Raw genomic sequence first — 227,949 nt, 5'->3', positions numbered from 1 at the left:
CTTCGGAGTTTTCATCCTCCGAGCACCAGTCATGTAGCGCCTGCAGAAGCTGTTCGCTTAGTTCCTGCCCGGTCTTCTGCCCCTGAAATTCCGGCTCCAGCCCGATCAACGGCAGCACATGAACGGTCTCCGAAGGCACGCAGGCCAGCACTGCATTGTAGTAAGCCAGGTAGCGTTGCGTGCAGCTCAGGCCCGTCCCCACCACCATGCGCAGACGCCATGCCCAGCTTTCTGTAATCCCCAGACGACGCTGCGGCGGTGCAATAAGCGCGACGCCTACCAGACGATCATCGATGAACAGCCCCATGCCAGGCTGGTTCTGCAGGAAATGCTGCTTGACCAGTTGACGGATGGTTTCGCGAATACGATTTTCGAAGCCAGAGCGCTGCGAGTTGAATACATAGGCGAAGGTTGGATCGTTGCGGTACGCACGGAACAGCAAGGCACGGGTTTCACGGGCATAACCACTGTCGAGCTGGCGAATTTCGCCCCGGATGGCAGCAGGTTGGGACATGGACGGACCTCATAATAACGGGACTGCTTTTGCGCAGCACTTTGGCAAGCATCGTTTCGAGTGATGGCACCTTGAGACAGTTCAAACAAATTGCCGGACAGGCCCGATATACCTCCAAAGGCCGCTCTGCTGGCCCTGAGCCGACAGGTCAGCTAGCATCGCGGTTTGTTTTTCTTCAGGACTGCCGTTTTATGAAAATCGTCTCGTTCAACATCAATGGGCTCCGCGCTCGACCGCATCAGCTGGCAGCGCTGATCGAGAAACACCAGCCTGACGTGATCGGTCTTCAGGAAACCAAAGTCTCGGATGAGCAGTTTCCTCAGGCAGAGATCGAAGCCTTGGGTTACCACGTTCATTTTCACGGACAGAAAGGTCATTACGGCGTCGCGCTGTTATCGCGCCAGGCACCGCTGGCGCTGAACAAGGGCTTTGACGGCGACGACGACGAGTCGCAGAAGCGTTTCATCTGGGGCACTTATGCCGATGCTGACGGCCAGGCCATCACCATTATGAACGGGTATTTTCCACAGGGCGAAAGCCGTGACCACCCGACCAAGTTCCCCGCCAAACAGCGTTTCTACAACGACCTGCAAACGCTGCTCGAAACCCGTTTCAGCAATGAGCAGCCGCTGATAGTGATGGGCGACGTGAACATTTCGCCACAGGACTGCGACATCGGCATCGGTCCGGACAATGCCAAGCGCTGGCTAAAAACCGGTAAATGCAGTTTCCTGCCCGAGGAGCGTGAGTGGATGGAGCGGCTGAAAAACTGGGGGCTGGTGGACAGTTTTCGGCACCTGCACCCGGAAGTCGTCGATCGGTTCAGTTGGTTCGACTACCGCAGCCGCGGCTTTGAAGACGAGCCCAAGCGCGGCCTCAGGATTGACCTGATCATGACCTCCAGCGGCCTGCAGCCGCGTATCAAGGCTGCGGGCGTGGATTACGATCTGCGCGGCATGGAAAAGCCATCGGACCACGCGCCGATCTGGCTTGAACTGCACTGAAAGAAGAGCGCAAGTGCCTGCCCGATATTGCGGGCAGGTAGCGCTTCATCCGACATGAAAACTGTCATGTTGCCGTAACGTCCCTGTCTTATTCTCTCGGCACTTCCGTTCATTCAAGGTGCCGCCGATGTTGCGCGCTCTGCTTGCGGCGCTGCTCCTTGCAAGCGCCTCCCTCCCCTGCGTCGCGGCTCCCCCGCTGCCGATGCCGGATGACGATTCGCCCGCATTGCGTATTCAAGGCTCCAACACCATCAACGCCAGGCTCGGGCCTATGCTGGTCGAAGGACTCATGCGTGAGCAGGGGCTGCAAGCCGTACAGACCCTGCCAGGTGACGCCGTCAATGAACAGCGTGTCGTAGGCGCGGTATCAGGTACAAATAAGCCCGTTCGGGTAGAAATCGCCGCCCACGGTTCAGGCACCGGATTCGAGGCTCTGAATGCAGGGACCGCCGACATGGCCTCCTCCTCACGCCCGATCAAGCCCCAGGAGGCTGCGGACCTCGCACGATTGGGCGACCTTCAAAGCGCGGCAGGCGAACAAGTCATCGCCATCGACGGGGTAGCGGTCATCCTGCATCCCGGCAACCCGCTGCGCGAGCTGGACACACGGCAACTGGCGCGGATCTTTTCCGGCGAGGTCAGGGACTGGAGCGAGGTGGGTGGCACAACCGGCCCCATCAGGCTTTACACACGTGACGAGAAGTCCGGGACGTGGGAAACCTTCAAGGAACTGGTACTGGTCAAACAGGGCAAGAGCCTGTCCAAAGCCGCGATGCGATTCGAGTCCAGCGAGCAACTGTCCGATGAGGTCAGCAAGGACCGTAACGGTATCGGGTTCATCGGCCTGCCTTACGTCCGTCGCGCCAGAGCCATCGCGATTGCCGATGGCGATTCAAAGCCCATGCTGCCGACGGTCAACCTGATTGCCACCGAGGACTATCCGCTGTCACGGCGCTTGTTCTTATACGTGCCGCCATTGAAACAACAACCCTGGGCTGAGGCGCTGGTGCAGTTCGCGCAGAGCCCCGAGGGCCAGGCCATCGTGGCACAAAACGGATTCGTCGCGCAGACGGTGCAGGCGGTCAAGGTCGCGACAACCAACCAGATGCCGGTCGATTACCAGTCTCTCACCCGCAAGGCCGAGCGTCTTTCGGTCAACTTTCGCTTCGCCCAGGGCAGCGCGCGGCTGGACAACAAGGCTCAACTGGATCTCAAGCGTGTGGTGGAATACCTGAAAGCCAACCGCAAACTTGACCAGCGCGTCACGCTCGTCGGCTTCGGCGACGCCAAGAGCGATCCGGAGCGTGCGGTGCTGCTTTCAAGGCTCCGGGCCATGGCCGTGCGCCGTGAACTGCAGAAAAGTGGGGTGACTTTCCGAGAAATTCTGGGACTTGGCGACGAAATGCCCGTCGCCGCCAACGACCTGGACGATGGCCGAATCAAGAATCGGCGGGTTGAGGTGTGGGTGGAGTAGGCGCGTGTGCGCTATCTGACTGACAGCGCCCTGTCAGAACGCTCAAGACCGACTGCGCAAACCCTCCGCAGACACATACTTGCCCAGCTCAAACTTGCCGATTGCAGCCCGGTGGACCTCGTCCGGACCGTCTGCCAGACGCAGGGTGCGTTGCATGGCATACATGTAAGCCAGCGGAAAATCATTGGAAACGCCCGCCCCGCCATGCATCTGAATGGCCCGGTCAATCACCTTCAGCGCAACGTTGGGTGCCACGACCTTGATCTGCGCGATTTCGCTTTTCGCCACCTTGTTGCCCACCGTGTCCATCATGTAAGCCGCCTTGAGTGTCAGCAGGCGGGCCATGTCGATCTCCATGCGTGAATCGGCAATCTTGTCGATATTGCCGCCGAGCCTCGCCAAAGGCTTGCCGAACGCAACACGATCAATGGAGCGCCTGCACATCAGCTCAAGTGCCCGCTCGGCCATGCCGATCGAACGCATACAGTGGTGGATGCGGCCCGGCCCGAGACGCCCCTGGGCAATCTCGAAGCCGCGCCCTTCGCCCAGCAGCACATTCTCGTAAGGCACCCGAACGTTTTCGAACAGCACTTCCGCATGACCATGGGGTGCATCGTCGTAACCGAATACCGGCAGCGGCCGCACGATTTTCACGCCGGGTGTGTCGACGGGCACCAGAATCATGGAGTGCTGCTGATGACGCGGACCCTCCGGATTGCTCAGGCCCATGAAAATCAGAATCTTGCAGCGCGGATCACAGGCGCCGGACGTCCACCATTTACGGCCGTTGATCACCCACTCATCGCCCTGACGCTCGGCTCGCGCGGCCATGTTGGTGGCATCCGATGAAGCGACGTCCGGCTCGGTCATGGCAAAGGCCGAACGAATCTCGCCGCGCAACAGGGGCTCCAGCCAGCGAGTCTTCTGTTCTTCGCTGGCATAGCGAACCAACACTTCCATATTGCCGGTATCCGGCGCCGAGCAGTTGAACGGCTCCGGCCCCAGCAGTGAACGGCCCATGATTTCGGCAAGCGGCGCGTATTCCAGATTGGTCAGCCCGGCACCCAGCTCGGACTCGGGCAGAAACAGGTTCCACAATCCTTCTGCCCTCGCCTGCGCCTTGAGCTGCTCCATGATCGCCGTCGGCTGCCAGCGGTCGCCCTCCGCAACCTGCCGTTCGAACACCGGCTCGGCCGGATAAACGTAGGCATCCATGAACGCGGTCACACGCTCACGCAGTGCCTGCACCTTGGGGGAATACGCGAAATCCATGAGCAGCTACCTTTCTTCAGGGCGTCTTTGTGATGAGAGAGATGCTAGAGAACGCCTGTGCATTTATCTAATCTATTCTCAGCGTGTATAAACATTCATAACCGATATATGATCAAGCCACGTTGCGGCACAAGCGACGATCCACAAAAACAGGACGAGGCGCTCCACCAATGAACCTGAGCAAGGTTGATCTCAATCTATTCATTGTCTTCGACGCCATTTACACCGAAGCCAATCTGACCCGGGCCGGACAGATCGTCGGCATCACCCAGCCTGCCGTCTCCAACGCGCTGGCACGCTTGCGCGAGACCTTCAACGATGCGTTATTCGTGCGCACCGCCCAGGGCATGGTGCCCACGCCGATGGCGCAGAACATCATCGGGCCGGTACGCAATGCCCTGTCTTTGCTGCGTGTATCCGTCCAGGAAAGCCGGATCTTCAATCCGCAGCAGGCCAGCAAGAACTATCGCATCAGCATGACCGACCTGACCGAAGCGGTGATTCTGCCGCTGCTGTTTCAACGCCTGCGTCGTCTGGCGCCAGCGGTGACCATCGAAAGTTTTCTGTCCAAGCGTCGCGAGACCACCAAGGAACTGGCGGCCGGGCGGCTGGACTTTGCCGTCGACGCACCGCTCAACACCGATCCACAGGTGCGGCACGTCAAGCTGATGGAAGACAAATACGTCTGCGCCATGCGCAAGGGGCACCCCCTTGCGGGCAAGCCGGCGTTCGCTCTGGACGACTATCTGGCGCAAGCGCACATTCATATTTCGAGCCGTCGCAGTGGACTGGGGCATGTGGACCTGGCGCTGGGCAAGATGGGTATCCAGCGCAAGATCGCCCTGCGCTCCCAGCACTACCTGATGGCCACACAGGTTTTGCAGCAAACGGACATGGTCATGACCGTGCCGGAACGCTTTGCCCGTCGCAACGACCTGCACTTCGTATACCTGCCGGTGAATGACGTGCCCTCGGTCGAAACGCACCTCTACTGGCACGAAAGCACTGATCAGGATCCAGCCAATCGCTGGATGCGCGAGCAGATCATCGAGCTGTGCCAGCGGGTTACCGCGCAGGAACAAAACCTGGAAAAAGCCTCAGCTTGATACGTTAATACATTGTTTTTATTAACGAATAGTTTTCAAGTTGACGTCATTTCCAGATCAAGAACAACCGTCTTTCCTGCACGCCTTCTCAGCAAGCCTGCTTGACGTATACGTCAAGCAGGCCGTAGGTTAAACCCTACGCCTTTCGTTGAGCCTCACCATGAGCAGCCAGACCTACAGCATTTCAGAACTCGCTCGCGAGCTGGACATCACTACCCGCGCCATTCGTTTCTATGAAGAACAGGGCATGCTCTGCCCAGAGCGGCGAGGTATGGAACGTATCTATTCGGCGCGAGACAAAGTGACCCTGAAGCTGATCCTGCGCGGCAAGCGCATCGGTTTTTCACTGGCCGAGTGCAAGGAACTGATCTCGCTCTACGACCCCAGCGGCGATAACCAGAAACAGCTGCACACCATGCTGGGCAAGATTGCCGAGCGTCGTGACCAACTCGAACAACAGTTACTGGACATCCAGCAGATGCAGCTTGAACTCGATACGGCGGAAGAACGCTGCCGTGCGGCACTGGATCGAACCGCCACTCCAACCTTATGACTTCAGGTAGCCTCGCCATGCCTTTGCCCACGTCCCTGCCCCGACATGTCAGCCTCGTAGAAGTGGGTCCGCGCGATGGCCTGCAGAACGAGTCACGCCCTATCAGCATCGCAGACAAAGTCCGTCTGGTGGATGACCTCACAGCAGCGGGACTGGGCCACATCGAGGTCGGCAGCTTTGTCTCTCCCAAGTGGGTACCTCAAATGGCCGGGTCCGCGCAGGTTTTCGAACAGATCCAGCGCCGTGAAGGCGTTATCTATTCGGCGCTGGCCCCTAACTTCAGAGGTTTCGAGGACGCCCTGGCGGCAGGCGTTCGGGAAGTTGCGGTATTCGCTGCGGCGTCGGAGGCGTTCTCGCAGCGCAACCTCAATTGCTCGATCAGCGAAAGCCTGGAGCGTTTCGCGCCGATCATGGAAGCGGCCCGTCTGCACGGGTTGCGCGTCAGAGGCTACGTATCCTGCGTGCTGGGCTGCCCTTATGAGGGCCGTGTCACGCCCGAGCAAGTGGCTGCAGTCGCCAACGAACTGCACGCCATGGGTTGCTACGAGATTTCGCTGGGCGACACCATCGGCACTGGCACACCGGGCGCAACCCGTGCGCTGTTCAGTACGGTGGCCAATCAGATTCCACGCGGCAAGCTCGCAGGACACTTTCATGACACCTATGGTCAGGCGCTGGTGAACATCTATGCCAGCCTTGAAGAAGGCATTCACGTTTTCGACAGCTCGGTGGCAGGCCTCGGTGGCTGCCCTTATGCCAAGGGTGCCAGCGGCAACGTGGCTACCGAGGACGTGCTGTATATGCTCGAAGGCATGGGGATCGAAACCGGAGTCGATCTGGATCAGGTGATTCAGGCGGGCCAGCGGATCTGCGACGTGCTTGAGCGCAGCAATGGTTCGCGAGTGGCCAAGGCGCGCCTGTCTGCATGAGCGTGTCACCGGTCGGTAACCAAGTGCGACAACTTGTCACACAGTGTTACCCTCCGTCGCGTCCTGTCGAGGCAAACGGGTAACACGGAAACAATCGACAGCCCTTTGAAAGGTCCCGTGATACAGCGATGCACCCGAAACCCCGTATTTAAAGGGTTTTGAAAAACTGGCACGGGTCCTGCTATATCTCTGATACAACAAAAATAAAAACACGCAGCAACCCAATAAAAACAATACGTACCGGCTCTGACATAACAAGAACAACACGGACAGAGGCGTAGCTAACAGATTTTTTTGGAGTGGATAGCTTTTCTGAATCGCTTGCCTGCAAGCCGTTCGCAACCAGACAGAGAACAATAAAACTGCCTCAAGGCGGCTGCCGGACTGGTTGGATCAACACGATGAAAGTGTCATCAGCGCTCAAAAAAATACGTTTGCTTTTGGTCCTGCTTAGGGATCGCTCAAAAAAGATGTGAAGGGCAAGGCTGCCAAAAATAACAACAGGCCTCCCGAAAACAAAAAAAGAGCATAAAGAAGAAACCTTGAAGGGGAGCCCAGGCTCCCCTTCGTGCTTTCCGGCATTCGATCTCCCCTTAATCCCTTCGCTGGCTACGTCGTGCTGTTGTCAACGCCGACATTGACAGTGCCGCAACGCAGGTTTACGTTAACGTAAAGGTAATAGCCTATCCGCCAAGAATAAAACAGGAACGCTACCCATGAGCTACCCAAGCCTGAACTTCGCCCTGGGCGAAACCATCGACATGCTGCGCGACCAGTTGCGGTCCTTCGTCAGCGCAGAACTCTCCCCGCGCGCAGCACAGATCGACAAGGACAACCTGTTCCCGGCGGATATGTGGCGCAAGTTCGGCGACATGGGTCTGTTGGGTATCACGGTCAGCGAAGAATATGGCGGCGCCGGTCTTGGCTATCTGGCTCACGTTGTGGCCATGGAAGAGATCAGCCGCGGCTCGGCCTCGGTCGCGCTGTCCTATGGTGCGCATTCGAACCTGTGTGTGAATCAGATCAATCGCAACGGCAACCCCGAGCAGAAAGCACGCTATCTGCCGAAGCTGATCAGCGGCGAACACGTCGGTGCGCTCGCCATGAGTGAACCCAATGCCGGCTCTGACGTGGTTTCGATGAAGCTGCGTGCCGACAAGCGCGGCGATCGCTATGTGCTCAATGGCAGCAAGACCTGGATCACCAACGGGCCGGACGCCAACACGTACGTGATCTACGCCAAGACGGATCTGGAAAAGGCTGCTCACGGCATCAGCGCGTTCATCGTCGAGCGCGACTGGAAAGGTTTCTCCCGCAGCAACAAATTCGACAAGCTCGGCATGCGCGGCTCCAACACCTGCGAGCTGTTCTTCGATGACGTGGAAGTGCCCGAAGAAAACCTGCTCGGCAAACTCGACGGCGGTGTCCGGGTGCTGATGAGTGGTCTGGATTACGAGCGCGTCGTGCTGTCTGGCGGACCGACGGGGATCATGCAGGCCTGCATGGACGTGGTAGTGCCCTACATCCACGACCGCAAGCAGTTTGGCCAGAGCATCGGTGAGTTCCAGTTGATTCAGGGCAAGGTCGCCGATATGTACACCCAGCTCAACGCCAGCCGCGCCTACCTGTACGCCGTGGCGCAGGCCTGTGATCGCGGTGAAACCACCCGCAAGGACGCCGCAGGCGTGATTCTTTACAGCGCCGAACGCGCAACCCAGATGGCGCTGGACACCATTCAGATCCTTGGCGGCAATGGGTACATCAATGAGTTCCCCGCAGGCCGTCTGCTACGTGACGCCAAGCTCTATGAGATCGGTGCGGGCACCAGCGAAATCCGCCGCATGCTGATCGGCCGCGAACTGTTCAACGAAACCCGTTGATTCCGGAGTTTTTTATGGCCATTCTGCATACCCGCATCAACCTCCGGGACCCGCAGTTCGCGCTCAATCGCGCAGCGCTGCTGGAACAGGTTCACGCTTTGCGCGCCTTGCTGAGCAAGGTTCAACAAGGCGGCGGCCCCAAGGCTCAGGAGCGGCACACCTCGCGCGGCAAGCTGCTGCCCCGTGAGCGCATCAATCAGTTGCTGGACCTTGGATCGCCGTTTCTGGAAATCGGTCAACTGGCCGCCTACGACGTGTACGACGAAGACGTTCCGGCGGCTGGCGTGATAGCCGGTATCGGCCGGGTCGAAGGCGTCGAGTGCATGATCATCGCCAACGATGCCACCGTCAAAGGCGGCTCGTATTATCCACTGACGGTAAAAAAGCACCTGCGCGCTCAGGCCATCGCCCAGCAGAATCGCCTGCCCTGCATTTATCTGGTGGATTCCGGCGGGGCCAATCTGCCGCGTCAGGACGAGGTTTTCCCTGACCGTGAACACTTTGGCCGGATCTTCTTCAATCAGGCCAACATGAGCGCTCAGGGCATTGCGCAGATTGCTGTAGTGATGGGGTCCTGCACCGCAGGCGGTGCGTATGTGCCCGCGATGGCCGACGAAGCGATCATGGTCCGCGAGCAGGCAACGATTTTCCTTGCAGGCCCGCCGCTGGTGAAAGCCGCCACCGGCGAAGTGGTCAGCGCCGAGGATCTGGGGGGTGCCGACGTGCATTGTCGGACCTCGGGCGTGGCAGACCATTACGCTGACAGCGACGAGCATGCATTGGCACTGGCCCGGCGCTGCATCGCAAACCTGAACTGGCGCAAGCAGGGCCAACTTAATGTGCAAAAGCCCATTGACCCACTGTACGCCAGCGACGAGCTGTACGGCATTGTCCCGTCCGACACCAAGCAGCCGTTCGATGTGCGTGAAATCATCGCCCGGTTGGTGGACGGGTCGGTGTTCGATGAGTTCAAGGCACTGTTCGGCACCACGCTGGTCTGCGGTTTCGCTCATGTGAAGGGCTATCCGGTCGCGATCCTGGCCAACAACGGCATTCTGTTCGCCGAGGCCGCGCAAAAAGGCGCGCATTTCATCGAACTGGCCTGCCAGCGTGGCATTCCCCTGCTCTTTCTGCAGAACATCACCGGTTTCATGGTCGGCCAGAAATACGAAGCAGGCGGCATCGCCAAGCATGGCGCCAAGCTGGTGACGGCTGTGGCTTGCGCGCGGGTGCCGAAATTCACCGTGATCATCGGCGGCAGTTTCGGCGCGGGCAATTACGGCATGTGTGGCCGCGCTTACGATCCGCGTTTCCTGTGGATGTGGCCCAACGCACGAATCGGCGTGATGGGCGGCGAGCAGGCCGCCGGCGTGCTGGTGCAGGTCAAGTGTGAACAGGCCGAACGCAGCGGTCAGGCGTTCAGCGCACAGCAGCAGGCCGAGCTGAAGCAGCCGATCCTGGATCAATATGAGCATCAGGGGCATCCGTACTACTCCAGCGCCCGCCTGTGGGATGACGGCGTTATCGACCCGGCACAGACCCGGGACATTCTCGCGCTCGCCCTCTCCGCTTCGCTCAACGCCCCTATCGAACCCACCACGTTCGGCCTGTTCCGAATGTAAGCCGGGAAATGACCATGACTGCCTTTGCGACAATTGAACTGATCGACGACCCACGCGGTTTTGCCACGCTGTGGCTGAATCGACCGGATAAGAACAACGCCTTCAATGCGCAGATGATCCGCGAGTTGATCCTGGCGCTGGACGAGGTGCAGAGCAAACCGGCCCTGCGCTTTCTGCTGGTGCGCGGTCGCGGCAAGCATTTCAGCGCCGGCGCGGATCTGGCCTGGATGCAACATGCCGCAGAACTCGACTACAACACCAACCTGGACGACGCCCGGGAACTGGCCGAGCTGATGTACAACCTCGCCAGACTGAAAATCCCCACTCTGGCCGTGGTGCAAGGTGCAGCCTTCGGCGGCGCTTTGGGGCTGATCAGTTGCTGCGACATGGCCATCGCCTCAGACGATGCGCAGTTCTGTCTGTCCGAAGTGCGCATCGGCCTGGCACCTGCGGTGATCAGTCCGTTCGTGGTTCAGGCCATCGGCGAACGTGCTGCACGGCGTTATGCGCTGACCGCGGAGCGCTTCAGTGCCGAGCGCGCGCAGCAGATCGGCTTGATCGCCGAATACTGCCCGCTGGCAGCGCTGGACGAGCAGACAGCCCGCTGGGTCGACAATCTGCTGCTGAACAGCCCTCAAGCCATGCGCGTCAGCAAGGATTTGCTGCGCGAAGTCGGCAGCGGCGAGCTGACCCCTGCCCTGCGTCGCTATTGTGAAAACGCCATCGCACGTATCCGTACCAGCACAGAGGGACAGGAAGGTCTGCGCGCGTTCCTCGGCAAACGCTCGCCCGGCTGGCAGGCGCAGGCCGATGACAGCGCCACTTGCAAAAAGGACTCGCAGTCATGAGCCATGTTGAACTGAACACGCTGCTGGTCGCCAACCGTGGCGAAATTGCCTGCCGCATCATGCGCACAGCCCGGAAGATGGGCCTGACTACCGTTGCAGTACACAGCGCAACTGACCGGGACGCACGCCATAGCCGCGAAGCCGACATTTGCGTCGATCTGGGCGGGAGCAAGGCCTCCGAAAGCTACTTGATGATCGATAAGCTCATCGCTGCCGCCAAAGCCAGCGGAGCTCAGGCGATTCACCCCGGCTACGGTTTCCTTTCAGAGAACGCCGATTTTGCCCGCGCCATCGAAAACGCCGGACTGATCTTTTTCGGCCCACCCGCTTCGGCCATCGACGCCATGGGCAGTAAATCGGCGGCGAAATCCCTGATGGAAGACGCCGGTGTGCCACTGGTGCCGGGTTACCATGGTGCAGCTCAGGACCTCGAAACCTTTCGCGTCGCGGCTGAACGCATCGGTTATCCGGTATTGCTCAAGGCGACAGCAGGTGGTGGCGGCAAAGGCATGAAAGTGGTCGAGCAGCACAGCGAACTGGCTGAAGCCCTGGCGTCTGCCCAGCGTGAAGCGCTGTCTTCCTTTGGCGACTCACGCATGCTGGTCGAAAAATATGTGCTTCAGCCAAGGCATGTGGAAATTCAGGTCTTTGCCGATCAGCATGGCCATTGCCTGTACCTGAACGAGCGCGATTGCTCGATCCAGCGTCGTCACCAGAAGGTCGTCGAAGAAGCCCCCGCTCCCGCCCTTTCGCCCGAACTGCGGCGCGCCATGGGCGAGGCTGCCGTCAAGGCGGCGCAAGCCATCGGTTACGTCGGCGCAGGCACGGTGGAGTTTCTGCTGGACGCCCGTGGCGAGTTCTTCTTCATGGAAATGAACACCCGCCTGCAGGTCGAACACCCCGTTACCGAATACATTACCGGGCTCGATCTGGTGGAATGGCAGATTCGCGTGGCGCGTGGTGAAGCGCTGCCCATCAGCCAGGCGCAGGTTCCGTTGGCCGGCCACGCCATCGAGGTACGACTCTACGCGGAAGACCCGGCCAACGACTTCATGCCCGCCACCGGAAAACTCGAGCTGTATCGCGAATCGACCCCTGGCCTTGGACGCCGCGTGGACAGCGGTGTTTCTGAAGGCGACAGCATTTCGCCGTTCTACGATCCAATGCTGGGCAAGCTGATTGCCTGGGGCGAAAACCGTGAAGAAGCGCGCCTGCGCCTGCTCGGTATGCTCGACGAGTTTGCCGTCGGCGGCGTCAGAACCAACCTGACGTTCCTGCGCAGGATCATTGCGCACCCGGCCTTCGCTGCTGCAGAACTGGACACGGGATTCATCCCCCGCTACCAGGATCAGTTGCTGCCCGAACAACGCCCATTGTCCGAAGACTTCTGGCAAGCCGCCGCAGAAGCGTTCAGGCAGAGCGAACCCGGACGTATCCGCGAAGATGACCCCACCTCGCCCTGGAGCAACAACTCCGGTTTTCGCGCAGGCTTGCCTGCTGAAATCGACCTGCATCTGGACTGCAATGGCGAACGCAAAAGGATTCGGCTGCGTCATGACAGCGCATCGAGCTATCGGTTGAGTTCAGAGACGCTGAGTGTCGAAACGGACGGCGTCAGACTGCAGCATTCAGCCATTCGTCGAGGTGCCAGCCTGTACGTGAAATGGCACGGTGAGCCCTTCACGGTAACTCAGCCAGACCCGATCGCCCAGGCCGGGCTGAGTCATAACCTGCACGGCGGTCTTACGGCCCCCATGAACGGCAGCATTGTTCGAGTACTTGTCGAGTCAGGGCAACATGTCGAAGCAGGTGCGCTGCTGGTGGTGCTGGAAGCCATGAAGATGGAACACAGCATCCGCGCAGCAACATCGGGCATGGTCACGGCGCTGCACTGTCAGGAAGGCGACATGGTCAGTGAAGGGGCCGTGCTGGTCGCGATAGAAGCCGATTGAAGCCGGAAACAAAAACGCCCTGAACAGGCCAGGGCGTTTTTCAGAAAGGAACGACTCAGTAGTAGGCGTTTTCTTTCTGGGTGTGGTCGGTCACATCGCGAACACCGGATAGCTCTGGAATACGCTCCAGCAAGGTCCGCTCGATACCTTCTTTCAAGGTGACATCAGCCTGACCACAGCCCTGGCAACCACCGCCAAACTGCAGAACGGCGATGTTCTGGGTATCTTCCTCGACCACGTCGATCAATGTGACCTGACCGCCGTGGCTGGCGAGCCCCGGGTTGATCTCGGTTTGCAGGTAGTAGTTGATGCGCTCGTTGATCGGGCTATCGGCATTGACCATCGGCACTTTGGCGTTAGGCGCCTTGATGGTCAACTGGCCGCCCATGCGGTCGGTGGCGTAATCGACGACGGCATCATCCAGAAACGCTTCGCTGAAACCGTCGATCCAGGCCGTGAAGCTTTTCAGGCCAATGGCCTTGTCTTCCGGCTTCTCTTCGCCCGGCTTGCAATAGGCGATACAGGTTTCGGCGTACTGAGTGCCAGGTTGGGTAATAAACACGCGGATGCCGATTCCCGGGGTGTTCTGCTTTTCCAGCAGATCGGCCAGATAATCGTGGGCGGCATCGGTAATAGTGATAGCGGTCATGAAAATTCCTCGCAGACGTGCCAGCAGTTTACGCCAATCGAGTGCGCCACACAAAGTCCCAGTATTTTTGTCGGAAAAGGCGGCGTCGGAAAAGGCACCGCCCGAAACGTCCTGTCAGGAGAGCGCGCTGGCGGGCTGCACGGCGCGGCGCGCGTCCAGCCAATCCTTGAGACGACGATACACGCCCTTCTCGATCCACTCGTAACTGAGCCATGCGCCGATGGCGATGACCGGCACGCAGAATGCGAACACCAGATAAGGGTTCAGGCCATAGCGCTGTGCCATCAGCAGACCTCCGTAAAGTACCAGCACATGCAGCAGGTACACCGAATACGAGCAATCGCCTAGCACCTTGAGCAGTCGACTGCCACGGAAGTATGGCTCCAGCGAGATACAGGAGAGGACGATCAGCGCGCTGGGCAGTCCCCAATTCAGCAGGCGCTGATCGTTGGTCAGGTGATTGATCGCGTAAAGGCCGACCGCGATGCCTGCCAGCGGCACCCAGAAAGCCTCCCTGATCCAGCCACGGCGATACAGAATGCCGATACCGATGCCCAGCAGAAATTCGTAGATGATGTCATTGCCGTAGAAGCGGCTGATCAATCCGGCACGCGCCAGCACTTCACTCACACCGAACAGCGCCGCTGCGATGATCAGTGGACGATGACGCTGTTTGAACAGGAACACCATGCTGAACAGCAGGTAGAAAAACATCTCGTAGTTGAGCGTCCATCCCACATTCAACGTGGGGTACAGGCCATAGCCGCCGGGGTTTTCAGAGGGAATGAAAATCAACGACAGCATGAAGTTCTGCCAGCCGATGACCTGGTGCGGCAACATGGGCGCCGCAGCCAGCAGCAACAGCCCCATGGCGGCGGTGTACAGCCAGTAAGCGGGGACGATACGAATCAGGCGATGCAGGATGAAACGTCCGGCGGGCATGTCGCTTTTCTGGGTAGAGAGGAAGATCACCAGTCCACTAATCACGAAAAAGATATCGACGCCGACGGCGCCTTTGGACACAAAGAATTCGCCAATGGGGCCACTGGCCTTGAAGTCGTAAAAAATCTGCATGAAGTGATGACACACCACCACCCACGCCGCGAACGCCCGCAGGGCCTGTACCGAAATCAACATCCAAAAAACCTCTACTGCCTGACTTTCAACTCAACCCGTAACCTGCGATCGCCTCAGCGACAGGTTCCATGGCGCGCCCCTCTCGGACCGCATTTTTGAAAAAAAGATCGTAGAAAATGCGATTCGTTCAGGTTTGCAGAGGTGGCCGCGGGCCACCTATATGAGCCGAAATAGGCAGTCTAGAGGTTCTCGTAACGATTCATGTCGAGCACCGCGGCTTCCCGAGGACTGGTTTCCTGAAGATAGCGGTTCAGGTCGTTAAAATACGTCCAGAACAACGGATGCGTCCGCCGGATGCCCCAGCGCTGCACGATCTGTTCAAAGCTCGCCTGATCCTTGCTCCGCTGCATCGCATCGACGAACGCAGGCACCTCGGCGGCCGGAATGTTGAACATGAAATTCGGGTAGCTGCTGAGCACTCCCGGGTAAATGCTCAGGGTATCCAGACCCGGAATATAGCGATATGACTCGCCCAACAGAAACGCAACATTGGTGTGCGCACGGTTGCGCAACATGCTGTACATCACCCGCTTGCCGGTGCCGTCCTCGATGCGCAGCATCGTGGCTTCGGGCAACTGGTCGATGACCTTCAGGCCCGCAGCAGGTCGCGACGTCAACCGGCTGAGCGCCTGCTCCGCCTGGGCAAAGGCGCTGCTCAGACCGGGACGCGAACAATAGGCGCCGTCACAGCGATTGATCGGATCCGGCGAGGCGTTAAGCGGCCCGACGCGCTGAATCAAGCGAGTGGCGAAATCACGTACCGGACTTTTCTTGTCAAGACCGATGCCTGTGGGCGTGTCGTCGTCGATGTCCTGATAATCCAGCCACATTTTGACCTTGCCGCTGTCCTGATACAGATCACCGAGCAGACCTTCGCGCAGGTCGGCAGGCATCAGGCGCAGAAAGTTGATTTCCGCGCCGTTACGAATCAGGTCGAAATACAAACGCGTCTGGGCCTGGTGGGAGACATTGCCATAGACGTCGAAGTTGACCGCCAACTGATAATAGGTGCGTTCCAGCAATGGATAGTCGAACAGCCACATCGAATGCGGCACATCGCCGATCAGCCCTTTGTTGACCGAAGCGCTGTCAAAATGACGGAAGACCGTCAAAAGCGCATTGTCATTGCCGGTCCACAGATCGCTCCAGCCCGGTGGTGGCTTCTTCGCGTAGGTGTCGCGCCGCAGATTTTCGTAGGCGTTGCGACGATCACGATAAGACAGCCAGAGGCTCAGGACACTGCCGACGTTATCGTTCTGCCCGGGCATGGCCAGCAGCGGCGTCGCCTCTCCCCGGTAAACCGCATCAGTCACGTAACGGTCGTGACCGGGCTCCTGAAACATCACCCAGAACTGATCGCGGATCACGTCGGTGGCGATCTGACCACGACAGACCGGGCCACGAATGAAGGTGCGCACGAAATACTCGGCATTATCGAGCATGAACTCATAACGCGCCGCCGCTGGAATCGCCTCGAACGTCTGGAACGGATTGGCCCGATGCCCCGGACCGTAACCGGGCAATGCGTTGACCTTCCAGTCATTGGCATAGAACAATTGTTTGACCCGCGCCATTTTCTGCGGGCTCAAGGCATAAGTGATATGGGTCTTGTGGACAATCACGCCCTGGACCGGCACCAGTCGGTAATAGAAATCGCTGCCCGGATCATCGTCGGGTCGTCGGGTCGCGATCAGGTCCACCGGTCTGCCAGTCGGCGTTCGTGAACGCACCCACTGATAGAAATGCCCCGCAGCGCCGTCTTCGAAATAGATGTGGGCCAGAAAGAGGTGCTCGAACAACCAGCGGCCGACCAGTGCCTGGTTGGCACCCGGCTGATTGAGCAGGTTTTCCCAGGCAAGGAGCTGGCTCGCCTCGGTGACCGTCGGTGTAATGGTCTGTTGCTCCACCGGAGCGCCTGCCGCGAGCCAGCGTTGCAGTGTCTGGTATTCGGCGTCGGTCAGCCCTGCGACCGCCAGCGGCATGCCTTGCTGAGCGTGTGCGGCCGCGTAGGCATTGAATTCGCCGGGTAGCGGGCAGACATTTTCACGATTGATGCCCAGTGCAATGTTGTCCGGAATCTTGCTGTTGGCGGGCAGTGGCGCACTGCGCCCCAGTTCCAGCATGCGCGTCATCAGCGCCGCCTGGCTGCCCTGCGCATCAAGCACCGAGTAGAAGCCCTTGCCACGCCATTCATCGGTGTCGCGCGCGTCATAGAACAGACGGGTCGGCGCAACGGCCTGGGTGCGCTCACCCTGATAGACCGGGATCTTGCTGGCTCCGCGACCGACACCCTCGCCACTGCCCAGATTCAGCTGGCAAGGCGCATCGTTGCAGGCGTGACAGGCGACGCACTTTTCGGTGAGGATCGGTTGAATGTCCCGCACGTAGGAAATGGCGGGCGACGAGACCGGAAGCGGCGTCTGCGCCTGAAGCGCGCAACAGGAAAAGAGCAGGACAATGCCTGCCAGCAAGCGGTGCGGCATGTAACCGGGCTCTGAGCGTAAAAGGCTGATGATTCTACAAGGCTGCACACATCCTCAACATGAACGATTTTCATGCAAAAGCTCTGGCAACACCAAATCCTTTCCGGTTTGCTATTATCGCGTTCTTTAAGTATCGACCTTCCCAAGGTAGCCCTCATGTCCGACCGTAGCGCCCGCCATCAAGCCTTCGTCAATGCTCTGAAACAGAGGATCCTGATCCTCGATGGCGGCATGGGCACGATGATCCAGAGCTACAGGCTTGAGGAGCAGGACTATCGTGGCAAGCGTTTCGCCGACTGGCCGAGCGACGTCAAGGGCAATAACGATCTGTTGATCCTGACCCGCCCGGATGTCATCGGCGCCATCGAGAAGGAATACCTGGACGCCGGGGCCGACATTCTCGAGACCAACACGTTCAACGCGACCCAGGTATCCCAGGCCGACTATGGCATGGAGTCCATTGTCTATGAACTGAACGTCGAGGGCGCTCGTCTGGCGCGCAAGGTAGCGGATGCCAAGACTCTGGAAACCCCCGACAAGCCACGCTTTGTCGCTGGAGTGCTCGGCCCTACCAGCCGGACCTGCTCGCTGTCGCCGGACGTCAACAACCCCGGCTACCGCAACGTTACCTTCGACGAGCTGGTCGAAAACTACACCGAAGCCACGCGCGGCCTGATCGAGGGCGGCGCGGACCTGATCCTCATCGAAACCATTTTCGACACCCTCAACGCCAAGGCCGCGATCTTCGCCGTGCAGGGTGTATTCGAAGAACTGGGCTTCGAACTGCCGATCATGATTTCCGGCACCATCACCGACGCGTCCGGTCGCACGCTGTCCGGCCAGACCACCGAAGCGTTCTGGAACTCCATCAGCCATGCCAAGCCGATTTCGGTGGGCCTGAACTGCGCGCTGGGCGCCAGCGAACTGCGTCCTTACCTGCAGGAACTGGCCAACAAGGCCAACACCCATGTGTCCGCGCACCCGAACGCCGGCCTTCCCAATGCCTTCGGCGAATACGACGAGCTGCCGAGCCAGACCGCAAAGATCATCGAGGAATTCGCCGAAAGCGGTTTCCTGAACATCGTCGGCGGCTGCTGCGGCACTACGCCTGCGCACATAAAAGCCATCGCGCAGGCGGTTTCCGGTTACGCGCCGCGTCAGATCCCGGACATCCCCAAGGCCTGTCGCCTGTCGGGTCTCGAGCCGTTCACCATCGATCGCCAATCGTTGTTCGTCAACGTCGGCGAGCGCACCAACATCACAGGTTCCGCCCGCTTCGCCCGCCTGATCCGTGAAGACAACTACACCGAAGCGCTGGAAGTCGCCCTGCAGCAGGTCGAGGCCGGCGCGCAGGTGATCGACATCAACATGGACGAAGGGATGCTGGACTCGAAGAAGGCCATGGTGACCTTCCTCAACCTGATCGCAGGCGAACCGGACATTTCCCGTGTGCCGATCATGATCGACTCCTCGAAATGGGAAGTGATCGAAGCGGGCCTGAAATGCATTCAGGGCAAGGGCATTGTCAACTCCATCAGCATGAAGGAAGGCGTCGAGCAATTCATTCATCACGCCAGACTGTGCAAGCGGTATGGCGCGGCGGTTGTGGTCATGGCTTTCGATGAACAGGGCCAGGCGGACACCGAAGCGCGCAAGAAGGAAATCTGCAAACGCTCCTATGACATCCTGGTCAATGAAGTCGGCTTTCCGCCCGAAGACATCATTTTCGACCCGAACATCTTTGCCATCGCCACCGGCATCGAAGAGCACAACAACTATGCCGTGGACTTCATCAACGCCTGCGCCTACATCCGCGACGAACTGCCGTACGCGCTGACCTCCGGTGGCGTGTCCAACGTGTCGTTCTCGTTCCGGGGCAACAACCCGGTGCGTGAGGCAATCCACTCGGTGTTCCTGTTGCACGCGATCCGCAACGGCCTGAGCATGGGTATCGTCAACGCCGGACAGCTGGAAATCTACGACCAGATCCCGGCCGAGCTGCGCGACTGCGTGGAAGACGTGGTGCTCAACCGAAACCCCGAGGGCACCGATGCATTGTTGGCCATTGCCGACAAGTTCAAAGGCGACGGCAGCGTCAAGGAAGCCGAGACCGAGGAATGGCGCAGCTGGCCCGTCAACCAGCGTCTGGAACATGCGCTGGTCAAGGGCATCACGACCCACATCGTCGAAGACACTGAAGAGTCGCGCCTGTCGTTCAACCGCCCTATCGAAGTGATTGAAGGCCCGCTGATGTCGGGCATGAACGTGGTCGGCGACCTGTTCGGCTCGGGCAAGATGTTCCTGCCCCAGGTGGTCAAATCCGCCCGTGTGATGAAACAGGCCGTGGCGCACCTGATTCCCTTCATCGAGCTGGAAAAAGGCGATAAGCCGGAGGCCAAGGGCAAGATACTGATGGCCACGGTCAAGGGCGACGTGCATGACATCGGCAAGAACATCGTCGGCGTGGTGCTGGGCTGTAACGGCTATGACATCGTCGATCTGGGCGTGATGGTGCCTGCGGAGAAAATCCTGCAAGTGGCCCGCGAGGAAAAGTGCGACATCATCGGCCTGTCCGGTCTGATCACGCCGTCGCTGGACGAGATGGTGCACGTCGCCCGGGAAATGCAGCGTCAGGACTTCCACCTGCCCCTGATGATCGGCGGCGCGACCACGTCAAAGGCCCACACGGCGGTCAAGATCGAACCCAAGTACAGCAACGATGCGGTGATCTATGTGACCGACGCGTCGCGTGCAGTAGGCGTTGCCACTCAGTTGCTGTCCAGGGAGCTCAAGCCTGCTTTCATCGAGAAGACGCGCCTGGAATACATCGAAGTGCGAGAACGCACCTCGGCCCGCAGTTCGCGCACCGAGCGTCTCAGCTACGGCGCTGCGGTGGCAAAAAAACCGCAGTTCGACTGGGAACACTACACCCCTGCCCGGCCGACCTTCACCGGCACCCGGGTACTGAACGACATCGACCTGAACGTGCTGGCCGACTACATCGACTGGACGCCGTTCTTCATCTCCTGGGATCTGGCTGGCAAATACCCGCGCATCCTGACCGACGAAGTGGTTGGCGAGGCTGCCACCGCGCTGTTTGCCGACGCTCAGCAGATGCTGCGCAAGCTGATCGACGAAAAACTGATCAGCGCCCGCGCCGTGTTCGGCTTCTGGCCGGCCAATCAGGTTGATCACGATGATCTGGAAGTCTATGGCGAAGACGGCAAGCCGCTGGCAAAACTGCATCACCTGCGCCAGCAGACCATCAAACCCGACGGCAAGCCCAACTACTCGCTCGCTGACTTCGTCGCGCCCAAAAGCAGCGGACTGACCGACTACATCGGCGGTTTCATCACCACCGCAGGCATCGGTGCCGAGGAAGTGGCCAAGGCGTATCAGGACAACGGCGACGACTATAACTCGATCATGGTCAAGGCCCTGGCCGACCGTCTGGCCGAGGCCTGTGCAGAATGGCTGCACCAGCAAGTGCGCAAGGACTACTGGGGCTACGCAAAAGACGAGGCGCTGGACAACGAAGCCCTTATCAAAGAGCAGTATATGGGCATCCGCCCGGCGCCAGGCTATCCGGCGTGCCCGGACCATACCGAGAAAGGCACCCTGTTCGCCCTGCTCGACCCGCTGCCGGAAGGTACGCCCGAGCACACCCCTGGCCGCAGCGGCGTATTCCTGACCGAGCACTACGCCATGTTCCCGGCGGCGGCGGTCAGCGGCTGGTACTTCGCTCACCCGCAGGCGCAGTACTTCGCCGTCGGCAAAATCGACAAGGATCAGATCGAAAGCTACACCGCCCGTAAAGGCCAGGACCTGAGCGTGACCGAACGCTGGCTGGCCCCGAACCTCGGCTACGACGAGTAACGCGCAGCCACTTCCAGACCGTCGCCGGGCAATCCGGCGACGAACTGCGCGCTGCTGCAACGCCGCCTTGGCTAAGCTGAACAGGCATTGTGCAGGTGAGTGCGATGGACGAACCATCCGACGACGCTTCCAAAAACAAGGCCCCGACCTTCAAGCAGATGCTGCACAGCGTTCTGGCGGCGGCGTTTGGCGTGCAGAGCGGCAAGAATCGCGAACGTGATTTCAGCTATGGCAAGCCTGCGCACTTTCTGCTGCTGGGGCTCTTGGTCACCGTGATATTCGTCGCAATCCTGTTTGGCGTCGTGCAACTGGTGCTTTACCTGGCGCTCGAGTGAGCGTCCGGCAGCATGTTTTTCAGTGAAAACGGCGAGTCCTCACCCGTCGCGCTTACGTTGAATGCCTGCAGGTCAAGCCGGTAGCCTTCGTTTCGGGTGGCCTCCAGAAAACGCTGCGCATCCTGCCGTTCAACCAGATGCAGCACCTGGACGGTCCTCGCTCCGGCCTGTAAGTGAGTCTGTCGATGAGCAGAGTCATAGCGGTGCAGCAGGATCATCGCCCAGCCGCCAAGGGTAAAATGCCCGGTTGCGACGACACTGAGACGCCCCTCCATCTGCGCCTGAAGTGACATGGACGTGCCATTTATAGCGCTGAACAGAACGTCCTTTCCCGGCTGGCCGCCCCGCTCCCGCAGCGCGTCCATGGCACCGAAGGCCATTTGTTCGTTGGCAGACCAGATCAGGCGAACATCCGGATAACGGTTAAGCAATACCCGCGCCTGCTCAAGCGCCCGATGCCTGAGCCAGCCACTCAACACGATTTGACGCAGGTGGACTTCAGGGTGCTCCGCAAGCGCGCGGCGCAAGCCCTGCTCACGGAACAACGAAACAGGCGTGGTATTGGTGCCGGCAAATGCCAGCATCTCGACCGTATGGCCTTCTGAAGGCCGCGGATAAAGGCTGATAAGGCGCTTGGCAGTCAGGTATCCACCCTCCTCGTCGTTGCCGACCAGGCTGCCGATGAAATCGGGATAACGCGTCGGAAGGTCGCCGATAATGCGCATCTGGTCCGCAGTGAGGGTGTTGTTGACCGCAAACAATTTGACGCCGCTGCCCTGCGAAAGACGCAGAATCTCCGGGGCAACATTGAGTTCGTTGGAGAACAGCAAATAATCGGGACGCACTGTTCCTTGCAGCGTCTCGCGCGCCATGGCGAGCAGTTTGCGGGTGTCACGGTCGGAATGCAGGACCGTCAGCGTCATGCCGGTGGTGTGGGCTGCCGATTGCATGAGCCGGACATAGCTGCGCCAATACCCGTCGCTCTCAGTACCGGGACTGATAAACACAACCGATGCCGCCCACGCCGAACTCGCCCACAGCCACCCCACCAGGACCGCCAGACGAACCACGAACACCTTCATATCCCCAGACCCTGAACCACAGAATTGATCACGCCATGGCGGGTCTATCGGCTGCAACTGACGGATTCTGGAGCGTGCGCAGCAAATTCTCCGGGCCCTATTGCCCGCTGATCCAGAACACGGCGGCGCCAACCGCCAGCAGGATAATGAAAAGAATGGCCCAGGCATCCACGGAGCTGTCGGGCTTGGTCGTTTTGGGGTGCTTGCTCATTGCATCGCCTCTTGTCGGTCTTATGGGTGATAGCACATGAAAAGACTGAAGCAGGTTCTTCAGACGGAGATAAACGTCAGTTAAGCCGACACTTGCCCACACGGCAAGCAGGGGTATGTCCAGGCGCTGAAATGCTTATCGCTTTTAGTGATTTGCATATATATAAACATCACTTTTATCGATATCCCCAAACTGATATCTTCGCCTCCGCTCCGCAGGGAGTGCGCGACCGTGCGCGCAGAATTGATCAGATGACGCAGTGGCCGCCTGCAATCGACCCGCAGCCGCCCTGCTTCATTACGAAGCCTGAGAACAGGACCTATATGTACGTATACGACGATTACGATCAGAAGATCATCGAGGACCGCGTCAAGCAGTTCCGGGATCAGACCCGACGCTACCTGGCCGGGGAACTGAGCGAGGAAGAGTTTCGACCGTTGCGCCTGCAAAACGGTCTCTATGTCCAGCGTTTCGCCCCGATGCTGCGCGTGGCCGTTCCTTATGGCCAACTGACGTCGCGCCAGACGCGCATGATGGCGAAGATCGCCCGCGACTTCGACAAGGGCTACGCCCACATCAGCACCCGCCAGAACGTGCAATTCAACTGGCCGGCACTGGAAGATGTGCCGGACATTCTGGCTGAACTGGCCACTGTGCAGATGCACGCCATTCAGACCAGCGGCAACTGTCTGCGTAACGTCACCACCGATCAGTTTGCCGGCGTCGCTGCGGATGAACTGGTGGATCCGCGCCCGTGGTGCGAGATCGTTCGCCAGTGGACGACCTTCCACCCGGAATTCGCCTACCTGCCGCGCAAGTTCAAGATCGCGATCAATGGTTCGAGCAGCGACCGCGCGGCCATCGAAGTGCATGACATCGGCCTTGAGCCGCTGCGCAACGAAGCCGGCGAGCTGGGTTTCCGTGTGCTGGTCGGTGGCGGTCTGGGCCGTACGCCCGTCGTTGGTGCGTTCATCAATGAATTCCTGCCGTGGCAGGATCTGTTGAGCTACCTCGATGCCATTCTGCGTGTGTACAACCGCTATGGCCGTCGTGACAACAAGTACAAGGCGCGCATCAAGATTCTGGTCAAGGCGCTGACGCCTGAAGTGTTCGCCGAGAAAGTCGAAGCGGAAATGGCTCACCTGCGAGGCGGCCAGACCACACTGACCGAGGCCGAGGTAGAGCGCGTTTCGAAGCACTTCATCGACCCGCAATACAAGGCTCTGGCCGACCAGCACGCCGAACTGGCCGCGCTGGATACCCAGCACCCTGGCTTTGCGCGCTGGCGCCAACGTAATGTGTTCGCGCACAAGAAGCCTGGCTATGTCGCCGTGACCCTGTCGCTCAAGCCGACCGGTGTTGCACCGGGTGACGTGACCGACAAGCAACTGGACGCCGTTGCAGACCTGGCCGACCGCTACAGCTTCGGTGAACTGCGCACGTCCCACGAACAGAACATCATCCTGGCAGACGTCGAGCAGACTGAACTGTTCGCGCTGTGGAACGAGCTGCGCGAAAACGGCTTTGCCACGCCGAACATCGGCCTGCTGACCGACATCATCTGCTGCCCTGGCGGCGACTTCTGCTCGCTGGCCAATGCAAAGTCAATCCCGATCGCAGAATCGATCCAGCGCCGTTTCGACGATCTGGACTACCTCTTTGACATCGGCGAGCTGGACCTGAACATCTCCGGCTGCATGAATGCCTGCGGCCACCACCATGTGGGCCATATCGGCATTCTGGGTGTGGACAAGAAAGGTGAAGAGTTCTATCAGGTTTCGCTGGGTGGCAGCGCGAGCCGCGATGCCAGCCTGGGCAAGATCCTCGGGCCGTCCTTCGCTCAGGACGCCATGCCGGATGTGATCGAGAAGCTGATCGACGTTTATGTTGAAAAACGCAACGAAGACGAGCGTTTCATCGACACTTATCAGCGTATTGGCATTGACCCTTTCAAGGAGCGCGTCTATGCAGCGAATCATTAAGAACAACGAAGTTATCGATGAAACCTGGCACCTGCTGCCCAAGGACACGACCTTCGACAGCCTTTCGAACTGCGACGACCTGATCGTTCCGCTGGCGCTGTGGCGCGAACACGGCCACGCCCTCAAGGCGCGTGATGGCGGCCTGGGCGTGTGGCTGGACAGCGATGAAGAAGCCGAGGAGATCGGTGCCGACGTCGATCAGTTCCAGGTCATCGCTCTTAACTTCCCGGCCTTTACTGACGGGCGCAACTTCTCCAATGCGCGCTTGCTGCGTGACCGCTACGGTTATAAGGGTGAGCTGCGTGCCATCGGCGACGTGCTGCGCGACCAGTTGTTCTACATGCGCCGCTGCGGCTTCGACGCCTTTGCGGTGCGTGCCGACAAGGACCCGTACGAAGCGCTGGAAGGCCTCAAGGACTTCTCGGTGACCTATCAGGCCGCTACTGACGAGCCGCTGCCGCTGTTCCGTCGCCGCTGATTGCGCTGATCCGCTGAAACCAAAAGCCCGGGCCTTTGTTGAAGGTCCGGGCTTTTATTTGTGTCTTGCAAAAGGGCTCGTACCCCGGTTCCGCACTGCACCTTGTATGGCACAGATGGCCGATCCGGTGAGCCAGACGCATGGCTCACATCAGGTCGTTCATGGCCCAGCGCACTCGATCGGCATGAGGGACTGAAAGAGCAACAATCACCAGAACCGCTGCTGCGTCAATCGCCCCCACCATTTGGCGATCAAGCCGTCTGCCGATGCAGCAGCTGCCATGCCCATACGCTCCTGCAGACTCTTGCGCTGTACGTAGTGCAGATGGAAAACGTCGGCATCCCTGGCACGTTCGGCCAGATATTCGTCGCTGGTTTTGAGTTCATCCACCAACTGCTTGTCCAGCGCCGCCATACCCAGCCAGACTTCGCCGGTCGCGACTTCATCAATGGACAACTGCGGGCGGTAGCTGGCGACGAAGTTCTTGAACAGGTCGTGGGTGATATCCAGATCCTGCTGGAATTTCTCGCGGCCCTTCTCGGTGTTTTCGCCAAACACCGTCAGGGTGCGTTTGTACTCGCCGGCGGTCAACACTTCAAAGTCGATGTCGTGCTTCTTGAGCAAACGGTTGACGTTGGGCAACTGCGCCACCACGCCGATCGACCCCAGAATCGCAAACGGTGCACTGATGATCCTGTTGCCGATGCACGCCATCATGTAACCGCCGCTGGCGGCCACCTTGTCGATACAGATGGTCAGCGGGATGCCCGCCTGACGAATGCGCGCCAGTTGCGAAGACGCCAGTCCATAGCTGTGAACCATGCCACCGCCGCTTTCCAGACGCAGTACCACTTCGTCCTTCTCGGTGGCGAGGGTCAGCAGTGCGGTGATTTCGTGGCGCATGTTTTCAGTGGCAGAGGCCTTGATGTCGCCATCGAAGTCCAGCACGTAAACACGGGCTTTGTCCTCGGCCTGCTGCTTGTCCTTCTTCTCTTTCTTCAGTGCCTTGGCCTGCTCCTTGCGCAGCGCCTTGAGGCGTTCCTTGCCCAGCAGCGACTGTTCCAGGCGCTCACGCAAGCCTTTGTAGAAGTCATTGAGGCGCGTGACCTGCAATTGTCCGGCCGTTTTACGACGTCCCTTGCCACGCATGGACGCAATGGCGACCAGCACCACGACAATGGCGACCACCAGCGTGACTGTCTTGGCCAGAAAGCTGGCGTAATCGACAACGAAATCCACGGATATTCCTCACTTGCATTGCGCCCTTACCAATCAAGGGCCGCGATGTCGCCAGCATACCGACGCCCCCTCGGGATCACCAGCGGCAAGGGTTACCAGCCATTAAAACGGTGATTTCAAACGAGCGTATGTTTTTTTATTGACAGCTCCCCGGCATCCCTCATAACCTCGCCAGACCTTCAACGTACCGAGACGAACCGGACGTGGGCAGCATCTATCTGATACGACATGGCCAGGCCTCATTTGGTGCAGACGATTACGACGTCCTGTCGCCTGTGGGTATTCGTCAGGCGCAGATTGTCGGCGCACACCTCGTGGACCTGGGTATCGGCTTCGACCGCTGCATCTCCGGCGAGCTGCGTCGTCAGAAAGACACCGCATTCAATGCACTGGCCCAGTTCAGCGAAGCCGGTCTGCATGTGCCTGAACTGGAAATAGACAGTGCATTCGATGAGTTCGATGCCGAGGGCGTCCTGCGTGCCCTGATCCCCGCGATGCTCTCGGAAGAACCCAAGGCGCTGGAGATCCTGCGGGATGCGGCCAACAACCGTGCCGAGTTTCAGCGCCTGTTTTCACTGGTCATCGGCCGCTGGATCGGTGGTCAGCACGACATCCTCGGCCTGCAGAGCTGGTTGGGTTTCGTCGCAAGAGTAAAGGCCGGACTGGACCGGATCATTCAAAACGCAGCGCCCAGTCAGCGTATCGCCGTGTTCACATCCGGTGGCACCATTACCGCGCTGCTGCATCTGATTACAGGCATGCCCGCGCAGCAGGCATTCGAACTCAACTGGCACATCGTCAATACTTCGTTGCACCGGCTTGGCTTCAGAGGCAACGAAGTGACACTGGCTTCCTTCAACAGTTATACGCACCTGCAATTGCTGAAGGCGCCGGAGCTCATCACCTATCGCTGAGCCCGGCCAAAGGCGCGCTCGTCGGGCGCCAGAACTCACCAAAATCAGAACCCATAAAAGGATCAAGACATGACCTCAACCGCTGACGCCGTGAAAACCATGCAAGCCAAGTTCAACGCGAGCGCCGCTGCCGGCCTGGACCTGGTCTTCGGTTTTCACATCACCGACGAAGAGAAGGATTACGCCCTGATCGTCAAGGACAGCACCTGCGACCTGCAGGAAGGCAAGAACCCTGACGCAAACGTGACGCTGGTCATGGACAGCGAAACGCTCAAAGGCATTGTCAGCGGCGAAACCGACGGCATGCAGGCCTTCATGGGTGGCAAGCTGCGCGCCGAAGGCGACATGATGCTGGCTATGAAGCTGAGCGAGCTGTTCCCGGTCTGAGTCCAGGACCCGATTGATGCACCTGAAGAAACCGGAGCCGGCAGGCTTCGGTTTTTTTTCGTCTCGCGGATCGCGATCAGTGATCAAGGCCGCTGATTGACCGGCAACACGCTAGCCTATAAGGCGATCCGGAAGTTGTTAGCGGGTCACTCGATCATTAGATTAGTCAATGTTTCTGGCTGACCATAATAAGCAGAAGGGATAAGCATGGCGCTGACTGACCAGTCCACGGATATTCGTAGTGGCGAAGAACTTGACGTCGCCCTTATCGACCCGTATCTCAAAAACCATATTGCGGAGTTGCACGGCACGCCGTTGATCAGCCAGTTCCCGGGCGGCGCCTCGAATCTCACCTATCTGATCCAGTACCCCGAACAGGAACTGGTGCTGCGTCGGCCGCCCTTCGGGCACAAGGCGCGCTCGGCCCATGACATGGGCCGCGAGTATCGCATCCTCAACCAGCTCAAGGACGCGTTCCCCTACTGCCCCCAGGCTTATCTGCACTGCACCGACGAATCGGTCATCGGGTCCGAGTTCTATGTGATGGAACGCGTTCAGGGCATTATCCTGCGCTCGGATTTGCCACCGGCACTGGGCCTGGACGCGAGTCAGACCGAAGACCTGTGCAAAAGCTTCATCGAAAAACTGGTGGACCTGCACCGGGTCGATTATCAGGCCTGCGGCCTGGGTGATCTGGGCAAACCCCAGGGCTACGTGCAACGACAGATCCTGGGCTGGACCGAGCGCTATGAGAAAGCCATGACCCCCGACGCGCCTGCGTGGGATGAGGTCAAGGCCTGGCTGGCTGCAAAGATGCCAGCCGATTCGCCGGTCGCCAGCATCGTTCACAACGATTATCGCTTCGACAACGTGATTCTCGACCCAGAAAACCCCATGCGCATTATCGGTGTGCTGGATTGGGAACTGACCACTCTGGGCGATCCGCTGATGGACCTGGGCAACACCCTCGCCTACTGGATTCAGGCCGATGACCCGGCACCCGTACAACTGATGCGTCGTCAGCCCAGCCACGCGCCCGGCATGCTGACCCGCCAGCAATTCGTGGATTACTACGCGGAACGTGCAGGCGTGCGGATCGACAACTTCGACTTCTATTACGCCTACGGCCTGTTTCGTCTGGCCGGCATCGTGCAGCAGATTTACTACCGGTTCTATCACGGCCAGACGCAGGACAAACGCTTCGCACAGTTCATTCATATGAACAGGCTGCTGGAGCAGATGAGCCTGAACGTAATCGCCAACTCCAGCCTTTGATGACATCAGAACAAGGAAAAGACATGTCCAGAACTCAACTCTTCGACCTCGACGGCAAGATCGCTTTCGTTTCCGGTGCCAGCCGCGGAATTGGTGAAGCCATTGCCCGTCTGCTGGCGCAGCAAGGCGCCCATGTCATTGTGTCGAGTCGCAGGATCGACGGGTGTCAGGCGATTGCCGATGCCATTACCGCCGACGGCGGCAAGGCCACCGCGATCGCCTGCCACATCGGTGAAATGGAACAGATCGGCAGCGTCTTCGCGCAGATTCGTGAGCAGTTCGGGCGTCTGGACATTCTGGTCAACAATGCCGCCACCAACCCGCAGTTCTGCAACGTACTGGACACCGATCTGAGCGCCTTCCAGAAAACAGTGGACGTGAACATTCGCGGCTATTTCTTCATGTCTGTGGAGGCCGGCAAGCTGATGCGCGAGACCGGCGGCGGCAGCATCATCAATGTGGCGTCGATCAACGCGGTTTCACCGGGTGCGTTCCAGGGTGTGTACTCGATGACCAAAGCCGCAGTGATCAACATGACCAAGGTATTCGCCAAGGAATGTGCAGGCTTCGGCATCCGCTGCAACGCCCTGTTGCCCGGCCTGACCGACACCAAATTTGCCTCGGCGCTGGTCAAGAACGACGCGATTCTGAACATGGCATTGGCCCAGATACCGCTCAAACGTGTCGCAGCGCCCAGCGAAATGGCCGGAGCCGTGTTGTACCTCGCCAGCGAGGCATCCAGCTACACCACGGGTGTGGCGCTGAACGTGGATGGTGGTTTCCTGTCCTGATTCATCAGGACCCAGACCATCGCAGCGCCATAAATATGAATTATATTTTCCATTAATTATTTAATTGGAATATATTTTCCGCATAACAACAATCCTTTCTGGAGACTGTCATGCGGGAAATCACTTCTTCCACCCTTCCGGAATACGGTATCGGTCTGATCGGTACCGGCTTCATGGGCCGTGCTCACGCGTTGGCATTCGGCAATGCCAACGCGGCCCTTGATCTTCCCGCGCGTATTCGTCTTGCCGCGCTGGCCGACGCCGACAGCGCACGTGCCGAGCAGTGCGCGCAGGCCTGGGGCTTTGATCGCAGCCATGCCGACTGGCAACAATTGATCGATGATCCGAGCGTACAGATCGTGGCGATCACCACGCCAAACCATTTGCATTTCCCGATGGCCATGGCCGCCATTGCCGCAGGCAAGGCAGTGTACTGCGAAAAGCCATTGGCCGTGAGTCTGGCCCAGGCCGATCAGATGCGCCGCAGCGCCAGGGCCGCAGGCGTCGTGACCCAGGTGGGCTACAACTATCAGCATAACCCGATGATTGGCCTGGCCCGGGAAATGATCAAGGCGGGTGAGCTGGGCGACATCGTCAGTTTTCAGGGCGAATTCAGTGAAGACTTCATGGGCAACGCACAGTCGCCCTGGTCGTGGCGCTGCGAAGCCGCTCACGCAGGCGGAGCGTTGGCCGATCTGGGCAGCCACCTGCTGGCCATGGCGCGTTACCTGCTGGGCGACGTCGAAGCGGTATGTGCCGACGTCAGTACCGTTCACCGTCAACGCCCTGCCAGCGCGGGCAGCACCGAGCTGCGCGACATTGCGGTCGACGATCAGACCCATGCCCTGTTGCGCTTCGCCAACGGCGCACGCGGCACCTTCAGCAGCAGCTGGCTCAAGCACGGCTACAAGAATCATCTCAGCTTCGAGATCAGCGGGACCAAAGGCACACTGGCCTTCGATCAGGAACGACTCAACGAGTTGCGCCTGTACCGTGCCGGAGCGCCCGGCCGGGACGGCTTCCAGCGACTGCTGGCCGGCCCGTCGCTGCCTGGCTATGCCGCGTTTTGTCCCGCGCCGGGCCATCAGTTGGGGTACAACGAGCTCAAGGCTCTGGAGGTTCAGGCGCTGATCCTGTCGATATGCGGCCAAGGCAGCCGAGGTCCTGATTTCGAGGAAGCCTGGCAGATCGAGCGACTGGCCGCGGCGATCCGGCTGGCCGCCGAGCAGCAACGCTGGATAGCGCTCGCGGACATCTGACAGGCTTCCTGCAACATTCGGCAAAGGGTTAGAATGCGCCGCCATTCTGCCCTTCTGCCATAAGCCGCCCTCCATGCCTTTCGAACTCAGCGTCGACCTGACCACGCTCGCCATTCTGGCGGTGGTTGCCTTCATTGCCGGATTCATCGACGCCATCGCTGGCGGCGGCGGACTGCTGACCACACCAGCCCTGATGACCGCAGGCCTGCCGCCTCATCTCGTGCTGGGCACCAACAAGCTCAGCTCGACCTTTGGTTCAGCGACCGCCAGCTTCACGTTCTACCGGCGCAAGCTGTTCGATCCGAAACAGTGGATTCACGCCATTGTCGGCACCGCTGTCGGCGCGGCAATAGGCGCGGTGATTGCCCATTACCTGCCTGCGGAGTGGCTGAATCAGATGCTGCCGGTGATTGTGTTCGGCTGCGGCCTGTACCTGCTGTTCGGCGGCACACCCAAGGCGCCGCTGGACAGCGATGCGCCTATCAGGAAGAAATGGCAGTTGCCGCAGGGTCTGGGTCTGGGCTTCTACGATGGTGTCGCCGGTCCTGGAACCGGCGCTTTCTGGACGGTCAGCACGCTGCTGATTTACCCGGTTGATCTGGTGAAAGCCAGCGGCGTTGCGCGCAGCATGAATTTTGTCAGCAATGCGGTGGCGCTGTCGGTGTTCATGTTCTCGGGTCAGGTGGATTACGTGATCGGCCTGTGCATGGGCCTGGCGGTGATGCTCGGCGCTTACTTCGGTGCAGGGACGGCGATCAAGGGCGGCGCAAAGTTCATCCGCCCTGTGTTCATCACCGTGGTGCTGGGCCTGACGGTACGTCTAGCCTGGCAACACTGGTTCGGGGGCGCCTGATCGCTCGGCCAGGTAGGCCTCGATCAGGTAACGCGCAATGGAACGGCTGGCGGGCAACGGTGGCAGGTCATTGATATTGAACCAGCGTGCGTCTTCGATTTCATCGGCCTGGGGCACGATCTCACCGCTGTCGTATTCAGCGTGAAAGCCCAGCATCATCGAATGCGGAAACGGCCAGCACTGACTGCCCATGTATTTGAGGTTTTTGATGCGAACCTGCACCTCTTCCATCACCTCACGGCGCACACAATCCTCGGCAGCTTCGCCGGGCTCGACGAACCCCGCCAGCGTGCTGTAAACGCCCGTTACAAAGCGCGGCGACCGCGCCAGCAGGATCTCGTCGCCGCGGGTGATCAGGACGATCATGGAAGGTGAAATGCGCGGATAGAGCCGCAGATTGTCATGCTCGCAGTACATGGCGCGCTCGCCGGGCACCTGCACCGTCGGACGGCCACAGGCCCCGCAGAAGCGGTGTTCCCTGGCCCAGGTGCTGATCTGCGCGGCATAACCCAGCATTTGAAAGATGGCAAAGTCACCCTCCAGCATGAACTGCCGCAAGCCCTGCCACGAACAGCCCTCAACCGCTACCGACCTTTCAAGCACCAGCAGATAGACCGCTTCGCCGTCGAAATGACCGATGCCGTGCTCACTCTGTACCGGCAGGTCCAGCCCCTTCAGCCAGGCTCTGGGGAACATCACCCCGTTGCTGTCCAACAGAAACCCGTGGTCGCCATGGACCACGGCCCAACCGCCACTGGCCTCGATATCCAGTACTGCGGTCGTCCAACGCACCGGGCGCGTCATGGAAAAACTCCTCTGTTCGAACGCAAGCGTGCTACCGCTTCAATTGTCGAAGACTGGCTTCTGCTTGCTCATCTGGGCAACCATTGCCAGCTTCAGGTCCGCTGATTGCAACATGGCAGCGTTCCAGATAGCAACGTGCTCAAGCCCATCGTCCACGCGGTGGTCACGCATGTAGCCAATCATCTGCTTGGTGCCTTCGATGGCAATCGGCGATTTCCCGGCAATCTGTCCGGCGATGGCCATGACACCTTCTAGTAACGCGGCTTTATCGGTAAAGCTGCGATTGATCAGCCCGATGCGCTCTGCTTCCTCGGCCTCGACCGTACGGCCGGTATACGCCAGCTCGCGCATGATGCCATCGGGAATGATTTTCGGCAGGCGTTGCAGTGTGCCGACATCGGCCGCCATGCCCATATCGATTTCACGAATCGCGAACTGCACGTCGGCTGCGGCATAGCGCATGTCGCAAGCCGACACCAGATCGATGGCCCCTCCCAGGCAATAGCCCTGAATCGCAGCCAGAACTGGCTTGCGACACTTGTCCACGGCAGTGAACGACGCCTGCATGTCAAGGATGGTGCGCCTGAGCACCCGGGCGTTGCGCCCAGCGTCCTTGCCGAGCTGGCCGGCGACCGCAGCGAGCATCTTCAGGTCAATGCCGGACGAAAAGTGCGTGCCAGCGCCGCTGAGCACCACGACCCGAACCTCGTCCTCCTGCTCGATCCACTGGAATATCTCGATGATTTCGGTCCAGAAGGCCTCGCTCATGGCGTTGACCTTGTCCGGGCGATTGATCTGCACATGGGCAATGTTGTCGTTCAGCTCAACCAGAAAAGTTTGGTAATCACGCACGGCATGATCCTCAGGCAGATGAATGTCCATCGTTGGACTATAACAATCCAGTCATGACTACTGTCAGGAGACTGTTGTGACATTTGCCGGACCCATATGCCCTTGCGGCAAGGGCGCAGGCAGTGCGAGCCACCAAATAGTCTGAACCGTCGTAGTGCCATGATGTCCAGTATTGGGTGACACTACTACTGCTCCGTCAGTTATCAGAGGGCAATACTTGAATACGTCAAAAGCGGCAACCGGCATTGAAGGTCTGGACGACATCCTTTCGGGAGGTCTTTCACGCTGTCACGTTTTCCTTCTCGAAGGAGAACCCGGAACCGGCAAGACAACCGTAGCGCTGCAGTTTCTGCTGGCAGGTGCCCGAGCGGGCGAAACTTCGCTGTATATCACGCTTTCCGAGACCGAACGGGAGCTGCGCGATGGCGCGCGTTCCCATGGCTGGGATCTGGATGAACACATCAAGATCTTTGAGCTGACGCCGCCGGAAAGCCTTTTGGACGCGGACCATCATCAGAGCCTGCTGTACTCCTCCGATCTGGAGCTGGGCGAGGCGACACGGCAGATTTTCGAAGTGGTCGAACGCGTCAAGCCGACCCGTGTGGTCATCGACAGCCTTTCGGAAATACGCCTGCTTGCGCAGAGCTCGCTACGCTATCGCCGTCAGATTCTGGCGATCAAACACTATTTCGCCCGCTACGATGCGACCGTCGTACTGCTGGACGACCTGACCACCGAAGCGCTGGACAAGACCGTGCACAGCGTGGCCCACGGCGTTATCCGACTCGAGTCACTGACGCCTGCCTATGGCGCAGAACGCAGGCGCTTGAAGATCGTCAAGTACCGTGGCCAGAAGTACCGTGGCGGCTTTCATGACTTCACGATTGCCGAAGATGGCATCCACGTCTTTCCACGACTGGTGGCTGCCGAGCACCGATCCAATTACTCGCGCGCCCAGTTCAGCAGCGGCATTCAGGAGCTGGACGATCTGCTCGGCGGCGGCATCGAGGGCGGCTCCAGCACCTTGATTCTGGGCCCTGCGGGCACGGGCAAGTCACTTATCTCGATGGTTTTCGCTGCTCAGGCAGTTGCACGAGGCGAGCGAGTCGGGCTTTTCATCTTTGATGAAGAGATGGGGCTGCTGTTCGAACGCATGTTGAAGATCGGTATTGACCTGCGTGCGCTGCAGGAAACCGGCAACATGCTGATTGAGCAGATTGACGCCGCAGAACTGTCGCCCGGCGAATTTTCTCATCGCGTCAGACGTGCAGTCGATCAGAAGCAGATCAAGACCGTCGTGATCGACAGCATCAATGGCTATCAGGCGTCCATGCCTGAAGAGAATGCACTGGTTCTGCACATGCATGAGCTGCTGCTTTATCTGAATCGCCGCGGTGCCTCGACCTTCATGACCGTTGCTCAACACGGGCTGGTCGGTGATATGCGCTCGCCGGTCGACATCACCTACCTGGCCGACAGCGTCATTCTTCTGCGCTATTTCGAGGCGCTGGGCCAGGTACGCCGGGCCATCTCGATCATCAAGAAACGAACCGGTACGCACGAATCGACCATCCGCGAATACCGGATCAGCACCAAGGGTCTGAAGATCGGTGCGCCACTGGAAGCCTTCCAAGGCGTGCTGCGTGGCGTTCCTACCTATCTGGGCGAAAGCAAACCGCTGTTGACGGACGATGACTTGTGAGTATTGCGGGGCAACTTTCAGAACGGGCGATCATTCTGGCGCCACGTGGACGGGACAGCCAGATTGCCCTGATGATTCTCAAAGAGGCCGGTTATCCGGCAACCGTTGCACGCGATCTGAATGAGCTGGTCGCAGAATTAGAGACCGGCGCGGGTCTTGCGATCGTTGCCGATGAAGCCTTGCGCACCGTTGATATCACTCCACTGCTCGACCTGCTGGGTCAGCAGCCCGCCTGGTCGGACCTGCCCATTGTACTGCTGACTCACCATGGCGGCCCCGAGCAGAATCCTTCGGCACGCATGGGCAGCCTGTTGGGTAACGTGACCTTCCTCGAACGCCCCTTCCACCCGGTCACGCTGGTCAGTCTGGTGGCAACCGCGGTACGCGGACGACGACGTCAGTACGAAGCCCGTGGGCGCCTGGAAGACCTTCTGGAAAGCGAAAAACGCCTGCAAAATGCGCTCAAGGCCGGACGCCTTGGGTCATGGGAGTTGGAGTCCGAGCATCTGCAACTCACGTGTTCAGCGATTACCCGAGGCCATTACGGCCGTGAAGAGCTTGAAGCTTTCACCTACGAAGACTGGCTGGATGTGGTTTATCCCGAAGACCAGCCGCGCATGCAATCTGCGCTGCAGCGAAGTCTGGATATCGGCGTGGATTTCATCATTGAATACCGTAATGTCTGGCCGGACGGTTCGCTTAACTGGGTCGACGTGCGGGCCCGCGCCATACGGGACAATAACGGCCTCGTCGTTTCGCTGGTTGGTGTGACGTCCGACATCACCGAGCGCAAACAGGCTGAATCCCAACTGCGGCGCCTCAACGAAACGCTGGAACAGCAAGTCGAAGAGCGCACCTCACAGTTGCGGCACAAGGAAGAAGTGCTTCGTCAGTCACAAAAAATGGAAGCGGTCGGCCAATTGACCGGCGGTATTGCCCACGATTTCAACAACATGCTGACCGGCATTATCGGCAGTCTGGAACTGATCAGACGACGTCTGGCCCGCGGACGCACCGAGGGACTGGATAACCTCATCGACCTTGGCGTGACGTCAGCCAACCGCGCAGCCGCCCTCACCCATCGCCTGCTGGCGTTCTCGCGTCGTCAGTCGCTGGACTCCAAGCCGGTTGAAATGAATCACCTGATCAATGCCATGGGCGAACTGATTCAGCGGAGTGTCAACGAGAGCATCAAGCTGGACATGCATCTGGCCAGTGATCTGTGGACTGCCGAAGCTGACCCCAATCAACTGGAAAATGCCCTGCTCAACCTGGTACTCAACGCCCGCGATGCCATGCCTGATGGCGGATTGCTGACGGTGGAGACCTACAATCGTCAACTGGACAAGTCCTTTACCAACGCCCACGAAAACCTGCTGCCCGGTGACTACGTTGTCCTGAGCATCACCGACAACGGCTGCGGCATGCCGGAAGCGGTCATCAGCCGCGCATTCGACCCGTTTTTCACCACCAAGCCTATCGGTCAGGGCACAGGCCTGGGGCTGTCCATGATCTACGGCTTCAGCAAACAGTCTCACGGGCATGTGGCGATCAAGAGCGAAGTCGGCCGGGGCACCACCGTGGAATTGTTCCTGCCCCGCTTCAAGGGCAATCAGGACGAAGACGAACAAACCTTCCAGAGCAATGCGGTGTATGCCAAAGAAGGCGAAACCGTGCTGATCGTCGAAGACGATCCGGCCGTAAGGGCGCTGGTCAGCGAGGTACTCAGCGAGCTTGGATATGCCTTCCTCGAGGCAGGAGACTCTCTGGCTGCGGTGCCCATACTGGAGTCAGGTCAGCGCATTGACCTGTTGATCAGTGATGTCGGACTCCCAGGCATGAACGGTCGCCAACTTGCAGAGGTTGCCCGGCAACTGCGTCCGGAACTCAAGGTTCTGTTCATCACTGGCTATGCCGAACATGCAGCGGCACGTGCAGGATTTCTGGACACCGGCATGCAGTTGATCACCAAACCGTTTGCGTTCGATCACCTGACGTCCAAAGTGCGGGAAATGATCGAGGCCTGAGACAGCTCAAGTTCGATAGCCCTCTGCTGCACGCCATCCGGACTCAAGGGGGTCCATTGCCCCGTCATGGCGAAGTGAACACCAGGCTGTGGGAGGCGGCTTGCCAGCGATGTGCCAAGCCCCGGCAGGTGGTGTATCAGATGTAGCCAGAGACCGCCACGCAGCCAATCGCTGCTGTCGTGACCTCCGAGAGCCCCACGCCGTCCGGGCAGAAACGGCTTTCAGCGAACAATCAAGCCAGCAAGTCCTGGATCTGCGACTGCAGCGTTTCCATGGTGAACGGCTTGGCCAGAATGGGGGCCTTGGCCGCAATAGGACTGCCCGAATCAATGATTTCTGCCGGGTAGCCACTGATGAAAATGACCTTCAGTTCCGGGCGCAACTTGACTGCCGGCTCTGCAATCTGCACACCTGAAATACCGCCAGGCAGGCGATAGTCCGTGATCATCAGGTCCAGATGCGGTTTGGTGGCCAGAATCTCGAATGCCTGCTCGCCGTTCTCGGCCTGCAGGACGCGATAGCCCACGCCCGAGAGATAATCGGCCAGCAGCATCAGGATCAGGGGTTCATCTTCGACGATAAGTACGACGTTTTCTGCATCAGCGCTCATTGAACTGCCTTTGATCTTATAGATAGCTGCCAATACGACCACGGCGCGCTGAGGAGGTTGCGACGGAAATACGATAATTCCGTAATGCCATCTGTATTTGAGGCCTGCCCGATTTACTGAGGCAGGCAGACGCGGAAAACCGACCCCTTGCCCTCTTCGCTTTCCACCTCTATACGGCCGCCGTGAGCCATGACGATCTGTTCGGAGATGAACAGCCCGAGGCCGAGTCCGGCGACCGCATGGTTGGCCGAGACCCGTTCGAACTGCTGGAAGATACGCTTCTGGTTTTCGGGGGTAATACCGATGCCCTGATCGCGAACCTCGACACTGGCCTGACCGCCCTCGCAGTACACGCGAACCTCGATGGGCTTGCGAGCGCCATAGCGCAGTGCATTGGTCAGCAGGTTGGCAATCACTTGCTCGATCCTGAACTCATCCCACACGCCGATGACCGGCTCATCGGCAACCAGCGTGACGCTCGAGTTCGCCGCGGCGATCTGAGCCGAGAAATTTTCCAGCAGTTGGGTCACCAGTTCGCACAGGTCGAACGGACTGGGCCGGATAGACAGCTTGCCCGTCCGGATGCGCGACACGTCCAGCATGTCTTCGATCAGCCGTATCAGGCTCTGAATCTGACGCTCGTCGCGGTCGACCATGGCGCGCAGCTTGTCGAGCGTAAACGCCGACATGTTGCCCTTGGCCAGGTGCAACTGGCGCAACTGGGTTTCCAGAATGAGGCCGTTGAGCGGCGTACGCACCTCATGGGAGACAATCGACATGAAGTCATCACGCATGCGTATCGCGTGCTCGAGTTCACCCTGAGTGGATTGCAGGCGCTTGAGCAGTGTCTCCTGCTCCTGGCGGCTGCGTTCAAGTTCTTCGACCTGCATCTTCATGGCTTTGCGCTGCCGGAACAGATCGACGAACACGTTGACCTTGCTCTTGACCGCATGGATGTCCAGCGGCTTGTGCAGGAAGTCCACCGCACCGCTTTCATAGCCCTTGAACGCGTAATTGAGCTCACGACCCGCAGCGCTGACGAATACAATGGGGATGCTCTTGGTCTTCTCGGTGCTGCGCATCAGTTCGGCCAGCTCAAAGCCATTCATGCCGGGCATCTGCACATCGAGGATGGCGAGGGCGAATTCATGCTGCAACAGGAGCGACAATGCCTCGTCAGCCGACAGCGCCTTGAACACCAGTCGGTCCTCGCGCTTGATCAGCGCTTCGAGGGCCAGCAGGTTCTCCGGCAGATCGTCGACGATCAGCAGTTTTGCCTGGACTTCATTTAGCATGCGATTCGTTCCAGCTCGGCCAGCAAAGGTCCGATTTCGTTCAAAGACAGAAGATAATCCGGCGAATGCAGCGCCAGAGCGGCCTCGGGCATGGTACGCGCCTGGGCCTGCCGTGGGTCCTGAATCACTGTGAAACCTTTATAATGCTTGATTTGCAGCAATCCCTGCGCTCCGTCGTTGTTGGCACCGGTCAGCAGCACGCCCGCCAGGCGCTCACCGTAGGCGTCCGAGGCCGAGTCGAACAGGATGTCGATGCTCGGCCTTGAATAGAAAACCCGGTCTTCCTGACTCAATGACAACGTACGGTCAGTCTCGACAGAGAGGTGATAACCCGACGGCGCAAAATATAACGTGCCGGGCACAATACTTTCCTTGTCGTCGGCTTCCTTTACCGGAAACGGCAGACGACTCTGGAACACATGCGCCAACTGGCTGCGACGATCATCCGGCAGATGCAGCACCACCAGGATAGGCAGGCCGAAACCCGGTCGCAGACAACTGAAAATTTTCAGCAGCGCCTCGACACCACCTGCAGAAGCGCCGACCACAATCGCATCCACTACCGGCAAAGCGTTGTCGGTCGAAGCCCCGGCAAAGGTCGTCTTCATGATTTGCGGTAGATCCGCTCAGGCTTGACCAGCGCCTCGAACGCATTGCCATAGGCTGAAAACTCGAGCGTCTCCTTACTGCCCAACGCCAGAAACCCCCGATGACAAAGCGAGTCATGAAACAACCCAAAAGCTCGATCCTGAAGTTTTTTATTGAAGTAAATCAATACGTTACGACAGGAAATAAATTGCGTCTCGGAGAATACACTATCTGTCGCCAGACTGTGATCGGCAAAGGTCACGTTTTCACGCAACGTCTTGTCGAAGATCGCGTAATCATAGGCCGATGTGTAGTAGTCCGTGAAATCACGCAACCCACCAGACTGGCGATAGTTCTCGGTATAGGCACGCAGGTTTTCCATCGAGAAAATGCCCTGCTTGGCTTTCTCCAGTGAGCTGGGATTGATATCGGTGGCGTAGATGATCGTGCGCTCCAGCAGCCCTTCCTCACGCAGCAGAATGGCCATTGAATACACCTCCTCTCCGGTACTGCAGCCGGCGATCCATACCTTGATGGAAGGATAGGTGCGTAACAGCGGCACGACTTCCTGGCGAATCGCCAGGAAGTGCGACGGATCCCGAAACATCTCACTCACGGGAATGGTGAGGATCTGCAGCAACTGCATGAACGCGGCCGGGTCGTGCAACACACGCTCCTGGAGCGCGGAGATCGTGCTGCAATCGAACTGGCGCAACGCGTGCGCCACACGGCGCTTGACCGAAGCGCCGGAATAATCCCGAAAGTCGTAGCTGTACTTGAGGTAGATCGCCTCAATAAGCAACCTCAACTCGATGTCGGCGTTGCGATCAAGGTGCATGGACGAACCCGAAAATGTGGTCGAAGACCGGTTTGGCCGTGCGCATTCAAATACGTTCCATTTTTGGCAGCCACACGCGAATCAACGAGAACAGTCGGTCAAGGTCGATCGGCTTGGCCAGGTAGTCGTTCGAACCTGCCTGCAGGCAACGCTCCTGGTCATCCTTCATGGCCTTGGCCGTTACCGCAATGATCGGCAGCTTGCGCCAGCGCGGATCCTTGCGAATCTCGATGGTCGCTTCATAGCCGTCCATCTCCGGCATCATCACGTCCATCAGCACCAGATCGATATCTTCGACTTCATTGAGTTTCGCAATCGCTTCGAACCCGTTACGCGCAATCTCGACTACTGCGCCCTTGTGCTCCAGCGCACTGGTCAGCGCGAAGATGTTACGCACGTCGTCATCGACCACCAGAATCTTGCGAGCCTCGAACACCTTGTCGCGGCTGCGAGCCGTCTTGAGCATCTTCTGACGCTCATTCGAGAGCTGGGACTCCACCTTATGCAGGAACAGCGTCACCTCATCGAGCAGACGCTCCGGCGAGCGAGCGCCCTTGATAATGATCGAGCGTGAATACTTCATCAGCTCGGCTTCTTCATCACGGGTCATGTTACGCCCGGTGTACACGATCACGGGCGGGAACGAGCAGATTTCCTCGGTGGACATGCGCCGCAACAACTCGTCGCCGAGCATGTCCGGCAGCTTGAGGTCGATGATCATGCAGTCATAGACGTTGTCGCGCAGCAGATCCAGCGCTTCCTGAGCGAAACCTACTGCGGTGATCTCGATGTCGTCGTCACCAATCAGGCGCGCAATGCTGTCACGCTGCAAGGCATCGTCCTCGACCAGAAGAATGCGTTTGACCTTCTGGGTCAGTTTCGCTTCCAGCTTGGCGAATACGTCCTTGAGTTCTTCGCGGGTCGTGGGCTTGACCGCGTAACCGATGGCCCCCATGTGCAAGGCCGCTTCCTGCCGGTCCTCGACCGAAATCACATGCACGGGGATGTGTCGGGTAGGCGCCAGTTCCTTGAGGCGTTGCAGCACTGTGAGGCCCGAGTGGTCCGGCAGGCGCATGTCCAGCAGGATTGCGTCCGGCGTGAAGCGCGCGGCCAGATTGAAGCCGTCGTCGGCCGCATGAGCCACCAGGCAGTAGTAGCCCAGTTCATGAGCGAGATCGAACAGTATCTGGGCGAACCGCACTTCATCTTCGATGACCAGAATGCAGCGCTTGTCGAACGGCGCCTTGTCGCGGTCATCGTCGAACACCGGAATCGCCTCGTCACGCGCCGCTACCGGCTCCACTACAGGCCTGGCGATGACCGGCGCGGGCTTGATCGGTACCGACACCACGGCAGCAACGTTGGAACCCTGGCTCTCTGCGGAGTGCTCGATGTACTGCTCCGGCAATACCAGCGTGAAGATGCTGCCCTGCCCCGGCGCACTGGTCACGCTGATCGAACCACCCAGCAGCGCGGCCAGGTCGCGGGAAATCGACAGCCCAAGCCCGGTGCCGCCGTAACGACGGTTGGTCGTGCCATCTGCCTGACGGAATGCTTCGAAGATGCTCTGCTGATGTTCTTCAGCAATGCCGATGCCAGAGTCGCGCACCGTGAATGCAATACCTGAACCCGGCTGACGCGACACGATCATGCTCACGGTGCCGGTTTCGGTGAATTTGATGGCGTTGGACAGCAGGTTCTTCAGAATCTGCTCCAGTCGCTGCCGGTCGGTGTACAGCATGGTCGGCGCACCGGGCTGAATTTCGACCGTGAACTGCAGACGCTTCTCGGTTGCCAGAGGCTGGAACAGGCCGCGCAACCCCTCCACCAGACGCGACACGCTGCTGTTTTCAGGCCGCACTTCAAGCTTGCCGGCCTCGACCTTGGAAATGTCCAGAATGTCGTTGATCAGGTTCAGCAAGTCATTGCCCGCCGAATAGATCGACTCGGCGAATTTGACCTGTTCGGCAGTGAGGTTCTCGGTCGGGTTTTCGGCCAGCAGTTTGGCCAGAATCAGCGAACTGTTGAGCGGCGTGCGCAGCTCATGGGACATGTTGGCCAGAAATTCGGACTTGTACTTGCTGGAGCGCTGCAACTCGTCGGCGCGGGCCTGCAATTCGACCTGGGCCTGATTCAATTCTTCATTGTTGCGATCCAGCGCATCGCGCTGATCAGCCAGCGCCTGACCCTGCTCGGCGAGTTGTTCGTTGGTCTGCTCAAGCTCGGCCTGCTGGGTCTCCAGATGCACCTGGGATTCCTTGAGAATCCGCGACTGCTCCTCGAGCTCTTCGTTGGCGGTACGCAGTTCTTCCTGCTGCACTTGCAGCTCTTCATTGAGCTGCTGTGTCTCGGACAGCACTTCCTGAAGACGCTGGCGGTAACGAGCCGCCTCGATGGAGGTGCCAACGCTGTCGGAGATCAATTCGAGGAACTCAATGTCCTGTTCGGTCAGCGCGTGCAAAAAGCCCAGCTCGATCACGCCGTTGACCTGATCGTCATTGCTGGTCGGCACAACGATCACGCTGCGTGGCGAGCCGTCGCCCAGACCGGAACTGACCTTGAAGTAATCGACGGGCACATCGTTCAGAGTAATGACACGATCCTGTCGCGCCGCCTGGCCGACGATACCTTCATCGCTATGAATGGTCTGATCGCGCGCTTCCTGTTCACGCGAAAAACCGTAAGAGGCCACGCGCACCAGACCACCGTGCTCCTGACGCACATAGATCGCAGCCACTGAAGCCCCCAGGTACCGGGCCAGAAAAAGCAGTATATTGCGGCCCAGCATGTTCAGGGTCAGTTGCCCCAGAACCTGTTCGGCCAGCTCGCTCTGCCCGTTGCGCAGCCAGGCAACTTTCTGCAGGCGTTCGGCGTTGATTTCCTGCTGCCTGAGGTTCTCGCTGTAGGTGTCGGACAGCGACATCAGGTCACGACGGCCGACCCAGGCCAGTATGCCGCTGACGATAACCACGAAAACCAGGTACAGCGCGACAGACATCACCGTACTGCGGGTCACTTCGGCGTTGCGGTTCAGGCGCAGTTGCTGCTCCATCTCCACCGCCTGATCGTATTCGGTACGGATCTGGTCAGTGATACGCTTGCCCCGCCCGGCCAGGACCGGCGTCTGGTAGTCGCCGTTTTCGCGGCGCAGCTTGATCATCTCAAGCGCAAAGGCATTCCACTCGTCCTGCAGGGTGAGCAGGCGCCGGAAACGGTCGAGCTGAGTCGGGTTGTCTTCCACCAGCGTCTGGAGCCCTTGAAGTTCCGCCGCCAGCAGAGGCTTGGCAACTTCATAAGGGTCGAGAAAATGCTGATCACCGGTCAGCAGAAAACCGCGCATGCCGGTTTCCATGTCGATGGACAGCTTCATCGAGCGATTGGTGTTGTTGATGACTCTATCGGTATGTTCGACCCATTGAATGGCCGACAGCAGATAGCTGATCAAAAGGATGAAGAAAACCGCGCTTAACACGCCGACAGCTAGAGGCAGACCAACGTTACGTCCCAGTAGTTTGCGGAAGCGTTGTTCATCGACGACAGACGTCCGATTCATGAAAAATCCCTGACGGTTGGATCAAAACCGTAGAGTTTGCCGTAAACCCGTGAAAAAGACTCTCATTTCTCACTTAGAGGATTGAAATTTCACACATAAATCGGCGATAAGCTCCTGCGCATCGGCAAGCGTGGCTCTTACGTCATGGATTGCTATGCTGGTTTGCGGGGAACCGCGACAGATTGAACTTCTGTGTGCATTTTATTTACTGATACAGGGACTGTATGAATAGCGGACACGTCAGGGTCATTGACCTTGCACTGCCCGGCAAGGCGCATGACGTTCTGCGTTCTTTGCACCACCTTTATTTTCAGGCTTTAAGGAGTCAACCATGCCGGACGCAACCAGCACCATTCTTGTGGTCGAGGATGACACTATTGTGCGCATGCTGATCGTCGACGTTCTCGAGGAGCTGGAATACACGGTGCTCGAAGCCGAAGATGCAATGACCGCGCTTGAAATCATCAAGGACCAAACCAGAAGCATCGACCTGATGATGACCGATCAGGGCCTGCCTGATCTGAAAGGCACTGAACTGGCCAAAAAAGCCAGAGCGTTGCGCCCTGAACTGCCCGTATTGTTCGCCAGCGGGTATTCGGAAAACATCGAGGTGCCTGAGGGCATGCACTCGATCGGCAAGCCCTTCTCCATCGATGATTTGCGCGACAAGGTAAAAAGCGTTCTTGACCAGCATTGATATCGAAACATCCAGCCGCCTCTCCCCGCCTGCCGAGAACGCCACCCAGCGCCTGTTGATGATCGGGTATGTCTGGCCCGAGCCGCGCTCGTCTGCGGCCAGCGGGCACGTGATGCAATTGATTCGCTGCTTCCTCGAACATGGCTGGCAAATCACCTTCGCCAGCCCTGCCACAGAAGGCGAGCATCGCGCGGATCTGGTCAGCCTGGGCATCACCGAGGTGCACATTGAGCTCAACAACAGCAGTTTCGATGCGTTCGTCAGCGACCTTCAACCCGACGTGGTGCTGTTCGATCAGTTCATGATCGAGGAACAGTTCGGCTGGCGGGTCGAGCAGCAGTGCCCCGGCGCGCTACGGATTCTCGAGACCTCCGACCTGCAGAGCCTGCGCCATGCACGCCATCAAAGGCTGAAGGATCTGCTGAACGAAGAGTCCGGCAATGACGTTTCAGACCTGTTCGGCGCTGGCGATGCTGAATTGTTCAGCCTGATGGCGGCCAGTGATCTGGCCCAGCGTGAAATCGCATCGCTGTACCGATGCGACCTGAACCTGATGACCTCGGACGTGGAGATCGATCTGCTGACAGGATCGTTCGGCATGCCTGCATCATTGCTGCACTGGTGCCCGCTGATGCTCGATGAACCATCGCGGGCCGCCAGGCCGTTTGACCAGCGTGCGCACTTCCTCAGCATTGGCAACTTCCGCCATGCGCCGAACTGGGATGCGGTGCTCTGGATGAAAAACGCCATCTGGCCGCTGATCCGCCAGCAGCTGCCTCAGGCGCAACTGCACATCTACGGCGCCTACACGCCGCCCAAGGCGACGGCGCTGCACAATGGCGCTCAAGGTTTCCACATCATGAATTGGGCCGAGGATGCGCTGCAGGTCATGTCCGACGCACGCGTATGCCTGGCACCCTTGCGCTTCGGGGCCGGCATCAAAGGCAAGCTCATTGATGCCATGCTGTGCGGCACACCCTCGGTCACGACACCGATCGGTGCCGAAGCCATGAGTGGCGGGTTGCCATGGCCCGGAAAGGTCGAGACCGATCCGGCGCACATCGCAGACGCCGCGGTGCGTCTTTATCAGAATCGAGCCCTGTGGTCTGAAGCGCAAACGGCTGGCTGGACCCTCTTGAACGCGCGTTTTCGACACGAGCAGCATTGCGCCAGCCTGATGGAGCGCATCGACGCCCTGCGCCGCGACCTGCCGAGCCACCGGCTGGCCAATTTCACCGGCTCGATGCTGCGGCACCATCACCACAAGAGCACCAAGTACATGGCGCAGTGGATCGAGGCGAAAAATCGCAAGGTTTGAGTGTTTTCTGTCAATACACGGATGCACATTCGCCCGATATCGGCATGCATCCTTTTACGCTTAAAGCCTGTAAAGCGGCCCGAAAGTCGTCTGCTAGTAGCGACAATTCCCTTCCCTTCGTATGAAGTTTCCGAGAAAATCCTGACCGCTTGCGCGTGTCGATTTGCGGCTTTAAGGTGCGCCGTCGCTGCAGAACAGTGACCGGATTTGACGATCCGAACCTTCATTCGCAATCGCGATGCATGTTGCCTTTGCACTTCCTGTGCTCAAGGTGACCTCATGGCGGCTGTGCGTCGGAGACCTTCGGGTCTGCCGGTGTGCTTGAGTGAAGGCCGGTTCGTCAACCTTCGCACAGCTGCCACCCACTGCGTTTGACGACGCCGGGCAGCTCTTTTACTCAAAGGAGCTTTCACTCATGGACCTGCCACACCCCGCCTCCCCTTGCACCGACTATCTCGAACCCACCGTCTTCATCCGCCATCACCGCATGCTGCGAGCCGTCATGATCGGTGCTCAGGCCTGGTTTCCCCTGTCAGACCTTGCCCGCCTCATGGGCAAGCGCCTGGACGAACGCTCTACGCTGAAACTCGATGCCGATCAATCCCGCACAGCGTGGCTGCAGACGCACGAAGCGTGGGAACGCTGCCTGATGCTCAGCGAATCCGCAGTGTTCGCCATGCTCGTCCATCATTACGTTCCCGAGAACCGAGCCCTGCGTCAATGGCTGGTTCAGGACGTACTCCCGACCTTGCACGCCCGGCATCGCGAAGACTTCGACCACCCTGAATCCTGTCAGATGCGCTGGCAAGGGCGTCCGCTGAGCACACTGCAATGGCATGACGATCTCTGGATCAGATTGCGCGACGTGCCTGAACTGGTTCAGGTGCAGACAACTTCAGACTCAGCGCCCGTGAAAGGGCCGTGGTGGAAACGGTTGATGACGCAATCCGGGCGATTCAGGGCCTGAAGCCCGGTGCTCCCTGGACGGTCAATCTGTCGTCTGCGTCGGGGAACAAGGCCTGCGTAACAGATACGTATCCATTACCCACCCCTTGCGCTGTCGCGCCTCGGCGCGCAGGCGTTTGATCTGTTCACACACGTCATCGAGCCTGCCTGACACCAGTATCTCGTCTTGGGTACCCAGGTAGGCGCCCCAATAGATATCCAGCCCCTTGCCGACGAAACGATCAAAGGTGCAATGGGCGTCGAGCATGACCACCGCGTTGTCTGGCTCATCTTCCGGGCTCGCTGCAAGGCGACGGCCTGTGGTGATCAGAAGCGGTTCGCCGATACGGTTCAGCGGTATGCGATGACTGGCGACCAGCGCCTGCACGCTGGTGATGCCAGGAATGACCTGATACTCAAGGACTTCCCTGCCCCGCGCCAGCACCCGGTCGAGGATGCGCATGGTGCTGTCGTAGAGCGCGGGATCGCCCCAGACCAGAAACGCGCCCACCGCGTTCTCGCCAAGCTCATCGCCGATCAGGCGCTCAAACAGGATGGCGCGCTGTTCGTGCCAATGCTCGACACCGCGCTCGTAGCCGTCTGGATCGTCTTCGCGGCGCGGGTCCTGGACCTGCACCAGCCGATAATCGGTGTGCGTGATGTAGCGCTCGCAAATCGCTTTGCGCACTTGCAGCAGATCGTCGTCGGCATAACCCTTGTCGAGCAGGAAGACGGCGTTCGCCCGGTTCAGCGCGTTGATGGCCTGAACCGTGATCTGCTCGGGATCGCCGGCCCCCATGCCGATGAGAAGAATCTGTTTCATCGCGTCCCGCTCCTGCAATCACTGCTGTGAAGAGTGACTGATCCTAAGCGTTTTTTCGGTGACGGTCGGGCAATGATCTGAAAAATGAGGCACATTAACGCTCTGGCAACCACTGCAAACGGCCACGCCATGAGCAAAACAACAAGAATTGCGGACCCTTCCTATGAATTGATGGACGACCATAACGGTCTTTCGATCATTTATCGCGAGCACGGTTTTCCCTGTCCGCTGGTGCGCTGGCACTTTCACAAGGAATACGAGTTGCACCTGATCGTAGCCAGCTCCGGAAAGGTATTCGTAGGTGATTACATCGGCAACTTCCACCCGGCCAGCCTGTTCCTGACCGGTCCCAACCTGCCGCACAACTGGATCAGCCAGATCGACGAAGACGAAGTCGTGCCCAAGCGCGACATGCTGGTCAACTTCACCGACGAGCTGCTGGAAAGCGGTAATCAGGTCTTCGCCGAACTCAGAACCCTGGCGCCGCTGCTGGAGCGTGCCCGCTACGGTATCGAGTTTCGCTGCAAGCGCACCATTCGCCAGGCCATGAAGCTGATGCAACGCATCGCCGACTCCAGCGGCATCACCCGTCTGGGCCACTTCTTCATACTGCTGGAACTGCTGGCGGCCAGCGATGATTATCAGTTGTTGTCCGGCACGGCCGTCACCCATGCGGCGGACGAGCACAGCGTCGACCGGACCAACCGGGCGGTGGATTACATCTTTGCCAACTACAGCCGGGAATTGCCGCTGGAGGAAGTTGCCGAGTACCTGGGCATGAAGCCCACGTATTTTTCCAGAGTCTTCAAGCAGGCCACCGGACGCTGCTTTGTCGAGTTCGTGAATCGCCTGCGCATCAGCAAATCCTGCGAGCTCCTGGCAGATGGCGACAAGCCAGTGACCGACGTGTGCTTCGAGTCCGGCTTCAACAACATTTCCAACTTCAACCGGCGCTTTCAGCAACTCAAGGGCATGACGCCATCGCATTACCGGCGCCTGGCCGTCCAGCGACTGACCGAACAAAACCTGTACTGATTCGCCCCGCCTCCTCGCCCATCGTCTACGCTCAAACTTCGCCAACGCCTGTCACCGGGCGTTCGCGGTGCAGGCACGCTTGCAGACTCACTGCAAAAAAGTATCAGTGGCAGTGCGGTGCAGGATTTGTCTTTCATCACGAACGCCGTTGTAATCAGTCCACATCTTCCTTCCTCCGGAAGAGACAAAAACAATAACCTGCCTTCTGCAGCTCTCTGGGCGTGGAAGAGGAGTGATCAATGAAGACCTCAGCAAAAGTTCTGCTTGCCAGTACCGTCCTCAGCACCTGTTTCATGGCCAGTGGCACCGCCACTGCCGGAACCGTGACCATCGCCACGGTCAACAACAGCGACATGATCCGCATGCAGCGCCTCTCCAAGACCTTTGAAGAAAAGCACCCTGACATCAAGCTCAACTGGGTGGTGCTCGAAGAAAACGTCCTGCGTCAGCGCCTGACCACTGACATCGCCACCAAGGGCGGCCAGTTCGATGTGCTGACCATCGGCATGTACGAGGCGTCACTGTGGGGCGCCAAGGGCTGGCTGCAGGAAATGAAGGACCTGCCTGCCAGTTACGAACTCGATGACGTGTTCCCTTCGGTGCGTGACGGCCTGTCGGTCGACGGCAAACTGTTCGCCCTGCCGTTCTACGCAGAAAGCTCGATCACCTACTACCGCAAGGACCTGTTCGAAAAGGCAGGCCTGACCATGCCCGAGCGTCCGACCTGGACCCAGATCGCCGAGTTCGCTGGCAAGCTCACCGACAAATCCAAGGAACAGTACGGCATCTGCCTGCGCGGCAAGGCCGGCTGGGGCGAGAACATGGCGCTGATCACCACCCTGGCCAACGCTTACGGCGCACGCTGGTTCGATGAGCAGTGGAAACCACAGTTCGATCAGCCGGAATGGAAGAACGCGCTGAATTTCTACGTCAACACCATGAAGCAGTCCGGCCCGCCGGGCGCATCGAGCAACGGTTTCAACGAGAACCTCGCACTGTTCAACAGCGGCAAGTGCGCCATCTGGGTAGACGCCAGCGTGGCCGGCTCCTTCGTGACCGACAAGACACAAAGCAAAGTGGCTGACAGCGTCGGCTTCACCTACGCGCCGCATGAAGTGACCGACAAGGGCTCATCCTGGATTTACTCGTGGTCCCTGGCGATTCCTGCCAGCGCCAAGAATGCCAAGGACGCCGCCGAGTTCACCCAGTGGGCGACCTCCAAAGAGTACGCCGCGCTCGTGGCCGAGAAGGATGGCGTTTCCAACGTGCCGCCAGGTACCCGCGCTTCGACCTACAGCGATGAGTACAAGAAAGCCGCACCGTTCGCCAACATCACGCTGGAGTCGCTCAAGGCTGTGACGCCCAAGACACCGACCCTCAAGCCGGTGCCTTATGTCGGTATTCAACTGGTGACGATCCCCGAGTTCCAGGCCATCGGCACCAGTGTTGGCCAGCAGTTCTCGGCCGCGCTCATCGGTCAGACCTCGGTCGATGCCGCCTTGAAAAATGCTCAGACCTCCACAGAGCGCGACATGAAGCGCGCGGGTTACCCGAAGAAGTAACCGCACGCTGCAGGGCGGGAGATCCACTTCTCCCGCCCTTGCATCAAGACTTTGTGATATCCGATGGGAGCCCCCATGAAAACCTCAGCCATTTCTGATCGTACGGACGCGTCCGGCGAACTGCCCCCGATCAAAAGCCGTCGTTTCAAACCGGGCTGGTTTCTGGTCAGCCCTTCCGTCGCGCTGCTGCTGGTATGGATGATCGTCCCGCTGGGCATGACCATTTATTTCTCGCTGATTCGCTACAACCTGCTGTCCCCCGGCGACAATGAATTCGTCGGCCTGGAGAACTTCCAATACTTCGTGACCGACAGCGGCTTTCTGCCTGGCGCAGGCAATACTCTGCTGCTGGTAGGCAGCGTGCTGGCGATCAGTGTCATTCTCGGCGTGCTTATCTCGGCGCTGCTGGAAGCCAGTGAGTTCTTCGGTCGCGGCATCGTACGGGTGCTGTTGATCTCCCCGTTCTTCATCATGCCGACGGTCAGCGCGCTGATCTGGAAAAACCTGATTTTCCACCCGGTTTCCGGCGTGCTGGCGGCGGTGTGGAAGTTCTTCGGTGCCGAGCCCATCGACTGGTTCGCACACTACCCGATGCTGTCGATCATCATCATTGTGTCCTGGCAATGGCTGCCGTTCGCCATTCTGATTCTGATGACCGCCATGCAGTCGCTGGATCAGGAACAGAAGGAAGCGGCGCGTCTCGACGGCGCAGGCCCTGTCGCGATTTTCTGGCACCTGACCCTGCCGCACCTGGCTCGTCCGATTGCAGTCGTGGTGATGATTGAAACCATCTTTCTGCTGTCGGTATTCGCTGAAATCTTCACCACGACCAACGGAGGTCCGGGTTTTGCCTCGACCAACCTGGCTTACCTGATCTACATCCAGGCGCTGCTGCAGTTCGACGTCGGCATGGCGTCTGCGGGCGGACTGATCGCCGTGGTCATCGCCAACATCGCAGCGATCGTCCTGATCCGGATGATCGGCAAAAACCTCACCGACAAGTCATGAGGGCCCTGCCATGATGACGCTCAAACAATCACGCCGCTTGCAAAGCCTGTTGCTCGGGACCCTGTCCTGGCTCATCGCCGCGCTGATCTTCTTTCCGATCTTCTGGATGGTACTGACCAGCTTCAAGACCGAAATCGACGCCTTCGCCACGCCGCCGCAGCTGTTTTTCACGCCGACACTGGAAAACTACCTGCACATTCAGGAGCGCAGTGACTACTTCCACTTCGCCTGGAACTCGGTGCTGATCTCGTTCAGTGCGACCATCCTGAGCATGCTGGTTGCCATTCCGGCGGCCTACTCAATGGCGTTCTTCGAAACCAAGCGCACGCGCGGCACCCTGCTGTGGATGCTTTCCACCAAGATGCTGCCGCCGGTGGGCGTGCTGATGCCGATCTACCTGCTGGCCAAGACCTTTGGCCTGCTTGATTCGCGGCTGGCGCTGATCATCATTTACACGCTGATCAACCTGCCGATTGTGGTCTGGATGATCTACACCTACTTCAAGGACATCCCGGGCGAAATTCTCGAAGCTTCGCGTCTGGACGGCGCCAGTACCCGTCAGGAAATCTTTCGCGTGCTGATGCCGATCTGCAAGGGAGGCCTGGCGTCCACTGCCCTGCTTTCGCTGATCCTGTGCTGGAACGAAGCGTTCTGGTCCCTGAACCTCACCTCGTCCGCCGCTGCGCCGCTCACTGCGCTGATCGCATCCTATTCAAGCCCCGAAGGTCTGTTCTGGGCCAAGCTGTCCGCCGTCTCGACGCTTGCCTGCGCACCGATCCTGATCTTCGGCTGGATCAGCCAGAAGCAACTGGTTCGCGGTCTTTCGTTCGGCGCCGTCAAATAGCCCCGGCCTACAGAATAAAAAGGAGTCCATCATGGCTAACCTCAGCATCAGAAATCTGCAAAAAGGCTTCGACGGTCATCAAATCATCAAAGGCATCGACCTTGACGTGAAAGACCGTGAGTTCGTGGTTTTCGTCGGTCCATCGGGCTGCGGCAAATCCACGCTGCTGCGCCTGATCGCAGGGCTGGAGGAAGTGACCTCCGGCACCATCGAACTCGATGGCCGCGACATCACGCAGGTGACCCCGGCCAAGCGTGACCTGGCGATGGTGTTTCAGACCTACGCGCTGTACCCGCACATGACTGTAGGCAAGAACCTGTCGTTCGCCCTTGACCTGGCTGGCGGCAACAAGGACGAGATCAAGAAGAAAGTCGATGAAGCGGCCCGCATCCTGGAGCTGGGGCCGCTGCTGGAGCGCAAGCCCAAGCAGCTTTCCGGTGGTCAGCGTCAGCGGGTCGCGATTGGCCGGGCCATCGTGCGTAATCCGAAAATCTTCCTGTTCGACGAGCCGCTCTCCAACCTCGACGCCGCGCTTCGCGTGCAGACCCGTCTGGAACTGTCGCGCCTGCATAAAGAACTACAGGCAACCATGATTTACGTGACCCACGACCAGGTCGAAGCCATGACCCTCGCAGACAAGGTGGTGGTGCTCAACGGCGGCAAGGTCGAACAGGTCGGCTCTCCGCTGGACCTGTATCACCATCCGGCGAACCTGTTCGTGGCGGGCTTTCTCGGCACGCCAAAAATGGGTTTTCTCAAAGGCAAAATCAGTCGCATCGACAGCGGCAGTTGTCAGGTGGATCTGGACGCGGGCACCACGATCAGCATGCCGGTCAGCCGCGCAGGTCTGGCAGTCGGCGCTCCGGTCACGCTGGGCATCCGCCCCGAGCATCTGGACATCGCCCAGAGCGGTGATTGCCAGCTGCAGGTCATTGCCGACGTCAGCGAACGCCTGGGCAGCGATACCTTCTGCCACGTGCGTACCCGTTCGGGCGAGGCACTGACCATGCGTATTCGTGGCGATCTGGCCAGCCAGTATGGCGAGACGCTGCATCTGCACCTGGACAATGCCCACTGCCACCTGTTCGACGCTGACGGTCTGGTGATCCCCAAAGCCCTGCAGACCGCTGCCGCCTGAGTACTGGAGAGTCCTGTCATGAAATTGAACAAACAGAATCTGTCGCGCCTGGGTACCGATATTGACGTGCCTGCGTATTCGGCGACCGACACCCGCCAGGGCATCGCTCACATCGGGGTCGGCGGTTTCCACCGCGCCCATCAGGCGTTTTATACCGATGCGCTGATGAACACCGGCGAAGGTATGGACTGGAGCATCTGCGGCGTCGGTCTGCGCCCCGAGGACCAGGCTGTGCGCGATGCCCTCGCCCAACAGGATTACCTGTACACGCTCTACGAGCTGGGCGACACACCGGACACCCGGACACGCGTCATCGCGTCGATCAGCGGCATGCTGCTGGCCGGGGACAGTCCGCAGGCGCTGATCGACAAGCTGGCCAGCCCGGACATCCGTATCGTGTCGTTGACCATCACCGAAGGCGGCTACTGCATCGACGACAGCAACGGTCAGTTCATGACGCATCTGCCGCAGATTCAGCATGACCTTGCCAACCCGAACAGCCCGAAAACCGTGTTCGGCTTCCTGTGCGCGGCACTCGCCCGACGCCGCGCCGAAGGTACGCCCGCTTTCACGCTGATGTCCTGCGATAACCTGCCACACAATGGCGCTGTCACGCGCAAGGCGCTGCTGGCCTTCGCCGCCCAGCGCGACGCCGACCTGCACGACTGGATTGCAGACAACGTGAGCTTTCCCAATGCGATGGTCGACCGCATCACGCCAATGACCAGCGCCGCTCACCGACTGAAGCTGGCTGACGAGAAACACATCGACGATGCCTGGCCAGTGGTCTGCGAACCGTTCGTGCAGTGGGTGCTGGAAGACAAGTTCGTCAACGGCAGGCCCGCCTGGGAAAAGGTCGGCGTGCAGTTCACCGACGACGTGACGCCTTACGAGGAAATGAAGATCAAGCTGCTCAACGGCAGCCATCTGGCACTGACCTATCTGGGCTTTCTCAAGGGCTATCGGTTCGTACACGAGACCATGAACGATCCGCTGTTCGTGCGTTACATCCGCGCCTACATGGACCTTGACGTCACGCCGCAACTGGCGTCGGTGCCCGGTATCGATCTGGAGAGCTATAAGGACACGTTGATCGAGCGATTCTCCAATCAGGCGATTGCCGACCAGTTGGAGCGGGTCTGTTCGGACGGTTCTTCGAAATTCCCGAAATTCACGATTCCGACCATCAACCGGCTGATTGTCGATCAGGGCAATCTGGAGCGGGCCTCACTCGTGGTCGCCGCCTGGGCCCTGTACCTGAAGGGTATGGACGAGAACGGCGCGGTCTACAGCATTCCCGACCCACGCGCCGAGTTCTGCAAAGGCCTGGTCGCCGACGATGCGTTGATCACCGAACGTCTGTTGCAGGTCGAAGAAATCTTCGGTCTGGCCATCCCGCAGTCGGCACCTTTCGTGGCAGCGTTCGAACAGAACCTGAAGGATCTGCGCACACTGGGCGTCAGCGGCACTCTGGAAAAATTACTGGCCAAGGGCCGCTGAGGGACAACCATGTTTCTTGGAATCGATTGCGGCACCCAAGGCACCAAAGCCTTGCTGCTCGATACACAGACAGGCCGTGTACTGGGCGAAGGCTCAGCGCCCCACAGCCTGATCAGTGACCATCACGGACGTCGCGAACAGGACGTTCAGCAATGGCTCGCAGCCCTGAAGCACGCGGTCGGCGAAGCGCTCGCCCAGTCCGGCGTTTCAGGACAGCAGGTGAAAGGTATCGGCATTTCCGGACAGCAGCATGGGCTGGTACTGCTCGACGCGCAGGGCCAGGTGCTGCGGCCGGCCAAGCTCTGGTGCGACACCGAAAGCGCTCCGCAAAACCAGCGTCTGCTGGACCATCTGGGTGGTGAAACAGGTTCACTGGAACGCCTGGGACTGGTCATCGCGCCGGGCTATACGGTGTCAAAGCTGTTGTGGACCCAGGAGCAACACCCGGAACTGTTCGGGCAGATCGACAGGATCCTGCTGCCGCACGACTACCTGAACTACTGGCTGACCGGCCGCTGCTGCACCGATTACGGCGACGCCTCGGGCACCGGTTATTTCAATGTGCGCACGCGCGAATGGGATTTGCCGCTGCTGGCACACATCGACCCGAGCGGACGCCTTGAAAAGGCACTTCCGCAGTTGCTGGACGCTGAGCAGGCCGTTGGCACAGTGCGGCCCGAGATTGCCCAACTGCTGGGTCTGAATCCTCAGGCGCTGGTGTCCAGCGGCGGCGGCGACAATATGATGGGCGCCATCGGCACCGGCAATATCCAGCCGGGGTTGATCACCATGAGCCTGGGTTCTTCCGGCACGGTGTATGCGTTCGCCGATCAACCTGCGGTCAGCGAGCACGGTTCGGTTGCGACCTTCTGCTCGTCGTCCGGCGGCTGGCTGCCGCTGATCTGCACCATGAACCTGACCAACGCCACGACGGCCATCCGCGAGCTGTTCGCGCTGGACATTGCGGCTTTCAATACGGCCGTAGCCAGCGCGCCGATTGGCGCCGAGGGCGTGCTCATGCTGCCGTTCCTGAACGGCGAGCGCGTACCCGCCCTGCCCGACGCCACCGGCAGCATTCACGGTCTGGACAGCACCAATCTGAGCCAGGCCAATCTGTGTCGGGCGGTGGTGGAAGGCACGACGTTCGGCCTGCGCTACGGGCTCGATCTGCTGCGCGCCAGCGGCATCAAAAGCGAGAGCATCCGCCTGATCGGCGGCGGTTCGAAAAGCGCAGTCTGGCGGCAGATCGTGGCCGATATCATGGACACGCCGGTGGTCTGCACAAGCTTCGCAGAAGCCGCGGCATTGGGCGCGGCAATCCAGGCGGCGTGGTGCTGGTCATCGGCCACAGGTCAATCCGGCAGCATGCAGGACCTGTGTGAGCGATGCGTAAGCCTGGACCCAGCCAGCGAGACCCGACCGATTGCGCAGAACGTGGCCGCCTATCAACAGGTCTACCGGCATTATCAAGACCAATTACGAGCAGTTTGAACCTGCCTTTTTGACGGAGCACCTATGTTTCTGGTTTGCGGCGAAGCCCTGTTTGACATTTTCACCCGCGCCGACACTGGCAGCGCGCTCAATAAACTGGGGTTTGACGCCATCGCCGGCGGCTCGCCCTTCAACGTTGCCATCGGCCTGCGCAGGCTGGGTGTCGAATCCGCGTTGTTTGCCGGTCTGTCGACGGATTACCTGGGCAGTCGTCTGCGCGCTGTGCTTGAGGACGAGCAGGTCGGTACAGCGCATCTGATTGAATTCAATGCGCCTACCACACTGGCCATGGTCGCGGTCGGGGCCGACGGTTCGCCCACCTACAGCTTCAGAGGCGAAGGCTGTGCCGATCGCCAGTTGCGCCTGGAACACTTGCCCAGACTCGATGACAAGGTACGAGGCATTCATGTCGGCTCGTTCTCGCTGGTGGTGCAGCCGATTGCCGATACGCTGCTGGCGCTGGTCGCCCGTGAGAGCGGCAAACGCCTGATTTCGCTCGACCCGAACGTACGCCTCAACCCGGCGCCGGACATCGGACGCTGGCGCTCCCAGATCGCGGCATTTGCCGAGCATGCGCACATGATCAAGGTCAGCGATGAAGACCTGCACCTGCTGTATCCCGACCGCGACCCCGAGACCATTGCAAAAGGCTGGCTGAACCGGCATACGCACCTGGTCATCGTGACGCGCGGTACACAAGGCGCCAGCATCTTCACCCGCGAGCACGGCACCTGGTCGATCCCGGCGAAGAGCGTCGTGACGGTGGACACAGTTGGCGCAGGCGACACGTTCCAGGCAGCGCTGCTGACCTTCCTGACCGAGCGGCAGGCGGATACGCCAAAGGCGCTGTCGGAAATCACGAAGGAAATGCTGGATCAGATGCTGGAGTTTGCAGCGAGTGCAGCGGCGCTGACCTGCACACGGGTCGGGCCGGATCTGCCCTACCGGGACCAGTTACGCTGAGTGACCGCAGAGCGTCCGGGTGTGCACGCTGAACCGCCTCAACGAAACCCGGGCAAAAAAAATCGCGAATCAGCGCGCTCTCACGAATACGTGTGAGCAAGCTGGCTCGCGAAATCATAGGTGCAACCTGCTGAAATGTCAGGCCAGCAAACCGGCCTTGATGCCCCGGATGCGCGTATTGATGTCATCCGCAACATCGTTCTGCTTGTCCTTGAGGGCGTCCTGGACTTTCTGATCGATAGTCAGTTGATCCTCAGGCTTCATCGCGGTGTATTGCTGCTGGGTGATGCCAGTCAGTTTTTCCCGCACTTTCTCTTCGGCTGTCTGCTTCAGCGTGTCCATGAATTTCTGGACACCGGTCGCAGCGCCATCCGAAACACCAGCGCTGGCCGTCGATCCTGTCACACCGTTATCACGATCCGCCGTCTTCTCGGAAAGCGACGTGTCCGCCGCGCTCTTGAGATTGACCATCATCCGTGCGAACGACTCGTTGTAACCACCGTTGCCCTGCGCGTCATCCGTGGACGCAGCGTTGGCGTTTTGCGAGGTGACCGGGAACGCACCGTTGCCGAGACCTGCCGCGGCCACCGCGCCGAACGTATCCTGCGACACCTCGCCCAGCGTCTTGCGCCCTATGGCTCCAACAGCATGGGAAACCAGCTGTTCAAGCCCACTGTTGCCAATAATCATCTTTCACCTCCTGATGACGTGATGCGCCTGTACACCAGCAAGACCGATGCCAATTGCCAAAATCATCGTAAGCCCATGATTCATAGGACAATGGCCGCTACAGGCAGCGGCAGAAAGATGACGTTTACGTGATCAACCTGCTCAACCACGTCAAACGCGGCAAAGCGTTGCCGTCACAGAGCGGTCTGGCCCTGAACGATCTGCAACTGTTCCAGCGGCAACGGGCCCGCAAAGTAATAGCCCTGAGCCTGACCGGCGCCCATCTCGCGCAACAGTTCCAGCGTCTGCAGGTCTTCCACCCCTTCGGCTACCACGGTCAGGTCCAGCGATTCGGCCATCCTTACAATCGCCCGCACGATCGCGCGGCTTCGATCACTGGTGGTCAATTCGAAGATGAACGACTTGTCGATCTTCAAACCGCTGAAATGGTACTGGTGCACATAGCTGAGAGAGGAAAACCCGGCCCCGAAGTCATCCAGCACCACCGACATGCCCTGATCCGCCAGTTGCTTCATGGACAGACGGGCCTGTTCGGGGTCCGCAACCAGCGCGCCTTCAGTGAGTTCAAGGCACAGTCTGGCCGGGGATACGCCGTACTCGACCAGCATGCAAAGCACTTCGCCTGCAAACGCCGGTCGGGTAATGCTGTAGCTGGAGCAGTTCACGTGGACCGGAGGCAGATGCGCATTGGCCGGGTCAGCCAGAATCGCAATGACCTGCCTGAGCATGTACAAGTCCAGACGGCCAATCAGCCGCAGGCCCTCCAGGGCCGGCAGGAAACACTCGGGCGTGACCACCTGCCCGTCAGGCTGTCGCCAGCGAATCAACGCCTCCAGCGCCAGCAGCCTTCCGGTTTCCAGGCAGGTGATGGGTTGAAAATAGGGAATAAGCTGATCGGTGCGTTTCAGCGCCGTACGCAATGCGCCTTCCTGATCCATCTGATCCGAAACCTGACGGCGCAATGCCTGGTTGAAGACTGCACAGCCATCACGTCCGCCGTTCTTCACCGTGTACATCGCCGTGTCGGCATCACGCAACAGGTCTGCGGGCTCCTTGTGGAACTGACCATCGGCCCCGACCACGCCGATACTGCAGGACGTAAACACCGTGTGTTCATCGATCATAAAGGGCAATTCGAATGCCGTGAGGATGCGCTGGGCTATCCCGACACCGGCGCTCAATCGCGCGCCGAAGCCCAGCACGGCGAACTCGTCGCCGCCCAAACGGGCCAGCAGGTCACCGTCACGCATGCAATTGCGCAAACGCTGCGCCGCCTGAACCAGCAACAGGTCGCCACAGTGATGGCCAAGGCTGTCGTTGACGATCTTGAAGCGATCCAGATCGATGAACATCACCACCAGTGCCCGCCCCCGGCCGCAGAAATCCTCCCAGGCCACCTGCAATCGTTGCTGCAGGTAACTGCGATTGGGCAGCCCCGTCAGCGAATCATGAGCGTTTTCATACTGGAGCCTTGCGTTCAACTGATCCAGTTCACGAGTCCGGTCCAGTACCCGCGCCTCCAGACGCAGGTTGGCGGTATGAATCGCCTCGGCAGCGCTTCGGCGAGAGAGCGCCGTATCGATATGGCGAGACACGAAGGTCAGCAACTCCTGATCGCGCAAGGTGTAGCTGACGTGACGCGAATAGCTCTGAACAGCCAGAACACCCCGCACTTCCTCGGCGTCGAACAGCGGAATGCCCAGCCAGGACGTCGAGCGGTTGGACTGATTCTGCACTTCGATCTCGCCCGCAGCTTCCAGCCTGAGTGCGTCCTCGCTGTCGATCAGGCACGGACGACGCTGGCGAATGACGTATTCGGTGAACCCGCGCTGACCCCGCCGGGGCGCAGGTGACTGCGTCAAACGCTCGTCAATGTAGTAGGGAAAGGTGACCTCGCCCGTACCTTCGTCGTAAAGCGCGATATAGAAGTTGAGTGCGACCAGCAGTTCACCCACGATCGTGTGCAGGCTTTGGAACAGCTCGTTCATGTCTCCGGGACGGCTGGACAGCTCGGCAATCTGAAACAACGCACTTTGCAGATGCTCGGCACGCTCGCGCTCGGCCACTTCCAGACGCAACGCGACGTTGGCGGCAGACAGTTGCTGGGTGCGCAACAGCACGGTCTGCTCAAGGTGGGCACGGTGCAACAGCCTGTCCATTGCCATGGCCACATGCCTGGACACCACCGAAAACAACGCCCGATCCTGAGCGCTGTAGACACGGGACACGTCATAGACCTGCATCGCAACCATGCCGAACACCTCATCCGAGGCGTTTTTCAGCGGGGCCCCCATCCAGAATTCCGGACGACGCCCTCTGCACCTGAAACGGCCAGCCGCTTCTGCTTCTTCGATGCCCGCGGCATCGAGAAACATGGACTGCCCCTGGGTCAGCACATAGCCGGTCATGGAGATACTGGCGGGATCCAGGTACTCGAAGGTTTCCGGGGCCATCGCTTCATCGTCGAAACGGTCGATGTAATAGGGATAGGTGATCTTGCCGGACTGGCTGTCGTAAAGCGCCAGGTAGAAATTCTCGGCATCGATCAGCGTGCCGAGCTGCTGGTGAATGCCTTGCAGCAGCGTGCCTCGTTCATGGGTGGAACTGGCCAGCAGGCTGATCTCGTAAAGCGCCCTCTGGGTACTCTGCGCCCTGACCAGTGCCGCGCTCTGCAACAGCGAACCCAGCCTGACAGCGAGATCGACCAGCGCCGGATTATGTTGTTCAGCCAAGGGAGCCAGCAGCCAGCCAAGGGCCTCTTCACCTTGGCCTGTCGCCCACCGACAGACCTGTCCTTCGTTACAGAACGACTCAAACTGGCCAACGGGAATGTGCTCGGGCCAATCGTAATGAAACGCACCCTGCCCCAACAGGCGCTTTTGCTCGCCTGCGATATAGACCGCCCAAGGCACCCCCGGAATCTGACTGCGTGTCACAGCCAGAAGCTCATCAATGGCCTGATGACCGGAAAGCTGGTGCCGACGGTCGCGCATCGCATCGCAGGGAACCGCGCTATCAGTCGGCTGGCGCATGCAGGAGGCCAAAGGTGGAACTGTCATTTCGATACCAGATTCAGAAACAGACGGCGAATATAGTTGACGCTTCTGACAAGGGTTGGCAGTGCGCTGTCACATTCAGGCAACAATCTTAATGCAAGGATTGTACCTTCAAGTCGGCTGCCTCATTCACTGAACATGGCAGTGATCGTGGCACTAATTGATGGTTTTTCCGGTCATAAACTGCTCCCGCAGCGGACAACATTGCATCTTCCACACTATTCTGCCTGCGGTTTCTTCGCCAAACACATACTGGACAGGTGATCGCAATGATCAAGACTTACAGCTACGCAGCCCAGGCTGCCACCGACAAGCTCGCTCCTTACCAATTCGAACGACGCGCTCCGGGCGCCGACGATGTTCAGATCGACATCCTTTACTGTGGTGTCTGCCACTCTGACCTGCACACGGCCCGCAACGAATGGCACAACACGCTTTATCCGTCGGTGCCAGGCCATGAGATCGTCGGCAAGGTCACTGCCGTCGGTGCCAATGTGACCAAATTCAAGGTAGGCGATCTGGCGGGCGTCGGCTGCATGGTCGACAGTTGCCAGACGTGTCCCTCCTGCGCCGACAACGAAGAGCAGTACTGCGAGAGCGGTTTTACCGGCACCTACAACGGGCCGGTCTTCGGCGGCGAAAACACCTTCGGCGGCTACTCTGACAAAATCGTCGTCAAAGAGAAGTTCGTCCTGCGCATCGCGCCCGACCAGAATCTGGCGGCCGTTGCACCGTTGCTGTGTGCGGGCATCACCACCTACTCGCCGCTGAGTCACTGGAAAGTCGGTCCCGGCAAGAAAGTCGGAATCGTGGGGCTCGGCGGTCTGGGCCACATGGGCGTGAAGATTGCGCACGCCATGGGTGCTCATGTAGTGCTGTTCACCACGTCGCCTAACAAACGCGAAGACGGCAAGCGTCTCGGCGCAGACGAAGTGGTGGTCTCCAAAAACGCTGATGAAATGGCCGCTCACGCCAACAGCCTGGATTTCATCCTCAATACCGTTGCCGCACCTCATGACCTGGATGCCTTCCTGGGACTGCTCAAGCGCGACGGCACCATGACACTGGTCGGCGCCCCCGCTACACCTCACCCGTCGCCAGCCGTGTTCAACCTGATCTTCAAGCGTCGCAGTCTGGCAGGCTCGTTGATTGGTGGCATTCAGGAAACCCAGGAGATGCTGGACTTCTGCGCCAAACACAACATCGTGTCGGACATCGAAGAAATTGCCATGCAGGACATCAACGAAGCTTACGAGCGCATGCTCAAGGGCGACGTTAAATATCGTTTCGTGATCGACATGGCAACGCTCAAGCAGGAAGCCTCTGCAGCCTGACCTTCACAGGCGGTCCGGCTGGCGGCATGCCAGCCAGACCGCCTCTGTCAACCCGATGCCTACCCTCATGCACACACGTGTCCGACCTCATGACAGGCCGCGGCCCGACGCTGCAATTTCGCGCATTTCTCCCGATCGTGCGTTCCGCTTTCCGACAGTGTGAAACGCGGACGAACGTCGTCGAACCTTTCGTCTTTAGCCTCCGCAACTCGTCTCCAGAGCATTGACATGCACTTTTTTGGGGCGCGAAATAGTTGCTCGATTGAAACGCGCCAACTCAATGGACGGAGAATTACACATGGCTAAGATCAAAATTTTAGCGGGTGACTTTCTTCAAGGTGATGGGGAGTACCGTGCTGGCACCATCACCCTCGTAACACCTCTCTTCCCTTGGCCGGGTATCAGTTTCAAGCACAGCGATATCAAGTCAGTGGAAATGGCGAGCCAGGCTTCCAGTAAAAAAATCGAAGGCGCCATAGGCTACGGTCTGGCGGGCGCATTAGTACTCGGGCCTGTTGGCGCTGCGGCAGGCGTCATGCTGGCAGGCGAGGAAAAGGAAATAACGTTCCTGACGACGCTGAAGGACGGCCGAAAAATACTCGCGGCCGCCGACGACAGGACGTTTCAGAAACTCTCACAGCACATCGCAACGCGTGGTCTCGTCAGACATTTCTGAAATCAGGGGCCGAGCACTCGCGGACTGAAGCGCTCGCCCTTTTTCGACTAAGCTCAATTCATGGCACTGATTGTGCTGTATTCATATAAATGAACTTTTTATTACAATTTAGTGACTATCGCTTGCTGCGTGCCGGTCTCAAGTTCATGAAGTCCTTGCAGATATTGAAGGTAAGGGACGCTAAACAGGTGAAGGAATATGAAAAAACGAGCGACAGTCATCTGCAAGCGAGACGGACAAATCCTCTACGTGCGCAAACCAAAATCCAAATGGGCCTTGCCAGGCGGCAAGGTCGAGCCCGGAGAAACCCCGGCCCAGGCCGCGGTGCGTGAGCTGAACGAAGAAACGGGCCTGGAAAATCTGGAGCTGCGTTATCTGGCCGAGTATGAACAGGACCGAGTGACCCACCATGTGTTCATCACACTGGTGCCTGACTCCAGTGAAGCCAGACCGCAAAACGAGATTGCTGCCTGCAAATGGCTCGCCCCCAAGAACGTCAGCGACCTGAGAACGAGCCCGGCTACCAAGTCCATCGTCAAATCATTTGCTCTACAAGGGTGAACCCGGCCTCGATGCGCCCAAGCGCTGGCGCATTTGAGGCAAGCCCGGACGCGACCCTGTAAAACGCACGCAAACAAAAAGGGCGACCCTTTCGGATCGCCCTTTTCATTACCGCCCAGCAGAGCGGATTTTGTTTGGTAGGCGCGATTGGACTCGAACCAACGACCCCCACCATGTCAAGGAGAGGAACCACAACGCGTAGCCCCTACAGGCTATGGCCTTGAGAGAACGCCCATTCACATCATGAGGCGTCAACATGGCTAACATCCGCTCCCTACCATCAGGCAACTGGAACGCTCAGGTCAGATTGAAAGGGAAACCCCCTCAGTCGAAGACATTTTCTACACAGGCAGAGGCTCAGGCATGGGCTGACAAGCTTGAGGCTGTCATCAAAGACCATAAGCATCACACCATATTCACATTGGGCATGACCTACTGTGACTCCCACCTCAAGGGCAAGGGCTCCTACACCCATGCTGTCCAGATCGTTGAGCAATTAGCTCACGCCTTCCCTCAGTCAATTCATGACATAACCCCCAAGCTAGTAAACGATTTCAAACTGATGCGCTTACAGACCGTCAAGGCAGCCACATGCAGACATCAACTAGCGTTCCTCTCTCGGTTCTTCAAGTACGCTAAACATGGCCTGCTAATAGACATACCTAATCCTGTCTGTGATATCACCCTGCCTAAGCCTGATAAGTCCAGTGACAAGGTGGTCACTGCTGGTGAGCTACGTCTAATCCTCAATGAGCTATCACCCACAATGGCCCTGATAGCAGAGCTTGCATACGAAACAGCTATGCGTCGTTCTGAGATATTGAAGCTGACAGTTAACTGCCTGCATTTGGAACAGAGGATTGTGGACGTAGTGGATGGTAAGAATGGTACACGCTCAGTGCCCCTGACCTTACGTGCAATAGAGCTTCTGAAAGAGGCTCAGAGACATGCTCTAGCAGAACGCATACCAAGAGGCAGACTGTTCTCCGTAGCGCCTCACAGCGTCTCTCAGGCCATCAGGAGAGCTAGGACAGCAGCTAACCTTGATAGTAATGTCAGACTACACCAACTCAGACATACAAGAATAACCAATGTAGCTAAGAGAGGGTTTAACAACGCTCAGATAATGATTGTCTCTGGACATAGAGACACTAGGTCTGTCGCCAGATACTCCCACCTGAATGCTAAGGATGTATTACACCTGATTGACTGAGGCCCTACAAGCTCACTGGTGAGGCGTTAGAGTACAATCCTCATCAGTTGCAGGCCTAACTTATAGCGTGCTTCAAAGAGCCTTACAGGAGGCGTAGGGACACCTACAGTCTCTTGCCTCGTACCAATTTATTAGCCCCTTTGAAAAATAATTTGAAGGGAAAAGCCTAAAAAACAGGTATAGATATGTATGAGAGTATAAAAAATATGGGCTCCCTAAAATAGTTTGTCGTGAATCCCCTGAAATCCAGGTATAGATATGTATGGGGATAGAATTTCAGATCGACAACAAAGCACCTTCCTCTCTTAGCAACACCAAAACCTCAATGTAATACAAACACCTCTGCTTGCAGTTACGCGATGCAGGGCCCGCAGCTTTTCCCCTAGATAATATTTTCTCCTAACTCACTGGGGGATATAGGGGGAAGCATGAAAACAAAACCAACCCACTGACAGGTATGACAATGTCTATTACTTTAGAACATATTGTTGCGCTACAACACAATCAACTCAATACACTACCTAGAAAACTTATCTATCTGATGATTCGCAACCAAGCCGACAAGGACGGATGGGCCACTATCTCGGGTAATGATTTCTCAGTAGCAACCACGCTTCCACGTCGCTCTGTTGAGGGTGTACTTAAACACCTGATCAATACAGCAATGGTAGAACGCAGGAAGTCAGGTGACGCTCACTCTTCACCCTTTCAATATCGCATTATCACTCTCTAACTAACCCTCTCCAATAAGGAACACACATATGCGTACATACAAACACGAAGACCTTGTATCTCTATCACAAGAGACAGGCCGCTCCCTTGAGGAAATCAAGGAGCTAGCACGTAGCTCAGGATGGGTACTAGAACAGGAGGCACGCCCTCTCCGAGCCCTTGACAGCTCCAAGGATGCTGTAGCTATTATGAAACAGGTTAGACAAGCCACCCTTGAGCGTCTCTACAAAGAGGATCCGCTGATTCGTGAAAGTCTGGATATGCAAGTGGCGGTGCAGCAAGCACGCCTTGATCGAACCACTAGCAAACCTAGTAATAACCAGTATGACTCACAAGGGAACTTCACCGGCGTAACCCGTAGCATCATTAGCGGGCCAGCAGCAACAGGTAAGAACCAAACTGATGCTATGAAAGCGATTAAGGCTAGCGTCTATAAGCGCCTAGGAGTTCAGGAATGAACTACTACGTGTCAGAAGGCGAGCGTCAGTATCAAGAACATCGTAGGGCCCAGCTAAAGGCTATGATTAAACATGCAGAGGTTAGCAACAACAGTCTTGTAGGTGAAGTGAAGATTTATAAGGGGGTTAGCTATCAGATGCATCAACGTGGAAGTTATGTGTGCGTGGGTCTCCCTAAGAATTCACCATTGGAAGGTACGTTCACTTCAGCGTTTGCTCTACACAAGATCATTGATGATATGGAAGTAAGCAAACCTACCAAATGAAAACAATCATTAGCTGGGTGGTTACAGCATTCATTGTGTATGCCATCTGCCTAACCTTCCTTACTATTGCCAGACTAGCCTTAGCAGTTATGGCATGTACAGCATGAAGTGTATATATGAATTCAGATGACGACTACATCAACATCCCTGACGTAGAGTACCGAACAAAATACCTCATCCCCGTCAGTATTAGGCGAGGTGTAGCTAAAGAACTGATAGCGTCTAAAGGCAATACTAAAGCCATCTACGCCCTTTCCCTGAAACATCGAGTCTCCTTGCAGACAGCAGGCTATGTCTCTCGCTTGGACCTAAAGCACATTGAGCAATATAGAAAACGACGATAAGGAATCTATGAAAGAAAAAACACTGTTCATTGCTGAAGCCCTTCCGGGCAGCGGCAAGTCCACCAAGTTTATTGAGTGCCTTCCTGAGCTAATCCATAACAGCAAGATCGTTTATGCAATGCCTACCAACGCGTTGATTAGCGAGCTTGCGCTACAGATTAGGACTCGGGCTGGCTTCACTCCTGTAGTCATTACCTCAGACACCGTGGACCATGTGATAGCACACATTGAGAAGACCCTAGCAGCTCGCTCACAGCCCTCCATGAGAAAGGTTATACCTTACACCTAACGCCTCCTACAAGAGCTCTCAGGAGCTTACACACAACAAGAAGAACGCTCTTTATGCTAAGCCACCAACCCAGCGACATTAGAGACATTAGAGACATTAGAGACATTAGAGACATTAGAGACATTGTTACTCAACTACATGGAACCATTCGTGTAGGTGACTATGTCTTAGACAAACTCAGCGGTGAAGTCTTAGGGGAGTACACCACTCACCCAATGCCCGAGGTTCCTTATGATTACCCATCTGCTCGAAACTGCAACCTTCCACCTAAGCCTACTATCTGTCTCCTTACCCCTTGCGAGCAATCTCCTAATAAGCAGACTGTAGCGACAACAGAAATCAAAGTTAAGAGAGGGCCTAAGCCTAAGACCATGCTCAACCCTTATGCTAAGCACTTCAAGGTGGCACACAGCGAGGAGCATGCTTGGCTTGATGATTACGTCTACGGCTCCTGTATGACAGCAGGGGGAGTTAGCAATGGTACAATGAATACTAGCCCCTCTCATGTACTGAACGCTTGTATGCTAGACATCGTGAGCACTGAAATAGTCATAGCCACTATCCACCTAGAAGGACTCACACCCATGAGTCCCCAGCAAGCACGTAGAGTATGTCAATGCGCTAGACACGCAATCAGTGGTATGAGCTTCTTCCTTGAGCGTAACCCTAGCATCAAAGGGCTACTAGAATTTGAAGTTAACTTCGCTGACTTCTACCCTTCCCTATCCAAACATTAATACGCTCGGATATATAGAGAGACCTCTCTCCACTACCCCTTGATTTAATACGCTCGGATAGTAGAGGAGCTACCGCTCATATGACTCACCTCTAACATAGCATGAGGTTACCACCTCAGTCTTAATTGCGCTCGGATATATAGAGAGGAACTATCCTCCTCCTTACGATAGACCTACCAGTCTACGAATGTGACACACAGAGACAAGGAGAGCTACCGCCCCCTCTCTGACATATTTAATACGCTCGGATATATAAGGAACTTATAGATGTCGCTTGAATTGATCAACGTCAGCATTACTTTTTCCCAAAATCCCTTAAAGACTCCTTAAGAAAAATTGGGAAATTTCTAAGAACACCTTAACGTCAGCAAGCTGACGGGTACCACTCCTTTCTTAGGACATTAAGTAAGACACTACCCTTAGACTACCATCTATCGATGGATCTTTCTTAAAAGCAAAAGCAACGTCAGCATAGCTGACAAGAGCACGCATAAAAGAGAGAATCAAAAGCGAACTACCTACCAGTATGTATTGCTCTTGATCTTTCTTTATTGCGTATGCCACTACGTGGCGTGCTCTTGCTTCTGCTGTCACGCAGTGACTCCTGCTGAAAGCCCACTACCACCCTCACACACTTAAAGAGAACAACATGAACATTCAAGACAAACACAAACAGCAATACGTAGAAGCTTACTCACACATTGAGCTAGCCAAGACACTCGGAGTTAGTCTAGCCCTGCTAGATAGCCATGCAGAAAACCAAGGATGGAAAGAGGAGCATCGACTTTACTGGTTCGACAAGTCCCTTGAGTCATTGAAGTATGCGCTTAACGAAGGAAGCATCCCTGCTGTCAAGGAACTGCTTAAGATTGCTGGTGTAACTAGACCAGTAGGCCGTCCAAAGAAACAAGACATTGAAGGCCATCTAGCTAAAGAAGCCAAAGTGACAGAGGAATGGGAAGCAGACTTTCGAAGACTGAGCTTAGCGTCATCAAACTGAGAGAATTATTTATTAAAAGAGGTGGGGTGTATTGACCTCTCACACCTACGACCACATTACATTGGACAAAGCTGTCGCTAGGGAGCGTTAAGCTCTGCACCACAGGGAGCACACCTCAGTGTGTCAACTGTGCCTGATAGTTCAGCTACCAGTGCCTGCCCCCCCTAACGAAGCCAGAAGGGGTATGCTGGCATATCAGCTATGCCTGGCTGGGGAGCTCTACAAACCACCTCCCACTGTCCTCTCAGCGTTCCCGCCACCACTACACCATTGAAGGTTCGCTATGGCACTACTGACCTCAAAGCATCCCACTCACTGGGACATACTGTTTAGCGTGTGCTAGGCCCGTTTACCTATTTCTCATCGAGCGGAATTTTTATGATTCCGTCCTGATTATATCTACTGCACGTACTCACAGCGATTCTGTATGCAGCATCTCTATCCGACATGTACTGATTCAAGGAATGAAGCTTTCCCTCGACGCAGTCAGCCATCAGAGCGCCCTCTTTGGTTCCTTCCGACATCGCTAAGTAAACAAACATAGATAGGACCAGCATGCATACCACAAGCCGTCCAAAGCTGATTCGCCTTCCGTCAGGATTCATTACTACGCCCACGGAAGCTTTGAGCCTTGCCCGAAGAGACTGCCGTCGATTATCCAGCAGCCTGTGTAGCCTGACCCACCATATATGTGTCCTTCACTGATCCAGCAATGCGTATAACCATTTGGTCCATATATGTGCCCGTCTGTAATCCAATGGCCTGTGTAGCCTTGCGGACCGAATATGTGCTGATCACGAATCCAAAAACCTGTGTACATAGCTTCCTACCTGCTGGGATCTTTGACCCTAGATATCAGACTGCCAGCATTTCTCCTAGAAATTTCCGTGACGCAATGCATAAGAAAGAAGAGCCCCTAACCCCCTGCCTACCCCTCTCGCCTTGATGGCCCCACGCACACAGAAATGGCCTTGTCCCTTGAGCGTCAAGAAAACTCTACAGAGGGGTTGGGTAGCGTCCAGCCCACAGCAGGCACGTAGCTCAGTTGGTTAGAAGCTTGCCATTGTGAGGCCACGAACAATGAGCACCACCTTAACAAGAAGGTGTTCAAGTCATACAGATCAGTAGGTTAGCTATGGTCGTTCACATTTACTCGTGTGAATGCCACTGTGAATGAGGTGTGAACGTTCGTGTGAACGACGGTTTGAACGAGAACAGACATTCCCATTGCGGTGTGTGAACGATGCCTATAGATTGTGAACGTTTTCTCAAGAAACAGAAAAGGGGAACCCTTTCGGATTCCCCCTCTCGACCGCCCAGCAGAGCGGATTTTGTTTGGTAGGCGCGATTGGACTCGAACCAACGACCCCCACCATGTCAAGGTGGTGCTCTAACCAACTGAGCTACGTGCCTGCTGTGGGTCGGCATTCTACGGATATTCAGATGAGTGTCAATGGCTTTTTTTGCAGTAACTGACTGAATATGCGGATTATTTGGCCGGGCCGTCTGCGTGTTTATTTTGTCCGAAAACGCGTATCTGATCGTAAGGTGTACGCGCACCATTTACTGACACCGCTTTACTGTCATCAATTCAAGGCTTCGACAGGTACGCTTGGGGCAGCTCGATGGAAACCGCTGCCATCGCTTGAATAGAGTACTGACGCGTTTGATCCGGACCTACGTGCCAAGAGACGGAAACAAAAAAAGGCTCACCTTTCGGTGAGCCTTTCTAGACCGCCCAGCAGAGCGGATTTTGTCTGGTAGGCGCGATTGGACTCGAACCAACGACCCCCACCATGTCAAGGTGGTGCTCTAACCAACTGAGCTACGTGCCTGCTGTGGGTGTGCATCCTACCGGCTTTAATCTTCATGTCAATCTGTTTTTATCGCTAACCCTCTGAATTAACGACGCTTTTACAGCGAAGGGAGTGGGAAGTCTTTTTCCCGGAGGCTGGCAGAGCGTATCCATCTCGGGTAGGATCGGCGCAATCGTCAAGAATATTAAACGGAGCTTCAGGATGGCCAACACGCCTTATCCGCAGTCCTACTACGCCGCCTCGGCCAATCCAGTGCCGGAACGCCTCGCCCTGCAAGGCGAGGTCGAAACCGATGTGTGCATTATCGGGGCTGGCTATACCGGGCTTTCCAGCGCGCTGTTTCTTCTGGAGAACGGCTTCAAAGTGACTGTGCTCGAGGCGGCGAAGGTAGGATTCGGCGCATCGGGCCGTAACGGCGGACAGATCGTCAACAGCTACAGCCGCGATATCGACGTGATTGAACGGACCGTCGGCCCGAAACAGGCACAACTGCTGGGGCAGATGGCGTTTGAAGGCGCGGCGATCATTCGTGATCGCGTCTCACGCTACGGCATACAGTGCGACCTGAAGGACGGCGGTGTGTTTGCCGCTCTGACAGGCAAGCAGATGGCTCATCTTGAAGCGCAGAAACGGCTGTGGGAACGCTATGGTCATTCACAGTTGGAGTTGATGGATCAGCGCCGCATCAATGAAGTGGTGAACTGCGAGCAGTACATTGGCGGCTTGCTGGACATGAGCGGTGGCCACATTCACCCGCTGAACCTGGCACTGGGCGAAGCGGCTGCAGTGGAAACGCTGGGCGGAACCATTTATGAGCAGTCAGCCGCGATTCGCATCGAGCGCGGCGCAAACCCTGTGGTGCATACCGCTCAGGGCAAGGTCCGCGCCAGGTTCATTATTGTCGCGGGTAATGCCTATCTGGGTAATCTGGTGCCGGAACTGGCGGCCAAATCCATGCCCTGTGGCACTCAGGTCATCACCACCGAACCGCTGAACGAAGAACTGGCCAGATCCCTGCTGCCGCAGGACTATTGCGTCGAAGACTGCAATTATCTGCTGGATTACTACCGTCTGAGCGCCGACAAGCGCCTGATCTTCGGCGGCGGCGTGGTGTATGGCGCAAGGGACCCGGCCAACATCGAAGCCATTATCCGCCCCAAGATGCTCAAGGCGTTCCCGCAACTCAAGGACGTGAAAATCGACTACGCGTGGACCGGTAATTTCCTGCTGACCCTGTCCCGCCTGCCTCAGGTCGGGCGGCTGGGCGACAACATCTATTACTCGCAAGGTTGCAGCGGCCATGGCGTCACGTACACCCACCTGGCGGGCAAGGTACTGGCCGAAGCATTGCGCGGTCAGGCCGAGCGTTTTGACGCGTTCGCCGACCTGCCGCACTACCCGTTCCCTGGCGGACAGTTGCTGCGCACGCCCATGACGGCGCTGGGCGCCTGGTACTACAGCCTGCGTGATCGGCTGGGTTTCTGAGGCTCATGAAAAACGGCGCCTCAAAGGGCGCCGTTTTTCATTCTGGCTGTCTATTTCATTTAACGGCGCGATTCAGCGTTCGGGTCGCCTCACCTGCCGCCTGCTCCTGTCCGGCCTGCGCCAGATCGGCGGCGGCCTTCAGCCAGCGCTGCGCATCAACTTGCGCAGGTAATTGGCGTGGCGACTGGATCAAAACCGCCCAACTGCCTGCGTTCTTCCAGGCAGAGTCGAAACTGCTGAAGCTCATGGTATAGCGCCGGTCCATACCGGCGCTCAGCAGGACGGTTTCCTTCACGCGATTGTAGCCCACCAGAACGGCATAGCGTGGCGCCTTCCAGAATGCAGAGCCCTGAGAGAACCGAAGCATCACCGGATAGCCAGCCGACACCTGAGTCAGCAATGCCTGCAGATCGTGATCGAGCGGGTACACCATGAAGCCGTACTCGCGAGCGATCCTGGGCATGTTCTGTTCCAGACGATCTTCAGCGCCCGGCAGTTGCAAGGGCTTGTCCAGCAAACCGGGAGTGGTCTGCACCTGCTGATTGGCAAGCATACTGGCCAGCGCGCCAGGACCGCTCTGATAAGCGTTGCCACGGAAGAACGGCACGGAGTTGAGCTCGACCCGATCAGGCAGGCTCTTTATCTGCGGCGTGACCATCGAGGAGCAACCCGACAGGCAAAGGACCAGCGCTGCCAGAAGCAATGAACCTCTGGAGCGGATGGCGCTTGAAAGCATGGATAAGGACAACATGTTCACTCACTTCAACTGACACCGAGCAATCACCACTCGATCTGAACGCTGATCATAGAGCCCGCACGAGGCCGGGTATAGCCTTTGCGTGCAGTGAAGCGACCGTCATAGACCGAAACGGTCATACCAAAACGCCATTGGTCAATTAATCGCAACATGCCCGGTACTAGACTGTCAGTTATCGGGAATGCAACACAAAAGCAGGAAACGTGGAGGCACTTATGAGCCTGGAATTGACAATCGTGATGCTGGTCGCCTCGTGGCTTGCGGTAGCTACTGCCATGTTGTGGGGTGTGATGCGCGTGTCCCGTCGTCACCACCCACACACTGTCACCCCGCCCTCGCCCAAGCGCCTGAAGCTGGACAGAGCACCGAAGGCCGGCCCCGCCACTGCTCACTGAGGCTGTGCGCGGTTCCGGCAAGGCCCTGAAACGCAAAACGGTCGACCCGATGACTCGGGCCGACCGTTTTTTTGTGCGACGTGTGATCAGGCGTGGGAAGCCAGTCGTGCCGCCTTCTTGCGCTTGGCCCTGCGGACCATCATGTTCAGGCCTTCAATCGCTGCCGAGAACGTCATGGCGGCGTAGATATAGCCCTTCGGAACATGGGCACCGAAGCCTTCGGCGATCAGCGTCATACCGATCATGATCAGGAAGCCCAGCGCCAGCATCACCACGGTCGGGTTGTCGTTGATGAACTTCGCCAGCGGGTTGGCGGCGACCAGCATCACGACCACGGCACTCACTACAGCGATGATCATGATCGGCAAGTGCTCAGTCATGCCCACAGCGGTGATGATACTGTCGATGGAGAACACCAGGTCCAGCATCAGGATCTGAACGATCGCGCTACCCATGGTCAACGCCACAGTCGCGCTCAGGGTTTTCTCTTCCTCGGTCTTCACGTCCATGCTGTGATGGATTTCCGTGGTCGCTTTCCAGACCAGGAACAGGCCACCAGCGATCAGGATCATGTCCTTCCAGGAGAAGGCCTGACCGAACATTTCAAACACGGGCTCGGTCAACTGCACGATGTACGCCACAGTGCTCAAAAGGCCCAGGCGCATGACCAGCGCCATGCCGATACCCAGCTTCCTCGCCTTCTCGCGCTGATGCTCCGGCAGCTTGTTGGTGATGATCGAAATGAAGATCAGGTTATCGATACCCAGTACGACTTCCATCACGACCAGCGTCGCCAGCGCAATCCACGCAGCCGGACTGGTCGCAAGTTCCAATAGGTATTCCATAGATCACTGCCCTGCCTGAGCCAATAGTTGAACGAATGTTAGATTTCTTTACCGGACTTGCTTTCGGGTTCAGCGGAGCTTGGTGCCGGTTCCAGCACCGAAAGTTCCCGTTTGGCCTCGTCAACCGCCTTGGTCGCGGCCTGGTGGGTGTCGTCGATTGCTTTTTTGGCTGAATCGGCCGCCGTGCTCAGTATCTGCTTGGAGGACGACTCAATCTGATCGCACCCTGCCATTACCAACAGCGAACCGGCCAAAAGTACAGCGTAAAATGATTTTTTCATGTGTCCCTCGGTAGCCAAGGCCGGACAGTAGGTTGGGTCCGGCGTTGGAACAGCATTCTAGAGAAGCGGAAACATCCGGAAAATTCGATTTTACAAACGATATACTTCGGTTTTAACGAATCGGGAATAGACATGCTCAACTATCGGCAGCTTCACTACTTCTGGGTCGTGGCCAAGACCGGCAGCATTGTTCGTGCATGCGAGCAACTGAACCTCACGCCGCAAACCGTCAGCGGCCAGATCAGTCTGCTGGAATCGACCCTGGGCGTGGATCTTTTCCAGCGCGTGGGTCGGCAACTGGAGATGACCGAGGCAGGCCGAATGGCCCTGCCCTATGCCGAGCAGATGTTTCAACTGGGCAACGAGCTTGAGGCCCTGCTGAGCTCAAACCCTGACGAACAGCAATTGCTGTTTCGGATAGGTGTGGCCGATGTGGTGCCCAAATCCATCGTTTACCACCTGCTTGCGCCGACCATGGACCTGGAGGGATCGATACGCATCACCTGTCGCGAGGACAAGCTTGAACGGCTGCTGGCCGATCTTGCGATTCAACGCCTGGATCTGGTGATATCCGACAGCCCGATGCCGCCTCACCTCGACATCAAGGGGCATAGTCAGAAGCTGGGGGAATGCGGCGTGAGTTTTTTTGCGACCCGTGAAGTGGCCGAACGCATCGGAGCCGATTTTCCGCACTGCATGCAGGGCGCTCCTCTGCTGATACCGGGTCAGGAAACCGTGGTACGGGGTCGCCTGATGCGCTGGTTCGCCGAATTGAAAATCCAGCCACGGATTGTGGGCGAATTCGATGACAGCGCGTTGATGAAGGCTTTCGGAAAATCAGGCAGTGGCGTATTCGTAGCGCCCACCGTGATCGCTGGCGAGGTACAGAGTCAGTATGGCGTGGAGATCATCGGCCACACCGATGCGGTGACCGAATCGGTCTACGCCATTACCGTAGAACGCAAGGTCAGGCACCCCGGCGTGGTCGCCATCGCCGAGGGTGCCCGTAACCAATTGTTCACTGACACCGTTTAGGCCGCGACAGGTGTCGGCTTGCTCTTCATCAACACCCAGCCCAGCAGGATTGCCAGAACGATAATCCCGGCTGCAGCGAAGCCCACCCTGCCCAGCCCCAGATGATCAATCACACGCCCGCCGATGATCGCACCGATGCCGATTCCCAGATTGGCGCCGGCAATGTTCAGTGATGCAGCGAAGGCCGGTGCCTGAGGCGCCGCCTTGATCAGTCGCACATGGCTGACCAGAAACAGGGCGGCCTGAGTGATACCCCATACTGACAGCGCGAGCGCCAGAGCGAACCAGGAATGGATACTCGGCACCACTGCCACCATGCCCACCACCATGAATGCGCAGAACACCAGACTGGCGATCAGCGGATGGCGATCGACCATGCGTCCGCCCAGCGAATTGCCGAGCAGGCCGACTGCACCAAAGCCCATCAGACACCAGCCGACCAGCGAGCCATCGAAGCCAGCCAGGCGCTCCAGCATATCGGCCAGGTAGGTGTAAGCCGTGAACATGCCGCTGAAGACCAGAACAGAAAGCAGGACGTGACCCTGCATCAGCGGGCTGCGCAGGATGCCGAATTGACTGAGCATCGACACCGGTTCTTTTTTGACGACGGTGCCGGGCAGGTAAACGGTCAACAGCAGCGCCTTGGCGAAGGCCAGCGCCGACAGGGCTGCAAACGCCGTGCGCCAGCCGAACGCATCGGAAATCAGCGTGCCGACGGGAATACCGAACACGGTGGCACAGACGATCCCGAAACCGATCCGGGCAATCGCCCGCCCCGCGAATTGCGGACCGACGATATCCACGGCCGTTTCACTGGCCAGCGCCTAGAACACTGGCAGCCCCAGCGCAGGAATCAGCCGGGCGACCCCCATCACCGCGATGTCAGGTGCCAGAGCGGCCAGCGCATTGGAAAGCCCGAACAGCATCAGGATGCCGACAAACAGACGCTTGCGATTGAAGCGTGAGCAATACGCCGTCAGGAACGGGCCGAAAGTGGCCACGGTAAAGGCAAACAGGGTCACCAGCAGGCCCGCCTGCGGCACCGTGACGAGAAGATCTCGGGCCATGGCAGGCAAAAGGCCGACGATGACGAATTCTGTGGTCAGCACGGTAAACCCGGCGGCCGACAACAGCAGGATGGGCAGTAACATCAACACTCCAGAACAACGATGAAGGCCCATCCACTGGATGGGCCTTCATTTGAGATCACGAAACGCAGAAACGAATTTGAAGCGACTGTGGCGTCGTTACACGCGGCATTCGCGCAACGACAACCACGAAGATCCGGCTTACATCGGCAGCTTTAAAACTTGCCCATGAAGTCACGCTTGCCGATCTCGACGCCATTGTGGCGCAGCAGGTCGTAAGCGGTAGTGACGTGGAAGAAGAACTGCGGCAAGGCGTAGCTCAACAGGTACGCCTGGCCATTCAAACGACGCTCTTTCTCGGTGCCGGGACGCAGCACGATTTCAATGCCTTCGTTGCCATCGACCTGCTCGGGTTTGATGCTGCCGATGAACTCGAGCGTCTTGGCCAGCAGGGCCTGCAATTCGGCAAAGCTGGTTTCAGTGTCTTCATATTGTGGAATCTCGACACCCGCCAGACGCGCCGAGGCCCCCTTGGCGAAGTCCACCGCAATCTGCACCTGACGGGTGAACGGCAGCATGTCCGGGAACAGACGTGCCTGAAGCAGCGCTGGCGGCTGAATTTTCTTCTCGGTCGCGTGGGCTTCAGCCTTGGTCAGAACGTCGCTCAACGCATTGAGCATTTGCTGGAAGACAGGAATCGAAGCGGCATACAGGGAAATAGACATGACATATCCTGATTGAGAAAGCCGCAATTATAGACCTGCCTGACACGAAAGGCCGTCAGTCTTTTCGGCGCAGGTGCGGATGCGCTGGCAAAAAGCTGCAACAGCTCATAGTCTGTTCCACCGTCATTACTCAGGGAAGCGTCCATGTCCACCGAACCCTCCTCGACCGAAACGCCCGACGCTGCCGGGAGCTTGCAGCTCAGCAGTACCGAAGTACGCATTCTGGGCTGCCTGATCGAAAAGCAGGCGACCAATCCCGAGACCTACCCGCTGACCCTCAATGCATTGGTGCTGGCCTGCAACCAGAAGACCAGCCGCGACCCGGTGATGAACCTGACTCAAGGCCAGGTCGGCCAGAGCCTGCGAGCACTGGAAGGCCAAGGCTTGACGCGTCTGGTGATGGGCAGCCGCGCCGACCGTTGGGAACACAGGGTCGACAAGGGTCTGGAGCTGGTGCCCGCGCAAGTCATCCTGACCGGCCTGCTGTTGCTGCGAGGCCCGCAGACCGTCAATGAGCTGCTCACACGCAGCAATCGCATGCACGATTTCGAAGACGCCGAGCAGGTCGTTCATCAACTCGAACGTCTGATCGCCAGAGGTCTGGCGACCCTGATACCGCGTCAGGCAGGCCAGCGCGAGGACCGTTACATGCACGCGCTGGGCAATCCTGAAGACCTGCAGGCGCTGCTCGCCCAGCGCCAGAGCGCGCCGGACCGCAGCACCGCCACCGTCGCGTCGAACGAGCGTATCGAAGAACTCGAAGCCCGCGTGGCCGCTCTTGAAGAGCGTCTGGCCAGACTCGAACAGCACTGACAGGCCGGCGGCTCAGCCTAGGGCGAAAGCCGCCGCCTTTTGGTACTGCTCATCGGTCGGGCGGGTGCCGGTGTACAGTACGAACTGCTCCAACGCCTGAATCGCGGCCACCTCGTCTCCGCTGATGACCTTCTTACCGAGACGTCGGGCAGCCTGAATCAGCGGTGTATCCGCAGGCGTGGCTACTACATCGAAAACGGTCTGTGCAGCACTGATCGCCGCCTCATCGAACGCCAGCTCATCAGACTGCGGCCCCGTCATGCCCAGTGGCGTGACGTTGACCAGCAGTGCAGGACGCTCATCGCCCAATTCGGACTGCCAGCGAAAACCACAGGTGTCGGCCAGGCGTTTCCCCGCCTGCTCGTTGCGCGCCACAATCAAACCGTCGGTAAAGCCCGCATCACGCAGCGCACAGGCAACCGCCTTTGCCATTCCGCCACTGCCGCGCAAGGCGAACGGCGTATGGGGTACTGCATGGCTTTGCATCAATTGGGCGACAGCGATGTAATCGGTATTGAACGCTTTCAGATGTCCGTCGGTGTTGACGATGGTGTTGATCGACTGGATCGCCGCGGCCGACGCATCCAGCTCGTCCACAAGCGCAATGCAGTCTTCCTTGAATGGCATGGAAACGGCGCTGCCACGAATGCCCAGCGCACGGATTCCCGCTACCGCTGCCGCGATGTCATTGGGCGCGAAGGCCTTGTAGTAATAGTTGAGCCCCAACTGTTCATAAAGATGATTATGGAAACGCACGCCGAAGTTTCCAGGGCGCGCCGCCATGGACATGCACAATAACGTGTCCCGGTTGGCAGTAATGGCCATGTTTTTCTCCCGAACGGTATTGGATTAAAGCTGTGTGCCAGGCGTACACTGCGCCTGGCTGACCCGAATGAAGTTGCCCGGCATTCTGGATTGAAAACACCTTACATAAAATTTACTCAACGATTTCGCAGTTTTTTACAAATTCGATGTCTTAGAGTTATCCCGTGGCAGTGCTTGAGCTTAATGCAGGCCCGCGACAACGGGTTGAAAGCGAGGAACACTCATGATTCGTCAAATCCCCAAGATTGCCTTGTTTATAGGTGCGTTGGCTCTGGCAGGCCAGGCGAACGCCGATCATCGTGGCTGGGGTGGCCCAGCCGTGGTAGGTGCGCTGGTCGGCGCGGCCGTGGTGGGAGCAGCGGTATCTTCCAGCCGTGACAGAACGGTCTATGTCGAGCGTCAGCCGGTCTATTATCAGCCGCCCGTGCAGCAGGTCTACTACGCGCCGCCACCTCCGCCGCCCGTGGTCTATTACCAGCCGGCCTATGAAGTGGTAGAGCGCTATCCGGCTCCGCCGCCACGCTACTACCGTCGTTATGACGGCCCGCCTCCAGGTTATTACCAAGGCTACGGCCCACACGGCCGCTGGTAACGGCACAAAAAACCCGCCTTCATTGGCGGGTTTTTCATGTCTTGCGCACACCCCTGCTCTGCACTGCAACGTGTTCAACCCTCGTTCCTGTCAATGACGACTATTGAGAGCGTCGATTTCTGCCTGCCGCGATCTGAACGTACAGTAAGCCCCATGAACAGATGGAGGTCGCTATGAACAACGTTCAAATCATGTCGGTAGTAGGCAGCGCAGTTCCGGCTCCGCTCAGAGAGCGCGGTCTGTTGGCGTGCTGGTACCTCATTCAGGATGGTGAACCTGTCAGCGGCCCCTTTGCCTCCCTGCCTGTCGCCCAGGCTTTTTCCGAGGAACTGAAAAGCCGCGTCCTGCATAGCTGACGCCCTGCCCGGTTGCTCACCGTACTTCGTGCGTTGCTCCGCACTCTTGCTTGACCGCATAGATGGATGCGGTTTTTTTTATCTGGGATATCTGCAACACGACATTGTCGTGCTTAGCGGGCTCTGCGTGACGCCGCGTGCTCGAACTCCGGAGCCGGACTCGATCACGTCCGCTCGGCCATCGCCGCATTGACCTGACACCGATGGGTCAGCTTCTGCAGACGCTTTTCCAGTGCCATGAACACCACGCGATCATTGCGACCGCTGTCCAGTTCGTCGATCAGGTCATTGGCCACCTGACGCAGTTCGTAGGCCAGAACCACGCGATCGTCGTTCAGGTCCTGTTTGTGGGATTCGAACAGGCGATGCAGATAATCCTGCAGCGTGAACTTGAGGCTATGGCGATCACTGGCGCGAAGATGCGCAAGGTTCAGGTTGATCCGCCCGTGCAATTCGCTCAACTCGCCGCACAGGTACTGCATGCGCCGGGCATAGCCTGTCTCGCGATCACGCACTTGCTTATGGGCCACAAGGGCTTCCTGCCTGCGCTGGATGGCAGGCACGGCAATCGCGACCATCATGCCGACGATAAGGGCAATGGCCTGCATCCAGCCTGCCCAGTCCGAAGGGCGGGTAAAAAAGCCGGCCAGCAACAGCAGCACGGCAACCAGCGATGCGGCGATTACCAGAACAACGTAATCCTTGCCGATAAACCCTTTGAGCATTACGCGACTCCTTGAATCCATGATCTTCGATGGCTGGGAATGCTAATCGGTGCAGGCTTGCAGCACCACGAATATTCAAGGCGCAGGCCGTTTTGAACACTTTTCCTACTTAACCGCAACTTAACGAAGCGCTGTTTTCCGATTTTATTGACGAAACGTCCTACAACGCCCATCGACATAAGTGAAAGCCTGCTCATAAAATGCCGGGTTATTGCGTGTTCCTTCCTTTTACGCACCTTATCGAGTGAGCCTTGTTCTTGAAAATCCGTCTGTCTGTTCTGGGCCTATTATGTGTACTTACGGGTTCGGTATTTTCCACTTCCATCCTGGCAAACGAAACCGCTGCTCTCAATCGCGATCCCTCCAATCTGCACCTGGCTTCAGGAAGCGCCATGGTGATCGACCTGCAAACCGACAAAGTACTGTATTCCAGTAACCCTGACGTGATCGTGCCAATTGCTTCTGTCACCAAATTGATGACGGCGATGGTGGTGCTGGACGCCAAACAGTCGATGGACGAAGTCATCCCGGTCAATATTTCCCAGACACCGGAAATGAAGGGCGTGTTCTCCCGCGTCAAGCTGGGCAGCGAAATGAACCGTCGGGACATGTTGCTGATTACCCTGATGTCTTCGGAAAACCGCGCAGCTGCCAGCCTGGCGCACAGCTATCCGGGTGGCTATCCAGCCTTCATCCTGGCGATGAACGCCAAAGCCAAGGCGCTGGGCATGAAGCACACCGCCTATGTCGAACCCACCGGCCTGTCGGTTTACAACGTGTCGACGGCCCGCGACCTGACCAAGCTGGTCATGGCCGCGCGCAAATACCCGATGCTGAGCGAACTGAGCACCACCGAAACCAAGACCGTGACGTTCCGCAAGCCAGCCTATAGCCTGGTGTTCAACAATACTGACCACCTGGTTCGCAAGGAAAACTGGGACATCAAGCTGACCAAGACCGGCTTCACCAATCAGGCCGGGCACTGTCTGGTGCTGTTGACGACCATGGCCAACCGTCCTGTGTCGGTGGTCATTCTGGATGCGTTCGGCAAGTACACGCACTTTGCCGACGCCAGTCGCCTGCGCAAGTGGATGGAAACCGGCCAGAGTGGTCCTGCGCCTGAAGTGGCGCTGCAGTACAAGAAAGAAAAGAACCTGGTCATGAAACAGACCGGCATTCAGGCTCGGGACTGATCGAACCGGGTTAAAAATACGGCCACGATGTGCAGACATCGCGGCCGTTTTCATTTTTCCGGACAAAGCCTCAGCTGTACTGAGTGACCAGCTTGGTATTCAGGTACGCCTCGATGGCCTCGGTACCGCCTTCTGAGCCATAGCCGGAATCCTTGATCCCGCCAAACGGGACTTCAGGCAGACCAATGCCCTGGTGATTGATCGACAACATGCCGGCTTCGATATATGTGCTCAGCGCCTGGGCAGTCTTCATCGACGTGGTGAACGCATAGGACGCCAGGCCGAACGGCACCCGGTTGGATTCGGCAATCGCCTCTTCCACCGTGTCGAACGGCACCAGCAGTGCAACAGGACCAAACGGCTCCTCGTTCATGATGCGCATGGCCGGGGTCAGCCCGCTTAGAACGGTCGGTTCGAAGAAGTAGCCCGGCCCTTCCACTGCCTTGCCACCGGCTGCCAGGGTCGCACCGCTCTTCACAGCGTCTTCGACAAGATCCACCAGCGCAGGGATACGGCGGTCGTTGGCAACCGGCCCCATCGTGGTGCCGCTCTCAAGGCCATTGCCAACCTTGATCTCCCGCGTCAGACCGACAAACTTCTCGGTGAATGCTGCCAGCACCTTGCGCTGCACCAGAATGCGGGTCGGTGAGACACAGACCTGACCGGCGTTACGGAACTTGGCCGTTGCCAGGACCCGCGCAGCAAGATCAATGTCAGCGTCGTCAAAGACCAATGCGGGCGCGTGGCCGCCCAGCTCCATGGTGGCACGCTTCATATGCTTACCAGCCAATGCCGCAAGTTGTTTGCCGACGGGCGTCGAGCCAGTGAAGGTGACCTTGCGGATCACAGGATGCGGGATCAGGTAGCTGGAGATTTCTGCAGGATCACCATACACAAGGCCGATCACACCGGCGGGTACGCCAGCGTCCGCGAATGCGCGGATCAGTTCGGCAGGCGAACCCGGTGTTTCTTCCGGCGCCTTGACGATGATCGAGCAACCGGCAGCCAGCGCAGACGACAGTTTGCGCACCACTTGATTGATCGGGAAGTTCCAGGGCGTAAACGCGGCAACCGGGCCGACCGGCTCCTTGACGACCTTCTGTTCGATGTTCACACCCCGCGACGGCACGATGCGGCCATAGCTGCGGCGGCCTTCTTCGGCCAGCCAGTCGATCATGTCGGCGGCGGACAGGGTCTCCATGCGCGCTTCAGCCAGCGGCTTGCCCTGCTCCTGCGTCATGATCCGGGCGATACCATCGGCACGCTCGCGAACCAGATTTGCGGCCTTCTGCATGATCTTGTAACGGTCGTAAGCCGAGGTGTTGCGCCAGGTGGTAAAGCCTTTCTCGGCGGCAACCAGTGCCTCGTCCAGGTCTGTGATGCCTGCATGGGCGACCGTGCCGAGCGAATCGCCGGTTGCAGGGTTGATCACTGAAATCGTGCGGCCGTCGCGGCTGGCGCGCCATTGGCCGTCTATATAAAGCTGTACATCAGGATACATGGCAACTCTCCATGGGTCGTTGCGAGGAGCGCGAGGTGCGCGCTCGAAAAATACTGAAACGAATTTAGGGGTGTATACCCCTAATGGTCAAGCGACTTCGCGAGGTCATCGACCATCGTGTCCAGTTCCAGCCTGCCTGATCCGATGGCAAGAAAATGTGAAAGGCTGAAAAAAGCACATAAAAAAAGCCCGCGATTCAGGCAACGTCCATTACGACGCTGCCCTCGCGGGCCATTTCAAGACCTTAAAGAATCGGCTTGCCACCGGTCACACCATAGCGTGTGCCCGAGATGTAGCTCGCTTCGTCCGAAGCCAGCAGGACATAGATCGGCGACACCTCCACCGGCTGGCCAGGGCGGCCCAACGGTGTCTGGCTGCCGAAGTTCGATGCTTCTTCTTCCGGCATGGTCGAGACGATCAACGGCGTCCAGATCGGCCCCGGCGCTACGCTGTTAACGCGAATGCCCTTCTCACCCAGCATTTGTGCAAGGCCTGCGGTGAAGTTGGCAATCGCGCCTTTGGTCGTGGCATAAGGCAGCAATGTCGCCTTGGGCATATCCGAGTTCACCGAACTGGTATTGATGATCGACCCGCCTCGCCCCATGTGCGGCACTGCGGCCTTGCAGATGCGAAACATCGCGGTGATGTTCACATCGAAGGTCATCAGCCATTCTTCGTCGCTGATTTCTTCCAGGGTTTCGTGGCTCATCTGGAACGCAGCATTGTTGACCAGCACATCGATGCGACCGAACTCTTCAACGGTCTTGCTCACGATGTATTCACACTGCTCCTTCTTCGCCAGATCGCCCGGCAGCAAAAGGCATTTCCGGCCAGCCTCTTCGACCCAGCGCGCGGTTTCCTTGGCATCTTCATGCTCGTCAAGATAGGAAATCGCAACCTGGGCACCTTCACGGGCAAAGGCAATGGCCACAGCACGACCGATGCCGCTGTCGGCCCCGGTGATCAACGCAATCTTGTCCTTCAGACGACCATGCCCGGTGTAGCTCTTCTCGCCACAATCGGGATAGGGTTCCATCTTGCCCTGCTCACCCGGTACTTTCTGAGCCTGCTTGGGAAACGGTGGTTTTGGATAGTTCTTGAAGTCTTCCATAGGGGTCTCCTTGAATATGAAGCCCACGCCGCCGCAACGACGTGGGCATCTGGTCTGATGCTGCAATCAGGCAGCGGGCTTGAGCACCACTTTGGTCCAGCCGTTATCACGGGCGTCGAAGTGCTTGTAGGCCTCAGGACCTTCTTCCAGTTTCAGACGGTGAGAAATGATCTGCGACGGTGTGGCACGTCCATGGTGGATGAGCTCGGCGAGGCGACGGTTGTACGCCTTGACGTTGGCCTGACCGGTGCGGATCTGCTGACCCTTGAACCAGAAGGCACCGAAATCGAAGGCCATCTTGCCTTCCTTCGCCAAGTCACTTTTGGCGCCCGGATCCTGAGGGACGAATACGCCAACAACACCGATTCCGCCGGTAGGCTTGGTCGAAGCCACCAGGTTATTCATGGTCAAGTGGTTGGCCTCGTGGCCATGGCGGTCACAGCACTGATAGCCGACGCATTCACAGCCGCGGTCGGTGCCTTTGCCATGGGTCAGGTTGAGAATCTGCTCGACCGCTTCCTGTTCGGCCGAGTTGATCGGCGTGGCGCCCATCTTCGCCGCCAGGGCGAGCCGGTCCGGGTGGTTGTCCACCACGAACACCTGCGACGCACCTTTGATCATCGCCGAGTGCGCAGCCATCAGGCCGACCGGACCTGCGCCGTAGATCGCGACGCTCTCGCCTGGCAGTAGTCCGGCCAGTTCAGTGGCGTGCCAGCCGGTAGGAAAGATGTCGGACAGCATGACGTAATCGTCTTCCTTCTCGACAGCGTCTTCCGGCAACAACAGGCAATTGAAGTCGGCATACGGGACGCGCAGCAGTTCAGCCTGCCCACCTGCGTAGTCGCCCATATCGGCAAAGCCATAGGCCCCGCCCGCGCTGCCCGGATTGACCGTCAGACAGAAACCGGTCAGGCCTTTTTCACAGTTTTCGCAGAAACCGCAGCCAATGTTGAACGGCAGGCAGACCCGGTCGCCGACCTTGATGCGGTCGACACCTGCGCCGACGGCGATCACTTCACCCATGTTTTCGTGACCGAAGATGCGCCCGGTCTCGAACGAAGTGCGGCCCTCGTACATGTGCAGATCGGAGCCGCAGATATTGGTGGTCGTCACTCTGACAAGAGCATCGGTCGGCTTCTCGATCTTCGCGTCCGGCACGTTCTTGACACTGACATCGCGCGGCCCGTTGTAGACGATGGCTTTCATTCTTGGCTCTCCTGAAGTGAAAAATTGGCTGAGCGATCAATCGCTCACCGAATATCTGTCACGACATGAGGGCGCGTGTTCAAAGCGATGGTTCCGGGACCGGACGAATGGTCATGCGGGTGGCTGGTCCTCGCCGTCATCTGCATCACCGCCACACATCAAGAAAAACGCTTGCGCGAGCAATCTTATGGTATACCATCATACGAAATACAACAGTGCTCATTCCGGGAGTCCTTCATGAGCTTTGAAATCCGCAAGATCGTCAATTACACCGAGGAAACCTTCATCGAGGGCGGCAAGGCCACTGACAAGCCAGTGACCATGGTCGGGCTGGCGGTGGTGATGAAAAACCCATGGCTGGGCAATGGTTTTGTCGAAGACCTGAAACCTGAAATTCGCGCCAATTGCTCGGATCTGGGCGAACTGATGGTCAAGCGTCTGACCGATGCCATTGGCGGTGCCGACAAAATCGAAGCCTATGGCAAAGCTGCAGTCGTGGGTGCCGACGGCGAAATCGAGCATGCGTCGGCGGTGATTCACACACTGCGCTTCGGCAACCACTACCGCGAAGCGGTCAAGGCCAAAAGCTACCTGAGCTTCACCAACAAGCGTGGCGGACCGGGTACTTCCATTCAGATTCCGATGATGCACAAGGATGACGAAGGCTTGCGCTCGCATTACATCACCCTGGAAATGCACATCGAAGACTCGCCTCGCGCCGACGAAATTGTCGTGGTGCTGGGTGCAGCCAACGGCGGTCGTCTGCATCCGCGCATCGGCAACCGCTACATCGACCTGGAAGAACTGGCCGCTGAAAAAGCGCAGTGATCCCCTTCATCCATGTCTGCGCAGGAGCGATCCATGAATCAGCTCACCGCTGAATGCACCCCGGCGGGTACCAGTTATCTGGCCACCGGCCAAGGCCACCCCGTGGTGTTGATTCACGGGGTGGGCCTGAACAAGGAAATGTGGGGCGGCCAGATCGTCGGGCTGGCCCCGCATTACCAAGTCATTGCTTATGACATGCTGGGCCATGGTGCCAGCCCGCGGCCTGATCCGGACACCGGTCTGCCAGGCTATGCCGAACAGTTGCGCGAGCTGCTGGAGCATCTGGGCCTGCCGCAGGCGTCGGTCATCGGATTCTCGATGGGCGGCCTGGTTGCACGGGCCTTCGCGCTGCATTTTCCACAGCATCTGTCGGCCATGGTGATCCTCAACAGCGTGTTCAATCGCAGTCCGCAACAGCGTGCAGGCGTTATCGCTCGCACAAGTCAGGCCGCCGAGCACGGCCCGGACGCCAACGCGGCCGAAGCACTTTCACGCTGGTTCAGTCGCGAGTATCAGGCAGCCAATCCGGCGCAGATCGCCGCCATCCGCCAGAATCTGGCAAGCAACGATCCGCAGGGTTACCTCACCACGTACAAGCTGTTTGCCACACAGGATATGTACCGCGCCGACGATCTGGGCGATATTCGCGCACCGACACTGATCGCCACCGGCGAACTGGACCCAGGCTCCACGCCTGAAATGGCACGGGAACTGGCCATGCGCATCAAGGGTGCGGAGGTGGCGATACTGCCTGATCAGCGCCACATGATGCCGGTGGAGTCGCCGCGCCTGGTCAATCAGGTACTGCTGGACTTTCTCGACAAGTCGGCGCGTGTTCACAACTCGATAAAGGGGATCGTTGCATGAGCCTCACCCGTTTTCAGATGTGCATCGACGGCCTCTGGGTCGACGCACTTTCAGGCAAGACCTTCGACAGCCTCAACCCGGCACTGGCCCAGCCATGGGCGCAATTGCCCGACGCTGACGAAGCGGACGTGGCGCGTGCCGTGCAGTCCGCCCAGAAAGCCTTCGAAAGCCCGGCATGGCGCGGACTGACCGCCACGGCGCGAGGCAAATTGCTGCGCAGGCTGGGCGATCTGATTGCCGAGAACAAGGAGCAACTGGCGCAGCTGGAAAGCCGCGACAACGGCAAGCTGATCCGTGAAACCCGTGGTCAGGTCAGCTACCTGCCCGAGTTCTTTCATTACACCGCCGGGCTGGCCGACAAGCTCGAAGGCGGCACCCTGCCCCTCGACAAGCCAGACCTGTTCGCCTACACCGTCCACGAACCGATGGGCGTAGTGGCTGGCATCATTCCATGGAACAGTCCGCTGTACCTGACCGCCATCAAGCTCGCTCCGGCGCTGGCGGCGGGCAACACCATCGTGCTCAAGCCTTCCGAACATGCCTCCGCTACGGTATTGGAGCTGGCCCGTCTGGCGCTTGAAGCAGGCATTCCGCCGGGTGTCGTCAACGTCATCACCGGTTACGGTCCGACCACGGGCGCTGCCCTCACCCGGCATCCGCTGGTGCGCAAGATCGCCTTTACCGGCGGCGCTGCCACGGCTCGCCATGTGGTCAGAAGCAGCGCCGAGAACTTCGCCAGACTGTCGCTGGAACTGGGCGGCAAGTCACCCAACATCATTTTTGCCGACGCTGATCTGGACAGTGCCATCAACGGTGCTGTCGCGGGCATCTACGCAGCGTCGGGCCAGAGCTGCGTGTCCGGCTCAAGGCTGCTGGTACAGGACGAGATATACGACGAATTCGTCGAACGGCTGATCGAACGCGCCAGCCGTATTCGCATCGGTAACCCGCAGGACGAAACGACCGAAATGGGACCGATGGCCACGGCTCAACAATTGGCGGTGGTCGAAGGGCTGGTCGCTGATGCACTGGCCGAAGGCGCACGCTTGCGTCTGGGCGGCAAGCGGCCGGAACTGGCCAGCGACGGCTGGTTTTATGAACCCACGCTGTTCGAATGCGACCGCAATTCGATGAAGATCATGCAGGAAGAAGTGTTCGGTCCGGTGGCTTCCGTGATCCGTTTCAAGGACGAGGCCGAGGCGCTGGCGATTGCCAACGACTCGCAGTTTGGCCTGGCTGCGGGCATCTGGACCCGCGACCTGGGGCGCGCGCACCGCCTGGCTCGCGATATCCGCTCCGGGATCATCTGGGTCAATACCTACCGTGCCGTTTCGGCAATGGCCCCTATCGGCGGTTTCAAAAACAGCGGCTATGGCCGCGAGAGCGGGATAGACTCTGTGCTGGCCTACACCGAACTGAAAACGGTGTGGATCAACCTTTCGCAGGCGCCCATGCCTGATCCATTTGTAATGCGTTAACGAGGCCGCTGCGATGATCGAACCCGGTATTTATAAAGAAGTGATGGCGTCGTTCCCCTCAGGCGTCACCATCGTCACTGCGCTGGACCCGGAAGGCAATCTGGTCGGCATTACTGCCAGTGCATTCAGTGCGTTATCCATCGACCCGGCACTGGTGCTGTTCTGCCCCAACTACGCGTCGGACACTTACCCTGTACTGCGCGACGGCAGGAAATTCGCGATTCATCTGCTCTCGGCAGACCAACAGGCGGAGGCCTATGCCTTCGCCAGCAAAGGCAAGGAAAAGACCAAGGGCATCGAGTGGCACCTGAGCGATCTGGGCAACCCACTGCTCAATAACGCCACTGCGATCATCGAGTGCGAGTTGTGGCGTGAATACGATGGCGGGGACCACGCGATCATCGTCGGCGCAGTCAAGAACCTGATTCTGCCGGCAACGCCTGTTACGCCGATGGTCTACCATCGCGGCAAGATGGGCGCTCTGCCCGCTCTGGTCTGACGCTTCGGGCCGGTTTTGGTGGAGGCAGGCAACAGCGTGATAAACTCGGCCGCGACCCGGTCTACAGCTCCGGGCCATGCAGCAGCCCGCACGAAACGCGGGCCGCCGACATGAACGCGGCCAGCGTCCAAAGGCCGTGTTTTTTATCTGACAGCCCCACTCCGAGCACACCCGATGAAACGCCTGCCACTCGACGACAACTTCAAGGTCAACCGCAACCCCGTGACTCTGCGGGAGATCGTGCTGGACAAATTGCGCAGCGCGATCATGAACTTCCAGCTGCTTCCGGGAGACCGTCTGGTCGAGCGTGACTTGTGTGATCGTCTGGGTGTGAGCCGTACGTCGGTGCGCGAGGCGCTGCGTCATCTGGAGTCCGAGGGTCTGGTGGAATTTGCCGATGCCAAGGGACCTCGAGTCGCCATCATCACACTGGAAGATGCCTGCGACATCTACGAGCTGCGGTGTGTGCTGGAGGGGCTGATCGTTCAACTGTTCACCCTCCGTGCCAGGCCCAAGGACATCAAGGCGCTGGAAAAAGCCCTGGAAGTGAACCGTCAATCGCTCAAGGAAGGCGAACTGCAACAGGTCATCGATTCGGTACAAGGTTTCTACGACGTGTTGCTGGAAGGTTCGGGCAATCATGTAGCCGCCACCCAGCTTCGTCAGTTGCAGGCCCGTATCAGTTACCTGCGTGCCACCTCGGTATCCCAGGAAAACCGTCGCGGCGCCAGCAACAAGGAAATGGAACTGATCGTTGAAGCCATCAAGAGCGGCGACCCGCTGGCCGCGCATCAGGCGTCGGTCGATCATGTTCGCAATGCCGCCCGTGTCGCGCTCGAGTACCTCAAATCCAAACAGGACGACGACGCCAAGGTCCGTGAGATCGTGGCGCCGGTGGCCCTGAAAGAACCTCGCATAGGTCGATGAAATGGGACTGCCGCGCTTCTGTCCCCAATGTGGCAGCGCTGATCTCGATCAGCGCATCCCTTCGGGCGACACCCATGCGCGGCTGATGTGCGGCAGTTGCCAGTACATCCATTACGTCAATCCGAAGATCATCGCTGGCTGCATCATCGAGCAGGAAGGCAAGTACCTGCTGTGCCAGCGTGCGATCCCGCCACGTCCCGGCACCTGGACTTTGCCTGCTGGCTTCATGGAGAGTGGCGAAACCACCGAACAGGCGGCATTGCGAGAGGTGTGGGAGGAAAGCGGCGTACGCGGCGAAATCATCTCGCCCTACTCGATCTTCAGCGTGCCGCGGATCAGCGAGGTCTACATCATCTTCCGCGCCATCGCGCTGGAAATCACCGGCCAGTTCGGCCCCGAAACGCTGGATTACAAATTCTTCGCTCCTGAAGAGATTCCGTGGGACAGCATCTACTACCCCGCCATCCGCCAGATCCTGGAGCGTTATATCCAAGAACGCCAGGCGGGGGTGTATGGCATTTACATCGGTAATGACGACATCGGGAAGGTGCATTTCATTCGGTGAAAACGGCTTGCCTGGCGCTGTCCCGAAGCCGCCGCGTACCTTTGACCGTTGTGACTCAGCGCAACCGTGCCATGGTCCGCGCATCAACCATCACACCATCGCGCACTGCGTATTGACGCAACAGCCCCTCCGTTTCGAAACCGTATTTCTCATACAAGCCGATGGCAGGCTGGTTATCGGCGTACACGGTCAGTTCGACGCGGCGCAGGTTCATCCAATTATCGGCGACTTCAAGCGCGGCGGTCAGCAGCTTCGAACCGATGCCCCTACGGTGCCAGGACGGGGCCACAACCATGCCAATACCGCCGACATGGGTCTGACGAATACGTGAATATTGTTCAAGACCGATATGACCGATCACCTCACTGCCGTGCACTGCCACCAACTTTATCTGCCGCTCATTGCTGGCGGCCAAGCGTTTGCGCCAAACCTCGATCGACTGATAGGGCATCTGCAAGACCTGACGGCAAACGGCAGGGTCGTTGTAAAGCGCGGCAAGGTTTTCCAGATGGGTCTCGGCCAGGCACTGAATGACAATCGTCGGAGCGGGAGCATGCACTGTGGTTAGTCCGTTAATACAGGTGGGTACACAGTCTAGAATGCGCTGAATGCGGTTTACCAGCCCGCCCCTTGCCGATGACTAACCCATGCCTTCAACAATCACGATCTCGGCCTTCGATGCGCCCTTTCGATGGCTCATGGCTTCCTGATACTCAGGTGATCGATAGCAGGCAATCGCCTGTTCATACGACTCGAATTCAATCACCACGGTGCGTTGCGGTGTCGTTCGTCCTTCCAGCGCTTCCGACCGGCCACCGCGAGCCATGAATTTGCCACCAAATAATGCGAAGGCGGCTGGCGCGCGCTGGGTATATTCGCTGTACTGCTGAGGGTCGGTCACGTCGACCTGTGCAATCCAATAAGCCTTCATCTTGATCTCACTGTTTCAATGATAGGGAATCTGTGAAATATTCTGTCTTATGGTATACCACAATAATTCATCCATAACACCGGGATCCGACCATGGCATTCGATCGTATCGAAGACATCATTGAAGACTATCGTCAGGGAAAGATGGTCCTGTTTGTCGATGACGAAGACCGCGAAAATGAAGGTGATCTGCTGCTGGCTGCAGATCGCTGCTCGCCTGAAGCCATCAGTTTCATGGCGCGTGAGGCGCGAGGGCTGATCTGCCTGACCCTGACAGATGAACATTGTCAGCGTCTGGGCCTGGAACAGATGGTGCCCAGCAATGGCAGTGTCTTCGCCACCGCGTTCACCGTTTCCATCGAGGCGGCCACGGGCGTGACGACCGGTATCAGCGCGGCAGATCGTGCCCGCACTGTTCAGGCGGCGGTCAACCCGCAAGCGTCGCAGGAAGACCTCGTGCAACCGGGCCACATCTTCCCGCTGCGTGCTCGCGAGGGTGGCGTGTTGACCCGTGCCGGTCACACAGAAGCCGGTTGCGACCTGGCTCGGCTTGCCGGTTTCACGCCCGCCTCAGTCATTGTCGAAGTCATGAACGATGACGGCACCATGGCACGTCGTCCGGAACTGGAGCGCTTCGCCGAGAAACACCGTATCCGCATCGGCACCATCGCCGACCTGATCCATTACCGCCTGAGCACCGAACACACCGTCGTCAGAATCGGCGAACGTGAACTGCCCACCGTGCATGGCAACTTCCGCCTGTTCACTTATGAAGACCGCATCGAAGGCGGCGTGCACATGGCCATGGTGATGGGTGACGTGCGCCGCGACGAAGCCACGCTGGTGCGGGTGCACGTGGTCGATCCATTGCGCGATCTGGTCGGTGCCGAATACACCGGGCCTGCCAACTGGACGCTTTGGGCCGCGTTACAGAAGGTCGCCGAAGAAGGTCGGGGAATCGTCGTAGTGCTGGCCAATCATGAGTCGTCGCAGGCCTTGCTGGAACGTATTCCGCATCTCACCCAGCCGCCACGCCAGTACACCCGCTCACAGTCGCGCATCTATTCGGAAGTCGGCACCGGCGCGCAGATATTGCAGGACCTGGGCGTCGGCAAACTGCGTCATCTCGGCCCGCCACTGAAGTACGCAGGCCTTACTGGTTACGATCTGGAAGTGGTTGAAAGCATTCCGTTTCCAGGCTGAGCCCTTGAACGGGCAACAGAACACTTGCTGATCGCCAGTGCCGGAACAGCCTGGAAACGCAAGGTCTCAAGCAGCTAAAACGGCAGGTCGATGGCCGTACAGAGGCAAAATACTTGCACAAAGTTTGGAATACCATAATATGACATTCCACAGCCGCAACGATTTGTCAGACGCCTCCGCCACGGGGACAGCATCAATAAAAAGCGTCTGACAGTGACTGGTTTCAAAGGCCCATTGGACCTACTGCTCCCGATTACGCGGGCAAGAAATGCCCGCTCAAAACACAACAAATGAGGGCGTGAAAATGGTGTTGAACAAACGTGCAACGGCGGCACTGATGGCCGGCGTGCTGGCTCTCTCGAGTGTTGCCGCCATGGCCGCCGACAGTGTCAACTTCGTCAGCTGGGGTGGCTCGACGCAGGACGCCCAGAAGCAGGCGTGGGCAGTTCCCTTCGCCAAGGCCAGCGGCGTCACCGTCGTGCAGGACGGACCTACTGACTACGGCAAACTCAAGGCGATGGTCGAAAGCGGCAACGTGCAGTGGGACGTCGTCGACGTCGAAGCCGACTTCGCTTTGCGTGCGGCCGCCGAGGGTCTGCTGGAGCCTCTGGACTTCAACACCATCAAGCGTGACCGCATCGATCCCCGCTTCGCTTCCGATCACGGCGTCGGCTCGTTCTTCTTCTCGTTTGTGCTGGGCTATAACGAGGACAAGCTGGGCAGCAAAAAGCCCGTCGACTGGACCGCCATGTTCGACACCAAGACCTACCCCGGCAAACGGGCGCTGTACAAATGGCCAAGCCCCGGCGTGCTTGAACTTGCCCTGCTGGCTGACGGTGTCGCCGCCGACAAACTCTACCCTCTGGACCTGGATCGCGCCTTCAAGAAACTCGACACCATCAAGAAAGACATCGTCTGGTGGGGTGGCGGCGCACAATCCCAGCAGTTGCTGGCGTCCGGTGAAGCCTCGATGGGCCAGATGTGGAACGGCCGCGTTTATGCCCTGCAACAAGACGGCGCCCCGGTCGGCGTCAGCTGGAAGCAGAACCTGGTCATGGCCGACTTTCTGGTCGTACCAAAAGGTGCCAAAAACAAAGACGCAGCGATGAAGTTCATCGCCGAAGCCACCAGCGCCAGAGGCCAGGCCGACTTCTCCAACCTGAGCGCCTACGCGCCTGTGAACCTGGACAGCGTGCCGCGTCTTGACTCGACTCTGGCCAAGAATCTGCCAACGGCGTATGGCGCAGACCAAATCACTCTCGACTTCGCATACTGGGCCAAGAACGGTCCGGACATTGCGACACGGTGGAACGAATGGCTGGTCAAGTAAAAATGACGGCTGTTGCATCCGGTCAATCCCAGCCGACCGGAGGTGCCTCGCGCACCGCCGGTGCGGTTTCAGGCAAGGCGACGAACATGCAGCCAACCCCCTCTCTGGCACAACGCTGGCGCGGCAGTCGCAACCTGATTCCCGCGCTCTTGTTTCTGGGGCTGTTCTTCTTCGCACCCTTGATCGGTCTACTGCTGCGTGGGGTGCTCGAACCTGTTCCGGGGCTGGGCAACTACGAGCAACTGTTTGCCAACTCCGCTTACTCACGGGTGTTGATCAATACCTTCTCCGTCGCAGGCCTGGTGACACTGTTCAGCCTGCTGCTGGGCTTTCCGCTGGCCTGGGTGATCACCCTCGTGCCACGCGGCTGGGGACGCTGGATCCTGAACATCGTGCTGCTGTCGATGTGGACCAGCCTGCTGGCCCGGACTTACTCCTGGCTGGTGCTGTTGCAGGCCTCGGGCGTCATCAACAAGGCCCTCATGGCCATGGGCATCATCGATCAGCCACTGGAGATGGTGCACAACCTGACCGGCGTGGTGATCGGCATGAGCTACATCATGATTCCCTTCATCGTCCTGCCGCTGCAGGCAACCATGCAGGCCATCGACCCGATGGTGTTGCAGGCCGGCTCCATCTGCGGTGCCAGTCCCTGGACCAATTTCTTCCGGGTGTTTCTGCCACTGTGCCGTCCGGGTCTGTTTTCCGGCGGCCTGATGGTGTTCGTGATGTCGCTGGGTTACTACGTGACCCCTGCCTTACTGGGCGGCGCGCAGAACATGATGCTGCCTGAATTCATCGTCCAGCAGGTGCAATCATTCCTCAACTGGGGGCTGGCGAGCGCCGCCGCTGCGTTGTTGATCGTGATTACCCTGGTGCTGTTCTATTTCTATCTCAAGCTCCAGCCGGAATCTCCGGTCGGTGCCAGCAACGGGAGGTAAGCCGCCATGCTCCTGACACCCAATGCCATGAGCCTTCGCCTGAGATCGGGACTGTACCTGACCACCGGCCTGATTGCGCTGTTCCTGTTGCTACCGATCCTGTTCATCGTGCTGCTGTCATTCGGCTCGTCCCAGTGGCTGGTTTTTCCGCCCCCAGGCTGGACGTTCAAGTGGTATCAGCAGTTCTTTTCCAACCCGGAGTGGATGGATGCCGCCATGTCGAGCTTCAAGGTCGCCATCCTGACGACAATCAGTGCCGTAGCGCTGGGCCTGCCAACAGCGTTTGCGCTGGTGCGCGGAAAGTTTCCCGGTCGCGACCTGCTGTACGGCATCTTCACCCTGCCGATGATCGTGCCGCTGGTCATCATCGCGGTGGCGGTCTACGCGCTGTTTCTCAAGCTCGGCTACACCGGCACGCTGTTCTCGTTCGTGGTCAGCCATGTGATCGTCGCGCTGCCGTTCACCATTATTTCCATCATCAACTCGCTGAAGCTGTTCGATCAGTCGATTGAGGACGCGGCCGTGATCTGTGGCGCGTCGCGCCTGCAGGCGATCTTCAGGGTGACCTTTCCCGGCATTCGTCCCGGCATGATCGCCGGTGCGCTGTTCGCGTTTCTGGTGTCGTGGGACGAAGTGGTCCTCAGCGTGATGATGGCCAGCCCGACCCTGCAAACCCTTCCCGTCAAAATGTGGACCACGTTGCGTCAGGACCTGACCCCGGTCATCGCCGTCGCCTCGACACTGCTGATTGCCCTGTCGGTGTTGGTCATGTTCATCGCCGCGACCCTGCGTCGCCGCAACGAAGCCAGGAGTACCTCATGAGTGCCGTGATCAAAGACACCGCGCAACACGATCAGAAGACCCTGGTCAGTCTGTGCAACCTCAACAAACATTACGGCGATTTCGCTGCCGTCGACAATATTTCTCTGGATATCCAGAACGGTGAATTTCTGACCTTCCTGGGCTCCAGCGGCTCGGGCAAGAGCACGACGCTGTCGATGCTGGCCGGCTTTGAAACGCCCAGTTCGGGCGAGATCCTGGTGGAAGGCAAGTCGCTGGTGAACGTGCCGCCACACAAGCGGGACATCGGCATGGTGTTCCAACGCTATTCGCTGTTTCCGCACCTGACCGTGCGCGATAACATCGCCTTTCCGCTGGCCATCCGCAAGCTGCCCGCGGCCGAACGGGAAAAGCGTGTCGACGCCATGCTCAAGCTGGTGCAGCTCGAAGCCTTCGCCCATCGCCGCCCTTCTCAGCTGTCCGGTGGTCAACAACAGCGCGTTGCGATCGCCAGAGCGCTGGTCTACGAACCGCGCATCCTGCTGATGGACGAACCGCTGGGCGCACTGGACAAGAAACTGCGTGAAGACCTGCAGGATGAATTGCGTCAGTTGCATCGGCGCCTGGGTATTACCATCGTCTACGTGACCCACGATCAGGAAGAAGCCATGCGCCTGTCTCAGCGCATCGCGATTTTCAGTCACGGCAAGATTGTCGGTCTGGGCAGCGGCTACGACTTGTACCAGAACCCGCCGAACGCGTTCGTCGCCTCGTTTCTGGGCAACTCCAATTTCCTCAGGCTCAAGGCCCAGGGCAACGCCGTGGCAACGTTCGAAGGCCGTCCGCTGGCGATTCGCATCACCAATGGCCTGAAGACCGATCAGGACGTGCTGGCCATGATCCGGCCTGAAAAGGCTCAGGCCCTGAGTCTGCAGCAGTCGGCAGCCACTGCGCTTGAGCCGGGCTGGAACGAGGTGAACGCCACGGTGACCGAAGTGCTGTTTCTGGGTGAAAGCCAGACCTGCTCGGTGGTGACGGCTGGCGGCACGGCCATGACGGTCAAGGCGCTGTCTGCCACCGGCATGCCGATGCAGGCAGGTGATGCCGTGAAGGTGCGCTGGGCGGCGGCGGACGCGTGCATCTACACCGAATGGACCGACGGCGACCTGAACAAGGCGGCCGGGGCACATTGACCTGTTTGTGGACAAGCCTGTCTCTCCGGGTACGTGTTGTTGGCTGAAACGTACGCTTTTATGAGAGGCGGCTTGCCGTCGATTCGGTTTTCCGGACGCCACATCAGCGACTGAACTGCTGCCATCGCCGGCAGGGCGACGCGGCCAATTACTGCTCACCCACCCCGACTTGACCCTGCGCCAGAAACTCACGCAGAAACTCCACCGTGACCCTCACCTTGGCCGAGCGCATGAGCGGCGAGGTGTACACCGCCCAGATATCCGCGTCCTGACGATAATCTGCCAATACCCGAACCAGCCGCCCCTCGGCCAGATCGTCGCGCACGTCCCAGAGCGAGCGCAGTAACACGCCTCTTCCATCAAGGCACCACTGGCGGGCAATCTCGCCGTGATTGGTCGACAGACTGCCGGTGACTTTTACCGTTTCCGCACCCTGCGGTCCGTTCAAGTGCCAGATGCCGAAGGGGCGATCTCGCTCCTTGATCACCAGACAGTCATGGTTGGCCAGTTCCGCCAGACTCATCGGGGCGCCGCGTTGCGCAAGATAGGCCGGGCTGGCACACAACACCCGCCAGTTGCTCGCCAGATGCCGGGCACGCAGGTGCGGGGCGATTTCGTTGCCGACCCGGATGTCCAGATCGACGCCCTCCTCGATCAGATCAATCAACCGGTCCTGAATATCCAGACGGATGTCCAGCTTCGGGTAGCGCGCAGCCAGCTCCGACAGCGCGGGTGCCACGAATCGCCGACCAAAGCCCTGGCTGCTGACCACGCGCAGCAGGCCACTGGGCTCATCGTGCAACGCAGCGACTTCGTCGCCCATCTGCTGCACCGACTCCAGAATACCCTTGGCCCACTCATAGACCCGCTCGCCGTCTTCGGTGATCGACACCTGACGCGTCGAGCGATGTAACAGCACCACGCCCATGCCCTGTTCCAGTAAACGAATGCGTTTGCTCACGTAAGCCGCAGACATGCTCAGCTCGTTTGCCGCGCCGACAAAGCTGGAACGTCGTGCCACATGGATGAACACATTCAGGTCATCGAGACTGGGGTAATTATTCACGAACCGTGTTCCTTGAATGCATTAAGCAACTGATTATCTTTATTTCGTGTGCTTATAGCATAAGCCACCCGAGCAACCCATCCACAGAGAGAGCCTTGCCATGAACAACAAGAAACTGCGCGTCGCGGCCATCGCCGGAGACGGCATTGGCCAGGAAGTGCTACCCGAAGGCGTACGGGTCGTCCAGGCCGCTGCTGCTCGCCATGGCATCGAGCTTGAGTTCGAATACTTCGAATGGGCCAGCTGCGACTATTACCTTGAACACGGCAAGATGATGCCGGACGACTGGTTCGAACAACTCAAAGGCTTCGATTCGATTTTCTTCGGCGCCGTGGGCTGGCCGGACAAAGTGCCAGACCACGTTTCGCTTTGGGGCTCGCTGCTCAAATTTCGCCGCGAGTTCGACCAGTACGCCAACATCCGTCCGGTGCGCCTGTTCCCCGGCGTGCCTTGCCCGCTGGCCAATCGACAGCCGGGCGACATCGATTTCATCGTGGTGCGGGAAAACACCGAGGGCGAATATTCCTCTCTGGGCGGCATCATGTTCGAGAACACCGAAAACGAATTCGTCCTGCAGGAATCGGTATTCACCCGCCGTGGTGTCGACCGGATTCTCAAATACGCCTTCGAACTGGCCAGCAAACGTGAACGCAAGCACGTGACGTCGGCGACCAAATCCAACGGCATGGCGATCAGCATGCCGTACTGGGACAAGCGCACTGAAGCCATGGCCAGCCACTACCCGGCGATCAGCTGGGACCGACAGCACATCGATATCCTGTGTGCACGCTTCGTGCTGCAACCGGAACGCTTCGACGTGGTTGTCGCGTCCAACCTGTTCGGCGATATCCTCAGCGACCTCGGTCCGGCCTGTGCCGGCACCATCGGCATCGCACCGTCGGCCAACCTCAACCCGGAACGCCATTTTCCGTCGCTGTTCGAGCCGGTCCACGGTTCGGCCCCGGACATCTTCGGCAAGAACATCGCCAACCCGATTGCCATGATCTGGTCGGGCGCACTGATGCTGGAGTTTCTGGGTCAGGGCGACGAGCGATTCACCGCAGCGCACAACGAGATTGTCGGCGCCATCGAGCAGGTGATCGCCAACGGAAATATCACCCCGGATCTGGGCGGCAAATGCTCGACGCAGGACGTGGGGCACGCCATCGTCGACAGGCTTTCGAAGGCGTAAGCCGGTGAGTCGCTCAAGCCGTCTTGAGCGACTCACCCTGCGTCTGGACCAGCTCAATGAAGCGCGTCAGGCTGCGCGATTCCGTGCCGCGACGCCAGATCAACCAGGTCTGCAGGTAACGAAAGGCCTCGGACAGCGGCCAGATGCTGACTGTGCTGCAACCGGGCATGCTTTCCAGCATGCTGCGCGGCATCAGCGCCAGACCCGCGCCAGCGCTGACACAGGCCAGCATGCCGTGATAAGACTCCATCTCGTGAATCTTGCCCGGCACGGCAGCGTCCTCGGTGAACCAACGCTCGAAATGATGCCGGTAAGAACAGTTCGCACGAAAGGCGTAGATGCTCTCCCCGTTCACGTCCCGTCCTCGGGTCACCGGCGCATGCTGCAGCGGCGCAATCACCACCATTTCCTCCTCGAAGACCGGCATGCCTTCCAGTGACGGGTGCAGCACCGGACCGTCAACGAATGCCGCGACCAGTCGGCCAGCCAGTACGCCATCGATCATGGTGCCGGAGGGGCCGGTACTCAGGTCCAGTTCGACCTTGGCGTACTGCTGGTTATAGGCCGCCAGCAATGCCGGAATCCGCACAGCCGCGGTACTTTCCAGCGAGCCGAGAGCAAACGGGCCCTGCGGCTCTTCGCCGGACACAGACAACCGCGCCTCTTGGACCAGGTCCAGAATCCGCCGCGCATAATCGAGAAAATTCCAGCCGGCAGGCGACAGCCGCAACCGGAGCTTTTCCCGGATGAACAGCTCGACGCCCAGGTCCTGCTCGAGTTGCTTGATGCGCGTGGTCAGGTTGGAAGGCACCCGATGGATATGCTGCGCAGCCGCACTGATGCTGCCGTGCTCGGCAACCGCCTTGAATATCTCCAATTGAACCAAGTCCACATCATTCTCCAAATGTGAAAGATATGCTCAGTATTATTCAGTTTCGCAAAGCATGTCACGGGCTTATTCTGGCTTCATTCCCCACCTGAACAGGATGGCGCCATGACTGCTATTTCCAGCAATACCCATGCAATTTCGACCAATCCCGCCACCGGCGAACAGATCGGTCATTATCCGTTTGCCTCCGATGCGGAGCTTGAAAACAGTCTTGCCCGCGCTGCGGCAAGCTTTTCGGTCTGGAAGCGCACGACCATCGACGAGCGTGCAGGGTTGATCATTGCGCTGGGCAAGACGTTGCGTGAAGACGCGAATGCCATCGCACAGATGATCAGCCAGGAGATGGGCAAGCCCATCAAACAGGCGCTGGGCGAAGTCGAGAAATGTGCCCGGTTGTGCGACTGGTACGCAGCGCAGGGCCCCGCGATGCTGGCGGCCGAGTCGACCCTTGTCGAAAACGACAAGGCCCGCATCGAGTATCGCCCGCTCGGCCCGATCCTTGCTGTCATGCCGTGGAACTTCCCGATCTGGCAGGTGCTGCGCGGCGCGGTGCCGACCTTGCTGGCCGGCAACACCTATGTGCTCAAGCATGCACCCAACGTGATGGGCTGCGCTTACCTGATGCTCGACGCATTCAAACGCGCCGGTTTTCCCGAGGGTGTGTTCGAAGTGATCAACGCAACTCAGGATGGCGTCTCCAGGGCCATTGCCGATCCACGCATTGCCGCAGTCACCCTGACCGGCAGCGTACGCGCCGGTCAGGCCATTGGTGCGCAGGCAGGGGCTGCGCTCAAGAAAAGCGTGCTCGAACTCGGCGGCTCCGACCCATTCATCGTGCTCAACGACGCGGATCTGGATCAGGCCGTGAAGGCTGCGGTCATCGGTCGTTTCCAGAATACCGGACAGGTGTGTGCGGCGGCCAAACGGCTGATTATCGAAGACGGTGTTGTGGAGGAATTCACCCGCCGATTCGTTGAGGAAACCCGCAAACTGGCGATCGGCGATCCGTTGTCGAGCGAGACCTATATCGGCCCGATGGCGCGCTTCGACCTGCGTGACGAACTGGATGCGCAGGTTCAGGCCACGCTGGCCGAAGGTGCAACGTTGCTGTTGGGTGGCGAACGAATCGCAGGTCAGGGCAACTTCTATGCGCCTACCGTGCTGGGCGATGTGACCGACCAGATGACCTCGTTCAAGCAAGAGTTGTTCGGCCCGGTCGCCTCGATCATCACCGCTCGCGACGCCCGGCATGCGCTGGAACTGGCCAACGACAGCGACTTCGGCCTGACCGCCACCGTTTACACCCGCAATCTGGAACTGGCCGAGCAACTGGCGGACGAACTGGACACCGGCGGCGTATTCATCAACGGCTACAGCGCCTCAGACCCGCGCGTGACCTTTGGCGGCGTGAAGAAAAGCGGCTACGGACGTGAGCTCTCGCACTTCGGTGTGCGTGAATTCACCAATGCTCAGACCGTGTGGCGCGATCGTCACTGATCGTGACGCTCGCACCTGCATCAGTGCCTGTAATGGACATGGAGCGTCCCGTTACAGCCTCAACACTCACTCCGCCTCTGTCTCTACCACCGCAGCGTCGCCAATGGTGTAGAAATGCCCACCTGCCACATAGTGCAGGCTGCGCCATTTCGGGTCGGCTGTTTCGAATGCCCAGTGCCCGTCACGGAACACGCGGGTATCCGCCCAGGCACCGACGACTTCGGCGATGAACAGGTCGTAGGTCTGCTCATTATGCGGTTCCGGAATGACTTTGCAGATCAGCCAGGCGGAGCACCCGGCGACCAACGGCGTGTCGTGCCCTTCGATGCGAAACAGCTCGGCACCGGCCTTTTCCAGCTTGTTCGGGGTGAAGATGAGGCTCTGAGTACCCACCTCGAAGGTCAGGTCCAACTGGTCGCGATTAGGCACTTGCAAGGCAAAGTAACCGCTGTTTTCCACCAGGCTGCGCGTTTTGGTCATCTTGTCGATGACCAGCGTCACCTTGGGCGGCGAGAAATCCAGCGCACAGGCCCAGGCTGCAGCCATGACGTTGTGAACGCCTTCGTAAGCGGATGAGACCAGCACGGTAGGACCGTGATTGAGCAGACGGTAGGCCTTTTCCATCTCGACCGGGCGAATATGATTGTCCACGTGAAACCCTCGAAAATGTAAATCTTGTCACTGCAAAAAGGCAGCGGAATCAGGCATTGTGCGTGTCTCACGCGTAGGTCATCGTGTGTCTGAGTGGATGACGAACCGGCCCTGTTCCCTTCACCTTTTTCAAAAGGCTTCGGATTGACCAGCATAGACAGCCCAATTCCCCAAGTGTTCGCCCTGCTCCTTGCCGCAGGTCGCAGCCGTCGTTTCGACGGTGACAAACGTCTCGCCACTCTGCCCTGCGGCCGTACCTTGCTGCGCGCAAGCATTGAGAATGCCCTGCACGTATTCAATGAAGTGTGGGTGGTATTGAGGGAGGAAGATGACACTGAACTGCTGGGCGTTGCGCAGGAAGTAAACGTGGTACGCAGCCCGCAGGCGGATTTGGGCATGGGCCACAGCCTGGCCAGTGGCATCGCGGCGCTCATGCCATCCAGCGCCGACGCAGTCGCCGTGCTGTTGGCAGACATGCCCTGGATACAGCCCGCCACGCTGCAAAGCCTGGCCAGCATGGCCGATCCACGACGCATCGCCCTGCCCGGCCACGATGGACAACGCGGCCACCCGGTGATCATCGGGCGCGAGTTCTGGCCGTTATTGCTGAACCTTGAAGGCGATCAAGGTGCAAAATCGATCATCAAAAGCCATCCCGAGCGCTGCGACGTACTGGTCTGTGAAGATCCCGGCATCCTGCGCGATGCAGATACGCGTGCGGCATTGGCGCTCGCCTGTCAGACGTTCGTCAAAGCTGCTGACGGCTGATCCCGTTGGCCACCCGCAGGATATCTGCCATGACTGCAATGGCGATTTCAGCCGGTGTCTTGCTGCCCAGATTGAGGCCGATGGGAGCATGAATCCGCGCCAGTGCCTCGTCATCCAGTCCGCCAATCCGCGCCAGCCGCTCCTTGCGCTTGCTGCTGGTGCGCATTGAGCCCATGGCGCCGATGTAAAACGCCTCGGTCCGCACGGCTTCAAGCATGGTCAGGTCATCCAGCTTCGGATCATGAGTCAGGGCCAGCACGGCCGTCGAGGCGTGGCAGCCACCTTCAGCAATGAACACCGCAGGCAGCACATCGCGAACTTCGACCCCCGGCATCGAGAAACCGGCCGTCACATCGGTACGAGGGTCACAGACGATGACTTCATAGCCCATGGCAACCGCGAAACTGGCGCAGAACTCGGCCACCGGCGACAAGCCAGCCAGGAGCACGCGATAGACCGCCCCCATGCGAATGCTGACGCGCTCGCCCTCGACCTGCACCCGCGACTCGCCCAGTGAAGCCGAACCTGTGCGGCACTCTACACCGCCCAGCATGACCTCGCGGCCGATCAGCGTGCGTCCGGCAAGGGCCTGCTCCACCGCGGCCAGATGCCGGTCGGTTTCAGGGCCGGGGGTCATGCACTCGATCAGCACATCCAGCACACCGCCACATGGCAGCGCCAGGGTCGGTGCCAGACCGCCCTCCCCATAACGCACGATCTGGTTGACCGGCTCGAACTGCCCCGCCGTCAACCGCTCCAGAAAGTCTTCCTCCACACAGCCGCCGGACAGCGATCCGCGATGCTCGCCACTGCTCAACGCCACCAGCATCGCCCCCGGCCCGCGCGGAGCGGAACCGAAGGTCGAGAGCACGGTGCAGAGCCACACAGGTTTGCCTGCCGCCAGCCAGTCACGCGCCTGCTGGATGACCTGCAAGTCAAGTTGCTTCATCTCTACAGCCCTGCCATCAGCTTTTCTTTGGTGATGGGCAAATTGCGCACCCGTTTGCCCGTGGCGTGGTACACGGCATTAGCCACGGCAGCAGCCAGGCCGGTTACACCAATCTCGCCGATTCCACGCGCGCCGAACTCACCGATGTTGTGATCCGGATAATCGAGCAGAATCACATCGATCTCGGGCTGGTCCGCATGCACGGGAACCACGTACTCGGCGTAGTTGTTGTTGACCGGCAGACCGGTGCGCGGATCGTATTCGGCCGCTTCGAACATGGCCATGCCGATGCCCATGACGATTGCGCCCTCGACCTGATTACGCGCCGCCAGTGGATTGACCACCTTGCCAACGTCGATGGCGCTGACCACTCGCGAAACACGCAGACTGGAGATGCCCGGATCCCAACGCACTTCAACAAAATGCACGCCAAACGAGCGGAACGAGAACTTGTCGGACGACTGCATGCCACTTTGGAAATTGCCTTCGGCACGTGACAGACGCTGGCCTTTCAGGACGTCGACAAAACTCACGCGCTGCTCGCCGGACACCAACTGACCGTTCTCGACCTTGATCGAATCAGCCTGCTGACCTGCAAAGGCCGCGTTCTTGCCCACCGAATACTGACGGAGTTTCTGCAACGCCTCACGCGTGGCACCGGCAATCGCCGGCATCACGCTGGCGGTAACCCAGGACCCGCCGGAAACCGGACCTGCCGGAAACGATGAGCTGCCCAGCTCCACTTCAACACGCTCCATCGGGATGCCGGTGAGCTGGCTGACGGTCTGGGCAATGATGGTGTACGTGCCGGTGCCGATATCCTGCAGGCCACACTGTGCCAGGGCGGTGCCGTCGGAGCGCAGAATCACGCGGGCGTCCGTCGGCACCTGAAACGCCTCCCAGTTGCAGGCACCCATGCCGTAACCGATGACCTCATCGCCGTCACGCATCGAGCCAACCTCGGCCTTGCGCGCCTGCCAGCCAAAACGTTCGGCGGCCTGGTCGATGGCTTCCGGCAAGTGGTTGCTGGACCATGGCAAGCCTTGACTCTGGTCCATGTCCGACAGATTGAGCTTGCGAAAGGCCAGCGGATCCATACCGTTGGCCAGCGCCAATTCATCGATGGCCGACTCCAACGCAAACAGGCCCGGCGCCGCACCGGGGGCACGCATCGAGGTCGGCGTGCCACGGTTCACCGCGGCAATGCGGTGGCTGACCAGCACGTTGTCGCAGCCATACAGGCTCTTGGTCACACCCCCACAGCTTTCGGTGTAATCGTCGAGCGTCGACGTGCTGTTGAAGGATTCGTGGCGGATCGAGACCAGCTTGCCGTTCGCATCGCTGGCCAGCCGCAGGCGTTGCCGGGTTTCCGGGCGATGGCCAACCGTGGTGAACATTTGCGCACGGGGCAATACCAACTGGACCGGACGCTTCGTCACCTTTGACGCCGCACACGCCGCGACGGAGTGTGGCCACGGCCAAAGCTTGCCACCGAACCCGGAACCAATGAACGGCGCACGCACCTCGACGCGATCCGGCGGCAAATCGAATACGTTGGCCAGCAGATTGCGATGGTTGACGACACCCTGCGTGCTTTCGTAAACGTACAGCTTGCCGTCCTGCCACCATGCGGTGCTGGCGTGCATTTCCATCGGGTTATGCACTTCGACCGGCGTGGTGTAGGTCTGGTCGACCTTTCTGCTCGCGGCGAGGAACGCCCCGTCCGGATTGCCGCGTGTATGCCCGGCACCGCCGTCGCGGGCGCCATTTTTGCGCAGCGCTTCCTCCAGGTTCTTGACCGGCTTGTTCTCTTGATAATCGACCTTTATCCGATGTGCCGCAGCCCTGGCCTGCTCGAAACTCTCAGCGACCACCAGCGCCACGAACTGGCCGGGGTAATAGACCCGGTCATCCTCGAACGGCAAACGATGCTCATCGGCCTTGCTCGCCGATAACAGTGTTGCAAAACTGAATGCGCTTTCAGGCGTGCGGTGCAACTCGGGGAAATGGCCGTGATGGAAGATCTCGACAACGCCGGGCATCTTGCGCGCGTCCTGGTCGTTCACCGCCAGTATCCGGCCACTGCCGATGGTGCTGTAGACGCCATACGCATACAGCATGTCTTTCATGGGGTGGTCGGCCGCATAACGCGCCTCGCCACTGACTTTCTTGCCGCCGTCGATACGACGCTGCGGGATACCGATGATCTGTTCGCTCATGGAAAATTCCTACGCCGTTAGGTCACGAAGGTTGCGGACGATGACCTGCTCACCCAGCGGGATCTTGAAGGCGTTGTGCTCATAGGCTTTGGAGCCTTTCATGGCCAGGGCTGCCACCTTGGCGAAGGTGTCCATATCGGCACGCTGGCCGATCAATGCCCGTTCTGCTTCGACGGCGCGCCACGGCTTGGTGCCGACGCCACCCAGTGCGATGCGCGCATCGGCAATACGCTTGCCCTCCATGACCACGATGATCGCGCTGGACGCAAGGGCGAACTGGTACGAGGTGCGGTCACGCAGCTTCAGGTAGCCGGAACGGCTGCCGGACAGCGGCGCATCGAGGGTCACGTGGGTTACCAGTTCATGAGGCGCGATGGCGTGCTCGCGTTCAGGCGTGTTGCCCGGCAGCAAATGGAAGTCGGTGAAAGGAATATCCCGACTGCCGCCCGGCCCATGCACGGTGACCTGTGCGCCCACTGCCGCCATGCCCACACACATGTCCGATGGATGGGTGGCGATGCAATGATCGCTGGTACCCAATACGGCATGCACGCTGCGGTTCATGCCGCCGATGGCCGCGCAGCCTGAGCCCGGCTCACGCTTGTTGCAGGCCGAAATCCCATCGCGAAAATACGGGCAACGCACGCGCTGCATCAGGTTGCCGGCGGTGGTGGCCTTGTTACGCAGTTGCGTGGAAGCACCGGCCAACAGGGCCTGCGACAAGACCGGATAACGCTCACGGACCAGCGGATGGCTGGCCAGCGCGGTATTGCTGACCAGCGCACCGATGCGCAGACGACCATCCGGCAGCGATTCGATCTGCTTGAGTGCCAGGTGGTTGATATCCACCAGTTGCCCGGGTTGCATGATGTCCAGCTTGACCAGGTCCAGCAGCGTTGTGCCGCCGGCCAGATAGAAACGCTCGCCCTCCCCTGACACGGTACTGACGGCTTGAGCAGGCGTGGTGGCCCTTGCGTAATCGAAGGTTCTCATCAGACAGTTCCCCCAGCCTTGGGCATTTTCGAGCGCGCCGACTGCACCGCCGACAAAATGTTCTTATAGGCGCCGCAGCGGCAGATGTTGCCGCTCATGGCTTCGCGGACGCTGGCGTCATCGGAGGGAATGTTCGGGTCGTTGAGAATCGCCACGGCGCTCATGATCTGGCCCGAGGTGCAATAACCGCACTGATAGGCATCGTGTTCCCAGAAAGCTTCCTGAACCGGGTGCAGCTTGCCGTTTTCGGCGAGGCCTTCGATGGTGGTGATGCTGTCGCCGTCGTGCTGAATGGCAATCGACAGGCAGGAATTGATCGCCACCCCATTGACCAACAGCGTGCACGCCCCGCACTGGCCGTGATCGCAACCCTTTTTGGTGCCGGTCAGTTGCAGACGGTCACGTAACACATCAAGGAGGACGGCATTGGCCGGTACGTTCAGAGCGTGCGTCTGGCCGTTCACGTTCAATTGAATGCGGTGCTCGCCGACGCCGGGCGCATCGGTGTCTTCCACCACGACCGGCGCAGGCGCGGGTGCGGCTTGCAGCATCCCGTCGGCGGGTATCCATGTCGACAATGTCGCGGCAGCAATCCCGGAAGCCCCGAACTTCAGAAAATTGCGTCGCGAAGGCTGCACCGCGTCGGCAACAGTTCCTTTGTGCGTCTTGGTTTCACTCATCAGAATCACCTTGTCATAGCCGTCACTGCTGTGAAGTGGCGGGCGTTATCGTGTTGGGCATCGTGTTGCAGCAAGGGCTGGTTCAGTTCCCTTCAAAGCGCGCAATCGGGTCAGACAGGTACCAGAAGCGTTTTGGCATTATGGTTGGCATATGTCTTTAACTGGCTGACACACTGAAAGTTCAACGTTTTGATCGAAGCTCGGATCATGGGGCTGTTGCAGGATGTTTACGGGCAGTTTCCCGGGCGAACGACGTTCAGAAACCCTTGATCGGAAAACACGGTTCGAACTCGCAATGACGTTAGCACCCGGTTTCAGGAAGCATTAGCCGCCGCGCGTTACTTGAAGTCATGAGGAATGCTCATCAATCGTCCGTCGTTACTGCGGACGACCCTGGCTGAGTCTGAATATGGCGAGTCGGGAGCTGAGCGAGGGCGGCCGACCATGCCGCATTTCGGCCAAAACACCCTCAAAGTCTCAAGGTAACGGCGGGCGTGACGATAAAATCTCGACACGCCTTGTTTCGTTCGGTCGCACGTCAGCATGTCGGTGTGTAGATAACACCTCGCGTAGACACCTCACAATATGCGAAAATGCCGCGTCTTGCCGATATGGCATCATGGTGTGCCGTTTTGAACGAGCACAAAAAAACGCCTCAGAGCGTGTCCCCATGACCCCCATGCGGCGTCCAAGACTCCGTGAACAGGCTGATCAGGTGCGCATTGCGCAATGAAGACGGGATTTGTTTCCCGATCTTGCGCGGCACCGTTAGCACATGTCGCTTCATGACGCTGAATCCAATGACGATAAGAAGCCAGCGCAGTAGGGCATAAAGTGAGGTCTTGAGCAGTATTGTATTGGCCTTGTATGTCCACCTCTAGCCCCTGAAGGTGCGGGCGTTTGTCGCATGCGTTGCGGTATACGCAGAATCCGGATCTCCCAGGAGCAGCCGGCGGATGGCATTTATCAAATGGATTACAGCATGTTGAAGAAAGTGAACACGGCCCTTCTGGGTCTGGCGATGTCGCTCGGGATGATGCCCGCGCACTCCGCCGAAGCCAAGAAAGTAGATGTATTGATGGTCGGCGGCGGCATCATGAGCGCCACCCTGGCAGTCTGGCTCAACGAGCTCGAGCCGAGCTGGTCGATGGAAATGGTCGAGCGTCTCGATGGCGTTGCCGAAGAAAGCTCCAACGGCTGGAACAACGCCGGTACCGGTCACTCTGCCCTCGCCGAGCTGAACTACACCCCGGAAGACAAGAACGGCAACGTCGACATTTACAAGGCCATCGAGATCAACGAAGCGTTTCAGATCTCGCGTCAATTCTGGTCCTGGCAGGTCAAGACCGGCGTTCTGAAGAACCCGCGTTCGTTCATCAACTCCACGCCGCACATGAGCTTCGTGTGGGGCGACGACAACATCAAGTTCCTGCGCAAGCGTTACGCGGCACTGCAATCGAGCCCGCTGTTCAGCGGCATGCAGTACTCCGAAGACCATGAGCAGATCAAGAAGTGGGTTCCATTGATGATGGAAGGTCGTGACCCGGCGCAGAAGCTGGCCGTGACCTGGAGCCCGATCGGCACCGACGTGAACTTCGGCGAGATCACCCGCCAGTTCGTCGCCAACCTGCAGACCAAACCCAACTTCGATCTGAAGCTGTCGAGTGAAGTCCAGGACATCACCCGCAACGACGACGGCAGCTGGCGCGTCAAGTACAAGAACCTGAAAGACGGTACCGAAACCGAGACCGATGCCAAGTTCCTGTTCATCGGCGCGGGCGGTGCCGCACTGCACCTGCTGCAAGAGTCGGGCATTCCTGAAGCCAAGGAATACGGCGGCTTCCCGGTCGGCGGCTCGTGGCTGGTAACCGAGAACCCTACCCTGGCCATGCAACACATGGGCAAGGCTTACGGTATCGCGTCCACTGGCGCGCCACCCATGTCGGTTCCGCACCTGGACACCCGTGTTCTGGACGGCAAGCGCGTCATCCTGTTTGGCCCGTTCGCGACCTTCTCCACGAAGTTCCTGAAAAACGGTTCCTACCTGGACCTGCTGACCAGCACCACCACGCATAACGTATGGCCAATGACCCGTGTCGGCATCGCTCAGTACCCACTGATCGAATACCTGGCGGGTCAGGTCATGATGTCCGATGACGATCGTTTTGCAGCTCTGCAGCAGTACTTCCCGAACGCCAAGAAAGAAGACTGGCGCCTGATGCAGGCCGGTCAGCGCGTTCAGATCATCAAGCGTGACGAAGAGAAAGGCGGCGTCCTGAAACTGGGTACCGAAATCGTTGCTTCCAAGGACGGCTCCATCGCCGGTCTGCTGGGTGCTTCGCCAGGCGCTTCGACCGCTGCTCCGATCATGCTCGGCGTGCTGGAGAAAGTGTTCAAGGACAAGGTAGCGACGCCGGCCTGGCAGGAAAAACTGCACCAGATCGTTCCAAGCTACGGCACCAAACTGAACGAGAACCCGGATCGCGTTGCACAGGAATGGGCCTACACCGCCGAAACCCTGCAACTGACTCCACCGCCACCTGTGAACAAGGCAACAGCTGCTGCACCTGCCGCCGCGCCTGCAGAGAAGCGTGAAAGCAACCCTGCCAGTGACATGGCGCTGTAAGGCATTCAAGCCTGAAGCAAAGCTCTGCCAGAGCTGATCGGGCAGAGCTGTATATGTCACCCTCGACACCCTGCAAGAGCGATGCTTTTGCAGGGTGTTTTGCTTTATATCCACCTGCGAAGCTCACGGCGAGACCCTGGTGCGCAACCTGAGTGCTCTTTGACAGGTGCCGCCCCACCCAGCCGATGACAGTACGAAAAATGATTGCCGGAAGGTCGCCTGCAGGTCGGCGCATTTCTTGCTGCACAGTTTTCAGAACACAGAGTGGGACTTTACCGAGCAGCGCCCTGTCCACTCTTGCATGGTTTCCCCGACAGGAAACCCGTCACGCATGTCCGTATCGATCCCCTGTTTGGCCGGTCCATACCCCCTGGTGTAATAAGTAATTGATTCAAATGCTATAAGCTCGGCCGTTCATGACGACACAACGGTAGGAAATAAATAACCTGCTCTCAGGACCGGTGCACAGATCGACACCGTCACGATGCGCAAGCGCTGCTGTTACTTCTGATACAGGTCTAACCATGGATTTTGAAGCAAGCGGTACGGCTACACAGATCGACATCGAAACAGAAAATGGCTACAGGCCCGAGGAAGCCATTCGCTTCGGAGCCTTCCTGCTGCTTCCACGCCAACAGTTGCTGTTAAAACACTCACAACCCGTGCCGCTGGGCAGTCGTGCCATGTCGTTGCTGGTAGCGCTTGCCTCACGTCCAGGCGAGCTGCTGGAGAAAGCCGAACTGCTGGCGATGGCCTGGCCAAAGGCAGTGGTTGAAGAATGCAACCTTCGCGCTCAGATCGTTGCCTTGCGCAGAGCGCTGGAAAACGATGAAGACTTCAGCTGCATCGTAACCGTGCCAGGTCGCGGCTATCGGTTCACCGCTCATGTGACCGTTCAGACCGCCCCACAGACCCTGGCGCCACCTCCTGAACCCGTGGCAGCGATCACAGACTCCAGCCGCCATGTCTGTGGCCGAGACGATCTGATTCGTCGTCTGGTCGATCAACTCATGACCCAGCGACTGCTGACGCTCACCGGCCCCGGCGGGGTCGGCAAAACCACTGTCGCATTGGCTCTGGCCGACAACCTCGCCACACAATCGTCACTGAGCCGCACCGTCCTTGACCTGACGCCCGTCAGTGGTGCCCGGTCGGTGCAGGGCATGATCGCCAGCGCGCTGGGCCTTGACGCAGATACCGAACATCTTCTTCAGAACATCCCTGCGGCGCTGGCAGAGCGCCCGCAGTTGCTGGTGCTCGATAACTGCGAGCATGTGCTGGAAGAGACCGCGACAGCAGTCGAAGCCTTGCTGTCCAACACAACGCGATGCTGCGTAGTGGTTACCAGTCGCGAGCCGCTGCGGGCGCATGGTGAATATGTCCACGAACTGGCGTCCCTGCAGGTGCCTGGCGAACATCAGGCATTGACCGCAGCCGAGGCGCTTACGTATTCCGGTGTGGAGCTGTTCATTACCCGGGTGAGGGAGCAGGACCCAGGCTTCGTCTTCCATGATCGCGACACGCAAAGCGTAGCGGCGATCTGTCGCAAGCTGGACGGCAATCCATTGGCGATCGAACTGGCCGCCGCCCGCGTCAGGACGTTTGGCATTCATGAGCTGGTCGGCCTGCTCGATGGCAGCTTCCGCCTGCAGATGACCGGACGCCGCACCGCCCTGCCCCGACAGCGTTCTCTGAGCGCAGCACTGGACTGGACGTACAGCATGCTCACGGAGCATGAGCAGGCACTGCTGCGACAATTATCCATTTTCAATGGCTCGTTCGCACTGGACGGGGTTATGGCGACAGTCAATATCGGCTTGCCCGATGTGCGCATGACCCTGCCAATGCTGGAAAGTCTGCTGGACAAGTCGCTGCTTGGACGATTCGATCACAGCCAGGGCAAACGCTTTCGGCTGCTGGAGACGACCCGGCTCTACGCTCATGAAAAACTGGTGCAGCTCGATGACCTGGATCGCCTGTCGCGCGCTCATGCCAACTGGGCCTTGAGCCTGCTGGACGAAGCCAGGCATGACCTTGATCGACTGTCCCATGACGCCTGGACACGACGTTACGCCGTTGAGATCGATACCGTACGCGCCGCCCTCGCCTGGGCCTTCTCCCCGGAGGGTGACCGGCAGACGGGCGTCGAACTCACGCTACGCAGCGCTCCGCTGTGGATGAGGCTGTCACTGGTGCGCGAATACCAGGACTGGGTCAACCATGGCCTGCCTCGCCATGTGGAGATGGCGCAGATGGACCGGCAGCAGCGCATGCGGCTGCTGACGGTATCGGGCAGCATCCTCATGCTCACCTACGGCGCCGGACAGAAAATGCGTGAGATCTGGCAACAGGTCAGCGAGGACGCCGACGCGTTGAACGACACGGAATACCGGCTGCGTGCCCTGTGGGGACAATGGAACGACCACACTTGCAGCAATCGGCACGTACAGGCCCGACAGGTCGCGTTGCAGTTTCTGGCGCTGGGCAAGGATCACCGGATTACCGACTGCCAGGTGCTGGGCAAACGCATGCGGGCCACCAGCGCGTTCTACATGGGCGATATGAAAACCGCCGGCCAGGCTGCTCACGAAGCCTTGGGGGCGCCCCTTTCACCATCGTCCTATGCCGTGGACATGCATTTCGACCAGCGGATCGCTGCCCAGTCGCTCAGGGCGCAGGTGCAGTTGATGGTGGGCAATATCGGACAGGCCATGGTCGCGCTGGACACCAACATCAGGCAGGCCCTGGCGCTGGGGCACCCCGCTACGATCTGGTACACGCTGGCGTTCAGCGCCATTCCGGCCACCCTGATCGCAGGCACCCTGCACAAGACACGGCAGTTTCTCGAGCAGCTCAGACAGAGCAGCGAACGGCAGCCGCTGCATGTCTGGCGTCAGCTGACCTGCTGCTACGAAAGCATTCTGACCATTCGCGAAGGCGATGCGACCACGGGGACGCCACAGTTGGGCGAAGCCCTTGAGCAACTGCGTCGCCATGTGGAAACGCCGCTGCACTCGATGCTCAATACCGAGTACGTGCTGGGCCTCGCCGCTTTAGGGCTGCAACCGCTGGCACTGGAAACGCTCGATGAGCTGGTGGCCAGTGCCGTGAAACGCAATGATCGCTGGTATCTCCCCGAGATGATGCGCATCAAGGCGCAACTGATGCTCGACCAACCCGATGCCCATGCGCTGGAAGACATCCGCACGGTGCTGACCCAGGCGTTGGAAATATCGCGGCAGGACGGTACGCATTTCTGGGCATGGCGCATCAACGCCGACCTCAATCGACTGAAGGTCGTCAACGGCACGCCTGCCACCCGATATCGCCCTGCCATGCATTGAGGAGATGCACCGGTCAGATCAACCGGTGCGCCACCAGCGCGTCGGCCACCGCCTGAAAGGTGTTTTCCGGGACCGGATCACCGGCGACGCTGCGCCTGGCGATCTGCTCGGCAAGCCCGGCATCCGCCCAGACGGCGATGCCCAGCGGTGCGGCCTGCGTCAACAGCACCGCGGATTCTTCAGGTGAACCCCGGCAGACGACCACAGGCACCGGTGTTTCGCCGCGCACATAGCGCACACCGACCACCCAGTGGCCGCCAATGCCGATCATCAGCGACGCGCGCCCCAGCCCCAGCTTCGTTGCAAGTGCCTGCATCTCGCGCCGCTGGCGTTGACGCTCACGCTTGATCAACGGATCACCGTCGACATCCTTGCGTTCGCGCTTCTGTTCACTGCGGCTCATTTTCATGTCTCGTCCGAACAGCCAGCGCTGCATCATGACGTCCACCGCACCGACCAGCAGAAAGGCCGCCAGCACAGTGAAGACCAGCGGTTTGAGCACCAGGTAAAAAGTCGATTCGATGCAGCCGGCACCGCATCGTGAAGACTCCATCAATGCCTGTAACGCCTGTCGTCCGACGACATAGAACGCCAGCGCCAGTAACACCACCTTGACCAGTCCCTTGAGAAACTCGATCAGGTTGCGCATGGCGAAAATCCGTTTGAAGCCCTCGCCGGGATGAATGCGTTTGATGTCCGGCTTGACCGGTTCGACCGAAAACACCACGCCGCGCATGGTCACGATATTGGTCAGAATGACCGCCGCGACGGTAACGGCGACCACCGGCAAGGTGATGCCCAGAACGATTTGCTCGGCATGATCCAGCAGCCGTGGCCAGACATCGGCAAACGGTTCGATATAAATGTTCGCCGTGAGGTCGATCAACGCCTCGACCTGAGCACGCGCCTTGGGTAACAGCATGGCAATGCACAGCGTACACAGCAGAATGACCACGCCGGACACCAGATCCTGACTCTTGGCGACCTGACCTTTCTTGCGTGCGTCACGCAGCTTCTTGTCCGTGGCCGGCTGGCTTTTCTCTTCGCTGGTATCTGCCATCAGGGTGCCTCGCTCGCCAGCCCCTTGAGCACCTCGACCGTGCCTCGAAACTGCGCCAGCTGATCGATCATGACCGGAATCAGGAAGCTGATGTACACCACCATCAACACCGCAAAAAACAGGTTCTTGACCGGCAGGGACAAGTCGAAAATATGCAGGCTCGGCGCCATTCTCGACAGGTACGCCAGCATGAGATCCGTGATCAGCATCGCCACCAGCAGCGGTGCGACCATCAGCACGCCGATGCGCATCACCTGATCCAGGATGGCCAGAATCGACATGAGCGCGACGCTGCTGAACAGCGGGGTGAATTCGGTCACCGGCCATAACTGATAGCTGTGGTAATAGCCACCGACCATCAGGATGAAACCGCCTGACATGAAGAACAGCGCAATCAACATCACCGTGAACAGCGTGGCCATGACACTGGCCTCGCCCTGCCCCAGCGGATCCACCAGTTGCTCCATGGTCGAGCCGCGCTGCAGGTCGATCAGTTCACCTGCCACTTCCGCAGCCCAGAACGGGATGCCGAACAGCAACCCGATCAGCAGCCCGATCAGCAATTCCTTGACCATCAGCCCGGCCAGAAAGAACCCGCTGTGTTCGGGCATCGACGTGAACGCGGTGAATACCGGCAAAATCATCGGTACGGATATCGCCACCGCGACGCACCCACGAATCATCCCGGTCAGCCCCAGGCGGTTGAACGCCGGTGTGATGATCACCACCCCCATCGCCCGCGAAGCCGCCAGCGATGCAGAGCTGATCACCGGGTAGGCGATCTCGATGAATGCATTGGTCAGTTCGGCATCCATGGCGCGTCAGCGTGTCCACAGCGCGAAGTTGTCCAGCACCTGATTGCCCAGTTCCGCCACCTGCCCGGCCAGCAAGGGCCCGACAAACACAATGACCAGCAACACCCCGACGAGCTTGACCACCTGAGGCAGGGTCTGGTCCTGGATCTGGGTCAGTGCCTGCAGCAGTCCCACACTCAGACCTACGACAATCGCAACCGCCAGCGCAGGCGCGGAAAGCAGCAGCACGGTCATCAATGCCTGATTCATCAACGAAAGAAACACATCCTGCCCCATGGCATCAGCCTCCATAACTCAGGATCAACCCGTGCATCAGCCGCGACCAGCCGCTGAGCGCCACGAACAGGAAGATCTTCAGGGGTATCGAAATGAGCGTCGGCGAGACCATCGACATGCCCATCGCCATCAGCACATTGGAGACCAGCAGGTCGACCACCAGAAACGGGATGTACAACAGAAAACCGATCTCGAACGCACGGGTCAGCTCGGAGCTGACGAACGCGGGGATCAACACGACCAGATCATCGTCGCGCAGATCGGCGCGCGCTTCGGGTGACCAGATGGTTTCGGTTGCCTGAACGAAAAAGCCGCGTTCGTTCTCGTTGGCGTATTTCGATAAATGTGCCTGCAAGGGTGGTCGCAGCGCACTGCCAAGCTCTTCGAGTTGTTGAACGTTCTGCAGGCTCAGATCGCGTCCTTGAACCTGTCGGTACATGTCGCCGATCAAGGGCGTGGTCACATAGACCGAAAGGATCAGGGCGATGCCGTACAGCACCAGATTCGGCGGCGTCTGCTGCACGCCCAGAGCGTTGCGAATCAGGAACAGCACCACGGATATCTTCATGAAGCCGGTCAGTGTCACCACGGCAAGCGGAATCAGGCCGATGGTCGCAACGACCAGGATGATCTCGATGAGGTTCGGCTGATAGCCGTTCATGGCGAATTGAAACCCAGCAGGCGCACGCCCAGGCCATCACCGATACGCACCAGCTCGCCACGCCCTACGCGTCGTCCGTTGACCATCAGGTCCACCTCGTCCCGAGTCGACGAGGCAAGCGGCAGCAGCGTTCCGGGCGCCATTTCGCGCAGTTGCTCGAGCGTCAGTTCGACACTGCCCACCTGGCAGACAAGCGTCAGCGGCAGCGCGTCAAGCGAGACATCCAGATCCGGCGTTGCGGTGGGTTCATTCATTGCATCATTCCTGTTGAAAGTGATTACCGTACTGGCGTCAGGGTCGGCGCCGCGCCATAGCCCGCACCACTCAAGCGAATGACCCGAGCGTCGTGCACAAGCCTGGAAGTGCTGGCCGATACGCAGCCGGATCTGCTCGTCAGGCAAGGTATCGAGTATCACCACATCGCCTGGCGTGAGGCTGCGCAGCTCGTCCACGCGCAGCGGCGCTCGCCCTGCCTCGGCACGCATCACCAGCCTCAGCCCATGCAGCGCATCCTGATGCGGCGCTGCGTGGCGCTTCAGCAGAGCGGCGACGTGATCAGCCGCAGCGCTGTTCATTCCCAGATCCACACGCACTGCCGGGAAGTCCGCGATGTGCACCGCCAGCGAGACACCGAGGCAACGTGCCGTCGGGTCCGCGGTCCAGGGAATCACCTGCAAGGGCTCACCCAGAACGGCTTCCAAGGGTTCGATCCATTCCAGCCAGGCCTGCTCCAGCAACAGCGCCTCGTTCTGGCGATCAATGGCCGAGCCGGGTTGCCAGGTGATCCCGGACAGCTCGAATAACGGTTCCGGCACACTCAGCTCGACCGTCGACTGGCCGATCATCAGGGCAACCGACACGCACGGTTGATCGACGCCCGCCTCGCCGGCCCAACGCACACGCAACGGCTTACCACGCAGTACGCCGTGCCAGTCGGCCATCCGGCGATGCAGGCGGTTATGCAGACTGAGTACATCGGGGTCGAACGACGGCAAATCCGACAGCGCATCGCCAGTGAAAGAGGTCTCGTAAGCCGTCACCGCTCATCTCCAGCGCCTGTTGCACTGCCTGCGTCGACGCTCAGGGCGTTATCGCTCGTTGACGCCAGTTGCTCGGCCTCGTCGCGCTGTTCACCCTGACGCGTCTCGAGGCTCAGGCGCTGTTCAAGCAGGCTTTGCCATGCCCGGCTCTGTTGTTGGCGCTGCCTGTGCTCAACACGCAGTCGCTCACGGGCCTGCTCCTCGGTTTCAACGTTCAGCGCAGCGGCATTGACGTCGGCCTGCAGCGCCTCACGCTCTTCATCCAGTTGCTTGAGGTGCACCTGAGCTGCGTGCCAGGCACTCACTGAAACACCTTCGCTGAATAGACCGTAAGCCTGCTCTGCTTCCTGCGCGCGCATCTCACGGTGCAGGCGCAGGGTTTCTCTGGCCTGATCAAGGTGATGGCGGGTCTCACGGCAACGCTCGCGCTGAGTGGCCAGATGAGCAGAGGCGCGCTGCTCACGCAGCAGGCGCAGGGCTTGCAGGTTATGCAGATCAGCCATCTTCATTGCATTTCTCCGTGACGCGGCCCGTTCGGACTCCAGGGGTTGAGTGCGTTCATGCCAGTACCTTGCGCATGTGCGCCAGGGTTTGCGCGAGGGTGTCGTGTTCAGCGGCGGGCTGGCGCAGGAATGCTTCGATGGCGCCGTGTCGGGCAATGGCTTCATCCGCCAGCGGGTCACTGCCCGCGGCGTATTCGCCGACCTGAATCAGCAGTTCTATCGCCTGACGGCGAGCGATCAGTTCGCGCATCCGCGACGCCAGCTGCCTGTGCGCTGCCGAAGCCACCTGCTCCATCAGACGGCTGCGACTGTGCAGCACATCAATGGCCGGAAAGTGATCACGCTGGGCCAGTTCAGCGCTGAGCACGATGTGGCCGTCGAGAATCGAGCGGGTTTCCTCGGCGACCGGGTCCGTCGCCGCGTCACCTTCGGTGAGCACGGTGTACAGGGCGGTGATGCTGCCGGTCGGGCCTGGACCCGCGCGTTCCAGCAACCGTGGCAGCGCCGAGAAAAACGACGGTGGATAACCGCGCCGTGTCGGAGGCTCGCCCACCGCCAGGCCGATTTCGCGCTGGGCACGGGCGAAACGGGTCAGGCTGTCCATCAGCAACAGGACGTTACGTCCCTGATCGCGATGGTATTCAGCCTGAGCGGTCGCCACGTAGGCCGCTCTGACACGCTCGGCGGCAGGCCTGTCCGACGTGGCGACGACGGCAACGGTCCGGGCACGCGCCGCCTCGTCCAGTTGCCCCTCGAGCAGTTCGCGCACTTCACGCCCACGCTCGCCGATCAGTCCGATGACGATCACATCGGCGTCACTGTTACGAACGATGCTGGCCAGCAACGATGATTTGCCCACACCAGGCTCACCAAAGATGCCCATGCGTTGCCCGCTGGCAACGGTCAGCAGGCTGTCGATGGCACGTATACCCAGCGACAGCGGCTCGACGATACGCTGGCGGCTGAACGGGGCCGGTGGCTCGGCATGCAGCGGGTAGCGTTGCAGGCCAAGCGTGGCAGTCAGCGCCGGTCCGTCGAGAAACTCGCCCATCGGGCTGATCACCCGACCGAGCAAGGCATCCCCCACCTGCACACCCACCGCCTGTCCGGTGGCGATGATCCGGGTGCGGGTCGACAGGCCTTCCATCGAACCAATGGGCGACAGGATCGCGTCGTCCTCATCAAAGCCGATCACTTCAGCGGACAGTTCTCGACCGTTGCCTGGATCGTGCAACAGGCACAGCTCGCCGATTCTCACGCCGGCCACGCTGGCACGCAGCAGCACCCCGCGAATACTGCGCAAGGTGCCCTGCATCGGCCGAGGCTGGGCACGCTGCAGGCGCTGGCTCAAGCCACCGATCAATCCGGCCAGGGCTTCACTCATGGCGCTCACCCTCGCTTAGCGGCAACAGTGCGCGGCGCAGGTTGTCCAGTTGGGCATCGAGCCCCAGTTCCACCGAGCCCGCCGGACTGCTCAGACGCGCCTGACCGGCTTCAAGCTGGTCGTCGCCTTCCACATTAAGCGCCTGCAACGACAACGAACCTTGCGCAATGTGCTGACGCAGACGTTCGACTTCATTATGGGGCACGTACAGCGTCAGGGTTTGATCCTGGCGAAACGCAGACAAGGCCTGCGCCGTGCAGCGCAGGAGCCGCTCGCGCTCGTCCAGTTCGCCCAACACCTGGCGGGCGATATTCATGGCCAGTTCAGCCAGCGAGCTCTCAAGACCTGCAAGGTAGTGGTCCACCTGAGCATGGGTCTGCGCCAGCCGTGCAGCGGCCTCCTCTGCGCCCTGTCGGCGGGCGTGTTCGAAGCCTTCCGCCCGGGCCTGCTCAAGCCATTGCGCGCTGCCCTCCCGTACACGGCGTGCCTCTTCATGCGCAGCGGCGACAAACGCGTAACCGTCGATCCAGCGGTCCGCGTCGGCAGCCCGCACGATGCGTGTACCAGGGCGGGTCGGCATATCATTCATGGTCGTTTCCTTGCGCACGCGTCAGCAGATGAGCGGCCACGATCTGCACCACACAGACCTGTCGTTGATCACCGGGCTGATCCGGCTCTGGATAGTCCACGCGCAGTTGCAGCCAGGCCCGCAGGTTTGCAGGCTGGCCAGCCAGCCAAGTGGCAACACACGCCGCGCCGTCTCGGTCGATGGCCTGTGCCAGGTCGGCGGGCGTCCGCAGCAGGTCAGCCGCGCCGGCCAGATGCCGATGCACCAGCGCAAAGGCAAAGGTGTCCTCGCCCAGCAACTGGCGGTATTCGGCGACCACCTGACCGCGAATTTCCCGGGTCAGTGTCGCCGCATGCCAGACCGCGCCACACAGGCGCGGCAGCTGTGCAAAATCACGCTCGCTCAGCAGCATTACCGGCAAGTCCTGCTCGGCAGGCAACGGCAACTGCGCCAAGGGCTGCAAGCCAAAATGGTCGTTCAACAGCCCCTCAAGACGCGAAGCAAAGCGTGGTGATTCGCGCATCTGCGCAAGCTCGGCTGACGCAAGATCGTGCACCAGGCACTCGCTGATACAGCGTTCACGGACAAAGGCCACAGGCTGTTCGGTGAGCGCCTGCCACTGCACTGTCAACCCGGCACTCATGGCGCGTCACTCAGGATGTAGGCACCTTCAGCCGTTTGCCGCTTCCAGCGCTGACGCCCCAGAATCGCAGCGGGCACCAAGGCGATCAGCAACAGCGTGCCGAACAGCCACCGGGCCCGAGGTACGTCGTCTTCAAGCATCCATAACCCGAGAAAGCTGCCGAGTTGCGGCCCGGCAGCGGCGTTGGGCGGCAGCACAGCCTTGATCGCGGTCACCGAAACGCCGTCGTAACCCAGTCCGGAAATACCATTGGCGACCAGCGTCTTGATCTGCGGAATCAACACATTGATATCTGTCTTCGGATCGAAACGCACCAGCACCGAAGCCGATGACGGCGATATCACGCGTTTGAGCAGATCATTGTCGGGCAACACCACATGCACCCGCGCAGACAGGATGCCGTCGATCTGCGACACGGTGTGCGACAGCTCCTCGCTCAGCGCATAGACCATCTGCGCACGTTCCTGCACCGGCGAAGACACCAGGCCATTGCCTTTGAAGACTTCGCCCATGTTGGAAAAACTTTGCCCCGGCAGACCGGCGTCATCCAGCACTGCCATGGCCTGTGCGAAGCGCTTTTCGTCAACCATGACCTTGAGCTGGCCGTTGTCCTGAACCTTGCGCGAAGCCGGAATGCCGTCACGCAGCAACGCGGCGAGCATGGCATTGGCCTCCCGCTCGCCCAGGTTGGTGTAGAGGTCGACATCACAGGCCTGCAGCAGGCTGGCAAGTGCGGACACGATCAGCAGGCACAGGACACGACGGCATCTGGGCATGGCTCATTGACCTTTGAGAAGGGTGTTGGCGGAACCGGATATCTGCGTAGCTCCGCGCACCACCATCTGGGTTTCGATGGAGTAGTCGAACATCCGGCCCAGCGACTGCACGATCCGGTCGACCTGTGGCCCGCCCGTCTTGCTTACATCCTGAGCGGCGCTTGCTTCGAGTGTCGGCGCCTGACCGGTTGAAGACGGCGCACTGCCGTGAGTCATCGCATCGGCGCGTTCGGAGAACTGCCGGGAGCGATCGATGAAGCCATCCAGGCGCTCCATGAGGTTGCTGCCGATCTGGTGCGGACTTGCGCCCTGCGGCATCCCTTTGGCGCTTTCGGCCATGTGTTCGAAAAGGTTCTGCGAGGCCTGCATGCCCCCGCCTCCTCCCGGCGACGGCAAGGCTGCCGCCGCCGGTGATGCAGCGAGATTGACGGTCATGGTCGATCCTTATTCAGAGTCATCATCGGACTGCGCTTCGTTCAGCATTTCCTGAGCACGCGGCATGATGATGAATTGGCCGCCGATGGTGACGGCCTGGGTGATCAGCGCATCGTTGAACTCGATGTCGCTGGACGCCTGTGTGGCGTTGTCAACGGCCGCATTGAAACGCGACTCCTGGCTGGAAGGATTGACATCGGTCGTGCTGTCTACTGGATTCACGGACATGAGTAACGCTCCTTTGGGTTATTGACGGTCATTGGTGACCTGGGTGACGACACCGCCACGGAATACCCGCACACCGCGCTCACGCACCACCGGTGCAGTCTCGGCGACAGGTTGACGATCAAGGTGTTGCTGAATCTGCGTCAGGTACGCAGGCGGACCTGACACGAAGAGGCTGTCGTGATCGGGGCTGGCGCGACTGGACATCGGCTGGCCGGACACCTCCAGTTGCGCCAGGTATTGCTGCAGCTCATCCAGCTTCGGCCCCGACAGGTCGAACACCCGGGTGCCGACTTCGTCCGACTGGGCGATGTGCAGCACATTGCCGTCGAAGTACCAGCTCAACTGATTGGCATCGCACAACCGGGACAGAAACTCTCCCGCACTGGCGCCGCGTACGGTGCCTCGCGCCGCGCCGCGCACCTTGTCGGAGAACACCACGATCAGGTCCAGGTTCTGGCCGAATTCGGTCAGGGCGCCACGGATGTCCTGATCCACCAGCACGTAGGCGTAAGGTCTGGAATACCACTCAGGCTCGTGACCCGGTGCCGCCTGCAACACGCAGGAAAACCCGGCCAGCATCAGCAGCATGGCGCTGTGCGCCGCAAGGCGATCAAGCCTGAAGCGCGTCATGGTGACCTCCACCCTGCATGATGCTCGCAGGGAACAAAGCGGGCTGAATCAGGCTCAGAAAACGGTCGCAATTGCGCGCCGAGTCGATAAGATGGCGCTCGCCTGCAACAGCCCTCGGCGGATGATTCGCCTCGCCCGATCCACTTTCACAAGAGCCTTGTCCATGCCCCCTCGTTCCGCGTCCATGCTGTTGCTGCTCGGCTGTCTGACCTTGACGGCCTGTGCCACTCAACCCCGCAGCGATGCCAGCTACGAGCGGTTCATGCAACTGGCGGCGGACCTGGAAAAGCGCGGCGACCCGACCACGGCGGCCTCGTTCTACCAGCGCGCCACCCAGCAGCCTGAGGCCGGCATCGAATCGTGGCTCAAGCTCGGCAATGCCTTGCTCGCCAGCAACGATACACGGGGCGCCGAGCGGGCTTTTCAACGCGCGCTGGAGCTCAAGGCCGACGACCCTGACGCCCTGCTGGGGCTGGGCACCGCTCAGTTGCGTCAAGGCAAGCTGGAGCGCGCTGTCACAGCCCTGACCCAGGCGGCAGACGCCTCGCAGCAGCCGACGGCGTGGAACCGCCTGGGTATCGCGCACATCCTGCTGGGCCAGGCCAAACCGGCCCAGACCGCCTTCAACACCAGCCTGCGACTTGCCCCGAACGATCTGGACACCCGCTGCAACCTGGCGCTGGCCTACGCGCTGGGCGATGACAGTCAGAAGGCGTTGCAGACCATCGAAACGGTGAGCCAGTCGCCACTGGCGCAGCCCAGGCATCAGCGCAACGAATTGCTGGTCATGGTGCTGGCTGGACGCGAGAAGGACCTCAAGAGCATGAGCTTCGAGGACATTCCGAAAGCCGAGCGCAGCAAGTTGATCAACGAGGCGCGCCGCATCAAGGCCATCAAGGACCCTGCAGCGCAGGCCCAGGCGCTGGGTCTGGTGGACGGCCGCTGAGTTCATCGCGCCTCCCGGGTGTCGGTGCTGGCCTGCTGTTCGGCCTGGCGGCGACGCAGTTCTTCACGGTCATAGCCGTCGATGTACACCTGCGCGGCACGGCCGACCGGCGCCGCCATGGTCGGTCCGGTATCACGCCCGCGCAGCACGTCGGCACGCTGCTCGACCATCTGCAACAGAATCAGATTGCTGGCGCAGCCAGGCGGCAGCAAGGCCTGGAAGTCTTCACCGACACCGATGTCATCCTGCGCCGCAGGCTGGGCACACGCCTGAGGCACCAGTTCGATACGGCCATCCGCGCGGGTGACCGCGGTGTAGTCCGGCGAATAACTGACCGGATCAAGGTGCGTCTTGCAGCCGCCCAGTAGACATAACAACAGACACGCAAAGGGAACGGGCAACGCTGGATTGAAGTTCATGGCCTGCTCCTGTCAGTTCATGTAGAAGCCGAATGCACCACCGGTGCGCGGGCTGGCGGATGCCGTCGCTGCTGCGCGCTGCTTGTCAAGCGGCGTGGCGACCACTCGGTCCTTGACGGGCTCGACCAGGTACGGCGTGATCAGGATGACCAGCTCGGTTTCATTGCGCTGAAACCGTTTGGAGCGAAACAGATTGCCCAGAATCGGCATGTCACCGAGCATCGGCACCTTGTCCATGTCCTGGCTGCTCTCACGCTGGAACAGTCCGGCTATGGCAAAGGTCTGGCCGCTGCCGACTTCGACCCGGGTGTCTGCGCGGCGTACGCGAAACGACGGCACTTGATAGCCGTTGACGTCCAGCGTCGTGGTGCTCATCAGACTGCTGACTTCCGGGCGCACCTGCAGCGCGATTCGCCCGTTGGGCAACAGCGTGGGGCTGAACAGCAGTGAAACCCCGTACGGTTTGTATTCGATCCCGACCACTTCGCGGTTGACCGGCACTGGAACGGCCACCTCGCCACCGGCCAGAAAACTGGCGGTCTGTCCGGTCATTGCCGTGATGTTCGGTTCGGCGAGCACTTCAAGGACACCGTTGCTTTGCAGTGCTTCCAGCATCGCGTCGATGTTGACGTTGCCCGAGGCCAGCCCCGCGCTGATGACATTCGAGGCGCCGCCCGCCGCGCCGCTCGCAAGACCGCCACCGGTCAGCAGACCGAAGGAGAACGTGCCGTTATTGAACAGCGCGTTCCAGTTCACGCCATAGCGCAGCAGTTCGGAGCGCGAGACTTCGGCGAAACGCACCCGAATGTTGACCTGCGCGGAGCCCGCATAGGTGGCGCTGTTGATCGTCGATTGAAAGTTCTGCCCTTCGGTGCTCAACAGCGCATTGAGGTCGGTGGCCTCGCCCACATCCTGCACCCCACCGTCGGCCACCAGACGATTGCCGGTGGCCTTGATACGCGTCTGGCTCTGCGGATGAAGCGCCTTGAGCGGCCGTGAGACGGCCGAGGTGCCGCTGTTGATCGACAGGCTCAGCGTCGCGGTTTCCTGTCCTTCAGCGTCCAGAGCAATCAGACTGGTTTCCCCGGCTGCCTTGCCAAATACGTAAATCACGCCGGGCGATACCACCTGCAAATCGGCAATAGTCGGTTCGGCGACCATCACCGAATCCACGGGCGCCGAAAAATGCAGCACCCGGCCTTCACCGATTCCCAGATCGATCGTGCCCTTGGCACCTTTGCCGATGTTCTCGGCGCTGGCATGGCTGCTCAGAAGCAGCACGCCAAGGCTGAAGAAAAACGTACGCAGTGCAGCTACTGTAAAAGTCATGAGGCAGTCGCCAATGAAGAGACGGAACCGGACCCTGAGGCCGTACGCGTATTGATATCGGTCAGGCTGAGGGTGCCGACCGCCTGAAGGTTGTATTCACCCGCAAGCTCCCTGAACGACAGCACGGCCAACTGCAGCTCGCCCCGAACGATCATGCGACGGATGCCCCGACGCAGCTCGGGGTGCACCAGCAGCACGGTGGCGTCGTTTTCCGGCAACAGGTCACACAACCGGCGCACTTGCACGAGCAGGGTGCGGGCAATGTCGTCCGGGACCGAATCACGCCCCTTGTCCAGGCGGCTGATGGCTGCGCGCAACTGCTCCTCCAGCGCCGGTGCCAGGACGAACGCGCTGATGACTCGATTGCGGTCGGCGTACTGATGACTGATCTGCCGCGCCAGTCCGGCGCGGAGATGTTCGGTGAGGCGTCCGGCGTCGGATTCGCGGCTCCCCCACTCCACCATCGCCTCAAGCAGACCTCGGCGATTGCGGATGGAAACGCCTTCGGCGACCAACAGACGCAACGCTTCAGCCACACGTTGCAACGGCAGGATGCGTAACACCTCTTTGATCAGCTCACCGTATTTGCCTTCCTGTTGCTCCAGCATCACGCGGGTTTCCTGGATCCCCAGAAAGTCGGCAGCGTAGCGGCGCAGTGTGCGATCAAGGACCTCACGTAACACCTCGTCGGCAAACAGAAAGCCGATACCGGCCTCCTGCAACTGACTGGCATACTCGCGCTCAACCCAAAAACCCGAACGTTCACTGATCGGTGACGGCGCCTCGCGGGGCTCGACAGCGAGCAACTGAGCGTGCACGGAGTCGTCCTGCAGAAGCAGCCATTGGCCCTCGAACTCGCCTTCGCAGACGGGCACGCCTTCCAGTTCGACCTGAAAACGCTCGGAGGACATCGAACGATCCAGATAAACCTCAGGCACCGGCACATCAATGCCAAGGTCGGCCCGAATCTCGTGGCAGAGCGCTTCGATCCGCTGCCGCAGCGGCTGCAATGGCGCCGCATGAGCCAGACCGTCTCCGACGCTCAGCAGCACACGGCTGTCCAATGGACGTTCGAATGTTTCCAGCACTTCGGGCACGTCTGGCTCGGCCGCCGGCTCATCTTCCGCCGGATCGACTGCGGACACGGACGCGTCGGTTCTGGAGCGACGCCAGAGCACCACTGCACTGCCGCCCAACACCGCCGACAGCCCGACGAACACCAGCAACGGAAACCCAGGCAACAGCCCGACACCCAGCAGGATCAGCGCGGTCAGCCCCAATGCACGATGACTGGCGCCCAGTTGCCGGACGATTTCCGTCCCCAGGTCGCGCTCCTCGCCGTCACTGTTGACCCGCGTCACCACCGTGCCGGCAGCCACCGAAATCAACAGTGCGGGAATCTGCGCGATCAGACCGTCGCCGACAGTCAGCAACGAATAGGTATGGGCGGCTTCGGCAAAAGGCATTCCGCGCTCGACCATGCCGATCATCATTCCGCCCAGCAGGTTGACGAACAGGATCACGAGCCCCGCGATGGCGTCGCCCTTGACGAATTTCATCGCCCCGTCCATGGCGCCGAACATCTGGCTTTCACGCTCCAGACGCGAGCGGCGGCGACGCGCCTCGGCCTGATCGATATCGCCATTACGCAGATCGTTATCGATGCTCATCTGCTTGCCGGGCATGGCGTCCAGAGTGAAGCGCGCAGCCACTTCGGCGACCCGCTCGGCACCTTTGGTGATGACCACGAACTGCGCCACGGTAATGATCAGAAACACCACCAGCCCGACCACCACTTGACCGGCGATCACGAAATCGCCGAAGGCCTTGACGATATGACCGGCATTGCCATCCAGCAGAATCAGGCGTGTCGTGGTGATCGACAGGGACAGCCGAAACAACGTGCTGAGCAGAATCAGCGGCGGCAATGCCGAAAACTCCACCGAATGGTTGATGTAGAAGGCAACGATCAGAATCAGCAGACTAAGCGCGATGTTCACCCCGATCAGCGCATCGACCAGATAGGTCGGCAGCGGAATGATCATCATGGCGATGGCCATCAGCATGAACGCGACGATGATCACGTCGGTGCGCTTTGAAGCGACCTGCGCCAGCAAATTGAGACGATTCATGAACGTCATTGCTCATCCCTCCGGGCGCTCAGGTAGCGTCTGAAGCACTGACGGGCTTCGTCCCTGTTTCCGGCTTTCCACAAGGCACGACTGCGCAACAGCAGCAAGGCCGCGCTCTCGCCCTGATAGCTTACCAGTCGATCAAGCGCTGCCAGCGCCCTGCTGGTATCACCGCTGCTGGTGAAGGCCAGCACCAGGCTGTGAAGCAGACCGGTGTCGGCCGGTGCCAGCTGGATGGCAATCAACAGCATCACCAGCGCCCGCTGCGGTTGACCGCAGCGACGATAGAGATCGCCAAGCCCCTTGAGCAGCTCGACGCATTCACGATCCTGACTCGCGCTCATGGCTGCACCTGCGCGCGTTGCTGTTCCAGTAACAGGCGGATATCGATTTCCTCACGGATCACATCTTCAGCCAGCGCCCGGATATCCGGTTCGGCATCCAGCGCAGGCAAGACTTCGTCAAGCAGGTAACGCAGGGTCTGGAGCGAGCGCACGGTGCCGAACAGCTCGGTGCTGGCAGCAGCGGCCTGATCGGTCTGCTCCAGCTCACCACGCAGCGAACGGCGTACCTTTCTTTCGCGCTGGTCAAGCAATGCTTCGAATCGCGGTGCCTGGCGTGGCGATACCGGGGCGACGCGTTCGACGGCCGGCAGCGGCTCGCCAGGGGACGGAAGTACGGGGCGCAGGTCGACTTTCATAACGTAAACACAAACCTTTCCTGACCACGCACCAGGCGCACCTGATCATCGGCAATGCCTTCCAGGGTCCAGTTGTCCTGCAACGCTGCACCGGGATAGACACGCTTGCCGTGTTCATCGATCACGTAGGGATCCGGACCGAACCAGACGGCCTGAAAACGCACGCGAGGCTTGGCCACCGAAGCTGCGAGCTGCACCTTGGGGGTCAATACGATGTGTTGGCCAAACTGGCTGTCGAAAGCACGCTGGACCTGAAGCCAGCTGCTTTTCTGTTCCGGGGAATAGGTGCCTTCCACACCGAGCTGTCCGCCAGGACCTGTGCCGCTGTGGCTGACAAGGTGCAACTGTTGAAGGCCAGCCTCTTTCAACGCCTGCTCCAGCCAGCCCTGCGCCTGAACGAGCGTCGGGGCCGGGGCGGCTTCAGGCAACGGTGTTTGATGGGTGACTATTGCGCGCATGGCATCTTCGCGCGGTGCATGCAGCGCAAACGCGGTCGCGCAGATCAGCAACAGCGCCAACGCAGCGACGAGCGCCCAGACCAGAGGGAAACGCGTGCTCGCAACACCGGAGGCGACTGCTTGCAGCCGGTCCGCGCGCAGACACAGCCGGGCCTGACCCAGCTCAAGTTCCACTGGCAGGCGGACTCGCTGACCGGTGCCTGCCGTCAGTACCGTACGCAGACCGCCGGCATGAATGAACGCGACGTCACCGCCGCAGGCTTCGATGGCTACCCGGTCGAGATTCGTCTGGTCAACGGCAAACACCAGGCGCACATGCTGAGCGGCGATATCGGCGTCGCTCAGGATAAGGTCGGCAGGCGCGGCGCTCCCGATGCTATAGCCAGGCTTGTCCAGGGCCAGTGAAACACCCTTGTGCAAACCTTGAAGAATTTCGAGCACACGCGCGCTCTGGCCGGGCGCCGCGGTATCGGGCGTCGACTTGAATGAAATCAGGGCTGTCATGATCGAGTCACCACCGTGTGATTTACCGGAAACGGCACGTCAGAGCCGGGTAAAACTGTCGATCGCAAGACTTTTCGTGAAGAGAAGATGCGGGCAGCGGCGATGCTGCCCGCATGACAACGTCAGTTCTGCGGACGTTGCTTGGTCGCGTCCAGCTCTGCCTTCTTGGCGGTGGAGATTTCGGTGATCTTGGCCGACTTCTCGATCGCCATATCAAAGGTGGCGGACATTTTTTCGATCGCTGCGTCAGAGTTGCCGGAGCTTACGGGTGGAGTAGAACTCATGTTGTTTCTCCTTGCTTCGAGGGAAGTTGTACCTGCCGACAGGCAAGCCAAAAAGCGGTGACCGGACACTCTTGCGCAATACATAGTTGGCGACTGCGCCACTAAGAAGTTTGCTGTCCGACCCCATGAATACTACGCAGCGCTTATTGAGCGGTGCTGTGAAAAGTTGTGAATTTGCAAAAACAGCCCCAAACAAAAAGATATCGGACAAGTAATATCAAAATGATATTTATTGTGCGTAATTATATTTTTGGAGAAATTGAACTTTACACCAGACACCGGCAGCGCAAAGCGCACAGCATGGAGACCGGTCTGACGGGCCTCAGGACGCTTTCAAGCCCGTTGTGAAATGTTGTGAAAATGCACTTCGCAACCCTTATATGACACGCGGCAATGTTAGTGTCATGCAAGTAACACCCTGCAGTACCGTAATTGTGCGCTATTGAATGACGGCACAATTCAATGACCAGTTCACGCTCGAAAGTGTATGTCGCCCGAAGGGTCGAGACGGCTCTGTGTCATTGAGTAACTCAACGCGCGGCCCGTTTCGGGACCCAGTCCAACCGTTACAACAGGAGTCATATGGTATGTCGACACCCACGATAGGTCAGACACCCGGCCCTCTTCCCTCGGCAACGCCAGGCTTCAATGCCAAGGCCCGTTTCACACAGTTGCTGCAGACCAGTAACCGCAATGGCGCTCAGTACCGCCCGGCCGGCGCCAACGATAAAGCGCCCGCGTTGAATGACTACACCTCCATTGAAAAGCCAGGCACGGTGGCGGCCGACACCGTGCGCTACGTCACTCAGAATGGCGACCACGTACTGGTCAGCAAATCCACAAGCCCGGCGCTTTACCAACAGGTGGTCGAAGATCAGCCGCGCGTGGCCGGTTTCAAGGCCAGCGTCGAGGCCGGCTACGTGCTGGCCAACGCGGACGCTGCAGCACCCGAGACGTTGAGCGGCTATTCACGCATCGGTCCTCCGGACGAAAGCGGGCCAGGCCTTATTCGTTACGAGGCGGCCGATGGCAGCAAGGTCATTGTGTCGCAACAGCAGAGTCCCGAGCTGTTCAAGCAGGTAGCGTCTGACTTCAAGGCCCTGTCTGGCGTGGGCAACAGCCAGCGTGAAGGCTATCGCGTAGCCGGAGCTGATGAAAAACCGCCCGAGAAACTGGGTGATTTCGCCGTGGTCGGTCCGGTGGATGAGGTGGGTCCCGGCGTGATGCGCTACGTGGACCGCGAAGGCAACAAGGTCGTCGTGGCGCAGCGTGACAACCCTGAACTGTATAAGGCTGCCAAGGATGCATTCACCAGCCTGACCGGTTTGAGCAAAAGCGAAGGTGAGGGCTATCGCAGGGCCGGTGACAACGAAGTGTGGCCGCCTGTGTTCGGCACCACCGTCGGGCCGCTGAATGAAGCAGGCCCAGGCACCATCCGTTACGAACACAATGGCGAAAAGGTCGTGGTTGCCCGAGACGATAATCCAAAGCTGTTCGACTACCTCGCGGCCTTGCAAACCGTCGTGTCCGATCCGGAAAAAAGAACGGCGCTGGAAACGGCTGTCAACGAGGGGCAACTTCTGGCAGACGGCAACACCCCGATCCCGAAACTGGGCGACATTACCGAGTTCACCTGGGTGACCGGCCAGGAAGACAGCCAGATCAGTTACAAGAATCAGGCGGGCGAGCGGATTGTCGTCTCCGAAGCCCTGACGCCCGAGCTGTTCGAGAAGGTCAGTACGCTCAATGACGCGTGGACAAAGATTCACAGTAGTGAGGCGGAAGGTTACAAACTGGCTGGTCCGAATGACTTCCTGAAAAACAAAGACATTGTCATCGGCTCGCCGGACGAATTGGGCGACGGCCTGATCCGGTTTGCCAACGGTGATGACAAGTTCATCGTATCGCAAGACCAGAGCCCGCAACTGTACGACGATGTCGTGGCGAAATGGAACGAGCTGGGTTCGGGCAACATCGAAGAGACGCGCACCCGTCATAACTTGCCTCCCGCTGCCGAACTGGACCTGATGGGCCAGAAAACCGGGGTGAAGGCCGATAAGGACGATGAAAATTCCCCCGAGCTGAATGTGGGCGAACTGGCGACCAAAGAGCTGCTGGATCAGTACCGCGAGGGCGTCAAGAACGGCGACATCGCCAAGGATGATCCGCGCGCCAAGCTGGTGAGGGCCATCGAAGCGCAGGCCGCCTATGACAACGGTCGCGGGCTGACGGGTTATGAAGAGGCGCAAGGCGCATTCGGTGGCACCTGGCGGGAATTCGACAGCAAGCAGACTCAGCTGAGTTCGGCGGACATGCACGACATCATCGATGGCGGCAAACTGCAGGAACAGCTGACGACGCTGTTCTCTGATCCGACCGTGCAGCAGGATTACCAGACCAAGATGACCGACGCGCTCGGCAAAGTGCCCGACAAGGACGCCATCAAGCAAAAGCTGATCGACCTGACTGCCAATCCCGATTACGTGCTGTACCTCAAGGACCTCAAGGCACAGGGACTTGGACAGGAAGCCCAGAAGGACCTGAGCGACACCCTGTCATCGCTGGCACTGGTCGACCCCGAGGCTGCCAGCAAAGCCGCGCAGTCGATTCAGGCAGATGGTCTCACCAGTGATCTCAATGACCTGGTCGCCGACCCGTCGAAAATCAGTGACGAAAACAACGCGCTGGCCACCAAGGATCTGTTCGGCCTGCTCAAGGGCGAACTCAAGGGCATTCTGGTTGACCTGCCCCGCCACCTTCAGCCAACGTTCGAAAAATTCATCCAGGAAGGCGTCGTCGGCAACGCCAAGACCGAGGACATCGCCAAGGCGCTCAAGGAAGTCGGCAAGGCTTACCAGGAAAAAGGCTCAGTGAGCGAGGCCGACATCAAGACCGCGCTGTCCAAGCCTTACATTCCAGTGGCGGATCGCGGCAAACTCGGAGAGATCTTCAACACCCTCAACAGCAAAGGCGTCATGGGCTCGGTGGCTGCGGGCGTGTCACTGTTTTCGGCCATTTACCAAATGGTGGGTAAAGGGGGAAAACTGGGCGAAACGCCCCTCCAGCGTCTGAGCATCGCGAAGGACTTCATCAGTTTTGCAGGCGGCGCCAGCCATTTCGTCAAACTGGCGGACAAGGTGGGCGACCTGATGGGCAAAGGCGGCCTGGTCGATCTGCTGGGCCTGGACAAGACCGTTCCGGAAATCTGGGGCAAGTCGGACATGAAGCCGCCCAAAGTCGAAGTCAGCCCCAGTGGCCTGAGTGCCGAGCGGCTCGCCGAGATACGCTCTGCGCTGGACATCACCGACAACCAGCGCATGGACCTGATAGGCGACCTGACCGGCAATGCGCAGGCCGAGCACAAGGCCGTTGAAGGAATCTCTCAGCGCCTGGACAGCGAGGTCAAGCTCAAGCCCGGTGTCTCGGCCAAGATTGCAGGCTCAGTCGTCAAAGTGCTGGGGCCGGCAACGGATCTGGCTGGCGGTTTTGCCGACATCGTGCTCGGCGCCTTTACCATCAAGGACGGCGTCAAGTCCGGTGACAAGCTGGCGCAGGCAGCGGGAGGTCTGCAGATCGCGGGTGGCGCATTCGGCGCGTCTGCCGGGGTGCTGGGTACCGCTGCGCTGGTCGGCGCAGGCGGAGCAGCCGCCACCGCACTGGCCGGGCCATTCTTTTTGGTCGGGGTGGTCATCGCCGTGGTCGGCGGGATCATCGGTTACTTTGTCGACCACAACAAGAAACAGAAGGCGTCCGAGAAAGAAAACGACTGGTATCGCGAATTGGCCGCCGATGGCCTGTTGCAGGCCGATTGGGGCGACAAGGTGGAATACGCGCATTACTCGATCCACCATTATCGCGAACGCGAAGCGCCCGAAGACGACAGCCTGTTCCGCTTCCAGCGCGCCGAGTGGGAACATTTTGACGAAACGCCGCAGAAGAAAGGCTCGTCCAGCAACCGTCTGGATGAAACGCTGCACGTGGAGTACGGTGAGCCCCACAAATCACCGGACGCCCAGAAGCGTGACGATCTGAGAAACGCTCCGCGCTGGGGCGGTTCGAAAGTCTGATTCGCGTTTCAACTGAGTTGCAACCCGAAAGCCGCTTTCCTGAAAGCGGCTTTCTGCCGTTCACTTGGCAAACAACTGGCTCATGTCCTTGAAGGCCTTGAACTCCAGCGCGTTACCGCACGGATCGAACAGGAACATGGTGGCCTGCTCGCCGACCTGCCCTTTGAAACGGATGTAAGGTTCGATCACAAATTGCGTGCCCAGCGACCTCAGGCGCTCGGCCAGCGCTTCCCATTGCTCCCAATGCAGGATGATGCCGAAATGCGGAACCGGCACGTCATGCCCGTCTACTGCATTGCTGTGGACGTGTTCCTGCGACGATGTCTTCCGGTGTTCGTGGATCACCAGCTGGTGCCCATAGAAATCGAAGTCGACCCACTGCTCGCTGGATCGACCTTCAGCCAGGCCAAACACTTCGCCATAAAAACTGCGCGCAGCAGCAAGGTCATACACAGGTATCGCCAGATGGAAAGGTGAAAGGCTCATTGCAGGCTCCGGGCTCAGGTCGGTTGGACAGGACGTCGGCGCGTCCTTGTTGGTAACGCCGGCCCCATCATATGCACGAGGACTCAACACTAAAATCAATATATATTTCTCGAATACACAAAAGAGATTTATCAATGATTCGCGAGCTCAAGACCCTGGTAGCCGTTGCACAGGCCGGAACCTTTGCCGCGGCAGGCAACCGAATCGGCCTGACCCAGGCGGCCGTCAGCGCGCAAATGCAGCGTCTGGAGGCGGAACTGGGCTTTGCGTTGTTCGAGCGCAAGGGGCGTTCGGCGCAGCTGAATCGCATGGGTCACCAGACCCTGCTGCAGGCGCAGGAACTGATCCGGCTCTACCACAATCTGGGGTCATCTCCTGCCGGGCAGCCCGCCGTGCTGCACCTCACGATCGGTGCCATCGCCTCCATGCAATGCTCGCTGCTACCGGACGCGCTGGCGGCCTTTCACCGTTTGTGGCCGCAATGCCGGACGCGGGTCATTCCGGGTGTTTCCATGAATCTGGTCAATCAGGTGGATGCAGGCGAAATCGATCTGGCGGCGATCATCCGACCGCCCTTCTCGCTGCAAAGCGATTTGCGCTGGACCAGTCTCGCGCAGGAGCCCTATCGCCTGATCGTACCGGCTGAAATACCGGGCGATGACTGGATGCAGTTGCTCTCGTCACAACCCCTCATTCGTTATGACCGTTCTTCGTTTGGCGGCCGTCAGGTGGATCGCTTCCTGCGCCAGATGCCGTTCAGCGTCCGGGAGGTCTGCGAACTGGATGAACTGGAGGCCATTATCAAGCTGGTCGCCCGTGGTCTGGGCGTGGCGCTCATACCGCAAACGGCCAGTCACCATCCGTGGCCTGAAGGTATCCGGGCGCTGGACCTTGGCGAGCAGACCTTTCATCGAGACGTGGGCCTGGTGCACCGCGACCGGCAGAGCCTCAACGAGTCGACCACCACGCTGATCGATCTCCTTCAACGCCCCGCCCGTTGCGTCGAGACTGACAGCGGTCAGGCAGATGAGATTGAAAAAGATCGAACTCGCCGTTTCGTCGCCCTCTCCAAGGAAGACAATCATCAGTGAGGAATAAACATGAGTAATGACCACGCGAAACCTCAAGGCAAGGCTTCGGAAGACCAGCCGTACACCCCCACCGTCGACCAGTCCGGCGAGCCTGTCGAGGTCGTGCGCAAGGACATCGACAATCAGGATTCACCTGCCGAAGGCGTCGACAAGATCATCACCCCGACCTCCAACCGCGAAAAGGAACAGGACGCCGAGACGCTCAAGGAAAAGAATCGCGAAGTCGAGGCCAAGCTGGCCGGGCGGGAGTAAGCGCGCGGGCGCAAGGGCAAATCAGCCCGCGAGCAGCCCTTGCAGCGCCAACGCATCCCCCACTGCCGCACCGCTGGCGGTATTGTCGAACAGGCACCAGGGCGCTGCGCCTTCCTCAACGGAACGGCGTAAATGCTCGGCAATCGTCACCAACCGCTCGGCACCATACGGGCTGTGGTAAATCTGCGGCGAACCGTGAAGCCGCCAATAGCGCACACCTTGCCAACCCGCTGGAACGTCACCACCTGACACCGGTGACGGATCGGCGGCGACCTGCCCGATACGTTGATCGACCAGCAGCGACTGCGCCTGCCGCCACGACGCGTGGCGCGGCTCGAGCACCACATGCCCGGCGTAGTACCGGCGCAGTAACGAAAAAAAGCGTTGTGCGATCTCAGGGTCATAGCGAAATGAGGGTGGCAGCTGGATCAACAGGCACCCCAGCTTGTCACCCAACTGCGTGCACTGTTCGATAAATACCCTTAGCAGGCTTTCGCAGTCATGCAGACGCAACTCGTGGCTGAGGGTCTTGGGCAGCTTCACGGAAAATCGAAAATCTTCAGGTACCGACTCGGCCCAGCGGGCATACGTCTGCGGCCGATGAGGCCGATAGAACGAGCTGTTGATTTCCACCGCATTGAAGCGGGTTGCATAACGCTGCAGATGAGTGCCGTCATCAGGGAATACGGGCCAATATTGACGCGCCAGGCTCCAACCCGCGCAGCCGACAAGTAACGGGCTCAATACAACAGCCTCGCGGCCTCGCGCATGAAGATTTCCACGGTCTTGGGGCCTACGCCATCAAACGCCAGCAGGCGCTTCTCGAAATCCGCCCGGTCATCACTGGCCTCGTAAAGGTCGAGAAGCTTGCCGCCGTATTCCTCGTTGAGTTTATTGGCCAGTGCCAGCAACCGTTCGGCAGTGGACTCGTCATAGCGTACGTAATGCGCCTGCCCCAGCATGGCGACCAGTTCACGATGCGTACAGCTTGCCAGCTTGCGAGGCGTATCACGCCCCCTGTGCTCGACGATCACGCGGTAGGCTTCGCAGGCGATCTGGGCCTGGATCCTTTTGCCTATCAGAAAACTGGCGATCAGCCATTTGAACAGGGATTTCTCCTTGTCCTCGCTGAAATCGATCTGCAAGTCTGAGGCAGTCACGGACAGGGTCATGAGGATTACTTGCTCTGCCCGGATTCGCCCTGCTGCATCTGCACCGACGACTTGCTGCCGTCGGTGTTGTCCCTGGTCTCGTTACCCGAGTTGTCGAAGCAGCCGTGCAGGGCCAACAGACAGAAAAAACCCAGGCAGATCGCTGGCTTGCTCATGTGAATACTCCTGATCACTTCATTGCATTGAAAGGCCGCGACGGGTGAAACGTCACGCCTTCCCTAGCAGACAATCAGGCTGCCTCAACGGTTTGTTCAGTGCGTCCCACGGCACGACCAACGGTAGCGACACTCGGTATCAAGGCCCACCGAACAGCAGGGTCCAGTAAACGCCATAGTCGGTCTGTACGCCGGTCGCATACGCCACCCCGACCTCGGTGAACATCGGGTTCATGAGGTTCGCGCAGTGTCCGGGGCTGGCCAGCCAACTGGCCATGGCCTTGCTGGCCGTACTTTGCCCGGCCGCAATGTTCTCGCCGATTTGCCGACCGCTGTAGCCCGCCGCACGCGCCCGGTCAGCGGGCGAGTCCCCATCGAAACCGCGGTGCTGAAAGTAGTTTTCGCTGGCCATCGATTGGCTGTGGCCCTGAGCAGCCAGTTCCAGCGTGGCGTTCCAGACCACAGGCCGTGCCGCTGCAAATAGCCGTTTGCCGCACATCCGGGGTTTGGAACGCACTTCGTTGACTTGTGCGAGCAGCAGCTTGCCCGGCGAACGGGTGTCGCTCAGCTTGCTGTCGATCAACGGGCGGGCCAGCACGACGCGCCAGTCGTTGCGCTCTCGAGTGATACCGATGTCAGCGTACTGAGCATCCAGCAACGCGCCACAGTAACGCGCCTTGAGCATGCCGAACGCTTCGTTGGCATCCTGCGCGCCCGCCAGACGAATAGTGCGCACGGTCACCGCCTGATAGCCTGCTGCCTTCAAGGCATCGCGTGAACTGCCGTTGAAGACGATGGGCAGCGTGACGCCACCATTCAATGCCAATGGACGAGCCGCCTTGGGGGGTCGCGCGTCACAGCGCTGCGGCTGCGCCCGATAGGCATTGATGCTCTGGACCAACTGCTGTTCATCACTGGCCATCGCAGGCACGGCAAACAAGAAAGCGAACGAAATCAGGCAACGCCGGATAGGCCACGGGAAACGGAGGTGCTTGCGCATGATCGGCACGGGCTCTGGAGGATGGGGAACACCGGAACGGCAGAACTGGCCGGCAGGCTGCAGCTCTTTTTTCAGGGCCCGAATAGGACTGTGCAACGGACCCATGGTTCATGCCGGCACAGCGCCACGGCCTAGAGTTTTCCGATGTCCCCCGTCGCCTCGCCCAGACTGGCCAGCGTCTGTTCGATGTCCAGCACAGCGTGATCCAGCTTGACGAACGACTGCTGCAGCGCCTCCAGATCATCGACCGTCTGATGGCCGCGCAGATGCGCCACTCGCTCAAGCTCGCTGCGCTCAAGGCCTCGAATGTCGTCGCGCAATCGCTCCAGCGTTACCCGGACGGCCTCAAACTGCTCATGACGTTCATGTTTCACTTTGCAACTCCCATCATCGGAAGGTTTTGGTTTACGGCTCACACCGTGCAGAAATTCAGAGCGCGGATCCGGGATGCCATCCCAGCTGACGCCTGATCATCCGACGATAGGGCGTGTCGATCTGCTCGGGAACCCGCTCGATATAATCGCGCGCATGCTTGAGCGTTTCGCCGGTCAGCCCCGAGAGGTACGCCACCGTATCCTCGACCGATGGGACGCGGCCTTCGATGCCGTCGAACCGGGGCGGCAATGCCGTCCAGATGACGGCGTTGATCCGCCGGTTCCACGCCCACTCCATCAAGGCACCGACCGGCTTGCGCGAAACCAGCAGACTGGCCACCGCACCTTCGCGCTGCTCAGGGATCTGTTCACGGTCACGCAATGCCGCACAGGCCTCCTCGACGCTGGGCACCGCCAGCAACGCCCAGCACACCTTGACGGGCGGCGCGTTCAAACAAATGGCGGTAGACAACTCGCCCCCGTCCGCCACTCGCGAAAACTCGATCGGCAGCGCAGGACCGTCCCCGTACCAGTCACCCGCCAGCGCAAGCGAGCCCGGCTCCCAGATCAATGACCCCCAGCCCAGACATGCAATATTCAAGGTCCAGCCCTCACAGATTCATCCGGATACCGCAACTGTGACAACGCACCTGGCCGATTCTCCCTTGCATGACCAACGTTTCACTTCCTGAGACCGCCTGTCAGGACCGAGGATCATCGTTTTGAATTTCCCCTTTGAATCAAGATCATTTTTCAGACAGGCACCGGCCAGACCCATCCGGTGCCAACTGTCGGCCATGGGAGCCCTGAATGAAGGAATTGATGACAGCGGTCACTGAGCAAAAACGGGATGCAAAACATTCACTGACGAACGATATCGCCAGCAAAGTGAAACAGATTTTCAGGCTGATCGTCCGGGAGCTTCGCCCGGAAGCCCCACGCAGGCGTCTGCTGGAGCGCTGCCGTAGGCGGCGCGAAGAAGACTGAACCCTGGAACATTCCATCGGACGTTCCTCAGGCATCGCTCCAGAACCGAAGCAGGCCGAGCCCTTGCCTTCGATCAGGACACTTGGCCGAAAGTCAGAACCAACCGCCACTGCAAGGCTCTGAACCTCATAACGCTGAACCTCATACGCCGCAGCCGCTGAAAGGAATCACGCCCCATGGCCAGTCACGAAAAAGCGTCACTACGACGCGCGATTACCGCTCCGATGCTGATGCTGTTCATCCTTGGCGACGTGCTCGGCGCTGGCGTCTATGCGCTGGCCGGCACCATCGCCGGACGCGTGGGCGGAGCCATCTGGGCGCCCTTGCTGATCGCACTGTGTTTTGCCCTGCTGACGGCAGCGTCCTACGCGGAACTGGTCACCAAGTACCCACGGGCGGGCGGCGCTGCGGTGTATGCCGAAAAAGCCTTTGGCAAACCCCTGTTGTCCTTTCTGGTGGGCTTCTCGATGATCGCGGCGGGCGTCACCAGCGCAGCAGGACTGGCCGTTGCGTTCGCCGGTGACTATCTGCAAGCGCTGATCAGCGTGCCTCCGCAATGGGTCTGTGTCGGGTTTCTGGTGATCGTTGGATTGTTGAATGCGCGAGGCATCAAGGAGTCGTTGGGAGCCAACCTGCTGATGACCACCATCGAACTGAGCGGACTGGTCATGGTGATCGCTGCTGCTGCCTGGTTCGTCGGTCAGGGTCAGGGCGTCCCGCAAAGGGTGTTCGAACTGGACACGGCCTCCCCTGCCACGGCCATTCTGGCGGCATCGTTGCTGGCCTTTTATTCCTTCGTCGGCTTCGAAACTTCCGCCAACCTGGCTGAGGAAATCAAGGATGTGCGCAAGGTCTATCCCCGCGCCCTGTTCGGTGCCCTGCTGATTGCAGGCGCTGTGTATGTGCTGGTCGGCGTGGGCGCGGCCATGGTATTGCCGGTGGATCAGTTGAAGGACTCGCAGGCACCGCTGCTGGATGTCGTCAAGGCGTCGGGCCTGGGAATTCCGTCACCCTGGTTTGCGTTGATTGCGCTGATTGCGGTCGCCAATGGCGCGTTGTTGACGATGATCATGGCCAGCCGGCTGACCTTCGGCATGGCGCGCGAAGGGCTGCTGCCTGCGCTTCTGGGCAATGTGCTGCCGCGTCGACGCACACCCGGCGTTGCCATTCTGGTCACCACAGGGGTTGCCATCGCGCTGTCGTTCACCAGCACCCTGACCACGCTCGCCGAAACGGTGGTGCTGCTGTTGCTGTTCGTATTCCTCAGCGTCAATGTGGCCGTGCTGGTGCTCAAGCGTGACAAGGTCGAGCCTGCACACTTTCAGGTGCATGGGGCGATTCCCGCCCTTGGGATACTGTCCTGTCTGTTACTGTTGACTCAGCAAGGGCCGGAAACATGGCTGCGGGCCGGGGTCATGCTGGTGGTCGGTGCGGTGCTGTACGGCCTGACCCGGCTGGGCAGGCAACAGGCTGTTTCACATCTCAGTGAGTAGGCTCGCCACGGCGAGCAGGGTCGCGACTGAACCATCGGTGCAGCAAGCGCTCCAGGTCGTCGATATAAGTGAAGGCAACAGGCACGACCAGCAGGCTCAACGCGGTCGAGGTCATCAACCCGCCGATCACCGCAATCGCCATCGGCTGTCGGAAACTCGCATCAGCACCCAGCCCCAAGGCAATCGGCATCATCCCCGCGATCATTGCAAGGGTGGTCATGATGATCGGGCGAACCCGCTTGTGGCAGGCATTGATCAGGGCATCCACCACTGAAAGGCCCTGCTTTCTGATGCCCATCACCGAATACTCGACCAGCAGAATCGAGTTCTTGGTGACAATGCCCATCAGCATCACGAGACCGATCAGGGACGGCAGGCTCAGCATGCCTCGGGTGAGCAGCAAGGCGACAAAGGCGCCGCCCACCGACAGCGGAATGGCAAACAGAATAGTCAACGGCTGGAAGAAATCGCTGAACAGCAGCACCAGCACCACGTAGACGCAAACCAGACCAATGATGATGGCCATGCCGAACCCGCCCATCAGCTCGGCCATGATCTCTGCGTCGCCTGTCTCGATCAGTCTGACGCTGGACGGCATCGACTGGATGGCCGGTAAGGACCGGGCGATAGCCAGTGCCTGGCCGAGCGGCATGTGACCCAGGTCGGCGCTGACATTGGCATAGCGACGTCGGTCATAGCGGTCGATCTGGGTCGGGCCGCTTTCCACACTCAGATTTGCGACGCTCGACAGAGGAACCAGCCCGTCCCGGCCACGGACCCGGAGACCGGCAATGGTGTCCAGATCCTGCCGCGCAAGTTGTGGAATACGCACTTGGATCGATATCTGACGGTTATCCAGGTTCAGCTTGGCCATCTGCGCATCGAAGTCACCATTGGTTGCGATGCGCAACGTTTCGCCGATGGTCGCCGTGGTGACGCCGCGCTCCGCCGCCTGGCGGGCGTCCGGTCGGACTACGATTTCCGGGCGCTCCAGACTTGCGGTCGAGGTGATGTTGGCGAGGCCCGGTACATCACGCAATTCACGCTCCAGCGCCTGCGCCGTCGCCTTGAGCGCCGCCGGGTCATCACTGGAAAGGATCAGTGCCATCTTCTCACCCAGACCACCCGTGCCCAGCGAGAACCGCGCACCCGGCACGTCATGCAACACCGTGCGTATCCGGTTTTCGATATCGGTCTGACCGGCACGCGCGCCACGGGCAGACAGCACCAGGGTCATCGTGGCGCGGCGCAATTCGGCTGCCTGGGTCTGTCCGTGCCCGGCAGACTGAGCCACCCCTACCGTGCTGAACACATGCTCAATGCCCGGAATGCCCTTGATGGCCTGGCTCACCGCCTCGACCGTCGACTGGGTCGCCGCCAGACTGCTGCCCGGAGGCAGTTCCACGTTGATATTGCTGTACCCCTTGTCGGACGCTGGAATCAAGCCCGTCTCCAAAAGCGGAACCATGGCTATCGACGCGACAAACACCAACAGGGTGGCTACCAGGGTCAGGCCACGATGCTTCAGGCACCAGCGCACCCAACCCAGATAGCGCGTCATCAGCGCACCCTCAGCCGTTTCCTGCCTGGCTTCATGGGCCTTGAGCAGATAAGCCGCCATCATCGGCGTGAGTATCCGCGCCACCAGAAGCGAGGACAGCACCGCCACCACCGCCGTCCAGCCAAACTGTTTGAAGAACAGGCCGGGGACGCCACTCATCATCGCGGTGGGCAGGAACATCACCACCAGGGTCATGGTGGTTGCCATGACAGCCAGAGCAATTTCAGTCACGGCGTCACCCGCAGCCTGCTTGATGGGTTTGCCCATGCGACTGTGCCGCTCGATGTTCTCGATCTCGACAATGGCATCGTCCACCAGAATGCCGACGATGACTGCCAGCGCGAGCAGCGTCAGGGTATTGAGCGAGTAACCGAGCCAGTTCATGACCAGAAACGTCGGCAATACCGACAAGGGCAACGCCGATGCAGAGATCAGCGTGGCACGCCAGTCGCGCAGAAACCACCACACCACCAGAACGGCCAGCAACGCCCCTTCGTACAGCATGTGCATAGAGCCTTCGTATTGCTCGCGGGTGTAGTCGACAGTGCCGGAGACCTTGGTAAAACCGAGGCTCGGGTCAGCGGACCGAAGCTGATCGAGCGCTTGCATCACGTCTGCCGCGACGCGGGTCTCATCGAACCCCTTGGCGCGAAACAACCGAAACCCGACTACCAGCTTGCCATCGAGCGTCGCGATCTGGGTACGATCCGCGTAGGTATCCTTGACCACCGCCACCTGATCCAGATTCACGCGTCGACCATTGCTCAGCACCACGGGAAGGCTATTGAGCTCGTCCGCCTGCCTTATGGTGGCGATGGTCCGCAAGGCCTGCTCGGCCCCGCCCATTTGCCCTCGCCCGCCAGACGACTCCTGCTCGACGCTCTTCAAGGCACGTGAAACGTCCGCAGCGGTCGCGCCCTGTGCAGCGAGGCTTGCGGGATCGACTTCCACCCGCACCTGGCGCTGCACACCGCCGACGCGCTCGAACTTACCGATGCCCGGCACGCTCAATATCGTCTTGCTCAACGTGTCGTCGACAAACCACGAAAGCGCCTCTTCATCAATGCGCGAAGAAGACACCGCATACAGCAATGTCGCCTCATCACTGCCAACACGAACTGCGCTGATGGACGGCTGTTCCAGATCGCTGGGCAGGTCGGATCGCACGCGGTCTACGGCATCCTTGGCCTCGATCAGGGCATCGGAGAGCTTCTTCTCCAGAATGAACTCAACGTTGATAGTGACCAGCCCGTCAACGATGGAGGTGCTGACGTGCTTGATACCGGACAGCGTCGCCAGGGAGTTCTCGACCTTGCGCGCCACCTCGGTTTCCAGTTGCGCCGGAGCCGCGCCCGGCTGGGTCAGTGAAATGACCACGGTAGGCAAGTCGAGATCAGGCATGTTGGCAATGGGCAAGGCACGAAAGCTCAGGATGCCTGCCAGTGACAGCAGCATAAAAAGCAGGATCGAAGGGATGGGGTTGCGAATGGACCAGGTGGCGAAATTCATGACTTACTCCTTCCCTTGCAACGGTGCGGCAGCAACGTGAACCAGGTCACCGTCATTCAGAAAACCGGCGCCCTGCACCACCACTCTGTCGCCCGCGCTGATCCCGGAAACGATCTCGACATCGCTGACATGTCGCCTGCCAACTGTCACGATCTGCAGACTGATGCGGTGATCGTCGAGCACTTTGGGGACGTAGCTGCGGCCGTCACGAATCACTACGCTTGCCGCAGGAACGACCACTGCAGGACGCTCTGTCAGTCCGATTCTGCCTTTGGCGTACATGCCCGAACGTGCCGTACTGCCGGAGTCGATGTCGGCATAGGCCAGTCCCAGCCGGGTCTGAGTGTCCAGACTGGGGGCCAGCTCACGGACGGTGGCGGAAGCCGACGTGCCATCAGGCAATTCGAGATCGACAGGCTGGCCGGACTGCACCTGAGTCATTTGTGCCGCACTCAGTTCGCCACGCCACTCCAGCCGGCTTTGACGAATCAGGCGAAATAATTCCTGTCCATTACCGTACACGGCGCCCGTTGTGGCGCTGCGTGCGCTGATCACGCCATCGTCCGGTGCAACCACACGGGCATAGCGCAGCTGCAACTGCGTGCCGGTCAGCTGTGCCCTGGTGACATCTGCCTGGGTTTCATACTGAAGCACGTCCTGATCGCTCATGCCGCCTGTACCTTTGAGCAGCAACGCACGCTTGCGGTTGGCATCGGCCTGAAGCCAGTTGGCCTTGAGACGCGCTTCATCGGCGCTCAACAGATCGGCATCGAAGGTGGCGAGCAACTGCCCCCGTGTGACGTGATCGCCTACATTGACGCGCAAGTCGGTAAGCCGCAGATTGGAAACCTGAGCGCCGATCACGGCTTCTTCCCAGGGTGCAACAGAACCACCGGCTTCGATGATCCCGGGCCAGAGGGTGTCGACCGCCGAGGCGACGGTCACGGTCAGCGCCGGAGCAGGCAGGCTGGCTGACGGGGTCGCTTCAGTCGGCCTCATATAAAGCACACCGGCGATGATCAGCATCGCGCACGGCACGATCAGGCTCAGTGACCTGCGGCTGAAGGCCAGGATCAATAACTTATTCATGAGAAGTGGTGTCCGGGGTCAAGGTGATAGCGGTGCCCGTGGCTTTGACGAGCGCGATCCAGGCTTGTCCCTGATCGCGCAGGGCGGAGATTTCGGCATCCTGTGCCGACGCAAACTGCCGACGGGCGTCTTCCAGCTCGAACAGACTGATGGCCCCGGCTTTCCATTGGTCATCACTGACCTTGAAGGTGGTGCGGGCGGCGCTGACACCTTCCTGTGTGGACAGCACCCGCGACGCTGCCGAGGCTTGCGCGGCCAGCGCGTTCTCCACATCCTCGACAGTTGTACGTAGCGTGCCTCGCAAACTGGCGCTGGCGCGCCGATAACGAGCCTGGGCACTTTTCACATTTGCCGCACCCGCCCCGCCATCGAAGAGCGGACCGGTCAGGCTCGGTCCGATGGACCACGTGTTGAAATCGAGGCTGGAACCTGCCGCACGAATCCATTGCCCGGTCAGCGCAGCCGCCAGGTCGATACGCGGCAGTCGATCAGCGCGGGCCACGGCGATATCGGACCAGGCGGCGGCCATTTCGCGTTCTGCCGAGATGATGGCGGGATGCGATGTCAGCATTGTCGCGGATAACTCAGGTTGCGCTTGCGGTGCCCGAGGCATGGACACCGGCTCGGCGCTGTCCCCAGCGGCGGGCGCTCCGATCAGAAGGCGCACTTTATCGGCCTCTTCACCGCTCAGCGCGACCAGCGCATTGACCTGGCGGGCACATTGATCAACCTGAGTCGCCAGACTGGTGCGCGAGCCTGCAAGGCCGGTCAGCAGACGAGCCTCGTCAGCGGGCGCAGCCAGCCCGGCGTTCATGCGCAGCCGGGTCAGCGCCAGGGTCTTCTCGCGGGAAGCAATATCGTCTACCCACACGCGCCGGGAGTTTTCGCATGCGCGCAGAGAAAGCACGTCATTTGCCACATCCGCTGCGAGGGTCAGACGCGCCGACGCTGCGTCTGCGGTGCGGGCATCGAGGTGATCGCGCGAAGCCTCGATCGATTGACTGACTCGCCCGAAGAGATCGAGCTCCCAACTGAAAACCGGGCCAGCCGAGGTCGAGGTACTGAGTGCTGTCACGCCCGAACGAACCGGCGAGGTATTCTGGCTCTTCGCCCGCCTCAGGCTGGCGTCCAGATCGATCGCAGGCAGCGTCGCCGCTTCCTGCACGTTTACGCTCGCCCTGGCTTCGTCCACGCGACTCAATGCCTGTAACAAGGTCGGGTTGTCAGCGAATGCGTCCCCGATCAGAGCGTCGACCGCTTTATCGTTCAAGAGATGCCACCACGCCGCATCCTGCAACGCCTGCTGACCGTTTGCCGCAGAACGCTGCTCAGTCCAGTCGGCAGGAGTCGGCAGAGTCGGTTTGACGTAGGCGGGCTGCAACGCACAACCGCCTGACGCCAACAGGGCCATACTCAGGGTGTGCAGTGATAATCGCCAATACCACGGATGCGCGGACGAGCGACGTCCGCACGGGTTTGCGCAACACAGAATTCTGGAAGTCATTGGGATAACCGGATGTAAGCGCACGTCAAACCGTCAACGGCTGTCGCAGCGCGTGCCAACGTCGTCAGTTCACTATCGAGACCCGCCCGTGATCAATGAGAAACCACAAGATCCGATATCGGGTTGCGCCACCGATCCTCGATCCTGGCGTCGTCTGCCCGATACCCGAGCGCGATGACCAGCGGAATGACAGCACCACGCGGGATATTCAGCAGTCTGGCAACCTGTGAGGCGGAGAACCCTTCCATGGGGCAGGTATCGATCCCTTTTGCCGCGGCACCCAGCATGAGGGTCTGAGCGGCAAAGATAGCGTTGCGGGCCGCCCACTGACGGCCGCCGACAGGGCCTACGGGAATCAGCGACAACGTCGGACGAAACAGCGTGGCGAGCGCGACGAGCGGTGACCACAGGACGGACGACCCGACGCCGAGAATTTTCTTGAACATGCCTATTTGCTTGCGATAGTAGACCTTCGAGTTTTCGCCCAGTACCCGTGAGCCTTCGACATGTTCGAGCTGGGCCTTGGCGGTACGCAGTCCCAGTGCGGGGCTGGCAACGACCACAATGAATTCGGCTGCCGTTGCAGCGGCTTTCTGCCCGTTGCAGGCCTCCGCCATGCTGGCCTTCAACACAGGGTCGCGAATCCAGTGCAATTGATAGGGCTGCATGTTGCCACTCGAAGGTGCAAAAGCCGCTTCCGCCAGCAGGGCCTGCACATCACTTTCTGCAACAGGGGTGGCGTTGAATTTTCGGACGGCTCGACGAAAGTGATTCGCGGCCTGAAAGGCTTCCCACGCAAGTACGGGATCAGGTGTGTTCATGATTCGATTCTCGGTACGTGAAGAACGTTGTGTTTTCACGACTCAAATCGTAAGTTAATACTTAGTTTTTAAAAACTCATGTTCCGGAGCGCCCAATGAGCAAGAGCCGCTTTCCCGTCAAACCCAGAAAGATCCCGGCTCAGGCGCGTTCTCGCGCAACGGTCGATGCCATTATTCAAGCAGCGACTTACATTTTGACCAAGGTAGGCTGGGACGGTCTGACCACCAACGCCATTGCCGAACGCGCAGGCGTCAATATCGGTTCGCTGTATCAGTTTTTCCCGAACAAAGAGGCGATCATTGCCGAGTTGCAGCGACGCCATGCCGCTGACACACGCACTGACCTGCTTGAGGTATTGCACGTTCTGCCGGCCCAACCCTCGCTCAGAGACGCTTTGACGCTGATCATCGAAATGATCGTCGCCGAACACCGCGTTGCTCCGGCACTGCACAAGGCCATCCACGAAGAGCTGCCCCGCACCGTCCGCCAGATGGAGGAGGACAAGGATTCGCTCCAGCGACAGTTCGCAGAAGTCCTGAGGCCGTTCATGAAGAACGTCCCTGACCCGGACCTTGCGATTTACCTGATGGGGATCGCGGCCCACGCGATTATCCATAACGTCACTGCAGACCAGCCCGAACTGCTCGCCCAACCGGCGTTTGTTTCAGAAGTTGTGACGCTGATCGAACACTACCTGCAACGGCCTGCGCCCGAACCGGATGCTGCAATCGCGACCTGATACGACGCAGCGACAAGGAAACGACAGTACCGCACGCACACTCGCCATTCCTTTCAAGCTCACCTCAGAGAACTGCGATGAAACGACTGTCCGTGCCCGCTGTTGCCGCCCTGTTATTGCCTGTTCTACCTTTCAAGGCCGCGTTTGCCGAATCCTCGAGCCTCAGCCTGGGCCTCGGTGCAGCCATCAACGAGAGCCCTTATGCCGGGGCCGGGACGCAGGTCAATCCGTTGCCACTGATCAGGTACGACAGCGACAGCTTTTTTCTACGTGGCATCAGCGGCGGCTATCACCTGGTCGACAACGGCGTGTTTTCGCTGGACGCCATTGTGTCTCTGAACATGGACGGCATCGACCGCGATGACTTCGGTCGCCGTGAATTGGCCAGAAACGGTATCGACCGGGATCTGCTGGAGGACCGCGACAACGGCATTGATGCAGGTCTGGCAGCCAGCCTGCGTGGCAGCGGCGGGCAGCTCGAACTGGTCGCAAAATCCGACGTCAGCGGGACCAGCGACGGTTACTCGATGAACCTTGAATACGCGTACCCGATCAGTTGGGGCGAGACGCGCTTCAAGCCTCACATCGGCGCTACACACCTGTCTGCCAATCTGGTGGACTACTACTTCGGCACCCTGAACAAGGAAGAGCAGCGTGGCATCACCCGCTACCGGCCAGGGAGCGCCAGCGTTTCCTACATTGGCCTGGGCTTCTCGCAACCCATCGGCAAACAGTGGGAAGTGTCGGGCAATATACGCTACACCAGCCTGCCGGACGAATTGACCGACAGCCCGCTGGTGGAGCACGGGACCGACAGCTCGACGTCAATGTTCATCGGCATTTCGCGTAAGTTCTGACACCTGTCAGACTGACTCATCAACGCTACAGCAGAGTTTCAGCCCCTCATGATCGAGCGTTCCCTGAGCGTGTTAATCGTCGAAGACAACCTGGCCCTGGCGGCCAACATGTTCGACTACCTTGAGGCCTGTGGTCATACGCCCGATGCAGCGCCCGACGGCAAGGCCGCCATGCGCCTGCTGCTGGAGAACACTTACGATGTAATCGTGCTGGACTGGATGATGCCGCGCATGGACGGCATCGCCCTGCTACGCCACCTTCGTCATGAAATCGGCAGTCCGGTCCCGGTCATGCTGTTGACTGCCAGGGATCAATTGGACGACAAACTGGAAGGTTTCGAATCCGGGGCGGACGATTACATCGTCAAGCCGCTGGCACTGCCTGAACTTGAGATCCGTCTGCGGGTGCTGGCGGCGCGCAGTCAGCCACGCTCCAGCGTGCGACAGACGCTGGAGGTCGGCGATCTGAGGTTCGATCTGGGCACGCAGACCATCACCCGAGCGGGAAAACAGTTGCCCTTCTCGCCCATAAGAAGAACCCTTCTGGAGGTCCTGATGCGCAACTCGCCCGACGTGGTAACGCGGACCCAGCTTGAGTCACTGGTGTGGGGGGACCGGGTGCCGGACGGCGACCTGCTGCGCTCACACATGCACTTGCTCAGAAGGACTATCGACAGCGATTGCGCAGCCGGGGACCGGCTACTGCACACGGTCTCGGGTGTCGGTTTTCGCCTGTGCGTGCTGTCATGACCGACTTCTTTGGCAGCCGCGGCAGCCTGCACCGGCTGATCAGCCTGATTCTGGTCGGTTTCGGTCTGCTGATGACGGCCGGACTGGCGACCCAGGCCTCCATGAGCCAGGACCTTATCGACCATCCGGTCTGGAAAGAACTGTTGGAGACTTCTACACAAAACGCCCTGCGAGCAACCTCACCATCAGACGTTCAGGACAGTGGCAGAATCCGGATCTGGAACGTATCGGGCGACGCTCATGTTCCTGGCATGCCTGAGGAATTCCTGACGCTGGCACCGGGTTTTTACAGCGAGGGTGATCTGGACACCGACTACTGGCTACCCGGTGATTCGGACTATGCCGTGCTGGTCACCGCGCTCGAATCCGGACGCATGATCGCCGCCATCGACATCAGCGATCTGGAGCATCAGCAAAACAGGATCGCACTGATCGGGGCCTTCTACCTGTTATTGAATCTGATACTGATCATCTGCGCGATCGCCTGGCTGTACGTACGCATGCGTCGCCCGGTTCAGGAACTGGCGCACCGCATGAAACAACTTGACCCGGAACGACCTGCGCAGCGCCTGCCTGTGCATTATGTTCAGCAAGAGCTTCAGGAGATCGCCAGCGGGATCAATGCGCATCTGGAGCGGGTCGAGCAATTCATGGCGCGTGAGCGCAGCCTGCTGGATCAGGCCAGCCATGAGTTTCGTACCCCGATTGCCGTGATCAGCGGCGCGCTGGACGTGTTGGACCGACAGGCGCTGCCCGCCAGCGCTACACCGCCCTTGCAGCGCATGCGTGCCACGGTGGAAAACCTCACGGAGATCATGGTCGCCCTGCTCTTCCTATCCCGCGAGCCGAAGGTGGCCAGAGCGGACGACCCCATCGAGCTGGACCGTCTTCTACCCGAGCTCATCAGGGATCATGAACACCTGCTGGACGGTAAGCCGGTCCGGTTCGCCATCCACATCCACGAAACCCTGACGCTGCTCGCTCCGGAAGCCATGCTGCGCATCGCCATCGGCAACCTGTTGCGCAACGCGGCCGAGAACACCTACGACGGTACCATCGCGGTCCGGCTCAAGAACGGGACTGTCAGCGTGACCGACTCCGGCGAGGGCTTCGACACCGCCGAAGCGTCCCGGCGCTACCTGAGCATGGTCAGACAGTCGACCAAAGCCGGGACCGGAAAAGGACTGGGATTATTTCTGGTGCGGCGCATCTGTGATCGTTTTCACTGGCGCCTGACGCTGGAGTCGATGCCGACGCTGGGAACACGCGCCAGTCTGGATTTCAGCCTGCGAGGTAACGAGCACGGCGGTTGACTCAAAAAAAGACCCTTGCCGGATTGTCCGGCAAGGGCCTCTCTGGATCGTGCCTGAGGTTAGCGACGCTTCATGCGGTCGATGATCACTGCCAGCAACAGGATGGTGCCGCGAATCACGTACTGGTAGAAAGTGTCGATGTTCTTCAGGTTCATCGCGTTCTCGATGATGGCCAGAATCAGCACGCCGGCGATCACGTGACGAATCATGCCGATGCCGCCGCTGAGCGAGACACCGCCCAGTACACAGGCCGAGATCACCGTCAGTTCGAAGCCCTGCCCGACCATCGGCTGGCCCGAGGTCATGCGCGAAGCCAGCACCACGCCCGCCAGCGCGCCAATCAGACCGTGCACGGCAAAGATGATGATCTTGGTGCGATCAACGTGGACACCCGCCAGCAACGCGGCTTCCTGGTTACCACCAATGGCCATGGTGTTACGCCCGTAAGTGGTGTAGTTGAGCAGCCAGCCGAAGAAGATGAAGCAGACGATGGTGATCAGGATCGGCACCGGCACGCCGTACAGCTGGCCGTTGCCGAATACGAAGAAATCTTCGTTGGAAACGCCCACCGCCTTGCCGTTGGAGAAGATGTACGCCAGGCCGCGCACGATCTGCATGGTGGCCAGCGTGGCAATCAGCGCGTTGATCCTGAGTTTGGCGATCACGATGCCGTTGATCAGACCTACGACCAGGCCCATTGCCAGAGCAGCCGATACGCCCAGAAACACGCTGTCGGTGTCGCGGATCACGATCCCGGCGATGACGCCGGAACAGGCCAGCACCGAGCCGATCGACAGGTCGAAGTGGCCGGACGCCAGACAATAGAGCATGGTGCAGGCGGCGATGCCCACGGTGGAAATCGCCAGACCCAGGCCGCGCATGTTCAAGGGCGACATGAAGTTGTCGATGAACACTGCGCAGAGCAGGAAGATGCCCACGGCGGCCAGCAGCATGACCCACTCATCGGCAAAACGGCGCAGGTTCAAGCCCTGACGGGGAGCCCGCAGGCTGGATTCGGTAGACATACGCACCTCTTTTTTATTGTTCATGGTCAGAGACCAGTTGTTCAGCCGCGCGTGCGTGGCAGAGCCAGTTGCAGGAGACGCGGCTCTTCAGCCTCGTCGCGGTTCAGTTCACCGGTGATGGCACCTTCGCTCATCACCAGAATTCGGTCGGAAATACCCATTACTTCCATCAGGTCACTGGACACCACAATCACGGCAATGCCATCGGCCGCGAGATTGTGAATGATCTGGTAGATCTCGGATTTGGCACCGATGTCGATGCCGCGGGTCGGCTCGTCCAACAGCAGCACTTTCATCGGCATCGACAGCCAGCGACCCAGAATGGCTTTCTGCTGGTTGCCGCCGGACAGGTACATGATCTGCTGTTCGGGCGATGGCGTCTTGACGTTCATGGCCTGAATCTGGCCCTTCGCGTTGTCACGCTCCCAGCGCCCCTGAATCAGGCAACCAAGGCTGACATGCCGTGGACGGGCACCGATATTGATGTTTTCGGCGACGCTGGAGAGCGGCACGATGCCTTCTTTCTTGCGATCTTCCGGACAGAGCAGAATGCCTGCAGCGATGGCGTCACGCGGCGACTTGAGGGTCAGAGGCTTGCCATCCAGTTGCAGCGAACCGGCAGTGCTGCGGGTCAGCCCGGACAGCAGACGAAACAGTTCAGTGCGCCCGGCACCGACCAGACCGAAAAAACCCAGCACTTCGCCCTTCTCGACCGCAAAACTGACCGGTTCCTGAAGTCCCGGCCCCATGAGACCGGTGACCCGCAGGCTCGGCCCCTGATGCTGACGTGGACGATAATTGTAGATGTCCTGAATATCGCGCCCGACCATGCAGGTCACCAGACGGTCATGATCCAGATCGGCCATTTGCTCGAACGTACGCACGAAGCGTCCATCCTTGAAAACCGTCACGGCATCGCAGACACGGAAGATTTCTTCCATGCGGTGCGACACGTAAAGAATCACCCGCCCCTCATCACGCAAGCGAACGATGATTGCCATCAGACGATCGATCTCGCGTGCCGACAGGCTGCTGGTCGGTTCGTCGAAGGCGATCACATGAGCATTGCGTGACATGGCCTTGGCGATTTCCACCAACTGCCGCTGACCGAGTGACAAATCACCAAGGCGCGTGCCCGGATCGATCTCGTCAGCCAGCCCTTTGAGCAACTCTGCAGCCCGACGCCGCATGGCACCGCGATTGATCAGGCCAAAACGGCTGGGCATATGGCCCAGCAGCAGGTTTTCGGCAACGGTCATCTCCGGCACCAGATGCAGTTCCTGGTGAATCACTGCCACGCCCGCCGCGATGCTGTCGGCCGTGGATTTGAACTGATGAGTCTGATCGCCGATCTGCAGGGTGCCGCTATTGGGCTGGTAAGAGCCGCCCAGAATCTTGAGCAGCGTGGACTTGCCCGCGCCGTTCTCGCCCATCAGCGCATGAACGCTGCCAGGGCGCGCTTCGAAGCTGATGTCCGACAGCGCTTTCACGCCGGGGAACACCTTGCCGATGCCGTTGAAGCGCAGGGCACCTGTTGTGGTATTCGTTTTGATAGCCTGTTGCATGACACCGACCTCCTCGCGCAATTGAGGGACCTTTTCAGGCCCCCCGTTCAGCTCACTTCCACAAACCGATCTTGGTCAGTTCTTCCTGGAAGTTGGCGCGAGTGATCAGCGTCACGTCGTCCATGGCGGTGTACTTGGGCGGCTCTTTGCCGTCCTTGATCCACTCATACATGTACTTGGCGGTGTTGTAGCCTTCCTTGTCCGGGCTGGGCAGCATCGACCCGAAGAAGCCACTTTTCTTTTTCTTCAGCTCATCGATGGCGTCAGTACCATTGATGCCGATGCCGATTACATTGTCCGCGCTGAACCCGTTGCTGGCTGTGGCGCGTACGCCGCCCAGTACGGTGTTGTCATTCATGCCGCCGATGATCAGATTCTTGGCATCGCCCGGCAGTTTGGGCAGCGCCGAGTTGGTGGCGTCCATGCTGCCTGGCACATCGAGGGTTTTCTGAGCGGTGAAGAGAATGTTCTTCTCAGGCAGACCGGCTTTTTTCAGCGCATCGACAGAACCATCCGTGCGCTTCTTGCCAGTGTCCAGTTCGTTGTAGGTGTTGATGATTGCGTAAGTACCCTTCCAATCGCTCTCATCCCACTTGCGATTCTTGGCTTCGGTGGCCATTGCGGCGCCTTGCTTCTGACCGACTTCGAACGCGGCCATGCCCAGATAAGGCACGTCTTCCATGAATTTTCCGTTGGCATCGACGAAACGGTCATCGACGGCCATGACTTTCAGCCCCAGCGCCTTGGCCTTGGCCACGATGGCAGGGCCGAGGGAAACATCAGGTGGGCAGATCACGAAGCCTTTGGCACCGTTGGCGGCAAGGTTATCGATGGCGGCAAGGGTTTTCTCACCGTCCGGCACGGCAATCTTGAGCACGGTGAAGCCGTGGTCCTTGCCAGCTTTCTCGGCAAAGGCCCATTCAGTCTGGAACCAGGGCTCTTCGGCCTGTTTGACGAGAAAACCGATCTTGATTTCGTCGGCAGCAGAGGTGATGCCACTCATGCCCATGATGGCGGTGGTGACAGCGGCACAGCACAGGGAACGAATCCCGTGACGACTCAACATAGCTAACTCCTTATTTTTATTGAATAGCTACAGCGTTCAGCAAGGTGGCGATTTCCGGACGCGGAGGCATCTGAAAACCGGTTCAATAGTCATACCATATTATGATTGACCGCAATGTAACCGAATGTCACTTGAACGGAATCAGGCGCTGAAACACGCCGGATACCGCGATCCACAACCGGCATCAGCCGGCAAAACGTGTACATTTCAGACCTGGTATGCCGACATCGGCGACCAGAACCGCCCCATCAAAATCACCATGCGCGTCGGCTGGCGCAGCGCTGGTGACATAGAGGGTTTTAAGGTCCGGACCACCGAATACGCAGCTGGTGGGATGGCTGACCGGCAGATCTATGACGCGGTCAACGCTGCCATCAGGCGCAAAGCGGATCAGGCAACTGCCGCCCCAACGGGCGTTCCAGATAAACCCTTCGGCATCCATCGCAGATCCGTCAGGCGATCCACGTGCGTGTTCGGCCGCCCAGACTGTGCGCGGTCCAAGACTGCCGTCCGGCAGAATCGGGTATTGATAGATGACCTCGTCCAGTGTGTCAGCGCTGTACAACACGTCAGCCGCGGCGTTCCACAGCAGGGTGTTGACGATGCCCTGTCGGTCCAACAGGCGCGTGACACGTGCATCGGGCTGGATCAGGAACAGCCCGCCCGAGCGGCGTACAAGCGGCACGTCGGCGCCATGGGCATCAATGTTGTTCTGCATACTGCCCAGCCAGAGACGGCCCTGCGCATCACAGCGCGATTCGTTGGCGCGGTTACCTGCCACAGGGTCGGCAACACAGAACAGCGAGAGCGAGGTCTTGGTCGAATTCAGGTCCAGACGGTAGACGCCGCTGGCCAGTGTCACCAGTGCATCGCCCTGACAGGTGGGGATAAACGCGGATACAGGCTCGGGCATGCGCCATTGGCGATATTCGCCGTCAAGGAATCTGCAGGCCAGGAAGCCTGAGATGTCAACCCAGTACAGGGCCTGCTGTTCGACGTCCCAGAAGGAGCCTTCGCCCAGCTTGAATCGGTGCTCGGAGACGGGCAGCCAGTTCATGAAAATGTCCTTTGTTATTGTTGTAAAAGGTACTTTTCAGTGTGATGAAGCATTCAATTATTCAGGCGCATGTCCAGTGTTCAAAGTGCCGCGTCAGAGGCTGTCTTCTGCCGCAGAAAATAGGTGTCGATCACCTCTGCCGCCTGCTCTATCAGACTCATGCACGCCCATACGCCCCGCCCGGAATCACGCGTGGCAATGGCTTCAGCCAGATCCCTGTGCAGGGGAAGGGTCTTGCCCAACTGGCCCGGCATCCCCGACGTCACCTCGAACGATACGGCCAGTAAAGCACCCAGCGCAGGCAGCATCTGCTCGATGAAGCGATTGTGACTGGCCGCCAGCACCGCCTCATGGAAGTGTCGATCAGCCAGGTTGTAATCACCCTTGTCAGTCACCGATGCCTCCAGCAAACGGTACGCTTCGCGAATCGCTTCAATCTGTTGCGCGGTGGCCCGGTCGCACGCCCAGCGCACGGCCATCGGCTCGATGGTTCTGCGCAAGTCCAGCAGGTCCTTCACGAAAGCCTCCGGAAGCCCCTTGCGTGCCAGCCAGCCGACGACTTGAGGGTCGAACAGGTTCCAGGAACGCAACGGCAATACGCGTGTGCCCACTTTAGGGCCAACTTCCAGCAGCCCTTTGGCCACCAGCGTCTTGATCGCCTCACGCAACACCGTGCGGCTGACGCCCAATTCTTCGCACAGTGCCGCTTCCACCTTCAGTGTCTGACCCGGCAGGACATTGCCCGCAGCAATCCAGGCACCCAGCCAATCCACGGTCGATGCGTGGAAATTACTGCTCATGTCCCGATGCCTCGTGTCCCGTTCTGTTCGAGCCGAGGCTAATCATCATACCAATGGCTGTCAAATGGACCACAGCGCTTCAAGGACCAATGCAACCCTCGCATTACTAAATAGTATTACAATTAATTTTTCAAGCAGCATTTTTTGGGCTATAAATCCTTCCATCGGATAAAAATCCGATCAAATAGTCTTACCAATAAAAATAAAAGCGGGTAGATCAGATGAAAAAGCATGCTCTTCTCAGCACCCTTGGACTGTCTCTCATGATCAGCACGTTGACCGCGCACGCCGCAACGCTGTCCAGCGAACACAGCAGCTTCGGCCAATTGCCCGATGGCACCTCCGTCGAAAAATACACCCTGCGCAACAGCCACGGCATTGAGGCCAGCGTCATCACTTATGGCGCCACCCTTCAATCGCTGATGGTCCCTGACAAAGCCGGTAAAGTGGAAGACATTGTGCTGGGCTTCGACGATGTGCAGGGCTACCAGAACAACGGCACGGTTTACTTCGGAGCCACCATCGGTCGTTTCGGCAATCGCCTGGCGGGCGGCAAATTCACGCTGGACGGCAAAACCTACCAGGTGCCGCTCAACGACAAGACCAATGCGTTGCACGGCGGCAATCAGGGTTTCGACAAGCGGCTCTGGAAAGCCGAAGACACGAAGACCGGTGATTCGGTCGGCGTGAAACTCACCTACGTCTCACCTGATGGCGAGATGGGTTTCCCCGGTACGCTGACCACCGTAGTCACTTACAGCCTGAACGAGAAAAACGAGCTGAAGATCGACTATCGCGCGACCACCGACAAGCCGACGGTACTGAACCTGACCAACCACAGCTATTTCAACCTGGCGGGCGCGGGCAGCGGCGATATTCTCAAGCAGGTCGCCACTCTGCATGCCTCGCACTACACCCCGGTCAACGACAAGCTGATTCCGACTGGCGAGCTGCCCGCCGTGAAGGGCACCCCGATGGACTTTCTCAAACCCACTGCCTTTGGTCAGCACATCAAGGACGATCATCAGCAGCTGAAATACGCCGAACCCAAGCAGGGCGGCTTCGACTTCAACTGGGTGCTCGACACCAAGGGTGACGTGAAGAAACTGGCGGCAGAAGTCAGCGATCCGCAGTCGGGTCGCAAACTGCAGCTGTTCACCACAGAGCCCGGCGTGCAGCTCTATACCGGCAATTTCCTGGATGGCAGCATCCACGGCAAGGGCGGCAAGGTGTACCCGCACTGGGGCGCTTTCACGCTGGAAACCCAGCACTACCCCGACGCGCCCAACCAGCCGAAATTCCCGAGCACCCGGCTTGATCCAGGCAAGGCCTACACCCAGACCACGGTCTTCAAATTCCTGAATAACTGACACAGCCTGTCGCGCAGCCCTTGTTGAACGAGGGCTGCGCGTTATGCTCAGTGGGTCGCGTAATAAAGGAGTACGACATCCCCCCACCCTCCGAGAATCGAGGATGACGACATGTCTGCTCAGATTGACCCTTATCGCTTGCCCGCCCTCACCCACTATCTGTCCGGTCTGGTTTTCGTCGACAGGGCGATACCGCAACACCCCTTTCCTCTCTATGCCTTTGTCAGCCATTACAACGCAGCGCTGGAATGGCTTTCACAGGACGACTTTATCGACACGATCAGGACCGAAGGCATTACGGCTGAGGGGTTCAGTGCATTTTGGGTGACGCCTCAGGCAGAAACTTGCGAACGAACCAGCCCGAAGACTGCACCACCGGCCGCAACGAAGGTCGATGGACGCGGCCTATTTGCCGATTACCTGACGTTGGCGCAGGTGTACGGCGACTGGATATCGGCGACCCGCTATACCCCGCTGAGCGTTGATACGGATTACTGATGCTTCTTCATCGCCGCCACCAGCGTGTCGACGTTGTAGCGAAACATCTTCGCGTAAGTCGCAGCAGGACCGTCCGGCGGCGACAGGGCCTCAACATACAGTTCGCCGCCAGGCTGGGCACCGCTGGCCTCGGCAATCTGCTTGACCAGACGCGGGTCACCCGAGTTTTCGAAGAAATAGGCACTTACGTGCTCGGCCTTGATCTGACGGATCAATTTCGAGACGTCTGCCGCTGACGCTTCCGATTCGGTAGACAGGCCAAGCGGCGACAGGAACGTCACGCCATAGGCGTCTCCAAAATAGCCAAAGGCATCATGCGAGGTGAGGATCTTGCGATTGGCCTTGGGTATTTCCTTGATCTGGTCGCGAGCGTACTGATCCAGGTCCCGCAACTGAGTGATGTAACGATCGCCATTGGCCTGATACAGACTGGCCCCCTCCGGGTCGGCCTTTTTCAGCGCCGTCACGATGTTGCGCACGTAAATCACGCCATTGGCGGCGCTGTTCCAGGCGTGCGGGTCGGTGATGCGCTTGCCGTCCTCGTCCATGCTGCGAGTCTTGATGCCTTCGGACAGCACCACCGGCTGGCCTTTGTAGCCTGACGCCTTGATCAGACGATCCATCCAGCCCTCAAGATGCAGGCCACTGACGAACGTCAGGTCAGCGTTTTTCAACGCTTGGGCATCGGTCGGAGTCGGCTCGTAGACGTGCGGATCGCCATTGGGGCCGATCAGCGAAGTGACGTGGACGCGGTCGCCGCCCACCGTGCTGACCATGTCGGCGATCACCGTGAATGATGCAACCGCTTCCAACGGTTTGGCCTGGGCGATGGATGCAAAGGCAGACAGCGCCAGCGCGGCCATTGAACTCAACAACATCAGTCGTTTCATGACATACCTTTTCAGTGAGCCAGGTGAGGTTTGGGAAACAATCGGCGAAGGATGCCCGTACGCCCGAAGAGCAGAGAAAACACGTAGAACGCACTGGCGGTCAGGACAATGGCCGGTCCCGAAGCGACGCCCAGATGGTAGGAAACGATCAACCCGATCAGGCCCGCCAGCGTGGCCAGAAGGGTCGAGATCAGCATCAGCGCGCTTAACGAGCTGGCCCAGAAACGCGCCGCCGTCGCCGGCAGCATCATCATGCCCACCGCCATCAACGTGCCCAGCGCCTGAAAGCCCGCCACCAGATTCAGCACCACCAGCAGCAGAAACAAGACGTGATACAGCGAACCACGCCCGCCCACAGCCCGCAGAAAGCCCGGATCGAAACATTCGAGTACCAGCGGGCGATAGATCACGGCAAGCAGGATGAGGGTGAACGAAGCGATGCCGCCGACCATATAGATAGACGCGCTGTCGATGGCCAGAATGGTGCCGAATAGCACATGGAGCAGATCAACACTGGAACCGTGAAGCGAGACGATCAACACACCCGCCGCCAGCGAGGTCAGGTAGAAGCTGGCGAAGCTGGCGTCTTCGCGCAACGCCGTCAGCCGACTGACCAGACCCGACAGCAGCGCAACCGCAAGCCCGGCGATCAACCCGCCGAACCCCATCGCGGGCAACGACAGCCCCGCGACCATGAAACCGACCGCAGCGCCGGGCAGGACGGCGTGACTCATCGCATCACCGACCAGGCTCATGCGCCTGAGCATCAGCAATACGCCAACCGGTCCGGAGCCGATGCCCAGCGCCAGACACGCCACCAATGCGCGGCGCATGAAACCGAACTCGACGAAAGGCTCGATCACCAGGTTGTACAGCATCATGACGGCTCATCCTCAACGTCGCACATCGACTCATCGACGGTCCAGTACTCGGCCATGTTGCGAGCCTTGCGAAGATTGGCAACGCTCAGCACCTCAGTGGTATCACCCCAGGCAATCGCCTCGCGTGCCATCAGCAGGGTCTGCGGAAAATGCTGGCGGACCTGATCAATGTCGTGCAACACCGCAATGACAGTGCGGCCCTGGCCGTGCCAGACTTGCACCAGTTGCAGCAGATCGCGTGTGGTACGCGCATCAATGGCGGTGAATGGCTCGTCCAGCAGAATCACCGACGCATCCTGCAACAGCAGCCGGGCGAACAGCACCCGCTGAAACTGTCCTGACGACAGCGAGCCGATACTGCGCGTCTCGAAGCCTTCCAGACCGACAGTCAACAACGCTTGCCGAGTAAGATCGGCGTGGTTGCGGGTCAGGCTGCGGAACGGCCCGATACTGTGCCAGGCCCCCATCGCCACGGTATCGGCAACGCTCAACGGGAAACTGCGGTCGATCTCGGCGGCCTGGGGCAGATAGCCGATGGTGCGGATTGCCAAGCGCCCGCGATCCACCCGCCCCTGCGCAGGCTTCATGGTTCCAGCGATGGCTTTGATCAAGGTGGATTTGCCTGCACCGTTGGGGCCGACGATGGCGGTCAGACTCCCGGCTTCGAAACGACCGCTGATGTGGTGAACGGCAGGTCGACGTTCGTAGGCAACGGTAAGGTTTTCCAGCGCAATGGCGGCGCTCACGGAATGGCCACCGACCATCCGATCGCCAGCCAAAGCAACGCGAGAACCGACAGGGAAAACAGAATTCGTTTCCAGGCCGACTGGGCCAGCACCGAGCTTGCGATAGACGAAGGGGGAAATGTTTTCACGACGAGGCAACCTGAAACTATTCGTTACAGTATTACATAAGCCATCATCCTGCCGTTATAAAATAACATTCATGTTCGCCTTCTTTTTTCAGTCCCGCCTGACCTTCGGTCTGCTTCATGCCGTCCGGCTTGAGTCTTGCCTTGCAACCCGATACTGTACATGCAAACAGTAATGAGGCATTCCATGCAGCTCATCGACAAGCTCAGCATTCTGGCGGACGCCGCCAAGTACGACGCGTCATGCGCAAGCAGCGGAGCACCCAAGCGCAGCTCGCAGGATAAATCCGGTCTCGGTTCCACCAACGGCATGGGCATCTGTCACAGCTACACGCCCGATGGGCGTTGTGTGTCCCTGCTGAAGATCCTGCTGACCAACTTCTGCCTGTACGACTGCCAGTATTGCGTCAACAGACGATCAAGCGACGTGCCCCGCGCCCGGTTCACGCCTGAAGAAGTGGTCACCCTGACGCTGGACTTCTACCGTCGCAATTGTGTGAGTGGGCTTTTCCTGAGCTCCGGCATCATCCGCTCGGCGGACTACACCATGGAGCAACTGGTTGAAGTCGCCCGGCTGTTGCGCGAGGTGCACGAATTTCGCGGTTACATCCACCTCAAGACCATCCCCGACGCCGATCCCGCACTGATCGCCCAGGCCGGTCGTTATGCCGATCGCCTGAGCGTGAATATCGAATTGCCTACCGATGCGAGTTTGCAGGCCCTGGCGCCTGAAAAGGATGTCGTCTCGATCAAGCGTTCGATGCAGACGATCTACACCGGCGAGCAGACCGTGCGCAACGAACCGCGCTCGCCCAAATTTGCACCGGCCGGGCAAAGCACGCAGATGATCGTCGGGGCCGACGCCACCGATGACAGCACCATCCTGCACAGTGCGCAGTCGCTGTACAGCAACTTCAAGCTGCGTCGCGTCTATTACTCGGCGTTCAGCCCGATTCCCAACAGCCCGAACAGTGTGCCGCTGGCCGCACCGCCGCTGATGCGCGAGCACCGACTGTATCAGGCCGACTTTCTGCTGCGCGGCTATGGGTTCACGGCGGGTGAATTGTTGAGCGGGCCGGGAGATCTGGCGCTGGACATCGATCCGAAGCTGGCCTGGGCGTTGGGTAACCGCCAGGTGTTTCCCCTGGACCTGAACAACGCAGACCCTGCGTTGATCGCTCGCGTCCCCGGCATCGGTATTCGCACCACCCAGCGTCTGGTTGAACTGCGTCGGCAACGGCGTATCCGCTACGAAGACCTGACCCGCATGCGCTGTGTGCTGGCCAAGGCCAAGCCATTCATCATCACCAGCGACTACCATCCGCCTCAGGCCGAGACCACCAGCGAGTTCCTGCATCATCAGTTGCGTGATCGGCCGCAGCCCCAGCAAATGGGGTTGTGGGGATGATCTGTCTCGATTGCGACAACCTGTTCGATACGTGGCGGCAGCAGGCGCGCTGGCTGTTGAGCCACGGGATCGACCCCAGTCAGGTCAGTTGGAAAACGCCGGATGCCGCCGATCTGTTCGGCAGCGACCAGGACTGTCCGACAGAGCAAGGGCCCTTCCAGGCACGCGTGCCGCTCGAACTGCTGCATCTGCTGGAAAGCGCGTCGCGCTACCGCGGCGAGCAACGCTGGAGCCTGTTGTATGAAGTGCTGTGGCGTGTCAGTCATGGCGACCGGACAGCCATGATGGCGGGCGACAGACTGGGCAGCGAATTGCATCGACGACTCAAGTCGATTCGCCGCGAGGCGCATCATCTGCACGCCTTCCTGCGTTTCGTGGCATTGCCTGCGCCCGAGCAGAACGATGAGCTGATGCGCCCGGAATACGTGGCTTGGCACGAACCGGCCCATGACATCCTGCACAGCGCCAGTGAGCACTTCATCGGTCGCATGGGCCAGCACCGCTGGATGATTGCCACGCCGCAGGATGGCGTCTATTACGATGGCAAGCAGTTGATTCATGAGCGTCGTTGCCCGGACGCCTGGAAGATCATGGCTCGTCAGGTAGACGACCCGCATGGCGAGCTGTGGCTGACCTATTACAGCCACATCTTCAACCCGGCTCGCCTGAACCCCAAAGTCATGGAAGGCCATTTCCCGTCACGGTTCTGGAAAAACCTGCCGGAAGGTCCTCTGATTCCGGCACTGATTACCCAGGCCCGCACGGGCAAACAACGCGACGGTCAAGCGAACGACATCGCCGCCCGACGCGGCAAGAAAATTGCGTATCGGGACTGAAATGTTGCAATCCCGACATGAGCGGCTTGCCGGCGATGCATTTTTCAGGCGGCCTGCAAATGACCTGGCTGACGCGCTCGCCGACAAGCTGCGACCTTAAAGCGAAACTCGTCCATCAATGCAGGTCACTGTCGCGCCCCCGACCCACACGTCATCACCGACACGCTTGATATGCACCCTGCCCTTGCGACCCAACGCAGCGCCCTGACTGGCGACATAGCTGTCCGTCGCCAGACCGTCTTCCAGCACCCACAGCGCAATACCGGCATTCAGGCTGCCCGTGACAGGGTCCTCCGCCATGCCGTCCCCCGGCACGAATGCGCGCACTTCAAATTGCGCCTCGTCGCCATCCACTTGCGGATTCCAGGGTGCGAACACGCCAATCTTCAGTCCATCAAGCTTTGCGTTGTCCGGCTGCAGCGCCAGCACGCTGGCACGATCTGCCAATCTCAGCACCATCCAGCCCGGACCATTGTCCGCCCAACGCGCCTCCAGAATTGCGCTGCTTTCCAGGCCAAAACCGTCGCGAACCTGCTCAACCAGCACGGGTTCTACCGGGCCTGAACGCAGCAAGGGCGGCGCGGTAAACGCCAACTGCTGACCATCGCGACGAATTCTGATCAGGCCGACGCCACACTCCTGAACGATTTCCTCACCCTGCGCGATGCCACCGTTCTCCAGCCAGGCATGGCAACTGCCCAGCGTCGGATGCCCTGCAAACGGCAGTTCGTGGAGCGTGGTAAAAATGCGCACGCGATAGTCGGCGCGAGGATCAGTGGGCTTGAGCAGGAAAGTGGTTTCGCTCAAATTCGTCCAGCGAGCGAAGGCTGCCATCTGCTCATCGCTCAGGCCGTCAGCTCCAAGCACCACGGCCAATGGGTTGCCGAGCAGCGGTTGTTCACTGAAGACATCAACCTGTTTGAAATCGAACGAAGGCATTCAAAGCTTCCTTGTGTGCTTGTCAGTCGGCAAAGGTCGCATGCAACGGCGTGGCAGGACAACAGCCCGCAGTCCATTCAAGCGGATCCACCGGCCAGGCGAACCATGCATTTGATGGTAATGTCACCTTCATGACCTGCCGACCACCCGAGGTTTGACATGCTGGACAGCCACGCCCGCGAACAGCTCGACGCCCTTGGCCGGCACATGGCCGAACGGCCGTTTCTGGTGATCACAGGAGCGGGTATCAGCACCGCGTCCGGCATCCCCGACTACCGCGACAAGGATGGGGTCCGGCGCGGCAAACAGCCGATGATGTACCAGGAGTTCGTCAACAACCCGGCAGCCCGTCAGCGCTATTGGGCGCGGGCCATGCTGGGCTGGCCGAGAATCCGTGCGGCGCAGCCCAATGCTGCGCATCAGGCGTTGGCTCACCTGCAGAACAGTCACGCCATTACCGGGTTGATAACCCAGAACGTAGACGCCTTGCACACCCAGGCAGGAAGCCCTGAAGTCATTGAGCTGCACGGCAGCCTCCATCGGGTGCTGTGTCTGGATTGTCATCAGCGTCACGACCGAGCAGCGATTCAGGACGTGATGCTGGAGCAGAACCCTTACCTGCTCGGCATCCATGCCGTTCAGGCACCGGATGGCGACACGCTGCTGGACCCGGCTTTCGAAGCCGGCTTCAAGGTACCGCCCTGCCCTCACTGCCAAGGCGACCGGCTCAAGCCTGACGTGGTGTTCTTCGGCGAGAACGTCGCCCCGCCCACCGCAGCGAAAGCCATGTTCAGCGCCGGACAGGCCGAAGGCTTGCTGGTGGTCGGCACGTCACTGATGGCCTGGTCGGCATTTCGGCTGTGCAAGGCCATGGCCGAACAGGGCAAACCGATCATCGCCATCAACCACGGCACGACTCGCGCCGACGAATTGCTGGACATGAAGATCGAAGCGCCGTGTGAACAATTGCTGCCGCTGCTCGCCGAAGAACTGGCTCAGTCCCGATGAAGAGTCAGCTGACGGTTTCAGTCTGCTCAGCGTCGCGGATCAACGCCGGAATCACACGGATGTAGATCAATTCGCTCACCAGTTCGATCAGCGTCTGGGTGATGACGGCCGCCGCCGCCAGCTCCCTGATTCCATCCGGCAATGCCAGAGCCAACGGCAGGACCACCAGCGAATTGCGTGTTGACGCACTGAAGGCCACCGATCTGGCACTGGGTGCAGGCAGCCTGAAGGCCCTGGCCACCAGCGCGCCTGCCAGCGGTGCCAGCACCATGAACGCCAGGTACACCGGAATAACGGGCAGCAACCGGTCGAGGCTGCTCACCACCGATGCCATCTGCGAACCGATCACCACCACAAGAACCGCGGCCATCGCCGGTACCGGCATCCACGCCCACGCATTGTTCCAGCGCGTCACAATGGATGATCGCCTGACCCCGGCAGCGGTGAGAACAGCCAGCACCAACGGCAGAACGATCAACACCAGAAACGCCTCGACGAAGGGGCTGATGGCAATCGCCACCGACGACTCGCTGCCCAGCATCAACGCCAGGTACAGCGGCAGCAGCAACAGTTGCAGTAGAAGCAGCAAAGGCGTGGCGGTCAGGACAAGTCTGGAATCACCCTTTCCCAGATGCGTGAACACCACGACGTAATCGATGCAAGGCGTCAACAGCACCAGCAAGGCCCCCACCATAATGGCCGTGTGTTCGCTGAGCGCACGGGTCAGCAGCCAGACCAACAGCGGAATCACCAGAAAGTTTGCGATCAGCAGCGCGAGCATGAAACGTTTGTTGCTCAGCGCCTGACGCAGGTCCAGAAACGGGATCTGCAGGAACATCGCGTACATGAGCACGGCAATCGCAGGGGTTACCAGTGTACTCAATGCCTGCGACGCGACAGGCGCGAAAAGTCCGCCTGCAGCCGCCACCAGCACGGCGATCAAGTAGATCGGAATCTGTTGTTGCTCCAATTGCTCTCTGCTCACGTTGAATCCTTGTACAGCGTTGAATCATGTTGGGTGGAAAGTCGATCAACATTCACTCGCTAGAACAACCCCAGTTGCCCACCGATCAGCGTAGCGAAGTCATCATCCACGAACGGCAGGATGGCATCGGCCAGCGGTTGAAGCTGGCGGGTGACATAGTGGTCGTAATCGATAGGCGCCGTGCGGATTTCCAGAGGCTCCGGCCCGGCAACGGTCATCACGTAGCTGATCCAGCCGCCGCTCTGATACTGGCGCGGACGGCGCTGCTGGTCGTTGTACTCGTCGGCCAGGCGCGCCGCACGCACGTGGGGCGGTACGTTGCGCTGATAGTCGTCCAGCTTGCGGCGCAGGCGTTTGCGGTAGATCAGCAGGTCATCCAGCTCGCCTGAAAGCGTTCGCCGTACGTAGTCACGCACATAGTCCTGATACGGCTGACGCTTGAAGATTCGCAGATACAATTGCTGCTGGAACTGCTGGGCCAGTGGCGACCAGTCGGTACGAACGGTTTCCAGTCCCTTGTAGACCATCTCTTCGCTGCCGTCGGCTCGGGTGACCAGCCCGGCATAACGTTTTTTGCTGCCCTCCTCTGCACCGCGAACAGTCGGCATCAGAAAACGCTTGAAGTGGGTTTCGTATTGCAGCTCAAGAGCGCTGTCCAGCGCGTACGTGATGCGCAAATGTTCGCGCCACCAGTCGTTGACCAGCCCGACCAGCGCCTTGCCGATGGTGGCGGCTTCTTCCTGACCATGAGGACGGCCGAGCCAGACAAACGTCGAATCCGTGTCGCCATAGATCACCGTGTAACCCTGCGCCTGGATCAGCTCGCGGGTCTTGAGCATGATTTCATGGCCGCGCAGGGTAATGGATGACGCCAGTCGGGGGTCGAAGAACCGACAGCCACTCGAACCCAATACGCCGTAGAACGCGTTCATGATGATTTTCAGTGCCTGGGACAGCGGCGCGTTGTGCTCACGCTTGGCCGTTTCGCGCCCCTGCCAGACCCGTTCGACAATGGCAGGCAGGCTGTGCCGCGTACGAGAAAAGCGCGCGCCACGATAACCCGGCACCGACTCACTGTCGTCAGGGTGACGAAGGCCTTCGATAAGGCCGACCGGGTCGATGAGAAAGGTGCGGATGATCGACGGATACAGGCTCTTGTAATCCAGCACCAGCACTGACTCGTAAAGTCCCGGCTGCGAGTCCATGACAAACCCGCCAGGGCTGGCCTCCGGCAGGCGCTCGCCCAGATTGGGCGCCACAAAGCCCTGGCGGTGCATCAGCGGCATGTACAAATGGCAGAAAGCCGCGACCGAACCACCGCTGCGGTCGGCTGGCAGTCCGGTCACCGTGGCGCGCTCCAGCAAGAAGGTCAGCAACTGGGTCTTGGCGAAGATTCGCGTGACCAGCTCGCAGTCCTTGATGTTGTAACGCGCCAGCGCCGGCTTGTCCTCGGCGAACATGCGGTTGATTTCATCCATACGCTGGTACGGCGTGCTGATGGCCTTGCCCTCGCCCAGCAGGGTCTGGGCGACGTTCTCAAGGCTGAACGAAGGGAAGCTCCAGGTCGCGGAACGCAGCGCTTCGATTCCGTCGATGACAAGGCGCCCGCTGATGTCGGCATAGAAATGATTATTACGGCTGCCGTGCTCGCGCCAGCCCATGCTCTCTCCGCCACGACCCAGCTTGAGCGGCACGTTCAGGCGTTGGGCATGTTCGTGCAAGACGCGCAGGTCGAACTGGACCACGTTCCAGCCGATGATCGCGTCAGGATCATGCAAGGCCAGCCATTCGTTCAGCCGCTCCAGCAACTGGGCGCGGGTCTCGCAATACTCGAGTTGAAAGTCCAGCGCCTCGCTGCCGCCGTTGGCCGGTCCCAGCATGTACACCTGGCGCTGACCACAGCCTTCCAGCGCAATTGAATACAGCTCGCCGCGCGCGGTGGTCTCAATGTCCAGCGACACCAGTTTCAACCGGGGGCGATAATCGGCGTCGGGTCTGATCTGCGCATTGCAAAGCACGCCGTCAGCGTTCGCCGTGCCACCGAACTGCACGGGCGCGGTGATGAAGCGCTCCATCAGGTAGCGCTCGGGCGGACGAATGTCGGCTTCGTAGACATCGACATTGCCTTTGCGCAGCAGCTTTTCGATGTTAATCAGTTGTCGATGCTGCTGGCAGTACACACCCAGTACCGGCCGGTGACGGAAATCACTCAATTGCAGCGGCCGCACCTCCACACCGCGCTCGGTCCGCAACAATGCCCGGGCGCGCTCCTGCTGTTCGGCGGGAATGAACGCGACGGAAGGCTGGCATGGCAGACGGATGTGACGCGGACCGTCATCGGTTGCCAGCCAGAAATCGACTTCTGTCCCGGCGGGCGTGTCCTGCCAATGCCGACTCAGGATGAAGCCCTGCTGTAAATCCAACGGTGCAACCTCGATCAGACGATTCAGCGCCTGATTCTACGTGGCTATGGTCGCAAAGGCGCGCCTGACGGTCGGTTCAAGAAACATTTGCCGCCGCCGATAGCCCGATATGACGTCCTGACCATGGACTCGACGTCAAAGCTGGCGTCTGAGGCGTCGCTACGTGAGGCGTTTTTCCTCGCTCGTCGGCTGTGGCGGCTCATGGCCGCGACGTCGGTGCTATTGACCATGGAATAGCAGTAATGAAATCGTTCGAATCGCTCGACCCTCTGCCCGGGACGCCGACCAGCAACACCTCTCTGGCACGACGCACACTCGGCACCATGGGAGGCATGCTGGGTGCGTTGTCGCTCGTGGCGTTTATCTCACTGTTCTACATCGCCCATCAGTTGAACCACAGCGCCGCCTTGCAGAGCCGGCATCTGGTCGAGAAAGTCTGGCAGTCCCGGGAAAAGACCCTGATCGCGAATTTCAAGGACTACGCCTTCTGGGGCGATGCCTACAAACATCTTCACATCAACGTCGATGCCGAATGGGCGTACACGCGCAACAATCTGGGCGCTTCGCTCTACAACGATTTCCAGTTCGAAGGGGTTTTTGCCGTCGATGGCCACGAGCAGACGGTTTACTCTGTGGTCAACGGTGAGCGGGTAACGCTGCAACTGAATGACTGGCTGGACAGCCGTCAGGATCAGTTCATTGAACAGGCGCGCGAGCAAGGCGAAGGCGATGTCTTCACGCAAATTCGACAGGTGGATCATGTCCCGGTGCTGCTGATCGCTGCGCCGTTGACGACCGGCGGCGATGAGCAGGTCCAACAGACGGACTCCATTCAATCGATACTGGTGCTGGGTTACAGACTCACACCTGAAAAATTGCGGGAGATGGGGCTGCAATACGGTATTCAGGGGTTACGCGAGGCCGCCGACGCCGAAGATGCGGCGCGTTTTCCCTCGCTGGAAATTGCCTCGGGCGTTTTGTTGCGCTGGGACCCTGAGCAGCCTGGCATGAAGCTGGTGGGCGGTTTGCTCCCCGTTCTGCTTACCTGTCTGGCGACGTTGATTCTCATCGCCCGACGTGTCACCCGCAAGACCATCAGAGCCGCTGAACTGATGGACCGGCAGTTTGAGCTCATCACTCACAGCCGGGCAGCACTGCTCAGCAGCGAAGAGCGTTTTCGCAACGTGGCCGAAAGCGCATCGGACTGGGTCTGGGAAACCGACGCCGAGTTGCGCATCACCTATCTTTCCGAGCGATTCACACGCGTCACCGGACATGCATCGCATCCCTGGACGGGGCGCAGTCTGACTCAGTTGTTGTCCTGTGAGACCCAGTCACTGGCCGACTGGATTCGTCTTGAACGCCCCATGGACGAGCGCGCTGTGTTGCGTTGTACGCATTACTCGTTACAGGGAGCCGTCCGTATCAGCAACATTGCCGCCAGGCCGATCGTGCTCGATGGGCAGATCAAGGGCTACCTGGGGATTGCCTCTGACATCACCCGTGAAGTGGAAACGCAGTCGCGACTGTTCCACCTGTCTCAGCATGATGCCCTGACCGGCCTTCCCAATCGCACCCAGATGCAGGCGTTCCTGACTCGTACCTTCGAACAGCGCACCGAGCCAGGTTCGACGGTCACCATGCTGAACCTGGATCTGGACAGCTTCAAACCCATCAACGACGTGTTCGGACACAGTGCGGGTGACAGTGTGTTGCGTGAGGTCGCCGAACGGCTGTCACAGTGCCTGCCTCCTTTTGGGCTGCTGGCAAGGCAAGGTGGCGACGAGTTCCTCATGGTTGCCACCAGCCTCGCCACCGAGGAAGACGTCGAGCGCTTATGCGAACGACTGATACGACACATCCGCAGGCCTTTTACGATCAACAGTCAGGAAGTGTTCATTGGCTTGAGTATCGGTATCGCAGTGTGCCCCCTGCATACCCATGAAAGTCAGGACCTGATCCGGTTTTCAGACCTGGCCCTGTATCAGGCCAAAAAGGAGGGTCGCAATACCTGGCGTTTCTACGAACCCATCATGAGCACGCGTATCACTCAACTGCGCGAAATGGAAAAAAGCCTGCGTGTGGCGATCGGAAACGATGAGTTCACGCTGCGCTATCAGCCACGCCATGACGTGCACAGCGGGAAAATCTGCGGCGCCGAAGCGCTGATTCGCTGGGAGCACCCGACACTGGGCCTGTGCATGCCGGATCAGTTCATTGGCCTGGCTGAAGAGAACGGTCTGATCCTGTCACTGAGTGACTGGGTGCTGCATCGCGCCTGCCGCGATGCAGCCGCCTGGGACAGTGCCTTGCTTGTGTCGGTGAACATCTCTGCCGTGGAGTTCCGCACGCCGGGGCTGGTGGAGCGGGTGCGTCAGGTGCTGGCAACGACCGGTCTGCCCAGCCACCGACTGGAACTGGAAGTGACCGAGCGCGTGATGATTCACGACGCACAGGCGGCCCTGACGCTGATCAACGAGCTCAAGACGCTGGGTGTAAGGCTGTCGATGGACGACTTCGGCACGGGCTACTCGTCGCTGAGCTATCTAAAAATGTTCCCCTTCGACACCTTGAAGATCGACCGCAGCTTCATCAGCGAGATCGACGCCAATACCCAAAGCCTCTCCATCGTTCAGGCCATCATTCAGCTGGGGCGCAGCCTGTCGATGACCATCACCGCCGAGGGAGTCGAAACCGCTCGTCAACTTGAGTGCCTGCAATCACTGGGCTGCGACGAAGCTCAGGGGTACTACCTGAACCGGCCCATGCCGCTGGCATCGTTTCTGGACACCGTTCGGACTCAGACTTGCCAGTCGATAAGCTGACTGTCGGGTTCTCGTCGGTTCGAGGTCGTTTTGCCGCTTGCCGGAACGCACTGACTGCACGATTCTGTAGATGACAGCACTGTGCCCAGACACAGGGTCACACTCACACCGGAGAGCGCCATGAAAACCGTCGCCCAGTTGTTGAAATTGAAAGCCGAACATAACCAGCAGGTGCATACCATCGGTCCGGATCGGATGGTGCTCGATGCACTCAGGCTGATGGCCGAGAAGAACATCGGGGCCTTGCCGGTGGTCGAGGATGGCGTGGTAGTGGGCGTCGTGAGCGAGCGTGACTACGCACGCAAGATGATTCTGAAAGGCCGTTCGTCAGTGGGCACACCGGTGAGCGCAATCATGAGCAGCAAAGTGATCTCCGTGGACTCGCAACAGACCGTCGAGACCTGCATGGGCATCATGACCGACAACCACTTGCGCCACCTGCCGGTCGTGGAAAAAGGCGAACTGCTGGGCCTGCTGTCTATCGGCGATCTGGTCAAGGAAGCCATCAACGAGCAGGCCAGCCTGATCCAGCAGCTCGAGCAGTATATTCGGGGCGAGTAACCGTGCTGGTCGAGCGCCGGGAGAGATGCCGCGCCCCATCAAACAACGTGCAACTTACCGAGTAGACCATTTAGTTGTGGGAAGCCCCGCCACGTCTTCGACCTGGCGCTGTCGCGCATCAAACTTCGTGGGAGCGAAACGCCGCCCGGTCCGCTCCCACAAAAAATTACGATTCTTCAGTAGGTTACAGGTTGCCTGATAAGAGGTTGCGGGGACTGGATCAGTCGTCCAGCGTTTTACCGGCCGGCGCAGCCTTGCCAGGTTTTCCGGCCTTCTCGGCGGGTGCAGGCTTGGGCTCCGGTTCTGGCGGTGGCGCGCTGGCTTCACGTTCACGCATCGGCATCTGGTCGATGGTGGCGAAAATCTCCTTGGGATCGACGGCCCCTTCCTTCTCGATTTTCTTCTCCCCGTCCTTGCCCAACAGAATGACCTTGGTTTTCGCGCCAGCGCCCAGTTTGAGTTCACGAATCAAGGCCATCGTCGACTGTGCATCCAGGGTCTTGCCATTGCGTTCGCCAATGGTGTTGACCACCGTGAACAACACCATGTTGCGCTGTGCGAACGCTTCACGGTTGGCAGGCTCGTCAAGCGCCTTCTTGATGCTGACCAGCGTAGGGTCGACCGTGCTGGGGGCTATGATGATCAACGGGCGTGTCTTGCCGCGCTCCTGCGCCAGCGGGCTGTCACTGTCGGCAGCGAGGGTGGGGACGGCAGCGGCAAGCCCGCCAGCGACGAACAGAGTGGCGAGGGTCAGGGACCGGATTGACATGGTGGGCTCCTTTTGAATCCATGGGGTAGCCATTGCGTCGACACACGCAATGCCCCCCTGTTCTACCGCATATGGGTCGTTGCGGTACAGCCCGGCATGACTCCTGCACTCAAACCTTCACATCAAGCCATGCGTTCCTGCTGCAAGGCAGTGGCGCTATCGAGCGTCGCGACAACCCCGTCAACAATCAGCTCTACCTCGGCCGCATCCAGCACAAGCGGCGGTAAAAGGCGAATGACCTTGCCCCGGGTGACGTTGATCAACAGGCCATGATCCTGCGCGGCCAGCCGCGTCAGCTCGGGAATGGCCTGTAGCAATTCGATACCAATCATCAGTCCCCTGCCCCGGACTTCCAGCACCAGAGGATGGACTTTCAATCTGTCCTGCAACCGCTCCAGCAAAAGCTGCCCCTGTTGCCGCGCATTTTCCACCAGACCCTGCTGCTCAATGATATCGATGACCGTACATCCCGCCCGACACGCCAGCGGATTACCACCAAACGTACTGCCATGGCTGCCCGGCGTGAACAGTTCGGCTGCCTTGCCCCGCGCCAGGCATGCACCGATGGGAATGCCGTTGCCAAGCCCTTTGGCCAGAGTGATGACATCCGGCACGAAGCCCTCATGTTGAAACGCGAACCACTTGCCGGTACGGCCCATGCCGGTCTGGATTTCGTCGAGCATCAGCAGCCAGTTACGCTTTGTGCAGCGCTCGCGCAAGGCCTTGAGATAGCCGGGCGGCGCTACACGGGCCCCGCCCTCGCCCTGAATCGGCTCCACCAGCAGGGCGCTGATGCGGTGACCGTACGTGTCACACGCCTTATCAAAGGCTGCCAGATCACCAAACGGCACCTTGACGAAATCCCCCGGCAATACGCCATACCCCGACCGTACCGCAGGCCCGTCGCTGGCACACAGCGTGCCCAGCGTACGCCCGTGGAACGCGTTTTCCATGACCACCACCAACGGCTGCTCGATGTATTTATGCCAGCCGTGCAAGCGCGCCAGCTTGAGCGCTGTTTCATTGGCCTCGGCACCTGAATTGTTGAAAAACACCCGATCCAGTCCAGACAGCGCAGTCAGCTTTTGTGCCAGACGGTGCTGCCAGTCAATGCTGTAGAGATTGGACGTGTGCAGCAGCAGGCCTGCCTGATCACGAATAGCTTCGACCAGCAGCGGATGCGAGTGACCGACATTGGTCACCGCCACGCCGGCCACGGCATCCAGGTACTCGCGACCTGCCTGGTCCCACAATCGAGTGCCAACGCCATGACTGAAGCTCAGGGCAAGTGGCTGGTAAGTGGTCATCAGGCAAGCAGCGGTCATGAGGTGAAGCTCCATAGGTGAACGACGTGTTTTTGCAGTATCGTTAACCACCAGCGCTGGATAAACAGCGATTCACTTCAATCATTTTAAAGCGGGAATTGATAATGGACCTTTTTCAGGCCATGACCGTGTATGTAAAAGTGGTCGAAACCGGCAGCCTGACGGGTGCAGCGCAGGCGTGCTCGATCTCCACGACCATGGTCGGCAATCACCTGCGTTCACTGGAACAGCGTCTGGGCGTCAGTCTGCTGATCCGCACCACTCGCCGTCAGCGCCTGACCGAATTCGGTACGCAATACTACGAACGTTGTCTGGAAGTGCTGGGGCTGGTGGCCGCCTCCGAGCAACTCGCCGAACAGGCCCAGGGCGAACCCGCAGGCACCTTGCGCATCACTGCACCGCTGACCTTCGGCTCAGAAGTGGTAGCACCGGCAATGGCCGAATTCTCCCGACGCTTTCCGCAGGTCAGGCTCGATCTGGTGTTGAGTGACCAGCGGCTGGACCTCGTTGACAATGGCTTCGACATCGCCATTCGGCTGGGTGCCCTCCCCGAGTCTTCACCCCTTATTGCCAGACCCTTGCAGGATTACACCCTGACCATCTGCGCCTCGCCCGACTACCTGGCTCGCCACGGCACGCCGATTCGACCCGAGGACTTGCGTGCGCATAACTGTCTGGCGTTCGCTTACCAGGCAGGCGATGGATGGCGTGACACAGGCAAGCGCTGGCGCATGACCGGTGCGGAAGGTGAAGTGCTGGTGGACGTGCAGGGTTCCCTGCTGATCAATACCTCCTCAGGCTTGTGCAATGCGGCCCGGGAAGGCATGGGTATCGTGATGCTGTCGGACGCACTGGTGCACCGCGATCTGAATGAAGGCCGACTGGTGGCGCTGCTGCCGGACTATCAGCTGCCCAGACGCCCCATGAACCTGCTGTATGTGCAGGACCGTTATCGACTGCCCAAGCTGCGCAGCTTCGTCGATTTCGCGATGGAAATGTGGGGCCGTTGATCCGGCGCGCCATGTTGCCCGCGCGCCGGAACCGTCAGGCATCGCCTGGCGACGATGCTGTGAGATCAGACCCGGAAGCGGCTGACCAGGCCTTGCAGGTGCACACCAAGGCGTGCGAGTTCGATGCTCGATGAAGCCGTTTCCTCGCTGGCCGATGCGGTCTGCTCGGAAATATCCCGCACCTTCAGCACACTGCGGTTGATCTCCTCGGCCACCACGCTTTGTTGCTCGGCAGCAGCGGCGATCTGGTGATTCATGGTCTCGATGGTCGAGATTGATGAGGTGATGTTATTGATGGACCGACCCGCGTCGCGCGTAAGTTCCACGCTGTTTTCCGTCAATGTCCGGCTGCTCTCCAGAATAGTCGCGACCCGCGCCGTTCGGCTGTGCAGACCACCGATGAGCGAGGCAATTTCTTCCGTGGAGGTCTGAGTACGCTGCGCAAGGCTGCGCACTTCATCGGCAACCACTGCAAAGCCTCGTCCGGCCTCTCCGGCGCGTGCCGCTTCGATGGCCGCATTGAGGGCCAGCAGATTGGTCTGCTCGGCAACCGCCTTGATCACGTCCAGAACGCCGCCTATCTTGTTGCTCTCGCTTTTCAGCTCGTCCATGGCCGACCTGGAATGTTCGACTTCGCTGGCCAGACTTTCGATCTGAGTGATTGCTCTGGCAACAACGCTGTCGCCTTCGCGCGCTTCCATCGACGCATTGACTGCGGCATGTGAGGCTTGCTCGGCATTTCTGGCCACGTCCTGCACGGTCGTGGACATCTCGTGCATCGCTGTCGCAACCTGATCGGTTTCGGTTTTCTGGCTGTTCACCCCGGCACTGGTCTGCTCGGTCACGGCAGACAACTGCTCCGCCGCGCTGGCGATCTGGGTAACGCCGTCGCGCAGTCCGCCAATCAGCTCGCGAAGGTTGCCCGTCATACGTTGCATGGTGCCTTGCAGCAGACCCAGTTCGTCCTTGCGGGTGATAACGCGGCTGTCGGTGAGGTCGCCATCCGCCACACGTTCGGCCAGCTTCAGCGTTTCCATCAAGGGGCCGACGATCAATCGGGTAATGACCCAGGCCGCAATGATACTGACCACCAGTGCCGACACCAGCCACAGGATCAGCAGCGACCTGGCCTGGTTCATGTCCTCCATTCTCAGGGTGACCTGGTTTTTGGAAAGCTGGTCGGCGGACGCAAGAAGGATTTCGATGTTTTTGGAAACACCCGCCTGAGCTTCGTCGATTCTGGCCTGGGCGCTGGCGAACTGAGCGATCGCGCTCTGGTAAGCAGTCAGGGCATCCTGAAGAGCTTTTACGGTATCGGCCTGACCACTGAATGCGCTCAGCGTTTTCATGAAATCAATGGCCGTTTTGATGGACGCTTCAGCGACCAATTTGCTGTCGGCCTTGAGCGAAAACGTGTACCCGCGTACATCGAAGCGCATTTTCTGAAAGACCATCAATGCCTCAGCGGATGTTTCCCGCAACTGCGCACTGCCCTCAATGGAGTTTGCGAAACTTTGCAGTTTCTGCAGATCTTCTGCTGCGGCATCAGCGTGTCGACCAAATACCAACCGGGTGGCCTCTCGCGCTTCAGTGGCTTGCATCAGGTTGTCATAATGAATCCGATAATCTTTCATGGCTGCCAGCGATGCATTGATCAGCGGCACATTGATATCGGAGGTGAACACCGTTGCGGCATAGCGCACATGGTTATCCAGGGTCTCGTACGCTTTGAGCCAGTTGCTGGCGCGTTCGGCGTCGTAGTTGATCGTAAATGACAAGCGGGCAATGCGCATGTCCCGAGTCAGAGTGCTCAACTTGCTTATGTCGGCGGTGCGTTCGCTACGTTCGCTCAGCGAGACAATGCCCGACCAGCCTGTCAACGCGATAAGTACAGTCAGCAAAATGACCAGCGTGAAGCCCAGAACAAGCTTGGACCTGACACTGATGTTGCCCAGGAGAGTAGTCAGCATATAAAGCTCTTGATAAGTTTTTGAGTGTGATGTATTTGGCGACTCCCTGCCGGTGTAACCTGCATGAAGTTTTCGGCATCACACTTTCAAACTTTAAACTTAGAGCAAATATTCTTTTTATTTTTAGAACTCGACGACCGCGCATAAAAAATAAAATTCAATTCTATTAATCAGCTCAATAGTCTTTTATAAAATCTCTATCAAAAACAATTCAAAAGAATATATGAGAACAACATTAACACCCTTTTGAATACACCCTAGACTGGATTGCACACCCGTCGAGGTGCGCAATCAGTCAGTCATCGGGCAGCCTGTCTTTATGCCGCCACCTCATACAGCTTCGGCGCGGCCATCTCCCCATTTTCAAGACTGCGACGCAGCACATTGGCCTGAATCGCCGCAGCCTTCATTGCACTTTCCTTCACGTAGCCATAACCGCGGATGCGCTCAGGCAGGCGTGCCAGACTCAAGGCGGTGTGACGATTGCCAGCCTGCAGGTGCTGCATAATCAGCTCGACATCGCTGACGTAGCGCTCGATCAGTTCGCGCTCCTGACGACGCTCAAGGCTGCGACCAAACGGATCGAGCGCCGTGCCGCGCAGAAACTTGAATTTTGCCAGCACATCGAATGCTCGCAACATCCAGGGACCGAAGCTGCGCTTGCGCGGTTGTCCGGTGTGCGGGTCGCGCCTGGCAAGCCATGAAGGCGCCAGATGAAACTCAAGGCGGTAATCCCCTTCGAACTGCGCTTCCAGTTGTCGCGTGAAATCTCCGTTGCTGTACAGACGTGCCACTTCGTACTCGTCCTTATACGCCAGCAGTTTGAAGTAGTTGAACGCCACGGCTTCGGTCAGCATGGGGTGCTGCCCCGGGAACAGCCTTGCTTCGGCATCCTGCACACGTCTGACCAGTGTGAGGTAACGGTCGGCATACGCCTGATTCTGGTAGTCGATCAACGTGGTCAGATTGCTCTGGATACGCTGTTCCAGTGACAGTTGTGGCGGCTCGACGGGCTGCTGTTGGGGATTGACGAATGCTTCCACGGCGGCCGGGTCATGAGCGGTACGACGCCCCCACAGGAAAGCCTGTTGATTGAGGCTGACGGAAACACCGTTGAGCTCGATGGCTTTCTCGATGGCGTGCGACGTCAACGGGATCAAACCCAGCTGGTAGGCATAACCGAGCATGAACAGGTTGCTGGCGATACTGTCGCCCAGCAACCGTGTCGCCAGTGATGTAGCTTCAACGAAGTGGGTTTTGTCCGCGCCCACCGCATCGACGATGGTCTGTTTCATGGCCTCGACCGGGAACACTGCATCCGGGTTGCGGGTGAACTCTGCAGTCGGCGTTTGCTGACTGTTGACCACCGCATGGGAAATCGCGCTGTCCAGCTTGGCGATTGCATCCGGCCCGGCCGCCACCAACAGGTCGCAACCCAGCAACAGATGTGCTTCGCCGGCGGCAATCCGCACTGCAAACAAATCCTGCTGGCGCGCTGCGATGCGAATGTGACTGACCACCGGACCAAACTTCTGCGCCAGCCCGGCCTGATCCAGCACGCTGCAGCCTTTGCCTTCCAGATTGGCGGCATACCCCAGCATCGCGCCCACGGTGGTCACACCGGTGCCACCGACGCCGGGCAGCAGAATATTGAACGGCCGCTCCAGTGAAGGCAGAGCCGGCTCAGGCAAGGCGGCGAACGCTTCGACCTGTTTAGGCAGGACCGGCTTGCGCAGCTTGCCGCCATGAACGGTGACGAAACTGGGGCAGAAGCCCTCAACGCAGCTGAAGTCCTTGTTGCAGGCATTCTGGTCGATTTCACGTTTGCGGCCCTGTGCAGTTTCCTTGGGCAGCACAGACAGACAGCCGGATTTCACACCGCAGTCACCGCACCCCTCGCACACCGCCGGGTTGATCAACGCACGCTTTTCCAGGTCGGGCATGGTGCCGCGTTTGCGGCGACGACGCTTCTCGGTGGCACAGGTCTGGTCATAGATGATCACCGAAACGCCCTTGAACTCGCGAAGCTCACGCTGCACGCTGTCCAGGTCACGTCGATGATGGAACGTGGTGATAGGCGCAAAGCCTTCTCTGTCCGGGTATTTGTCTGGCTCGTCAGACACCAGGGCGATCCGCTGCACGCCTTCGTTGAACACCTGGCGGCTCAGTTGATCGACACGCAACACCCCATCGATGGGCTGTCCGCCGGTCATGGCCACGGCGTCGTTGTAGAGAATCTTGTAGGTGATATTGACCTTGGACGCGACCGCAGCGCGAAGCGCCAGATGCCCTGAGTGGAAATAGGTGCCGTCGCCCAGGTTCTGGAACACGTGCGCAGTTTCGGTAAACGGCGCCTGACCGATCCAGGTCACGCCCTCGCCGCCCATCTGGGTAAACGTATCGGTCGCCCGGTCCATCCAGATCGTCATGTAATGACAGCCAATGCCCGCCAGTGCACGGCTGCCTTCCGGTACCCGGGTAGACGTGTTGTGCGGGCACCCGGAACAGAAATGCGGTGTGCGCTGGGTCGTGAACAATGGCGCCTGAAGGGCTTTTTCCTTCTCGCTGAGAAACTGCAGGCGCGCTTCGATCTGCGGGCTGCTGTAGAACGGAGCAAGCCGTTTGGCGATGACCCGCGCGATCATCGCCGGGGTCAATTCACTCAGGTTCGGCAGCAGTGAGCAGCCGTGCTCGTCGAACTCGCCTACCACCACCGGGCGACGGTCCACGGGCCAGTTGTACAGTTGGCCGGTCAATTGATCTTCGATAACACTGCGCTTTTCTTCGACGACCAGAATCTCGTCCAGTCCCTGGGCGAAGTCATGCACCGACACCGGCTCCAGCGGCCAGCTCATGCCGACCTTGAGCACGCGAATGCCGACCTGATCGCAGAGCTGCTCGTCGATGCCCAGCTCTTCGAGCGCCTGCCGTACATCCAGGTAGGATTTGCCAGTGGTCACGATACCCAGCCGGGGCTGCGCAGAATCAATCACCACCTTGTTTAGCGCATTGGCACGCGCAAACGCTCTGGCCGCGTAGATCTTGTAAGTGTTGAGACGTGCTTCCTGCGCCAGCGGCGGATCCGGCCAGCGAATATGCAGACCGCCTTCGGGCAGCGCGAAGTCTTCGGGGATGCGGGTCTGCATGCGCAACGGATCGACTTCGACGACTGCAGAGGAATCGACATTTTCAGCGATGGTTTTCATCGCCACCCAGCAACCGCTGTAGCGCGAAAGCTCCCAGCCGATGATGCCGTAATCGAGGATTTCCTGAACATTGCTGGGGTTGAGCACCGGAATCATCGAAGCGATGAAGGCATGTTCGCTCTGGTGCGCAATGGTCGATGACTTGCAGCCATGGTCGTCGCCCGCCAGGATCAGCACCCCGCCGTTGGCGGCAACGCCCGCAGAGTTGCCATGCTTGAAGACGTCACCGCAACGATCGACACCTGGACCTTTGCCATACCAGAGCGCAAAGACCCCGTCGTACTTGCCTTGGGGAAACAGGTTGACCTGCTGGCTGCCCCACACCGCCGTGGCCGCAAGTTCTTCGTTGATGCCCGGCTGGAAGTGAATGGCATTCTGCTGGAGATAATCCTTTGCATCCCACAGGCTTTTATCCAGATTGCCCAATGGAGAACCGCGATAACCGGAAATGAAACCTGCGGTATTGAGCCCGCGCGCTTCGTCACGCTGCTTCTGCAGCATCGGCAGCCGGGTCAGCGCCTGTGTACCGGTGAGGTACAGGTTGCCGGTGGCGAGCCGGTATTTATCGTCCAGACGAATATCAGCCAGGGTCATGCGATTACCTCTCTTGTTTTTATTCAGGCTTTCTTATGAGTCAGGTCCATCTCGCCGGGAGGGTCGAGCCCGGCGGCCTTGTCATTAGACTGCCTGTAGAAAAGAGGCTTTTTCTTTCTAAATTGACAGATATCTGCTGATATTGAGCATGCCCTCTTCGAAAAAAACAAAAAACAAGGTCAATTCATGCAGCTTAAATTGAGCCCTATCGATCGCAAGATTCTCCGCCTGTTACAACATGACGCCGACCTGTCGGCGGCAGAGATTGCCGAGCGTGTCGAGCTGTCGCAGTCACCCTGCTGGCGACGCATCCACAGACTGCAGGAAGAAGGCCTGATCGAGCGCACCGTCGCGCTGCTCAGCGCACAAAAGCTGGGGCTGAGCATGACAGTGTTCGTCGAGGTCAAGCTGTCCGGTCACGGCAGGCGATATCTGGCCGAGTTCGAAGAAGCGATCATCGGCCACCCTGAGGTGCTGGAGTGCTACACCATGGCGGGCGGCATGGATTTCATGCTCAAGGTCGTGGCACAGGACATCGCCAGCTACGAGCGCTTTCTGCGGGACCATCTGCTGCAACTGCCACACGTGCACGAAGCGCACTCCAACATCGCCATGAGCACGGTCAAGCGCACGACTGAATTGCCGCTGGACTGAGGAAGAAAAGAAGTATTCAGGAAAAAGGCACAATCCATCGACAGACGCCGATGGATTGTTTCTTTCTATGAGGATGTCAAAACATTTGACTGGCAAATGATAATGATTATTATTGCATCAGCTGGTCGCGAGACTGGCTGGATAACCTGGAAGTCTTAGGTCGGCTTGCAGATTATCTCCTCATCAGGCTAATCACGGTTTTTGACCCGGCTTTTTTGCCGGGTCTTTTTTTTGGTTTTTCGCTGCTTCAGGCTAATGAAGTCTGGGGTGTTGCACAGTGTTTCAGAATGGCGCGGATGATATCAAAGCAATGACGTCTCAAGTCATTTTTTTGCACCGACAGCGGCTGTAACTGCCAGATAAATCGTAATTGCAGCGCCTTTTCACTTGAGAATGATTCTCGCATTCATTAGGCTGATTGCGTGATGGATGAAACCTATAGGCTCAAGGAAGAATTTCTATGGAAGATCAGCGAGCGATACATCATGAGTAGCCAGCTCTCGTCTTTATTGCCCCTGCCCGCCAAACTGCCAGACGTACCTCCGTCGGCGCGTACGGTCGAAACACGTCACGCCCTCGGCAGACTGTCGCGTCGTACCCGACAGATTTTCCTCCTCAGCCGTCTCGATGGCCTGCCTTACGCCGAGATTGCCCGCTTCCTTGACGTCGATCTTGCCAAAGTAGAGCGCGCGATGGTCCGCGCACTCAGGCAGGCCCATGGCTGCACCCCCGCAAAAACCCTTGATGATCAGGTCATTCAGGAACAGGCCAGCCGCTGGTACGTGCACCTGCAAAGCCCGAGCGCGACCGCGAGTGAACGGATCGAATTTCGGCACTGGCTCGACGCCGATACCAGACACCTCGCTGCATTTCAGCATAGCGAACGCGTCTGGCGTGAACTTCAGGCCCCCGCCTCACTGCTGGGCGCAGGCAACTGGCATCGGCGCAAACGACGCGCCTACCTGGCCTGGTGCCTGATGACCGCGTTCCTGTGCAGCCTGATGGTCACGGCCGAGGTGCTTTCCTGACGCTGAATGACCGTTTCAGAGAAGTCTGTGGCGAGCGGATCGGTGTAAAGTGATTGCCTTGAACGCATAACATACGCAGGCACGCACCTTGACCCTCATCATCAACGCAGACTTCGACAGCGGTAACATTCAGGTCCTGGATGCCAGCGACCCGGCTTGCATCAAACTGGCCATCAGACCCGACACCCAAAGCGGTCATTTTCAGTGGTTCCACTTCAAGGTCGAGGGCATGGAGGTTGGCGTGCCCCACACCTTCAGCCTGACCAACGCTAGCGAATCGACGTTCAATAACGCATGGACCGGTTACCACGCGGTTGCGTCCTACGACCACGAGGAATGGTTCCGGGTACCTTCAGGGTTCGATGGCAAGGCTCTCGATTTCAGCCTGTCGCCAAGCCAGCCGCAAATCTGGTTCGCATATTTCGAACCCTACAGCCGCAAGCGTCATGACGAACTGATCGAGCAAGCTCAGGAACAGGCCGGGATGCAACTGCTGGCGACCGGCAAAAGCGTCGAGGGCCGCGATATTCAGTTACTGCGCAAAGGCGACGGCGCCGAAGGCAAGCGCAACATCTGGATGATCGCCCAGCAGCACCCCGGCGAGCACATGGCCGAATGGTTCATGGAAGGGGTTATCGAGCGCCTTCAGCAGGACGGCGATGCCGCCATGCAGCAGCTCTTGGCCAATGCTGACCTTTATCTGGTGCCAAACGTGAACCCCGACGGCGCTTTTCACGGTCACTTGCGCACCAATGCCAACGGCAAGGATCTGAATCGCGCCTGGCAAGACAGCACCGAGGAAGTCAGCCCTGAGGTGTTTTTCGTCAAACAGCAGATGGAGCAGTACGGTGTTGACCTGTTCCTTGACGTGCATGGCGACGAGGAAATCCCCTACGTCTTCACGGCCGCCTGCGAAGGCAACCCAGGCTATACCGCCAAACAGCAGCAACTGGAAGAGCAATTCCGTCGCCGCCTGGGCGAGATCACGGTCGACTTTCAGAGCGTGTACGGTTACCCACGAAGCGCCCCAGGCCAGGCCAATATGAACCTGGCCTGCAACAGCGTTGGCGAGCGTTACAAATGCCTGGCCTTGACGCTGGAGATGCCGTTCAAGGACAACGACAACGCCCCCGACCCTGTCACTGGCTGGTCAGGCAAACGCTCGGCGCAGCTGGGCAAGGACGTGCTGAGCGTGCTGGCAGAAATGGTTCAGGACCTGCGCTGACGGTAATAGCTTCATTTCAGACACAGAGATGTCGCTCGATAAACCGAATCGCCGGCAAGCCGCCTTCCCTATGGGGCGGCGTTTGCCCGGTAGAGGCGTGCCCGCAATCACGCGACACGTTCATCGCGCGCCGTGCCTGCACCTGCACCTGCACCTGCAGCACGGCGCACCAGCAAACTGCTCAACGCCATCAATGCCAATACGATAACGATCCCGCCATAGACATTGCTGGTCATCACCAGACCAAACGAGCGGGCAGCAAAACCGGCTGCCAGAGCTGGCATACAGAACGCCAGATAGCTCAATACCAGAAACGCTGACATAAGGCCCGCTCGCTCATGTGCGTGCGCCGTCGGCATGAGCATGCGCAACGCGCCGAGAAAGCTCGATCCGAAGCCGACTCCGGCGATCATCGCACCGCAGAAGAACAGCCAGAGCACGCCTGAGTTGACGGCCAGCAGAATCACCGCAACCCCGACAATCATGAAACTTGCCCCGACCCAGAGACCCAGCTCTGGAGCGCGCTGACGCAGGATCATAATGGCCAGCGCACCACTCAGCGTCAGCGCTGCGACAGCCAGCCCGCCATCCAGCGGCGAGGTCGAACCAGTGGCAGCGGCCAGCAATGACGGGCTCAAGGACAGAAAGAAGCCCCCCAACGCCCACGCGGCTATGTCCACCGGCAGCACCAGCAACAACATGCGCCTGGCCTGCACCGGCACATGCAGCGAAGGTTTCAGGGACTGCCATGCGCCCGGTTGCGGACTGACCGTCTCGGGCACTCGCTTCAGGTAAGCGGCCTGCGCCAGAAAGGCCGCCAGCAACAAGCAGTAAGCCAGCAACAAGGGATGCGGCGCGAACTGCACCAACAGCGCAGTACCCAACGCACCGACCGCCATGCCCAACATCGGAGAAATACTGTTGATCAACGGTCCACGGACCTGATCACTGTCCAGCAACGCAGCCCCCAGCGCACTGGCAGCCAACCCTGTAGCGAACCCTTGAAGCAGCCGCGCGATCACCAGCCAGGTCACATCCGTGGCGGCGATGAAGCACAGCATGGAAACGGCCTGGATCAGCAAGGCGCCGAGAATCACAGGCCGTCTACCCAGATGATCGGAAAGCGATCCGCCCATTAGCAGCGCGGCCAGCAGACTGAATGCATAGACCGCAAAAATCAGCGTGAGCATCCCGGAAGAAAAGCCCCATGCTTCCTGATACAGGTGATAAAGCGGCGTAGGCGTGCTGGATGCAGCAAAGAAACACAGGGTCGTGAAGGCCAGAAAGACCAGATGGCTTCGCTCCCGGCCATCGAGCTGCGGGTTCTGCAAAGTTAGGGACATGGGTACACTCTCCACTGACGCAATCTTTAAAGCCATTAATTAGCTTTTGCGGAGTGTGCTGTCTGATGCCGCTTAAAGCAAATACTTTGTGTTAAGGTCCGCCGTATGGCTATCAAAGAAGCAGTACGCACCGGAGGCCGCAGCGCCCGTGTGCAGGAATCCATTCACCGTGCCGTTCGCGATCTGTTGCTGGAACAGGACCGCTCGACACTCAGCGTGCCTCTGATCGCGACCCGTGCCGGGGTTACGCCGTCGACCATCTACCGTCGCTGGGGCGATCTGACCAACCTGTTGGCTGATGTCGCCATCGCGCGGCTTCGCCCGGATGAACCCATCGATCATGGCAATCTGCGCCTGGACCTGTTGAGCTGGAGCGAGATGTACCTGGACGAAATGTCTTCGGCACCTGGACGAGAGATGATGCGTGACGTCGCCGCCAGCGCTTCCAACAGTGGCGGCAAATGCGCCTCTATCGTCCGCGAGCAGCTGCAGACCATTATCGATCGCGCTGCGAGTCGTAACGAGCCGTCGCCCTCGGCCGACGAGCTGATCGATGCCATCGTCGCCCCCATGATCTACCGGATTCTCTACTCCGAGTCCCCACCGACCCTGGCCGCCGTGCATCAGTGGGTAGAGCGCTGCCTGTCTTGACGGGTGATATGTGCGGCGAGCGGCGAAAACTGCCGCTATGATGCGCGCTTGTCCGATTGAAGACCGAACCCACACTTATGCATACCCTCGCAGACCTGCGCGCCGGCAAGCTGGCCGGCATACGGCGTCTTGACCTGTCCTGCGGGCTGACCGAATTCCCGCAGGAAATATTCGATCTGGCGGACACGCTGGAAGTCCTCAACCTCAGCGGCAATTCGTTGAGCGATCTGCCGGACGATCTGTACCGCCTGACCCGGCTGCAGGTTCTCTTCGGGTCCGATAACGCCTTTACCCACTTGCCCGAGTGCATCGGGCAGTGTGAGCAGTTGCGCCTTGTCGGCTTCAAGGCCAACCGTATTCAGCACGTCAGCGCATCGGCGCTGCCGCCACGCCTGCGCTGGCTGATTCTGACCGACAACCGCATCGAATCACTGCCTGACGAACTGGGTCTCCGACGCGATCTGCAAAAGCTGATGCTGGCCGGCAACCGGTTACAAAGTCTGCCGCCGACACTGGCCGACTGCCACAGGCTGGAGCTGATCCGGATGTCCGCCAACCGGCTGACCGAACTGCCTGACTGGCTGTTGCAACTGCCCTCCCTCGCCTGGCTGGCGTTTGCAGATAACCCGCTGTGCCCAGAGCACCAGGATCTGCCCGTGCGGCAGATTCCGTGGCAGCGATTGAACCTGGGGCAGCGTCTGGGTGAAGGAGCGTCAGGCGTCATTCAGCAGGCCGAATGGCAGGACGACGGGCAGGCGCGAACAGTAGCAATCAAGCTGTACAAGGGTAACGTGACCAGCGATGGCTCGCCGCTCGATGAAATGGCAGCCTGCATTGCCGCTGGCCGCCACGTGCATCTGATAGAGGTACTGGGACAGATCTCGAATCACCCCGACCAGCAACGGGGACTTGTTATGGAGCTGATAGCCCCCGACTTCACCAACCTTGCCGGTCCGCCCAGCCTGGACTCCTGCAGTCGCGATATCTATGGCGCGGATACGCGGTTCTCGTTGTCGGAACTGCTGCGTCTGGCGACCGGTATCGCATCGGTCACCGCTCATCTGCACGCGTGCGGCATCAGCCACGGCGACCTGTATGGCCACAATATTCTTGTGCAGGAAAACGGCAATTGTCTGCTGGGGGACTTCGGCGCGGCAACCTTTCATCCTTCAGTATCTGCCGGGCACGCGCTGCAACGCCTGGAGACGCGGGCGTTCGGTATTCTGCTCGGGGAATTGCTGGAGCGTTGCGAGCCGTCAGGCGAAAACCCGGAAGTCCTCGAAGGACTTGGGCAGCTTCAAAAAAACTGCATCCAGCCTGACTGCAAACGCAGGCCGACGCTTGAGGAAGTGTCTGTGAAGCTGCAGGCATGGAGCGCCTGAGGCGCTCCCTACCCACTCTGATCAGCCGGCCAGACCCACGTAGACGTTCTGTACGTCGTCGTGGTTGTCGATGGCTTCCAGGAAAGCTTCGACTTCTGCCATCTGCTCTTCGGTCAAGCCGTCCACGGTGCTTTTCGGACGATAGCCCAATTGCGCCGACTGCACGGTAAAGCCGAATTCCGGCAACTTCTTGCACACCGCGTCCATGTCTGTAGGGTCGGTCAGGAACAGGGTGGCACCCTCTTCAGCCGCCTCACAGTCCTGAGCGCCCGCTTCGATGGCCGCTTCGTCCGGATCGGCGTCCGGCGATGCAGGCACCGCTTCGATCATGCCCTGGTAGTTGAAATCCCAGGACACCGAGCCTGCGGCGCCCAACTGCCCCTTGCGAAACAGCACGCGAATTTCCGACACGGTACGGTTGATGTTATCGGTCAGGCACTCGACGATCACGGGCACGCGATGCGGTGCGAAACCTTCATAGGTCAGGTGTTCGAAGTTGACGCTTTCGCCCAGCAGGCCTGCGCCCTTTTTGATCGCGCGCTCCAGGGTTTCACGGGGCATCGACGCTTTCTTGGCCTGCTCCACCACCAGACGCAAACGCGAGTTCATGTCCGGGTCGGCACCTGCGCGGGCAGCGATCATGATTTCCTTGGACAGCTTGCCGAACGTACGTCCCTTGGCGTTGGCTGCTGCTTCTTTATGCTTGACCTTCCACTGTGCGCCCATGTCTGCTCTCTTGATCCAGTGTGCGTCCCGCCCGCTGCGACCGCGAGGCAGCCTGCAAGGGTGGCAGGACGTTGAAAATAGGGGTGGCCGGCAAAGACATTTCCGGCGCGACGCATTTTATACGTGATCACGCCAGATGAAACCCCTGCCGGGCTGTGATTGCTCGATGCGCGTGTCGCCGTGCTGGGTGACCAAGGCCTGTTCGCACTTTGTCGTGTAGTCCTTTTCTGAAAAACCTTGAAACGATGCTTTTGCACTCAAGCATTTCGTACCCTTCGCACCCTGAATTTCAAGGTGGGAGCGCCCGAAGATGTGCAAAGACCCGCAAATGCCAATGACTTTGGTGATTGCCGACTGCCAGATGGATCTGCATGTCATCAGCTTTACCGGGCTGGATGCCTTGAACGAAGTGTACCGCTTCGACATTGATCTGATCGGCACTGAAGCCTCGCTGGACACGGCCAGCCTGATCGGGCGCAGCGCTTCACTCGGCTTCGGCCGGTCCGGTCAAGGCGTGCACGGCCTGATCCATCATGCACTGGAAGTGTATGTCGGCAGCCGCCTTACGCATTATCGGCTGGTTCTGATGCCTGCCTTGCAAAACCTGGCCGGACAGCCTCGACGCCACGCATACCATGACATGAGCGCTCCGCAGTTGATTACCCACCTGCTTGAACGCGAAGGGCTGCAGACTGGCGAATACCGCTTCGAACAGATGACGGGGCTTTATCCGCGTCGCGCCCTGTGCATCCAGTACGACGAGACCGATCTGCACCTGTTGCAGCGCCTGTGCGAGGAGGAAGGCATTCACTTCCGTTTCGAGCATGCGCCCGATAGCCATACGCTGGTATTTTCGGACGATCCCGCCAGCTTTCCCGAACATCGGCTGCCGACACGGTTTCGTCGCGAACGCGAACCTCACGATCATTCACCTGCTCTCTCGCACCTCGCCGAACTCCGGTCGATCCACGCTGGCCTGCAAGGCGCTTTCTGGCATGCCCATGCGTCGCTCCCGCCCAAAGCCTCGAAAGAACGCCCGGACCTTGAAGCGCAAGCGCTCGACGAACCCGTTGAAACATCCCCCGGCCAGCGTCACACAGATCAGCTGACAGCCCATCGACAACAGCGCAGCGTCCGCCATCTGGAGCGGCTGCGCTGCGAGCGTCGTGACTTTCAGGGCACCAGCGATCAGCCGCACCTGCGCAGCGGCGAAGTCATGCACGTACTCGATCATCCCGAACCCCTGCTCAACGATCAGTGGCTGTTGGTCGAAGTGTGCCATGCGGGCAGGCAGTTACAGACACTGGAAGGCATTGACCCCAACGACATTGCGGCTATCGTCAGTGCGCTGCCTGAAACGGAAAACGGACTGATGACTGATCACATCGTTTCGGCGGGTGGCTACACAAATCGGTTCAAGGTGCAGCCCTGGGCGATGCCTTTTCGTCCGTCGATCAGACACCCCAAGCCAAGGATCAACCAAGTTCAAGAGGCCACGCTCATGCCCATGGGGCTGGTCGTCGATGCACAAGAGGGCCTGTCAGGCCACAGGCCGATCCGTTTCGACTGGCAGAAGTCATCCGCTCTGGAAAATGAGTCAGGACAGTGGCCGCTAGCGCGCGTCATGTCCACAGGCGTCAACCCGGTCGCCCGGCTACAGGCAGGCACCCGTGTGATCATTGCGCACCTTGACAGCGATCCGGACCGCCCGGTGATCTGCGGGGTGCCCGGAGCCCTGCCTGAAAACGGAACGCGGATAAGACTGGAAGGAATAGACGTCAAGTCACCGATCTACGTGCAGTTACGATCCGGCCAGCAGTTGCATATCGAGTCGGACAAGGTCATCAAAGTGAAAGGCGAGCAGACTGAACTGCATCTGACGCCGACGGTGATTTCGGTGCTGGGCAACGGCACGCTCGACCGCTTTGCGCCCGATGTTCCGCCCGGAAAGACTGTTGCCATCAGCGATCTGCGCTTGACGAGACTGCCTGGACTGCGTGGCGCGCCGCTGGCAGCGCGGATCTGGTACATCGTGCGCATGCGCGAGCCGGGGCTGCATCATCTGGCTCGTCTGGCACCCAGGCACTTCCTGTTCGAAGGCACCACTGACAACATGGGTTACCTGGGCCTCAGCGAAGCCGATCGCCAACAACTGATCCGGGAGTATCACAAGACGCCTCAGGAACTCTGGCTGATCCATCCCGGCGAGTGCATGGCGCTGCACACCTATTTCCAGCAGAACTGGACACAGCAGCAGCGCGATGCCCTGAATATCAGCAATCCCTGAAGATGGCCGGCCGTTTTTCGATGAACGCCTGCATGCCTTCCTTCTGATCCTGGCTGGCGAAGGTGGCATGAAACAAACGGCGTTCGAAACGGATACCTTCGGCCAGACTGACCTCGAAGGCGCGGTTGACGCTCTCCTTGACCTGCATGGCGACAGGCAAGGATTTCGCGGCGATGCTGGCGGCTGCCTTCAGCGCCTCGTCGAGAAGGTCTTCCAGCGGCAGGACCCGTGAAACCATGCCTGAGCGCTCGGCTTCATGGGCATCGATCAGGCGCCCGGTCAGGCACATGTCCATGGCCTTGGCCTTGCCGACGGCCCGCGTCAGACGCTGGGTACCGCCCATGCCGGGCAGTACGCCCAGGTTGATTTCCGGCTGTCCGAAGCGGGCATTCTCTGCCGCGAGGATGAAGTCGCACATCAACGCCAATTCGCAACCGCCCCCCAATGCAAAGCCAGCGACTGCGGCGATCACCGGCTTGCGTCGGGCGGCGACACGATCACTCTCGCGAAACAGGTCATCCAGGTAGATCTGCGGATAGGTCAGATCGACCATTTCCTTGATATCCGCGCCGGCAGCAAAGGCCTTTTCCGAACCCGTGAGCACAATGCAGCCAATGGCACTGTCAGCTTCGAACGCGTCGAGCGCGTGGTTCAGCTCGTCGATCAATTGTGCGTTGAGCGCATTCAGAGCCTTGGGACGGTTGAGCGTAATGAGTCCGACACCTTCTCGAATCTCACTCAATAGAGTCTCGTAATTCATTGATAACTATCCTTTTTTATATTTTTACGACTAAAACCAGAATCAGGACAAATTACATCACAACATGATCATAAGTAATTGATTAAAATAACTATTCTACTAACTCAACCGCAATCGCCGTTGCTTCGCCGCCGCCAATGCAGATAGCCGCGATCCCGCGCTTGAGCTGCCTGCGACGCAGGGCGCCCAGCAAGGTCACGATGATGCGTGCGCCGGAGGCACCAATCGGGTGGCCCAGTGCGCAGGCTCCGCCGTTGACGTTTACCTTGTGATGCGGAATGTCCAACTGACTCATGGCGACCAGAGGCACGACGGCAAAGGCCTCATTGATCTCGAACAGATCCACGTCGTTCAACGTCCAGCCTGTCTTGCCGAGCAAGCGCCTGACTGCGCCTATTGGAGCCGTGGGAAACAGACCCGGCTCGTCGGCGAAAGCGGCGTGCCCGTGAATAACGGCAAGCGGCTTCAGCCCTCGACGCAGGGCTTCGGACTGACGCATCAGCAGCAACGCCGCAGCACCGTCGGAGATCGAACTTGCGTTGGCCGCCGTGACCGTGCCGCCTTCGCGAAAGGCTGGCTTGAGCGTCGGGATCTTGTCCAGTCGCGCCTTGGGCGGCTGCTCATCGTGGCTGATCAGGCGCTGTTCCTTGCCAATGGTGACCTGCACCGGAACGATTTCAGCGTCAAAATACCCTTCTGAAATGGCCTGCTGGGCGCGCGTCAGGGAAGCAATGGCAAACGCATCCTGAGCCTCACGGCTGAAGCCATTGTACTGCGCGCAGTCCTCGGCATAGGTGCCCATCAAGCGGCCGGGCTCATAGGCGTCTTCAAGGCCGTCCAAAAACATGTGATCCAGCACCCGCCCGTGGCCCATGCGATAACCGCCACGAGCGCGGTCCAGCAGATACGGTGCGTTGGACATACTTTCCATGCCGCCCGCCACGACAACGCGGGTGCTGCCCGCCATCAGCAGATCATGGGCCAGAATGGCGGCCTGCATACCCGAACCGCACATCTTGTTGAGCGTGGTACAGAGCGTGGCCTTGCCCAGCCCCGCGCCAAGCGCGGCCTGTCGCGCCGGCGCCTGACCGAGACCTGCGGGCAACACGCAGCCAAACAGCACGTCGTCAACGTCATGGGTATCGATACCGGCACGTTCAACGACGGCACTGATGGCCAGCGAGCCCAGACGGGTCGCACTCAGGCTTTGCAACTCACCCTGGAAACCACCCATGGGTGTGCGAGCAGCACTGACGATGACGACAGGGTCTTGGGCAGGGTCCTGATGAGGGTTCGTCCTTTCGATGGACATGGCTATCTCCAGTCTTGTTGTTATTGGATCGCTGAAATCATCAACCTGCGTGCAGCACGACGCAATGGTTGAAACAGGCAGATTAGCGGGTAACTTCACGGAAGGTGGATCATCAGGCTGAACCGGGAGGCCTGCACACACCTGCGAATCTCTTGACGGGCTCGCGGTCTGAAGGTGACTGACGCCACGTCGAGGAACCGGACAATGTCGCTACACCCAATGCGCATGGTGCTTTCAGGCCTGCTGATACTAGCGCTGAGCGCATGTACCCTGCTGCCCAACCGCGATCCGTTGACCATCAGCGTGGCAGGCATCGACCCGTTGCCGGGTCAGGGGCTGGAATTGCGCATGGCGGTGAAGCTGCGCGTGCAGAATCCGAACGAGACCGCGATCGACTACAGCGGCGTGGCGCTTGACCTTGACGTGAATGGCCGACTGCTGGCGTCTGGCGTCAGCAACCAGCACGGCTCCATCGGTTCGTTTTCGGAAGCGGTACTGGTGGTGCCGGTCAGCGTTTCGGCTTTTGCCGCATTCCGACAGGCCCTCGGCCTGAGCCAGACCCAGCGCCTGGACAACCTGCCCTACACGTTACGCGGCAAGCTGGCGGGCGGCCTGTTCGGCACGATGCGCTTCAGGGACAGCGGCACACTGGACCTGCGCCAGGCCGAAGGCGATCCCTGGTGATCGCAGGCCAGAGATAACGCGGTCTGCATGATGCAAGTGCCTGCTACTTGGCAGCCGCCATCAAGCGATTGACTTCACTGCGCACCATGTTGGCGTATTCCGGCGGGCTCATGGTGTCCAGCTCGGAACGGACCCACTCCGACCATTTGCCCTTGCGCTTGGCACGCTCGCCCATCAACCGTGCGGCCTCGCCCTTGGCCTTGCCCAGATTGCTCTGCCACAGGTCGAACAGGCGGGACTTTTCATCTTCGATAGCGGCGCGTTCAGGAAGGGGCCGGTTGGCCAGATTGAAACTCATAACGTTCACCTACGGCTAAAAACGGCTGCATCTTACACCCGTAATGGTGTTTATTTGCAGAGCCCTGCGTCAGGTCATTCAAGCCGGTGCAACTTTTCGCGAAGACAGAGACTCCATTGATCACTGTTGCCATCACTTGAAAAGGAAAATGCCATGGCTCGTAAGACCTCTGCCCAAACTGCTGCCGATCAGATCAAGGATCAGGCATTCAGCGACCTGCAGGCACTGATCGAGGAATCCGACAAACTGCTCAAGGACAGCGCAGCGCTGGTAGGCGAGGACGCAGAGACCCTGCGCGCGCAACTGAGCCTCAAGCTCAAGCAGGCACTGGATTCGGTAGCAAGCGTGCGCGATCGCGCCAAGCCCGCGGTGGATGCCACCGAAACCTACATCGGCGGACATCCATGGCAGACCGTGGCCGTTTCTGCAGGCTTCGGGCTGGTCGTGGGCTTGCTGCTGGGTCGTCGCTGATCGGCACACCGCACCAGGCAAAAAAAGGGCGTGATCGCGGTATGGCGATCACGCCCTTTTGCTGTCCGACGCCTCAGCGGGTGTACTGCACCACCGAAGGCTTGGCAAAGCGGTGTGATTTGCTGACCTTGGCCTGCAGGGCGATACGCTGCTCTTCGGCTTCAACCTCGCTCTGGTAAGGACCAAGCAACATTTGCTGCTTGCCGTCTATCGTGACAATGACGGGCACGTAACTGCGTTCAAGCAACCAGGCACTGGTGTCGCTGACCGCCTCCCTGGAGTTCATCTGGATGAACCACTGCGGGCCGGTAACCGGCGCAGTCTGAACGGTGTCCTGAGCCTTGTCTCGGGCAGGAGCCCGGGAACCGCCTGCATCGCATCCGGCAAGTGCCAGCACTGCCATGATCATTACCGTCTTGCGCACGTGAGTCTGCTCCTCGTCTGAAGTGGCGCGAGTCTAGCATTCCCGGCGCGTCGATCGAGCGACTGTGTCGAGGTGACGCAGGCCATCGAAGATAGCCGCCAACGCCCGGCCGGATTGACTATGGGCGATCAGGGTTACCGGTTTGCATACCGATCATCATGTAATCAAATATTTCTTTGGCATAAAACCCGTTTTTCACCTGTCAAACCCCCTGCGACCATGTTGATCGATGGCTTACTGCTATCGGTGCATTACTACAGGAGTTTCACATGTGCGATAGACATTCCCTGCATTGCTTCATCCCGCCTTACATGCTCGAGCATATGGCGCAGTCTCCGCAACCTGGTATCAGTGCGCGGGCCATCGCCAACCTGACCGGCAGTTCTGCATTCCTGGCCTCGCGCCTGACGGCCCGGACCATGCCCTCGATGCATGCCGTAAAATCACCGAGCGGCACCAAACATCGGGTCATTCACGATGCCAAAGGCACCGATCAGTTGCCTGGCAAGGTGGTGCGCTCCGAAGGTCAGAAGCCCAGTGGCGACAAGGCAATCGATGAAGCCTATGACGGTTCGGGTGATGTCTACGATTTTTACCAGCAATTGTTCGAGCGCAACTCGCTGGACGATGCCGGCATGGCACTGGTTTCGACCGTGCATGTCGCTGAAGTCGACTTTCAGGGCGATTATGTCCCCCTGAGCAATGCGTACTGGAACGGCAGCCAGATGGCGTACGGCGATGGCGACGATCTGGTCTTCAAGCGCTTCACCGGCAGCCTTGAAGTCATTGGCCATGAACTGACCCACGGCGTGCAGAGTTTTACGTCGAATCTGGAGTACCGCGGCCAGTCGGGCGCATTGAACGAACATTTCGCCGACGTCTTCGGCATGCTGGTGCGCCAGTGGAAAGAAGGCACCAGCGCCGAAGAGTCGGACTGGGTAGTCGGCAAGGAACTGCTGGTCCCTGCCCCGACCCGCCGCGGGATTCGTGACATGGAGAAGCCCGGAACCGCCTACGCCAACGACCCCGATCTGGGCGACGACCCACAACCGGCCACCATGGCTGACCTGTACACCGGCGCCAAGGACCGGGGTGGCGTTCATATCAATTCGGGCATCCCCAATCGTGCTTTCGTGCTGGTCGCCAAGGCGCTCGGCGGAAATGCCTGGGAAGTGGCGGGCAGAATCTGGTATGAAACCATGCTGGAACTGGCATCGGACAGCCAGTTCGTCGATTGCGCCAGAATCAGCGTTAAAGTCGCCAGCGACCCGCGTTTCGGTGCAGATGCCAAAAAAGCCGTTCAGGCCGCCTGGAAGAAGGTCGGGGTCAAGGTCTGAACATTGAAGAGGTGTAGCGATGAAAGTCTGTCTGGTCCAATCGGGCGGTTTTGCGGGTGCGATAAAGCGATGCGAGGTGGATACCACCACCCTCGAACAACCCGAGGCCGAACAGCTTGAGCGGCTGGTGAGTGACAGCGGACTGAACACTTCGGGCGAAGCCTTCAATAAAGACGGGCGAGACTTGAATCAGTACGAGATCACCATCGAGGACGACACCAGAGCCATCTGCATGACCTTCGACGAGCACAATGTCCCCCAGGCAGCTCGCCAACTGCTGGGTTATCTCAAACAGCGCGCCAGACCAGGCAAGCCTTGACGGTGGTCAGTCAGCACTGCCGGTGTTCGCAGGCGCGGACAGTGCTGACAACCGTGCCCTCGGCTGCTTCGGCCAACGCAGAGATAATGGCCCGATGACATGAACCACCGCCAGCCTCAGCGGTCAATCTTGCAGCCTTGCAGGATTGTTACGGAACGCACAGAAAAAAACACCGCAAAGCCAATAACGAGGTATCTTTCCGAACCTCCGATTTTCCAACCAGAACTCTGCATCAACGGCGTCGATGAGCACTGTGCATTCCACTAGACACCCACCGGATCTGATCATCTGCGAACACTGCGATTCGCTGTATGAAGCTCAGCCACTCAAACCCGGCGAGGCCGCGTTCTGCCTGCGCTGCCGAGCAGTGCTCGGCCGGGGACGGCGCATGAGCATTGAGCAATTGCTGGCCCTGACCATTGCCGCCGCGATCTTTTTCGTGTTCGCCAATATCTTTCCGGTGATCAGCATCAGCATGAAAGGCCTGACCAATGAGGTCACGCTCTGGCAATCGGTCGAGGCACTGGCTCAGGGGCGCATCACCATCATCGCTCTGGTCGCAGGTGTCGCGATCATCTTCGCACCGCTGTTGCAGATCGCCTTGCTGTTCTGGGTGCTGCTGCATGCCAACAGGGGCGTCATCGCGCCAGGCTTCAAGACCTGCATGCGGGCACTGGAACACTTGCGCCCCTGGAGCATGCTGGAAGTCTGCATGCTGGGCATTCTGGTGGCGATCATCAAGCTGGCGGGCATGCTCGATGTGCACCCCGGCGTCGGACTGTGGGCCATGGCAATGCTGATGGTGCTGATTCTGCTGATCGCCAACAAGGGTATTCGTGATCTGTGGGACGAACTGGGAGTCAAGGCTGAATGAACGGCATCCCCTTCGCCCATGAACACAAACTGTGCCTGTGCCACACCTGCGGTTACGCCTGCCAGGAAGACGCCAGCCGCTGCCCGCGCTGCGATTCCCCTGTGCACCGGCGCAAGCCCAACAGCATCAATCGCACCTGGGCCTATCTGATCGCGGCGCTGATTTTCTACATTCCGGCCAATACATTGCCGGTGATGTACACCGCGTTGCTGGGCAACAGCAGTCAGAACACCATCATGAGCGGCGTCATCGAATTCTTCGAAAGCGGCTCGTGGGACATTGCGATATTGATCTTCGTTGCCAGTGTGGTCGTGCCGTGCATCAAATTTCTGGTGCTGGGCATGCTGCTGATCACCTGCCAGCGCCGCAGCCGCTGGGCCATGCGCGAGCGCGCCCGTCTTTACCGGTTCATCGAACTGATCGGCTATTGGTCGATGCTCGATGTACTGGTCGTCGCCCTCGTGGCATCCCTTGTGCAGTTTCGTGAGCTGAGCACCATCGAGCCACGGATCGGCATTCTGTTTTTTGGTTTGGTTGTGGTGATGACGATGTTCGCCGCCATGAGTTTCGATCCCCGGCTTATCTGGGACGCAGAGGTTGAAGATGCCTGACAATACCCTCCCCCCATCTGCTTCGATGCCCCGCCCCGAGGTCAAGCGGCGCCGAGTGCGCATTTCGCTGATCTGGCTGGTGCCTATCGTCGCGGGGCTGATCGGCCTGTCCATGGCCTTTCATGACTGGATGAACATCGGCCCGAGGATCACCGTGAGCTTTCTCACGGCGGAGGGTCTCGAAGCCAACAAGACCCAGGTCAAGTACAAGAATGTGGTCATCGGCATGGTGACCGACATCACCCTCAGCGATGACCGCACCCATGTGCTGGCGACCATCGAACTGAATAACACTGCGCATCCGTTCACCCGTATCGACAGTCAGTTCTGGGTGGTAAGGCCGCGTATCGGTGCGCACGGTGTATCCGGCGTCGATACCTTGCTGTCGGGCGCTTTCATCGGCGCGGACGCAGGCAGCGCACAGGACACCAAGAATGACTTCACCGGCCTGGAAACGCCGCCTCCGGTGACGTTCGGCGAGAAGGGCAAGCGCTTTACCCTGCATACCGATGACCTCGGGTCACTGGACATCGGTTCGCCGATCTATTTCCGCCGTATTCAGGTCGGTCAGGTCGTCGGCTATGACCTTTCCAAGGATGGTCGTGGCGTCGACATCCAGATTTTCATCAGCTCGCCCAACGACCAGTACATCACCACCGATACCCGTTTCTGGAACGCCAGCGGCGTGGACGTCACCGTTGGCGCCTCGGGCCTCAAGATCAATACCCAGTCGCTGACCTCGATCATCTCGGGCGGCGTGGCGTTTCGCGAACCCAACTGGAGCCCGGACTCCAAGCCGGCTGACGAAAATGCCGAGTTCAAGATATTCGACGACCAGGCTACCGCGATGGCCCCGCCAGACGGCGAACCCCGCTACATCCGCATGCGCTTCAACCAGTCGCTGCGTGGCCTGACCGTCAACTCGCCAGTCGACTTCCTCGGGGTCAATATCGGCAAAGTGGTGTCGGTGGATCTGGATTACGATCCGGCCACCAAGACGTTCCCAGGCATCGTCGGCGCAGTGATCTACCCCAAGCGCCTCGGCGCAGCTGAATCCAAGCTCAAGGAGCTGGGTGGCAAGGGAGACGAAGAAGAACAGTCGGCCAGGGTTCTGGGCGCATTCGTCGCCAACGGACTGCGGGCGCAGGTTCGCAACGGCAACCTGCTGACCGGTCAGTTGTACATCGCCATGGAGTTCGACCCGAAGGCACCGAAAGTGACGTTCAACCCCAAGGCCCGTCCTCTGGAAATTCCGACCGTGCCGGGCAGCTTCGACAAACTGCAGGAACAGTTGCAGGCATTCGTCGAAAAACTCAGCGACCTGCCGATCGACCAGTTGGCCGCCAACCTCAATGGCAGCCTGAGCGAGCTTCAGAAGACCCTCAAACAGGTCAACAGCAGCATCCTGCCGCAGATGCGTGGCACTTTGCAGCAGGCGGAGAAAACCCTCGGGACCGCCAACGACTCGCTGGCTGAAGATTCACCTGCCCGTCAGCAACTGGGCCAGGCAATGGATGAGGTACAGCGCACTGCCCGCTCGGTTCGCGTGCTGACCGACTTCCTCAGCCGCCATCCTGAATCGCTGATCCGGGGTCGTACAGGCGATGCCGCCCCACGTTCATTCAACGCCCCCTCTTCATCCCGAGCCATTGCGGAGCCGAACCAATGACCCTGCGCCTTAAACTGGCAGTCCTGACCGCTGCGCTGGGCATCAGTGCCTGCACCTCGACCCAGACCCATTACTACACGCTCATCGCGCCGATGGCGTCGAACACCACCGCCAGCCAGGCAGCGCCTTTCCAGTTTGAAATGCTCCCGGTCATCATGCCGGTACAGGTCGACCAGCCGCCGCTGGTGGTACGTCAGGGCGATGGCAGCCTGGCGATACTCGACACGGAGCGCTGGGGCTCGCCGCTGGGTGACGAGTTTCATGATGCGCTGACGCCCCAGCTTGAGCGCCGCTTCGGCAGTCGCGACATGGCAGGGCTTCCCAAGAATACCGAGCAGCCCCTCTTGTCCATCCGTACGGACGTGCGACGCTTCGAATCGGTACCCGGCAATTACGCGCTGATCGATGTGGTCTGGACCCTGACTCAGCGCAGCGCAGGCGCGACGGCGGGCGACAAGCGAACCCACCTGACCTGCAGCAGCGTGATCCGTGAACAGACGGGAACAGGTATGGAAAGTCTGATCATTGCGCACCAGAAAGCCGTTGGCCGCCTGGCGGAAAAGATTGCGGGTACCGCTGAACGCTGGGCTCAGCAACCCACCGCTCGTTGCCTCTAGACGCCGACTCCCAAGCGCCAGGCGAAGCGAGGCCCTCACACAGGTCTCGCTAGCTCATCCAATGGCAGCCGCCCCACGACAGTCGTTCAACTTGGTATAAAAAAGTACCAAACCATTCAAGTCATCTATTACAATATGTAAGCATTTTCAGGCGTTTTCTGAAGTTGCGCACGTGCTCTAAGGCGTATTGGAACCGGACCGAGCTCCGATGCTCGTCGTAGACGCTGGCTGGCAAACCTTAATCATTGCGCTATTGCCGAAACACTATCGGTGAACGGAGTCTTGAGGACAGATATATGACAGGAATTGGTCCACGACTTAAACGGGAAAGGCTGCGCTTGAAGCTCTCCCAAAGCGCACTGGGTGCCATCGGGGGCGTAGAAACGAATGCGCAGAGCAACTACGAAAGTGGCATACGCTCTCCAAGGGCCGACTACCTTTCACGCATTTCCGATGCCGGCATTGATGTCACTTACGTGGTTACCGGATTCAGTCTCGAACGCTCCACCCCTCAGACAGATGCCCCCGGAAACACTCATTCGGAACGGCTGAATCGAGTACTCGGCCGTTTGCATGGCAGCCTGCACGAAGTGACCCAGAATCTTTATCACGTCACCCGGCTGATCGAAGCCCGCTCCGATGAAGAGAGTCTGGACAGATCAAATCTTGAAACAATCAAGGGCGATGCAGAAGCCATCACGCTTGCCACGGTACGCCTTATCTACATGACGTCCAGAATAAAGTAGTCTCGTAGAATCCGGTTACAAAGCCGGGCTGCAACGAACGACCACTCACCCCCTCGCGTACAGGCAAAGCCGACACCGCCGCTATGCTTGATCATTCAGGCAAGCGCACCTAGAGCACCGGCCGGGCGCCTTTCAGCCGCCCGGTCAATCTCCTTACATACCCTACCGTTGCCCATCTTCGCTGCCAGGGTGCCTGCCTCTCCAATCTGCCGGGAAAGGACACCTATCATGCACACCCCAACCGATCTGCAAGCCATCAAGGCCAGACAGAAACAAGCCTGGAGCAGTGGCGATTACACCGTTATCGGCACCACCTTATCCCTTACAGGCGAACTACTGGCTGAAGCCTGCGATTTGAACCATGACGACTACGTACTGGATGTCGCTGCCGGGAACGGAAACGCGACGCTCGCGGCCGCTCGGCGAGGCTGCATCGTCACCTCCACCGACTATGTGGCCGCACTGCTGGAGCGAGGCAGGGAACGGGCACGCGCCGAGCATTTTGATGTTGCGTTCCAGGAAGCCGATGCAGAAGCGCTCCCGTTCGAGGACGCGACATTTGACGCGGTGCTGTCGACCTTTGGCGTGATGTTCACTCCGGATCAGGAGCGAGCAGCAGCGGAACTGACCAGAGTGTGTCGCCCCAATGGCAGAATAGGCTTGACGTGCTGGACGCCCGAAGGGTTCGTGGGCCAGATGTTCTCGACACTGAGCCGCTACATTTCTCCTCCCAAGGGCGCGACAAGGCCCTCGGACTGGGGCGTCAAGGGCCATATTCACAGGCTGTTCGCAGGCGAGGCAGCCGAGATTCGGAGCAACCTCAGGCTGTTCAACTTCCGCTACCGATCAGCAGAGCATTTCGTCGAAACGTTCAGCCGTTGGTACGGCCCGGTGCATAAGGCATTCAAGGCACTTTCAAAAGCTGAGGCGGAGGATCTGAAGGCTGATTTGAGTGAATTGCTCAACCGGATGAATCGCTCTTCCAGAAAGTCACTGGTCGTTCCAGCGGAATACCTGGAGATCGTGATCATTCGCAAATGACGCCCCACGGGTGCTCGCGCCACTTGCCCTGAAAGAAATCGATAAAGGTTCTGATTCGTGGACTCAGGTGTTTTCGGTCCGAGTACAAGAGATCACGGTGCATCCTCTCTGTTGGCATTCCCGGGATCATGACCAGCGTCCAACGCTGTGATCTCGGCTGACAAAAAGGTTAGAGCAGCACCTGTGCGCTTGATACAGCCGGCGGGGCACACCAGCTGTGACGTCAATTCACAGGAAGCACCGTCGGCGGCTCGGTTCTGCCATCAAGCATCCGCACGATATGGTGATGGGTTACTACTCGGTGCACACCAGCAAGGCGGCGCTTGATCAGGGTGAGTAAGAGATCAAACGCATTGGCGCCTTGCTGCGCCAGGCAGGTCGATTGGGTTAAAACGCTTCGCCAACGCGTTCGTCAGGCAATACTGTCCAGCTCGGCCAAAAGCTCAGGGGGAATCACCAGGCTACACGCACTGAGGTTTTCCCTGAGATGCGCCACCGAGGACGTTCCGGGAATCAACAGAATGTTGTCGCCACGCTGCATCAGCCAGGCCAACGCCACGCATAGCGTTGACGCGCCCATTGCCGTGGCTACGCGTGACAGAGTCGCCGATTGCAACGGCGAAAAACCTCCCAACGGAAAGAACGGCACATAAGCGATGCCCTGCCTGCCCAGTTCCGAAATCAGGGATTCGTCGACTCGATGGGACAGGTTGTAGTGATTTTGCACGCAGACAATATCAGCAATGCCCTGAGCTTCTTGCACCTGTGCTGCCGTCACATTGCTGAGGCCCAGATGACGGATGAGTCCCTGACGCTGCAACTCTGCGAGCGCGGTGAACGATGCTTCTATGGAGCCTTCAGAAGGCGCCTGGTGAGCACCCCAGGCCCGAAAATTGACAACATCCAGAACGTCCAGCCCAAGATTGCGCAGGTTGTCGTGCACAGCGCGGACCAGCTCTTCCGGGCGTTGTGCCGGATTCCAGGACGCATCGGTACCGCGCATGACGCCGACCTTGGTGACGATGACAAGCTCCTCGGCATAAGGATGCAGTGCCTCACGGATCAACTGGTTGGTGACATGCGGGCCGTAAAAGTCGGCCGTGTCGATATGGTTGACGCCCGCCTTCACCGCTTCGCTAAGGACCGCGACCGCTGCCGCCGGATCTTTTGCCGGGCCGAACACCTGCGGACCTGCCAACTGCATGGCCCCGTATCCCATGCGGTTGACCCTCAGGTCACCCAGCATAAATGTGTCTGAATTGCTCGCAGTGCTCATCTGATGTGTCTCGTTTGAAGGTGTGAGTCGCACTATATGCGTCGAGCACTGCTACGATAATCGGGTGCAATCTGCACAGGTTGTACGGTAGGGAGAACAATGAAAACCGACCTTCAGGATTTGCTCGCCTTCGTGGCGGTCGTCAACGCCAAGGGCTTTCGTGAGGCGGCGCGTTTGAGCGGACAATCCGCCTCCAGCCTCAGCGACGCCATTCGCCGGATGGAAACCCGGCTGGGCGTTCGGCTGCTCAACCGCACCACGCGCAGTGTTTTGCCCACCGAAGCGGGCGCAAAACTGATGGAACGCATCGTTCCCGCGCTGGGCGAAGTCGAATCGGCTTTGGACGTGGTCAACGATTTTCGTGACCGTCCCTCGGGATCTCTGAAACTGAACGTGCCGCTCAGCGTCGCCCGACTGGTGCTGCCGTCGATCGTCACACCCTTTTTGCAAACCTACCCCGATATCCGCCTCGAAGTGATCATTGAGGAAAGCTTCGTCGACATACTCGCGGCCGGATGCGATGCCGGCATTCGCTATGACGAGCGACTGGAGCAGGACATGATCGCTGTGCCCATCGGACCGCGCACCCAGCGCTTCGCCACCGCAGCTTCGCCCAAGTACCTCGACGTTCGGGGCCGTCCCGGGCACCCTCGGGACCTGCTCGACCACGCCTGCCTGCGAGGCAAATTCCCCAGCGGCTCAATTCCGCTCTGGGAGTACGAAAACCCGCACGAGACCCTCCGCGTCGATCCGAGCGGCCCGATGATTTTCAGCATCGGCGGTGGCGTCGAATTGGCCGTACAGTCCGCCATTGACGGGTTGGGTGTTATCAATCTGTTCGATGAGTGGCTCAAGCCCTACTTCGACACGGGCGAACTGGAGCCCGTTCTTGAATCATGGTGGCCGAGTTTTCCCGGGCCGTATCTTTACTACCCCGGACGACGATACCTGCCGTCGCCCTTGCGGGCTTTTGTGGATTTCGTGCAGTCTCATCAGACTGCAGTACACCCATCCGATGCCTCTCAACAGTGACAACACAATGACTGAACGCCATTTACGCTTGCTCTACAGGAAACCCACGCACGCTGACCTGCCAGCGCTTTTCGACATTTACGGCGATCCACAAACCCACCTGTTCAATCCGGCAGGCCCGTTGCGCACCCTTGCTCATGCCGAAAAAGTCCTGGAGCGCTGGCTTGAGCATTGGTCCCTGCAGGGTTATGGCTGGTGGGCCGTTACTACTGAGTATTCGCCAGATCAGGTGATTGGGTTCGGCGGCATCGCACACCACGACTATCTGGGCGAGATGCGCGTCAATCTGGGTTATCGCTTCGCGGTTAGCGCATGGGGCAAAGGATTCGCTACGCAACTGGGTAAAGCGGGACTGGTCCACGCCTTCGAAACGCTACAGTTGCCTGATGTCTACGGGCTGGTACGGCCTGATCATGCGGCTTCTATCAAGGTGCTTGAGAAAATTGGCATGCAGCGCATTGGCATCCAGGATGACGTGCCGGGCCAAGCCCCAAGCCTGGTGTTCAAGGCAAGCGCCGACGCCTGAAAAGACAATCATGACCCTGTTGTCCACACCTAAAATCTTAACAAGCTGAATCGATTTTCCTTTCTTACGGAACTCACACCGCCGACACCGCCCTAAGCCTCACATCTGTACTGGCACGACGCTGGTTCCACGTGAAGGACTTTATATTCATGTCTTCAAGCATCACCTCGACAGCGGCTGGCCAGCCGGGTCGAAAGCAGGCTTCACCCGGCCGATTGATCTTCATTTCAGTTCTCGTTGCAACCATGGGCGCACTCGCCTTCGGCTATGACACCGGCATCATCGCTGGCGCATTGCCTTTCATGACGTTGCCCATGGACCAGGGCGGGCTGGGGCTCAATGCGTACACGGAGGGTCTGGTTACCGCATCACTCATCGTCGGCGCCGCTTTCGGCTCGCTCGCCAGCGGTTATATCTCGGACCGCTATGGACGACGCGTGACACTGCGCCTGTTGTCGATCCTGTTCATTTTCGGCGCTTTGGGCACAGCAATGGCCCCGTCGATCCCGTTCATGATCGCTGCGCGCTTCGTGCTCGGCGTCGCGGTGGGCGGTGGCTCGGCCACTGTGCCGGTGTTCATCGCCGAGATCGCCGGCCCGTCACGCCGTGCCCGACTGGTCAGCCGTAACGAGCTGATGATCGTCAGCGGTCAGTTGCTGGCGTACGTGCTGAGCGCTTTCATGGCGGCGGTGCTGCATACGCCGGGCATCTGGCGCTACATGCTGGCCATTGCGATGATTCCAGGCGTGCTGTTGCTGGTCGGCACTTTCTTCGTACCGCCCTCGCCACGCTGGCTGGCGTCCAAGGGCCGCTTTGACGACGCGCAGGACGTGCTGGAGCAGCTGCGCGACACCAAGGAAGACGCCCAGCGCGAAGTCGATGAGATGAAGGCTCAGGACAAGCAGGCCCGCAACCGTCCGGCGGTGAAGGACCTGTTGCGCCAGAGCTGGGTCATCAAGCTGCTGCTGATCGGTGTCGGCCTGGGCTTCACGGCCCAGTTCACCGGCGTCAACGCGTTCATGTACTACACGCCGATCATTCTCAAGACCACTGGCATGGGCACCAATGCTGCGCTGACCGCCACCATCGGCAACGGTGTGGTTTCGGTGATTGCAACGCTACTGGGCATCTGGGCGATTGGCCGTTACGGCCGCAGGCATTTGCTGATGACCGGCCTGGTCATCGTGATCCTGATGCAGGCCGCACTCGGCTGTGTGTTGCAGTTCATGCCGCAGAACCTGACCCAGAGCTATGCTGCCCTCGCCTGCATTCTGGTGTTTCTGTTGTTCATGCAGATGTGCATCTCGCCGGTCTACTGGCTGCTCATGTCGGAACTGTTCCCGATGCAGGTCAGAGGTCTGCTGACAGGCGTCGCCGTGTCGATGCAATGGCTGTTCAACGCGTCGGTGGCGTTCGCCTTCCCCATCGCAGTCGATGTCATCGGCAACCCGACCTTCTTCGTGTTTGCAGCGATCAACATCGGCTCGCTGATCTTCGTGTTCCTGTGCCTGCCGGAGACCAAGGGCAAGTCGCTTGAGCAGATCGAAAAGCATTTGAAAAAAGAGCTGTAAACCTCGCAGTCATCCCACCGAACGTCCGGGCCTCAGCGCCCGGACGCTTTCTGCGCCGCAGAGCATCAGCGGGCCAACCGCTTTTCTCTGGAAGGTCTGTAACCGAAAAACGAGCTGTAGCACTTGCTGAAATGGCTGGGTGAAACGAAGCCACACGCCACCAGCACCTCTACCTGAGACATGTCGGTATGTTGCAGCAAGCGACGCGCCTCTGTGATGCGCAACTCCAGGTAATAGCGTTGGGGGGTCGTACCCAGCTGTTCCTTGAACAGCCGTTCGATCTGACGTCGCGAGCGACCGGCATAGACTGCCAGTTGCTCAAGCTCCAGCGGCTCTTCCAGATTGGCATCCATGAGCTTGATGACTTCGCGCAAGGGCGCACTCACCGAGCTGTGCGGTGAAGCCTTGACGCGTCGGTAGCGGGACTCCTCGAAAGAAAGAATATCCTCGATGCCCTCGACCAGTGCCTTGCCGTGAAGTGAGCCGATCCATTCCAGCGCCATATGAAACGCGCCTGCGGGACTGGAGGCCGTCAGGCGATCGCGGTCTATGACGAACGCTTCGCTGGTAACCTGAGCGTCCCTGCATATCTCGGCAAGCGCCGGGCGATGCTCGGGATGAAGCGCACAACGATAGCCATCGAGCAACCCGGCACTGCCCAGAAACCATGCCCCGTTCCACAACCCTGCCAGCATCACGCTCTGTTCAGCGCCCGCCTGCAGCAAGTCATTCAGACCAGTGTCAGCCTTCAGCGCTGTTCGATAGCCACCGCAGACCACCAGCAGGTCGAGATTGTGCAGAGATTCGTGATCCAGACGCCTGTCGGGGCGAATGACCAAACCCAGGTCGCTCATGACCTCGCCAGCCTCAAGGCCGAACGTCAGGGTACAGAACAGCTCCGCTCGCAACAGATTGGCCGTCACCAGCGTATCAAGCACCTGCGTGAAAGCGGGCAGAGAGAAATGCTCAAGCAATAAAAAGCCCGCGCGCGTCTGTAAAGGCTGCTCGCCCTGTGCATCGCTCAGGTAGCGGAGGTTCTTGCCCTTCATTCCCCCGCTGAATTGACGGCGTTCGACCACTGTTTTTCTCTCGCTGGGTTATCTCGCCCGGACCATCATCGTTGAACGCTTTGCAGGCTTAAAGCCCCAGCTCCGACAGCCCCGGATGATCATCCGGACGACGCCCCAGCGGCCAGTGAAATTTGCGCTCCGACTCCTGGATTGGCAGGTCGTTGATGCAGGCAAAGCGGTTGGCCATCAAACCATCATCGTTGAATTCCCAGTTTTCATTGCCGTAGGAGCGAAACCAGTTTCCTGAATCGTCATGCCATTCATAGGCGTAACGCACGGCGATGCGGTTCCCGTCGAACGCCCAAAGCTCCTTGATCAGACGGTAGTCCAGTTCCTTCTTCCATTTGCGTTCCAGAAACTGCTGCGCCTGTTCGCGATTGGTGATGAACTCGGCACGATTACGCCACTGGGTGTCTGGCGTATAGGCCAGCGCGACTTTTTCGGGGTTGCGGCTGTTCCAGCCGTCTTCGGCCAGACGGACCTTTTCAATGGCCGATTCGCGGGTAAACGGTGGCAGTGGCGGACGAGTTGCGGCATTGGCTGACATGCGGGAGTCTCCGGGCAGATTGACCATGAAGGTAACCAGACCTTTTCGCAGGCTGCAAGCCCCAGACCAGACACTCGGAAGTCTCTTGCTGTCGCCTTGAATCTACAGGCATCATACGGCCATATTCTGCCCTCCCGCGATGCTTCCCATGACCCACCGTCCTGCCCCCCTCCCCGCCAACGAGGCAGACAGAATCCTGTCGCTGGAGCATCTCGGCATTCTGGACAGCGAACCTGAACAGGGCTTCGACGATGTGGTGCTGCTGGCCACGACGCTGTGCGACGTGCCGATAGCGCTGGTATCGCTGGTGGATCGAGAGCGGCAGTGGTTCAAGGCCTGCATCGGTCTGGATGTGCGCGAGACGCACCGCGACTTTGCATTCTGCGCCCATGCGATTCTGGCGCCAGCCGACGTGCTGATCGTGGAGGACGCCACACAGGACCCGCGTTTCGAGCACAGCGCCTTGGTGCTCGGGCCGCCCCATATCCGTTTTTATGCCGGGGCCCCCATCTGCAGCGATGCGGGCCTGCCAATGGGCACTGTCTGCGTGATCGACACCAAACCGCGCAGCCTCAGCGATGCGCAGCGTCTGGCGCTCCAGGCGCTGGCACGCCAGACCGCCGCCTTGCTGCAGTTGCGCATGTTGAGCGGACAGCATGAGCAACGGGCTACCGCGCTGACACACGAACTCGAAAAGGCGCAGGACCATAATCGCGCCACCGAACGAAACCTGCGCCATTCCCAGCGCGTTTCATCGCTGGGCATGCTGACGGCAAGCATCGCTCATGATTTCAATAACCTTCTCCAGGCGCTGAGCGCCAGTCTGCAGCTGGTTCGCATGCGTGCACGGCGTCCGGCCGACGTGGAAAGCCTCAGTGATACCGGCCTACAGGCGGTTGAACATGGCCGCCAACTTGTCAGTCGCCTGCTGTCCAGCGTTCGTCAGGATGGGCCGGAGCTGATTTGCATCGATGTCAGCGAGCGGCTTGACGCGGCGCGTGATCTGTTGCTGCGCTCGGTCGGTGAGGAGATGGAATTGTCCTTCGATCTTCAGGCCAAAGGCTGGGGCGTGCTGTGCGTCGAAGCCCAGTTGCATGCCGCCCTCCTGAACCTGCTGGCCAACGCGCGCGACGCCATGTCCGGGCCTGGCAAGGCGTGCATCGCGACCCGCATGGAGTCTGTGGAAGATGACCTTCGACTGCCCGAAGGCGACTATCTGGTGATCAGTGTGACCGACAATGGTCCCGGCATGCGGAGCGATCTGGCAGCGCAAATCTTCGAGCCGTTTTTCACCACCAAAAAGACCGGGCTGGGCACCGGCCTGGGTCTGGCCCAGGTGCAGGAATTTGCCGTGAACGCCGGGGGCGGCGTACGCGTCGAAACCGCACCCGGTGACGGGACGCGCATGAAACTGTATCTGCGAATTCTCGGACGTATCGAGACGGCCCTGCTTCCGTCTCGATAACGCACCTTCTGCGCTGTACATCGGCAAACACCTTCGCCTGATACCGTATACTCTGCAACCAGGCAGAACAGCAGAGTTATCATTCGACGCATTTATATCACGCCATTCATCGTTCGCCAGAACATGCCCTCGGACAACTAACGATGGGCACTTCCATCCCGGCCAAAGTTACTGTTGTAAAGTTGGCGCATCCAGACACTCATTTGACCAGTCGATCACAACCCCTCGTTATCAAACGTATTTTAACCATCAAAAAATTTGCGCATCCAATCTGACGTCATACCTCAATCTGCCGACAGCGCACGATCGTGACGAACACGACTCCGAGCTCAAACCAACACAACCACCTGTTTCATAAGGTATTTATTCAATAAAATCTCGACATCGCTGCCATTACCCTCTGAAAACATCGACGTACCCCCTCTCCACGAAGCTCGCAAATAGCAAAAATTCTCTTTTACTCAGATTGTCGTCATACAACCTTCATAAACAGTTTTCTTCTCCCGTATATTCACGTTGCAGCAAACGGATTGTTTGCGCGGCGTTAATGGCAAATGGACGTTTGTTGGTGAGACACGCAGCTGTCTACTGCGAGTTGTACCTCAATTAATCAAGGATCAGATTAAATGGTTAAGTCTCGAAAAAATCTGCCAATCACACTCGTCAGCGGTCTGTTCGGTTCGCTGATGCTGGCCAGTCTTTCTGCTCATGCCGATATCGCAACCGATGTAGCCACCACCGGCTGGGCCACCCAGAACGGTGGCACCAAAGGCGGCTCACGAGCGGCTGCGAAGGACATCTTCACCGTCAAGAACGCTGCTGAACTGAAAAGCGCGCTGGCCGCCTCAGTGGGCAGCAATGGTCGCATCATCAAGATCACCGGCCTGATCGATGTCAGCGAAGGCAAGGCGTACACCAAGACCTCGGACATGAAGGTCCGGGGCCGTCTGGACGTTCCCGGCAAGACCACCATCGTGGGCACCAGCAGCAGTGCGGAAATCCGAGAGGGTTTTTTCTATGCCAAGGAAAACGATGTGATCATCCGCAACCTGACCATTGAGAACCCGTGGGATCCCGAGCCGGTCTGGGATGCCGACGACGGCAGCGCGGGCAACTGGAACTCCGAGTACGACAGCCTGACAGTCGAAGGTGCCAACAACGTGTGGGTCGACCATGTGACCTTCACTGACGGCCGTCGCACAGACGATCAAAACGGTACCGCCAACGGTCGGCCCAAGCAGCATCACGACGGTGCTCTGGACGTGAAGAACGGCGCCAACTACGTGACCATCTCGTATTCGATCTTCAAGAACCACGAGAAGAACAACCTGATCGGTTCGAGCGACAGCAAGACCACCGACGACGGCAAGCTCAAGGTCACTATCCACAACACCCTGTTCGAAAACATTTCGGCTCGCGCGCCGCGTGTACGCTTCGGCCAGGTCCACCTGTACAACAACTATCATGTAGGCAGCACCAGCCACAAAATCTATCCGTTCTCTTACGCGCACGGCGTGGGCAAGAGTTCGAAGATTTTCTCGGAACAGAACGCATTCGAGATCAGCGGCATCAGTGGCTGTGACAAGATTGCCGGTGACTACGGTGGAAGCGTATACCGTGACAGCGGCTCGCGCCTGAATGGCACCGCATTGAGCTGCTCATGGAGCAGCAGCATCGGCTGGACGCCTCCTTACAGCTATAGCCCGCTGAGCGCCGACAAGGTGGCTGCGGACGTCAAGGCCAAGGCTGGCGCAGGCAAAATCTGACGCTGAGGTTGACCTGTTGAACAAAAGGCCCTCTTGATCGAGGGCCTTTTGCATGGTGCATCAACCAACCAGTTGATTGATCTCGATGATGGGCAGCAGCACCGCCAGCACGATCACCAGCACCACACCGCCCATCACCACGATCATCAGCGGCTCGAGCAGTGCCGTCATGCCCATGGCACGGCGCTCGATATCACGCGACAAGGTCTGTGCGGCACGCTCCAGCATGGGCGGCAACGCGCCCGTTTTCTCGCCGCTGGCAATCAGGTGAATAAGCAGTGGCGGAAAGACTTTCTCGACACGCAAGGCGGCGGCCAGATTAACGCCTTCACGCACCTTGGCAGTGGCTTCGGTTACGCTCTCGCTGAGACGATCATTGGACAGCGTCTGACGCGCCGCATCCAGCGCACGCAGCAAGGGCACGCCAGCACCGCCGAGAATCGCCAGAGTCGAGGCGAAGCGCGCGGTATTGAGGCCCAGCACGAAGCGACCGATCAATGGCAAACGCAGTACCCGTGCGTGCCAACTCAGGCGCGCCGCGGGATTGCGCAGGTAGATTCGCCAGGTCCAGACGCTGATCGTCAGGCCGAGCAGGCACAACCAGCCCCAGCCACGAATGAAATCACTGGCGTTGAGCATGGCCAGCGTGAGGCCCGGCAAATCCTGCCGCGCCTGTGAAAAGGCGCTGACCACCTGTGGCACCACGTAACTGAGCAGAAAGATCACAATGGCAATCGACACCAGCCCCACTACGCCGGGATAGATGAACGCCGTCAGGATCTTGCTGCGCAAGCCGTTGCGCTCCTCGATGTAATCCGCCAGACGCTCCATGACATGGGCCAGATCGCCGGACTCTTCACCCGCCGCAATCAACGCCCGGTAGATGTCCGGAAAATCACCGGGGCGCGCAGCCAGCGCTTCGGCCAGACGCATGCCGCTGCGCACATCGCTGCGCACCGCGCCAAGGGTCTGGATGATGTGCTTGCGCTCGGCCTGCTCCAGCGTGGCGCTCAATGCTTCGTCCAGCGGCAGCCCTGCGCCCAGCAGGCTTGCCAGTTGGCGCGTTACCGACGCCAGGTCAGTGTCCGAAAGCCTGGCACTGAACAACCCGCGCCCTCCACTGCGCGCACGGACGGTTTCCGGCTCGACCTGCAATGCCGTCAGACCACGACTGCGCAGAACGCTGAATGCCGCGTTGCGGCTGTCGGCTTCCAGATGCCCGGACTCAATCCTGCCTTGAGCATTGGCGGCTTCATAGCGATAGCGATTCATCAGACGTCCCGTGTCACGCGCAGAATTTCTTCGGGGGCCGTGGTGCCGCTGCGGACCCAGCGGCTGCCATCCTCGCGCATGCTCAACATGCCGGCACGGCGAGCCTCTTCACGCAAGGCCTGTTCGCCGGCACCAGTGTGAATCAGGCTGCGAACCGCGTCGTCAACGCAGAACAGTTCGTGAATGCCGGTACGACCGCTGTAGCCGATCTGGTTGCAGGCAACACAACCCACCGGACGCCACGTACCGGGCACGGCCGGGTCTTCCTGCTTGCAGCGCGGACACAGACGACGCACCAGACGCTGGGCAAGCACGCCCAGCAGCGACGAGGCCAGCAGAAAGGGCTCGACGCCCATGTCGGTCAGTCGGTTGACCGCCGATACCGAATCGTTGGTGTGCAGGGTCGCCAGCACCAGGTGTCCGGTCAGCGACGCCTGCACAGCGATCTGAGCGGTTTCCAGATCGCGGATTTCGCCGATCATGATGATGTCCGGGTCCTGACGCAGGATGGCGCGCAGGGCCAGAGCAAAAGTCATGTCGATGCGGGTGTTGACCTGAATCTGGCTGATACCCGGCAGGTCGTACTCCACCGGATCTTCGACAGTCAGGATGTTGCTGGTGCTGGCATCCAGTCGCGCCAGCGCGGCATACAGGCTGGTGGTCTTGCCGCTGCCGGTGGGGCCTGTGACCAATACGATGCCGTGGGGCTGGCGAATCAGGTGATCGAGCCTGGCAAGCACCTCCGGATCCATGCCCAGTGTTTCCAGTTGCAAGCGTCCGGCCTGTTTGTCCAGCAGGCGCATCACCACGCGCTCGCCATGACCGGTGGGCACCGTTGAGACACGAATGTCGATCGGTCGTCCGGCCACCCGCAACGCGATTCGCCCGTCCTGTGGAAGACGTTTCTCGGCAATGTCCAGTTGCGCCATGATCTTGATCCGCGACACCAGCGAACCGTGCAGCGCCTTGCGCGGCGACACTACATCTCGCAGCGTGCCGTCGACGCGGTAGCGCACCACAGAATGGCTTTCGTAGGGTTCGATGTGAATGTCGCTGGCCTCGTCCCGTGCGGCCTGGGTAAACAGCGCGTTGATCATGCGGATCACCGGCGCACCGTCCTGGGCATCCAGCAGGTCAGTGATCTCCGGGATGTCCTGCATCAGCCGGTCCAGGTCTGCCTCGCTCTCGGCCGCCCCGACCACCGCAGCAGCACTGCCGGTGTCGGCGTAAGCGGCTGCCAGCAGCCCGTCCATCTGCGCGTCATCCACACGTTCCAGCGTGGTCGGCCCGAACTGTCGCCGCGCCTCGTTGATCGCCCAACCGGGCGTTGACTGGCACGTGACCAGCGCAGCCCCGTGCTCACTGCGCCGCAACAGAATGCGCTGCGCCTTGGCCCAGGCATAGGGCAGCCCGGTCATGGCGCAGGCACTGGTACGGCGCGAATCGTCGCGCGGGGCATCTGGCCTTGCGCGGGCAGCGATTCGGGAATTGCCTTTGCCGCTGGCGGCAACTGCGGCCCTTGCATGTCCGGCAGCGCCCAATTGCGTTCCGGCTGCAGGCTGCCCTGGGCCCGGCGCATGTATTCGTAGCGATTGAGGGTAATGCTGCGCCCCGCGCCGCTGTCACGAATGATGTAAGGCCGCAGGAACACCATCAGGTTGGTCTTGGTCAACTGACGCCGGTCGTTGCGAAACAGCACGCCCAACACCGGAATGTTCGACAGCCACGGTACAGCGTCATTGCTCTGGTTGTAGCCATCCTGAAGCAGTCCGCCCAGGACCATGATCTGCCCGTCATCGAGCAGGATGCTGGTGTCGATGGCACGCTTGTTGGTCACGGTGCCTGCATCGACCGAGGCACGCTGATCGACACTGCTGACCTCCTGGTAGATGTCCAGCTTGACGGTACCGCCTTCGGAAATCTGCGGCCGGACATTGAGCTTCAGACCGACTTCCTCGCGCTCCACGGTCTGGAACGGGTTGTTGCTGGTGCCGCCTCCGCCGGTCACGTAGCTGCCGGTAACAAAGGGGATGGTCTGACCGACGAAGATGCTCGCCGCCTCGTTATCCAGCGTCAGCAGATTCGGCGTGGACAGCACGTTGCTGCCGCCTTTGCTCTTCAGCGCTCGCGCCAGCACCTTGAGGTCCAGCACCTCGCCGATGCCCGGAATGGTCACCGCGCCTTTCACCACACCGACATTCAACCCCGGCGGCAGCACATCGATGCTCGTGCCGCCAGCCGGGTTACTCACCAGTCCACTGCCGCCCAGATTGGCGCCACCGAACACACCGCTGCCGCTCAGATTGCCGGTCTGCCATTGCACGCCAAACTCGTTGGCATCGTCCTCACTGACTTCGACGATCAGGCTTTCGATCACGACCTGGGCGCGCCGCTGATCCAGCTGGTCGATCACTTCACGCAGGTTGCGATACAAAGGTTCCGGCGCCGAAATCAACAGCGTATTGGTGGTCGCATCAGCCTGAATGGTCACGCCACCGGCAGTGAACGCCGTGTTCTGATCGCCCTGCTGACCACTGACTCCCGCACTCGCCGTCGCGCCACCGGCCTGCCCATAACCGTTGCTGCCTGTGCCAGTTGCCGAACCACTGCCACTGGACGTGCTCGTGGTGCCCTGCCCTTCGCTCTTGCTGCTCGTCCCGCCCATGCCGCTGAGCATCGCGCGAGCAGTGTCGGTCGTGCCACTGTCGCTTTCGCCGGTCAGCAGACCTCTCAAGGCCTGGGCCAGCTTGCCCGCCTGGGCATTGCGCAGGTAGACCACGTGCAGGTTGCTGGGATTGCTCTGGGCGTTATCCAGTTTGTAGATCAGATTGCGCGCCAGTTCCGTACGCTCGGGGCTGCCGGCGCGAATGATGATGGCGTTGGAGCGCGGATCGCCGATAACGCTGATTTTCTGGGTCGGGTCGCCGCCCTGGGTGTCCAGCAGCTCACTGACCATTCCGGCGATGTCCACGGCAATGCCGTTGCGAACCGACACCACGTCGGTGTCGATGGCACTGGGCGTGTCGATGCCGTCGATGATTTGCGCGACGCGTGTCAGGTTTTCCGCGTAGTCGGTGACCACAATGGTGTTGTTGCCGGGATAGGCATTGATCGGGTTGTTCGGCGATACGATGGGCCGCAGCACCGGAATCAGGTTGACGGCGTTTTCGTACTGCAGCCGAAAGGTGCGGGTCAGCATGCCATTGCCGGCCGGTTTGTCAGGGCTATAGATCGCCCCCCCCAGCAGCTTGGCATCCGCCTCGGGCACCACATGCGCGACGCCGCCGACATCGACGACGCTGAAACCCTGCATGCGCAATGCAGACAACAGCATATCGTAGGCCTGAACGGCAGGCACCTGCCCTTCGCTGACCAGTGTCAGGGTGCCGGTGACGCGCGGATCGACCAGAAACTGCTGGCCGGTCGAGCGAGACAGGGCACGCACGACCGCCTGAATATCGGCATCGACAAAATTGAGTTGCACCGGTTGATTGCCGAGCATACTGCGCGCTGCGGCAGGACCGCGGCCGCTGTTCTGCCTGCGGGGCGTGCTGATCGGGTGCGGCGCCCTGGACTGATTCGGCGCGCTCGCCTGCGCACGCTGACGATCGAGCAAGGCGTCGCCACTGCGCTGCGTATTGGCCAAGGGTTGGCCCAGTTCGCTATCCATTGGTGGGGGCGGTAACGAGTGGGTGCATGCACTCAGCGCCAGCAGTACGAAAGGCAATGCCTTGCGACACGGGCGCACATCATTGAAGCCTGAGCACTTCATAAAGCTTCCTTGCTGGCGCCGGGCGCCTGATCCATACGAACGATCCCTGACAGATGACCTGCCGAGGCTTGTGCGGAAAGCCCGTCTGCGCGTTGCAGTCGGGCTTCGGTAACGTAGAGCGAAAGCTGTTGCGGCTGCTCCAGCAACCATTGCATGACGCTATCGGCCGGGGCCTGGTCGAACGTCAGTTGCCAGGTCGAATCACCGGTTTCGGTCTCGGCCTTCAACCTGTAAACCTGCGCCAGCCCGGCGGCTTCCAGACTCACGCGCAACGCCTGCTCCAGACGCTGTCCGGACACTCGCATGGCCGGGGCCGGCAGTTGCTGCAGCAACGTTTCGAGGGTCTGGTTCTGGGTGCGCAGCCTGGGCGTCTCGGCCTGCCAGTAAGCGATTTTCTGTAAAGGCGGCTGAACCAGCAGCAACCACACCATCAGCCCCGACAGCACCCAGGCAGCGCCTGTCACCAGTTGCCTCTCCCGTCGCGTCAGGCCTGACCAGGCCGTCGCTGCACGGGTGCGCCAGAATCGCCAGCGCAATTTCGCAAGGTTCAGCGTGGCGCTATTCATGATCATCGCCCTTGGCTTCGTCGCTTTCGGCTGAGGTGGACTCAGCCAACGGGCTCAGCGTCCACAAACGATCCTGGCGACTGACACCCAGCCCGACCTGTTTAAGTGAATCCTGCCAGGTACTGTCAACGGGCACCTGCGGTGTCTCCTCCAGCATCTGCAGTTGTAACCTGTTGCCAGAGAACGTCAGGCTGTGCACGCTGCCTGACAGGAAGGGCATGCCCTCGGCGGCCTGGTGCATCAGCTGAGTGAAACGCTGACTAGGATCACTTTCGGCACCGCCCTGGCGGGCGGCCAACTGCTGGCGGGCTTGCTGCAAGGGGTTGAGAATCACCGGCAGTTCTGGGAACGCCTGTTTGACGCGCTGAGTCATTCCGGCCTTGAGCGCCTGCCCTTGCGCAGCCTCGCGAGCGGCATAGAGGTTCAGACCCGACGTCCACACGGCGATCGCCAGCACGCAGCAGAACAGCGCGGGTGTCCAACTGGACGCTTGGCCGCCGGTGTGGCCAAGCCCTGCATGCAGACTCCAGCCCGGCGCGACGCCGCTCAACGCCTGCTCTGCCGACAGGCTCTGCGCGTCTGCAGCTGCGTTAGTGCCAATCCAGCACACCTCACCACCCGAAACGAGCCGCTCAGCCAGTCCATCTTCATGACAGGGCTGGACCACGGCGTGATCGAGGCTGTGACGCAACAGCCAGTGCTCATCCAGCAGGCCTGCGCTGACTTGCCCCTCGACAGGAACCGGCAAACCGAACGGCGCCGGATACAGCCCACGCAATGGCAGGCGGATCTGACTCAACAACTCGGTCAACCGCGCCAGCGCCGCCTTTGGCAACCAGCCGACCACCACACGACCTTGCGGGTCTCGGACGCTGTGGGCGATGTGCATCTGATCGCTGTTTCCGAGCATCAAACCTTGTGCGGCGCAGATGACGGCAGCCTTGAGCCGCGACCCGCTCAACGGAGGGAGATCGATACCGGTCAGGACGCTGTCCAGTGGGTGCAGGTAGCATTCGACACCTGATGATTTCCGGCCTCTGGTCAGGGCTGACAAGGCGCTGTGTCCGCTTTCGGTGACACGGCCTGCGCGGTCAAGACGGACGAACGCTACCGTGGTGTCCCCGGTCAACTCGTTCAGCGGCGACAAGGCGATGCGCAAGCGATTCATATGCCCACCCGCGACCAGATGACCCTCGGTAGCGTGTCGCCGACGCGATGCAGCAAGGCCTGGATTCTGACCTGACGTTGCTGGGGACGTGCCTGCCCGCGCAGCATGAACCACTCACTCGTGACGCCGACGTTGAGGTTGTCGACCGTCAATTTGGGTACCCGCAATCGGTTGATCAGGTCACCCCGGTTAACGAACCACAATCCCCTGTCGCGCTCGGACACCACCGCCTGAGCTCTGGACAGCGACAGACCGGGAATGACCGCGGCCAGCACCTCGGCGCTGGCCGTGTTGCCGTTCACCCAGGTGTTGCTCGGCAACACACTCACGTAGTAGTCGAGACGCGTCAATGAGGCCTCGGTCAGGCCTGCCATGCCACGCAGGTCTTCGAGGCTGCGCAGCATCGGCTGGGTCGCGGGTAGAAGTGTTTGCTCGGTGCCGGACGAGGTCACTCGGCCGCTGTCGAAACTGCTCGCCGGGCCCGTCGACATCGGTGTGGAAAGAAGCCTGGGATAAGACGCAATGACCCGCTGAATGATCCGCTGGGCAAGCGCGGCATCAATACCGATCATTTCGCACAGTCGCTCGAAGCTGCGCTGCTGCCCGATATCCGCCTGTTGATTGGTCAGCAGGTTGCGCAGATTGAACTTGCCCTGCTGATCCTGCAATTGCCCTTCGAACTCACCCGGCCTGGCATTCGACGCGTCGATGACGATTGGTCTGGCCCAGGGCTGATCGAGGCGCGTCGAGGCGTCCTGCTGACGCGAGTCCCAGAGCAATTGGCGACCGATCTCAAGCCCGCCCAATAACTGCTGACTGCTCTGCACACGCGATTGTTCGGCTTCAAGGCTGCGAGTCAGCACGCCTTGGCGAGTGAGCATGCCTGCTGCAATCACCGCCACGATTGCGGCGATCAGCAACGCGCTGATGATCGCCGAGCCACGCTGTCGGGACGCAGTGAAGAAGAGGTTTTTCATGGCAGCGCTTAAAGCTGCCAGGAGCCGATATCGGCATTCACGCCGTCACCATCCGGCTGGCCATCGGCACCGAGGGAGAAAATGTCCACCTCGCCGTTAACACCAGGATTCAGGTAATTGTAGGGGCGGCCCCAGGGGTCGTTGGGCAGTCGTTCAAGGTAGGAGCGCCAATTGTTTTTACTGACATTGGCCGGGCGCTCGACGAGCACCTTGAGGCCCTGATTCTGATTGGGATAACGGCCGTTATCGAGGCGGTAAAGGTTGAGTGCCTGCATCAGGCCGCCAATATCCTGCCTGGCCGCAGTAGCACGAGCCTGATCGGGACGATCCAGCACCTTGGGGACCACGATGGCCGCCAGAATGCCCAGAATGACGACCACAACCATGATTTCGATCAGGGTAAAACCAGCCTGGGCGCGACGGCCTGCAGGCCGCTGCATGACGCGCGCGACTTCCATATCCACTTCCCTTGATAATCCTTATCAGCGCCGCAGTGTAACAAAACTATAAAACGGGACGAGGGAAATATTCAGTGATTTGCGTTCGCATCAGAACGCTGGACCAGTGCTATTCTGCGCCCCTGTAGTCCGCCAGGAGGCACCATGGGACAGGCACACACGGAACGTGGTTTCACTCTGGTCGAGGTGCTTGTCGCGCTGGCAATCATTGCCGTGGCCATGTCGGCAGCGGTGCGTGTTGCAGGCGGCATGACACAGAGCAATGGCCTGCTGCGTGACCGAGCAATCGCGCTGCTGGCCGCGCAAAACCGACTCGCAGAATTACGTCTTGAAGGACAACTCAAGGCTGGCGTAAAGACCCTCGATTGTGATCAGGGACACCTGCTGCTGCGCTGCGATCAGACTCTGATCACCATGGCCGGAGGCACACTGATGCGTGTCAACGTGAGGGTGTCGGAACGTGAGCGACAAGGGCCGCCGCTGGCACGTCTGGAAACGATACTGGGTCGCCCCTGGGTAAAGTCGCAGTGAGCCTTTCAGCGGCGTATCAGGTCCGGCAGCCCGGAGACCGCGGAGAGCGTGCTGACCTTGATTCGGGTCTGCTCCGATCCTCGCTCGATCACCACGCCGTCAGCTTCTACGGCGACCAGACGCACATCCCTCGCCAGTCGCTCGCCCGCTATCACGCTGCGCGCCGGACCATCATTGAGCCGGATAACCGCCACCGCACCTCGTGCGCCTGCCATGACACCGGACACGCTGATCTGCACTTGCGAAGGCTGATTGGCAAACCATTGCCTTGCCGGGCTGGCAGAACCGCCTTCCTGGGTTACGCTCGTCTGCACAGGCGCGGACGATTGAGCCGATGTCATCAATAATGAAGACCAGACCACCACGCCTGCCAGCGCCGCAAGCAAGGCCGCTGACTGCAACAATCGCGGAGCTGACACACCAAAAACAACTGCCATGACTGAACCTCCTGTTCGTCTGGAACCAGAGTCTACATCAGACTGCACGTCGGCATAGCGGCTCAACCAAGGACCCCGGCTTCATGACCATGGACAGGCAACAGGGCTTCACCTTGATCGAACTGATGGTGGTGCTGGTCATCATCGGCATCGCCAGTGCCGCCGTCAGCCTGAGCATCAAACCCGATGCCGATGCACTGCTGCGCAAAGACAGCCAACGGCTCGCGCAACTGCTGCAGATCGCCCAGGCCGAGGCCCGCGCCGACGGCCGCCCGATCACCTGGCTGGCCGATGGCAAAGGCTTTGTTTTCCAGCGCCGCAACGCAGAAGGCAACGGTTTTGATCACTTCACAGACGACCCGCACCTCCATCCGCGCAACTGGGAAACCCCGTCCATGCGCGTGCAGATCCAGCCTCGCCAATCCGTCGTACTGAACGCCGAATGGATCACGCCGGTGCTGCACATCCGCCTCTCCGATGGCGAACACACGCTGGGCGTAGAACGTTCGGCCTTGGGCCAATTGAGCGTGGTCAGTGCGCCATGAACAAACATCAGCGTGGTTTTACCCTGCTCGAAGTGATGGTCGCGATTCTGCTGATGTCCATCGTCAGCCTGATCGCCTGGCGCGGCCTGGACAGCGTGACCCGCACCGACGCCCGACTGCGTGAAAACACCGAACAGACCGAGTCTTTATTGCGAGCCTTTAACCAACTGGAGCGCGACATGGCCCTTCGCGCCAGCATCGAAATGCAGGAACCGGACCTGAACGGCGATCAGAACGACCGACCTCAGGCTCCGGCAGCAGTCAGTCTGCGTGCCGCCGATACGGGTGAGTTTCGTCTCGACGTGATTCGCAGTGCCGCAGTGTCTGGCGAAGGTCTGCAACGCGTACGCTGGTGGCTGAAAGACGGAACGCTCTATCGGGCCATGGGCCTGCCGAGTGATCGTTACCCACTGCCTGCACCCAAGGAGGGGGTTGCGGTGCTTGGAGGCGTTGTGGATCTGCAAGCGCGGATCTGGAAAGCGGACAATGAATGGCACACGCTTGATGGTAATCGGGAGAATGATCCTAAAGGGATCGAGATTCGATTGACGCGGGAGACGGGCCAGGGGCGGCAGGAGTATAGGAAGGTGGTTGGGCTTTTGGATTGATGGGGGGTTTAGGAATGCTCCGATCAACTAACAGTAACCGCTCAATGAACCCCACTCAAAGCGCTAAGCTAATGCCGGATGCTGGATTCCCGATTGTTTCAGAAGCCCATCCACCATCATGCGACTCAACGCTCAAGTCGAGAAAGTGTACCTCTACCCCAAGTCCGTCGAGTTTAGAAAACCCATTGACGGCATGGGGCATGGCTGCGCTGGTCGAACCGAATATCAGGATTGCCGTGTTCGACCCGGTACTTTTCGTTTTCCTCAACAAGCGATAACAACGCTATTCCCCCAAAAAAAACGAGAGCTTTAATATTTTTCTCCAATCATAAGCGCCTGACCGTCAGACCAAAACCCCCAATCAATACTTATAATCCTTAGGATTTTCAATATTCTTGTCGCTGTAGATCACAAGCATTTTTTCTAAGTCTTCATGAATATTTAAAAAGTAATCTGAAAGCGTTGAGAATCTAATGCGAGCCATCGTCAGCGCCATTAAACTCAAAACATCATCATTATTTTCCACACCAGCAATCGATTTTTCAACATCATCAAAAGCAAGGCGCAAATTCTTTGATAACTCCTCTGAAATTTGTACCATTACATTTTTTTGGCTTTATGTGGTCAAACGGCAAAGCGGTAGGATCTGGAGTTACACCGCGCTGACTTTTTTGTGGTTTGGCTAAGACAGCACCACTGGCATCGGATTTAACTACGCCGTCGTTGGCTGCTCTATTCAATTCCAATGCCTCTTGTTTTTGCCTCAGAGTAAACTCTTTACCGGGACCAATATCGGGCGGATTTTCAATGCTTGAATAATCGACTTTCGCAGGAGCGCCTATCTCTTTTGCACCATCAGCCTTTTATGCGTTCTAATAACTCGACCATTGCTAGTGGATCACGCTCCACAAGTTTTTCGATCAAATCTTCCGCTACACGCAAACCCTAAAGGAGAACCAATCGAGACATCCTATCCATGATTTCAGCATGTCGCTGTTTTATAGATAGAGCTTTACCAGGACACGCATAAAACCATAGCTCTATACCCGCTGCACTCATGGGGCTCTTGTCCTAGTACTAACAACGCTATCGATACCATTGACCGAATGAAAGCTTTAGCCTGCGCCTCAACTTTTTGATTCGGAAACTCATATGCAACTTTATATCCGGGATTCTGATCAACGGCAGATTTCACACGCTGCAAAGTATCCAAAACCGACTTTTGCGTTGAAGGGCGCCAGATGGCCAACTTTGTCTTTTCATCAATTAACATAACGATGGTTTCGAAAGTCCACAGGTTTGGGGTAGAGGTACACCTTTTCGACTTTGGCATCGGGTCGCATCATGGCGGCGGGCCTGAGAGAATCGGGAGCCCAGCATCGGGCATTAGCTAAGTGCTTTGAATGTGGGGTTCATGGAGCGGTTACTTACAAATAACCAGCATCACTCAGCAAGTCTAACAGCTTCTCATCTAGCGATTCATCACTAAGCCCGCTAGTCCTACCCGGCCCGCGCCAGTTCCATATAATCTGCATAGCCAAACTATCCACATCAATAAACTCCTCATGAAAAAATTCGCTAAGACGCATATTACCAATAGTAGGATCGGCTTTAATAACATATCTAAAGACATGAGAAGGCTTTTTACCCTCACTGATACCTTCTAGCATACAAAACCTCCTTTAACTATTACTACCTTTCAAAAATAACGGTAGTCGCATCATTCCATCTTTCTTTGACGGGGGTCTGAACATTTGTAAAACCATATTTTGCGGCTATGCGTCCAGTCCAAGTTTTTGCAGCCGCCTCAGCGGGAAGCATACCTTTCTCCAAATCAGCCAAGTACTCTGATGTATTTACGCTATCTGTTCCGCCAAACCATGCCCCCCCTAACAGCGTTAACTTTAATACCTTCCTGCTCCAACCTCTGCATAGCGCTAATAAACATATCAGTCCCAGAGGGATTTAACGCATTGTTAGATGAACGAACATCAAAACCTAAGGATGCTCCGATCAACTTGCTGCGCAGCGGCGGCGAGTCGCAATTTGCCCGGCACCCAGCGCTATTTGCTGAAAATGGCCTGATGCAGCGCGCGTTGAGGGCGTTTCCGTCCGGTTTTCCGTGTTAAACACGCAACTCGCCCATACCCATCAGCTGTTTTCGAGCCATCCACAGGTTTGACAGGGCGAACAGCGTGGTCAACTGAGCTGTGTTTTTCATCAGCCCACGAAAGCGCACTTTAACGTAACCAAACTGCCGCTTGATCACCCGAAACGGGTGCTCGACCTTGGCCCGTGTCTGAGCTTTGCAGTACTCGATCTTGCGCTTGGCCTTGTAGAGCACGCTGCATTTATTCAGCCTGGAATACGTGCTGCGCCGCGCCGCGATTTGCCAGATGACCTCACGATCTTCATGCTCTTCACGCTTCTCGACACCGGTATATCCAGCGTCTGCATACACCGCGTTTTCTTCGCCGTGCAACAGCTCGGCGACCTGCGTGACGTCGGCCACATTGGCGGCAGTGCCATGAACATGATGAACCAGTCCCGACTCGGCATCGGCGCCGATATGCGCCTTCATCCCGAAGAAGTATTGGTTACCTTTCCTGGTCTGATGCATCTCGGGATCGCGCTTGCCTTCCTCGTTCTTGGTGGAACTGGGGGCATGAATAATGGTGGCATCAACGATAGTGCCTTGACGCAGCGACAGGCCTTTTTCTTGTAAATAACCGTTGATGACCGCGAGGATCGCAGGGGCCAGTTGATGCTTTTCCAGCAGATGCCGGAAGTTCATGATCGTGGTGTCTTCAGGTATCGGGGCGCTCAAGGTCAGGCGTGCAAACTGGCGCATGGGCGTGATTTCGTAGAGCGCTTCTTCCATGGCCGGGTCGCTCAGGGAGAACCAGTTCTGCAGCAGATGAATGCGCAGCATGGTTTCCAGCGGATAGGATTTTCTGCCACCGCCGGCCTTGGGGTAGAACGGTTCGATCAGGCCCAGCAGACCTGCCCAGGGCACGACCTGATCCATCTCGGCGAGGAAGCGTTCGCGGCGTGTCTGCTTGCGCTTGCGGGCATATTCGAAATCGGAAAAGCTCATCTGGCTCATGGGCGGCTCGGATCAGGTGGTCAGGCGTATTTCATCACATTTGAGGACTTGTTCGGAGAATCCCTAAGCGTCATGTACAACGTTCTGGAAAAAACCCGGTCCGGATAGCCATTATGTGACAAGGAGGAGAGCAACTATGAACAGGGCCTGGCCTCTGTTTCAAGTGAGCTGAACACGAGTTAGATCGAACCGTCTTCGTCGCCTATGGCTGAGGCAATTTTTTCGAACAACTGGTGGGCAAGCCTGACGCTGCCCTCCCTGCCGGAGAAGTCCGAAGCGCAGGCCGAAGAAGAGTTGTTATGCCGCCTGGTGGCCCTGAACAACGACCGCGCCGCCGAGGAAGCCCGCGGCCATATTCGCTGGTTGCGTCCCGAGTACCAAAATCTCAACGTTGCTGTTGCAACGAGGCAGAGTGAGGATGAGTTGTACGATACAACAGATCCGTTTTCTGACTCAATTTTTTGATAAAATCTTATAAAAACCCATAAATTCAATTACTTATACGCATAATGACTTAGCAGAATTCCACCTTATTAGAGGGATACATTCCCCCCAAAATTCACCTAGGGCTTATATGATTGGCAATCAATGTGACAGAGTGATATCGTTCTGCTACTTAGAGGTGCTAGCCTGGGTTCCCTGGCCACCACAAGCCAGTTGGGCCGCCGCGCCACCCTCGCTGGAAAAACCCGTAGCTGGGAAATAGGGAATATACGGCGAAGTCTGAACCTCCTCGCCAACTGCTACATGAGACATGGAGAACAGCTTAGAGGAGGACATCCAATGGGTGTTTTGAATCAGGCTGGTTCAGCAGCTTTGCCTAGACGCTTTACGGCGTTTGGTGGCGTAGTCTGGGGTCTTTGCACCTTCGGACTCGACCCAGTGACCGCTGTTGCACTGGTTCTAATCGCTACTGTCGTTTTGTCGATAGTGTGAAGCTAGGCCGCCGGACGCGTGTGATTCCGGCAGCCGGAACTATACGGTTCTGCAGAATTAACGGCTCGAATTAGGAGCTTAGCGGACTTCGCGAGTACCTTGTCGGGACCATCTGGGGCTGCTTGAGCTCCATAATTACAGCTAAAGGCGCCCTCATGACACGCTACACATTCCCTGATCCAAAGGCGCGTTCGGTAAGTAAGCCAACCGATGACTGCTCTCGGAAAAAAATCGTCAGCCTCTATAACAACGCGCACGGGACGGACAAGACCTACCTCACAGAGGAGATCAAAGACTGGTTCCGAGCCACCGCTTTGCGTTTGGGGTGGAGCTCTGTCGTTTTCGGACCTAATGCAGCGACCCTTACTGCCAAGGTGGTGTTGGATCGCACTGCCACCGCAAAATCAACCAACACGGACAAAGTCGTCAGCATTGATCGGCGCTGATGCTTGAAGAGCCTCCGTGCGCTTGTATCAGCGACAGAGGCTCACTGCAGCTTCAATCTGCTTTTCGTAACCGATCCGCTGCCTGCGCTAGGCGAGCAGCGCCCTCATCCTCACCTCTAGGCTGTCGGTCTTGCGCAGGCCAGCAGCGGCCCATGGCAGCACCTCTACCTCTGGCGCGCAGCACGTCACCTGTACCGGAACACCGACGCGCCTGTACTGCAGCGGCTCAGCCTGCCGCACGTCCCCAAAAGTGCCGTGGACAGCACCAGCCCGCTCCTACAGGCGAAGCCAAGTAATACGAGGCTTGAAGCCTGATGAGGGCTACTTCCGCTCCCGCAGGGATGCGAGTTCAGCACCAGCCTCATAAGCCAAGTTCCTTTTCGATGGTCGAGGTCGCGGCCGGGCACCGGTCGCCACCAGTGCGCTCCTGCTTCAGCCGGTTCGCTGCGGCATGGTCGACCTGGGCGCTGGCGGCTACTTCTGCCACGGCCCTCTCTGCCCCGGCCTGACGTGCGTTCGCAGCCAAGGTCAGTTCGCCCAGCGCCTTGCCCTCCTCCTGCGCTAGCCCACTGAGGTTGTCCCGGGCGGACTGGCAGTTGACAGCCTTGCCGCTAGCTTCATGTAGTAGTGGGCGGTATTGGCTGACAGCCACCCAGACTCCACCGCCCGCGCCAATACCAACCAGCAGCAGTAGCCCGGCCAAGCGGCCGCCCACGATTGGTGTCGTAATCACGCCGGAGCCCTCCGTCCCCCTCTCGTCGATCAGCATGGATGGATACCGGCCTCAGCTTCAGCCTTGGAGAGGCCAAGAAAACTAGTGGTAATTTCAATTACGCGTAAATGGCCACTATTTGGAAGTAATGATAGAGTCAGGCGATCTAAATCGGCCGATGTGTAAAAAATGTATGCGATCCATAAACCCACCTCCCCAAAGGTGGGTCAACGATTTACCGTGGCATCTGCGGCGAGCAGTTCCACGGTAACAGGGCTTCGTAGTCTTCCACCGAAGCGGCATGCGGCAACCGCTCCAGGACGTGGCGCAGCCACGTATAGGGCTCCTGGCCGTTGACCTTGGCGGTCTCGACCAGGCTGTAGATCTTTGCGCTGGCACTGGCGCCGTTGACGGTATCGCTGAACAGCCAGGCCTTGCGCCCGATGACAAACGGCTTGATCGCTCGTTCGGCCGCATTGTTGTCGATGGGCAAATAACCCGCTTCGACATAGCGTTCCAGACGACTCCAGTTATTCGCCAGATAATGTACTGCCTTGCCTAATACGCTTTGCGGCGTTACTTGGGACTGCGTCTTATCCAGCCAGCTTTTCAACTGGGCGAGGATCGGCAAGCTCTTTTCCTGCCGCCCCATAAATCGCTACTTGTCGCTAACGCTTTTGAGCTCACGCTCGATGCCGTACAGTTTGTTGATCATTGTCATCGCGATATCAGCCCTTCCGGTTTTACCCTTGGGCTGCACTTTCTGTGCCTCCACGAATTTGCGACGTGCATGAGCCATGCAGGCCAGACGTTCAACACCCGGTTGCAACGCCAGCGTGTTATAGCCTGCGTAATCGTCGGTCATTACGTAGCCGCGATAACTTTCCAGCAGCCGCAGCGGTACGTCCTGCGCACGGCTGGAGGTGTAATCGAACAGCACGACTTTTCGATCCGGAGGCCCGCTGGCCTGCACCCACATCCAGGATTGGCTGGTCGGGTCACGCTCTGGTTCTTTCAATACCTGGACGTGGGTTTCATCGCAGTGGATCACCGGACTTTCCAGCAGCCGGTCACGCATCAAATTGATCAGCGGCTGAAAGTGTTCGCTGCACTGGATGACCCAGCGAGCCAGCGTTTGCCGAGGGATCTCGATACCGTGTCGACTGAGTACCGTTTCAAATCGATGCAGGGGTAAACCGTCAACATACTTGGTAGTGAGTAGCATGGCCAATACGCTCGGACTGGCCATGCTCTTTTCGATTAACTGCGCAGGTTTGTCAGCCGTGACCAGTGCCGTTTCACAACCCCGGCAGCCATAAACCTTACGGATATGTTTGATCACGCGGATCTGCATCGGCACGATATCCAGCTGTTCGCTGGTTTCTTCGCTGATCACATGTTTGCGGCAACCGCAGGCACAGGTCAGTTCGTGTTCAGGCAGCTCGTGGATGACTTCGATACGCGGCAGATCAGCCGACAGTGGCTTGCGCTTGCCGCGGCGAGGTGTCGGTGCAACGACTTCTTCATCAGCGTCACCGACTGAAGGCATCGGCTCACTTTCAGGCTCGTTGAACAAGGCCAGTTGCGGCG

Annotated in this window: 209 protein-coding genes, 3 tRNA genes and 7 pseudogenes (1 of these 219 only partly in view); 108 read left to right on the top strand and 111 right to left on the bottom strand. The window is 59.2% G+C overall.

Going from position 1 to position 227,949, the window contains the following annotated elements; all coding sequences use genetic code 11:
• On the bottom strand, positions 1 to 514 hold the 5' portion of the coding sequence (locus JTJ32_RS05755; protein ID WP_210041360.1) for a GNAT family N-acetyltransferase. It extends 158 nt beyond the left edge of the window; the window shows 514 of its 672 coding nt (coding positions 1-514); its start codon is at positions 512 to 514; its stop codon lies beyond the left edge, outside the window.
• A gap of 191 nt (positions 515 to 705) precedes the next feature.
• Between JTJ32_RS05755 and xthA the strand changes: the two genes are divergently transcribed.
• Together xthA and JTJ32_RS05745 are read left to right on the top strand one after the other, a co-directional pair.
• A complete protein-coding gene (xthA, locus tag JTJ32_RS05750; RefSeq protein ID WP_099230461.1) occupies positions 706 to 1,518 on the top strand; it encodes an exodeoxyribonuclease III in 813 nt (270 codons plus the stop codon).
• A gap of 127 nt (positions 1,519 to 1,645) precedes the next feature.
• Positions 1,646 to 2,992 carry a substrate-binding domain-containing protein gene (locus tag JTJ32_RS05745; RefSeq protein WP_210041359.1) on the top strand — a complete coding sequence of 449 codons (1,347 nt, stop codon included), beginning with the start codon at positions 1,646 to 1,648 and terminating at the stop codon, positions 2,990 to 2,992.
• A gap of 42 nt (positions 2,993 to 3,034) precedes the next feature.
• Here JTJ32_RS05745 and JTJ32_RS05740 read toward each other — a convergent pair whose 3' ends face one another.
• On the bottom strand, positions 3,035 to 4,264 hold the full coding sequence (locus JTJ32_RS05740; protein WP_210041357.1) for an acyl-CoA dehydrogenase: 1,230 nt from the start codon (positions 4,262 to 4,264) through the stop codon (positions 3,035 to 3,037).
• Between the two features lie 170 nt (positions 4,265 to 4,434).
• Here JTJ32_RS05740 and JTJ32_RS05735 point away from each other — a divergent pair, with 170 nt between their 5' ends.
• From JTJ32_RS05735 to JTJ32_RS05725, 3 genes are all read left to right on the top strand, one after another.
• Positions 4,435 to 5,370 (top strand): LysR family transcriptional regulator, encoded by a 936-nt coding sequence (locus JTJ32_RS05735; protein ID WP_099230444.1) that lies wholly within the window; start codon positions 4,435 to 4,437, stop codon positions 5,368 to 5,370.
• Between the two features lie 160 nt (positions 5,371 to 5,530).
• On the top strand, positions 5,531 to 5,923 hold the full coding sequence (locus JTJ32_RS05730) for a MerR family transcriptional regulator (RefSeq protein WP_025995485.1): 393 nt from the start codon (positions 5,531 to 5,533) through the stop codon (positions 5,921 to 5,923).
• Between the two features lie 17 nt (positions 5,924 to 5,940).
• Positions 5,941 to 6,852, top strand: a complete 912-nt coding sequence (locus JTJ32_RS05725) for a hydroxymethylglutaryl-CoA lyase (RefSeq protein WP_099230443.1) — start codon at positions 5,941 to 5,943, stop codon at positions 6,850 to 6,852.
• 281 nt (positions 6,853 to 7,133) lie between these two features.
• Here the strand turns inward: JTJ32_RS05725 and JTJ32_RS05720 are convergent.
• A pseudogene (locus tag JTJ32_RS05720) lies at positions 7,134 to 7,348 on the bottom strand (hypothetical protein).
• A gap of 220 nt (positions 7,349 to 7,568) precedes the next feature.
• On the opposite strand from JTJ32_RS05720, the gene JTJ32_RS05715 reads away from it, so the two are divergent.
• From JTJ32_RS05715 to JTJ32_RS05700, 4 genes are read left to right on the top strand one after another with little or no spacing between them, the layout of a single operon-like run.
• Positions 7,569 to 8,732, top strand: coding sequence for an isovaleryl-CoA dehydrogenase (locus JTJ32_RS05715; protein ID WP_099230441.1), 1,164 nt, complete (start codon positions 7,569 to 7,571; stop codon positions 8,730 to 8,732).
• A 14-nt stretch (positions 8,733 to 8,746) separates the two neighbouring features.
• Positions 8,747 to 10,354, top strand: a complete 1,608-nt coding sequence (locus tag JTJ32_RS05710) for a carboxyl transferase domain-containing protein (protein ID WP_210041355.1) — start codon at positions 8,747 to 8,749, stop codon at positions 10,352 to 10,354.
• Between the two features lie 8 nt (positions 10,355 to 10,362).
• The gene (locus JTJ32_RS05705) at positions 10,363 to 11,202 is read left to right on the top strand and encodes a gamma-carboxygeranoyl-CoA hydratase (RefSeq protein ID WP_210041353.1); all 840 of its coding nucleotides are present in this window, start codon (positions 10,363 to 10,365) and stop codon (positions 11,200 to 11,202) included.
• Positions 11,199 to 13,154: an acetyl/propionyl/methylcrotonyl-CoA carboxylase subunit alpha gene (locus JTJ32_RS05700; RefSeq protein WP_210041351.1), complete on the top strand. Its 1,956-nt coding sequence runs from the start codon at positions 11,199 to 11,201 to the stop codon at positions 13,152 to 13,154. The genes JTJ32_RS05705 and JTJ32_RS05700 overlap by 4 nt, the downstream gene beginning before the upstream one ends.
• 55 nt (positions 13,155 to 13,209) lie before the next feature.
• On the opposite strand, the gene nfuA is transcribed toward JTJ32_RS05700, so the two are convergent.
• The 3 genes from nfuA to JTJ32_RS05685 all read right to left on the bottom strand — a co-directional run bounded on the left by nfuA (position 13,210) and on the right by JTJ32_RS05685 (position 17,423).
• The gene (gene nfuA, locus JTJ32_RS05695; protein WP_004884435.1) at positions 13,210 to 13,803 is read right to left on the bottom strand and encodes a Fe-S biogenesis protein NfuA; all 594 of its coding nucleotides are present in this window, start codon (positions 13,801 to 13,803) and stop codon (positions 13,210 to 13,212) included.
• 114 nt (positions 13,804 to 13,917) lie between these two features.
• On the bottom strand, positions 13,918 to 14,940 hold the full coding sequence (locus JTJ32_RS05690) for an acyltransferase family protein (RefSeq protein ID WP_099230433.1): 1,023 nt from the start codon (positions 14,938 to 14,940) through the stop codon (positions 13,918 to 13,920).
• Between the two features lie 179 nt (positions 14,941 to 15,119).
• Positions 15,120 to 17,423 carry a fatty acid cis/trans isomerase gene (locus tag JTJ32_RS05685; protein WP_408004575.1) on the bottom strand — a complete coding sequence of 768 codons (2,304 nt, stop codon included), beginning with the start codon at positions 17,421 to 17,423 and terminating at the stop codon, positions 15,120 to 15,122.
• Positions 17,424 to 17,579: 156 nt separating this feature from the next.
• Here JTJ32_RS05685 and metH point away from each other — a divergent pair, with 156 nt between their 5' ends.
• Together metH and JTJ32_RS05675 are read left to right on the top strand one after the other, a co-directional pair.
• On the top strand, positions 17,580 to 21,299 hold the full coding sequence (gene metH / locus JTJ32_RS05680; protein ID WP_099230429.1) for a methionine synthase: 3,720 nt from the start codon (positions 17,580 to 17,582) through the stop codon (positions 21,297 to 21,299).
• Positions 21,300 to 21,403: 104 nt separating this feature from the next.
• Positions 21,404 to 21,634, top strand: coding sequence for a DUF2970 domain-containing protein (locus JTJ32_RS05675; RefSeq protein ID WP_210041350.1), 231 nt, complete (start codon positions 21,404 to 21,406; stop codon positions 21,632 to 21,634).
• Here the strand turns inward: JTJ32_RS05675 and JTJ32_RS05670 are convergent.
• Entirely contained in the window at positions 21,616 to 22,716 is a 1,101-nt protein-coding gene (locus tag JTJ32_RS05670) for an ABC transporter substrate-binding protein (RefSeq protein ID WP_210041348.1), read from the bottom strand. The two genes, JTJ32_RS05675 and JTJ32_RS05670, sit on opposite strands and share 19 nt — an antisense overlap.
• Before the next feature lie 534 nt (positions 22,717 to 23,250).
• Here JTJ32_RS05670 and JTJ32_RS05665 point away from each other — a divergent pair.
• Complete coding sequence (locus tag JTJ32_RS05665; RefSeq protein WP_099230423.1) at positions 23,251 to 24,909, top strand: nitrite/sulfite reductase; 1,659 nt, start codon at positions 23,251 to 23,253, stop codon at positions 24,907 to 24,909.
• The gene (locus tag JTJ32_RS05660; RefSeq protein ID WP_210041346.1) at positions 24,893 to 25,387 is read left to right on the top strand and encodes a DUF934 domain-containing protein; all 495 of its coding nucleotides are present in this window, start codon (positions 24,893 to 24,895) and stop codon (positions 25,385 to 25,387) included. Before JTJ32_RS05665 ends, JTJ32_RS05660 begins: the two co-directional genes overlap by 17 nt.
• Positions 25,388 to 25,594: 207 nt before the next feature.
• Here JTJ32_RS05660 and sohB read toward each other — a convergent pair whose 3' ends face one another.
• The gene (gene sohB, locus JTJ32_RS05655) at positions 25,595 to 26,626 is read right to left on the bottom strand and encodes a protease SohB (protein ID WP_210041344.1); all 1,032 of its coding nucleotides are present in this window, start codon (positions 26,624 to 26,626) and stop codon (positions 25,595 to 25,597) included.
• Positions 26,627 to 26,829: 203 nt separating this feature from the next.
• On the opposite strand from sohB, the gene JTJ32_RS05650 reads away from it, so the two are divergent.
• From JTJ32_RS05650 to JTJ32_RS05625, 6 genes are all read left to right on the top strand, one after another.
• Positions 26,830 to 27,540 (top strand): histidine phosphatase family protein, encoded by a 711-nt coding sequence (locus JTJ32_RS05650; protein WP_210041342.1) that lies wholly within the window; start codon positions 26,830 to 26,832, stop codon positions 27,538 to 27,540.
• Between the two features lie 69 nt (positions 27,541 to 27,609).
• Complete coding sequence (locus tag JTJ32_RS05645) at positions 27,610 to 27,927, top strand: SCP2 sterol-binding domain-containing protein (RefSeq protein ID WP_099230415.1); 318 nt, start codon at positions 27,610 to 27,612, stop codon at positions 27,925 to 27,927.
• A 207-nt stretch (positions 27,928 to 28,134) separates the two neighbouring features.
• Complete coding sequence (locus JTJ32_RS05640; protein ID WP_184322828.1) at positions 28,135 to 29,202, top strand: phosphotransferase family protein; 1,068 nt, start codon at positions 28,135 to 28,137, stop codon at positions 29,200 to 29,202.
• 23 nt (positions 29,203 to 29,225) lie between these two features.
• The gene (locus JTJ32_RS05635) at positions 29,226 to 29,993 is read left to right on the top strand and encodes an SDR family oxidoreductase (RefSeq protein WP_099230411.1); all 768 of its coding nucleotides are present in this window, start codon (positions 29,226 to 29,228) and stop codon (positions 29,991 to 29,993) included.
• A gap of 110 nt (positions 29,994 to 30,103) precedes the next feature.
• The gene (locus tag JTJ32_RS05630) at positions 30,104 to 31,252 is read left to right on the top strand and encodes a Gfo/Idh/MocA family protein (RefSeq protein ID WP_210041340.1); all 1,149 of its coding nucleotides are present in this window, start codon (positions 30,104 to 30,106) and stop codon (positions 31,250 to 31,252) included.
• Between the two features lie 73 nt (positions 31,253 to 31,325).
• On the top strand, positions 31,326 to 32,105 hold the full coding sequence (locus JTJ32_RS05625; RefSeq protein WP_099230409.1) for a TSUP family transporter: 780 nt from the start codon (positions 31,326 to 31,328) through the stop codon (positions 32,103 to 32,105).
• Here the strand turns inward: JTJ32_RS05625 and nudC are convergent.
• The gene (gene nudC, locus JTJ32_RS05620) at positions 32,073 to 32,909 is read right to left on the bottom strand and encodes an NAD(+) diphosphatase (RefSeq protein ID WP_210041338.1); all 837 of its coding nucleotides are present in this window, start codon (positions 32,907 to 32,909) and stop codon (positions 32,073 to 32,075) included. The two genes, JTJ32_RS05625 and nudC, sit on opposite strands and share 33 nt — an antisense overlap.
• 39 nt (positions 32,910 to 32,948) lie before the next feature.
• The gene (locus tag JTJ32_RS05615) at positions 32,949 to 33,761 is read right to left on the bottom strand and encodes a crotonase/enoyl-CoA hydratase family protein (RefSeq protein WP_210041336.1); all 813 of its coding nucleotides are present in this window, start codon (positions 33,759 to 33,761) and stop codon (positions 32,949 to 32,951) included.
• A gap of 217 nt (positions 33,762 to 33,978) precedes the next feature.
• On the opposite strand from JTJ32_RS05615, the gene JTJ32_RS05610 reads away from it, so the two are divergent.
• Both JTJ32_RS05610 and JTJ32_RS05605 read left to right on the top strand, forming a co-directional pair.
• Positions 33,979 to 35,463 (top strand): ATPase domain-containing protein, encoded by a 1,485-nt coding sequence (locus JTJ32_RS05610; RefSeq protein ID WP_099230406.1) that lies wholly within the window; start codon positions 33,979 to 33,981, stop codon positions 35,461 to 35,463.
• A complete protein-coding gene (locus JTJ32_RS05605) occupies positions 35,460 to 37,490 on the top strand; it encodes a response regulator (protein WP_184322832.1) in 2,031 nt (676 codons plus the stop codon). The genes JTJ32_RS05610 and JTJ32_RS05605 overlap by 4 nt, the downstream gene beginning before the upstream one ends.
• Before the next feature lie 232 nt (positions 37,491 to 37,722).
• Here JTJ32_RS05605 and JTJ32_RS05600 read toward each other — a convergent pair whose 3' ends face one another.
• From JTJ32_RS05600 to JTJ32_RS26675, 6 genes and pseudogenes are all read right to left on the bottom strand, one after another.
• Positions 37,723 to 38,100, bottom strand: coding sequence for a response regulator (locus JTJ32_RS05600; RefSeq protein WP_004884919.1), 378 nt, complete (start codon positions 38,098 to 38,100; stop codon positions 37,723 to 37,725).
• Positions 38,101 to 38,213: 113 nt separating this feature from the next.
• Entirely contained in the window at positions 38,214 to 39,395 is a 1,182-nt protein-coding gene (locus tag JTJ32_RS05595; RefSeq protein ID WP_099230401.1) for a hybrid sensor histidine kinase/response regulator, read from the bottom strand.
• Entirely contained in the window at positions 39,389 to 40,003 is a 615-nt protein-coding gene (locus tag JTJ32_RS05590; RefSeq protein WP_099230387.1) for a chemotaxis protein CheB, read from the bottom strand. Before JTJ32_RS05590 ends, JTJ32_RS05595 begins: the two co-directional genes overlap by 7 nt.
• Entirely contained in the window at positions 40,000 to 40,821 is an 822-nt protein-coding gene (locus JTJ32_RS05585; RefSeq protein ID WP_099230385.1) for a CheR family methyltransferase, read from the bottom strand. The genes JTJ32_RS05590 and JTJ32_RS05585 overlap by 4 nt, the downstream gene beginning before the upstream one ends.
• A 46-nt stretch (positions 40,822 to 40,867) precedes the next feature.
• Positions 40,868 to 42,145: pseudogene (locus JTJ32_RS26680) on the bottom strand (response regulator); the annotation flags it as partial.
• A 62-nt stretch (positions 42,146 to 42,207) separates the two neighbouring features.
• Positions 42,208 to 44,374, bottom strand: a pseudogene (locus tag JTJ32_RS26675) (CHASE3 domain-containing protein); the annotation flags it as partial.
• A gap of 331 nt (positions 44,375 to 44,705) precedes the next feature.
• Here JTJ32_RS26675 and JTJ32_RS05575 point away from each other — a divergent pair.
• The 3 genes from JTJ32_RS05575 (at position 44,706) to JTJ32_RS05565 (ending at position 47,356) form a co-directional block, all read left to right on the top strand.
• On the top strand, positions 44,706 to 45,071 hold the full coding sequence (locus JTJ32_RS05575; protein WP_099230381.1) for a response regulator: 366 nt from the start codon (positions 44,706 to 44,708) through the stop codon (positions 45,069 to 45,071).
• 58 nt (positions 45,072 to 45,129) lie between these two features.
• Positions 45,130 to 46,389 carry a glycosyltransferase gene (locus JTJ32_RS05570; RefSeq protein ID WP_210041819.1) on the top strand — a complete coding sequence of 420 codons (1,260 nt, stop codon included), beginning with the start codon at positions 45,130 to 45,132 and terminating at the stop codon, positions 46,387 to 46,389.
• Positions 46,390 to 46,804: 415 nt separating this feature from the next.
• On the top strand, positions 46,805 to 47,356 hold the full coding sequence (locus JTJ32_RS05565; protein WP_210041332.1) for a BRO-N domain-containing protein: 552 nt from the start codon (positions 46,805 to 46,807) through the stop codon (positions 47,354 to 47,356).
• 21 nt (positions 47,357 to 47,377) lie between these two features.
• Here JTJ32_RS05565 and cobF read toward each other — a convergent pair whose 3' ends face one another.
• A complete protein-coding gene (cobF, locus tag JTJ32_RS05560) occupies positions 47,378 to 48,157 on the bottom strand; it encodes a precorrin-6A synthase (deacetylating) (protein WP_210041330.1) in 780 nt (259 codons plus the stop codon).
• Positions 48,158 to 48,286: 129 nt separating this feature from the next.
• Here cobF and JTJ32_RS05555 point away from each other — a divergent pair, with 129 nt between their 5' ends.
• The 8 genes from JTJ32_RS05555 to JTJ32_RS05520 all read left to right on the top strand — a co-directional run bounded on the left by JTJ32_RS05555 (position 48,287) and on the right by JTJ32_RS05520 (position 57,698).
• Positions 48,287 to 49,192 (top strand): AraC family transcriptional regulator, encoded by a 906-nt coding sequence (locus JTJ32_RS05555; protein WP_099230810.1) that lies wholly within the window; start codon positions 48,287 to 48,289, stop codon positions 49,190 to 49,192.
• A 239-nt stretch (positions 49,193 to 49,431) separates the two neighbouring features.
• Positions 49,432 to 50,754 (top strand): ABC transporter substrate-binding protein, encoded by a 1,323-nt coding sequence (locus JTJ32_RS05550; RefSeq protein ID WP_210041328.1) that lies wholly within the window; start codon positions 49,432 to 49,434, stop codon positions 50,752 to 50,754.
• A gap of 75 nt (positions 50,755 to 50,829) precedes the next feature.
• Positions 50,830 to 51,762: a carbohydrate ABC transporter permease gene (locus tag JTJ32_RS05545; RefSeq protein ID WP_099230373.1), complete on the top strand. Its 933-nt coding sequence runs from the start codon at positions 50,830 to 50,832 to the stop codon at positions 51,760 to 51,762.
• 10 nt (positions 51,763 to 51,772) lie between these two features.
• On the top strand, positions 51,773 to 52,606 hold the full coding sequence (locus JTJ32_RS05540) for a carbohydrate ABC transporter permease (RefSeq protein ID WP_004884895.1): 834 nt from the start codon (positions 51,773 to 51,775) through the stop codon (positions 52,604 to 52,606).
• Positions 52,607 to 52,637: 31 nt separating this feature from the next.
• On the top strand, positions 52,638 to 53,744 hold the full coding sequence (locus tag JTJ32_RS05535) for an ABC transporter ATP-binding protein (protein WP_210041326.1): 1,107 nt from the start codon (positions 52,638 to 52,640) through the stop codon (positions 53,742 to 53,744).
• An 18-nt stretch (positions 53,745 to 53,762) separates the two neighbouring features.
• On the top strand, positions 53,763 to 55,244 hold the full coding sequence (locus JTJ32_RS05530) for a mannitol dehydrogenase family protein (RefSeq protein WP_184322872.1): 1,482 nt from the start codon (positions 53,763 to 53,765) through the stop codon (positions 55,242 to 55,244).
• Positions 55,245 to 55,253: 9 nt separating this feature from the next.
• Complete coding sequence (gene xylB / locus JTJ32_RS05525) at positions 55,254 to 56,735, top strand: xylulokinase (RefSeq protein WP_210041324.1); 1,482 nt, start codon at positions 55,254 to 55,256, stop codon at positions 56,733 to 56,735.
• Between the two features lie 24 nt (positions 56,736 to 56,759).
• Positions 56,760 to 57,698 carry a carbohydrate kinase family protein gene (locus JTJ32_RS05520; RefSeq protein WP_099230365.1) on the top strand — a complete coding sequence of 313 codons (939 nt, stop codon included), beginning with the start codon at positions 56,760 to 56,762 and terminating at the stop codon, positions 57,696 to 57,698.
• Between the two features lie 138 nt (positions 57,699 to 57,836).
• Here JTJ32_RS05520 and JTJ32_RS05515 read toward each other — a convergent pair whose 3' ends face one another.
• Entirely contained in the window at positions 57,837 to 58,388 is a 552-nt protein-coding gene (locus JTJ32_RS05515) for a hypothetical protein (protein WP_184322875.1), read from the bottom strand.
• 173 nt (positions 58,389 to 58,561) lie between these two features.
• The gene (locus JTJ32_RS05510; protein WP_210041322.1) at positions 58,562 to 61,447 is read right to left on the bottom strand and encodes a bifunctional diguanylate cyclase/phosphodiesterase; all 2,886 of its coding nucleotides are present in this window, start codon (positions 61,445 to 61,447) and stop codon (positions 58,562 to 58,564) included.
• 266 nt (positions 61,448 to 61,713) lie between these two features.
• Here JTJ32_RS05510 and JTJ32_RS05505 point away from each other — a divergent pair, with 266 nt between their 5' ends.
• The 3 genes from JTJ32_RS05505 (at position 61,714) to JTJ32_RS05495 (ending at position 64,015) form a co-directional block, all read left to right on the top strand.
• Entirely contained in the window at positions 61,714 to 62,778 is a 1,065-nt protein-coding gene (locus tag JTJ32_RS05505) for an NAD(P)-dependent alcohol dehydrogenase (RefSeq protein ID WP_099230361.1), read from the top strand.
• A 298-nt stretch (positions 62,779 to 63,076) separates the two neighbouring features.
• A complete protein-coding gene (locus JTJ32_RS05500; protein WP_099230359.1) occupies positions 63,077 to 63,454 on the top strand; it encodes a hypothetical protein in 378 nt (125 codons plus the stop codon).
• Between the two features lie 198 nt (positions 63,455 to 63,652).
• Positions 63,653 to 64,015: an NUDIX hydrolase gene (locus JTJ32_RS05495; RefSeq protein ID WP_099230357.1), complete on the top strand. Its 363-nt coding sequence runs from the start codon at positions 63,653 to 63,655 to the stop codon at positions 64,013 to 64,015.
• 135 nt (positions 64,016 to 64,150) lie between these two features.
• On the opposite strand, the gene JTJ32_RS05490 is transcribed toward JTJ32_RS05495, so the two are convergent.
• Positions 64,151 to 64,220, bottom strand: a tRNA-OTHER gene (locus JTJ32_RS05490).
• A gap of 51 nt (positions 64,221 to 64,271) precedes the next feature.
• Between JTJ32_RS05490 and JTJ32_RS05485 the strand changes: the two genes are divergently transcribed.
• The 5 genes from JTJ32_RS05485 to JTJ32_RS05465 all read left to right on the top strand — a co-directional run bounded on the left by JTJ32_RS05485 (position 64,272) and on the right by JTJ32_RS05465 (position 69,054).
• Positions 64,272 to 65,228: a tyrosine-type recombinase/integrase gene (locus JTJ32_RS05485; RefSeq protein ID WP_210041320.1), complete on the top strand. Its 957-nt coding sequence runs from the start codon at positions 64,272 to 64,274 to the stop codon at positions 65,226 to 65,228.
• Between the two features lie 463 nt (positions 65,229 to 65,691).
• Positions 65,692 to 65,961 (top strand): hypothetical protein, encoded by a 270-nt coding sequence (locus tag JTJ32_RS05480; protein ID WP_122233724.1) that lies wholly within the window; start codon positions 65,692 to 65,694, stop codon positions 65,959 to 65,961.
• A 28-nt stretch (positions 65,962 to 65,989) separates the two neighbouring features.
• Positions 65,990 to 66,418, top strand: coding sequence for a hypothetical protein (locus JTJ32_RS05475; protein WP_210041318.1), 429 nt, complete (start codon positions 65,990 to 65,992; stop codon positions 66,416 to 66,418).
• The gene (locus JTJ32_RS05470) at positions 66,415 to 66,684 is read left to right on the top strand and encodes a hypothetical protein (RefSeq protein ID WP_210041316.1); all 270 of its coding nucleotides are present in this window, start codon (positions 66,415 to 66,417) and stop codon (positions 66,682 to 66,684) included. The genes JTJ32_RS05475 and JTJ32_RS05470 overlap by 4 nt, the downstream gene beginning before the upstream one ends.
• Positions 66,685 to 68,703: 2,019 nt before the next feature.
• Positions 68,704 to 69,054: a hypothetical protein gene (locus JTJ32_RS05465; protein ID WP_236059198.1), complete on the top strand. Its 351-nt coding sequence runs from the start codon at positions 68,704 to 68,706 to the stop codon at positions 69,052 to 69,054.
• 1,336 nt (positions 69,055 to 70,390) lie between these two features.
• Here JTJ32_RS05465 and JTJ32_RS05460 read toward each other — a convergent pair.
• Together JTJ32_RS05460 and JTJ32_RS05455 are read right to left on the bottom strand one after the other, a co-directional pair.
• Positions 70,391 to 70,467 (bottom strand) — tRNA-Val (locus JTJ32_RS05460).
• A 345-nt stretch (positions 70,468 to 70,812) separates the two neighbouring features.
• Positions 70,813 to 70,889 (bottom strand) — tRNA-Val (locus JTJ32_RS05455).
• A 183-nt stretch (positions 70,890 to 71,072) separates the two neighbouring features.
• Here JTJ32_RS05455 and JTJ32_RS05450 point away from each other — a divergent pair.
• Positions 71,073 to 72,356 carry an NAD(P)/FAD-dependent oxidoreductase gene (locus JTJ32_RS05450; RefSeq protein ID WP_210041314.1) on the top strand — a complete coding sequence of 428 codons (1,284 nt, stop codon included), beginning with the start codon at positions 71,073 to 71,075 and terminating at the stop codon, positions 72,354 to 72,356.
• A gap of 55 nt (positions 72,357 to 72,411) precedes the next feature.
• Here the strand turns inward: JTJ32_RS05450 and JTJ32_RS05445 are convergent, their stop codons facing one another.
• The gene (locus JTJ32_RS05445) at positions 72,412 to 73,092 is read right to left on the bottom strand and encodes a peptidase C39 family protein (RefSeq protein WP_408004589.1); all 681 of its coding nucleotides are present in this window, start codon (positions 73,090 to 73,092) and stop codon (positions 72,412 to 72,414) included.
• A gap of 236 nt (positions 73,093 to 73,328) precedes the next feature.
• Between JTJ32_RS05445 and JTJ32_RS05440 the strand changes: the two genes are divergently transcribed.
• Positions 73,329 to 73,508, top strand: coding sequence for a hypothetical protein (locus tag JTJ32_RS05440; RefSeq protein ID WP_210041310.1), 180 nt, complete (start codon positions 73,329 to 73,331; stop codon positions 73,506 to 73,508).
• An 86-nt stretch (positions 73,509 to 73,594) separates the two neighbouring features.
• Here JTJ32_RS05440 and JTJ32_RS05435 read toward each other — a convergent pair whose 3' ends face one another.
• Positions 73,595 to 74,353: a TerC family protein gene (locus tag JTJ32_RS05435; RefSeq protein ID WP_099230349.1), complete on the bottom strand. Its 759-nt coding sequence runs from the start codon at positions 74,351 to 74,353 to the stop codon at positions 73,595 to 73,597.
• A 38-nt stretch (positions 74,354 to 74,391) separates the two neighbouring features.
• Positions 74,392 to 74,634, bottom strand: a complete 243-nt coding sequence (locus JTJ32_RS05430; protein WP_099230347.1) for a hypothetical protein — start codon at positions 74,632 to 74,634, stop codon at positions 74,392 to 74,394.
• 132 nt (positions 74,635 to 74,766) lie between these two features.
• On the opposite strand from JTJ32_RS05430, the gene nhaR reads away from it, so the two are divergent.
• Positions 74,767 to 75,669, top strand: coding sequence for a transcriptional activator NhaR (gene nhaR, locus JTJ32_RS05425; protein WP_210041308.1), 903 nt, complete (start codon positions 74,767 to 74,769; stop codon positions 75,667 to 75,669).
• On the opposite strand, the pseudogene JTJ32_RS05420 reads toward nhaR, so the two are convergent.
• Together JTJ32_RS05420 and JTJ32_RS05415 are read right to left on the bottom strand one after the other, a co-directional pair.
• Positions 75,666 to 76,820, bottom strand: a pseudogene (locus JTJ32_RS05420) (MFS transporter). The gene nhaR and the pseudogene JTJ32_RS05420 overlap by 4 nt on opposite strands.
• A 152-nt stretch (positions 76,821 to 76,972) precedes the next feature.
• The gene (locus JTJ32_RS05415) at positions 76,973 to 77,482 is read right to left on the bottom strand and encodes a DUF1993 domain-containing protein (RefSeq protein WP_099230343.1); all 510 of its coding nucleotides are present in this window, start codon (positions 77,480 to 77,482) and stop codon (positions 76,973 to 76,975) included.
• Positions 77,483 to 77,626: 144 nt separating this feature from the next.
• Here JTJ32_RS05415 and JTJ32_RS05410 point away from each other — a divergent pair, with 144 nt between their 5' ends.
• On the top strand, positions 77,627 to 78,295 hold the full coding sequence (locus tag JTJ32_RS05410; protein ID WP_210041306.1) for a YceH family protein: 669 nt from the start codon (positions 77,627 to 77,629) through the stop codon (positions 78,293 to 78,295).
• A 12-nt stretch (positions 78,296 to 78,307) separates the two neighbouring features.
• On the opposite strand, the gene JTJ32_RS05405 is transcribed toward JTJ32_RS05410, so the two are convergent.
• Positions 78,308 to 79,120, bottom strand: coding sequence for a shikimate 5-dehydrogenase (locus JTJ32_RS05405; RefSeq protein WP_210041304.1), 813 nt, complete (start codon positions 79,118 to 79,120; stop codon positions 78,308 to 78,310).
• A gap of 223 nt (positions 79,121 to 79,343) precedes the next feature.
• On the opposite strand from JTJ32_RS05405, the gene JTJ32_RS05400 reads away from it, so the two are divergent.
• Together JTJ32_RS05400 and JTJ32_RS05395 are read left to right on the top strand one after the other, a co-directional pair.
• Positions 79,344 to 79,712 carry a hypothetical protein gene (locus JTJ32_RS05400; RefSeq protein ID WP_004884836.1) on the top strand — a complete coding sequence of 123 codons (369 nt, stop codon included), beginning with the start codon at positions 79,344 to 79,346 and terminating at the stop codon, positions 79,710 to 79,712.
• A gap of 173 nt (positions 79,713 to 79,885) precedes the next feature.
• Positions 79,886 to 80,068, top strand: coding sequence for a hypothetical protein (locus JTJ32_RS05395; protein ID WP_004884834.1), 183 nt, complete (start codon positions 79,886 to 79,888; stop codon positions 80,066 to 80,068).
• 164 nt (positions 80,069 to 80,232) lie between these two features.
• Here JTJ32_RS05395 and JTJ32_RS05390 read toward each other — a convergent pair whose 3' ends face one another.
• Complete coding sequence (locus JTJ32_RS05390) at positions 80,233 to 80,793, bottom strand: hypothetical protein (protein ID WP_099230337.1); 561 nt, start codon at positions 80,791 to 80,793, stop codon at positions 80,233 to 80,235.
• Between the two features lie 251 nt (positions 80,794 to 81,044).
• Between JTJ32_RS05390 and pbpG the strand changes: the two genes are divergently transcribed.
• A complete protein-coding gene (gene pbpG / locus JTJ32_RS05385) occupies positions 81,045 to 81,986 on the top strand; it encodes a D-alanyl-D-alanine endopeptidase (RefSeq protein ID WP_099230335.1) in 942 nt (313 codons plus the stop codon).
• Positions 81,987 to 82,056: 70 nt separating this feature from the next.
• On the opposite strand, the gene JTJ32_RS05380 is transcribed toward pbpG, so the two are convergent.
• The 3 genes from JTJ32_RS05380 to JTJ32_RS05370 all read right to left on the bottom strand — a co-directional run bounded on the left by JTJ32_RS05380 (position 82,057) and on the right by JTJ32_RS05370 (position 85,804).
• Positions 82,057 to 83,487, bottom strand: a complete 1,431-nt coding sequence (locus JTJ32_RS05380) for an NAD-dependent succinate-semialdehyde dehydrogenase (RefSeq protein ID WP_099230333.1) — start codon at positions 83,485 to 83,487, stop codon at positions 82,057 to 82,059.
• Positions 83,488 to 83,731: 244 nt separating this feature from the next.
• Positions 83,732 to 84,598, bottom strand: coding sequence for an SDR family oxidoreductase (locus JTJ32_RS05375; RefSeq protein ID WP_099230331.1), 867 nt, complete (start codon positions 84,596 to 84,598; stop codon positions 83,732 to 83,734).
• A gap of 66 nt (positions 84,599 to 84,664) precedes the next feature.
• Positions 84,665 to 85,804: a glutathione-independent formaldehyde dehydrogenase gene (locus tag JTJ32_RS05370; RefSeq protein ID WP_099230329.1), complete on the bottom strand. Its 1,140-nt coding sequence runs from the start codon at positions 85,802 to 85,804 to the stop codon at positions 84,665 to 84,667.
• A gap of 237 nt (positions 85,805 to 86,041) precedes the next feature.
• Here JTJ32_RS05370 and JTJ32_RS05365 point away from each other — a divergent pair, with 237 nt between their 5' ends.
• The 6 genes from JTJ32_RS05365 to JTJ32_RS05340 all read left to right on the top strand — a co-directional run bounded on the left by JTJ32_RS05365 (position 86,042) and on the right by JTJ32_RS05340 (position 90,968).
• Positions 86,042 to 86,632: an amino acid synthesis family protein gene (locus tag JTJ32_RS05365; RefSeq protein WP_184322885.1), complete on the top strand. Its 591-nt coding sequence runs from the start codon at positions 86,042 to 86,044 to the stop codon at positions 86,630 to 86,632.
• 33 nt (positions 86,633 to 86,665) lie between these two features.
• On the top strand, positions 86,666 to 87,499 hold the full coding sequence (locus JTJ32_RS05360; RefSeq protein WP_004884821.1) for an alpha/beta fold hydrolase: 834 nt from the start codon (positions 86,666 to 86,668) through the stop codon (positions 87,497 to 87,499).
• Positions 87,496 to 88,977, top strand: coding sequence for an aldehyde dehydrogenase (locus tag JTJ32_RS05355; RefSeq protein ID WP_210041302.1), 1,482 nt, complete (start codon positions 87,496 to 87,498; stop codon positions 88,975 to 88,977). The genes JTJ32_RS05360 and JTJ32_RS05355 overlap by 4 nt, the downstream gene beginning before the upstream one ends.
• A 13-nt stretch (positions 88,978 to 88,990) precedes the next feature.
• Entirely contained in the window at positions 88,991 to 89,476 is a 486-nt protein-coding gene (locus JTJ32_RS05350) for a flavin reductase family protein (RefSeq protein ID WP_210041300.1), read from the top strand.
• Between the two features lie 174 nt (positions 89,477 to 89,650).
• Positions 89,651 to 90,403, top strand: coding sequence for a GntR family transcriptional regulator (locus tag JTJ32_RS05345; RefSeq protein WP_099230321.1), 753 nt, complete (start codon positions 89,651 to 89,653; stop codon positions 90,401 to 90,403).
• A gap of 1 nt (position 90,404) precedes the next feature.
• Positions 90,405 to 90,968: an NUDIX hydrolase gene (locus tag JTJ32_RS05340; protein ID WP_184322887.1), complete on the top strand. Its 564-nt coding sequence runs from the start codon at positions 90,405 to 90,407 to the stop codon at positions 90,966 to 90,968.
• A gap of 55 nt (positions 90,969 to 91,023) precedes the next feature.
• On the opposite strand, the gene JTJ32_RS05335 is transcribed toward JTJ32_RS05340, so the two are convergent.
• Together JTJ32_RS05335 and JTJ32_RS05330 are read right to left on the bottom strand one after the other, a co-directional pair.
• Positions 91,024 to 91,527: a GNAT family N-acetyltransferase gene (locus JTJ32_RS05335; protein ID WP_099230317.1), complete on the bottom strand. Its 504-nt coding sequence runs from the start codon at positions 91,525 to 91,527 to the stop codon at positions 91,024 to 91,026.
• 81 nt (positions 91,528 to 91,608) lie between these two features.
• Positions 91,609 to 91,899: a DUF1330 domain-containing protein gene (locus JTJ32_RS05330; RefSeq protein ID WP_099230315.1), complete on the bottom strand. Its 291-nt coding sequence runs from the start codon at positions 91,897 to 91,899 to the stop codon at positions 91,609 to 91,611.
• 92 nt (positions 91,900 to 91,991) lie between these two features.
• On the opposite strand from JTJ32_RS05330, the gene ribBA reads away from it, so the two are divergent.
• From ribBA to JTJ32_RS05305, 5 genes are all read left to right on the top strand, one after another.
• Positions 91,992 to 93,101 carry a bifunctional 3,4-dihydroxy-2-butanone-4-phosphate synthase/GTP cyclohydrolase II gene (ribBA, locus tag JTJ32_RS05325; protein WP_210041299.1) on the top strand — a complete coding sequence of 370 codons (1,110 nt, stop codon included), beginning with the start codon at positions 91,992 to 91,994 and terminating at the stop codon, positions 93,099 to 93,101.
• Between the two features lie 304 nt (positions 93,102 to 93,405).
• Complete coding sequence (locus JTJ32_RS05320; protein ID WP_210041297.1) at positions 93,406 to 94,431, top strand: ABC transporter substrate-binding protein; 1,026 nt, start codon at positions 93,406 to 93,408, stop codon at positions 94,429 to 94,431.
• The gene (locus JTJ32_RS05315; protein ID WP_184322891.1) at positions 94,416 to 95,372 is read left to right on the top strand and encodes an ABC transporter permease; all 957 of its coding nucleotides are present in this window, start codon (positions 94,416 to 94,418) and stop codon (positions 95,370 to 95,372) included. Before JTJ32_RS05320 ends, JTJ32_RS05315 begins: the two co-directional genes overlap by 16 nt.
• Positions 95,373 to 95,378: 6 nt before the next feature.
• Positions 95,379 to 96,194 (top strand): ABC transporter permease, encoded by an 816-nt coding sequence (locus tag JTJ32_RS05310; RefSeq protein WP_099230307.1) that lies wholly within the window; start codon positions 95,379 to 95,381, stop codon positions 96,192 to 96,194.
• Positions 96,191 to 97,345, top strand: a complete 1,155-nt coding sequence (locus tag JTJ32_RS05305; RefSeq protein ID WP_099230305.1) for an ABC transporter ATP-binding protein — start codon at positions 96,191 to 96,193, stop codon at positions 97,343 to 97,345. The genes JTJ32_RS05310 and JTJ32_RS05305 overlap by 4 nt, the downstream gene beginning before the upstream one ends.
• A gap of 148 nt (positions 97,346 to 97,493) precedes the next feature.
• Here JTJ32_RS05305 and JTJ32_RS05300 read toward each other — a convergent pair whose 3' ends face one another.
• Positions 97,494 to 98,411, bottom strand: a complete 918-nt coding sequence (locus JTJ32_RS05300; RefSeq protein WP_210041295.1) for a LysR substrate-binding domain-containing protein — start codon at positions 98,409 to 98,411, stop codon at positions 97,494 to 97,496.
• 100 nt (positions 98,412 to 98,511) lie between these two features.
• Here JTJ32_RS05300 and JTJ32_RS05295 point away from each other — a divergent pair, with 100 nt between their 5' ends.
• Positions 98,512 to 99,603 (top strand): tartrate dehydrogenase, encoded by a 1,092-nt coding sequence (locus JTJ32_RS05295; protein WP_210041293.1) that lies wholly within the window; start codon positions 98,512 to 98,514, stop codon positions 99,601 to 99,603.
• Positions 99,604 to 99,616: 13 nt separating this feature from the next.
• Here the strand turns inward: JTJ32_RS05295 and ptrR are convergent, their stop codons facing one another.
• Positions 99,617 to 100,495, bottom strand: a complete 879-nt coding sequence (ptrR, locus tag JTJ32_RS05290) for a putrescine utilization regulator PtrR (protein WP_184322896.1) — start codon at positions 100,493 to 100,495, stop codon at positions 99,617 to 99,619.
• Between the two features lie 102 nt (positions 100,496 to 100,597).
• Between ptrR and JTJ32_RS05285 the strand changes: the two genes are divergently transcribed.
• Complete coding sequence (locus JTJ32_RS05285; protein ID WP_210041291.1) at positions 100,598 to 101,989, top strand: aldehyde dehydrogenase family protein; 1,392 nt, start codon at positions 100,598 to 100,600, stop codon at positions 101,987 to 101,989.
• Positions 101,990 to 102,055: 66 nt separating this feature from the next.
• On the opposite strand, the gene JTJ32_RS05280 is transcribed toward JTJ32_RS05285, so the two are convergent.
• Positions 102,056 to 102,640 (bottom strand): flavin reductase family protein, encoded by a 585-nt coding sequence (locus JTJ32_RS05280; RefSeq protein ID WP_210041289.1) that lies wholly within the window; start codon positions 102,638 to 102,640, stop codon positions 102,056 to 102,058.
• A gap of 144 nt (positions 102,641 to 102,784) precedes the next feature.
• Between JTJ32_RS05280 and JTJ32_RS05275 the strand changes: the two genes are divergently transcribed.
• Positions 102,785 to 103,408 carry a nucleotidyltransferase family protein gene (locus tag JTJ32_RS05275; RefSeq protein ID WP_210041287.1) on the top strand — a complete coding sequence of 208 codons (624 nt, stop codon included), beginning with the start codon at positions 102,785 to 102,787 and terminating at the stop codon, positions 103,406 to 103,408.
• On the opposite strand, the gene JTJ32_RS05270 is transcribed toward JTJ32_RS05275, so the two are convergent.
• From JTJ32_RS05270 to JTJ32_RS05255, 4 genes are read right to left on the bottom strand one after another with little or no spacing between them, the layout of a single operon-like run.
• Complete coding sequence (locus tag JTJ32_RS05270) at positions 103,389 to 104,357, bottom strand: XdhC family protein (protein WP_210041285.1); 969 nt, start codon at positions 104,355 to 104,357, stop codon at positions 103,389 to 103,391. The genes JTJ32_RS05275 and JTJ32_RS05270 overlap by 20 nt on opposite strands.
• A gap of 2 nt (positions 104,358 to 104,359) precedes the next feature.
• A complete protein-coding gene (locus JTJ32_RS05265; protein WP_210041283.1) occupies positions 104,360 to 106,576 on the bottom strand; it encodes a xanthine dehydrogenase family protein molybdopterin-binding subunit in 2,217 nt (738 codons plus the stop codon).
• A 9-nt stretch (positions 106,577 to 106,585) separates the two neighbouring features.
• Positions 106,586 to 107,569 carry an FAD binding domain-containing protein gene (locus JTJ32_RS05260; RefSeq protein WP_210041281.1) on the bottom strand — a complete coding sequence of 328 codons (984 nt, stop codon included), beginning with the start codon at positions 107,567 to 107,569 and terminating at the stop codon, positions 106,586 to 106,588.
• On the bottom strand, positions 107,569 to 108,249 hold the full coding sequence (locus JTJ32_RS05255) for a (2Fe-2S)-binding protein (RefSeq protein ID WP_099230285.1): 681 nt from the start codon (positions 108,247 to 108,249) through the stop codon (positions 107,569 to 107,571). Before JTJ32_RS05255 ends, JTJ32_RS05260 begins: the two co-directional genes overlap by 1 nt.
• A gap of 982 nt (positions 108,250 to 109,231) precedes the next feature.
• Between JTJ32_RS05255 and mqo the strand changes: the two genes are divergently transcribed.
• Together mqo and JTJ32_RS05245 are read left to right on the top strand one after the other, a co-directional pair.
• Positions 109,232 to 110,875, top strand: coding sequence for a malate dehydrogenase (quinone) (gene mqo / locus JTJ32_RS05250; protein ID WP_210041280.1), 1,644 nt, complete (start codon positions 109,232 to 109,234; stop codon positions 110,873 to 110,875).
• 524 nt (positions 110,876 to 111,399) lie between these two features.
• A complete protein-coding gene (locus JTJ32_RS05245; protein ID WP_210041278.1) occupies positions 111,400 to 114,219 on the top strand; it encodes an ATP-binding protein in 2,820 nt (939 codons plus the stop codon).
• 13 nt (positions 114,220 to 114,232) lie between these two features.
• Here the strand turns inward: JTJ32_RS05245 and JTJ32_RS05240 are convergent, their stop codons facing one another.
• Genes JTJ32_RS05240 through JTJ32_RS05180 form a run of 13 tightly spaced genes read right to left on the bottom strand, consistent with a single transcriptional unit; the run spans position 114,233 to position 123,187 of the window.
• Positions 114,233 to 115,279, bottom strand: coding sequence for an EscU/YscU/HrcU family type III secretion system export apparatus switch protein (locus tag JTJ32_RS05240; protein WP_210041276.1), 1,047 nt, complete (start codon positions 115,277 to 115,279; stop codon positions 114,233 to 114,235).
• Positions 115,279 to 116,094, bottom strand: coding sequence for a type III secretion system export apparatus subunit SctT (gene sctT / locus JTJ32_RS05235; RefSeq protein WP_099230277.1), 816 nt, complete (start codon positions 116,092 to 116,094; stop codon positions 115,279 to 115,281). The genes JTJ32_RS05240 and sctT overlap by 1 nt, the downstream gene beginning before the upstream one ends.
• Positions 116,095 to 116,100: 6 nt before the next feature.
• On the bottom strand, positions 116,101 to 116,370 hold the full coding sequence (locus JTJ32_RS05230; protein ID WP_099230275.1) for an EscS/YscS/HrcS family type III secretion system export apparatus protein: 270 nt from the start codon (positions 116,368 to 116,370) through the stop codon (positions 116,101 to 116,103).
• A gap of 4 nt (positions 116,371 to 116,374) precedes the next feature.
• Positions 116,375 to 117,031 (bottom strand): type III secretion system export apparatus subunit SctR, encoded by a 657-nt coding sequence (gene sctR, locus JTJ32_RS05225; protein WP_004886393.1) that lies wholly within the window; start codon positions 117,029 to 117,031, stop codon positions 116,375 to 116,377.
• Positions 117,028 to 118,071, bottom strand: a complete 1,044-nt coding sequence (sctQ, locus tag JTJ32_RS05220; protein WP_210041274.1) for a type III secretion system cytoplasmic ring protein SctQ — start codon at positions 118,069 to 118,071, stop codon at positions 117,028 to 117,030. The genes sctR and sctQ overlap by 4 nt, the downstream gene beginning before the upstream one ends.
• Complete coding sequence (locus tag JTJ32_RS05215) at positions 118,068 to 118,580, bottom strand: hypothetical protein (RefSeq protein ID WP_210041272.1); 513 nt, start codon at positions 118,578 to 118,580, stop codon at positions 118,068 to 118,070. The genes sctQ and JTJ32_RS05215 overlap by 4 nt, the downstream gene beginning before the upstream one ends.
• 49 nt (positions 118,581 to 118,629) lie before the next feature.
• Positions 118,630 to 119,958 carry a FliI/YscN family ATPase gene (locus JTJ32_RS05210; protein ID WP_184322908.1) on the bottom strand — a complete coding sequence of 443 codons (1,329 nt, stop codon included), beginning with the start codon at positions 119,956 to 119,958 and terminating at the stop codon, positions 118,630 to 118,632.
• Positions 119,951 to 120,547, bottom strand: a complete 597-nt coding sequence (locus tag JTJ32_RS05205) for a FliH/SctL family protein (RefSeq protein ID WP_210041270.1) — start codon at positions 120,545 to 120,547, stop codon at positions 119,951 to 119,953. Before JTJ32_RS05205 ends, JTJ32_RS05210 begins: the two co-directional genes overlap by 8 nt.
• Positions 120,540 to 121,169 (bottom strand): type III secretion protein, encoded by a 630-nt coding sequence (locus JTJ32_RS05200; RefSeq protein ID WP_210041268.1) that lies wholly within the window; start codon positions 121,167 to 121,169, stop codon positions 120,540 to 120,542. The genes JTJ32_RS05205 and JTJ32_RS05200 overlap by 8 nt, the downstream gene beginning before the upstream one ends.
• The gene (gene sctJ, locus JTJ32_RS05195) at positions 121,166 to 121,945 is read right to left on the bottom strand and encodes a type III secretion system inner membrane ring lipoprotein SctJ (protein ID WP_210041266.1); all 780 of its coding nucleotides are present in this window, start codon (positions 121,943 to 121,945) and stop codon (positions 121,166 to 121,168) included. Before sctJ ends, JTJ32_RS05200 begins: the two co-directional genes overlap by 4 nt.
• Before the next feature lie 3 nt (positions 121,946 to 121,948).
• A complete protein-coding gene (locus tag JTJ32_RS05190) occupies positions 121,949 to 122,380 on the bottom strand; it encodes a hypothetical protein (protein ID WP_210041264.1) in 432 nt (143 codons plus the stop codon).
• Between the two features lie 9 nt (positions 122,381 to 122,389).
• A complete protein-coding gene (locus tag JTJ32_RS05185; protein ID WP_210041262.1) occupies positions 122,390 to 122,608 on the bottom strand; it encodes a hypothetical protein in 219 nt (72 codons plus the stop codon).
• A gap of 18 nt (positions 122,609 to 122,626) precedes the next feature.
• Positions 122,627 to 123,187, bottom strand: coding sequence for a type III secretion protein (locus JTJ32_RS05180; protein WP_408004588.1), 561 nt, complete (start codon positions 123,185 to 123,187; stop codon positions 122,627 to 122,629).
• Between the two features lie 214 nt (positions 123,188 to 123,401).
• On the opposite strand from JTJ32_RS05180, the gene JTJ32_RS05175 reads away from it, so the two are divergent.
• Entirely contained in the window at positions 123,402 to 124,184 is a 783-nt protein-coding gene (locus JTJ32_RS05175; protein ID WP_210041257.1) for a tetratricopeptide repeat protein, read from the top strand.
• Between the two features lie 2 nt (positions 124,185 to 124,186).
• Here JTJ32_RS05175 and JTJ32_RS05170 read toward each other — a convergent pair whose 3' ends face one another.
• The 7 genes from JTJ32_RS05170 to JTJ32_RS05140 all read right to left on the bottom strand — a co-directional run bounded on the left by JTJ32_RS05170 (position 124,187) and on the right by JTJ32_RS05140 (position 130,010).
• Positions 124,187 to 124,603: a hypothetical protein gene (locus JTJ32_RS05170; protein WP_099230256.1), complete on the bottom strand. Its 417-nt coding sequence runs from the start codon at positions 124,601 to 124,603 to the stop codon at positions 124,187 to 124,189.
• A gap of 12 nt (positions 124,604 to 124,615) precedes the next feature.
• Entirely contained in the window at positions 124,616 to 125,932 is a 1,317-nt protein-coding gene (locus JTJ32_RS05165) for a type II and III secretion system protein family protein (RefSeq protein ID WP_210041255.1), read from the bottom strand.
• Positions 125,929 to 128,073 (bottom strand): type III secretion system export apparatus subunit SctV, encoded by a 2,145-nt coding sequence (gene sctV / locus JTJ32_RS05160; RefSeq protein ID WP_210041253.1) that lies wholly within the window; start codon positions 128,071 to 128,073, stop codon positions 125,929 to 125,931. Before sctV ends, JTJ32_RS05165 begins: the two co-directional genes overlap by 4 nt.
• Positions 128,070 to 128,408: a type III secretion apparatus assembly chaperone SctY gene (sctY, locus tag JTJ32_RS05155; protein ID WP_099230251.1), complete on the bottom strand. Its 339-nt coding sequence runs from the start codon at positions 128,406 to 128,408 to the stop codon at positions 128,070 to 128,072. Before sctY ends, sctV begins: the two co-directional genes overlap by 4 nt.
• On the bottom strand, positions 128,405 to 128,764 hold the full coding sequence (locus tag JTJ32_RS05150) for a hypothetical protein (protein WP_004886367.1): 360 nt from the start codon (positions 128,762 to 128,764) through the stop codon (positions 128,405 to 128,407). The genes sctY and JTJ32_RS05150 overlap by 4 nt, the downstream gene beginning before the upstream one ends.
• The gene (locus JTJ32_RS05145) at positions 128,761 to 129,726 is read right to left on the bottom strand and encodes a SctD/MshK family protein (RefSeq protein WP_210041251.1); all 966 of its coding nucleotides are present in this window, start codon (positions 129,724 to 129,726) and stop codon (positions 128,761 to 128,763) included. Before JTJ32_RS05145 ends, JTJ32_RS05150 begins: the two co-directional genes overlap by 4 nt.
• A gap of 122 nt (positions 129,727 to 129,848) precedes the next feature.
• The gene (locus JTJ32_RS05140) at positions 129,849 to 130,010 is read right to left on the bottom strand and encodes a hypothetical protein (RefSeq protein WP_003377029.1); all 162 of its coding nucleotides are present in this window, start codon (positions 130,008 to 130,010) and stop codon (positions 129,849 to 129,851) included.
• 587 nt (positions 130,011 to 130,597) lie between these two features.
• On the opposite strand from JTJ32_RS05140, the gene JTJ32_RS05135 reads away from it, so the two are divergent.
• Complete coding sequence (locus tag JTJ32_RS05135) at positions 130,598 to 134,077, top strand: hypothetical protein (RefSeq protein ID WP_210041249.1); 3,480 nt, start codon at positions 130,598 to 130,600, stop codon at positions 134,075 to 134,077.
• 60 nt (positions 134,078 to 134,137) lie between these two features.
• On the opposite strand, the gene JTJ32_RS05130 is transcribed toward JTJ32_RS05135, so the two are convergent.
• Positions 134,138 to 134,563, bottom strand: coding sequence for a VOC family protein (locus JTJ32_RS05130; protein ID WP_210041247.1), 426 nt, complete (start codon positions 134,561 to 134,563; stop codon positions 134,138 to 134,140).
• Positions 134,564 to 134,697: 134 nt separating this feature from the next.
• On the opposite strand from JTJ32_RS05130, the gene JTJ32_RS05125 reads away from it, so the two are divergent.
• Together JTJ32_RS05125 and JTJ32_RS05120 are read left to right on the top strand one after the other, a co-directional pair.
• Positions 134,698 to 135,654: a LysR family transcriptional regulator gene (locus JTJ32_RS05125; protein WP_236059197.1), complete on the top strand. Its 957-nt coding sequence runs from the start codon at positions 134,698 to 134,700 to the stop codon at positions 135,652 to 135,654.
• A gap of 9 nt (positions 135,655 to 135,663) precedes the next feature.
• Positions 135,664 to 135,906 (top strand): hypothetical protein, encoded by a 243-nt coding sequence (locus tag JTJ32_RS05120; RefSeq protein ID WP_210041245.1) that lies wholly within the window; start codon positions 135,664 to 135,666, stop codon positions 135,904 to 135,906.
• Positions 135,907 to 135,927: 21 nt separating this feature from the next.
• On the opposite strand, the gene JTJ32_RS05115 is transcribed toward JTJ32_RS05120, so the two are convergent.
• The 6 genes from JTJ32_RS05115 to JTJ32_RS05090 form a co-directional block, all read right to left on the bottom strand.
• The gene (locus JTJ32_RS05115; RefSeq protein WP_210041243.1) at positions 135,928 to 136,650 is read right to left on the bottom strand and encodes a DUF72 domain-containing protein; all 723 of its coding nucleotides are present in this window, start codon (positions 136,648 to 136,650) and stop codon (positions 135,928 to 135,930) included.
• Entirely contained in the window at positions 136,647 to 137,078 is a 432-nt protein-coding gene (locus JTJ32_RS05110) for an HhH-GDP family DNA glycosylase (protein ID WP_210041241.1), read from the bottom strand. Before JTJ32_RS05110 ends, JTJ32_RS05115 begins: the two co-directional genes overlap by 4 nt.
• Before the next feature lie 5 nt (positions 137,079 to 137,083).
• Positions 137,084 to 137,233 (bottom strand): hypothetical protein, encoded by a 150-nt coding sequence (locus tag JTJ32_RS05105; RefSeq protein ID WP_210041239.1) that lies wholly within the window; start codon positions 137,231 to 137,233, stop codon positions 137,084 to 137,086.
• 139 nt (positions 137,234 to 137,372) lie between these two features.
• Positions 137,373 to 138,233, bottom strand: a complete 861-nt coding sequence (locus JTJ32_RS05100) for a CAP domain-containing protein (RefSeq protein ID WP_210041237.1) — start codon at positions 138,231 to 138,233, stop codon at positions 137,373 to 137,375.
• 131 nt (positions 138,234 to 138,364) lie between these two features.
• Positions 138,365 to 138,607: a hypothetical protein gene (locus tag JTJ32_RS05095; RefSeq protein ID WP_184322923.1), complete on the bottom strand. Its 243-nt coding sequence runs from the start codon at positions 138,605 to 138,607 to the stop codon at positions 138,365 to 138,367.
• A 55-nt stretch (positions 138,608 to 138,662) separates the two neighbouring features.
• Complete coding sequence (locus JTJ32_RS05090) at positions 138,663 to 139,208, bottom strand: hypothetical protein (RefSeq protein WP_236059196.1); 546 nt, start codon at positions 139,206 to 139,208, stop codon at positions 138,663 to 138,665.
• 209 nt (positions 139,209 to 139,417) lie between these two features.
• Here JTJ32_RS05090 and JTJ32_RS05085 point away from each other — a divergent pair, with 209 nt between their 5' ends.
• Both JTJ32_RS05085 and JTJ32_RS05080 read left to right on the top strand, forming a co-directional pair.
• Positions 139,418 to 139,594 carry a hypothetical protein gene (locus tag JTJ32_RS05085; RefSeq protein ID WP_210041235.1) on the top strand — a complete coding sequence of 59 codons (177 nt, stop codon included), beginning with the start codon at positions 139,418 to 139,420 and terminating at the stop codon, positions 139,592 to 139,594.
• Positions 139,595 to 139,770: 176 nt separating this feature from the next.
• Complete coding sequence (locus JTJ32_RS05080) at positions 139,771 to 141,087, top strand: APC family permease (RefSeq protein ID WP_210041233.1); 1,317 nt, start codon at positions 139,771 to 139,773, stop codon at positions 141,085 to 141,087.
• On the opposite strand, the gene JTJ32_RS05075 is transcribed toward JTJ32_RS05080, so the two are convergent.
• The 4 genes from JTJ32_RS05075 to JTJ32_RS05060 form a co-directional block, all read right to left on the bottom strand.
• Positions 141,077 to 144,157 (bottom strand): efflux RND transporter permease subunit, encoded by a 3,081-nt coding sequence (locus JTJ32_RS05075; protein WP_210041232.1) that lies wholly within the window; start codon positions 144,155 to 144,157, stop codon positions 141,077 to 141,079. The genes JTJ32_RS05080 and JTJ32_RS05075 overlap by 11 nt on opposite strands.
• Before the next feature lie 3 nt (positions 144,158 to 144,160).
• A complete protein-coding gene (locus JTJ32_RS05070) occupies positions 144,161 to 145,246 on the bottom strand; it encodes an efflux RND transporter periplasmic adaptor subunit (protein WP_210041230.1) in 1,086 nt (361 codons plus the stop codon).
• On the bottom strand, positions 145,239 to 146,750 hold the full coding sequence (locus tag JTJ32_RS05065; protein ID WP_236059195.1) for an efflux transporter outer membrane subunit: 1,512 nt from the start codon (positions 146,748 to 146,750) through the stop codon (positions 145,239 to 145,241). Before JTJ32_RS05065 ends, JTJ32_RS05070 begins: the two co-directional genes overlap by 8 nt.
• 92 nt (positions 146,751 to 146,842) lie before the next feature.
• Positions 146,843 to 147,571: a nitroreductase family protein gene (locus JTJ32_RS05060; RefSeq protein ID WP_210041228.1), complete on the bottom strand. Its 729-nt coding sequence runs from the start codon at positions 147,569 to 147,571 to the stop codon at positions 146,843 to 146,845.
• A 95-nt stretch (positions 147,572 to 147,666) separates the two neighbouring features.
• On the opposite strand from JTJ32_RS05060, the gene JTJ32_RS05055 reads away from it, so the two are divergent.
• The 4 genes from JTJ32_RS05055 to JTJ32_RS05040 all read left to right on the top strand — a co-directional run bounded on the left by JTJ32_RS05055 (position 147,667) and on the right by JTJ32_RS05040 (position 151,231).
• Positions 147,667 to 148,311: a TetR/AcrR family transcriptional regulator gene (locus JTJ32_RS05055; RefSeq protein WP_210041226.1), complete on the top strand. Its 645-nt coding sequence runs from the start codon at positions 147,667 to 147,669 to the stop codon at positions 148,309 to 148,311.
• 77 nt (positions 148,312 to 148,388) lie between these two features.
• Positions 148,389 to 149,168 (top strand): MipA/OmpV family protein, encoded by a 780-nt coding sequence (locus tag JTJ32_RS05050; RefSeq protein WP_210041224.1) that lies wholly within the window; start codon positions 148,389 to 148,391, stop codon positions 149,166 to 149,168.
• Between the two features lie 48 nt (positions 149,169 to 149,216).
• Entirely contained in the window at positions 149,217 to 149,918 is a 702-nt protein-coding gene (locus tag JTJ32_RS05045; RefSeq protein ID WP_210041222.1) for a response regulator transcription factor, read from the top strand.
• Complete coding sequence (locus tag JTJ32_RS05040; RefSeq protein ID WP_210041220.1) at positions 149,915 to 151,231, top strand: sensor histidine kinase; 1,317 nt, start codon at positions 149,915 to 149,917, stop codon at positions 151,229 to 151,231. Before JTJ32_RS05045 ends, JTJ32_RS05040 begins: the two co-directional genes overlap by 4 nt.
• Positions 151,232 to 151,290: 59 nt before the next feature.
• Here the strand turns inward: JTJ32_RS05040 and araH are convergent, their stop codons facing one another.
• The 5 genes from araH to JTJ32_RS05015 form a co-directional block, all read right to left on the bottom strand.
• Positions 151,291 to 152,256 (bottom strand): L-arabinose ABC transporter permease AraH, encoded by a 966-nt coding sequence (araH, locus tag JTJ32_RS05035; protein WP_004882171.1) that lies wholly within the window; start codon positions 152,254 to 152,256, stop codon positions 151,291 to 151,293.
• A gap of 41 nt (positions 152,257 to 152,297) precedes the next feature.
• The gene (gene araG / locus JTJ32_RS05030) at positions 152,298 to 153,821 is read right to left on the bottom strand and encodes an L-arabinose ABC transporter ATP-binding protein AraG (RefSeq protein WP_069142461.1); all 1,524 of its coding nucleotides are present in this window, start codon (positions 153,819 to 153,821) and stop codon (positions 152,298 to 152,300) included.
• Positions 153,822 to 153,873: 52 nt separating this feature from the next.
• Entirely contained in the window at positions 153,874 to 154,887 is a 1,014-nt protein-coding gene (locus tag JTJ32_RS05025) for a substrate-binding domain-containing protein (protein ID WP_184322926.1), read from the bottom strand.
• 184 nt (positions 154,888 to 155,071) lie between these two features.
• Positions 155,072 to 155,944, bottom strand: coding sequence for an SMP-30/gluconolactonase/LRE family protein (locus tag JTJ32_RS05020; protein ID WP_210041218.1), 873 nt, complete (start codon positions 155,942 to 155,944; stop codon positions 155,072 to 155,074).
• A gap of 80 nt (positions 155,945 to 156,024) precedes the next feature.
• Positions 156,025 to 156,744: a FadR/GntR family transcriptional regulator gene (locus tag JTJ32_RS05015; protein WP_099230230.1), complete on the bottom strand. Its 720-nt coding sequence runs from the start codon at positions 156,742 to 156,744 to the stop codon at positions 156,025 to 156,027.
• Positions 156,745 to 156,965: 221 nt separating this feature from the next.
• On the opposite strand from JTJ32_RS05015, the gene JTJ32_RS05010 reads away from it, so the two are divergent.
• Positions 156,966 to 158,114, top strand: coding sequence for an aldose epimerase family protein (locus JTJ32_RS05010; RefSeq protein ID WP_184322928.1), 1,149 nt, complete (start codon positions 156,966 to 156,968; stop codon positions 158,112 to 158,114).
• A 111-nt stretch (positions 158,115 to 158,225) separates the two neighbouring features.
• Complete coding sequence (locus tag JTJ32_RS05005) at positions 158,226 to 158,612, top strand: hypothetical protein (protein ID WP_099230226.1); 387 nt, start codon at positions 158,226 to 158,228, stop codon at positions 158,610 to 158,612.
• Here JTJ32_RS05005 and JTJ32_RS05000 read toward each other — a convergent pair.
• Genes JTJ32_RS05000 through JTJ32_RS26515 form a run of 4 tightly spaced genes read right to left on the bottom strand, consistent with a single transcriptional unit; the run spans position 158,606 to position 161,257 of the window.
• Complete coding sequence (locus JTJ32_RS05000) at positions 158,606 to 159,502, bottom strand: metal ABC transporter substrate-binding protein (protein ID WP_099230224.1); 897 nt, start codon at positions 159,500 to 159,502, stop codon at positions 158,606 to 158,608. The genes JTJ32_RS05005 and JTJ32_RS05000 overlap by 7 nt on opposite strands.
• An 11-nt stretch (positions 159,503 to 159,513) precedes the next feature.
• Positions 159,514 to 160,383 carry a metal ABC transporter permease gene (locus JTJ32_RS04995; protein ID WP_025994007.1) on the bottom strand — a complete coding sequence of 290 codons (870 nt, stop codon included), beginning with the start codon at positions 160,381 to 160,383 and terminating at the stop codon, positions 159,514 to 159,516.
• The gene (locus JTJ32_RS04990; RefSeq protein WP_210041216.1) at positions 160,380 to 161,147 is read right to left on the bottom strand and encodes a metal ABC transporter ATP-binding protein; all 768 of its coding nucleotides are present in this window, start codon (positions 161,145 to 161,147) and stop codon (positions 160,380 to 160,382) included. The genes JTJ32_RS04995 and JTJ32_RS04990 overlap by 4 nt, the downstream gene beginning before the upstream one ends.
• Complete coding sequence (locus JTJ32_RS26515; protein WP_257212145.1) at positions 161,126 to 161,257, bottom strand: hypothetical protein; 132 nt, start codon at positions 161,255 to 161,257, stop codon at positions 161,126 to 161,128. The genes JTJ32_RS04990 and JTJ32_RS26515 overlap by 22 nt, the downstream gene beginning before the upstream one ends.
• A 184-nt stretch (positions 161,258 to 161,441) precedes the next feature.
• Between JTJ32_RS26515 and JTJ32_RS04985 the strand changes: the two genes are divergently transcribed.
• Both JTJ32_RS04985 and JTJ32_RS04980 read left to right on the top strand, forming a co-directional pair.
• Positions 161,442 to 162,662, top strand: a complete 1,221-nt coding sequence (locus JTJ32_RS04985) for a putative DNA modification/repair radical SAM protein (RefSeq protein ID WP_210041214.1) — start codon at positions 161,442 to 161,444, stop codon at positions 162,660 to 162,662.
• Positions 162,659 to 163,498: a TIGR03915 family putative DNA repair protein gene (locus JTJ32_RS04980; RefSeq protein WP_210041211.1), complete on the top strand. Its 840-nt coding sequence runs from the start codon at positions 162,659 to 162,661 to the stop codon at positions 163,496 to 163,498. Before JTJ32_RS04985 ends, JTJ32_RS04980 begins: the two co-directional genes overlap by 4 nt.
• Positions 163,499 to 163,594: 96 nt before the next feature.
• Here JTJ32_RS04980 and JTJ32_RS04975 read toward each other — a convergent pair whose 3' ends face one another.
• Positions 163,595 to 164,437 carry a PhzF family phenazine biosynthesis protein gene (locus tag JTJ32_RS04975; protein WP_210041210.1) on the bottom strand — a complete coding sequence of 281 codons (843 nt, stop codon included), beginning with the start codon at positions 164,435 to 164,437 and terminating at the stop codon, positions 163,595 to 163,597.
• A 159-nt stretch (positions 164,438 to 164,596) separates the two neighbouring features.
• Between JTJ32_RS04975 and JTJ32_RS04970 the strand changes: the two genes are divergently transcribed.
• Complete coding sequence (locus JTJ32_RS04970) at positions 164,597 to 165,445, top strand: NAD-dependent protein deacetylase (RefSeq protein ID WP_210041208.1); 849 nt, start codon at positions 164,597 to 164,599, stop codon at positions 165,443 to 165,445.
• 4 nt (positions 165,446 to 165,449) lie between these two features.
• Here the strand turns inward: JTJ32_RS04970 and JTJ32_RS04965 are convergent, their stop codons facing one another.
• Positions 165,450 to 166,430, bottom strand: coding sequence for an arsenic resistance protein (locus tag JTJ32_RS04965; protein ID WP_210041205.1), 981 nt, complete (start codon positions 166,428 to 166,430; stop codon positions 165,450 to 165,452).
• 59 nt (positions 166,431 to 166,489) lie between these two features.
• The gene (locus JTJ32_RS04960) at positions 166,490 to 168,853 is read right to left on the bottom strand and encodes a DNA polymerase II (RefSeq protein WP_210041203.1); all 2,364 of its coding nucleotides are present in this window, start codon (positions 168,851 to 168,853) and stop codon (positions 166,490 to 166,492) included.
• A 242-nt stretch (positions 168,854 to 169,095) separates the two neighbouring features.
• Here JTJ32_RS04960 and JTJ32_RS04955 point away from each other — a divergent pair, with 242 nt between their 5' ends.
• Both JTJ32_RS04955 and JTJ32_RS04950 read left to right on the top strand, forming a co-directional pair.
• Positions 169,096 to 171,678 (top strand): bifunctional diguanylate cyclase/phosphodiesterase, encoded by a 2,583-nt coding sequence (locus JTJ32_RS04955; RefSeq protein ID WP_210041201.1) that lies wholly within the window; start codon positions 169,096 to 169,098, stop codon positions 171,676 to 171,678.
• Between the two features lie 120 nt (positions 171,679 to 171,798).
• Complete coding sequence (locus JTJ32_RS04950; protein ID WP_099230210.1) at positions 171,799 to 172,239, top strand: CBS domain-containing protein; 441 nt, start codon at positions 171,799 to 171,801, stop codon at positions 172,237 to 172,239.
• A gap of 220 nt (positions 172,240 to 172,459) precedes the next feature.
• Here JTJ32_RS04950 and JTJ32_RS04945 read toward each other — a convergent pair whose 3' ends face one another.
• Positions 172,460 to 173,008, bottom strand: coding sequence for a DUF4174 domain-containing protein (locus JTJ32_RS04945; RefSeq protein ID WP_210041199.1), 549 nt, complete (start codon positions 173,006 to 173,008; stop codon positions 172,460 to 172,462).
• 122 nt (positions 173,009 to 173,130) lie between these two features.
• Positions 173,131 to 174,333, bottom strand: a complete 1,203-nt coding sequence (locus tag JTJ32_RS04940) for an aspartate aminotransferase family protein (protein ID WP_184322938.1) — start codon at positions 174,331 to 174,333, stop codon at positions 173,131 to 173,133.
• Between the two features lie 104 nt (positions 174,334 to 174,437).
• Between JTJ32_RS04940 and JTJ32_RS04935 the strand changes: the two genes are divergently transcribed.
• Entirely contained in the window at positions 174,438 to 175,343 is a 906-nt protein-coding gene (locus JTJ32_RS04935) for a LysR family transcriptional regulator (protein WP_210041197.1), read from the top strand.
• A gap of 65 nt (positions 175,344 to 175,408) precedes the next feature.
• On the opposite strand, the gene JTJ32_RS26670 is transcribed toward JTJ32_RS04935, so the two are convergent.
• From JTJ32_RS26670 to JTJ32_RS04925, 3 genes and pseudogenes are all read right to left on the bottom strand, one after another.
• A complete protein-coding gene (locus JTJ32_RS26670) occupies positions 175,409 to 176,113 on the bottom strand; it encodes a methyl-accepting chemotaxis protein (protein ID WP_371682175.1) in 705 nt (234 codons plus the stop codon).
• Positions 176,114 to 176,311: 198 nt separating this feature from the next.
• Positions 176,312 to 177,313 (bottom strand): annotated as a pseudogene (locus JTJ32_RS26665) (methyl-accepting chemotaxis protein); the annotation flags it as partial.
• Between the two features lie 317 nt (positions 177,314 to 177,630).
• Positions 177,631 to 181,113, bottom strand: a complete 3,483-nt coding sequence (locus JTJ32_RS04925; RefSeq protein WP_210041193.1) for an indolepyruvate ferredoxin oxidoreductase family protein — start codon at positions 181,111 to 181,113, stop codon at positions 177,631 to 177,633.
• Positions 181,114 to 181,299: 186 nt separating this feature from the next.
• Between JTJ32_RS04925 and JTJ32_RS04920 the strand changes: the two genes are divergently transcribed.
• From JTJ32_RS04920 to JTJ32_RS04910, 3 genes are all read left to right on the top strand, one after another.
• On the top strand, positions 181,300 to 181,767 hold the full coding sequence (locus JTJ32_RS04920) for an Lrp/AsnC family transcriptional regulator (protein ID WP_099230198.1): 468 nt from the start codon (positions 181,300 to 181,302) through the stop codon (positions 181,765 to 181,767).
• A gap of 485 nt (positions 181,768 to 182,252) precedes the next feature.
• On the top strand, positions 182,253 to 182,795 hold the full coding sequence (locus JTJ32_RS04915; protein WP_210041817.1) for a sigma factor-like helix-turn-helix DNA-binding protein: 543 nt from the start codon (positions 182,253 to 182,255) through the stop codon (positions 182,793 to 182,795).
• 88 nt (positions 182,796 to 182,883) lie between these two features.
• A complete protein-coding gene (locus tag JTJ32_RS04910) occupies positions 182,884 to 184,020 on the top strand; it encodes a M14 family metallopeptidase (RefSeq protein WP_210041191.1) in 1,137 nt (378 codons plus the stop codon).
• 107 nt (positions 184,021 to 184,127) lie between these two features.
• Here the strand turns inward: JTJ32_RS04910 and JTJ32_RS04905 are convergent, their stop codons facing one another.
• Positions 184,128 to 185,363: an MFS transporter gene (locus tag JTJ32_RS04905; RefSeq protein WP_210041189.1), complete on the bottom strand. Its 1,236-nt coding sequence runs from the start codon at positions 185,361 to 185,363 to the stop codon at positions 184,128 to 184,130.
• A gap of 105 nt (positions 185,364 to 185,468) precedes the next feature.
• On the opposite strand from JTJ32_RS04905, the gene JTJ32_RS04900 reads away from it, so the two are divergent.
• Both JTJ32_RS04900 and JTJ32_RS04895 read left to right on the top strand, forming a co-directional pair.
• Positions 185,469 to 186,014 carry a TetR/AcrR family transcriptional regulator gene (locus JTJ32_RS04900; protein WP_210041187.1) on the top strand — a complete coding sequence of 182 codons (546 nt, stop codon included), beginning with the start codon at positions 185,469 to 185,471 and terminating at the stop codon, positions 186,012 to 186,014.
• A 77-nt stretch (positions 186,015 to 186,091) separates the two neighbouring features.
• Positions 186,092 to 187,396, top strand: coding sequence for a leucine-rich repeat-containing protein kinase family protein (locus JTJ32_RS04895; protein ID WP_210041186.1), 1,305 nt, complete (start codon positions 186,092 to 186,094; stop codon positions 187,394 to 187,396).
• Positions 187,397 to 187,417: 21 nt separating this feature from the next.
• On the opposite strand, the gene JTJ32_RS04890 is transcribed toward JTJ32_RS04895, so the two are convergent.
• Positions 187,418 to 188,122, bottom strand: a complete 705-nt coding sequence (locus JTJ32_RS04890) for a YebC/PmpR family DNA-binding transcriptional regulator (protein WP_099230191.1) — start codon at positions 188,120 to 188,122, stop codon at positions 187,418 to 187,420.
• Positions 188,123 to 188,450: 328 nt separating this feature from the next.
• On the opposite strand from JTJ32_RS04890, the gene JTJ32_RS04885 reads away from it, so the two are divergent.
• A complete protein-coding gene (locus JTJ32_RS04885; protein WP_210041184.1) occupies positions 188,451 to 190,409 on the top strand; it encodes a type VI secretion system Vgr family protein in 1,959 nt (652 codons plus the stop codon).
• Here JTJ32_RS04885 and JTJ32_RS04880 read toward each other — a convergent pair.
• Positions 190,396 to 191,169, bottom strand: coding sequence for an enoyl-CoA hydratase (locus JTJ32_RS04880; protein ID WP_099230187.1), 774 nt, complete (start codon positions 191,167 to 191,169; stop codon positions 190,396 to 190,398). The two genes, JTJ32_RS04885 and JTJ32_RS04880, sit on opposite strands and share 14 nt — an antisense overlap.
• Before the next feature lie 91 nt (positions 191,170 to 191,260).
• Positions 191,261 to 192,481 carry an acetyl-CoA C-acyltransferase gene (locus JTJ32_RS04875; protein ID WP_210041182.1) on the bottom strand — a complete coding sequence of 407 codons (1,221 nt, stop codon included), beginning with the start codon at positions 192,479 to 192,481 and terminating at the stop codon, positions 191,261 to 191,263.
• A 204-nt stretch (positions 192,482 to 192,685) separates the two neighbouring features.
• Here JTJ32_RS04875 and JTJ32_RS04870 point away from each other — a divergent pair, with 204 nt between their 5' ends.
• Positions 192,686 to 193,165, top strand: a complete 480-nt coding sequence (locus JTJ32_RS04870) for an LEA/WHy family protein (RefSeq protein WP_210041180.1) — start codon at positions 192,686 to 192,688, stop codon at positions 193,163 to 193,165.
• Positions 193,166 to 193,208: 43 nt separating this feature from the next.
• Here the strand turns inward: JTJ32_RS04870 and JTJ32_RS04865 are convergent, their stop codons facing one another.
• Positions 193,209 to 193,463, bottom strand: coding sequence for a hypothetical protein (locus tag JTJ32_RS04865; RefSeq protein ID WP_004882073.1), 255 nt, complete (start codon positions 193,461 to 193,463; stop codon positions 193,209 to 193,211).
• A 153-nt stretch (positions 193,464 to 193,616) separates the two neighbouring features.
• Here JTJ32_RS04865 and JTJ32_RS04860 point away from each other — a divergent pair, with 153 nt between their 5' ends.
• Positions 193,617 to 193,934 carry an ElaB/YgaM/YqjD family protein gene (locus tag JTJ32_RS04860; RefSeq protein ID WP_099230181.1) on the top strand — a complete coding sequence of 106 codons (318 nt, stop codon included), beginning with the start codon at positions 193,617 to 193,619 and terminating at the stop codon, positions 193,932 to 193,934.
• Between the two features lie 73 nt (positions 193,935 to 194,007).
• Here JTJ32_RS04860 and JTJ32_RS04855 read toward each other — a convergent pair whose 3' ends face one another.
• Entirely contained in the window at positions 194,008 to 194,358 is a 351-nt protein-coding gene (locus JTJ32_RS04855) for a hypothetical protein (RefSeq protein WP_210041178.1), read from the bottom strand.
• A 269-nt stretch (positions 194,359 to 194,627) separates the two neighbouring features.
• On the opposite strand from JTJ32_RS04855, the gene JTJ32_RS04850 reads away from it, so the two are divergent.
• The 9 genes and pseudogenes from JTJ32_RS04850 to JTJ32_RS04810 form a co-directional block, all read left to right on the top strand.
• Positions 194,628 to 195,695, top strand: coding sequence for a M4 family metallopeptidase (locus JTJ32_RS04850; protein ID WP_099230179.1), 1,068 nt, complete (start codon positions 194,628 to 194,630; stop codon positions 195,693 to 195,695).
• A gap of 19 nt (positions 195,696 to 195,714) precedes the next feature.
• On the top strand, positions 195,715 to 196,014 hold the full coding sequence (locus JTJ32_RS04845) for a protealysin inhibitor emfourin (protein WP_099230177.1): 300 nt from the start codon (positions 195,715 to 195,717) through the stop codon (positions 196,012 to 196,014).
• A gap of 244 nt (positions 196,015 to 196,258) precedes the next feature.
• Complete coding sequence (locus JTJ32_RS04840; RefSeq protein WP_099230175.1) at positions 196,259 to 196,888, top strand: paraquat-inducible protein A; 630 nt, start codon at positions 196,259 to 196,261, stop codon at positions 196,886 to 196,888.
• Positions 196,885 to 197,499, top strand: a complete 615-nt coding sequence (locus JTJ32_RS04835) for a paraquat-inducible protein A (RefSeq protein ID WP_099230173.1) — start codon at positions 196,885 to 196,887, stop codon at positions 197,497 to 197,499. The genes JTJ32_RS04840 and JTJ32_RS04835 overlap by 4 nt, the downstream gene beginning before the upstream one ends.
• Positions 197,492 to 199,168, top strand: a complete 1,677-nt coding sequence (locus JTJ32_RS04830; protein ID WP_184322950.1) for a PqiB family protein — start codon at positions 197,492 to 197,494, stop codon at positions 199,166 to 199,168. Before JTJ32_RS04835 ends, JTJ32_RS04830 begins: the two co-directional genes overlap by 8 nt.
• Complete coding sequence (locus JTJ32_RS04825; protein WP_210041176.1) at positions 199,165 to 199,785, top strand: PqiC family protein; 621 nt, start codon at positions 199,165 to 199,167, stop codon at positions 199,783 to 199,785. The genes JTJ32_RS04830 and JTJ32_RS04825 overlap by 4 nt, the downstream gene beginning before the upstream one ends.
• Before the next feature lie 296 nt (positions 199,786 to 200,081).
• Positions 200,082 to 200,531 (top strand): helix-turn-helix domain-containing protein, encoded by a 450-nt coding sequence (locus JTJ32_RS04820; protein WP_184322952.1) that lies wholly within the window; start codon positions 200,082 to 200,084, stop codon positions 200,529 to 200,531.
• Positions 200,532 to 200,759: 228 nt separating this feature from the next.
• Positions 200,760 to 201,572 carry a class I SAM-dependent methyltransferase gene (locus JTJ32_RS04815; protein WP_184322953.1) on the top strand — a complete coding sequence of 271 codons (813 nt, stop codon included), beginning with the start codon at positions 200,760 to 200,762 and terminating at the stop codon, positions 201,570 to 201,572.
• A gap of 250 nt (positions 201,573 to 201,822) precedes the next feature.
• Positions 201,823 to 201,912 (top strand): annotated as a pseudogene (locus JTJ32_RS04810) (pirin family protein); the annotation flags it as partial.
• A 72-nt stretch (positions 201,913 to 201,984) separates the two neighbouring features.
• Here the strand turns inward: JTJ32_RS04810 and JTJ32_RS04805 are convergent.
• Positions 201,985 to 202,848, bottom strand: a complete 864-nt coding sequence (locus JTJ32_RS04805; protein WP_210041174.1) for an aldo/keto reductase family oxidoreductase — start codon at positions 202,846 to 202,848, stop codon at positions 201,985 to 201,987.
• Positions 202,849 to 202,947: 99 nt separating this feature from the next.
• On the opposite strand from JTJ32_RS04805, the gene JTJ32_RS04800 reads away from it, so the two are divergent.
• From JTJ32_RS04800 to JTJ32_RS04790, 3 genes are all read left to right on the top strand, one after another.
• Positions 202,948 to 203,880 (top strand): LysR family transcriptional regulator, encoded by a 933-nt coding sequence (locus JTJ32_RS04800; RefSeq protein ID WP_210041172.1) that lies wholly within the window; start codon positions 202,948 to 202,950, stop codon positions 203,878 to 203,880.
• 7 nt (positions 203,881 to 203,887) lie between these two features.
• Positions 203,888 to 204,406, top strand: a complete 519-nt coding sequence (locus tag JTJ32_RS04795) for a GNAT family N-acetyltransferase (RefSeq protein WP_210041170.1) — start codon at positions 203,888 to 203,890, stop codon at positions 204,404 to 204,406.
• Positions 204,407 to 204,555: 149 nt separating this feature from the next.
• Positions 204,556 to 205,977, top strand: coding sequence for a sugar porter family MFS transporter (locus JTJ32_RS04790; protein ID WP_210041168.1), 1,422 nt, complete (start codon positions 204,556 to 204,558; stop codon positions 205,975 to 205,977).
• A 65-nt stretch (positions 205,978 to 206,042) separates the two neighbouring features.
• On the opposite strand, the gene JTJ32_RS04785 is transcribed toward JTJ32_RS04790, so the two are convergent.
• Positions 206,043 to 207,056, bottom strand: coding sequence for a GlxA family transcriptional regulator (locus JTJ32_RS04785; RefSeq protein WP_210041166.1), 1,014 nt, complete (start codon positions 207,054 to 207,056; stop codon positions 206,043 to 206,045).
• 58 nt (positions 207,057 to 207,114) lie between these two features.
• The gene (locus tag JTJ32_RS04780; RefSeq protein WP_099230141.1) at positions 207,115 to 207,594 is read right to left on the bottom strand and encodes a nuclear transport factor 2 family protein; all 480 of its coding nucleotides are present in this window, start codon (positions 207,592 to 207,594) and stop codon (positions 207,115 to 207,117) included.
• A gap of 148 nt (positions 207,595 to 207,742) precedes the next feature.
• On the opposite strand from JTJ32_RS04780, the gene JTJ32_RS04775 reads away from it, so the two are divergent.
• Both JTJ32_RS04775 and JTJ32_RS04770 read left to right on the top strand, forming a co-directional pair.
• Positions 207,743 to 209,059, top strand: a complete 1,317-nt coding sequence (locus JTJ32_RS04775; protein ID WP_210041164.1) for a sensor histidine kinase — start codon at positions 207,743 to 207,745, stop codon at positions 209,057 to 209,059.
• Positions 209,060 to 209,685: 626 nt separating this feature from the next.
• Positions 209,686 to 210,825 (top strand): pectate lyase family protein, encoded by a 1,140-nt coding sequence (locus tag JTJ32_RS04770; RefSeq protein ID WP_210041162.1) that lies wholly within the window; start codon positions 209,686 to 209,688, stop codon positions 210,823 to 210,825.
• Between the two features lie 60 nt (positions 210,826 to 210,885).
• Here JTJ32_RS04770 and gspF read toward each other — a convergent pair whose 3' ends face one another.
• From gspF to gspG, 7 genes are read right to left on the bottom strand one after another with little or no spacing between them, the layout of a single operon-like run.
• Positions 210,886 to 212,097, bottom strand: a complete 1,212-nt coding sequence (gspF, locus tag JTJ32_RS04765; RefSeq protein ID WP_184322959.1) for a type II secretion system inner membrane protein GspF — start codon at positions 212,095 to 212,097, stop codon at positions 210,886 to 210,888.
• Entirely contained in the window at positions 212,097 to 213,515 is a 1,419-nt protein-coding gene (gspE, locus tag JTJ32_RS04760; RefSeq protein ID WP_210041160.1) for a type II secretion system ATPase GspE, read from the bottom strand. The genes gspF and gspE overlap by 1 nt, the downstream gene beginning before the upstream one ends.
• Complete coding sequence (gspD, locus tag JTJ32_RS04755; RefSeq protein WP_210041158.1) at positions 213,512 to 215,869, bottom strand: type II secretion system secretin GspD; 2,358 nt, start codon at positions 215,867 to 215,869, stop codon at positions 213,512 to 213,514. The genes gspE and gspD overlap by 4 nt, the downstream gene beginning before the upstream one ends.
• Entirely contained in the window at positions 215,866 to 216,435 is a 570-nt protein-coding gene (gspM, locus tag JTJ32_RS04750; protein WP_210041156.1) for a type II secretion system protein M, read from the bottom strand. The genes gspD and gspM overlap by 4 nt, the downstream gene beginning before the upstream one ends.
• Positions 216,428 to 217,603: a type II secretion system protein GspL gene (gene gspL, locus JTJ32_RS04745; protein ID WP_210041154.1), complete on the bottom strand. Its 1,176-nt coding sequence runs from the start codon at positions 217,601 to 217,603 to the stop codon at positions 216,428 to 216,430. The genes gspM and gspL overlap by 8 nt, the downstream gene beginning before the upstream one ends.
• A complete protein-coding gene (gene gspK / locus JTJ32_RS04740; protein ID WP_184322964.1) occupies positions 217,600 to 218,580 on the bottom strand; it encodes a type II secretion system minor pseudopilin GspK in 981 nt (326 codons plus the stop codon). The genes gspL and gspK overlap by 4 nt, the downstream gene beginning before the upstream one ends.
• 8 nt (positions 218,581 to 218,588) lie before the next feature.
• Positions 218,589 to 219,038, bottom strand: a complete 450-nt coding sequence (gene gspG, locus JTJ32_RS04735) for a type II secretion system major pseudopilin GspG (protein ID WP_210041152.1) — start codon at positions 219,036 to 219,038, stop codon at positions 218,589 to 218,591.
• 144 nt (positions 219,039 to 219,182) lie between these two features.
• On the opposite strand from gspG, the gene gspI reads away from it, so the two are divergent.
• The gene (gene gspI / locus JTJ32_RS04730) at positions 219,183 to 219,569 is read left to right on the top strand and encodes a type II secretion system minor pseudopilin GspI (protein WP_210041150.1); all 387 of its coding nucleotides are present in this window, start codon (positions 219,183 to 219,185) and stop codon (positions 219,567 to 219,569) included.
• Positions 219,570 to 219,574: 5 nt separating this feature from the next.
• On the opposite strand, the gene JTJ32_RS04725 is transcribed toward gspI, so the two are convergent.
• The gene (locus JTJ32_RS04725; protein ID WP_210041148.1) at positions 219,575 to 220,006 is read right to left on the bottom strand and encodes a type II secretion system protein N; all 432 of its coding nucleotides are present in this window, start codon (positions 220,004 to 220,006) and stop codon (positions 219,575 to 219,577) included.
• Positions 220,007 to 220,089: 83 nt separating this feature from the next.
• Between JTJ32_RS04725 and JTJ32_RS04720 the strand changes: the two genes are divergently transcribed.
• Together JTJ32_RS04720 and JTJ32_RS04715 are read left to right on the top strand one after the other, a co-directional pair.
• Complete coding sequence (locus tag JTJ32_RS04720) at positions 220,090 to 220,551, top strand: GspH/FimT family pseudopilin (protein ID WP_184322968.1); 462 nt, start codon at positions 220,090 to 220,092, stop codon at positions 220,549 to 220,551.
• A complete protein-coding gene (locus JTJ32_RS04715; RefSeq protein ID WP_210041146.1) occupies positions 220,548 to 221,159 on the top strand; it encodes a type II secretion system protein GspJ in 612 nt (203 codons plus the stop codon). The genes JTJ32_RS04720 and JTJ32_RS04715 overlap by 4 nt, the downstream gene beginning before the upstream one ends.
• 361 nt (positions 221,160 to 221,520) lie before the next feature.
• On the opposite strand, the gene JTJ32_RS04710 is transcribed toward JTJ32_RS04715, so the two are convergent.
• From JTJ32_RS04710 to JTJ32_RS04700, 3 genes are all read right to left on the bottom strand, one after another.
• Positions 221,521 to 221,760 (bottom strand): hypothetical protein, encoded by a 240-nt coding sequence (locus JTJ32_RS04710; protein ID WP_210041144.1) that lies wholly within the window; start codon positions 221,758 to 221,760, stop codon positions 221,521 to 221,523.
• An 826-nt stretch (positions 221,761 to 222,586) separates the two neighbouring features.
• On the bottom strand, positions 222,587 to 222,829 hold the full coding sequence (locus tag JTJ32_RS04705; protein ID WP_210041142.1) for a hypothetical protein: 243 nt from the start codon (positions 222,827 to 222,829) through the stop codon (positions 222,587 to 222,589).
• A 455-nt stretch (positions 222,830 to 223,284) separates the two neighbouring features.
• Positions 223,285 to 224,265 carry an IS5 family transposase gene (locus JTJ32_RS04700; RefSeq protein WP_210041140.1) on the bottom strand — a complete coding sequence of 327 codons (981 nt, stop codon included), beginning with the start codon at positions 224,263 to 224,265 and terminating at the stop codon, positions 223,285 to 223,287.
• A 204-nt stretch (positions 224,266 to 224,469) separates the two neighbouring features.
• On the opposite strand from JTJ32_RS04700, the gene JTJ32_RS04695 reads away from it, so the two are divergent.
• Both JTJ32_RS04695 and JTJ32_RS04690 read left to right on the top strand, forming a co-directional pair.
• Entirely contained in the window at positions 224,470 to 224,730 is a 261-nt protein-coding gene (locus JTJ32_RS04695) for a hypothetical protein (protein WP_210041138.1), read from the top strand.
• Between the two features lie 626 nt (positions 224,731 to 225,356).
• Positions 225,357 to 225,647 carry a hypothetical protein gene (locus JTJ32_RS04690; protein ID WP_210041136.1) on the top strand — a complete coding sequence of 97 codons (291 nt, stop codon included), beginning with the start codon at positions 225,357 to 225,359 and terminating at the stop codon, positions 225,645 to 225,647.
• 361 nt (positions 225,648 to 226,008) lie between these two features.
• Here the strand turns inward: JTJ32_RS04690 and JTJ32_RS04685 are convergent, their stop codons facing one another.
• Positions 226,009 to 226,416: a hypothetical protein gene (locus JTJ32_RS04685; protein WP_236059194.1), complete on the bottom strand. Its 408-nt coding sequence runs from the start codon at positions 226,414 to 226,416 to the stop codon at positions 226,009 to 226,011.
• Between the two features lie 178 nt (positions 226,417 to 226,594).
• Positions 226,595 to 227,949 (bottom strand): annotated as a pseudogene (tnpC, locus tag JTJ32_RS04680) (IS66 family transposase); the annotation flags it as partial.

This window comes from Pseudomonas alliivorans, assembly GCF_017826695.1.
Lineage (GTDB): Bacteria > Pseudomonadota > Gammaproteobacteria > Pseudomonadales > Pseudomonadaceae > Aquipseudomonas > Aquipseudomonas alliivorans.
This window is presented reverse-complemented; position numbering and strand designations above follow the sequence as displayed.

Excerpts from the sequence above, each read along its gene's own strand:
- JTJ32_RS05310 (WP_099230307.1), top strand. The coding sequence starts at position 95,379 with ATGCTCCTGACACCCAATGCCATGAGCCTTCGCCTGAGATCGGGACTG.
- JTJ32_RS05345 (WP_099230321.1), top strand. The coding sequence starts at position 89,651 with ATGAAACGCCTGCCACTCGACGACAACTTCAAGGTCAACCGCAACCCC.
- sctT (WP_099230277.1), bottom strand. The coding sequence starts at position 116,094 with ATGGATGCCGAACTGACCAATGCATTCATCGAGATCGCCTACCCGGTG.
- JTJ32_RS04890 (WP_099230191.1), bottom strand. The coding sequence starts at position 188,122 with ATGGGCGCACAGTGGAAGGTCAAGCATAAAGAAGCAGCAGCCAACGCC.
- JTJ32_RS04710 (WP_210041144.1), bottom strand. The coding sequence starts at position 221,760 with ATGGTACAAATTTCAGAGGAGTTATCAAAGAATTTGCGCCTTGCTTTT.
- JTJ32_RS05725 (WP_099230443.1), top strand. The coding sequence starts at position 5,941 with ATGCCTTTGCCCACGTCCCTGCCCCGACATGTCAGCCTCGTAGAAGTG.
- JTJ32_RS05690 (WP_099230433.1), bottom strand. The coding sequence starts at position 14,940 with ATGTTGATTTCGGTACAGGCCCTGCGGGCGTTCGCGGCGTGGGTGGTG.
- JTJ32_RS05075 (WP_210041232.1), bottom strand. The coding sequence starts at position 144,157 with ATGAATTTCGCCACCTGGTCCATTCGCAACCCCATCCCTTCGATCCTG.
- JTJ32_RS05265 (WP_210041283.1), bottom strand. The coding sequence starts at position 106,576 with ATGAGCGAACAGATCATCGGTATCCCGCAGCGTCGTATCGACGGCGGC.
- JTJ32_RS05180 (WP_408004588.1), bottom strand. The coding sequence starts at position 123,187 with ATGCTGGCCGGGTTTTCCTGCGTGTTGCAGGCGGCACCGGGTCACGAG.
- sctJ (WP_210041266.1), bottom strand. The coding sequence starts at position 121,945 with ATGCCCAGATGCCGTCGTGTCCTGTGCCTGCTGATCGTGTCCGCACTT.
- gspF (WP_184322959.1), bottom strand. The coding sequence starts at position 212,097 with ATGAATCGCTATCGCTATGAAGCCGCCAATGCTCAAGGCAGGATTGAG.
- JTJ32_RS05730 (WP_025995485.1), top strand. The coding sequence starts at position 5,531 with ATGAGCAGCCAGACCTACAGCATTTCAGAACTCGCTCGCGAGCTGGAC.
- araH (WP_004882171.1), bottom strand. The coding sequence starts at position 152,256 with ATGTCTACCGAATCCAGCCTGCGGGCTCCCCGTCAGGGCTTGAACCTG.
- JTJ32_RS05400 (WP_004884836.1), top strand. The coding sequence starts at position 79,344 with ATGATTCGTCAAATCCCCAAGATTGCCTTGTTTATAGGTGCGTTGGCT.
- JTJ32_RS05365 (WP_184322885.1), top strand. The coding sequence starts at position 86,042 with ATGAGCTTTGAAATCCGCAAGATCGTCAATTACACCGAGGAAACCTTC.
- JTJ32_RS05165 (WP_210041255.1), bottom strand. The coding sequence starts at position 125,932 with ATGACTTTTACAGTAGCTGCACTGCGTACGTTTTTCTTCAGCCTTGGC.
- xylB (WP_210041324.1), top strand. The coding sequence starts at position 55,254 with ATGTTTCTTGGAATCGATTGCGGCACCCAAGGCACCAAAGCCTTGCTG.
- JTJ32_RS05045 (WP_210041222.1), top strand. The coding sequence starts at position 149,217 with ATGATCGAGCGTTCCCTGAGCGTGTTAATCGTCGAAGACAACCTGGCC.
- JTJ32_RS05375 (WP_099230331.1), bottom strand. The coding sequence starts at position 84,598 with ATGGAAGACTTCAAGAACTATCCAAAACCACCGTTTCCCAAGCAGGCT.
- JTJ32_RS04940 (WP_184322938.1), bottom strand. The coding sequence starts at position 174,333 with ATGACCGCTGCTTGCCTGATGACCACTTACCAGCCACTTGCCCTGAGC.
- sctR (WP_004886393.1), bottom strand. The coding sequence starts at position 117,031 with ATGAACGGCTATCAGCCGAACCTCATCGAGATCATCCTGGTCGTTGCG.
- JTJ32_RS05170 (WP_099230256.1), bottom strand. The coding sequence starts at position 124,603 with ATGAACTTCAATCCAGCGTTGCCCGTTCCCTTTGCGTGTCTGTTGTTA.
- JTJ32_RS05470 (WP_210041316.1), top strand. The coding sequence starts at position 66,415 with ATGAACTACTACGTGTCAGAAGGCGAGCGTCAGTATCAAGAACATCGT.
- JTJ32_RS05065 (WP_236059195.1), bottom strand. The coding sequence starts at position 146,750 with ATGACTTCCAGAATTCTGTGTTGCGCAAACCCGTGCGGACGTCGCTCG.
- nudC (WP_210041338.1), bottom strand. The coding sequence starts at position 32,909 with ATGACGCGCCCGGTGCGTTGGACGACCGCAGTACTGGATATCGAGGCC.
- JTJ32_RS04845 (WP_099230177.1), top strand. The coding sequence starts at position 195,715 with ATGAAAGTCTGTCTGGTCCAATCGGGCGGTTTTGCGGGTGCGATAAAG.
- JTJ32_RS05405 (WP_210041304.1), bottom strand. The coding sequence starts at position 79,120 with ATGGCCATTACTGCCAACCGGGACACGTTATTGTGCATGTCCATGGCG.
- JTJ32_RS05535 (WP_210041326.1), top strand. The coding sequence starts at position 52,638 with ATGGCTAACCTCAGCATCAGAAATCTGCAAAAAGGCTTCGACGGTCAT.
- JTJ32_RS04690 (WP_210041136.1), top strand. The coding sequence starts at position 225,357 with ATGACACGCTACACATTCCCTGATCCAAAGGCGCGTTCGGTAAGTAAG.
- JTJ32_RS05700 (WP_210041351.1), top strand. The coding sequence starts at position 11,199 with ATGAGCCATGTTGAACTGAACACGCTGCTGGTCGCCAACCGTGGCGAA.
- JTJ32_RS05255 (WP_099230285.1), bottom strand. The coding sequence starts at position 108,249 with ATGAGTGAAACCAAGACGCACAAAGGAACTGTTGCCGACGCGGTGCAG.
- JTJ32_RS04975 (WP_210041210.1), bottom strand. The coding sequence starts at position 164,437 with ATGCCTTCGTTCGATTTCAAACAGGTTGATGTCTTCAGTGAACAACCG.
- JTJ32_RS05505 (WP_099230361.1), top strand. The coding sequence starts at position 61,714 with ATGATCAAGACTTACAGCTACGCAGCCCAGGCTGCCACCGACAAGCTC.
- JTJ32_RS05050 (WP_210041224.1), top strand. The coding sequence starts at position 148,389 with ATGAAACGACTGTCCGTGCCCGCTGTTGCCGCCCTGTTATTGCCTGTT.
- JTJ32_RS05670 (WP_210041348.1), bottom strand. The coding sequence starts at position 22,716 with ATGAAGGTGTTCGTGGTTCGTCTGGCGGTCCTGGTGGGGTGGCTGTGG.
- ribBA (WP_210041299.1), top strand. The coding sequence starts at position 91,992 with ATGGCATTCGATCGTATCGAAGACATCATTGAAGACTATCGTCAGGGA.
- JTJ32_RS05120 (WP_210041245.1), top strand. The coding sequence starts at position 135,664 with ATGAGTAATGACCACGCGAAACCTCAAGGCAAGGCTTCGGAAGACCAG.
- JTJ32_RS05340 (WP_184322887.1), top strand. The coding sequence starts at position 90,405 with ATGGGACTGCCGCGCTTCTGTCCCCAATGTGGCAGCGCTGATCTCGAT.
- nfuA (WP_004884435.1), bottom strand. The coding sequence starts at position 13,803 with ATGACCGCTATCACTATTACCGATGCCGCCCACGATTATCTGGCCGAT.
- JTJ32_RS04705 (WP_210041142.1), bottom strand. The coding sequence starts at position 222,829 with ATGCTAGAAGGTATCAGTGAGGGTAAAAAGCCTTCTCATGTCTTTAGA.
- JTJ32_RS05450 (WP_210041314.1), top strand. The coding sequence starts at position 71,073 with ATGGCCAACACGCCTTATCCGCAGTCCTACTACGCCGCCTCGGCCAAT.
- JTJ32_RS04685 (WP_236059194.1), bottom strand. The coding sequence starts at position 226,416 with ATGCTGATCGACGAGAGGGGGACGGAGGGCTCCGGCGTGATTACGACA.
- JTJ32_RS04815 (WP_184322953.1), top strand. The coding sequence starts at position 200,760 with ATGCACACCCCAACCGATCTGCAAGCCATCAAGGCCAGACAGAAACAA.
- JTJ32_RS05640 (WP_184322828.1), top strand. The coding sequence starts at position 28,135 with ATGGCGCTGACTGACCAGTCCACGGATATTCGTAGTGGCGAAGAACTT.
- JTJ32_RS05360 (WP_004884821.1), top strand. The coding sequence starts at position 86,666 with ATGAATCAGCTCACCGCTGAATGCACCCCGGCGGGTACCAGTTATCTG.
- JTJ32_RS05245 (WP_210041278.1), top strand. The coding sequence starts at position 111,400 with ATGGATTTTGAAGCAAGCGGTACGGCTACACAGATCGACATCGAAACA.
- JTJ32_RS05545 (WP_099230373.1), top strand. The coding sequence starts at position 50,830 with ATGAAAACCTCAGCCATTTCTGATCGTACGGACGCGTCCGGCGAACTG.
- JTJ32_RS05435 (WP_099230349.1), bottom strand. The coding sequence starts at position 74,353 with ATGGAATACCTATTGGAACTTGCGACCAGTCCGGCTGCGTGGATTGCG.
- JTJ32_RS04725 (WP_210041148.1), bottom strand. The coding sequence starts at position 220,006 with ATGGCAGTTGTTTTTGGTGTGTCAGCTCCGCGATTGTTGCAGTCAGCG.
- gspE (WP_210041160.1), bottom strand. The coding sequence starts at position 213,515 with ATGACCGGGCTGCCCTATGCCTGGGCCAAGGCGCAGCGCATTCTGTTG.
- JTJ32_RS04870 (WP_210041180.1), top strand. The coding sequence starts at position 192,686 with ATGTCGCTACACCCAATGCGCATGGTGCTTTCAGGCCTGCTGATACTA.
- JTJ32_RS05020 (WP_210041218.1), bottom strand. The coding sequence starts at position 155,944 with ATGAACTGGCTGCCCGTCTCCGAGCACCGATTCAAGCTGGGCGAAGGC.
- JTJ32_RS04820 (WP_184322952.1), top strand. The coding sequence starts at position 200,082 with ATGACAGGAATTGGTCCACGACTTAAACGGGAAAGGCTGCGCTTGAAG.
- JTJ32_RS05665 (WP_099230423.1), top strand. The coding sequence starts at position 23,251 with ATGTACGTATACGACGATTACGATCAGAAGATCATCGAGGACCGCGTC.
- JTJ32_RS05575 (WP_099230381.1), top strand. The coding sequence starts at position 44,706 with ATGCCGGACGCAACCAGCACCATTCTTGTGGTCGAGGATGACACTATT.
- JTJ32_RS04695 (WP_210041138.1), top strand. The coding sequence starts at position 224,470 with ATGGCTGAGGCAATTTTTTCGAACAACTGGTGGGCAAGCCTGACGCTG.
- gspL (WP_210041154.1), bottom strand. The coding sequence starts at position 217,603 with ATGAATCGCTTGCGCATCGCCTTGTCGCCGCTGAACGAGTTGACCGGG.
- JTJ32_RS04850 (WP_099230179.1), top strand. The coding sequence starts at position 194,628 with ATGTGCGATAGACATTCCCTGCATTGCTTCATCCCGCCTTACATGCTC.
- cobF (WP_210041330.1), bottom strand. The coding sequence starts at position 48,157 with ATGAAACAGATTCTTCTCATCGGCATGGGGGCCGGCGATCCCGAGCAG.
- JTJ32_RS05595 (WP_099230401.1), bottom strand. The coding sequence starts at position 39,395 with ATGCTAAATGAAGTCCAGGCAAAACTGCTGATCGTCGACGATCTGCCG.
- JTJ32_RS05080 (WP_210041233.1), top strand. The coding sequence starts at position 139,771 with ATGGCCAGTCACGAAAAAGCGTCACTACGACGCGCGATTACCGCTCCG.
- JTJ32_RS05440 (WP_210041310.1), top strand. The coding sequence starts at position 73,329 with ATGAGCCTGGAATTGACAATCGTGATGCTGGTCGCCTCGTGGCTTGCG.
- sctV (WP_210041253.1), bottom strand. The coding sequence starts at position 128,073 with ATGACGTTCATGAATCGTCTCAATTTGCTGGCGCAGGTCGCTTCAAAG.
- JTJ32_RS05270 (WP_210041285.1), bottom strand. The coding sequence starts at position 104,357 with ATGAAGCAACTTGACTTGCAGGTCATCCAGCAGGCGCGTGACTGGCTG.
- JTJ32_RS05005 (WP_099230226.1), top strand. The coding sequence starts at position 158,226 with ATGTCTGCTCAGATTGACCCTTATCGCTTGCCCGCCCTCACCCACTAT.
- JTJ32_RS05240 (WP_210041276.1), bottom strand. The coding sequence starts at position 115,279 with ATGGCAGATACCAGCGAAGAGAAAAGCCAGCCGGCCACGGACAAGAAG.
- JTJ32_RS04955 (WP_210041201.1), top strand. The coding sequence starts at position 169,096 with ATGAAATCGTTCGAATCGCTCGACCCTCTGCCCGGGACGCCGACCAGC.
- JTJ32_RS05660 (WP_210041346.1), top strand. The coding sequence starts at position 24,893 with ATGCAGCGAATCATTAAGAACAACGAAGTTATCGATGAAACCTGGCAC.
- JTJ32_RS04980 (WP_210041211.1), top strand. The coding sequence starts at position 162,659 with ATGATCTGTCTCGATTGCGACAACCTGTTCGATACGTGGCGGCAGCAG.
- JTJ32_RS05100 (WP_210041237.1), bottom strand. The coding sequence starts at position 138,233 with ATGCGCAAGCACCTCCGTTTCCCGTGGCCTATCCGGCGTTGCCTGATT.
- JTJ32_RS05060 (WP_210041228.1), bottom strand. The coding sequence starts at position 147,571 with ATGAACACACCTGATCCCGTACTTGCGTGGGAAGCCTTTCAGGCCGCG.
- JTJ32_RS04895 (WP_210041186.1), top strand. The coding sequence starts at position 186,092 with ATGCATACCCTCGCAGACCTGCGCGCCGGCAAGCTGGCCGGCATACGG.
- JTJ32_RS04775 (WP_210041164.1), top strand. The coding sequence starts at position 207,743 with ATGACCCACCGTCCTGCCCCCCTCCCCGCCAACGAGGCAGACAGAATC.
- JTJ32_RS05520 (WP_099230365.1), top strand. The coding sequence starts at position 56,760 with ATGTTTCTGGTTTGCGGCGAAGCCCTGTTTGACATTTTCACCCGCGCC.
- JTJ32_RS05555 (WP_099230810.1), top strand. The coding sequence starts at position 48,287 with ATGAGCAAAACAACAAGAATTGCGGACCCTTCCTATGAATTGATGGAC.
- JTJ32_RS05570 (WP_210041819.1), top strand. The coding sequence starts at position 45,130 with ATGATCGGGTATGTCTGGCCCGAGCCGCGCTCGTCTGCGGCCAGCGGG.
- JTJ32_RS05480 (WP_122233724.1), top strand. The coding sequence starts at position 65,692 with ATGTCTATTACTTTAGAACATATTGTTGCGCTACAACACAATCAACTC.
- JTJ32_RS05395 (WP_004884834.1), top strand. The coding sequence starts at position 79,886 with ATGAACAACGTTCAAATCATGTCGGTAGTAGGCAGCGCAGTTCCGGCT.
- nhaR (WP_210041308.1), top strand. The coding sequence starts at position 74,767 with ATGCTCAACTATCGGCAGCTTCACTACTTCTGGGTCGTGGCCAAGACC.
- JTJ32_RS04935 (WP_210041197.1), top strand. The coding sequence starts at position 174,438 with ATGGACCTTTTTCAGGCCATGACCGTGTATGTAAAAGTGGTCGAAACC.
- JTJ32_RS05410 (WP_210041306.1), top strand. The coding sequence starts at position 77,627 with ATGTCCACCGAACCCTCCTCGACCGAAACGCCCGACGCTGCCGGGAGC.
- JTJ32_RS05285 (WP_210041291.1), top strand. The coding sequence starts at position 100,598 with ATGACTGCTATTTCCAGCAATACCCATGCAATTTCGACCAATCCCGCC.
- JTJ32_RS04825 (WP_210041176.1), top strand. The coding sequence starts at position 199,165 with ATGACCCTGCGCCTTAAACTGGCAGTCCTGACCGCTGCGCTGGGCATC.
- JTJ32_RS05485 (WP_210041320.1), top strand. The coding sequence starts at position 64,272 with ATGGCTAACATCCGCTCCCTACCATCAGGCAACTGGAACGCTCAGGTC.
- JTJ32_RS05585 (WP_099230385.1), bottom strand. The coding sequence starts at position 40,821 with ATGCACCTTGATCGCAACGCCGACATCGAGTTGAGGTTGCTTATTGAG.
- JTJ32_RS05735 (WP_099230444.1), top strand. The coding sequence starts at position 4,435 with ATGAACCTGAGCAAGGTTGATCTCAATCTATTCATTGTCTTCGACGCC.
- JTJ32_RS05140 (WP_003377029.1), bottom strand. The coding sequence starts at position 130,010 with ATGAGTTCTACTCCACCCGTAAGCTCCGGCAACTCTGACGCAGCGATC.
- JTJ32_RS05370 (WP_099230329.1), bottom strand. The coding sequence starts at position 85,804 with ATGAAAGCCATCGTCTACAACGGGCCGCGCGATGTCAGTGTCAAGAAC.
- JTJ32_RS04840 (WP_099230175.1), top strand. The coding sequence starts at position 196,259 with ATGAGCACTGTGCATTCCACTAGACACCCACCGGATCTGATCATCTGC.
- JTJ32_RS05390 (WP_099230337.1), bottom strand. The coding sequence starts at position 80,793 with ATGCTCAAAGGGTTTATCGGCAAGGATTACGTTGTTCTGGTAATCGCC.
- JTJ32_RS04715 (WP_210041146.1), top strand. The coding sequence starts at position 220,548 with ATGAACAAACATCAGCGTGGTTTTACCCTGCTCGAAGTGATGGTCGCG.
- JTJ32_RS05495 (WP_099230357.1), top strand. The coding sequence starts at position 63,653 with ATGAAAAAACGAGCGACAGTCATCTGCAAGCGAGACGGACAAATCCTC.
- JTJ32_RS05305 (WP_099230305.1), top strand. The coding sequence starts at position 96,191 with ATGAGTGCCGTGATCAAAGACACCGCGCAACACGATCAGAAGACCCTG.
- gspI (WP_210041150.1), top strand. The coding sequence starts at position 219,183 with ATGGGACAGGCACACACGGAACGTGGTTTCACTCTGGTCGAGGTGCTT.
- JTJ32_RS05150 (WP_004886367.1), bottom strand. The coding sequence starts at position 128,764 with ATGAAAGTCGACCTGCGCCCCGTACTTCCGTCCCCTGGCGAGCCGCTG.
- JTJ32_RS05510 (WP_210041322.1), bottom strand. The coding sequence starts at position 61,447 with ATGACAGTTCCACCTTTGGCCTCCTGCATGCGCCAGCCGACTGATAGC.
- metH (WP_099230429.1), top strand. The coding sequence starts at position 17,580 with ATGTCCGACCGTAGCGCCCGCCATCAAGCCTTCGTCAATGCTCTGAAA.
- JTJ32_RS05130 (WP_210041247.1), bottom strand. The coding sequence starts at position 134,563 with ATGAGCCTTTCACCTTTCCATCTGGCGATACCTGTGTATGACCTTGCT.
- JTJ32_RS04800 (WP_210041172.1), top strand. The coding sequence starts at position 202,948 with ATGAAAACCGACCTTCAGGATTTGCTCGCCTTCGTGGCGGTCGTCAAC.
- JTJ32_RS05215 (WP_210041272.1), bottom strand. The coding sequence starts at position 118,580 with ATGAAGATGGCTGATCTGCATAACCTGCAAGCCCTGCGCCTGCTGCGT.
- JTJ32_RS05350 (WP_210041300.1), top strand. The coding sequence starts at position 88,991 with ATGATCGAACCCGGTATTTATAAAGAAGTGATGGCGTCGTTCCCCTCA.
- JTJ32_RS05205 (WP_210041270.1), bottom strand. The coding sequence starts at position 120,547 with ATGAATGATATGCCGACCCGCCCTGGTACACGCATCGTGCGGGCTGCC.
- JTJ32_RS05200 (WP_210041268.1), bottom strand. The coding sequence starts at position 121,169 with ATGAGTGCCGGGTTGACAGTGCAGTGGCAGGCGCTCACCGAACAGCCT.
- JTJ32_RS04830 (WP_184322950.1), top strand. The coding sequence starts at position 197,492 with ATGCCTGACAATACCCTCCCCCCATCTGCTTCGATGCCCCGCCCCGAG.
- JTJ32_RS05630 (WP_210041340.1), top strand. The coding sequence starts at position 30,104 with ATGCGGGAAATCACTTCTTCCACCCTTCCGGAATACGGTATCGGTCTG.
- JTJ32_RS05675 (WP_210041350.1), top strand. The coding sequence starts at position 21,404 with ATGGACGAACCATCCGACGACGCTTCCAAAAACAAGGCCCCGACCTTC.
- gspK (WP_184322964.1), bottom strand. The coding sequence starts at position 218,580 with ATGAAAAACCTCTTCTTCACTGCGTCCCGACAGCGTGGCTCGGCGATC.
- JTJ32_RS26670 (WP_371682175.1), bottom strand. The coding sequence starts at position 176,113 with ATGTCCACGACCGTGCAGGACGTGGCCAGAAATGCCGAGCAAGCCTCA.
- JTJ32_RS05210 (WP_184322908.1), bottom strand. The coding sequence starts at position 119,958 with ATGAGTGAAGCCCTGGCCGGATTGATCGGTGGCTTGAGCCAGCGCCTG.
- JTJ32_RS05635 (WP_099230411.1), top strand. The coding sequence starts at position 29,226 with ATGTCCAGAACTCAACTCTTCGACCTCGACGGCAAGATCGCTTTCGTT.
- JTJ32_RS05645 (WP_099230415.1), top strand. The coding sequence starts at position 27,610 with ATGACCTCAACCGCTGACGCCGTGAAAACCATGCAAGCCAAGTTCAAC.
- JTJ32_RS05745 (WP_210041359.1), top strand. The coding sequence starts at position 1,646 with ATGTTGCGCGCTCTGCTTGCGGCGCTGCTCCTTGCAAGCGCCTCCCTC.
- JTJ32_RS04805 (WP_210041174.1), bottom strand. The coding sequence starts at position 202,848 with ATGAGCACTGCGAGCAATTCAGACACATTTATGCTGGGTGACCTGAGG.
- JTJ32_RS05010 (WP_184322928.1), top strand. The coding sequence starts at position 156,966 with ATGAAAAAGCATGCTCTTCTCAGCACCCTTGGACTGTCTCTCATGATC.
- JTJ32_RS05040 (WP_210041220.1), top strand. The coding sequence starts at position 149,915 with ATGACCGACTTCTTTGGCAGCCGCGGCAGCCTGCACCGGCTGATCAGC.
- JTJ32_RS05175 (WP_210041257.1), top strand. The coding sequence starts at position 123,402 with ATGCCCCCTCGTTCCGCGTCCATGCTGTTGCTGCTCGGCTGTCTGACC.
- JTJ32_RS04700 (WP_210041140.1), bottom strand. The coding sequence starts at position 224,265 with ATGAGCCAGATGAGCTTTTCCGATTTCGAATATGCCCGCAAGCGCAAG.
- mqo (WP_210041280.1), top strand. The coding sequence starts at position 109,232 with ATGTTGAAGAAAGTGAACACGGCCCTTCTGGGTCTGGCGATGTCGCTC.
- JTJ32_RS05135 (WP_210041249.1), top strand. The coding sequence starts at position 130,598 with ATGTCGACACCCACGATAGGTCAGACACCCGGCCCTCTTCCCTCGGCA.
- JTJ32_RS05230 (WP_099230275.1), bottom strand. The coding sequence starts at position 116,370 with ATGGGGCAGGATGTGTTTCTTTCGTTGATGAATCAGGCATTGATGACC.
- JTJ32_RS05705 (WP_210041353.1), top strand. The coding sequence starts at position 10,363 with ATGACCATGACTGCCTTTGCGACAATTGAACTGATCGACGACCCACGC.
- JTJ32_RS04720 (WP_184322968.1), top strand. The coding sequence starts at position 220,090 with ATGACCATGGACAGGCAACAGGGCTTCACCTTGATCGAACTGATGGTG.
- JTJ32_RS05315 (WP_184322891.1), top strand. The coding sequence starts at position 94,416 with ATGGCTGGTCAAGTAAAAATGACGGCTGTTGCATCCGGTCAATCCCAG.
- JTJ32_RS04990 (WP_210041216.1), bottom strand. The coding sequence starts at position 161,147 with ATGGTCGGTGGCCATTCCGTGAGCGCCGCCATTGCGCTGGAAAACCTT.
- JTJ32_RS04925 (WP_210041193.1), bottom strand. The coding sequence starts at position 181,113 with ATGACCCTGGCTGATATTCGTCTGGACGATAAATACCGGCTCGCCACC.
- JTJ32_RS05295 (WP_210041293.1), top strand. The coding sequence starts at position 98,512 with ATGAACAACAAGAAACTGCGCGTCGCGGCCATCGCCGGAGACGGCATT.
- JTJ32_RS05430 (WP_099230347.1), bottom strand. The coding sequence starts at position 74,634 with ATGAAAAAATCATTTTACGCTGTACTTTTGGCCGGTTCGCTGTTGGTA.
- JTJ32_RS05415 (WP_099230343.1), bottom strand. The coding sequence starts at position 77,482 with ATGTCTATTTCCCTGTATGCCGCTTCGATTCCTGTCTTCCAGCAAATG.
- JTJ32_RS05190 (WP_210041264.1), bottom strand. The coding sequence starts at position 122,380 with ATGACCGTCAATCTCGCTGCATCACCGGCGGCGGCAGCCTTGCCGTCG.
- JTJ32_RS04945 (WP_210041199.1), bottom strand. The coding sequence starts at position 173,008 with ATGTCAATCCGGTCCCTGACCCTCGCCACTCTGTTCGTCGCTGGCGGG.
- JTJ32_RS05085 (WP_210041235.1), top strand. The coding sequence starts at position 139,418 with ATGAAGGAATTGATGACAGCGGTCACTGAGCAAAAACGGGATGCAAAA.
- gspG (WP_210041152.1), bottom strand. The coding sequence starts at position 219,038 with ATGGAAGTCGCGCGCGTCATGCAGCGGCCTGCAGGCCGTCGCGCCCAG.
- JTJ32_RS05550 (WP_210041328.1), top strand. The coding sequence starts at position 49,432 with ATGAAGACCTCAGCAAAAGTTCTGCTTGCCAGTACCGTCCTCAGCACC.
- JTJ32_RS05105 (WP_210041239.1), bottom strand. The coding sequence starts at position 137,233 with ATGAGCAAGCCAGCGATCTGCCTGGGTTTTTTCTGTCTGTTGGCCCTG.
- JTJ32_RS05320 (WP_210041297.1), top strand. The coding sequence starts at position 93,406 with ATGGTGTTGAACAAACGTGCAACGGCGGCACTGATGGCCGGCGTGCTG.
- JTJ32_RS04885 (WP_210041184.1), top strand. The coding sequence starts at position 188,451 with ATGCCAATGACTTTGGTGATTGCCGACTGCCAGATGGATCTGCATGTC.
- JTJ32_RS05355 (WP_210041302.1), top strand. The coding sequence starts at position 87,496 with ATGAGCCTCACCCGTTTTCAGATGTGCATCGACGGCCTCTGGGTCGAC.
- JTJ32_RS04920 (WP_099230198.1), top strand. The coding sequence starts at position 181,300 with ATGCAGCTTAAATTGAGCCCTATCGATCGCAAGATTCTCCGCCTGTTA.
- JTJ32_RS05015 (WP_099230230.1), bottom strand. The coding sequence starts at position 156,744 with ATGAGCAGTAATTTCCACGCATCGACCGTGGATTGGCTGGGTGCCTGG.
- JTJ32_RS04790 (WP_210041168.1), top strand. The coding sequence starts at position 204,556 with ATGTCTTCAAGCATCACCTCGACAGCGGCTGGCCAGCCGGGTCGAAAG.
- JTJ32_RS04905 (WP_210041189.1), bottom strand. The coding sequence starts at position 185,363 with ATGTCCCTAACTTTGCAGAACCCGCAGCTCGATGGCCGGGAGCGAAGC.
- JTJ32_RS04985 (WP_210041214.1), top strand. The coding sequence starts at position 161,442 with ATGCAGCTCATCGACAAGCTCAGCATTCTGGCGGACGCCGCCAAGTAC.
- JTJ32_RS04780 (WP_099230141.1), bottom strand. The coding sequence starts at position 207,594 with ATGTCAGCCAATGCCGCAACTCGTCCGCCACTGCCACCGTTTACCCGC.
- JTJ32_RS05025 (WP_184322926.1), bottom strand. The coding sequence starts at position 154,887 with ATGTTGAGTCGTCACGGGATTCGTTCCCTGTGCTGTGCCGCTGTCACC.
- gspM (WP_210041156.1), bottom strand. The coding sequence starts at position 216,435 with ATGAATAGCGCCACGCTGAACCTTGCGAAATTGCGCTGGCGATTCTGG.
- JTJ32_RS05565 (WP_210041332.1), top strand. The coding sequence starts at position 46,805 with ATGGACCTGCCACACCCCGCCTCCCCTTGCACCGACTATCTCGAACCC.
- JTJ32_RS04970 (WP_210041208.1), top strand. The coding sequence starts at position 164,597 with ATGCTGGACAGCCACGCCCGCGAACAGCTCGACGCCCTTGGCCGGCAC.
- JTJ32_RS05540 (WP_004884895.1), top strand. The coding sequence starts at position 51,773 with ATGATGACGCTCAAACAATCACGCCGCTTGCAAAGCCTGTTGCTCGGG.
- JTJ32_RS05530 (WP_184322872.1), top strand. The coding sequence starts at position 53,763 with ATGAAATTGAACAAACAGAATCTGTCGCGCCTGGGTACCGATATTGAC.
- JTJ32_RS05185 (WP_210041262.1), bottom strand. The coding sequence starts at position 122,608 with ATGTCCGTGAATCCAGTAGACAGCACGACCGATGTCAATCCTTCCAGC.
- araG (WP_069142461.1), bottom strand. The coding sequence starts at position 153,821 with ATGCAACAGGCTATCAAAACGAATACCACAACAGGTGCCCTGCGCTTC.
- JTJ32_RS04835 (WP_099230173.1), top strand. The coding sequence starts at position 196,885 with ATGAACGGCATCCCCTTCGCCCATGAACACAAACTGTGCCTGTGCCAC.
- JTJ32_RS04915 (WP_210041817.1), top strand. The coding sequence starts at position 182,253 with ATGAGTAGCCAGCTCTCGTCTTTATTGCCCCTGCCCGCCAAACTGCCA.
- JTJ32_RS05145 (WP_210041251.1), bottom strand. The coding sequence starts at position 129,726 with ATGACAGCCCTGATTTCATTCAAGTCGACGCCCGATACCGCGGCGCCC.
- JTJ32_RS05715 (WP_099230441.1), top strand. The coding sequence starts at position 7,569 with ATGAGCTACCCAAGCCTGAACTTCGCCCTGGGCGAAACCATCGACATG.
- JTJ32_RS05625 (WP_099230409.1), top strand. The coding sequence starts at position 31,326 with ATGCCTTTCGAACTCAGCGTCGACCTGACCACGCTCGCCATTCTGGCG.
- JTJ32_RS05000 (WP_099230224.1), bottom strand. The coding sequence starts at position 159,502 with ATGAAACGACTGATGTTGTTGAGTTCAATGGCCGCGCTGGCGCTGTCT.
- JTJ32_RS04880 (WP_099230187.1), bottom strand. The coding sequence starts at position 191,169 with ATGAATTACGAGACTCTATTGAGTGAGATTCGAGAAGGTGTCGGACTC.
- gspD (WP_210041158.1), bottom strand. The coding sequence starts at position 215,869 with ATGAAGTGCTCAGGCTTCAATGATGTGCGCCCGTGTCGCAAGGCATTG.
- JTJ32_RS05110 (WP_210041241.1), bottom strand. The coding sequence starts at position 137,078 with ATGACCCTGTCCGTGACTGCCTCAGACTTGCAGATCGATTTCAGCGAG.
- JTJ32_RS05260 (WP_210041281.1), bottom strand. The coding sequence starts at position 107,569 with ATGAGAACCTTCGATTACGCAAGGGCCACCACGCCTGCTCAAGCCGTC.
- JTJ32_RS05685 (WP_408004575.1), bottom strand. The coding sequence starts at position 17,423 with ATGCCGCACCGCTTGCTGGCAGGCATTGTCCTGCTCTTTTCCTGTTGC.
- JTJ32_RS05125 (WP_236059197.1), top strand. The coding sequence starts at position 134,698 with ATGATTCGCGAGCTCAAGACCCTGGTAGCCGTTGCACAGGCCGGAACC.
- JTJ32_RS05515 (WP_184322875.1), bottom strand. The coding sequence starts at position 58,388 with ATGATTATTGGCAACAGTGGGCTTGAACAGCTGGTTTCCCATGCTGTT.
- JTJ32_RS04875 (WP_210041182.1), bottom strand. The coding sequence starts at position 192,481 with ATGTCCATCGAAAGGACGAACCCTCATCAGGACCCTGCCCAAGACCCT.
- JTJ32_RS05380 (WP_099230333.1), bottom strand. The coding sequence starts at position 83,487 with ATGTATCCTGATGTACAGCTTTATATAGACGGCCAATGGCGCGCCAGC.
- JTJ32_RS05740 (WP_210041357.1), bottom strand. The coding sequence starts at position 4,264 with ATGGATTTCGCGTATTCCCCCAAGGTGCAGGCACTGCGTGAGCGTGTG.
- JTJ32_RS05445 (WP_408004589.1), bottom strand. The coding sequence starts at position 73,092 with ATGCTTTCAAGCGCCATCCGCTCCAGAGGTTCATTGCTTCTGGCAGCG.
- JTJ32_RS04860 (WP_099230181.1), top strand. The coding sequence starts at position 193,617 with ATGGCTCGTAAGACCTCTGCCCAAACTGCTGCCGATCAGATCAAGGAT.
- JTJ32_RS05070 (WP_210041230.1), bottom strand. The coding sequence starts at position 145,246 with ATGAATAAGTTATTGATCCTGGCCTTCAGCCGCAGGTCACTGAGCCTG.
- JTJ32_RS05055 (WP_210041226.1), top strand. The coding sequence starts at position 147,667 with ATGAGCAAGAGCCGCTTTCCCGTCAAACCCAGAAAGATCCCGGCTCAG.
- JTJ32_RS04900 (WP_210041187.1), top strand. The coding sequence starts at position 185,469 with ATGGCTATCAAAGAAGCAGTACGCACCGGAGGCCGCAGCGCCCGTGTG.
- JTJ32_RS04995 (WP_025994007.1), bottom strand. The coding sequence starts at position 160,383 with ATGATGCTGTACAACCTGGTGATCGAGCCTTTCGTCGAGTTCGGTTTC.
- JTJ32_RS05710 (WP_210041355.1), top strand. The coding sequence starts at position 8,747 with ATGGCCATTCTGCATACCCGCATCAACCTCCGGGACCCGCAGTTCGCG.
- JTJ32_RS05330 (WP_099230315.1), bottom strand. The coding sequence starts at position 91,899 with ATGAAGGCTTATTGGATTGCACAGGTCGACGTGACCGACCCTCAGCAG.
- xthA (WP_099230461.1), top strand. The coding sequence starts at position 706 with ATGAAAATCGTCTCGTTCAACATCAATGGGCTCCGCGCTCGACCGCAT.
- JTJ32_RS05590 (WP_099230387.1), bottom strand. The coding sequence starts at position 40,003 with ATGAAGACGACCTTTGCCGGGGCTTCGACCGACAACGCTTTGCCGGTA.
- sctY (WP_099230251.1), bottom strand. The coding sequence starts at position 128,408 with ATGAGCGCGAGTCAGGATCGTGAATGCGTCGAGCTGCTCAAGGGGCTT.
- JTJ32_RS04770 (WP_210041162.1), top strand. The coding sequence starts at position 209,686 with ATGGTTAAGTCTCGAAAAAATCTGCCAATCACACTCGTCAGCGGTCTG.
- JTJ32_RS05500 (WP_099230359.1), top strand. The coding sequence starts at position 63,077 with ATGGCTAAGATCAAAATTTTAGCGGGTGACTTTCTTCAAGGTGATGGG.
- JTJ32_RS04865 (WP_004882073.1), bottom strand. The coding sequence starts at position 193,463 with ATGAGTTTCAATCTGGCCAACCGGCCCCTTCCTGAACGCGCCGCTATC.
- JTJ32_RS05600 (WP_004884919.1), bottom strand. The coding sequence starts at position 38,100 with ATGAGCGCTGATGCAGAAAACGTCGTACTTATCGTCGAAGATGAACCC.
- JTJ32_RS04950 (WP_099230210.1), top strand. The coding sequence starts at position 171,799 with ATGAAAACCGTCGCCCAGTTGTTGAAATTGAAAGCCGAACATAACCAG.
- JTJ32_RS05475 (WP_210041318.1), top strand. The coding sequence starts at position 65,990 with ATGCGTACATACAAACACGAAGACCTTGTATCTCTATCACAAGAGACA.
- JTJ32_RS05465 (WP_236059198.1), top strand. The coding sequence starts at position 68,704 with ATGAACATTCAAGACAAACACAAACAGCAATACGTAGAAGCTTACTCA.
- JTJ32_RS04795 (WP_210041170.1), top strand. The coding sequence starts at position 203,888 with ATGACTGAACGCCATTTACGCTTGCTCTACAGGAAACCCACGCACGCT.